General features: G+C 69.1%; 195 protein-coding genes, 2 tRNA genes and 6 pseudogenes (2 of these 203 running past the window's edge). 100 read left to right on the top strand and 103 right to left on the bottom strand.

Annotated elements, in window-relative coordinates; translation table 11 throughout:
- The 7 genes from AC3WSN_RS07325 to AC3WSN_RS07295 all read left to right on the top strand — a co-directional run.
- A protein-coding gene (locus tag AC3WSN_RS07325) for a transporter (protein WP_492536967.1) crosses the window boundary here: on the top strand, positions 1-312 show its final stretch. Its footprint begins 669 nt before the window's first position; the window shows 312 of its 981 coding nt (coding positions 670-981); the start codon falls outside the window, past its left edge; its stop codon occupies positions 310-312.
- Positions 313-559: 247 nt separating this feature from the next.
- Positions 560-1,534 (top strand): S1C family serine protease, encoded by a 975-nt coding sequence (locus AC3WSN_RS07320; RefSeq protein ID WP_238198958.1) that lies wholly within the window; start codon positions 560-562, stop codon positions 1,532-1,534.
- A 166-nt stretch (positions 1,535-1,700) separates the two neighbouring features.
- Positions 1,701-1,961, top strand: coding sequence for a GCG_CRPN prefix-to-repeats domain-containing protein (locus tag AC3WSN_RS07315; RefSeq protein WP_492536964.1), 261 nt, complete (start codon positions 1,701-1,703; stop codon positions 1,959-1,961).
- A 276-nt stretch (positions 1,962-2,237) separates the two neighbouring features.
- On the top strand, positions 2,238-2,384 hold the full coding sequence (locus tag AC3WSN_RS07310) for a DUF1127 domain-containing protein (RefSeq protein WP_192711280.1): 147 nt from the start codon (positions 2,238-2,240) through the stop codon (positions 2,382-2,384).
- 75 nt (positions 2,385-2,459) lie between these two features.
- Positions 2,460-3,887: a methylenetetrahydrofolate--tRNA-(uracil(54)-C(5))-methyltransferase (FADH(2)-oxidizing) TrmFO gene (trmFO, locus tag AC3WSN_RS07305; protein ID WP_492536962.1), complete on the top strand. Its 1,428-nt coding sequence runs from the start codon at positions 2,460-2,462 to the stop codon at positions 3,885-3,887.
- A 50-nt stretch (positions 3,888-3,937) separates the two neighbouring features.
- Positions 3,938-5,155, top strand: coding sequence for a Zn-dependent hydrolase (locus tag AC3WSN_RS07300; RefSeq protein ID WP_492536960.1), 1,218 nt, complete (start codon positions 3,938-3,940; stop codon positions 5,153-5,155).
- Positions 5,156-5,722: 567 nt separating this feature from the next.
- The gene (locus tag AC3WSN_RS07295) at positions 5,723-6,538 is read left to right on the top strand and encodes a glycosyltransferase family A protein (protein WP_492536958.1); all 816 of its coding nucleotides are present in this window, start codon (positions 5,723-5,725) and stop codon (positions 6,536-6,538) included.
- A 108-nt stretch (positions 6,539-6,646) separates the two neighbouring features.
- On the opposite strand, the gene AC3WSN_RS07290 is transcribed toward AC3WSN_RS07295, so the two are convergent.
- Positions 6,647-7,366, bottom strand: a complete 720-nt coding sequence (locus tag AC3WSN_RS07290) for a CatB-related O-acetyltransferase (RefSeq protein ID WP_492536956.1) — start codon at positions 7,364-7,366, stop codon at positions 6,647-6,649.
- Complete coding sequence (locus AC3WSN_RS07285; protein WP_492536954.1) at positions 7,363-11,298, bottom strand: glycosyltransferase; 3,936 nt, start codon at positions 11,296-11,298, stop codon at positions 7,363-7,365. Before AC3WSN_RS07285 ends, AC3WSN_RS07290 begins: the two co-directional genes overlap by 4 nt.
- 345 nt (positions 11,299-11,643) lie before the next feature.
- Between AC3WSN_RS07285 and AC3WSN_RS07280 the strand changes: the two genes are divergently transcribed.
- From AC3WSN_RS07280 to AC3WSN_RS07265, 4 genes are all read left to right on the top strand, one after another.
- Entirely contained in the window at positions 11,644-12,276 is a 633-nt protein-coding gene (locus AC3WSN_RS07280; protein ID WP_492536952.1) for a PadR family transcriptional regulator, read from the top strand.
- 24 nt (positions 12,277-12,300) lie between these two features.
- Positions 12,301-13,257, top strand: a complete 957-nt coding sequence (locus AC3WSN_RS07275; RefSeq protein ID WP_492536950.1) for a glycosyltransferase family protein — start codon at positions 12,301-12,303, stop codon at positions 13,255-13,257.
- A complete protein-coding gene (locus AC3WSN_RS07270; protein WP_492536948.1) occupies positions 13,254-14,234 on the top strand; it encodes a glycosyltransferase family 2 protein in 981 nt (326 codons plus the stop codon). The genes AC3WSN_RS07275 and AC3WSN_RS07270 overlap by 4 nt, the downstream gene beginning before the upstream one ends.
- A gap of 157 nt (positions 14,235-14,391) precedes the next feature.
- A complete protein-coding gene (locus AC3WSN_RS07265) occupies positions 14,392-15,291 on the top strand; it encodes a DUF2142 domain-containing protein (RefSeq protein ID WP_192709536.1) in 900 nt (299 codons plus the stop codon).
- 7 nt (positions 15,292-15,298) lie between these two features.
- On the opposite strand, the gene rutD is transcribed toward AC3WSN_RS07265, so the two are convergent.
- The 4 genes from rutD to rutA are packed head-to-tail and all read right to left on the bottom strand — an operon-like array spanning position 15,299 to position 18,348.
- A complete protein-coding gene (gene rutD, locus AC3WSN_RS07260; RefSeq protein WP_492536946.1) occupies positions 15,299-16,090 on the bottom strand; it encodes a pyrimidine utilization protein D in 792 nt (263 codons plus the stop codon).
- A complete protein-coding gene (gene rutC, locus AC3WSN_RS07255; protein ID WP_192709534.1) occupies positions 16,087-16,473 on the bottom strand; it encodes a pyrimidine utilization protein C in 387 nt (128 codons plus the stop codon). Before rutC ends, rutD begins: the two co-directional genes overlap by 4 nt.
- A 43-nt stretch (positions 16,474-16,516) precedes the next feature.
- The gene (gene rutB / locus AC3WSN_RS07250) at positions 16,517-17,254 is read right to left on the bottom strand and encodes a pyrimidine utilization protein B (RefSeq protein WP_192709533.1); all 738 of its coding nucleotides are present in this window, start codon (positions 17,252-17,254) and stop codon (positions 16,517-16,519) included.
- A complete protein-coding gene (gene rutA, locus AC3WSN_RS07245; RefSeq protein WP_492543035.1) occupies positions 17,254-18,348 on the bottom strand; it encodes a pyrimidine utilization protein A in 1,095 nt (364 codons plus the stop codon). Before rutA ends, rutB begins: the two co-directional genes overlap by 1 nt.
- A 364-nt stretch (positions 18,349-18,712) precedes the next feature.
- Here rutA and AC3WSN_RS07240 point away from each other — a divergent pair, with 364 nt between their 5' ends.
- Positions 18,713-19,123 (top strand): DUF4864 domain-containing protein, encoded by a 411-nt coding sequence (locus AC3WSN_RS07240; RefSeq protein WP_192709532.1) that lies wholly within the window; start codon positions 18,713-18,715, stop codon positions 19,121-19,123.
- 33 nt (positions 19,124-19,156) lie between these two features.
- Here the strand turns inward: AC3WSN_RS07240 and AC3WSN_RS07235 are convergent, their stop codons facing one another.
- A complete protein-coding gene (locus AC3WSN_RS07235; protein WP_492536943.1) occupies positions 19,157-19,531 on the bottom strand; it encodes a hypothetical protein in 375 nt (124 codons plus the stop codon).
- A 214-nt stretch (positions 19,532-19,745) separates the two neighbouring features.
- On the opposite strand from AC3WSN_RS07235, the gene thrC reads away from it, so the two are divergent.
- From thrC to AC3WSN_RS07200, 7 genes are all read left to right on the top strand, one after another.
- Positions 19,746-21,158 carry a threonine synthase gene (gene thrC, locus AC3WSN_RS07230; protein WP_192709531.1) on the top strand — a complete coding sequence of 471 codons (1,413 nt, stop codon included), beginning with the start codon at positions 19,746-19,748 and terminating at the stop codon, positions 21,156-21,158.
- 7 nt (positions 21,159-21,165) lie between these two features.
- Positions 21,166-22,461 (top strand): M16 family metallopeptidase, encoded by a 1,296-nt coding sequence (locus AC3WSN_RS07225; RefSeq protein WP_492536941.1) that lies wholly within the window; start codon positions 21,166-21,168, stop codon positions 22,459-22,461.
- A gap of 224 nt (positions 22,462-22,685) precedes the next feature.
- Positions 22,686-25,562: an EAL domain-containing protein gene (locus AC3WSN_RS07220; RefSeq protein ID WP_373622892.1), complete on the top strand. Its 2,877-nt coding sequence runs from the start codon at positions 22,686-22,688 to the stop codon at positions 25,560-25,562.
- A 67-nt stretch (positions 25,563-25,629) separates the two neighbouring features.
- Positions 25,630-26,043: a globin family protein gene (locus AC3WSN_RS07215; RefSeq protein ID WP_192709528.1), complete on the top strand. Its 414-nt coding sequence runs from the start codon at positions 25,630-25,632 to the stop codon at positions 26,041-26,043.
- 91 nt (positions 26,044-26,134) lie between these two features.
- On the top strand, positions 26,135-26,512 hold the full coding sequence (locus AC3WSN_RS07210; protein ID WP_192709428.1) for a hypothetical protein: 378 nt from the start codon (positions 26,135-26,137) through the stop codon (positions 26,510-26,512).
- Between the two features lie 29 nt (positions 26,513-26,541).
- A complete protein-coding gene (locus AC3WSN_RS07205; protein ID WP_492536939.1) occupies positions 26,542-27,465 on the top strand; it encodes a ferredoxin reductase domain-containing protein in 924 nt (307 codons plus the stop codon).
- Positions 27,466-27,579: 114 nt separating this feature from the next.
- Complete coding sequence (locus AC3WSN_RS07200) at positions 27,580-28,635, top strand: SGNH/GDSL hydrolase family protein (RefSeq protein ID WP_492536937.1); 1,056 nt, start codon at positions 27,580-27,582, stop codon at positions 28,633-28,635.
- 30 nt (positions 28,636-28,665) lie between these two features.
- Here the strand turns inward: AC3WSN_RS07200 and AC3WSN_RS07195 are convergent, their stop codons facing one another.
- Positions 28,666-31,191 (bottom strand): glycogen/starch/alpha-glucan phosphorylase, encoded by a 2,526-nt coding sequence (locus AC3WSN_RS07195; protein ID WP_492536935.1) that lies wholly within the window; start codon positions 31,189-31,191, stop codon positions 28,666-28,668.
- 322 nt (positions 31,192-31,513) lie between these two features.
- On the opposite strand from AC3WSN_RS07195, the gene AC3WSN_RS07190 reads away from it, so the two are divergent.
- Together AC3WSN_RS07190 and glgA are read left to right on the top strand one after the other, a co-directional pair.
- On the top strand, positions 31,514-33,100 hold the full coding sequence (locus AC3WSN_RS07190; protein ID WP_492536933.1) for an alpha-amylase family glycosyl hydrolase: 1,587 nt from the start codon (positions 31,514-31,516) through the stop codon (positions 33,098-33,100).
- Positions 33,101-33,450: 350 nt separating this feature from the next.
- Positions 33,451-34,989: a glycogen synthase GlgA gene (glgA, locus tag AC3WSN_RS07185; protein WP_192709423.1), complete on the top strand. Its 1,539-nt coding sequence runs from the start codon at positions 33,451-33,453 to the stop codon at positions 34,987-34,989.
- Positions 34,990-35,232: 243 nt separating this feature from the next.
- Here glgA and glgB read toward each other — a convergent pair whose 3' ends face one another.
- From glgB to AC3WSN_RS07150, 7 genes are all read right to left on the bottom strand, one after another.
- The gene (glgB, locus tag AC3WSN_RS07180; RefSeq protein ID WP_192709422.1) at positions 35,233-37,518 is read right to left on the bottom strand and encodes a 1,4-alpha-glucan branching protein GlgB; all 2,286 of its coding nucleotides are present in this window, start codon (positions 37,516-37,518) and stop codon (positions 35,233-35,235) included.
- Positions 37,515-40,793, bottom strand: coding sequence for a maltose alpha-D-glucosyltransferase (gene treS / locus AC3WSN_RS07175; protein ID WP_492536930.1), 3,279 nt, complete (start codon positions 40,791-40,793; stop codon positions 37,515-37,517). The genes glgB and treS overlap by 4 nt, the downstream gene beginning before the upstream one ends.
- 146 nt (positions 40,794-40,939) lie before the next feature.
- Positions 40,940-44,320: a maltotransferase domain-containing protein gene (locus tag AC3WSN_RS07170; protein WP_492536928.1), complete on the bottom strand. Its 3,381-nt coding sequence runs from the start codon at positions 44,318-44,320 to the stop codon at positions 40,940-40,942.
- A gap of 234 nt (positions 44,321-44,554) precedes the next feature.
- The gene (locus tag AC3WSN_RS07165) at positions 44,555-49,462 is read right to left on the bottom strand and encodes a malto-oligosyltrehalose synthase (protein WP_492543033.1); all 4,908 of its coding nucleotides are present in this window, start codon (positions 49,460-49,462) and stop codon (positions 44,555-44,557) included.
- Between the two features lie 11 nt (positions 49,463-49,473).
- On the bottom strand, positions 49,474-51,279 hold the full coding sequence (gene treZ / locus AC3WSN_RS07160) for a malto-oligosyltrehalose trehalohydrolase (protein ID WP_192709419.1): 1,806 nt from the start codon (positions 51,277-51,279) through the stop codon (positions 49,474-49,476).
- 508 nt (positions 51,280-51,787) lie between these two features.
- A complete protein-coding gene (gene glgX, locus AC3WSN_RS07155) occupies positions 51,788-53,905 on the bottom strand; it encodes a glycogen debranching protein GlgX (protein ID WP_492536926.1) in 2,118 nt (705 codons plus the stop codon).
- A 54-nt stretch (positions 53,906-53,959) separates the two neighbouring features.
- Positions 53,960-55,381, bottom strand: a complete 1,422-nt coding sequence (locus AC3WSN_RS07150) for an alpha,alpha-trehalose-phosphate synthase (UDP-forming) (RefSeq protein WP_192709417.1) — start codon at positions 55,379-55,381, stop codon at positions 53,960-53,962.
- Positions 55,382-55,857: 476 nt separating this feature from the next.
- Between AC3WSN_RS07150 and AC3WSN_RS07145 the strand changes: the two genes are divergently transcribed.
- The 4 genes from AC3WSN_RS07145 to AC3WSN_RS07130 all read left to right on the top strand — a co-directional run bounded on the left by AC3WSN_RS07145 (position 55,858) and on the right by AC3WSN_RS07130 (position 58,143).
- Positions 55,858-56,403, top strand: coding sequence for a hypothetical protein (locus AC3WSN_RS07145; protein ID WP_192709416.1), 546 nt, complete (start codon positions 55,858-55,860; stop codon positions 56,401-56,403).
- Between the two features lie 4 nt (positions 56,404-56,407).
- The gene (locus tag AC3WSN_RS07140; RefSeq protein WP_492536923.1) at positions 56,408-56,833 is read left to right on the top strand and encodes a phage holin family protein; all 426 of its coding nucleotides are present in this window, start codon (positions 56,408-56,410) and stop codon (positions 56,831-56,833) included.
- A 5-nt stretch (positions 56,834-56,838) separates the two neighbouring features.
- On the top strand, positions 56,839-57,210 hold the full coding sequence (locus tag AC3WSN_RS07135; protein WP_192709414.1) for a DUF3618 domain-containing protein: 372 nt from the start codon (positions 56,839-56,841) through the stop codon (positions 57,208-57,210).
- A 102-nt stretch (positions 57,211-57,312) separates the two neighbouring features.
- Positions 57,313-58,143 (top strand): hypothetical protein, encoded by an 831-nt coding sequence (locus AC3WSN_RS07130; RefSeq protein WP_492536921.1) that lies wholly within the window; start codon positions 57,313-57,315, stop codon positions 58,141-58,143.
- A 149-nt stretch (positions 58,144-58,292) separates the two neighbouring features.
- On the opposite strand, the gene AC3WSN_RS07125 is transcribed toward AC3WSN_RS07130, so the two are convergent.
- Both AC3WSN_RS07125 and AC3WSN_RS07120 read right to left on the bottom strand, forming a co-directional pair.
- Positions 58,293-59,801, bottom strand: coding sequence for a malonate--CoA ligase (locus AC3WSN_RS07125; RefSeq protein WP_492536919.1), 1,509 nt, complete (start codon positions 59,799-59,801; stop codon positions 58,293-58,295).
- A 74-nt stretch (positions 59,802-59,875) separates the two neighbouring features.
- Entirely contained in the window at positions 59,876-60,325 is a 450-nt protein-coding gene (locus tag AC3WSN_RS07120) for a monooxygenase family protein (protein ID WP_192709411.1), read from the bottom strand.
- Between the two features lie 53 nt (positions 60,326-60,378).
- On the opposite strand from AC3WSN_RS07120, the gene AC3WSN_RS07115 reads away from it, so the two are divergent.
- On the top strand, positions 60,379-60,951 hold the full coding sequence (locus AC3WSN_RS07115) for a TetR/AcrR family transcriptional regulator (RefSeq protein WP_373622464.1): 573 nt from the start codon (positions 60,379-60,381) through the stop codon (positions 60,949-60,951).
- Position 60,952: 1 nt separating this feature from the next.
- On the opposite strand, the gene AC3WSN_RS07110 is transcribed toward AC3WSN_RS07115, so the two are convergent.
- Positions 60,953-62,362 (bottom strand): malonyl-CoA decarboxylase, encoded by a 1,410-nt coding sequence (locus AC3WSN_RS07110; protein WP_492536917.1) that lies wholly within the window; start codon positions 62,360-62,362, stop codon positions 60,953-60,955.
- Between the two features lie 248 nt (positions 62,363-62,610).
- Positions 62,611-62,802 (bottom strand): hypothetical protein, encoded by a 192-nt coding sequence (locus AC3WSN_RS07105; protein WP_192709409.1) that lies wholly within the window; start codon positions 62,800-62,802, stop codon positions 62,611-62,613.
- Positions 62,803-63,158: 356 nt separating this feature from the next.
- Between AC3WSN_RS07105 and AC3WSN_RS07100 the strand changes: the two genes are divergently transcribed.
- Positions 63,159-64,334 (top strand): MFS transporter, encoded by a 1,176-nt coding sequence (locus tag AC3WSN_RS07100; protein ID WP_492536915.1) that lies wholly within the window; start codon positions 63,159-63,161, stop codon positions 64,332-64,334.
- On the opposite strand, the gene cobD is transcribed toward AC3WSN_RS07100, so the two are convergent.
- On the bottom strand, positions 64,327-65,361 hold the full coding sequence (gene cobD, locus AC3WSN_RS07095) for a threonine-phosphate decarboxylase CobD (RefSeq protein ID WP_492536913.1): 1,035 nt from the start codon (positions 65,359-65,361) through the stop codon (positions 64,327-64,329). The two genes, AC3WSN_RS07100 and cobD, sit on opposite strands and share 8 nt — an antisense overlap.
- On the opposite strand from cobD, the gene cbiB reads away from it, so the two are divergent.
- Together cbiB and AC3WSN_RS07085 are read left to right on the top strand one after the other, a co-directional pair.
- Positions 65,353-66,363 carry an adenosylcobinamide-phosphate synthase CbiB gene (gene cbiB / locus AC3WSN_RS07090; RefSeq protein WP_492536911.1) on the top strand — a complete coding sequence of 337 codons (1,011 nt, stop codon included), beginning with the start codon at positions 65,353-65,355 and terminating at the stop codon, positions 66,361-66,363. The two genes, cobD and cbiB, sit on opposite strands and share 9 nt — an antisense overlap.
- 179 nt (positions 66,364-66,542) lie before the next feature.
- Positions 66,543-67,457: an NAD(P)-dependent oxidoreductase gene (locus AC3WSN_RS07085; RefSeq protein ID WP_192709405.1), complete on the top strand. Its 915-nt coding sequence runs from the start codon at positions 66,543-66,545 to the stop codon at positions 67,455-67,457.
- A 7-nt stretch (positions 67,458-67,464) separates the two neighbouring features.
- Here the strand turns inward: AC3WSN_RS07085 and AC3WSN_RS07080 are convergent, their stop codons facing one another.
- The 5 genes from AC3WSN_RS07080 to cobU all read right to left on the bottom strand — a co-directional run bounded on the left by AC3WSN_RS07080 (position 67,465) and on the right by cobU (position 71,766).
- Entirely contained in the window at positions 67,465-67,641 is a 177-nt protein-coding gene (locus tag AC3WSN_RS07080; RefSeq protein ID WP_192709404.1) for a hypothetical protein, read from the bottom strand.
- A 101-nt stretch (positions 67,642-67,742) separates the two neighbouring features.
- Positions 67,743-69,089, bottom strand: coding sequence for an MFS transporter (locus AC3WSN_RS07075; RefSeq protein ID WP_492536908.1), 1,347 nt, complete (start codon positions 69,087-69,089; stop codon positions 67,743-67,745).
- A gap of 78 nt (positions 69,090-69,167) precedes the next feature.
- On the bottom strand, positions 69,168-70,610 hold the full coding sequence (locus AC3WSN_RS07070) for a cobyric acid synthase (protein WP_492536906.1): 1,443 nt from the start codon (positions 70,608-70,610) through the stop codon (positions 69,168-69,170).
- Between the two features lie 23 nt (positions 70,611-70,633).
- On the bottom strand, positions 70,634-71,236 hold the full coding sequence (gene cobO / locus AC3WSN_RS07065) for a cob(I)yrinic acid a,c-diamide adenosyltransferase (RefSeq protein WP_492536904.1): 603 nt from the start codon (positions 71,234-71,236) through the stop codon (positions 70,634-70,636).
- Entirely contained in the window at positions 71,233-71,766 is a 534-nt protein-coding gene (gene cobU / locus AC3WSN_RS07060; protein WP_492536902.1) for a bifunctional adenosylcobinamide kinase/adenosylcobinamide-phosphate guanylyltransferase, read from the bottom strand. Before cobU ends, cobO begins: the two co-directional genes overlap by 4 nt.
- 127 nt (positions 71,767-71,893) lie before the next feature.
- On the opposite strand from cobU, the gene AC3WSN_RS07055 reads away from it, so the two are divergent.
- Positions 71,894-71,969, top strand: a tRNA-Glu gene (locus tag AC3WSN_RS07055).
- Between the two features lie 561 nt (positions 71,970-72,530).
- Here AC3WSN_RS07055 and AC3WSN_RS07050 read toward each other — a convergent pair.
- Positions 72,531-73,979 (bottom strand): DUF1254 domain-containing protein, encoded by a 1,449-nt coding sequence (locus AC3WSN_RS07050; RefSeq protein ID WP_492536900.1) that lies wholly within the window; start codon positions 73,977-73,979, stop codon positions 72,531-72,533.
- A gap of 608 nt (positions 73,980-74,587) precedes the next feature.
- Between AC3WSN_RS07050 and AC3WSN_RS07045 the strand changes: the two genes are divergently transcribed.
- Together AC3WSN_RS07045 and AC3WSN_RS07040 are read left to right on the top strand one after the other, a co-directional pair.
- On the top strand, positions 74,588-74,935 hold the full coding sequence (locus AC3WSN_RS07045; protein WP_492536898.1) for a hypothetical protein: 348 nt from the start codon (positions 74,588-74,590) through the stop codon (positions 74,933-74,935).
- Positions 74,936-75,456: 521 nt separating this feature from the next.
- Positions 75,457-76,260 (top strand): glycoside hydrolase family 16 protein, encoded by an 804-nt coding sequence (locus tag AC3WSN_RS07040; RefSeq protein WP_492536896.1) that lies wholly within the window; start codon positions 75,457-75,459, stop codon positions 76,258-76,260.
- On the opposite strand, the gene AC3WSN_RS07035 is transcribed toward AC3WSN_RS07040, so the two are convergent.
- From AC3WSN_RS07035 to AC3WSN_RS07020, 4 genes and pseudogenes are all read right to left on the bottom strand, one after another.
- Entirely contained in the window at positions 76,257-78,257 is a 2,001-nt protein-coding gene (locus AC3WSN_RS07035) for a glycosyltransferase family 2 protein (RefSeq protein WP_492536894.1), read from the bottom strand. The genes AC3WSN_RS07040 and AC3WSN_RS07035 overlap by 4 nt on opposite strands.
- Positions 78,239-79,489, bottom strand: a complete 1,251-nt coding sequence (locus AC3WSN_RS07030) for an HlyD family secretion protein (RefSeq protein ID WP_492543031.1) — start codon at positions 79,487-79,489, stop codon at positions 78,239-78,241. Before AC3WSN_RS07030 ends, AC3WSN_RS07035 begins: the two co-directional genes overlap by 19 nt.
- A gap of 464 nt (positions 79,490-79,953) precedes the next feature.
- Positions 79,954-80,682 (bottom strand): annotated as a pseudogene (locus AC3WSN_RS07025) (IS5 family transposase).
- A 168-nt stretch (positions 80,683-80,850) separates the two neighbouring features.
- Positions 80,851-81,612 (bottom strand): cupin-like domain-containing protein, encoded by a 762-nt coding sequence (locus AC3WSN_RS07020; protein WP_492543029.1) that lies wholly within the window; start codon positions 81,610-81,612, stop codon positions 80,851-80,853.
- Positions 81,613-81,975: 363 nt separating this feature from the next.
- On the opposite strand from AC3WSN_RS07020, the gene AC3WSN_RS07015 reads away from it, so the two are divergent.
- Entirely contained in the window at positions 81,976-82,218 is a 243-nt protein-coding gene (locus AC3WSN_RS07015; RefSeq protein WP_492536893.1) for a hypothetical protein, read from the top strand.
- Between the two features lie 68 nt (positions 82,219-82,286).
- Here AC3WSN_RS07015 and AC3WSN_RS07010 read toward each other — a convergent pair whose 3' ends face one another.
- Positions 82,287-83,042 carry a methyltransferase, TIGR04325 family gene (locus tag AC3WSN_RS07010; protein ID WP_492536891.1) on the bottom strand — a complete coding sequence of 252 codons (756 nt, stop codon included), beginning with the start codon at positions 83,040-83,042 and terminating at the stop codon, positions 82,287-82,289.
- A gap of 144 nt (positions 83,043-83,186) precedes the next feature.
- Positions 83,187-83,345, bottom strand: a pseudogene (locus tag AC3WSN_RS07005) (transposase); the annotation flags it as partial.
- A 427-nt stretch (positions 83,346-83,772) separates the two neighbouring features.
- Between AC3WSN_RS07005 and AC3WSN_RS07000 the strand changes: the two are divergent.
- From AC3WSN_RS07000 to AC3WSN_RS06965, 8 genes and pseudogenes are all read left to right on the top strand, one after another.
- Complete coding sequence (locus AC3WSN_RS07000) at positions 83,773-86,154, top strand: non-ribosomal peptide synthetase (protein ID WP_492536890.1); 2,382 nt, start codon at positions 83,773-83,775, stop codon at positions 86,152-86,154.
- Between the two features lie 2 nt (positions 86,155-86,156).
- Positions 86,157-94,190 carry a hybrid non-ribosomal peptide synthetase/type I polyketide synthase gene (locus AC3WSN_RS06995; protein WP_492536888.1) on the top strand — a complete coding sequence of 2,678 codons (8,034 nt, stop codon included), beginning with the start codon at positions 86,157-86,159 and terminating at the stop codon, positions 94,188-94,190.
- Complete coding sequence (locus AC3WSN_RS06990; protein WP_492536886.1) at positions 94,187-95,239, top strand: alpha/beta fold hydrolase; 1,053 nt, start codon at positions 94,187-94,189, stop codon at positions 95,237-95,239. Before AC3WSN_RS06995 ends, AC3WSN_RS06990 begins: the two co-directional genes overlap by 4 nt.
- A complete protein-coding gene (locus tag AC3WSN_RS06985) occupies positions 95,236-97,659 on the top strand; it encodes a condensation domain-containing protein (protein ID WP_492536884.1) in 2,424 nt (807 codons plus the stop codon). Before AC3WSN_RS06990 ends, AC3WSN_RS06985 begins: the two co-directional genes overlap by 4 nt.
- Positions 97,660-98,613: 954 nt before the next feature.
- The gene (locus AC3WSN_RS06980) at positions 98,614-99,591 is read left to right on the top strand and encodes a phytanoyl-CoA dioxygenase family protein (RefSeq protein WP_492536882.1); all 978 of its coding nucleotides are present in this window, start codon (positions 98,614-98,616) and stop codon (positions 99,589-99,591) included.
- 1,133 nt (positions 99,592-100,724) lie between these two features.
- Positions 100,725-100,967, top strand: coding sequence for a DUF6894 family protein (locus AC3WSN_RS06975; RefSeq protein WP_373323751.1), 243 nt, complete (start codon positions 100,725-100,727; stop codon positions 100,965-100,967).
- Positions 100,957-101,227: pseudogene (locus AC3WSN_RS06970) on the top strand (hypothetical protein); the annotation flags it as partial. The gene AC3WSN_RS06975 and the pseudogene AC3WSN_RS06970, both read left to right, overlap by 11 nt.
- A gap of 424 nt (positions 101,228-101,651) precedes the next feature.
- Positions 101,652-103,289, top strand: coding sequence for an acyl-CoA synthetase (locus AC3WSN_RS06965; protein WP_492536880.1), 1,638 nt, complete (start codon positions 101,652-101,654; stop codon positions 103,287-103,289).
- A 66-nt stretch (positions 103,290-103,355) separates the two neighbouring features.
- Here the strand turns inward: AC3WSN_RS06965 and AC3WSN_RS06960 are convergent, their stop codons facing one another.
- A complete protein-coding gene (locus AC3WSN_RS06960; RefSeq protein ID WP_238196353.1) occupies positions 103,356-103,541 on the bottom strand; it encodes a hypothetical protein in 186 nt (61 codons plus the stop codon).
- 252 nt (positions 103,542-103,793) lie between these two features.
- Between AC3WSN_RS06960 and AC3WSN_RS06955 the strand changes: the two genes are divergently transcribed.
- The 3 genes from AC3WSN_RS06955 to AC3WSN_RS06945 all read left to right on the top strand — a co-directional run bounded on the left by AC3WSN_RS06955 (position 103,794) and on the right by AC3WSN_RS06945 (position 109,763).
- A complete protein-coding gene (locus tag AC3WSN_RS06955) occupies positions 103,794-105,065 on the top strand; it encodes an alpha/beta hydrolase (RefSeq protein WP_492536877.1) in 1,272 nt (423 codons plus the stop codon).
- Positions 105,066-105,334: 269 nt separating this feature from the next.
- Entirely contained in the window at positions 105,335-107,617 is a 2,283-nt protein-coding gene (locus AC3WSN_RS06950; protein ID WP_492536875.1) for a TonB-dependent siderophore receptor, read from the top strand.
- A gap of 442 nt (positions 107,618-108,059) precedes the next feature.
- Entirely contained in the window at positions 108,060-109,763 is a 1,704-nt protein-coding gene (locus tag AC3WSN_RS06945; RefSeq protein ID WP_492536873.1) for a sensor histidine kinase, read from the top strand.
- Positions 109,764-109,854: 91 nt separating this feature from the next.
- Here AC3WSN_RS06945 and AC3WSN_RS06940 read toward each other — a convergent pair whose 3' ends face one another.
- The 3 genes from AC3WSN_RS06940 to AC3WSN_RS06930 form a co-directional block, all read right to left on the bottom strand.
- Positions 109,855-110,247 (bottom strand): phage holin family protein, encoded by a 393-nt coding sequence (locus tag AC3WSN_RS06940; RefSeq protein WP_492536871.1) that lies wholly within the window; start codon positions 110,245-110,247, stop codon positions 109,855-109,857.
- A gap of 78 nt (positions 110,248-110,325) precedes the next feature.
- Positions 110,326-110,754: an RNA polymerase sigma factor region1.1 domain-containing protein gene (locus AC3WSN_RS06935; protein WP_492536869.1), complete on the bottom strand. Its 429-nt coding sequence runs from the start codon at positions 110,752-110,754 to the stop codon at positions 110,326-110,328.
- A gap of 67 nt (positions 110,755-110,821) precedes the next feature.
- The gene (locus AC3WSN_RS06930) at positions 110,822-111,916 is read right to left on the bottom strand and encodes an acyltransferase family protein (RefSeq protein WP_492536867.1); all 1,095 of its coding nucleotides are present in this window, start codon (positions 111,914-111,916) and stop codon (positions 110,822-110,824) included.
- A 174-nt stretch (positions 111,917-112,090) separates the two neighbouring features.
- On the opposite strand from AC3WSN_RS06930, the gene AC3WSN_RS06925 reads away from it, so the two are divergent.
- Positions 112,091-112,167: transfer RNA gene (locus tag AC3WSN_RS06925), tRNA-Arg, on the top strand.
- On the opposite strand, the gene AC3WSN_RS06920 is transcribed toward AC3WSN_RS06925, so the two are convergent.
- The 4 genes from AC3WSN_RS06920 to AC3WSN_RS06905 all read right to left on the bottom strand — a co-directional run bounded on the left by AC3WSN_RS06920 (position 112,138) and on the right by AC3WSN_RS06905 (position 116,863).
- Positions 112,138-113,685, bottom strand: a complete 1,548-nt coding sequence (locus AC3WSN_RS06920) for a recombinase family protein (protein ID WP_492536865.1) — start codon at positions 113,683-113,685, stop codon at positions 112,138-112,140. The two genes, AC3WSN_RS06925 and AC3WSN_RS06920, sit on opposite strands and share 30 nt — an antisense overlap.
- 140 nt (positions 113,686-113,825) lie before the next feature.
- The gene (locus AC3WSN_RS06915) at positions 113,826-115,643 is read right to left on the bottom strand and encodes a CheR family methyltransferase (RefSeq protein WP_492536863.1); all 1,818 of its coding nucleotides are present in this window, start codon (positions 115,641-115,643) and stop codon (positions 113,826-113,828) included.
- Positions 115,579-116,361, bottom strand: coding sequence for a chemotaxis protein CheB (locus AC3WSN_RS06910; protein ID WP_492536861.1), 783 nt, complete (start codon positions 116,359-116,361; stop codon positions 115,579-115,581). The genes AC3WSN_RS06915 and AC3WSN_RS06910 overlap by 65 nt, the downstream gene beginning before the upstream one ends.
- A gap of 133 nt (positions 116,362-116,494) precedes the next feature.
- Positions 116,495-116,863 carry a DUF6894 family protein gene (locus AC3WSN_RS06905; RefSeq protein WP_492536859.1) on the bottom strand — a complete coding sequence of 123 codons (369 nt, stop codon included), beginning with the start codon at positions 116,861-116,863 and terminating at the stop codon, positions 116,495-116,497.
- Positions 116,864-117,001: 138 nt separating this feature from the next.
- Here AC3WSN_RS06905 and AC3WSN_RS06900 point away from each other — a divergent pair, with 138 nt between their 5' ends.
- Positions 117,002-117,736, top strand: a complete 735-nt coding sequence (locus AC3WSN_RS06900) for a Crp/Fnr family transcriptional regulator (protein ID WP_492536857.1) — start codon at positions 117,002-117,004, stop codon at positions 117,734-117,736.
- Positions 117,737-118,007: 271 nt separating this feature from the next.
- Here AC3WSN_RS06900 and AC3WSN_RS06895 read toward each other — a convergent pair whose 3' ends face one another.
- Entirely contained in the window at positions 118,008-119,966 is a 1,959-nt protein-coding gene (locus AC3WSN_RS06895) for an AI-2E family transporter (RefSeq protein ID WP_492536855.1), read from the bottom strand.
- Between the two features lie 435 nt (positions 119,967-120,401).
- On the opposite strand from AC3WSN_RS06895, the gene AC3WSN_RS06890 reads away from it, so the two are divergent.
- On the top strand, positions 120,402-121,556 hold the full coding sequence (locus AC3WSN_RS06890; RefSeq protein ID WP_492536853.1) for a YihY/virulence factor BrkB family protein: 1,155 nt from the start codon (positions 120,402-120,404) through the stop codon (positions 121,554-121,556).
- 326 nt (positions 121,557-121,882) lie between these two features.
- Here the strand turns inward: AC3WSN_RS06890 and AC3WSN_RS06885 are convergent, their stop codons facing one another.
- Positions 121,883-122,365 (bottom strand): DUF1203 domain-containing protein, encoded by a 483-nt coding sequence (locus AC3WSN_RS06885; protein ID WP_373622768.1) that lies wholly within the window; start codon positions 122,363-122,365, stop codon positions 121,883-121,885.
- Between the two features lie 494 nt (positions 122,366-122,859).
- Between AC3WSN_RS06885 and AC3WSN_RS06880 the strand changes: the two genes are divergently transcribed.
- From AC3WSN_RS06880 to AC3WSN_RS06855, 6 genes are all read left to right on the top strand, one after another.
- A complete protein-coding gene (locus AC3WSN_RS06880; protein WP_492543027.1) occupies positions 122,860-123,756 on the top strand; it encodes a LysR substrate-binding domain-containing protein in 897 nt (298 codons plus the stop codon).
- Positions 123,757-124,026: 270 nt separating this feature from the next.
- Positions 124,027-124,776 carry an SDR family NAD(P)-dependent oxidoreductase gene (locus tag AC3WSN_RS06875; protein ID WP_492536851.1) on the top strand — a complete coding sequence of 250 codons (750 nt, stop codon included), beginning with the start codon at positions 124,027-124,029 and terminating at the stop codon, positions 124,774-124,776.
- 17 nt (positions 124,777-124,793) lie between these two features.
- On the top strand, positions 124,794-125,654 hold the full coding sequence (locus tag AC3WSN_RS06870; protein ID WP_492536849.1) for a transketolase: 861 nt from the start codon (positions 124,794-124,796) through the stop codon (positions 125,652-125,654).
- Positions 125,651-126,670, top strand: a complete 1,020-nt coding sequence (locus tag AC3WSN_RS06865; protein WP_492536847.1) for a transketolase family protein — start codon at positions 125,651-125,653, stop codon at positions 126,668-126,670. The genes AC3WSN_RS06870 and AC3WSN_RS06865 overlap by 4 nt, the downstream gene beginning before the upstream one ends.
- 175 nt (positions 126,671-126,845) lie before the next feature.
- Positions 126,846-127,862: a TRAP transporter substrate-binding protein gene (locus AC3WSN_RS06860; RefSeq protein WP_492536846.1), complete on the top strand. Its 1,017-nt coding sequence runs from the start codon at positions 126,846-126,848 to the stop codon at positions 127,860-127,862.
- 11 nt (positions 127,863-127,873) lie between these two features.
- Positions 127,874-129,760, top strand: a complete 1,887-nt coding sequence (locus AC3WSN_RS06855; protein WP_492536845.1) for a TRAP transporter large permease — start codon at positions 127,874-127,876, stop codon at positions 129,758-129,760.
- 79 nt (positions 129,761-129,839) lie between these two features.
- On the opposite strand, the gene AC3WSN_RS06850 is transcribed toward AC3WSN_RS06855, so the two are convergent.
- On the bottom strand, positions 129,840-130,016 hold the full coding sequence (locus AC3WSN_RS06850) for a hypothetical protein (protein ID WP_492536844.1): 177 nt from the start codon (positions 130,014-130,016) through the stop codon (positions 129,840-129,842).
- A 943-nt stretch (positions 130,017-130,959) separates the two neighbouring features.
- Between AC3WSN_RS06850 and AC3WSN_RS06845 the strand changes: the two genes are divergently transcribed.
- A complete protein-coding gene (locus tag AC3WSN_RS06845; protein ID WP_492536843.1) occupies positions 130,960-131,235 on the top strand; it encodes a tyrosine-type recombinase/integrase in 276 nt (91 codons plus the stop codon).
- On the opposite strand, the pseudogene AC3WSN_RS06840 reads toward AC3WSN_RS06845, so the two are convergent.
- Positions 131,207-132,448 (bottom strand): annotated as a pseudogene (locus tag AC3WSN_RS06840) (IS3 family transposase). The gene AC3WSN_RS06845 and the pseudogene AC3WSN_RS06840 overlap by 29 nt on opposite strands.
- Before the next feature lie 58 nt (positions 132,449-132,506).
- Positions 132,507-132,743, bottom strand: a complete 237-nt coding sequence (locus AC3WSN_RS06835; protein WP_192709377.1) for a hypothetical protein — start codon at positions 132,741-132,743, stop codon at positions 132,507-132,509.
- A 238-nt stretch (positions 132,744-132,981) separates the two neighbouring features.
- Between AC3WSN_RS06835 and AC3WSN_RS06830 the strand changes: the two genes are divergently transcribed.
- The 3 genes from AC3WSN_RS06830 to AC3WSN_RS06820 all read left to right on the top strand — a co-directional run bounded on the left by AC3WSN_RS06830 (position 132,982) and on the right by AC3WSN_RS06820 (position 134,105).
- The gene (locus AC3WSN_RS06830; protein WP_492536842.1) at positions 132,982-133,242 is read left to right on the top strand and encodes a hypothetical protein; all 261 of its coding nucleotides are present in this window, start codon (positions 132,982-132,984) and stop codon (positions 133,240-133,242) included.
- Positions 133,243-133,526: 284 nt separating this feature from the next.
- On the top strand, positions 133,527-133,907 hold the full coding sequence (locus AC3WSN_RS06825; RefSeq protein ID WP_492536841.1) for a hypothetical protein: 381 nt from the start codon (positions 133,527-133,529) through the stop codon (positions 133,905-133,907).
- A gap of 9 nt (positions 133,908-133,916) precedes the next feature.
- Positions 133,917-134,105 (top strand): hypothetical protein, encoded by a 189-nt coding sequence (locus AC3WSN_RS06820; protein ID WP_192709374.1) that lies wholly within the window; start codon positions 133,917-133,919, stop codon positions 134,103-134,105.
- 233 nt (positions 134,106-134,338) lie between these two features.
- On the opposite strand, the gene AC3WSN_RS06815 is transcribed toward AC3WSN_RS06820, so the two are convergent.
- From AC3WSN_RS06815 to hmpA, 5 genes are all read right to left on the bottom strand, one after another.
- Positions 134,339-134,752: a thioesterase family protein gene (locus AC3WSN_RS06815; protein ID WP_192709373.1), complete on the bottom strand. Its 414-nt coding sequence runs from the start codon at positions 134,750-134,752 to the stop codon at positions 134,339-134,341.
- A gap of 254 nt (positions 134,753-135,006) precedes the next feature.
- Entirely contained in the window at positions 135,007-135,723 is a 717-nt protein-coding gene (locus AC3WSN_RS06810; protein WP_492536840.1) for a GntR family transcriptional regulator, read from the bottom strand.
- Positions 135,724-135,744: 21 nt separating this feature from the next.
- Entirely contained in the window at positions 135,745-136,506 is a 762-nt protein-coding gene (locus tag AC3WSN_RS06805; RefSeq protein WP_492536839.1) for a 5-formyltetrahydrofolate cyclo-ligase, read from the bottom strand.
- Between the two features lie 14 nt (positions 136,507-136,520).
- A complete protein-coding gene (locus AC3WSN_RS06800) occupies positions 136,521-136,964 on the bottom strand; it encodes a PAS domain-containing protein (RefSeq protein WP_492536838.1) in 444 nt (147 codons plus the stop codon).
- A 55-nt stretch (positions 136,965-137,019) separates the two neighbouring features.
- Complete coding sequence (gene hmpA / locus AC3WSN_RS06795; protein ID WP_492536837.1) at positions 137,020-138,261, bottom strand: NO-inducible flavohemoprotein; 1,242 nt, start codon at positions 138,259-138,261, stop codon at positions 137,020-137,022.
- Positions 138,262-138,356: 95 nt separating this feature from the next.
- Between hmpA and AC3WSN_RS06790 the strand changes: the two genes are divergently transcribed.
- Positions 138,357-138,827, top strand: coding sequence for an Rrf2 family transcriptional regulator (locus AC3WSN_RS06790; RefSeq protein WP_192709370.1), 471 nt, complete (start codon positions 138,357-138,359; stop codon positions 138,825-138,827).
- Between the two features lie 415 nt (positions 138,828-139,242).
- On the opposite strand, the gene AC3WSN_RS06785 is transcribed toward AC3WSN_RS06790, so the two are convergent.
- From AC3WSN_RS06785 to AC3WSN_RS06775, 3 genes are all read right to left on the bottom strand, one after another.
- Positions 139,243-139,407, bottom strand: coding sequence for a hypothetical protein (locus AC3WSN_RS06785; RefSeq protein ID WP_492536836.1), 165 nt, complete (start codon positions 139,405-139,407; stop codon positions 139,243-139,245).
- A 42-nt stretch (positions 139,408-139,449) separates the two neighbouring features.
- A complete protein-coding gene (locus tag AC3WSN_RS06780) occupies positions 139,450-139,617 on the bottom strand; it encodes a hypothetical protein (RefSeq protein WP_492536835.1) in 168 nt (55 codons plus the stop codon).
- A gap of 115 nt (positions 139,618-139,732) precedes the next feature.
- Entirely contained in the window at positions 139,733-139,984 is a 252-nt protein-coding gene (locus AC3WSN_RS06775; RefSeq protein WP_492536834.1) for a DUF6894 family protein, read from the bottom strand.
- Positions 139,985-140,238: 254 nt separating this feature from the next.
- Here AC3WSN_RS06775 and AC3WSN_RS06770 point away from each other — a divergent pair, with 254 nt between their 5' ends.
- The 3 genes from AC3WSN_RS06770 (at position 140,239) to AC3WSN_RS06760 (ending at position 141,494) form a co-directional block, all read left to right on the top strand.
- A complete protein-coding gene (locus AC3WSN_RS06770) occupies positions 140,239-140,409 on the top strand; it encodes a hypothetical protein (RefSeq protein ID WP_192709369.1) in 171 nt (56 codons plus the stop codon).
- Between the two features lie 93 nt (positions 140,410-140,502).
- On the top strand, positions 140,503-140,694 hold the full coding sequence (locus AC3WSN_RS06765) for a hypothetical protein (RefSeq protein ID WP_192709368.1): 192 nt from the start codon (positions 140,503-140,505) through the stop codon (positions 140,692-140,694).
- A 590-nt stretch (positions 140,695-141,284) separates the two neighbouring features.
- Entirely contained in the window at positions 141,285-141,494 is a 210-nt protein-coding gene (locus AC3WSN_RS06760) for a hypothetical protein (RefSeq protein WP_192709367.1), read from the top strand.
- A gap of 292 nt (positions 141,495-141,786) precedes the next feature.
- On the opposite strand, the gene AC3WSN_RS06755 is transcribed toward AC3WSN_RS06760, so the two are convergent.
- Positions 141,787-142,716 carry a LysR family transcriptional regulator gene (locus AC3WSN_RS06755; protein WP_492536833.1) on the bottom strand — a complete coding sequence of 310 codons (930 nt, stop codon included), beginning with the start codon at positions 142,714-142,716 and terminating at the stop codon, positions 141,787-141,789.
- A gap of 48 nt (positions 142,717-142,764) precedes the next feature.
- Here AC3WSN_RS06755 and AC3WSN_RS06750 point away from each other — a divergent pair, with 48 nt between their 5' ends.
- Positions 142,765-143,475, top strand: coding sequence for an SDR family NAD(P)-dependent oxidoreductase (locus tag AC3WSN_RS06750; protein WP_192709364.1), 711 nt, complete (start codon positions 142,765-142,767; stop codon positions 143,473-143,475).
- A gap of 54 nt (positions 143,476-143,529) precedes the next feature.
- Positions 143,530-143,754: a tautomerase family protein gene (locus AC3WSN_RS06745; protein WP_492536832.1), complete on the top strand. Its 225-nt coding sequence runs from the start codon at positions 143,530-143,532 to the stop codon at positions 143,752-143,754.
- Positions 143,755-144,092: 338 nt separating this feature from the next.
- Here AC3WSN_RS06745 and AC3WSN_RS06740 read toward each other — a convergent pair whose 3' ends face one another.
- Positions 144,093-144,578: a response regulator gene (locus tag AC3WSN_RS06740; protein WP_492536831.1), complete on the bottom strand. Its 486-nt coding sequence runs from the start codon at positions 144,576-144,578 to the stop codon at positions 144,093-144,095.
- 1,204 nt (positions 144,579-145,782) lie between these two features.
- Between AC3WSN_RS06740 and AC3WSN_RS06735 the strand changes: the two genes are divergently transcribed.
- The 3 genes from AC3WSN_RS06735 (at position 145,783) to AC3WSN_RS06725 (ending at position 148,299) form a co-directional block, all read left to right on the top strand.
- Positions 145,783-146,160: a phospholipase A2 family protein gene (locus tag AC3WSN_RS06735; RefSeq protein WP_492536830.1), complete on the top strand. Its 378-nt coding sequence runs from the start codon at positions 145,783-145,785 to the stop codon at positions 146,158-146,160.
- Positions 146,161-147,385: 1,225 nt separating this feature from the next.
- Positions 147,386-147,733 (top strand): ATPase inhibitor subunit zeta, encoded by a 348-nt coding sequence (locus AC3WSN_RS06730; protein WP_192709363.1) that lies wholly within the window; start codon positions 147,386-147,388, stop codon positions 147,731-147,733.
- A gap of 350 nt (positions 147,734-148,083) precedes the next feature.
- Positions 148,084-148,299, top strand: coding sequence for a hypothetical protein (locus tag AC3WSN_RS06725; RefSeq protein WP_192709362.1), 216 nt, complete (start codon positions 148,084-148,086; stop codon positions 148,297-148,299).
- 109 nt (positions 148,300-148,408) lie between these two features.
- Here the strand turns inward: AC3WSN_RS06725 and AC3WSN_RS06720 are convergent, their stop codons facing one another.
- The 3 genes from AC3WSN_RS06720 to AC3WSN_RS06710 all read right to left on the bottom strand — a co-directional run bounded on the left by AC3WSN_RS06720 (position 148,409) and on the right by AC3WSN_RS06710 (position 151,336).
- Positions 148,409-148,621: a hypothetical protein gene (locus AC3WSN_RS06720; protein WP_192709361.1), complete on the bottom strand. Its 213-nt coding sequence runs from the start codon at positions 148,619-148,621 to the stop codon at positions 148,409-148,411.
- A gap of 659 nt (positions 148,622-149,280) precedes the next feature.
- A complete protein-coding gene (locus tag AC3WSN_RS06715; protein WP_192709360.1) occupies positions 149,281-149,841 on the bottom strand; it encodes a tellurite resistance TerB family protein in 561 nt (186 codons plus the stop codon).
- Between the two features lie 433 nt (positions 149,842-150,274).
- On the bottom strand, positions 150,275-151,336 hold the full coding sequence (locus tag AC3WSN_RS06710; protein ID WP_492536829.1) for an ion channel: 1,062 nt from the start codon (positions 151,334-151,336) through the stop codon (positions 150,275-150,277).
- A 326-nt stretch (positions 151,337-151,662) separates the two neighbouring features.
- Between AC3WSN_RS06710 and AC3WSN_RS06705 the strand changes: the two genes are divergently transcribed.
- The 3 genes from AC3WSN_RS06705 to AC3WSN_RS06695 all read left to right on the top strand — a co-directional run bounded on the left by AC3WSN_RS06705 (position 151,663) and on the right by AC3WSN_RS06695 (position 153,015).
- Entirely contained in the window at positions 151,663-151,878 is a 216-nt protein-coding gene (locus tag AC3WSN_RS06705) for a hypothetical protein (protein WP_373622450.1), read from the top strand.
- 75 nt (positions 151,879-151,953) lie between these two features.
- Positions 151,954-152,631 carry a hypothetical protein gene (locus tag AC3WSN_RS06700; RefSeq protein ID WP_492536828.1) on the top strand — a complete coding sequence of 226 codons (678 nt, stop codon included), beginning with the start codon at positions 151,954-151,956 and terminating at the stop codon, positions 152,629-152,631.
- A 99-nt stretch (positions 152,632-152,730) separates the two neighbouring features.
- A complete protein-coding gene (locus AC3WSN_RS06695; RefSeq protein ID WP_492536827.1) occupies positions 152,731-153,015 on the top strand; it encodes a hypothetical protein in 285 nt (94 codons plus the stop codon).
- Here AC3WSN_RS06695 and AC3WSN_RS06690 read toward each other — a convergent pair.
- A complete protein-coding gene (locus AC3WSN_RS06690) occupies positions 152,993-153,355 on the bottom strand; it encodes a response regulator (RefSeq protein WP_210331870.1) in 363 nt (120 codons plus the stop codon). The two genes, AC3WSN_RS06695 and AC3WSN_RS06690, sit on opposite strands and share 23 nt — an antisense overlap.
- Positions 153,356-153,713: 358 nt before the next feature.
- Here AC3WSN_RS06690 and AC3WSN_RS06685 point away from each other — a divergent pair, with 358 nt between their 5' ends.
- From AC3WSN_RS06685 to AC3WSN_RS06655, 7 genes are all read left to right on the top strand, one after another.
- Complete coding sequence (locus tag AC3WSN_RS06685) at positions 153,714-153,902, top strand: hypothetical protein (protein WP_238199686.1); 189 nt, start codon at positions 153,714-153,716, stop codon at positions 153,900-153,902.
- Positions 153,903-155,632: 1,730 nt separating this feature from the next.
- A complete protein-coding gene (locus tag AC3WSN_RS06680) occupies positions 155,633-156,115 on the top strand; it encodes a hypothetical protein (protein ID WP_492536826.1) in 483 nt (160 codons plus the stop codon).
- Between the two features lie 697 nt (positions 156,116-156,812).
- Positions 156,813-158,135: a glycosyltransferase gene (locus AC3WSN_RS06675; RefSeq protein ID WP_492536825.1), complete on the top strand. Its 1,323-nt coding sequence runs from the start codon at positions 156,813-156,815 to the stop codon at positions 158,133-158,135.
- 75 nt (positions 158,136-158,210) lie between these two features.
- Positions 158,211-159,029, top strand: a complete 819-nt coding sequence (locus AC3WSN_RS06670; protein WP_492536824.1) for a GNAT family N-acetyltransferase — start codon at positions 158,211-158,213, stop codon at positions 159,027-159,029.
- Positions 159,030-159,263: 234 nt separating this feature from the next.
- The gene (locus AC3WSN_RS06665) at positions 159,264-159,665 is read left to right on the top strand and encodes a hypothetical protein (protein ID WP_492536823.1); all 402 of its coding nucleotides are present in this window, start codon (positions 159,264-159,266) and stop codon (positions 159,663-159,665) included.
- Positions 159,666-159,807: 142 nt separating this feature from the next.
- The gene (locus AC3WSN_RS06660; protein ID WP_492536822.1) at positions 159,808-161,256 is read left to right on the top strand and encodes a cytochrome P450; all 1,449 of its coding nucleotides are present in this window, start codon (positions 159,808-159,810) and stop codon (positions 161,254-161,256) included.
- A 144-nt stretch (positions 161,257-161,400) separates the two neighbouring features.
- Entirely contained in the window at positions 161,401-161,598 is a 198-nt protein-coding gene (locus AC3WSN_RS06655) for a ComEA family DNA-binding protein (RefSeq protein WP_373622448.1), read from the top strand.
- Between the two features lie 298 nt (positions 161,599-161,896).
- Here the strand turns inward: AC3WSN_RS06655 and AC3WSN_RS06650 are convergent, their stop codons facing one another.
- The 4 genes from AC3WSN_RS06650 to AC3WSN_RS06635 form a co-directional block, all read right to left on the bottom strand.
- On the bottom strand, positions 161,897-162,109 hold the full coding sequence (locus AC3WSN_RS06650) for a ComEA family DNA-binding protein (protein WP_492536821.1): 213 nt from the start codon (positions 162,107-162,109) through the stop codon (positions 161,897-161,899).
- 527 nt (positions 162,110-162,636) lie between these two features.
- Positions 162,637-163,803 carry a glutathionylspermidine synthase family protein gene (locus AC3WSN_RS06645; RefSeq protein ID WP_492536820.1) on the bottom strand — a complete coding sequence of 389 codons (1,167 nt, stop codon included), beginning with the start codon at positions 163,801-163,803 and terminating at the stop codon, positions 162,637-162,639.
- The gene (locus AC3WSN_RS06640; RefSeq protein WP_492536819.1) at positions 163,803-164,462 is read right to left on the bottom strand and encodes a DUF1190 domain-containing protein; all 660 of its coding nucleotides are present in this window, start codon (positions 164,460-164,462) and stop codon (positions 163,803-163,805) included. Before AC3WSN_RS06640 ends, AC3WSN_RS06645 begins: the two co-directional genes overlap by 1 nt.
- Before the next feature lie 11 nt (positions 164,463-164,473).
- On the bottom strand, positions 164,474-164,872 hold the full coding sequence (locus tag AC3WSN_RS06635; RefSeq protein ID WP_492536818.1) for a DUF350 domain-containing protein: 399 nt from the start codon (positions 164,870-164,872) through the stop codon (positions 164,474-164,476).
- Between the two features lie 340 nt (positions 164,873-165,212).
- On the opposite strand from AC3WSN_RS06635, the gene AC3WSN_RS06630 reads away from it, so the two are divergent.
- The 7 genes from AC3WSN_RS06630 (at position 165,213) to AC3WSN_RS06600 (ending at position 173,790) form a co-directional block, all read left to right on the top strand.
- Positions 165,213-166,574 (top strand): SWIM zinc finger family protein, encoded by a 1,362-nt coding sequence (locus AC3WSN_RS06630; protein ID WP_492536817.1) that lies wholly within the window; start codon positions 165,213-165,215, stop codon positions 166,572-166,574.
- A complete protein-coding gene (locus AC3WSN_RS06625) occupies positions 166,574-168,136 on the top strand; it encodes a DUF5691 domain-containing protein (RefSeq protein WP_492536816.1) in 1,563 nt (520 codons plus the stop codon). Before AC3WSN_RS06630 ends, AC3WSN_RS06625 begins: the two co-directional genes overlap by 1 nt.
- Positions 168,133-169,242 (top strand): ATP-binding protein, encoded by a 1,110-nt coding sequence (locus AC3WSN_RS06620; protein ID WP_492536815.1) that lies wholly within the window; start codon positions 168,133-168,135, stop codon positions 169,240-169,242. Before AC3WSN_RS06625 ends, AC3WSN_RS06620 begins: the two co-directional genes overlap by 4 nt.
- A 10-nt stretch (positions 169,243-169,252) precedes the next feature.
- Positions 169,253-171,598: a DUF5682 family protein gene (locus tag AC3WSN_RS06615; protein WP_492536814.1), complete on the top strand. Its 2,346-nt coding sequence runs from the start codon at positions 169,253-169,255 to the stop codon at positions 171,596-171,598.
- Positions 171,595-172,761 carry a VWA domain-containing protein gene (locus AC3WSN_RS06610; protein ID WP_492536813.1) on the top strand — a complete coding sequence of 389 codons (1,167 nt, stop codon included), beginning with the start codon at positions 171,595-171,597 and terminating at the stop codon, positions 172,759-172,761. Before AC3WSN_RS06615 ends, AC3WSN_RS06610 begins: the two co-directional genes overlap by 4 nt.
- 118 nt (positions 172,762-172,879) lie before the next feature.
- Positions 172,880-173,230, top strand: a complete 351-nt coding sequence (locus AC3WSN_RS06605) for a hypothetical protein (RefSeq protein ID WP_492536812.1) — start codon at positions 172,880-172,882, stop codon at positions 173,228-173,230.
- Positions 173,230-173,790 (top strand): hypothetical protein, encoded by a 561-nt coding sequence (locus tag AC3WSN_RS06600; protein WP_492536811.1) that lies wholly within the window; start codon positions 173,230-173,232, stop codon positions 173,788-173,790. Before AC3WSN_RS06605 ends, AC3WSN_RS06600 begins: the two co-directional genes overlap by 1 nt.
- Here AC3WSN_RS06600 and AC3WSN_RS06595 read toward each other — a convergent pair.
- The 14 genes from AC3WSN_RS06595 to AC3WSN_RS06530 form a co-directional block, all read right to left on the bottom strand.
- A complete protein-coding gene (locus tag AC3WSN_RS06595; protein WP_492536810.1) occupies positions 173,787-174,080 on the bottom strand; it encodes a hypothetical protein in 294 nt (97 codons plus the stop codon). The genes AC3WSN_RS06600 and AC3WSN_RS06595 overlap by 4 nt on opposite strands.
- An 11-nt stretch (positions 174,081-174,091) precedes the next feature.
- Positions 174,092-175,507 carry a hypothetical protein gene (locus AC3WSN_RS06590; protein WP_492536809.1) on the bottom strand — a complete coding sequence of 472 codons (1,416 nt, stop codon included), beginning with the start codon at positions 175,505-175,507 and terminating at the stop codon, positions 174,092-174,094.
- Positions 175,508-175,540: 33 nt separating this feature from the next.
- On the bottom strand, positions 175,541-176,155 hold the full coding sequence (locus AC3WSN_RS06585; RefSeq protein WP_492536808.1) for a hypothetical protein: 615 nt from the start codon (positions 176,153-176,155) through the stop codon (positions 175,541-175,543).
- Between the two features lie 81 nt (positions 176,156-176,236).
- Positions 176,237-177,202, bottom strand: a complete 966-nt coding sequence (locus AC3WSN_RS06580) for a hypothetical protein (protein WP_492536807.1) — start codon at positions 177,200-177,202, stop codon at positions 176,237-176,239.
- 28 nt (positions 177,203-177,230) lie between these two features.
- Entirely contained in the window at positions 177,231-178,178 is a 948-nt protein-coding gene (locus AC3WSN_RS06575) for a hypothetical protein (RefSeq protein WP_492536806.1), read from the bottom strand.
- Between the two features lie 40 nt (positions 178,179-178,218).
- The gene (locus AC3WSN_RS06570) at positions 178,219-179,004 is read right to left on the bottom strand and encodes an OmpA family protein (protein WP_492536805.1); all 786 of its coding nucleotides are present in this window, start codon (positions 179,002-179,004) and stop codon (positions 178,219-178,221) included.
- Positions 179,005-179,093: 89 nt separating this feature from the next.
- Positions 179,094-180,080 (bottom strand): trypsin-like serine peptidase, encoded by a 987-nt coding sequence (locus AC3WSN_RS06565; RefSeq protein ID WP_492536804.1) that lies wholly within the window; start codon positions 180,078-180,080, stop codon positions 179,094-179,096.
- A 67-nt stretch (positions 180,081-180,147) separates the two neighbouring features.
- On the bottom strand, positions 180,148-181,326 hold the full coding sequence (locus tag AC3WSN_RS06560; protein WP_492536803.1) for a hypothetical protein: 1,179 nt from the start codon (positions 181,324-181,326) through the stop codon (positions 180,148-180,150).
- 13 nt (positions 181,327-181,339) lie between these two features.
- Positions 181,340-181,858, bottom strand: coding sequence for a hypothetical protein (locus tag AC3WSN_RS06555; RefSeq protein ID WP_492536802.1), 519 nt, complete (start codon positions 181,856-181,858; stop codon positions 181,340-181,342).
- Entirely contained in the window at positions 181,855-183,339 is a 1,485-nt protein-coding gene (locus AC3WSN_RS06550) for a hypothetical protein (RefSeq protein ID WP_492536801.1), read from the bottom strand. Before AC3WSN_RS06550 ends, AC3WSN_RS06555 begins: the two co-directional genes overlap by 4 nt.
- A gap of 69 nt (positions 183,340-183,408) precedes the next feature.
- Entirely contained in the window at positions 183,409-184,839 is a 1,431-nt protein-coding gene (locus AC3WSN_RS06545; RefSeq protein ID WP_492536800.1) for a hypothetical protein, read from the bottom strand.
- A complete protein-coding gene (locus AC3WSN_RS06540; protein WP_492536799.1) occupies positions 184,836-186,926 on the bottom strand; it encodes a caspase family protein in 2,091 nt (696 codons plus the stop codon). Before AC3WSN_RS06540 ends, AC3WSN_RS06545 begins: the two co-directional genes overlap by 4 nt.
- 205 nt (positions 186,927-187,131) lie before the next feature.
- The gene (locus AC3WSN_RS06535; protein WP_192709334.1) at positions 187,132-187,401 is read right to left on the bottom strand and encodes a hypothetical protein; all 270 of its coding nucleotides are present in this window, start codon (positions 187,399-187,401) and stop codon (positions 187,132-187,134) included.
- 347 nt (positions 187,402-187,748) lie between these two features.
- A complete protein-coding gene (locus tag AC3WSN_RS06530) occupies positions 187,749-188,687 on the bottom strand; it encodes a pirin family protein (RefSeq protein WP_492536798.1) in 939 nt (312 codons plus the stop codon).
- A gap of 382 nt (positions 188,688-189,069) precedes the next feature.
- Here AC3WSN_RS06530 and AC3WSN_RS06525 point away from each other — a divergent pair, with 382 nt between their 5' ends.
- A complete protein-coding gene (locus AC3WSN_RS06525; RefSeq protein WP_492536797.1) occupies positions 189,070-189,816 on the top strand; it encodes a transporter substrate-binding domain-containing protein in 747 nt (248 codons plus the stop codon).
- 18 nt (positions 189,817-189,834) lie between these two features.
- On the opposite strand, the pseudogene AC3WSN_RS06520 reads toward AC3WSN_RS06525, so the two are convergent.
- A pseudogene (locus AC3WSN_RS06520) lies at positions 189,835-189,987 on the bottom strand (transposase); the annotation flags it as partial.
- 349 nt (positions 189,988-190,336) lie between these two features.
- Between AC3WSN_RS06520 and AC3WSN_RS06515 the strand changes: the two are divergent.
- The 4 genes from AC3WSN_RS06515 to AC3WSN_RS06500 all read left to right on the top strand — a co-directional run bounded on the left by AC3WSN_RS06515 (position 190,337) and on the right by AC3WSN_RS06500 (position 195,357).
- A complete protein-coding gene (locus AC3WSN_RS06515) occupies positions 190,337-191,548 on the top strand; it encodes an ABC transporter substrate-binding protein (protein WP_192709331.1) in 1,212 nt (403 codons plus the stop codon).
- 134 nt (positions 191,549-191,682) lie between these two features.
- Entirely contained in the window at positions 191,683-192,555 is an 873-nt protein-coding gene (locus AC3WSN_RS06510; protein ID WP_192709330.1) for a branched-chain amino acid ABC transporter permease, read from the top strand.
- 38 nt (positions 192,556-192,593) lie between these two features.
- On the top strand, positions 192,594-194,642 hold the full coding sequence (locus tag AC3WSN_RS06505; protein WP_492536796.1) for a branched-chain amino acid ABC transporter ATP-binding protein/permease: 2,049 nt from the start codon (positions 192,594-192,596) through the stop codon (positions 194,640-194,642).
- Positions 194,635-195,357 carry an ABC transporter ATP-binding protein gene (locus AC3WSN_RS06500; protein ID WP_024827743.1) on the top strand — a complete coding sequence of 241 codons (723 nt, stop codon included), beginning with the start codon at positions 194,635-194,637 and terminating at the stop codon, positions 195,355-195,357. Before AC3WSN_RS06505 ends, AC3WSN_RS06500 begins: the two co-directional genes overlap by 8 nt.
- A gap of 167 nt (positions 195,358-195,524) precedes the next feature.
- Here the strand turns inward: AC3WSN_RS06500 and AC3WSN_RS06495 are convergent, their stop codons facing one another.
- The 3 genes from AC3WSN_RS06495 to AC3WSN_RS06485 all read right to left on the bottom strand — a co-directional run bounded on the left by AC3WSN_RS06495 (position 195,525) and on the right by AC3WSN_RS06485 (position 198,041).
- Positions 195,525-196,352 carry an alpha/beta fold hydrolase gene (locus AC3WSN_RS06495; RefSeq protein WP_492536795.1) on the bottom strand — a complete coding sequence of 276 codons (828 nt, stop codon included), beginning with the start codon at positions 196,350-196,352 and terminating at the stop codon, positions 195,525-195,527.
- A 152-nt stretch (positions 196,353-196,504) separates the two neighbouring features.
- Positions 196,505-196,681 carry a hypothetical protein gene (locus tag AC3WSN_RS06490; protein ID WP_492536794.1) on the bottom strand — a complete coding sequence of 59 codons (177 nt, stop codon included), beginning with the start codon at positions 196,679-196,681 and terminating at the stop codon, positions 196,505-196,507.
- Positions 196,682-197,207: 526 nt separating this feature from the next.
- Positions 197,208-198,041: an outer membrane protein gene (locus AC3WSN_RS06485; RefSeq protein WP_373622437.1), complete on the bottom strand. Its 834-nt coding sequence runs from the start codon at positions 198,039-198,041 to the stop codon at positions 197,208-197,210.
- Positions 198,042-198,826: 785 nt separating this feature from the next.
- Between AC3WSN_RS06485 and AC3WSN_RS06480 the strand changes: the two genes are divergently transcribed.
- On the top strand, positions 198,827-199,069 hold the full coding sequence (locus tag AC3WSN_RS06480) for a hypothetical protein (protein WP_192711202.1): 243 nt from the start codon (positions 198,827-198,829) through the stop codon (positions 199,067-199,069).
- A complete protein-coding gene (locus AC3WSN_RS06475) occupies positions 199,069-199,200 on the top strand; it encodes a hypothetical protein (protein WP_283214881.1) in 132 nt (43 codons plus the stop codon). Before AC3WSN_RS06480 ends, AC3WSN_RS06475 begins: the two co-directional genes overlap by 1 nt.
- An 83-nt stretch (positions 199,201-199,283) precedes the next feature.
- Here the strand turns inward: AC3WSN_RS06475 and AC3WSN_RS06470 are convergent, their stop codons facing one another.
- Positions 199,284-199,565, bottom strand: a complete 282-nt coding sequence (locus tag AC3WSN_RS06470; RefSeq protein WP_492536793.1) for a thioredoxin domain-containing protein — start codon at positions 199,563-199,565, stop codon at positions 199,284-199,286.
- Between the two features lie 255 nt (positions 199,566-199,820).
- Between AC3WSN_RS06470 and AC3WSN_RS06465 the strand changes: the two genes are divergently transcribed.
- Positions 199,821-201,110, top strand: coding sequence for a cystathionine gamma-synthase family protein (locus tag AC3WSN_RS06465; RefSeq protein ID WP_492536792.1), 1,290 nt, complete (start codon positions 199,821-199,823; stop codon positions 201,108-201,110).
- Positions 201,111-201,179: 69 nt separating this feature from the next.
- Here the strand turns inward: AC3WSN_RS06465 and AC3WSN_RS06460 are convergent, their stop codons facing one another.
- Complete coding sequence (locus AC3WSN_RS06460) at positions 201,180-202,067, bottom strand: alpha/beta fold hydrolase (RefSeq protein WP_492536791.1); 888 nt, start codon at positions 202,065-202,067, stop codon at positions 201,180-201,182.
- Positions 202,068-202,170: 103 nt separating this feature from the next.
- On the opposite strand from AC3WSN_RS06460, the gene AC3WSN_RS06455 reads away from it, so the two are divergent.
- Together AC3WSN_RS06455 and AC3WSN_RS06450 are read left to right on the top strand one after the other, a co-directional pair.
- A complete protein-coding gene (locus tag AC3WSN_RS06455) occupies positions 202,171-203,190 on the top strand; it encodes a LysR family transcriptional regulator (protein ID WP_492543025.1) in 1,020 nt (339 codons plus the stop codon).
- A 460-nt stretch (positions 203,191-203,650) separates the two neighbouring features.
- The gene (locus tag AC3WSN_RS06450; RefSeq protein ID WP_492536790.1) at positions 203,651-205,465 is read left to right on the top strand and encodes a cation:proton antiporter; all 1,815 of its coding nucleotides are present in this window, start codon (positions 203,651-203,653) and stop codon (positions 205,463-205,465) included.
- Positions 205,466-205,682: 217 nt separating this feature from the next.
- Here the strand turns inward: AC3WSN_RS06450 and AC3WSN_RS06445 are convergent, their stop codons facing one another.
- The 4 genes from AC3WSN_RS06445 to AC3WSN_RS06430 form a co-directional block, all read right to left on the bottom strand.
- Positions 205,683-206,630: a PDR/VanB family oxidoreductase gene (locus AC3WSN_RS06445; RefSeq protein WP_492536789.1), complete on the bottom strand. Its 948-nt coding sequence runs from the start codon at positions 206,628-206,630 to the stop codon at positions 205,683-205,685.
- Between the two features lie 4 nt (positions 206,631-206,634).
- Complete coding sequence (locus tag AC3WSN_RS06440; RefSeq protein ID WP_492536788.1) at positions 206,635-207,204, bottom strand: MOSC domain-containing protein; 570 nt, start codon at positions 207,202-207,204, stop codon at positions 206,635-206,637.
- On the bottom strand, positions 207,201-207,593 hold the full coding sequence (locus AC3WSN_RS06435; RefSeq protein ID WP_192711194.1) for a Rid family detoxifying hydrolase: 393 nt from the start codon (positions 207,591-207,593) through the stop codon (positions 207,201-207,203). Before AC3WSN_RS06435 ends, AC3WSN_RS06440 begins: the two co-directional genes overlap by 4 nt.
- Before the next feature lie 96 nt (positions 207,594-207,689).
- The gene (locus AC3WSN_RS06430; protein ID WP_492536787.1) at positions 207,690-209,018 is read right to left on the bottom strand and encodes an MFS transporter; all 1,329 of its coding nucleotides are present in this window, start codon (positions 209,016-209,018) and stop codon (positions 207,690-207,692) included.
- 172 nt (positions 209,019-209,190) lie between these two features.
- Between AC3WSN_RS06430 and AC3WSN_RS06425 the strand changes: the two genes are divergently transcribed.
- Positions 209,191-209,802, top strand: coding sequence for a helix-turn-helix domain-containing protein (locus AC3WSN_RS06425; RefSeq protein WP_192711192.1), 612 nt, complete (start codon positions 209,191-209,193; stop codon positions 209,800-209,802).
- A 444-nt stretch (positions 209,803-210,246) separates the two neighbouring features.
- A pseudogene (locus AC3WSN_RS06420) lies at positions 210,247-210,421 on the top strand (IS481 family transposase); the annotation flags it as partial.
- A gap of 58 nt (positions 210,422-210,479) precedes the next feature.
- Here the strand turns inward: AC3WSN_RS06420 and AC3WSN_RS06415 are convergent.
- The 16 genes from AC3WSN_RS06415 to AC3WSN_RS06340 all read right to left on the bottom strand — a co-directional run bounded on the left by AC3WSN_RS06415 (position 210,480) and on the right by AC3WSN_RS06340 (position 224,517).
- Positions 210,480-210,929, bottom strand: coding sequence for a hypothetical protein (locus AC3WSN_RS06415; RefSeq protein ID WP_192711190.1), 450 nt, complete (start codon positions 210,927-210,929; stop codon positions 210,480-210,482).
- 6 nt (positions 210,930-210,935) lie between these two features.
- Positions 210,936-211,271, bottom strand: a complete 336-nt coding sequence (locus tag AC3WSN_RS06410) for a flagellar protein FlgN (RefSeq protein WP_492536786.1) — start codon at positions 211,269-211,271, stop codon at positions 210,936-210,938.
- 36 nt (positions 211,272-211,307) lie between these two features.
- Positions 211,308-211,784: a rod-binding protein gene (locus tag AC3WSN_RS06405; RefSeq protein WP_192711188.1), complete on the bottom strand. Its 477-nt coding sequence runs from the start codon at positions 211,782-211,784 to the stop codon at positions 211,308-211,310.
- An 82-nt stretch (positions 211,785-211,866) separates the two neighbouring features.
- Positions 211,867-212,295, bottom strand: coding sequence for a hypothetical protein (locus tag AC3WSN_RS06400; RefSeq protein WP_492536785.1), 429 nt, complete (start codon positions 212,293-212,295; stop codon positions 211,867-211,869).
- 1 nt (position 212,296) lies between these two features.
- A complete protein-coding gene (gene fliR / locus AC3WSN_RS06395) occupies positions 212,297-213,043 on the bottom strand; it encodes a flagellar biosynthesis protein FliR (RefSeq protein ID WP_492536784.1) in 747 nt (248 codons plus the stop codon).
- A 6-nt stretch (positions 213,044-213,049) separates the two neighbouring features.
- Positions 213,050-215,140 carry a flagellar biosynthesis protein FlhA gene (flhA, locus tag AC3WSN_RS06390; RefSeq protein WP_492536783.1) on the bottom strand — a complete coding sequence of 697 codons (2,091 nt, stop codon included), beginning with the start codon at positions 215,138-215,140 and terminating at the stop codon, positions 213,050-213,052.
- 122 nt (positions 215,141-215,262) lie between these two features.
- Positions 215,263-215,529: a flagellar biosynthesis protein FliQ gene (gene fliQ / locus AC3WSN_RS06385; protein ID WP_492536782.1), complete on the bottom strand. Its 267-nt coding sequence runs from the start codon at positions 215,527-215,529 to the stop codon at positions 215,263-215,265.
- A 278-nt stretch (positions 215,530-215,807) separates the two neighbouring features.
- Positions 215,808-216,221: a flagellar hook assembly protein FlgD gene (flgD, locus tag AC3WSN_RS06380; protein WP_192711183.1), complete on the bottom strand. Its 414-nt coding sequence runs from the start codon at positions 216,219-216,221 to the stop codon at positions 215,808-215,810.
- A 44-nt stretch (positions 216,222-216,265) separates the two neighbouring features.
- Positions 216,266-216,688 (bottom strand): flagellar biosynthesis repressor FlbT, encoded by a 423-nt coding sequence (gene flbT, locus AC3WSN_RS06375; protein WP_492536781.1) that lies wholly within the window; start codon positions 216,686-216,688, stop codon positions 216,266-216,268.
- A complete protein-coding gene (flaF, locus tag AC3WSN_RS06370; RefSeq protein ID WP_492536780.1) occupies positions 216,685-217,032 on the bottom strand; it encodes a flagellar biosynthesis regulator FlaF in 348 nt (115 codons plus the stop codon). The genes flbT and flaF overlap by 4 nt, the downstream gene beginning before the upstream one ends.
- A gap of 96 nt (positions 217,033-217,128) precedes the next feature.
- Positions 217,129-218,187 (bottom strand): flagellar hook-associated family protein, encoded by a 1,059-nt coding sequence (locus tag AC3WSN_RS06365; protein WP_492536779.1) that lies wholly within the window; start codon positions 218,185-218,187, stop codon positions 217,129-217,131.
- Between the two features lie 4 nt (positions 218,188-218,191).
- On the bottom strand, positions 218,192-219,649 hold the full coding sequence (flgK, locus tag AC3WSN_RS06360) for a flagellar hook-associated protein FlgK (protein ID WP_492536778.1): 1,458 nt from the start codon (positions 219,647-219,649) through the stop codon (positions 218,192-218,194).
- Positions 219,650-219,672: 23 nt separating this feature from the next.
- The gene (locus AC3WSN_RS06355) at positions 219,673-220,881 is read right to left on the bottom strand and encodes a flagellar hook protein FlgE (protein WP_492536777.1); all 1,209 of its coding nucleotides are present in this window, start codon (positions 220,879-220,881) and stop codon (positions 219,673-219,675) included.
- A 115-nt stretch (positions 220,882-220,996) separates the two neighbouring features.
- Positions 220,997-222,316, bottom strand: coding sequence for a flagellar protein export ATPase FliI (gene fliI / locus AC3WSN_RS06350; RefSeq protein ID WP_492536776.1), 1,320 nt, complete (start codon positions 222,314-222,316; stop codon positions 220,997-220,999).
- Between the two features lie 40 nt (positions 222,317-222,356).
- On the bottom strand, positions 222,357-223,097 hold the full coding sequence (flgF, locus tag AC3WSN_RS06345; RefSeq protein ID WP_192711176.1) for a flagellar basal-body rod protein FlgF: 741 nt from the start codon (positions 223,095-223,097) through the stop codon (positions 222,357-222,359).
- A gap of 1 nt (position 223,098) precedes the next feature.
- Complete coding sequence (locus AC3WSN_RS06340) at positions 223,099-224,517, bottom strand: DUF1217 domain-containing protein (protein ID WP_492536775.1); 1,419 nt, start codon at positions 224,515-224,517, stop codon at positions 223,099-223,101.
- Positions 224,518-224,691: 174 nt separating this feature from the next.
- On the opposite strand from AC3WSN_RS06340, the gene motA reads away from it, so the two are divergent.
- From motA to AC3WSN_RS06315, 5 genes are all read left to right on the top strand, one after another.
- The gene (gene motA / locus AC3WSN_RS06335; protein WP_492536774.1) at positions 224,692-225,579 is read left to right on the top strand and encodes a flagellar motor stator protein MotA; all 888 of its coding nucleotides are present in this window, start codon (positions 224,692-224,694) and stop codon (positions 225,577-225,579) included.
- Positions 225,580-225,581: 2 nt separating this feature from the next.
- Complete coding sequence (locus AC3WSN_RS06330; RefSeq protein WP_192711173.1) at positions 225,582-226,511, top strand: flagellar motor switch protein FliM; 930 nt, start codon at positions 225,582-225,584, stop codon at positions 226,509-226,511.
- Entirely contained in the window at positions 226,492-226,830 is a 339-nt protein-coding gene (locus AC3WSN_RS06325) for a hypothetical protein (protein WP_373622434.1), read from the top strand. The genes AC3WSN_RS06330 and AC3WSN_RS06325 overlap by 20 nt, the downstream gene beginning before the upstream one ends.
- Before the next feature lie 91 nt (positions 226,831-226,921).
- Entirely contained in the window at positions 226,922-227,314 is a 393-nt protein-coding gene (gene fliN, locus AC3WSN_RS06320) for a flagellar motor switch protein FliN (protein ID WP_492536773.1), read from the top strand.
- Between the two features lie 14 nt (positions 227,315-227,328).
- On the top strand, positions 227,329-227,481 hold the 5' portion of the coding sequence (locus AC3WSN_RS06315; RefSeq protein ID WP_192711171.1) for a flagellar motor switch protein FliG. The gene runs 876 nt beyond the window's last position; only the first 153 of its 1,029 coding nucleotides appear in the window; its start codon is at positions 227,329-227,331; its stop codon lies beyond the right edge, outside the window.

Raw genomic sequence — 227,481 nt, 5'->3', positions numbered from 1 at the left:
AAGAAGTTCGGCAACTTCGAGATCGGCGCCATCGGTTACGGCACCTACAACTTCGACATCAGCCAGTTCAGCGCAGCGGCCAACAACCGCGGCCGGTTCGCCCTCGGCGGGCTCATCGGCTACGACTTCAAGGTCTTCACCGTCCAGGCCTACGTCGCCCGCGACGTCGTGACTGGCCTGCAGACCACCAACGCGTTCGGCCGCACCCGCAGCGACTACTCCACCGACGGCTGGATCCGGTTCATCGTGCCGCTCTACTCGCCGGCCCCGGCCGCGTCGCCGGTCCCGGCCGCGCTCGTCCGCAAGTACTGAGGCTCTGGTCTCCCGCCGCAATCCGGCGGGAGATCCGGTCCCTCCGAACACGCCGTCCCTCCGGACGGCGCACCGCCCGGCTCCGGCCGGGCGGTTTTCGTTCGTGCCCGTGCGGCGAATGGCGTGCCGGTGCCGGTCCGTGGGTGTCACGGACCGCGCGAACATCCTATCTTGTGCCCTTTCGCGCGATCGGTGCCAGCCAGGACAGGGCCAGCCAGGACGCGGATGGACGAGCCGAAGGACGATCATGGCGACGCAGGGCGAGTGGAAGATCCCCGCGCAGGCCCAGCCCAGGCCTGCCGATTACGGCTACGACCTCGACCGGGCCCTGTCGGCGGTGCTGGCCCTCTCGGCGCGGATCCCGGAGGGCGCCTTCACGGCCGAGACCCTCGGCACCGAGCGGGCCGGCAACGGCGTGGTGATCCGCGAGGACGGGCTGGTGCTCACCATCGGCTACCTCGTCACCGAGGCCGAGAGCGTCTGGCTCACCACCCGGGACGGCCGCTCGGTGCCCGGCCACGTGCTCGGCTTCGATGCCGCCACCGGGTTCGGTCTCGTCCAGGCGCTGGGCGATCTCGGGGTCCCGGCCCTGTCGCTCGGTCGTTCGGCCGGGCTGAAGACCGGCGACCGGGCCGTGCTGGCCGGCGCGGGCGGACGCCAGCGCTGCGTCGCCGTCGAGGTCGTCGCCCGGCAGGAATTCGCCGGCTACTGGGAATACGTGCTGGATGAGGCCCTGTTCACCGCCCCCGCGCACCCGCATTGGGGCGGTACCGCGCTGATCGGCCCGGAGGGCGACCTGCTCGGGATCGGCTCCCTGCAATTGCAGCAGGGCGGCGCCAGCGGCGCGCGCCCGATCAACATGGTGGTGCCGATCGACCTGCTGCCGCCGATCCTCGACGACCTCGCCACGCGCGGGCGCGCGAACCGTCCGCCCCGGCCCTGGCTCGGACTCTACGCCACCGAGAGCGAGGAGGGCATCGTCGTGATGGGCCTCGCCGATGGCGGACCGGCCGAGACCGGCGGCCTCCAGGCCGGCGACGTGATCGAGGCGGTGGCGGGCGAGCCGGTGGCGGACCTCGCCGCCCTGTTCCGCAGCGTCTGGGCGCTCGGCGAGGCGGGGGTGCGGGTGCCGCTCACCGTCCGGCGCGAGGGGCGGGGCGTGAAGCTCGCCCTGGTCTCCGGGGACCGGGAACGGTTCCTGCGCACCCCGTCCCTGCACTGAGGCCGCCATCGCTGCGCCGCAACCTCCGCGGTGCGGACGGCGTTGCCGGGATGCCGCCGCGAGCCTGTACCGGACACAACTTCTGGCTCAGCGTCGGTTCAGGTGGCGGAGCCGAATCTTCATCGACCGGCTGCCGATCCGCCGGACGTAATGAGGAGATCGAGTCATGACGATTCTGAGCGCACCGCGCGCGAAGGCGCTCGTGATGGCCGCCGCGATCGCCGGCGGCCTGGGGTTCGCGGGCACCGCCGAGGCGGCGGGCGGCTGCGGCCCCGGCTTTCATCCCAATCCCTGGGGCATCTGCCGTCCGAACTGGGGGCCCCGCCCCTACGGCTACTGGCGCCGGCCCGTCTATTATGGCGGCTACGTCCGGCCGCGCCCGTTCTACCGGCCCTACGGCTTCTACGGACCGCGCCCGTTCTACTGAGACCCGGAAGCGGTCGATCGGCGTATCGGGGGGCGTTCCGCCGCGAGGCGGGACGCCCTTCGCGCGTCCGGGACCGCGTTTCTACATGCGCCCAAAGAATGACCATCCGGAATGGTTGGCGGTTTCTTAAGCCAGTTATGCAATTCTCGCAGGGCTGATGCTTGACCTTTTGACTCCTGTTGCGCTGCAGTCGGCCTATATGTGCATTGCACCAACAAGAGGCAGCGATGCGCAATGAGGCGCCATCGTCTGCCCGAGCAGAGGTCACAGCACACCATGTCCGCCGCCCGTAGCGTCCTGAGCCGCGTCCGCGCTTATCTCCGGTACCGCGACACCATCACCCAGCTCTCCCGCCTGTCGGATCGCGACCTCGCCGATCTCGGCATCAACCGCAGCGAGATCCGCGGCATCGCCCGCGTCTGATCCCAGCCATCGCGAGAGCCGTCCGAAGGACCGCCGCCCGTTGATCCGGGCGGCGGTCCTTCGCTATTCTCAGACATGACACAGACCATTCACATCGTCGGCGGCGGTCTCGCCGGATCCGAGGCGACCTGGCAGGTGGCGGAGGCCGGCCACCGCGCTGTCCTCCACGAGATGCGCCCGGTGCGCGGCACCGAGGCCCATCAGACCGACGGGCTGGCCGAACTCGTCTGCTCGAACTCGTTCCGGTCGGACGATCCGGAGGGCAACGCTGTCGGGCTGCTCCATCAGGAGATGCGCAGCTTGGGTTCGCTGATCATGCGGGCGGCCGATGCCAACCAAGTGCCGGCGGGCGGGGCGCTGGCGGTCGACCGCGAGGGCTTCTCCGCCGCGGTGACCCGCGCCCTGGAGCAGCACCCCAACGTCACCCTCGTCCGCGGGGAGGTCGAGGGCCTGCCGCCGGAGGGATGGGGGCCCTGCATCGTCGCCACCGGCCCGCTGACCGCCCCGGCGCTGGCCGAGGGCATCCGTGCGCTCACCGGGGCCGAATCCCTCGCCTTCTTCGACGCCATCGCGCCGATCGTCCACCGTGACTCGATCGACATGGACGTGGCGTGGTTCCAGTCCCGCTACGACAAGCCGGGTCCCGGCGGCACGGGGGCCGACTACCTGAATTGCCCGATGGACCGCGCGCAGTACGAGGCCTTCGTGGACGCCCTGGTGACGGGCGAAAAGATCGGGTTCAAGCAGTGGGAGGGCACGCCCTATTTCGACGGCTGCCTACCCGTCGAGGTCATGGCCGAGCGCGGCCCCGAGACCCTGCGGCACGGCCCGATGAAGCCCGTCGGCCTGACCAATCCGCGCGATCCGCTGGTCAAGCCCTGCGCGATCGTGCAGCTGCGCCAGGACAACGCGCTCGGCACCCTCTACAACATGGTCGGCTTCCAGACGAAGCTGACCTATGCCGAGCAGGTGCGGATCTTCCGCACGATTCCCGGCCTGGAGCGGGCCGAGTTCGCCCGCCTCGGCGGCCTGCACCGCAACACCTATCTCGACAGCCCGCGTCTGCTCGATGCCACGCTCCGGCTGAAGGCGCGCCCCGCCCTGCGCTTTGCCGGCCAGATCACCGGCTGCGAGGGTTATGTCGAGAGCGCCGCGGTGGGGCTGATGGCCGGCCGCTTCGCGGTGGCCGAGGCTGCCGGCCACCCGCTCGCGCCCCTGCCCCAGACGACCGCCCTGGGGGCGCTGATCGCCCACATCACCGGTGGCCACGTGGCGGCGGACGGTGAGGCCAACGCCCCACGCTCGTTCCAGCCGATGAACGTGAATTTCGGCTTGTTCCCGCCCCTGGAGCGGGCGCCCCGCAACGAGACCGGCCGACGCCTCCGCGGGCCGGAGAAGGCCGCCCTGAAGAAGCGGGCGCTGACCGACCGGGCCCGGGCCGACCTCGCCGCCTGGATGGGCGGTGCGCAGGGTGAGGCGGCAAGACCTGCAGCGGCGGAATAGCCCGCCGCACGGGGCTTGCACAGCCGGAACATCCAGCCCCCGGGGACCGCATGACCGAGATCGACACGCAAGCCTTCATCGATACTGAAGCCTTCCTGGCCGACCTGTACGCCCTGCGCGAGATCGGCCGGTTCCGCACCGGCGTCCACCGCCCGACCTTCTCGGCCGAGGACATGGAATCCCGCCGCTGGCTGATGGCCAAGCTGGAGGCCTGCGGCCTGGAGGCCTCCATCGACGGGATCGGCAACGTCCTCGGGCGGCACCGCGGCCCCGGCCCGCATCTCTTGGTCGGCAGCCACATCGAGACCCAGAACGAGGCCGGCTGGCTCGACGGGGCGCTGGGGGTCGTGGCCGGGGTGGCGCTCGCCCGCGCCGGCCTGCCGGTCGACGTGGTCGCCTTCGCCGACGAGGAGGGGCATTTCTCGGGCGGCTTCCTGGGCAGCCGCTCGGCGATCGGCGACCTGACCGAGGCCGAGATCGACGAAGCCCGCAACCGCACCGACGGCACGCCCCTGCGCGACGCCCTGGCGAATGCCGGGCTTGCCGGCCTGCCCCGGATGCAGCTCGACCCGGGCCGCTACCGCGGCTTCCTGGAGATGCATATCGAGCAGGGCACGCAGCTCGAATCCGCCGGCCTGCACCTCGGGGTGGTGAGCGGCATCGTGGCGATCTGGCAGTTCCGGATCGATTTTTCCGGCAACCAGGACCATGCGGGCGGCACCACCATGGCCGAGCGCCGGGACGCCGGGCTCTCGGCGGTGCGACTCCTGGCGGCGATCGACCGCGAGTTCCCGAAGGTCTGCGGCCCGCGCAGCACCTGGACCACGGGGCGGATCACCCTGGATCCCGGCGGCTTCAGCATCATCCCGGGCCGCGCCGAGGTGTTCTTCCAGTTCCGCGACGTGTCGATGCCGGTGCTGGAGCGCATGGAGGCCTGCCTGGAGGCGCTGGTGCGCGAATCGAACCGGCGCGAGCGCTGCCCCGCCACGCTGACGGCCCTCTCCAAGGCGATCCCCGCCCCCTGCGACCCGGCACTGATGCGCGCGCTCTCGGAGGCCGCCGAGGCGGTCAGTCCCGGCGGCTGGCAGGTGATGCCCTCGGGCGCCGGCCACGATGCCCAGAACGTCGCCCGGATCCTGCCGGCCGCGATGCTGTTCGTCCCCTCGATCGGCGGCATCAGTCATCATTGGGCGGAGGATACCAGCGACGCCGACCTCGTGTTGGGGGTCCGGGCGCTCGGCGCGGCGGCGGCGCACGCGCTGAGATGATCGGTTCGGTGTGAGGAGCCGCCTGTCGAAGCACCGGTCCGTGCGCTGAGCGGGCTCGCCGCGCCGTTCCGATAGGCTGCAGGACAAGCACAAGCCGCGGCTCGGCCGCCGCTTCGGCTTGGAGGGCGGCGGAGCGTCATCCGGATCTGAGGATCTGCCGGATCCTTCGGATTCCGTGTCGATGCCATAAACCACGTCTGCATCCGGCTTCCGGACGCGACAGCCGCGTGACGTCCGGTTGCAATTTTTTGATCTCGTTCAATCTGTTTATACCGACAGCATTAACTCATATAGAACTTCCTATCTGTCTTAATTGTAATATATGTGAGTTGCTGGGCATCAAACGCTTTTATATACATCTTAATTTGGTAAACTTGACGAAAAAATCCCTAAAATGTAACAAAGACAGCGCGATCAAGGTCTGATCAGGTTCAAAAAGATCAAATTCGTACATGAGCGAATTTATTTTTACTGCTTTAAATGACTTATCGCTCGTCTATTTATCACGGTGTTTGGAAAATATTACCAGTGATGTCCTTTCGGTGATCGTGCGAGGGAAGATTTGAGATGTCGCAACCTTTGTCGGTCGGGGTGATCATCCCGTCCCGTCTTCAGCACGTCGCCGCCGGCGCTCAGACCGACAGATATTTTGTCGACCGGGCAATCACCAGCGCGCTCGACCAGATAGCCGTTGCGGAAGGTCGCGCCCGGTTGACCTTCATCATCGGCATCGATGCCGATGCGGACATCCCCGTGTCCCTAGCGGAGCGGAGCGATGTCATCTGGGCGCGCAGCGAGACCCGCTCGCAGGCCGGAGCCCTGAATGCGGGAATCGACGCGGCGGCGGATCGTTTTGACTACATTGCCTTCTTGGAGGACGACGATTGGTGGGACCGGAATTACTTGACCTGGGGTCTCAATGCTTTGAAACGCTATGATTTTGTTTCCACGACCCAGCTTGAGGTCGATGAGAATGGCACGATCATGCGCATCAACGACTTTCCAACACCCTCAGGCTGGCTGATGCCGTCCAGCACCCTCCGGCGGGTCGGACGGTTCGATCCTACCATGCGCTGGCATCTCGATAACGAATGGCTCGGTCGATTGGGCGACAGCGGCTTGAAACGTTGCCACCTCATCGACGCCTTGGCCCCGGCGACCTTCGCGATGGCGGAACAGGTCCGACCCTGGATCACCAATGTCGTGCGCTTTGGTGGGGCTAGCCTGGAGCTGCAGCGCCACACGATGCTGGCACCCCTTGTCACCCGGCTTGTCCATGCCCGCTCCGGCATGGCCCGCATCGCTGCCGATCCAGCCTTCGCGGAGCAGAGTGCGGCCGAATACGCGGTCCTGACGCGCCGGTACGGCCGCATCCCCTGGTGAGACGGCCGATTCAGAGACGCGGACGAGTTTCGAGCGAAATTTCGCACCGCGGAGGCGCGTCTTCCTGTCCCCGACCTGCGACGATCGCGGCCGACAACCTGCTGACCCTCACCCCCCCGGCACCAGCGACTGGATCGGGATCAAGTCCGGCCGGTATTCCTGCATGCCGCCGGCGATCCGCTCCTCCACGGCGTCGAGGAATTTTTCCGGGTCGGTGATCGAGCACTGGCGCAGGTCCCAGAAGGCGTAGCGCCACCATTGCACCTTCAGGTAGCGCTCGATCAGCGCGTCGGGGAAGCGCATCTTCACGATCCGGGCCGGGCTGCCGGCCACGATCGCGTAGGGCGGCACGTCCTTGGTCACCACCGCCATGGCGCCGATGATCGCCCCGTCGCCGATCGTGATGTCGGGCATCAGGAAGGCGCCGTGGCCGATATAGACGTCGTTGCCGATGCGCACGCGCTTGGGCCACAGGTAGGGGCCGCAGATCTCGTAATCCTCCGCCCGCGGCTCGAGGCGGTCGAACACGGCTGAGTGGTGCGTGTAGAACAGCGGCGAGGTCGAGCCGCAATGGACCGGGTGGCTGCCGCGCCCGACCTGGACGCTCTCGCCGATCGAGCAGTAGCGGGCGATGTCGGCGCCGAAATAGTAGCCGCTCACCGCGTACGAGAAGGCCCCCATGGTGAGGCAGTAATCGATGCCCATCCACTTGATGCTGCACGGCGGCTCGAAGGTGCAGTCCTCCGGCAGGCCGAACGGGGCCGGGTGCAGCACCGAGATGCCGCACCGCAGCATCTCCTGCTTCATGTCCTCGTTGACGGAGATCATGCGGCGTCCTCGTCGATGGGGCGTTCCGTCCCGGCTGGCGCCGGGTCCAGACCGTAATAGGCTTGCCTCAGATCGCCGTATTCGGCGGCCTGGATCGGCCCGGAGAGCCGCCCGGTTTCCGAGACGTCGATGGCCAGCAGCCGGTCGTTGAAGGCCGCCGGGTCGGTGACCAGCGCGTAGGGCAGGCGGTGGCCGTTCGGGTAGGCAGAGAGCCGCTCGCCCGGGGCACCGAGGTCGAAGGCGACCACCGGCAGGCCGGTGCGCAGAGCCAGCGTCAGCGCGTACGAGTAGGTCTCCGGCCAGATCGCCGGAAGCAGGACCAGGTCGGCCGCGACGCGCCAGACCATGTCGAGCGCCTCGTGGTCGCCGACATAGCGCCCGGTCTCGGTGACGCCTGCGCGTTCCAGGCCGCCCGTGAGCGCCGGGTCGGAGAAGCCCACGATCGAGAACCGCAGGGGCAGCTTCCGGTCCTGCGCGTCGGTTGCCAGCGCCTGCAGGAACAGGCCGCCCTTCGTCGCGCTGATGGCGCCCAGCACCGCGACCCGCCGCACGCGTCCGGGCCGCTGCAGGGCGGTGTCGCGCACGGCGCGCTCCGGCTCCAGATGCGGCCGCACCGTGATCGCCAGGTCCGGGTATACCCCCCGGATCCGCGCCGCCGTGTCGGCGGACGGCGCAAACACCCGCGCCGCCCCGGCCAGGAACGCCCCGAACGCCGCCCGCCGCTCACCCGGATCCGGCTCCTCGAACCCCTCCGCATCCGCCGCCAGGCACGCCCGGCATTCGGCGACCGGCGCCAGGCCGCAATAGCGCCCGTCCGGCTGCACCAGGTGGTTGCGGTGGCAGACCGGCGAGTAGTCGTGCAGCGTCCAGGCATAGGGCCGGCCCGAGCCCGCCACCAAGTCCATCAGCGCCCCCGCCGCCGCCCAGCGCAGCCCCGCCAGCGAGTGCACGTGGATCAGGACCGGCGCCAGCGCCGCGATGAAGCCCGACAGCGTCTCGGCGTCGCGCGGCAGGTACAGGCTGCCGAGGTTGGGCAGGTACAGGAACTCGGCGCCCCGGTAGGCGACCTGGACCTCGAGGTTGCGGGTCCGGTCGATCTGCAGCAGCACCACCGACAGGCCCTCGGCCCGGGCCTTTGCGATCATGTCGTCGATGTGCCGCTGGATGCCCCCGCCCCAGCTGTGGGTCACGTACAGCAGCGCCCGGCCGGCGCAGTGCCGGGCCAGCCGGGCGAGGTCGAGGCGCGCCCGCCCGCCCCGGCCCGGATCGGCCTGGACGAACTGCCCGACGCGGGCCGGGTAGTCGGGGTGCTTGGACAGCAGCGCCGCCTGGCCCTGGTCGTACTCGCCGCCCTCATCCAGCCCGAACGAGATCTGGCCGGCATGGTAGACGTAGACGTCCTCGGCGAGCAGGTTGACGAAGCCGGCCTTGGTGGCGCGCAGGCACCAGTCGTTCTCCTCGCCGTAGCCCTTGCCGAAGGCCTCGGCGTCGAGGGGGCCGACGGCGTCGAGCGCTTCGGCGGTCATGTACATGCAGAAGCCGACGCCGGTGGGCACGGGCACGGCGCGGCCGCGATTGATCTGGGCGGCCAAGCGGTCGAGATCGGGCCGGTCGATCTCCAGCGGCATGGTGTTGTTGGCGTTGAAGCGCGGGTAGGAGCAGATCGTGGCGTTGTTGGACAGCGGCGTGACGCTGCCCACGCGCGGGCGGGCGGCGCCTGCGGGTTCCGCATCGGGCTCGGCCTCGGGTTCGGCATGGGCGACGAGGTGGTCGAGCCAGTCGCCGAAGACCTGGGCGTCGGAGTTGAGCAGGACGACGGCGCGGCCCTGGCGGAGGCCGAGGGCGCGGTTGACCGAGCGGACGAAGCCGAGGTTCTGCTCGTTCTCGACGAGGTGGAACAGGCCCCTGCGGGCGAGGTCGGCCAGCTCGGCGGTGAGCTGCGGGTCGGGGGAGCGGTCGTTGACGGCCAGCAGGGTGAAGGGAGTTGTCTGCGGGGCCGACAGGCAGGCGTGGATGGCGCGCAGGGTCTCGCCGCGTCCCTTGTAGACGGGGACGATGACGACGACGCGGGCCTGATCGATGGGCAGGGCTTGCGGCAGGCCGTCCCAGTCCTGGGCTGCGGGGGCGGTCATGGGCGGGGCGGTGCCCAGATCCTCGGGCGCGGCCAGCAGCCCGGCCGCCCGCCCGGTCCGGACGTAGTGCAGGAACGGCGACTCCCCCGGGCCGAACAGGTGACCGTAGGTCTCCGCGTAGAAGACGGTGGAGAACGCCGCGCTGGGATCGCGCCCCTCGTGCTGGCCGTAGGCGACGAAATGCGCGAGCGGCCCGCCCTCGGCGGTGGCGGCGTCGGGATTGCGCTTGGCGTAGTAGGCGGCGTCGAAGAACGGCGCGATCTCCCGGGTCTCGTCGGCGAGCGCCGCCTCCCGCGAATCCGGCGTCCCGGAGCGCGGGTCGAAGGCCCCGGCCGCGATGTCGGTGCCGTGCATCAGCGCCGTGGCGAGGAAATGGACGAAGGGCGCGAGGCCGGTCTCGCGCACGCCCGGATGCGCCGCGAGATAGGCCTGCCCGTTGAAGTCGGGCCGTGGGTTTCGGCCCCTGCGCCAGCCGGTGTCGCAGTAGTCGCGCACCGCGTCGGCCTCCGCGGGCAGCCCGTAGCGCGCTCGGTAGAAGCCGTGGTCGAAATGCCCCGCCACCAGCCGCGCCTGCAGCTCCAGCAGCGCCCCACGCGCCACCGGCTCGGCCCCGATCGCCCCCAGCCAGCCGGTGTCCTCGACGGGCGCCCGCGCCGGACGCAACCCGCACACCCGCAGCAGCGCCGCCAGCGTCGAGCGCCCCGGCCCCGGATCGCGCAGCTCCCGCCAGCCCAGACCGGCAAAGTGCAGGTACGGCTCCCGCCCGCCCACATCCGGGTAGGTCGCCCGGTACCAGGCCTCATCCACCGCCGGCACGTTCAGCCGCTCCGGCTCGGCAAACGGCGCGCGCCCGGACAGACGCGTCTCGGCCACGTAGCGGAAGAACGGGTCGTCCGCGACCGCCCGGCTGCCGGCGCGCGCCTGCACGAAGCCGGCCGGGTCGAAGTCCGGACGCGGGCTGACGAGCGCCCGCCAGCCGCCCTCGACATAGGCGCGCAGCAGCTCCGCGTCCGTGGCGCCGGCCCAGGCCTCCGCCTGCGCGGCGCTCAGCCGCCGCCGGTAGTGGGCGGCGTCGAAGTAGGGCGCGAGCGTCGCGACCCGCAGCGCCAGCGCCTCGGCCGGCTCCGGCCGGGCGGCTCCGCCGTGCAGGACGTAGTGCACCAGCGGGTTCTGGGTGGCGTAGGTGATCTCGCGGGTCAGGCAGTAGGCCAGGGTGTCGAAGCGCGGCGACGGCTCGCGGCCCTCGCGCCAGCCCGAGGCCATGTAGTGGTCGACCGGATCGACGCCGGCGGCCGCGAGGTCGGGGTTGCCGGCGAGGTAGAACGGCCCGTCGACGAGGCGGCGGGCGAGGCGCTCGGCCTGGGCGGTGTCGGGCTTCGGCAGGGCCGCGCCCGCGCCCGTGTCGGCGCCGCCCGTCCGTCCGGACCGGCGCCTGTGCGTCGAGAGGGCGTGCAGGAACGGGTTGATGCCGGCCCGGGCGAGATGGGGCCGGGCGGCGAGGTAGGCGGCGGAGGAGAAGTCGGGCCGCGGGTCGCGGCCCTCGCGCCAGCCCCGGACGAGGTAGTCGCGCACCGGATCGGCCGCGATCCCGTACCAGCTCGCGTAGAAGCCCGCATCGAAAGACGGCGCCAGCGCCGCGACCAGACGGGTCTCGAGGTCGTCGGTCTCCGTCGCGTCCGCACCGGCCCAGAGGCGGTGCAGGGCCGCCGGACTGGCCATCGGATCGCGCAGCCGGCCGAGGCGGCGCCCGATCCGCCGCAAGGCCGACACCGGGCCATCTCGGTCGGAGTCGCGGCGCATCTCAGGATTCTGCGGAGGAACGGTCGCCACGAGCCGTCACGGGGCGCGGCATCCCTCGGCCGCCCTCGGGGCGGGCGCGGTCGAGGCGCAGGTCTCGGATCGGTTCATGGGCGGCAGCCGGCGGGCAGCGTCGGGAGCGCAGGGCGCGCGAGGGGATGAAGGCGTCGATGACCCGTCGCACTAACGGAACCGGCGGAATCCGTAAACCGTGGTCGACCGAGGGGGACCGCGCTCCGCCGCAGCGGCAAGCCCGAGGAGCAATGCCTGCCGCTAACTCTTTCCCTTGCTGGCCACGAACTTTCGTTATATCTAAAAATACGACATATCGAAATTGGATCGAAATAGATGCATCCTTCGTTCCTGGACGCGTTCCACGCCGACCCCTTCGACGCTTATCGCTTCCGCGCGCATCGCGGCCCGATGGGCGCGGATCCGCGCGGGCGGCACGGTCCCCATGCGCCTCACGGCCGCGGTCCCGGCGACCGGCGGATGTTCGGCCGCAGCGGCCGCGGCGATCTCGCGCGCTTCTTCGCCCATGGCGACCTGCGCCTCGTCATCCTCCACCTCATCGCCGAGAAGCCGCGGCACGGCTACGAGATCATCAAGGCCATCGAGGAGCGGGTCGGCGGCGCCTACAGCCCGAGCCCCGGCACGGTCTACCCGACGCTCACGCTCTTGGAGGAACTCGGCCACGTGACGGTCACGCCCGGGGAGGGGACCAAGCGGCTGCACACGATCACCTCGGAGGGGCAGAGCTTCCTCGACGGCAACCGCGCGACCCTCGAGGCAATCCTCGCCCGGATGGCCGAAGCGGAGGCCGCCCGCGGCGACGGGCCTCCGCCTTCGGTGGTGCGCGCCAAGGAGGGGCTGAAGCTCGCCCTGCAGATGCGGCTCGCCCGCGGGCCGCTCAGCGCCGACCAGGCGGCGGCGATCACGGCGGCCCTAGAGGTGGCCACCGCCGCGGTGGAGCAGGCGTGAGGCGCTGCGATCGGGAGAGCACCGGTGCCTGACCCGCGGCTGAGCCGCCTCGTCCTCGGGATCACCCTGTTCCGGCCGGGGCGGGACCAGGTGGACCGGGCCGTGGCGCAGGCCGCGGCGGGTTTCGCCGCGGTGATCGCCTTCGACAATGGCGGCCTCGCCGTCGCGGATGCGGCACGCCTCGCCCGGGCCGGCGTGACCCTGCTGTCGGAGGGGAGGAACCTCGGCATCGCCGAGGCGCTCAACCGGATCGCCGGGGCCGCCCGCGCGGCGGGGGCCGAGACCCTCCTGCTCCTCGACCAGGACGCCGAGCCGCCCGAACACCTCGCCGCCGCCCTGCTGGCCGCCCGCGACCGGCTGCGCGGCGCCGGGATCCCCGTGGCGGTGGTGGGACCGGCCCCCGCGCCCACCGCCGGCCACAAGGCGCCCGCCTACCCGCCGCGCCCGGCTGCGCCGGAGCGCGACGACCTCGCCCCGGTGCAGTTCCTGGCGACCTCGGGCTCGCTTATCGACCTCGACGCCTTCGCCCGGGTCGGGCCGTTCCGGGCCGATTTCTTCATCGACGGGGTCGAGCTCGAATGGTGCTTTCGCGCCTGGGCCTGCGGCTACGGCTGCTACGTCGCCCGCGCCGTCGTGATCCCGCACCGGGTCGGCGGCGGGGTGATCCGTGCCTTCGGGATCGCCAAGCTCGGGATCGTCATGCCGCGCCAGCCCCTGTTCCGCATGGGGACCTACCTGCGCAACGCCGTCTATGCCTGGCGCCTGCCGCACGTGCCGCTGCGCTGGAAGCTCGCCCAGGCCGCCTATCTGCCGCTCCAGGCCGGGCTGTACTGGGCGGATTCCGGCTGGCGGCCCGCCGTGCTGATGCGGCTGCTCGCCGCCGCCCGCGACGGCGCCCTCGGGCGCCTCGGCCCGCCCGAGGATCTGCCCAAGGATCTTGCTGCGGATCTTGCCGAGCTTCTGCCTCAGGACAGACCGTGACCGACCGCCCTGCCCTTCGCCCGGTCCTCGACGTGGTGATCGTCAACTGGAACGGCGGCGCGCTGCTGCGCGTCTGCCTCGCGGGCCTCGCGGCCGTGCGGGACGCCGAGGCGGTGCAGGTCACCGTCGTGGACAATGCCTCGGAGGACGGCTCCACCGAGGACCTGCCCGCCCTGCCCCGCCCGCTCCGGCTGATCCGGAACGACGCCAATCTCGGCTTCGGCCGGGCCTGCGATCAGGGCGCCGCGGCAGGCGATGCCCCCGCGATCCTGTTCCTCAACCCAGACACGCAGGTCGCGCCGGACGCCCTCCGCATCGCCCGGACCGCCCTCATGGCCGATCCGCGGACCGGGATCGTCGGGGCGCGGCTCGTCGATCCGGACGGGCGGACCGCGCGCTCCTGCGCCCGGGCCCCCTCGGTGCCGGGCCTCCTCGGCCGCGCCCTTGCGCTGGACCGGCTGGGCCTCGCGCGGCCGCACTTCCTCCTCGAATGGGACCACGAAGAGGACCGCGCCGTCGACCAAGTGATGGGCGCCTTCCTGATGATCCGCCGCGACCTGTTCCAGGCGCTCGGCGGGTTCGACCCACGCTTCTTCGTCTACTGGGAGGATGTCGACCTCTGCACCCGTACCCGGTCCGCGGGCTTCGCCGTGCGGCACGTGGCCGGGGCGGTCGTGCGCCATGTCGGCCAGGGCACGACCCGGCAGGTGCGGGCGCGGCGGCTGTTCTACTTCCTGCGCAGCCAGATCCTGTATGCCGACAAGCATCACGGCCCGGCCGCGGCCCTCGCGCTGACGGCGGCGAGCTTCGGCGCGCAGGTGCCCCTGCGGCTCGCCCTGGCGCTCGCCCACCGCTCCCCCGCGGAGGCCGCGGAGGTTCTGCGGGCGGCGGCCCTGCTGGCCGCGGCGCTGCCGGATCTCGTAACGGGCCTCCTGTCGGGCCCTCCGGGCGCTTCGCGCGTGCGGAGGGCCAGCTGATCCGGTCCGCCGCGGCCCGGTGGGCCGTGGCGGACGGCTGCGCCGAGCCTGGATCCGCGATGCCGCACGCGACCCCAAGCGCCACTGAAACAGCCGCCGGCCCTCCGACCGGCGGAACTGCCCGGGATGACGGCGCCGCGCCGATGACGGTGCGGCCGTGAATCGGCTCTCGGCCGATGGCGCCCGGTTCTGGGGCCTCGCCTTCCTGGGCCTCGGCCTGCCGGTCTGCGTCGCCCTGGCGCTGACCGGCCCGCCCGGCCCTGCCCCGGACACCGTCGGCCGGCTCGCCCACGTCGCCCTGTTCCTGGGTCTCGGCCTCTCCGCCCTGATGCTGGCCGCCCGGGGGCGCGCGGCGCTGTTCGCGCTGCTCTGCCTGCCTGGCTCGCTCGCGGCCGCGACCGGCCCGGAGGGTGTCGTGATCGCGCTGGCCGCCCTCGCCGCCGCGCTGCTCACGCCCCGGCCTCTGACGGGCCGTGGAAGGCCTGCGCGCCTTGCCGCCGCGACGCTGGCGATCGCCCTGGCGGTGCTGGCCCGGCCGGCCTGCGCGCCGCTCGCCGGGATGCTGCTGGTGCCGTTCCCGCCGACGGGGCGGTTCGGCCGCTTCGGCCGGGATCACCTGGCACCCGCGGTTCTCGCGCTCCTGCCCGCCCTTCTGCCCACCCTCTTCCGGACGTCGCTCGCCGCCGGGGCCGGGGGCGAGGCCGCCCCATCCCCGTCCTGGCCCTCTGCCCTCTACGGCGTCTGGGCTCTGGCCCTGCTGGTGACGCCCCTCGCCCTGCGGCGCGGCCCCCTGGCCCCACTGGCGGAGCGTCTCTGGCTCGTCGGATGCGCGGTGCTGGGTCTGTGGCTGGTGGTGCTGGCGCAGGCGCTCGCCCCCGCCGGACATGCCGACGGACTGCAGGTCGGCGATCTGCTGCCGCTGGGAGCGCTGCTGGTTCCGGCCTTCGCCCGGGGGCGGATCGGCACCGCGGCCTCCCTGCGCTGGCCCGCCCTGCTCCCGGTGCTCGCGGCGGCGGCGAACATCGCGGCGCTGGCCGTCGTGCTTCGGTTGGCGTGAGGGCGGTTCAGGGCCCGTCGAGGAAATCCAGCAGCACCCGGTTGAAGGCATCCGGCCGGGTGACGCTGTGGGCGTGACCGCCCTCGGGGGCGAGGTCGAGGCGGGCGTTGGGCAAAGCCGCCGCGAGGCGCTCGGAGCGCGTGTAGGGCACCAGCACGTCGTCCCGGGCGGCCATCACCAGGGTCTCGTGCGGGATCTCTCCCAGGCGGTCGGCGATCGCGAAGCGCTCCAGGGCGCCGATGCGCGTGAGAACGGTCTCCGGCCCGGGGAAATGCGCTAGCGCGTGCGCCTCGTCGGCCGCGACCCGCTCGGCCTCGGCCGACAACCAGGGGGCCGGGTACAGGAAGATCGCCTGCGCCCGCACGAAGGCCTCCGGGCCGCCCCCGGCCAGGATCGCCCGGCGGGCCGAGAAGCAGCGGCGGGTGGCCGGGTCCATGGCGTCCCAGCCGTTGATCACCACGATCCGCCCGACCCGTTCGGGCGCGGCGAGCGCCATCTGCAGGGCGATCAGGCCGCCCAGCGCGTGGCCGACCACGTCGGCCCGGTCGAGGCCGGCGGCGTCCAGCACCGCGAGCGCGTCCCGCGCCATGGCCGGGATGTCGTGGTCCGGCCCGAGCCGGTCGGGCGAGCGACCGGTGCCGCGGTGGTCGTAGGTGACGACCCGGAACCGCCCGGTCAGGGCCGCCATCTGCGGCGCGAAGTAGCCCGCCGCGCCGCCGAGCCCCGGCGAGAGCAGGACCGGCCGCCCGTCCGCCGGGCCCGCCACCGCGTGATGGAGCGGGGCCGTCCCGGGACTCATCGGCCGAGATGCGCCACGGAGGCGATCTCCACCAGGGCGTCCGGCTTCACGAGACCGCACTGGATGCAGTAGCGCGCCGGCTTGTCGCCCGGAAAATACGCCGCGTAGACGGCGTTGATCGCCGCGTAATCGGCCCAGTCCTTCAGGAAGACGTGGTTGAAGGTGACGTCGTCCATCGTGCCGCCCGCGGCCTCGACCACGCCCTTGATGGTCTCCAGCACGTGCCGGGCCTGGGCCGCCGCGTCGCCGACATGGACCACGTTGGCGTCCGCATCCAGCGGCAGCGTTCCCGAGACGTACAGGATCCCGTCGGCCAGCGTGCCCGGCACGTAGGGGGCCAGCGGCTTCCCGGTTCCCGGCGGTATCACGACCTGCTTGGGCATGTTTTTTCGGACTCTCGCGGTGGGGATGGAGGTGGCGGGGATTCTACCCGGCCGCGGCGCGGGCCTGCGCGTCCAGGGCCGCCTCGAAGGCGGAGACGTCCGAGACCCAGCCGAAGAAGGTCTCGATATTGGCGAGCGCGGAATCCTGCAGGCTCTCCGGCCCGGCCTGACGGGTGGCGTCGGCCAGCACGATGCCGAAATATTCCCGGTGGAACCCGTCCCGCAGGGTCGACTCGACGCAGACGTTGGTGGCGATGCCGGTGAAGACCAGGGTGTTCACCCCCCGGGCGCGCAGGGTGCTGTCGAGGGCGGTGTTGTAGAAGCCGCTGTAGCGCGGCTTGGCCATCACGATGTCGCCGGGCTCCGGCGTCAGGGCGTCAACCAGGGCGTAGTCCCAGGATCCCCTGGCGAGGAGCTGCGCGTTCCGCTCCGGATTCCGGCGCATGGTCTTGAGCGCGTTGGACTTGTGCCAGTTCGGCGAGCCCGGCCCGCCGGCCTCGACGTAATCCGGGTCCCAGCCGTTCTGGAACCACAGGACGCGGATCCCGGCCGCCCGCGCCGCCGCCACCGCCCGGGCGATCCGGGCGATCACCGGCCCGGTGCCCGACACGTCAAACCCCGCGAGGTCGAGGTAGCCGCCCGCGCTCGCGTAGGCGTTCTGCATGTCCACGACGATCAGGACCGTAGCGGCCGGGTCGAGGGCGATCGGCTCGGGGCGGGCCGGCAGGACGACCGCGCCATGCCGGCCGCGGGCATCGCGGAAGCCGGCGGGCGCGGCCATCAGGCGACCTCCGCCAGCGCCGGCGCGGCGACGTGCCGGCGCGCCTGCATCAGCGGCTGGATCCGCGTCCCGAACGCATCGAGACCCTTGAGGAAATCGTCGAACACCAGCAGCACGCCCTCCACCCCGTCGATGGTCATGATCTCGTCGAGCATCGCGGCCACCTGGGCGTAGCTGCCCACCAGGGTGCCCATGTTGAGGTTCACCGCCGAGGTCGGGTCGGCGAGCTGGCGCACGTTGGTGTCGCCGCCCGACTTAGTGTCGGCCGCGCCCTGCACGCCGAGCCACGCGATCGCCTCGGAATCTGCGCCCGCCTTGTAGTGCGCCCAGGTGGCCAGGGCGGCGTCCTCGGTCTCGTCGGCGATGATCATGAACAGGGCGTAGCAGGTCACGCGACGCCCGCTCTGCGCGCAGGCCTCCGCGAGCTTCTCCACGACCGGCGCGAAGGCGGTCGGCGTGTTCAGCCCCTTGCCCAGGCAGAAATTGTAGTCGGCATAGCGCGCCGTGAAGGCCAGCCCGGCGCCGCTCTGGCCGGCGCAGATGATCTTCACCGGCGCCTGCGGCCGCGGGCTCAGGCGGCAATCGTTCATCTGGAAGAACGTGCCCTTGAGGTCGCTGGCCCCGGTCTCCCACAGCTCGCGCAAAACCTGAGTATACTCGGCCAAGTACTCGTAACGCTTGGCGAAATATGCGTCGCCCGGCCACAGGCCCATCTGGTCGTATTCCGGCTTCTGCCAGCCGGTGATGAGGTTCACGCCGAAGCGCCCGTCGGAGATCGAGTCGATCGTCGCGGCCATGCGGGCGACGATCGCGGGCGGCAGGCACAGGGTCGCCGCGGTGGCGAACAGCTTGATCCGGGTGGTGACGGCGGCGAGCCCCGCCATCAGCGTGAAGGATTCGAGATTGTGGTCCCAGAACTCGGTCTTGCCGCCGAAGCCGCGCAGCTTGATCATCGACAGGGCGAAATCGAGCCCGTAGCCCTCGGCCTTCAGGGTGACCGCCTTGTTGAGCGCGAAGCTCGGGCGGTATTGCGGGGCGTTCTCCGACAGGAGCCAGCCGTTGTTGCCGATCGGGATGAACACCCCGACGCTCATGGGGCGGGCGTCTCGGGCAGCGGCGTCGTCCGCGTGGATCTCCGTCATCGTCCTGCGCTCCGCCTGGCCGGTTCCCCTCGGAATCGAGTCGGCCCGCGGAGGCTTGCAAAACCCAGGCAGGGGGTCAAACCCGCGGCACGGATTCGGCGCGAAAATGCCTATCATTCCAGCGGCTTGCACAAACGGAACGCGGGCTGTGCCCAACCGGTGCGCGCGACCGGGCTGCAGAATTGGCCCAGTCGAGACGCGTTTTCGTGCGGTCCCTTTGCCCGGGAGGTCGCAGGCCGATTGTCCTCGCCAGACCGGGGACCATTTCCAGGGCACGATGATAGAATTCGGATCCGTCCAGCCGGAGTGACCGTCGATGCGCGCGTGGCCCGCCCTCCTCCTCCTCGTCCTCGCGGGACCGGCGGCGGCCGATGACGGCGCCCGCGCGGCGGCCCGGGCGGTCATCGCCCGGCAGGAGCAGGCGCTGAGCCGCGACGACGCGCAGACCGCCTACGACCAGGCCGCCCCGGCGATCCGCGCGCTGTTCCCGAACGCCGACCTGTTCATCGGCATGGTCCGGAACCAGTACCGCCCGGTCTACCGCCACCGCAGCTTCGTGTTCGGCGAGGCGCGCGACACGGAAGCGGCGGGCGTGGTCCAGTCGGTGGCGATCCAGGACGAGTACGGCGTCGACTGGACCGCCGAGTACAGCCTCGTCCGGGACGCGGACGGCCAGTGGCGGATCACCGGCTGCCGCCTGATCAAGGCGCCGGGTACGAGCGCCTGAAGGCCCGCCGCCTGCCCGGCGGCGGGCCCAGCCTCACCGGGGCTCTGACTTCAGCGTCGTTAGCTTGTCGAGCATCTGCAGGGTGATGTCGGCGCAGGCCTTCGTCGGGTCGTCATCGGCGCATTTCACGTCGATGCGGGCATCGCCGCGCTCAAGGATGAAATGCGCGCCCTTCGGCGGAGGGGGAGGCGGCGGGCCATTGGGGCCGCGCTGCGGACCTCCGGGTGGCGGGGGCGGCGCGTCGGCATCCGGGCCGCGGCGGGGACCACCCGGGAGAGGCGGCGGGGGCGGTGCGCCGGCCTCGGGGCCGGGCCGCGGACCGCCGGGGGGCGGAGGCGGCGTCTGCGCGAAGGCCACGGTGCCGGACAGCAGCGCCGCGACGCCGGCGAGGGCGATGATTCGGGTCATGTCGGCTCTCCTGAGGCTCGATCCGCCCCGCCGGCTCGGGTGCCGTGGGGCCGGTCAGGCTCTACGGCGCACCCGCGAAACCGGCCCTGAACCGGCCCGTTCAGCCCCGGTTAAAGGCCCGGGCCGCCGCCCGCGCAGACCGGTCGCGCGGCCCGGGCTTTCGACAGGGCCGCCGGCATCGTGTAGAGGGGGCGCCTTCCCCTCGGAGGACCCTGTGCTCCACGTCTCGACTCGCGGCGAGGCCGCGCCGCTCTCGTTCTCGGATGCGCTCCTGGCGGGCCTCGCCCGCGACGGCGGGCTCTACGTGCCGCAGACCTGGCCGCAGATCGGCCGTCCGGAGATCGCCGCCCTAGCGGGCCGGCCCTACGCGGAGGCCGCCAAGCGGGTGCTGCGCCCGCTGATCGACGGCGACATCGCCGGCCCGGACCTCGACCGGATGATCGACGGGGCCTACGCGACGTTCCGCCACCCGGCGGTCTGCCCGCTGACCCAGCTCGACGACAACCTGTTCCTGCTGGAACTCTTCCACGGGCCGACGCTCGCCTTCAAGGACGTGGCGATGCAGCTGCTCGGGCGGCTGATGGACCATGTCCTGACCCAGCGCGGCGCCCGCGCCACGATCGTGGGCGCGACGTCCGGCGATACCGGATCGGCGGCGGTCGAGGCCTTCGGCGGTCTCGACCGGGTCGACGTGTTCATCCTCTACCCGCACGGGCGGGTCTCGGAGGTGCAGCGGCGGCAGATGACCTCGGTCCCGGCGCAGAACGTCCACGCGCTCGCGATCGACGGCACCTTCGACGATTGCCAGAACCTGGTCAAAGCCCTGTTCCAGCACGCCGATTTCGCCGACGCGGTGCGACTCTCGGGCGTCAACTCGATCAACTGGGCCCGAGTCGCGGCGCAGGCGGTCTACTACTTCACCAGCGCGGTGGCGTTGGGCTCCCCTCACCGCCCGGTCTCCTTCGCGGTGCCGACCGGCAATTTCGGCGACGTGCTCGCCGGCTGGGTCGCCAAGCAGATGGGCCTGCCGGTCCAGAGGCTGATGATCGGCACCAACGCCAACGACATCCTGGTGCGCACCCTGGAGCACGGCGCCTACGAGCTGCGCGGCGTGGTGCCCACCACCTCGCCCTCCATGGACATCCAGATCTCGTCGAACTTCGAGCGGCTGCTGTTCGAGGCGCTGGGGCGCGATGCCTCGTCCCTATCGCGGCTGATGGCCGGGCTGAAGCAGTCCGGCGGGTTCTCGCTGAGCCCCGAGGTGCTGGCCACGGTCCGGTCCGAGTTCGACGCCGTGGCGGTGCCGGAATCCGACGTCATGGCGGAGATCGCCCTGACCCAGGCCGCCACCGGCGTGGTGCTCGATCCCCACAGCGCCATCGGCGTGCGGGCCGGGCGGCGGCTGCTGGAGCAGGATCCGGCGACCCCGGTGGTGGCGCTCGCCACCGCGCATCCGGCGAAGTTCCCGGACGCGGTCGCCAAGGCCACGGGCGGCCTGCGCCCGCCCCTCCCGCCGCACCTGGCCGACCTGATGGACCGGCCCGAGCGCCTGACCCGGGTGGCCAACGATCAGGCCGCCGTGGAGGCGCTGATTCGCGAGCGCGCCCGCATCACGAGGGGTGCGTGAGCCCGCGATGAACCAGCACTTCTCCACGCACGCGGCCTCGCCGTCCCTGCGCACGACACAGCTTCCGAACGGCGTGACGGTGGTGACCGAGCCGATGCCGGGCGTGGCCACCGCCAGCCTCGGCGTCTGGGTCGGGGCCGGCTCGCGCAACGAGCGCGCCGACGAGGCGGGCCTGTCCCACCTCATCGAGCACATGGCGTTCAAGGGGACGCGGACGCGCTCGGCGCAGAGGATCGCCGAGGAGATCGAGAATGTCGGCGGCGAGATCAACGCCGCCACCTCTACGGAAGGCACGAGCTACACCGCCCGCGTGCTCGGCGAGGATGCCGGCCTCGCCCTCGACGTGATCGGCGACATCCTCACCGACTCGGTGTTCGACGCGGGCGAGCTTGCCCGGGAGAAGGGCGTCATCCTGCAGGAATACGCCGCCGTCGAGGACACCCCCGACGACGTGGTCTACGACGCCTTCACGGAGGCCGCCTTCCCGGACCAGCCGGTCGGCCGGCCGATCCTGGGACGGCCCGAGACGATCCGGAGCTTCGACGAGGCCGGCATCCGCGCCTATCTCGACCGGGAATACACGCCGGACCGCATCGTCGTGGCCGGGGCCGGCGCCGTGGCCCATGAGGCGATCGTGGCGGCGGCCGAGCGCCATTTCGGCGCTCTCCCCGCCAAGGCCGCGCCTGCGGCGGTGCCGGGAGTCTACGGTGGCGGCGAGCGGCGGATGCCGCGCAAGCTCGAGCAGGCCAACGTGGTGATCGGCCTGCCGGGCCTGTCGTTCCGGGACGAGGGCTACTACGCGCTCCACATGTTCGCGCAGGTTCTGGGCGGCGGCCTGACCTCGCGGCTCTGGCAGGAGGTGCGCGAGACCCGCGGCCTCGCCTACGAGATCCAGGCCTTCCACTGGCCGTTCTCCGATTGCGGCCTGTTCGGCATCGGCGCCGGCACCGCGGGGGCGGACCTGCCCGAACTCGTGGACGTGACGCTCGCCGCCACCGCTCGGGCGGCCCGCGACCTCGACGCCATCGAGATCGCCCGCGCCAAGGCGCAGCTGAAGGTGTCGCTGCTCTCGGCCCTGGAGACGCCGGGCGGGCGGATCGAGCGCAACGCCCGCCAGATCCTGGCCTGGGGCCGGGTGATTCCCGCCGGGGAGGTGATCGACAAGGTCGATGCCGTCACGGTCGAGGACGTCCGCGCCGCGGCGGCCGCGATGCTGCAGGGGACACCGACGCTGGCGGCGATCGGCCCGATCCGCAAGCTGCCCAGCCTCGACAGAATCGCGGGCGCGCTCCGGGTGGCCTGAGACGGCCGCGCCGTCTTCGCTGCCCTCGCGATGACGGAGAGGGCGGCGGAATGGCTGCCTCGCGCCCCACCCAACTTGATTTGGCCGCAAAGGGGCGCGATCCGCGGGCGGTGGACCGGCCCCGGAGCGCGCTTGCCCCGGGTCAGGCCCACGCCTATCGATCGAGGCCGCACGGGCGGCCGACGCCGCTTCTCGTACGGCCGGAAGTCACGATACCCTTGCGCATCCTCGCCCTCCTCCTGACCCTGGTCGGCGGCCTCGTCGGTACCCTCGCGCTGGGTGGGCCGGCCCGGGCCGTAGAGGCGGTGCGCGTCACCCTCGACGCGCCGGTGATCGATCTGACCACCGCGATCGAGCGCTACCGCTCAGACGGCGACCTGATCCAGATCTCCACGGCGCCCGGCAAGGACGGCATCGTCCGCCGCATCGTCGTCAAGGCGCGCGACGCCGGCGCCCGGCCCGACTGGATCGTGTTCGCGCTTACCAACGACACCGACGAGCAGATCGACCGCATCCTGGTCGCGCCGCATTTCCGGCTGGTCGATTCCGGGGTGATCTGGCCCGATCTCGGCGGCTCGCGCATCGCCGCCATCACGGCGAGCCAGGGCATCCGCCCGGAACGCGACGAGAACCCGGAAGCCGACCAGTTCACCATCACGCTCGATCCCGGCACGACCGTCACCTACGTCGCCGAGCTGCGCGGCTCCAACGTCCCCCAGCTCCATCTCTGGGACCAGGACGCCTACCGGCGGAAGGCCGCCGGCCTGACCCTCTACAAGGGCATCATCATCGGCATCAGCGGCCTGCTGGCGCTGTTCCTGACCATCGTGTTCGTGGTCAAGGGCGCGATCATCTTCCCCGCCGCCGCGGCGCTGGCATGGTCGGTGCTCGCCTATGCCTGCATCGATTTCGGCTTCCTGCAGCGGGTCTTTCCGGTCACGGAACTGGCCGAGCGGGTCTACCGCGCCTCCGCCGAGGCGGTGCTCGGGGCGACGCTGCTGGTCTTCCTGTTCGCCTATCTCAACCTCGCCCGCTGGCACGTGCGCTACAGCCACGTGGCGTTCTTCTGGCTTGCCTTCCTGGCGGGCCTCGTGGGGCTTGCGGTGTTCGACCCGCCGGTGGCGGCGGGCGTGGCGCGGATCTCCATCGCGGCCGTGGCCGGCATCGGGCTGCTGCTGATCCTCTACCTCGCCGCCCATAACGGCTACGACCGCGCAATCCTGCTGGTGCCGACCTGGCTGCTCCTTGTCGTCTGGGTGACGGCGGCGGGCTTCGCGGTCACCGGCCAGATCGGCAGCGACCTCGTGCAGCCGGCGCTGATCGGCGGCCTCGTGCTGATCGTGATGCTGATCGGCTTCACGGTGCTCCAGCACGCCTTCGCGGGGGGCGGCCTCAGCCACGCCCTGGTCTCCGACACGGAGCGGCGGGCGCTGGCGCTCACCGGCGCGGGCGACGTGGTGTTCGATTGGGACGTGCCGGCCGACCGGGTCTTCGTCGGTCCGGAGATCGAGGGCCAGCTCGGCCTCGCCCGCGGGACCCTGGAGGGGCCGGCGACCAACTGGCTCGGGGCGCTGCACCCGTTCGACGTGGAGCGCTACTCGGCGGCCCTCGACACGGTGATCGAGGAGCGGCGCGGCCGCATCGTCCACGATTTCCGCCTGCGCTCGGCCGCCGGCACCTTCTTCTGGTACCGGCTGAAGGCGCGGCCGGTGATCGGCGCCGACGGCGAGGTGATCCGGGTGGTCGGCACCATCGCGGACGTCACCGAGATCAAGACCGCGGAGGAGCGCCTGCTCCACGACGCCGTCCACGACAGCCTCACCGGCCTGCCCAACCGGGAATTGTTCGGCGATCGCCTCGACGCGGCGCTCGCCTTCGCTGGCCAGGACCCGCGCCTCAAGCCCACCGTGATCGCGCTCGATGTCGACCGGTTCAAGGGCATCAACGACGCGATCGGCCTGTCGGCGGGTGATTCGATCCTGCTGACCCTCTCGCGCCGGCTCGGCCGCCTGCTGCGGCCGCAGGATACCCTCGCCCGGGTCGCCGGCGACGAGTTCGCCGTGATCCTGCTCTCCGAGCGCGACCCCGATCGGATCCTGGCCTTCGCCGAGATGATCCGCCGGGCGATCGCGACCCCGATCACCTACGCGGACCGGGAGATCTTCCTCACCGTCTCGATCGGCCTCGCCCTCCACGAGGCGGGAGCCAACCTCAAGCGCGACGAGGTGTTCAAGAGCGCCGAGATCGCCATGATCCAGGCCAAGCGCAACGGCGGCGACCGGATCGAGGTGTTCCGGGCCCATATGCGCACCGATCGCTCGGACCGGATGATGCTGGAGAGCGACCTGCGCAAGGCGATCGAGCGCAACGAGATGCGCGTCCTGTTCCTGCCGGTGGTGCGGCTCGAGGACCGCACCGTGGCGGGCTTCGAGACGGTGCTGCGCTGGGACCACCCGAAGCTCGGGCGCATCCCCGCCTCGACCTTCCTGCCGCTCGCCGAGGAGAGCGGCTTCATCGTCAATCTCGGCATCTTCGCCCTGGAGCGCACCGCCCTCGAACTCGCGGCGTGGCAGCGCTCCCTGGAGGTCGAGCCGCCGATCTTCGCGGCCTGCAACCTGTCCTCGCGCCAGCTCCTGCGCCACGACCTCCTGCACGACGTGAAGACCGTGCTGGCCCGTTCCGGGGCCCTGCCCGGCTCGCTCAAGCTGGAATTCAGCGAGAGCCTCGTGATGGAGAACCCGGAATACGCCGCCCAGATGCTGGCGCGGATCCACGACCTCGGCGCCGGCCTGTGCCTGTCGGATTTCGGCACCGGCTACTCGGCGCTCTCCTATCTCCAGCGCTTCCCGTTCGACACGATCAAGGTCGACGCGACCTTCGTGCGCCAGATCGGCACCGGCCAGACCGCGATCCTGCGCTCGATCGTCCGCATGGCGAGCGAGTTGAACCTCGCCATCGTGGCGGAAGGCTGCGAATCGGAAGCCGACGCCCAGGCGCTGGCCGGGCTCGGCTGCGAATACGCGCTGGGTCCCGCCTTCGGCGAGCCCATGACCCTGCTGCAGGCCCGGCAGATCGTCGGAGCGGCCCCGGAAGCGGCCTGAGGTCCGTTCCGGACCGGGGAATCAGGTATACTGCCGACCAAAGATCAACCCGGCGGCAGGGGATGCGATGACGCCCGAACAGATCAAGCGCGTGCAGGACAGCTTCGCGAAGGTGCGGCCGATCGCCGGAACGGCGGCCGACCTGTTCTACGGGCGCCTGTTCGAGATCGCCCCGCAGGTCCGCGCGCTCTTCCCCGAGGACATGGCCGAGCAGAAGCAGAAGCTGATGGCCATGCTGGGACTGGCGGTGGCCAATCTCGCCCATCCGGAGACCGTGGTTCCTGCGCTCCAGGACCTCGGACGCAAGCACGTGGCCTACGGCACGCAGGCCGCCCATTACGAGCCGGTGGGCGCCGCCCTGCTGTGGACCCTGGAGCAGGGCCTGGGCCCGGATTTCACCCCGGAGGTGCGGGAGGCCTGGACCGAGACCTACACGCTCGTCGCCCGGGTGATGCAGCAGGCGGCGGCGGAAGCGGCGTGACACGCGATCGGTTTAAGCCCCCCTTAACCATGTCCGATCAAGCTCCTGTTGACGGATGGGCCTTTCAGCGCCCGCGCAGGGGATGGGTCGGATGGCCGAGGCGGCACGGCGTTATCAGCAGGCAGGCAGCTCTGACCTCGTGCGCCGCCTGATGGCCCGGCCGGTGCGGCTGGAGCAGCAGGCCCGGACCCGGCTGCCCCTGCCCGGCCGCGGGGCGCGCCCCTCCGACGAGTCCGTCGAGGATTATGCCGACGACCTCTCGGTCGACGCCGACGAGGCTGACGAGATCGCCCGGCTCGAGACCGAGCTGCAGGTGATGAAGGCCGTGCTCCGCGCTCAGCGGCAAGAGGTCGAGGCGCTGCGGGCTCAGCGCCAGCTCCTTACGGATTCCGCCCCGACCGACGACGTCCGCGCGACCCGGGAGCGCTGGGCGGCCCTCGTCGACACGCTCCTGATCCGCGCCCGCTGATCCGTCACCAGGGCATGCGGGGGAGAGCCATGGGGGCGCGCTGCTCGCTCGTCGTCAACGGCCGGTCGGTGCGCGTCTCGACCGGCGATACGCCGCTGGAGGCGGCGCTCGCCGAGGGCATGATCGCGCCGCTCCCGTCGCTGCACGGCACGCTGCTCGCCGGCCAGGGGGCCGTGGCGCCCTCCGGCCGCCGCCCGCCCGCCCGCCGCGCCCGTGCCGAGGCCCTGCGGCCTGCCCTGCCCGGCGCCCCAATCCCGGGCCAGGAGGAGGCCGCGGCGGCGCCCGTCACCCTCCGCAAGGGCACGGTCACCGAGATCCGCCGGCTCAGCCCCGGCATCGTCGAGGTCGTGACGACCCTGACCAAGCGCCTGACCGGCGAGCCCGGCCACCAGACCCTCGTGACCTTCGCGGGCATGCCCGCCATGACCCTGTCCCCGACCCTGCGGGTCGACGGTGCGGCCGAGATCAACGAGGCAGTGTTCCACATCCCCCGCGACCCCGAGGGCGACCCGGTCGACGCGATCCGGCTCGACCAGCCCGTACGGCTGAAGGGTCCCGTGGGCCGGGGCCAGTACCGCCCCGGGGGCGGACGCCTCGTGCTGGTGGCGGCCGGCGCCGGCTTCGGCCCGATCTGGGCGATTGCCCGGGCGGCCCGCTACGTCGAGCCCGCCCGCGAGGTGGCGCTGGCGGTCGGCGCCCGCGACGCCCTCGACCTCTACATGCGCGAGAGCCTGGACTGGCTGCGCCGCACCGGCGTCGCCCGGATCGTGCTCTGCGCCGATCGCGGGCGCCAGCGGCCGCCGGACGTGCGCTCCGGCCCGCTCACCGCCCACCTGCCGAGCCTGCGCGCCACCGACGTCGTCCACGTGGCCGGCGACGTCTCGACGGTGGGCGCCGTGCAGGTGCTCGCCGCCACGGTGGGAGCGCGCTGCTACCCGATCGTGCTTGACTGACGGTCACGACGGCGCACGGCCCGCGGGGGATTCCGCCTCGACGCGGGCGGGATCGGCTGATACCCGCGCCCGGACATCCACCCTGACCGTGAGCCGAGCGGATTTCGCGTCCCGATGTTCCGCGTCCTCTGCCTCGGCTACAGCGTCACCGAACTGCCTGGCTATGTCGAGCGGGCCAATGCCCACGCGGAGGCCGAGGGCCGGCCGGTCACGTTCCTGCGGTGCGGATGGGGCGGCCACTCGCTGCCCACCCTCGCCTGCCTGATCGACGAGATCCTGGACGCGACGCCCTGCGATCACGTCCTCCTGGAACTGTTCACCGGCAACGTCCGCTACTTCGACGGCGCGACGATGCGGGCCTATCTCGACGACATCCTCGCGGCGACCGCCCGGCGCGGCCTGCCGGTCGCCTTCCTCAACCTCCACCAGGGCGGCGTCGATTACCGGGCCGAGCCCGTCGCCGGCCTGCTCGCGGAGTACCGCACCCTCTACGGGATCCCGTCTCTCGACATCGCCGCCCCGGTGGCGGCGGCGGGGGCGGGGGACATCACCTATCTCCTGAAGGACGGCACCCACGTCACGCCGGCCGGGGCCGAGCTCTACGGCACCCTGGTCTACAGCTTCCTGCGCGCACCGCCCCCGGGCCGCGCCTATATCGACCGGTTCCGCCTGCTGCCCGGCCGGTTCGAAGCCCTGCCCCTGCGCACCCTCCCCGGCCTGACCTGCGGGTTCGAATCGCTGCGCAACGGCATCTTGCTGAAGTTCCTGGAGGTTCCGGAGGATGGCCGCGCCGAGATCCCGCTCGGGCGCCCCCGGGACGTGATCGGCCTGCTCGTGACCTACGGGCCGCAGATGGGCACGCTGACGGTCGAGGATCCGGCGACCGGACGGGCGCGCGCGATCCTCGCCTACGACGCGTTCTCCTACTACACGCGCTCGGTCTTCCGCAGCGTCAGGTTCCCGGCGGCCCGGTCCCTCCGGATTGCGCAGTCGGCGGACCTGCCGGACATCCCCCTGCGCAAGGGCGAGCCCGACCGGGGGCCGCGGCTCGGGCGCGTGTCGCACGTGTTCTGCCGGCGCAGGCTCGGGCTCGCCGCGCGCGCCGTGCTCCTGCGCCACCGGCTCCGGCGCGCTCTGCGCCGCGCGGGGCTGCGGCTCAAGGGACGCTGACGGGGGCGTGCTCCGCGCGCGCCGGGACGCTCAGCCCAGCCGGACCCGCCAGATCTCCTCGGCGTATTCGCGCATCGCCCGGTCGGAGGAGAACCACGCCATCCGGGCGGTGTTGCGGATCGCCATCGCCCACCAGCCGCGCGGATCGCGCCACGCGGCGTCGATCGACCGCTGGACCCGCCAGTAATCGTCGAAATCGGCGGTGAGCAGGTACTGGTCGTGCTGGCGCAGGTCGTCGGTGAGCGGCCGGAAGCGGCCCGGCTCCTCCGGCGAGAACCGCCCCGAGGCGATCATGTCGAGGGCCGCGGCGAGACGCGGGGAGGCGTGGATCGCGCGGGCGGCGTAGTCCGGCTCGGCCTGCCGGGCGCGGACCCCGTCGGCCTCCAGGCCGAAGATGAAGATGTTGTCCGCCCCGACATGGTCGCGGATCTCGATGTTGGCGCCGTCGAGGGTGCCCACCGTGAGCGCGCCGTTGAGGGCGAACTTCATGTTGCCGGTGCCCGAAGCCTCCATGCCGGCGGTGGAGATCTGCTCGGACAGGTCCGCGGCCGGGATGATCGACTCGGCGAGGCTCACCGAATAGTTCGGCAGGAACACCACCTTCAGCCGGCCCGCGACCTCGGGATCGTCGTTGACCGCCTTGGCGACGTCGCAGGCGAGCTTGATGATCAGCTTGGCCCGGACGTAGCTCGGCGCCGCCTTGCCGGCGAAGATCTTCACCCGGGGCGTCCAGTCCCGGTGCGGCTCGGCCTTGATCGCTTGGTAGAGCGCCACGGTCTCGATCACGTTCAGGAGCTGGCGCTTGTACTCGTGGATGCGCTTGACCTGGACGTCGAACAGCGCGTCCGGATCGACGTCGATGCCGGTGCGGTCGGCGATGAGGGCAGCGAGCGCCTCCTTGCGCTCCCGGCGCACCGCCGCGTAGCGCGCCACGAAGGCCGGATCCTGCGCGTGGGCCTCGAGGCCCCGGAGCAACTCGGGATCGTCGAGCACGCCCGCCCCCACCGTCTCCACGGCGAGCCGGGTCAGGCCCGGATTGGCGTTGTGGAACCAGCGGCGGAAGGTGATGCCGTTGGTCTTGTTGACGATCTTGTCGGGATCCAGCGCGTGCAGGTCGGAGAAGACCGTGGAGCGCATCAGGTCGGTGTGCAGGGCCGAGACGCCGTTGACCCGGCGCGCGCCGTGGAAGGCGAGGTGCCCCATCCGCACTCGCCGCCCGTGCGACTCGTCGATCAGCGAGATCGACGCGAGGTAGGCGGCATCCTGACGGCCGTGCTTGGCCTGCTCCTCCAGGTGCATCCAGTTGATCAGGTAGATGATCTGCATGTGGCGCGGCAGCAGCCGCTCCATCAGCTCCACCGGCCAAGTCTCCAGCGCCTCGGGCAGGAGGGTGTGGTTCGTGTAGTGCAGCGTGTGGGTGGTGACGTGCCACGCATCCTCCCAGGAGAGGCCCTGGACGTCGAGCAGGATGCGCATCAGCTCCGGTACCGCGATCGCCGGGTGCGTGTCGTTGAGCTGGATCGCCGCGTGGTCCGGCAGGGACCGAACGTCGCCGCGCTCGGCCACGTGGCGGGCCACCAGATCTTGGATCGAGGCCGCGGTGAAGAAGTATTCCTGGCGCAGGCGCAGCTCCTGGCCCTCGGCCGAGGAATCGCTCGGATAGAGCACCCGCGAGATCGCCTCGGCGCGCATCCGCGCCGCGACCGCCCCGACATGGTCGCCGCCGTTGAAGCGGGCGAGGTCGATCGGCTCGCCGGCCTCGGCCTTCCACAGGCGCAGGCCGTTGACGTGGCGCCCGCGCCAGCCGACCACCGGCACGTCGTGGGCCACCGCCCGCACGGTCTCGGCCGGCTGCCAGTGGCGCCGGATCACCCCCTCCTCCGGCGAGGACAGCGTGACGGTGCCGCCGAAGCCGATCGTGTAGGTCGCCTCGGGCCGGGCGAATTCCCAGGGGTTGCCCTCGGCGAGCCACGTCTCCGGCGCCTCGCGCTGCCAGCCATCCTCGAAGGACTGGCGGAACAGGCCGTGGTCGTAGCGGATGCCGTAGCCCATCGCCGGGATGCCGATGCTGGCCATGCTCTCCATGAAGCACGCGGCGAGCCGCCCGAGGCCGCCATTGCCCAGCGCCGCGTCGGGCTCGGCCTCCTGCACGGCGTCGAGATCGACCCCGAGTTCCCGCAGCGCCGCCCGGGTGGTCTCGGTGAGGCCGAGATTGTTCAGCGCGTCCGACATCAGCCGGCCGATCAGGAATTCCAGCGACAGGTAGTAGACGCGCTTGTTCGGCACGCCGCGCTCCGAGGCGAGCGCCGCCGCCACGACACGCTCGCGCAGGGCCAGCGCGGTCGCGGCGAACCAGTCGCGCGGGCGGGCGGTCTCCGGTGTGCGGCCGAGGGTGAAGGTGAGCTTGGCGCGGATCGCTTCCCGCAGATCGACCACGGCATCGCCGCTTGCGGAGAGCGCCGGGACGGTCCAAGGAGCAGGCGCCGGCGCCTCCTGAGCGCGCTCGTCGCGCGAGGCGTCCTGTGGCGCGGGTCGGATCAGAACATCGTTCAACACGTGCGGGTCCCCCAAAAGTCAGTCCCCGGATTCTGGCGCCGGGAGGATCGTGGGCGGATTATCTCTCTTGATGGATTGCCGCCGCATGAACGGCGGGCGATCCGTGCCCCGAAGCGTCCGACCGTGCGGTCGGCTTCCGGCGAAGTCGTGGCAGCGCCGCTGCGGCGGAGCGCACGGGCACGCAGCAGCACATATGGCGCGCCGCCGTGACATTCCAGTCACACGCGCCGGATAGGCCCGGGCCGCACCGGGCGCATCCGCCGCCGGTCGCGGGCGCGCGGCTCTGTCCTCAACCCTGGGCCGACAACGCGAGAGGCGCAGCATGACCGACACCGTCTGGTGGAAGCGCGGGACCGTCTACCAAGTCTACCCCCGTTCCTTTCAGGACACGAATGGCGACGGTGTCGGCGATCTGCCGGGGATCACGGCGCGCCTGGATTACCTGGCCTGGCTTGGGGTCGACGCCGTGTGGATCTCGCCGGTCTACCCCTCGCCCATGGCGGATTTCGGCTACGACGTGGCCGATTACTGCGGGATCGACCCGCTGTTCGGCACGCTGGCCGATTTCGATGCGCTGATCGCCGAGGCCCACCGGCGCAAGCTGAAGGTGATCCTCGACTTCGTGCCGAACCATTCCTCGATCGTGCATCCGTGGTTCGCGGAGAGCCGGTCGTCGCGCACGAGCCCGAAGCGGGACTGGTACATCTGGCGCGATCCCGGCCCCGATGGCGGTCCGCCCAACAACTGGCTGTCGAATTTCGGTGGCCCGGCCTGGACCTTCGACGCGGCCACCGGCCAGTATTACTACCACGCCTTCCTGGCCGAGCAGCCGGACCTGAACTGGCGCAACCCCGCGGTGCGGGCGGCCATGCACGACGTGCTCCGCTTCTGGCTGGAGCGCGGGGTCGACGGGTTCCGGGTCGACGTGATCTGGCACCTGATGAAGGATGCGGGTTTCCGCGACAACCCGGCCAATCCCGACTACGCGCCGGGCGCGCCCGAGATCAACCGCTTCACCCAGGTCTACTCCGCCGACCGCCCGGAGGTGTTCGACGTGATCGCCGGAATGCGGGATGTGCTGCGCGGTTACGGCGAGCGGGTGCTGATCGGCGAGATCTACCTGCCGGTGGAGCGGCTGGTCGCCTATTACGGTCCGGACCTGACGGGCGCCGACCTGCCGTTCAATTTCCAACTGATCCAGACCCCGTGGCGGGCCGAGGCCTTGGCCGACCTCGTGGCGCAGTACGAGGCGGCCTTGCCCGAAGGCGGCTGGCCGAACTGGGTGCTGGGCAACCACGACCAGCCGCGCATCGCCGCCCGCGTCGGGGCCGATCAGGCCCGCATCGCCGCGATGCTTCTCCTGACCCTGCGGGGCACGCCGACCCTCTATTACGGCGACGAGATCGGGCTCGGCCACGTGCCGATCCCGCCGGAACGCGCCCGCGACCCGTGGGAGCACAACGAGCCCGGGCACGGCCGCGATCCGGAGCGCACGCCGATGCATTGGGACGACAGCCCGCAGGCGGGCTTCTCCACGGCCGAGCCCTGGCTGCCGCTGGCGGAGGACTGGGCGACCCGCAACGTCGAGAGCCAGCGCTCGGACCCGGGCTCGATGCTCACCCTGCACCGGCGGCTGCTCGGCCTGCGCCGCGACCACCCGGCGCTCGCCGTGGGCGGCTACCGGGCGGTGCCGGTGGGGATCGCCGAGGTGTTCGCCTACGAGCGCTTCGCCGATGGGGCCGTCCTGCGCGTGCTCCTGAATTTCGGCGCGGCGTCGCAGGATCTGCCGCTGCCCGAGAGCGGCTGGACCGTGCTGCTCTCGACCCGCGCCGGGCGTGCGGGCGAGACGGCCGGCCTGACCCTGACGCTGGAACCTGCCGAGGGGGTGATCCTGCGCCGCGCCGGGTGAGCGGAGCCCGCTCCCGGCTTCGGCACCCGTCAGACCGGACACCGAATCAGTGTCCGGTGCGCGCCGCCCATCTGCCGGGAATCGGCGGGCAGGCCCCGTCCGGCGTGTCCGGTCGGCGACTTCTCCGGCTGAAGAGGCTCATTCAAGAGCCGAATACCGCCGTTCCGTCGCGATTTTCTGCTGCAATGCGACATAGGTAAGTGACGCTTAATGCGCACGGTGGCGTATTTTGTGCGTCGCAGCGGAACCGTCGCGGCAGAGGAGCATTAGCCGTGGTTGAGATCGCGACAGCCGTGCCTGGCCGATCGTCTGCCAGACCGGGGCATTCCGCCCGGCCAGGATCAATGCTGATGCTCGATGCGCGCCGTGGTGGTTCCTTCGCCGAGTGGTCGTCTGGCGAAGAAGACGGCGGCGTTCCCGTATCGGTTCCGGCCCGTCCCGCCTCCCTGCGCCGCCGCATCCTCTACGCGACGCCCGAGATGGCCGATTTCGTGAAGACCGGCGGTCTCGGCGAGGTCTCGGCCGCCTTACCCCGGGCCCTGGTGCCGCATTACGACATCCGCGTGCTGATCCCCGGCTACCGGCAGGTCCGCGCGGCGTTCCCCGAGATCCCGGTCATCGCCCGCCTCGAGGGCTTCGCGGGCGTCCCGGCCTGCGACCTCGGACTCGTCGAGGCGGTCGACGGCCTTCGCATCTACGTCCTGCTCAGCCCCGACCTCTACGAGCGCGACGGCACGCCCTACGGCGACCAGCAGGGTGATTTCGGCGACAACGACCTGCGCTTCGCCCGCCTCAGCCTCGCGGCGGCCGAACTCACCGCCGGCATCGATCCCGACTGGGCGGCCGACCTCCTGCACCTCAACGACTGGCAGGCGGCCTTGGCCCCGGCCTATCTCGCCTGGCGCGGCCGGCGGGTTCCCAGCGTCCTGACGATCCACAACCTCGCCTACCAGGGCCTGTTTCCCCGGGACGCCCTGCCCCGGCTCGGCGTGCCGGAATCGGCCTTCCAGGTCGACGGCGCCGAGTTCTACGGGCAGCTCTCCTTCCTGAAGGCCGGCATCTTCTACGCCTCGCAGGTCACCACGGTGAGCGAGACCTACGCACGGGAGATCCAGACCGCCGAGATGGGCTGCGGCCTCGACGGGCTGCTGCGGACTCGCGCCGGCCAGGGCCGGCTCGCCGGCATCCTCAACGGCATCGACGAGACCTGGGACCCGAGCACCGACCCGCACCTCGCCACGCGCTTCGAGATCGACGACTGGAAGGGCAAGCGCGCCAATGCCGAAGCGGTGCGCCAGCAATTCGGCCTGGCCGTCTCCCGCGGGCCGCTCTTCGCCATCGTGTCGCGCCTCGTCCACCAGAAGGGCATCGACCTGAGCCTGCAGGCGGCCGAGGCCATCGTGGCCGAGGGCGGCCAGCTCGTGGTGATTGGCCAGGGCGAGGGCCGGTTCGAGCAGGCGCTCCGCGGCCTCGCCAAGCGCCATCCGGAGGCGGTCGGGGTCCATGTCGGCTTCGAGGAGGCGCAGGCCCGGCGGATGTTCGCCGGCAGCGACTTCCTGCTGATGCCCTCGCGCTTCGAGCCCTGCGGGCTGGCCCAGATGTACGCGCAGCGCTTCGGCTCCCTGCCGATCGTGCGCCGGACCGGGGGCCTGGCCGACACCGTCGAGGACGGGGTGACGGGTTTCACCTTCGGGGAGGCCTCGGCGGCGTCCTTCGGCGGGGCGGTCCGCCGGGCGCTGGAAGCCTTCGGCCAGAAGAAGCGCCTCAACGCCATGCGGCGGCGCGCCATGTCGGCCCGGTTCGGCTGGGACCAGGCCGCCGACAACTACGCCGGCCTCTACGGACGGGCGATCGGCAACAGCATCGCGCTGCGCTGGCGGGCCGCGTAGGGATTTTTCGCGGCCTTCCCCTCTGCGGGGCGGGTAAGCCGGTTCGGGTTCAGATCGTCTCTGCCAACGGCGCGGGAGCTTCCTCTCGCGCCGCTTCACTGCGCGCCGTCGTTCCGGGGCGCCGCAGGCGAGCCCAGACCCGCCGTCGGTGCAGATCTTGACGCGTCGGCGGGTCTGGATCCCGGGCTCCGCTGCGCGGCCCCGGGATGACGAGGTGACGCCTGGGCGGAGGCGAAAGTCTCCTCACCCCTCCAGCAGGAAGATCATCGTGGCGAGCGGCGGCAGGGTCAGCGACAGGCTCTGCTTCTGACCGTGGCTCGCCTGATCGTCGGTATGGCGGCCCCCCTGGTTGCCCAGGTTGGACCCACCGTAGACCCCGGCATCCGAGTTGAACGCCTCGCGATAAAAACCCGCCTGCGGCACGCCGATCCGGTAGCCCTCGCGCGGCACCGGCGTGAAGTTCGACACCACGATGGCGACCTCGCCGGGCTTCGCGCCCTTGCGGGCCCAGGCGATCACGCTGTTGTCCTGATCATCCGCCACGAGCCACTGGAAGCCGGTATGCTCGACGTCGCGGCTGTAGAGAGCCGGCGTTGAGACGTAGAGCCGGTTGAGATCGCGCACCACGCTCTGCACGCCCTTGTGCAGCGGGTCGTCGAGATGGTGCCAGTCCAGGCTGTGGTCGTGGTTCCACTCCCGCTCCTGGCCGAACTCGCCGCCCATGAACAGCAGCTTCTTGCCGGGATGCCCCCACATGAAGCCGTAATAGGCCCGGAGATTCGCGAATTTCTGCCAGCGGTCGCCCGGCATCTTGCCGAGCAGCGAGCCCTTCCCGTGCACGACCTCGTCGTGGGAGAGCGGCAGGATGAAATTCTCCGAGAAGGCGTAGAGCAGCCCGAAGGTCAGGTTGTGGTGGTGGTAGCGGCGGTGGATCGGATCCTCCTGCATGAAATGCAGGGTGTCGTGCATCCAGCCCATGTTCCACTTGAAGCCGAAGCCCAGGCCGCCCGTGTAGGTCGGGTGCGAGACGCCCGGCCAGGAGGTCGATTCCTCCGCGACCGTGATGGTCCCCGGCGCGTGGCTGTAGGTCGCCTCGTTGGTCTTGCGCAGGAAGTCGATGGCGTCGAGATTCTCGTTGCCGCCGTAGCGGTTCGGGATCCATTCGCCCTGGCGGCGGGAATAGTCGAGGTAGAGCATCGACGCCACGGCATCCACCCGCAGGCCGTCGAGGTGGTAGTGCTCCAGCCAGAACCGGGCGTTGGCGGCGAGGAAGGTCGCGACCTCGGTCCGCCCGAAATTGTAGATGTAGGTGCCCCAATCCTGGTGGAAGCCCTGGCGCGGGTCGGCGTGCTCGTAGAGGTGGGTGCCGTCGAACAGGCCGAGCCCGTGGGCGTCGAGCGGGAAGTGGCCCGGCACCCAATCGAGCAGCACGCCGATGCCGGCCTCGTGGGCCGCGTCCACGAAGGCGGCGAAGTCCTCGGGCGTGCCGAAGCGGCTGGTCGGCGCGAACAGTGAGACCGGCTGGTAGCCCCAGGACCCGTCGAACGGGAACTCGGTGATCGGCAGCATCTCGATATGGGTGAAGCCCATATCCTTGACGTAGGGGATCAGCCGCTCGGACAGTTCCCGGTAGGTGAGATAGCGGTTGCCCTCCTCGGGCACCCGCGCCCAGGAGCCGAGATGGACCTCGTAGACCGAGATCGCCGCGTGGCGCGGATCCTTGGCGCCGCGGGTGCTCATCCAGCCGGAATCGCGCCAGTCGAACTCGCCCGACCCGTGGGTGACCGAGGCGGTCTCCGGCGGGTGCTGGGCCGCGAAGGCGACCGGGTCGGCCTTGAGCGGGACTAGGGACCCGTCGGGCCCGCGGATCTCGAACTTGTAGCGCACGCCGGCCTTCAGGCCCGGCACGAACAGCTCCCAGATGCCGCCGTCCTGCCAGAGGCGCATCGGGTGGCGGCGCCCGTCCCAGTCGTTGAAGTCGCCGACCACGCTGACCTTGCGGGCATTCGGGGCCCAGACCGCGAAGCGGAAGCCGTCGATGCCGTCGAGCTGCCCCGATTGGGCGCCGAGCATCCGGTAGACCAGGTTGGTGCCGACCTCGCGCAGGGAGGCGACGTCATACTGCTCGATCGACGAGCCGAAGCCGTAGGGGTCGTAGCGGCGGCGCTTGGTGCCGTCCCAGGATTCGACCTCGATCTCGTAGAGCGGCCGGTGCTCGCCCGCGATCCGAGCGACGTAGAAGCCGTCCGGGTGACGCTTCTCGAACGGCACGGTGCGCCCGTCCATCACCAGGGCGGCGGCCCGGGCCTCGGGCAGCACGGCGCGCACCTCCCAGGCATTCGGCCCGACCCGATGGGGCCCGAGAACCGCGAACGGATCGCCGTGGCTGGCGGCCATCAGAGCGGCGATCGCGTCCGGGTGGACGCTCGGCGGCTGCCCGGCGGTGCCGGAGCCCGGGACATCCGCATGCCGCGCCGTCCCCGCCTCCGGTTCGGCCCGCGGTGCGAAGGTCTCGTCGATCGCCGTCATGCAGTTGCTCCGGGCTCGTGTCCGTCCGTGTCCAGAATGGTGAGAACCCCATGGGCAGGGATTTCGATCCAGTCCGGTCGGTTATTGGCCTCGTAATCGACTTCGTAGAGGGCCTTGGTCAGCAGGCAGAGGCGCAGCAGCCGCGCCCGCGTGTCCGGGTCGGTCACGGCCGCCCGGGACCCGTCCACGGCCGACTGGTAGCCGGTCAGGAACGCCGCCTCGATCATGCGCCGCCACGCGGCGGCGGCGCCCCGCGCCCGCTCCTCGCTGTCGCCGAACCGGGCGGCAATCTCGCGGGTCACCGTCTCGGCCCCGTACGCGAAGGAGCGCATCAGCCCGGCCACGTCGCGCAGCGGCATCGACTTGGCCCGGCGCTCGTCGGCCGGACGCGAGGGCTCGCCCTCGAAGTCGACGATGATCAGGTCGCTCTCGGCGACCAGCACCTGCCCGAGGTGGTAGTCGCCGTGGATGCGGGTCTTGTGGGCGCCGACCGGCGGCTCGGCGGTCAGCGCCGCGATCAAGGCCTCGACCTCGCTCGCCCGCCCCGCCAACGCCGCGCAGGCCGGCTTGCCGGCATCGAGGCCGCGCTCGGCCAGGCCCTTGAGCGCCCGGAAGGCGCGCTCGGCCTGATGGCGGGCGTCGCGCGCCAGCACCGCGAGATCGTCCGCGGTAAACGGCTCGGCCGCGAAGGCCGGATCGTCGGTCTCGATGGCGAGGGCCGCGTGCAGCTCGGCGGTGCGCCGCCCGAGCAGGTCGGCCCAGGGCCCGTGGGCCTGGAACGCCTCCGCGGGGGTCGCGGCCTCGCTCTCGGGGGTGAGCACCACGGTCTCGAAGTCCCGGCGCAGGCCCTCCAGCATCAGCGTCCAGGCGTCGCCCTGGTTCATGACGAACTTCTGCAGCACCGCCAGCGCCGTGCGGGTGCCGTCCTCGGCCACGTGCTCCAGGGTGCCGAGCAGGGCCGGGGTGTTGGCGAAGCCCGCCTGCTCGGTGAGGAAGCGCCCAACCTCGATCTCGGGATGAATGCCCGGCTGCAGGCGGCGCAGCAGCTTGAGCATCATCTTCGAGCCGATGGCGATCGAGGTGTTGCTCTGCTCGGCCGAGAGCCGGCGGATGTCGGCCACGTCGACCGTGACCTCCGGGTCGAAGGCCGAGGTGGTGGCGAAGACCAGCCGCCCGCTCTCCGTGGGCAGCTCGGTGCCCCGCCGCATGTCCTCGATCAGGCTGGCCGCGAAGCTGTTGGAGCCGGCCGCGCCGTAGAGCAGGCCGGTGCGCGGGCCGCGCCGGACCCGGGCGACCGCGAAGGGCAGGAGCGCCTCGTCCTCGCGGCCCTCCTCGACGCCGACCGGCACGAAGTAGTCCTGGGTCTCGCCGTTGGCGAGCTGCACCTGCAGCCGCGGCAGCAGGAAGCGCGCGCTCCCGTCCCCGTCCTTCAGGGCGGCGCAGTCGATGACCTTCACGGCCCGGATCCGCGAGCCCTTGGCGCCGAACCAGCGCCGGCTCATCAGGAACGACGGCACCACGGTGCGCTCGAAGGCGACGCGCTCGCGGCCCGACATCAGGCTCTCGATGCCGCCGGTGAGCACCAGGGTGAACAGCTCCGGCGGCTCCTGCTGCGGGCCGACCACGCCGGAGCGCGCGGCGTTCAAGCTGAACCAGTAGAAGCCGTAGGACGGCAGGGTCAGCAGGTAGGGCAGGTCGCCGATCGGCGGGAATTCAGTGCCGCCGGTCAATTCGATCGGCACCGCGGTGCGCAGTTCCGACAGGTCGAGCTGCACCGCCTGGGGTGCGCGCGACAGGTTCGCCACGCACAGGATCCGCTCGTCCTCGTGCTCGCGGATCCAGGCCAGGACCTTGCGGTTCGAGGGATACAGGAACTGGATCGTGCCGCGGCCGAGGGCGACGCTGTTGTTGCGGATCGCGATCATGCGCCGCGTCCAGTTGAGCAGGCTGGTCTGCGCCTGGGTCTGCGCCTCGACGTTGATCGCGTCGAAGCCGTAGATCGGGTCCTGGATCGCCGGCAGGAACAGCTTCTGGGGATTGGCCCGGGAGAAGCCGCCGTTGCGGTCGGGCGTCCACTGCATCGGCGTGCGCACGCCGTCGCGGTCACCGAGATAGATGTTGTCGCCCATCCCGATCTCGTCGCCGTAATAGAGCACCGGCGTGCCGGGCATCGACAGGACGAGGGACTTCATCAGCTCGATCTTGCGCCGGTCGTTCTCGAGCAGCGGCGCGAGGCGGCGGCGGATGCCGAGATTGATCCGGGCCCGCCGCTCGGCGGCGTAGAATGACCAGAGGTAGTCACGTTCTTCGGCCGTAACCATCTCGAGCGTCAGCTCATCGTGGTTGCGCAGGAAGATCGCCCACTGGCAGCCTTCCGGGATCTCCGGGGTCTGGCGCATGATATCGGTGATCGGGTGCCGGTCCTCCCGGGCGATCGCCATGTACATCCGCGGCATCAGCGGGAAGTGGAACGCCATGTGGCATTCGTCGCCGTCGCCGAAATACTGCGCGGTCTCCTCCGGCCACTGGTTGGCCTCGGCCAGCAGCATCCGGTCGGGATAGCTGGCATCCAGCGCGGCGCGGATCTTCTTGATGACGTCGTGCGTCTCCTGAAGATTCTCGCAATTCGTGCCGTCGCGCTCGATCAGGTAGGGGATCGCGTCGAGCCGCAGCCCGTCGACGCCCATGTCGAGCCAGTAGCGCATGGTCGCGATGACCGCGTCCAGCACCTTCGGGTTGTCGAAGTTCAGGTCCGGCTGGTGGCTGTAGAACCGGTGCCAGAAATACTGCTTGGCGACCGGGTCCCAGGTCCAGTTCGAGGCCTCGGTGTCGAGGAAGATGATCCGCGTGTCCCGGTACGGCTCGTCGGTATCCGACCAGACGTAGAAGTCGCGCTCGGGCGAGCCGGGGGGCGCCTCCCGGGCGGCCTGGAACCAGGGGTGCTGGTCCGAGGTGTGATTGATCACGAGCTCGGTGATCACCCGCAGGCCGCGCTCGTGCGCCGCCGCCACGAAGGCCCTGAAATCCTCCATGGTCCCGTAGGACGGATTGATGCCCTCGTAATCGGCGATGTCGTAGCCGTCGTCGCGGAGCGGCGAGGGGTAGAACGGCATCAGCCAGATCGCCGTGACGCCGAGGTCGCGCACGTAGTCGAGGCGCTGGGTCAGGCCCTCGAAATCGCCGATCCCGTCGTTGTTCGAATCGAAGAACGACTTGACGTGGATCTGGTAGATGATGGCGTCACGGTACCATTGCGGGTCGCTGCGATCGATCATCGCGTCGCTGCCTCATCGGTCGAAGGGACTGGGACCGGCGGTCGGGACCGGCCGGGGCGCGGGCGGTCGGCCGCGCGGGGCAATGGTCGGCGACGGGCGGGCCCGTCGCCGGGGTCAGGAGTCATGGTCGAGTGCCACGGGCGGCCTCAGCCCGCAACCCGCCGCGGCGCCCGCAGGCGCCAGATGACGCAGGATCGCTCGGCCGGATCGAGGGCGATGCGGTGGGACTTGCCCCGCAGCTCGAACCGGTAGCCCTGGAGCAGATCCTCAACCTCCACGGCGCCGTCGTCGGGCAGGCCCAGCAGCCAGAGCGGCACCTCGTAGGTGCATTCCTGGCGGTTCTTCGGATCGAGGTTGACCATGATGAAGACGCAGTTGTCGCGCTCCGGCGTCGTCTTCGCGTAGGCGATGATGTTGTCGTTCCAGGCGCCCGTGAAGGTGACGTTGCGGAAGTCCCAGAGGGCGGGATTCTCGCGCCGGATCGTGTTGAGCTTGACGATGTGCTCGCGGATGTTGCCGGGCCGGTCGTAATCCCAGGCCTTCAGCTCGTACTTCTCGGAGTTGAGATACTCCTCCTTGCCGGGATACGGCGCGGCCTCGCACAGCTCGAAGCCATTGTAGATGCCGTAGACCGACGACAGGGTCGCGGCGAGCGTGCCGCGGATCACGAAGCCGGCGCGGCCGCTGGTCTGGAGGAAGTACGGGTTGATGTCGGGCGTATTGGCGAAGAAGTTCGGGCGGTAATACTCGCCCATCTCGCCGGCCAGCTCGAGGGCGTAGTCGGTGAGTTCCTGCTTCGTGTTGCGCCACGTGAAGTAGGTGTAGCTCTGCTGGTAGCCGGCCTTGGCGAGCTTCTTCATCATCTTCGGCCGGGTGAAGGCCTCTGCGAGGAAGATCGCGTCCGGATACTGGCCGTTGACCTCGCCGATCACCCATTCCCAGAACGGGATCGGCTTGGTGTGCGGGTTGTCGACCCGGAAGATGCGCACGCCCCGGGCGCACCAGCCGAGCAGGATGTCGCGCAGCTCGATCCACAGCGAGGGCAGGGCGCCGCCGTAGAAGTGGACGTTCGAGATGTCCTCGTACTTCTTCGGCGGGTTCTCGGCGAATTTCAGCGTGCCGTCGGGGCGCCACTCGAACCATTCCGGGTGGTTCTTGATCCACGGATGGTCCGGCGAGCACTGGATCGCGAAGTCGAGGGCGATCTCCATCCCGTAGGCGTGGCTCGCCGCGACCAGCCGCTCAAAATCCGCGAGCGTGCCGAGGTCGGGATGCACGGCCTCGTGGCCGCCCTCCTCCGCGCCGACCGCGTAGACCGAGCCGACATCGCCGGGCTCGGCCTTGAGGGTGTTGTTCTTCCCCTTGCGGTTGGTCCGGCCCACCGGATGGATCGGCGTGAAGTAGAGGACGTCGAAGCCGAGTTCGCGGATCTCGGGCAGGCGCCGGATCACGTCGTCGAAGGTGCCGTGGCGGTTCACGTCCATCGACTGGGAGCGCGGGAAGATCTCGTACCAGGCGGAGAACCGGGCCGCGAGGCGGTCGGCGATCACCGGCAAGGTCACGGGATAGCGGGTCAGGTTCACCCGCTCGGCGTTCCGGCGCACGAGGCGCGCCGCGTCGGGGGCCAGGATCCGGTCGAGCTGGGCGGCCGAGCCCGTCTCCTCGGCGGCGAGCGCGGCCACGAGCGCGGCGAGCCGGTCGGCGTCGCGGCCGCCGCGGGTCCGGGCGAGGGAGGCGGCGGTCCCGACCAGAGCCACGCCCTCGATCGTCTCCAGGCGCACGTCGACGCCGGCGGCGCGCTTCTTCAGGGTGTCGCGCACCCAGGACGAGAAGGCGTCGCGCCACGCGATCAGGGTGAACTCGTAGCGGGCGTTCCGCTCCAGGGGGAAGTGCCCGGCCCAGCGGTCGTTGTCGACGAAGACCATCGGGTCCTCGCGCCACGCCTCGGTGCCGGCGACCCGCGACAGGATCGCGGCGTCGATGATCTCGTGGCCGTCGGAGAAGATGTCGGCCTCGACCCGCAGGGACTCGCCGACGATCCGCTTCACCGGCGAGCGGCCGCCGTCGATCTCAGGGCTGACCGCCTCGATCACCACCCGCCCCTCCCCGTCCGGGGTGCCGCGCGCGGGAAGCCGGGCGACCTGCTGGGCGCTGGCCGCGAGGATGCGGAGCTCGCCCGGCATCAGGTCGATGGCGCTGCCGGGATGGAACGCGATCGGCTCGGCCTCCGGGGTCCGGTCGACGAAGGCGCCGAGCATCCCGCCGGTGCGGGTGATGAGCGCCCCGGCCTCCACCGGCACCGGTCTTTCGGTCGGGTTGTAGAGCACGATCAGCCCGTGCTGGGCCGAGGCCGGGTGCCCGGTGTCGAAGCGGGCGAGCGCCACCAGATCGCTGTCGGGCGACGAGATCCGGATCTGCGCACCCTCGACATTGGCGGCCGGCAGCTCCGCCCGCAGGGCGTTGATCGCCCGCACGAAGCCGGAGATGTCGATGCCGGTCTCGTTCTCGCGGTCGCGCGGCGTGGTCTCGACCACGTGCAGCGCCCGGCGGTAGCCCCACTCGTAGCCGATCGGCATCAGGACGCCGGCCGAGAAGAATGCGGCGAGCGCGTAGCGCGTGCGCAGATGCTGCGCCACCGCCTCAGGGCCGCCGCCGATCTCGGCGGCGAGCCGCTTCATGTCGTGGTTTTCCGGGAAGGCGATCGAGGGGGCCAGCACCCGCAGGCGCTCGTACTGCTCGAGTGCCCAGGGCTTCTTCAGGTCCCACCACGCGAAGGAGTTGAACAGGTAGTCGAAGCCGGCGCCGGCCGTGGCTTTGGCCTCCTCGAAGGTGCAGCCGAGGGTCTCGGCGGCGAACAGGCAGGCGGGGTCGCGCTCCTTGGCTTCCCCGATCAGGACGCGCCAGGTCTCCGGCGGCACCTTGTAGGCGGCGTCACAGCGGAAGCCCGCGACGCCGAGCCCCTGCAGATGCGCCACGTAGGCGCCCCAGATCCGGGTCAGCTCGTCCCGGGCGGCGGGGGTGTGGTAGTCGAGCTCGGCCAGATCGCCCCAGACGGTGCGGATCGACGGGTCGTCCGGATCGACGGCGGCCGGGTGCATGATCGAGCCGTCGGGCTCCTTCATGAACAGATCGGGCCGCTCGGTGGCGAGCCGCGCGTTGTCGGCGGTGTGGTTGATCACGAGGTCGGTCATCACCGACAGGCCCAGCGCCTCGGCGGCGGCGCAGAAGCGGCGGATCTGCTCGTCGTCGGGCGTGCCGTCAGGATCGCGGAACCGCTCGTCGAGGCGCTCGGGATCGGCGACCGCGTAGAGGCTCCGCGAGCCGCCGGTCTGGTGAAACGGGTTCAGGTAGATCCAGTCGAAGCCGAGCGCGGCGATCCGCGGCAGCTCGGCGGTCCAGTCCCCGACGCGCCCGACCAGGAGCGGGAACAGGTTGTAGATCCGCGGCCCCGCGGCACGGGGCGCCAGCGTGGCCGGCAGGACGGCCTCGGCCCCGGACGTCGCAGCGGCTTTGGTCGGTGCGTTCATGCTGGCTTCTGGCTCCCGTTCCTGTGTCGTAACGCCCGAACCGCGCGGGTGTGCCGCGTGATCCGGCCTGTCTTGTCTCAGCAGACTTGCGTGACAGGGCTGCGGAGGCGGCACGCGAAGAAGCGTCCGGACTGCCGTCGTCCTTGCGAGCGGAGCGAAGCCATCCAGCAGCGCCACGCTGATTCAGGTCGTGCGGCCCTGGGTCGCTTCGCTGCGCGCGCGATGACGGCGCGGTCACGGCTCCCGTCGCAGCACCGCGTAGGGCAGGTCGCGCAGGAGATCGCCGAGATCGGCCCCCTCCCCGCCACTCTCGACGATCCGCCCCGAGACAAGGTGCCGCCAGCGGGTTCCCGGCCCGAGATCGACCCGGGTGCCCGCGAAGGCTTCGCCGGACCAGCCCGCCTCGCCGACCAGACCCGCGAAGAGACGCGGCACCGCGACGAACAGGTCGCCGCCCTCCTGGCCGGGATCGGTCCGCCGGTAGGCGATGACGTGGTCGGCTCGGGAACCCGTCGCGTCCACGGGCTCGTAGGCGGCGCTGGCGTAGAAGTCCGGCCGCTCGGCCCGCTCGGCGAGCAGCCGCGTCAGCGTCGCCTGCTTGACCCGCCCGTCCGGCCAGTGGCCCAGCAGCTCCGCGGGCGCCCCGCCCTCTTCCAGCATCTGCTCCAGGGCCGGGTAGTCCACCGGGCGGCGGTTGTCGGGATCGACGAAGGAGAAATCCCAGATCTCCGTGCCCTGGTAGGTGTCGGGCAGGCCCGGTAGGGTGCATTTCAGGACCGTCCGGCCGAGGCTCGCCAGCATGCCGAGATGGGCGAGCCGTCGGGCGAAGGGCCGGAGTTCGCTCAGGAAATCCGACCCCGGGGCGATCAGCGCCGTGAACAGCCGCCTGACCGCGCCCTCGTAGACCTCGTCGACGTTGACCCAGCTCGACCGGCGCTTGCCCTCCCGCATGGCCTTCTCGCCGTAGGCGATCAGCCGGTCCCGGAAATCCGCGATCGCCCCGGCCTCGTCCCGCTCCAGAAGCTCCAGCGGCCAGGCGCCCAGGATCGCCTGGAAGAACATCCACTGGTCGTTGGCGTCCGGGGCCGGCTCGCCGTCGATCCGGGCGAGGTGCGGGCCGGCGACCCGCTGCCACAAGTCCCAGGCCTTGGCCCATTCCTCGGGGATCTCCGAAAGGGCGAGCAGCCGCGTGCGGGCATCCTCGCCCCGCTTGGTGTCGTGGGTCGCGGTGGTGATCATGGCGCTCGGCCAGTCCCGGGCGCGGGCGATCTGCAGATCGTGGAAGTGCTCCGCGTCGATCCCGTACTCGCCCGGATCGCCGCCGACCTCGTTGAGGCCCAGGAGACAGGCGTAGCGGTAGAACAGCGTGTCCTCCAGGCTCTTGGCCATGACCGGGCCGGTGAGCTGCTGGAACCGGCGGCGGAAGCGCAGCACCACCCGCGGGTCCGGCCGGCCGGGGCCCGCCGTCTCGACCCGACCGAGCAGGACGTCGGCGGCGAAGTCGTGGACCGAGCGGTCCGGCAGGCTCGACCAGCGCTTGGCCTTGGCGACGGCGCCCTCGATCAGGCGGACATCCTCGGGCTCGACCTCGCCCTCCTCCAGATCCGACGGCAGGTAGCTCCGGTAGGTCGGGAAGCGCGCGATGATCTCGATCAGCGCCCGGCGCAGGGCGTTGACGGTGAAGTCGCGGGTGCGCCGGTCGGCGTCGGCGACCTCCTTGAGGTCGGTGGTCAGCACCTCCAGCTCGCTCGCGAAGCTGATCTCGAGGATCTCGGCCTTGGCGGCGCGGAGCTGGAAGCCGTAGGGCTCGTCGAACCCCGTGGCCCAGGTGTAGAGCCGCTCGATTTTCCCGCGCCGGCCCTTGTCGACGAGAATGCCGTCGAGCTGGTTGAGCACGTCGTAGCCCGTGGTCCCGGCCACCGGCCAGGGCCGCAGCCGCTCGCCCGGCTCCAGGATCTTCTCGACGACGACGTAGAAGCCCGGTCCGACAGCCGCCTGGAGCGCCCTTGCGTAGCCCAGCGGGTCGGCAAGGCCGTCGATATGGTCGATGCGCAGGCCGTCGATCCGGCCCTCGCGGACGTGCCGGAACACGGTCTCGTGGGAGCGGTGGAAGATGTCCGACAGCTCGACCCGCAGGCCGGCGAGCGAGTTCACGTCGAAGAAGCGGCGGTAGTTGATGTCGCTCGACGCCACCCGCCAGTGGGCCAGCCGGTAGGCCTGGGCCTCCAGCAGCCGGTGCAACGGCCCGAAGCTATCCGGGCGGCCCTTGAAGCCGTTGAGCAGCGCCAGCGTGCTGGCGGTGGCCTCTTGGATCAGCGGCGACACGCCGTAGATCTCGGCGAGCCGGCGCTTCAGCCCCTCGGCCTCCTCGGGGAAGCCTTTGCGGCGGGTCTCGTCGGTATCGATCGACATCGCCCGCAGCCGCTCGGAGATGGCGAGCAGTTCCGCGGTGGTGTCGTCGTCCACCGCCCCGATCGCGGCGATCACCCGGTTGAGGATGGTCGGGTAGCTCAAGGGGCGGATCGGCAGCTGGTGCTCGTAGTGCCAGACGCTGAAGGCGCCCTTCTCGGGGTCGAACTTCAATTCCAGCGTGCCCTTCTCCAGGGCCTCGCCGTAGCGGTCGCCGAGGAATGGGATCACGAGGTTGCGCCCGGCCCCGAGCCGCTGCCAGTCGATGTCGAAGGCGTCGGCGAAGGGCGACAGGGAGCCCCATTCGAGCACCGAGAGCCACCACGGATTGTCGGAGCCGCCGACGCCCATGTGGTTCGGGACGATGTCGAGCAGCAGCTTGATCCCGTGGGCGTGGAGCGTCTCGGAGAGCGCGATGAAGCCCTCCTCGCCGCCGAGCTCCGGGTTGATCGCGCCGTGATCGACGATGTCGTAGCCGTGGGTCGAGCCGGGCCGCGCCTTCTGGAGCGGCGAGGCGTAGACGTGGCTGATCCCGAGCCGGTGCAGGTAGGGGACGATCCGGCCCGCATCCGCGAAGGTGAAGTCCTTGTGGAACTGCAGCCGGTAGGTCGCGCGCGGCGGCGGCGCGGCGAGCCGCGCGGCGCCCGAGCGCGGGCCCCGCGCCTCGGCCGAGAGGGACGCCGCGAGCTTCGCCAGCGGCCCGCCGGGGGCGGCGATGTCCGCCAAGTCCCGGTCGAGCTTGCGCCGCCAGTTCGGGTAGCCCTCGGTCGAGCCCGGCACGTTGGCCTGGGCGAGTTCCGAGACCACGTCCTCGTACTGGACGGCGGTGAGCATCGAGGGCGCGCGGGCGAGGTAGCGGGCGGCGGCTTCGAAGGGCGCGGAATCCGGCGGCTCGGCGGAGGGCAGCAGCTGTTCGGCCGCCAACGCCTCGGCGAGGCGGCGGCGCTCGACGACGCGCTCGCTCCGCTCGGTCTCGGCCCGCTCCTGGTCATAGAGGCCGAGCGACTGGCGGGTGTCGGTGTCGACCCCGCGCCACCAGCCGACGAAGGTCGGCAGGTCGTGGGTGGTGATGGCGGTGAGCGCGTCTCGCGGGTAGGCCGAGGGCGGCTTGAACCGGCCGTCGGCCTCGCGCTCGAAGGCGAGGATCCGGTAGCTCAGCACCCCGGCCCGCATCAGCGCGTCGGAGAAGCCCTCGGGCGCGGTGCCGAGGTCTTCCGCGATCACCAGGCACTTGTTGCGGTGGCTCTCCAGCCGCAGCACCGCCAGCATCGGCTCGAACGGCATGGCCACGTAGGCGCCGGCCTGAGCCCCCGCGCCCAGCGGGATCAGAAACAGGCGGGCGAGCTGGAAGGCGTGGTCGATCCGGATCGCGCCGGCGTGGCGCATGTTGGCCTGGACCAGGGCCCGGAAGGCCGCGAGCCCGTCGCGCTCCATCGCCAGCGGGTCGAAGGCCGGCAGGCCCCAGTTCTGGCCCTTCGGTGCCAGCAGGTCCGGCGGCGCGCCGATCGAGACCTTGTCGGCGAAGCGCTCCGGATGCGACCAGATCTCGGAGCCGCCCCGGTCGGCGCCGACCGCGAGGTCGCGGTAGAGCCCGACCCGCATGCCGGCGCCGAGCGCCGCCGCGGAGGCTTCGGCGAGCTGCCGGTCGGCGAGGTATTGCAGCCACGCGTGGTAGCCGACCAGCTCGGCATTCTCCGCCGCGAAGGCCCGCACCGCATCCGTGCCGGCGCGGCGATAATCCTCCGGCCAGTCGCCCAGCCAGTGGGCGCCCTGCTGCCGGAAATGCTCGGACAGCGCCTCGAACACGGCGTGCGACTCGAGATCCTCGCCGCCCTCCTGACGGAAGCGCTCGAAACCCGCATCGGTCCCGGCCCGGGCCGGCGACTCCGCCCAGAGCGCCCGGAGCACCGGGTCGAGCACGTCATGCACGCCCTGGTGATCGACGAGGGCGGCCTCGCGCAGGGCCCGGATCGCGTCTTCCCGCTCGGCGAGCAGCGCCTCGGCCCGGGATCCGGCAAGCCCCGGCAGGCTGCGTGGCGCGATGAACAGGGTCTCCAGGAACAGGCGCGAGGAGGGCGAGTAGGGCGAGATCTTGGTCCGGTCTGATCCGAACAGGGCGTGGACCGGGCTGAGCCCCAAGAACGCCGCGCCGCGCAGGGCGGCCTCGCGGGCGGCCTCGCCGGCATCCGCGTAGGTGCCGATGCCGATATTGCTGCCCGAGCGCAGGCCGTAGAGCTGGGCGGCCATGCCCCAGTCCGAAGCCCCCTCCTCCGTGTAGGGGCGCGGGCGCCAGCAGCGCTGGGGCGCGGCGATCACCCAGGCTTCTGTGCGGGTCTGCCCGGCCTGGACGGTCAGGCGATGGTAGCCCGGCGTCAGCGGCGGCAGCTCGAAGCCCGGCTCGGACCCTTGCGGGTTGGCCCTGCCCTCCCGGGCCGTGCCGCGCTCGTCCACGAGGCGCCAGACCAGGGTATGGGGTGCACCGTCCTGCAGGCGCACCGGCACCCGGGCGGCCCGGCGGGCCTCCACGGGCAGGAGCGGCGGGATCAGGCCGCGGCGCAGGCGCTCGACCTCGGCGAGGCTCCCGGCGATCGCCGCCTCATCCTCCACCGCGAAGCCCAGGGCCGCGAGCAGGCCACGGCGCACCTCCAGGGACGTCTCGACGGGCTTGCCGAAGGCATCGGTATAGCCGCCGGCCACGCCGACGAGGTCGGCCAGCTGTTCCAAGGCACTCACGTTCAAGGCGCTCACGAGCGGGCCTCCGTCAGGAACACGCCCGCCCAGGAGGGCAACTCGCGTCCGGCCCTGTCCGGGGCGTTGGTCCAGACCACCCGGGCACCGCCCGGATCCAGCGCGAAGGGTGCGTCGCCGACATTGGCGACGAACCGCAGGGTGCCGGCGCCGAAGCGCCACGTGCAATCGACCACGTCGGCCCGCGGCAGGGTGGCGGCGGCGCCCTCGTAGCCGGACTTCGCCAGCGGCACGACGACGTCGCGGCGCAGGCCGAGGAGCCGGGTCGTCTCGGTCAGCACCTCGCGGTGGGGCGAGCGCTCTCGCTCGGACCAGTCGAGCTTGGAGGCCTCGAAGGTCTCGCGCTCGGTCGGATCCGGGATCTTCGAGGTGTCGTCCGCGAACGCCGCGAAGCTCTTGAACTCCCGGCGGCGGCCATCGCGCACCGCCTTGTTCAGGTCCTCGTCCGGCGCGAAGTCGACGAAGAACAGGAACGGCGCCGAGGCCGACCATTCCTCGCCCATCCAGAGCATCGGGATCTGCGGCGCCAGCAGGAAGCCGGCCCGGGCGAGGTCGAGCTTTTTCGGGTCTGCCAGATGGTTGAGCCGTTCGCCGAGCGCCCGGTTGCCGACCTGATCGTGGTTCTGCAGGAAGGTCACGAAGGCCGAGGGCGGCAGGTGCCCGGAAGGCTCGCCGCGCGGGTGGTTGTCGAGCGTGGCAAAGGGCTCGCCCTGATAGGCAAACCCCTCCGCGAGGCAGCGAGCGAGGTGTTCGACCGGTTTGTCGGCAAAGCTCTTATAGTAGCCGGCATCCTCGCCCGTGAGCAGGACATGCCAGCAATGGTGCAGGTCGTCGGCCCACTGGGCGTCGTGCATCTTCGGGCGCCCGGCGGCGTCCCGCTCCAGCCAGCGGGCCTGGTTGGCCTCGTTCTCCAGCATCAGGTGGATCTGGCGGTCCGGGAAGGTCTTGCGGACCGTCTCGCCGAGCTCGGCCAGGAAGTGGCGCGGCGAATCGTCGAGGATGGCGTGGACGGCGTCGAAGCGCAGGCCGTCGAAGCGGTACTCCTCCAGCCAGTACAGGGCGTTCTGGATGAAGAACTGGCGCACGGTGGCGCCGCTCTCCTTGCCGTCGAAGTTGATGCCCGCGCCCCACGGCGTCTGGTGGCGCTCGGTGAAGAACGTCTTGGCGTAGGCGTGGAGGTAATTCCCGGCCGGGCCGAAGTGATTGTAGACCGCGTCGAGATAGACCATCAGGCCGAGCCCGTGGGCGGTGTCGATCAGGCGCTTGAGGTCGTCCGGGCGGCCATAGGCGCCGTCCGGCGCGTAGGGCTGGACGCCGTCGTAGCCCCAGTTGCGCGAGCCCTTGAAGTCGGCGAGCGGGAGCAGCTCGATGGCGGTGACACCCAGCGCCTTGAGGTCGGGCAGCCGGGCCTGCAGGCCGGCATAGGTGCCCTCCGGCGTCGCGGTGCCGACATGGCACTCGTAGATCACCGCCTCCTCGAAGGGCCGCCCGGTCCAGCCCGCGTCGGACCATTCGAAGCTGCGCGGGTCGATCACCTCGCTCAGGCCCGACACGTCGTCGGGCTGGAAGCGCGAGGCGGGGTCGGGGGCCACGAGGTCGCCGTCGATGCGGAAGCCGTAGCGGGCGCCGGGCTTCACGCCGGGCAGGGCGGTGCGCCGCCAGCCGCCGCCGGATTCGGGCAGCGGGTGGTCGATACCGTCGACGACGAGGTCGACGCTCTGGGCGGTGGGCGCCCAGAGGGCGAAGCGCACCCCGCCCCCGACCATCTCGGCCCCGAATTCCATGCTGTGGGCGCGCCGCATCGGGCCACATTCCTCGTCGTTGGTCGCGCGCACCGGGGCACAAGCGCAGCAGGGTCATCTGTCGTGGGAGAAGGCCCCGGGCTCGATCCGGTTCCCGCACCGCAGCTATGGCGGGCGCGAGGTGTGGCAATGGGGGGACGGATGCCCGTGCGTCTCCCGCCCCCACAGAGGGGGATGGAGAGATGCGGGGGGCCGCTCGCGCTCAATCGTCACTGGAGACGTGTGAGGCCGGTAATCTGCGAGGAAGGGCAGACCGGGATCCGGCCGTCACCCTTATCGGTGAACGATCGTCGACGTCGTCAGCCGTCCTCGTGCCGGACATTCAAGCGCGCGCTTTGGATCCACAGATCGCCGCAAACCGCGAGAAACATTACGCATTCGGCCTCGGATGCCGAGGGTGCGGTCGGAGCCGATCCCGGTCTGGTCGATTCTTTGCCAGGACGGCGCCAGCATCGAGACCATCAGGCCATGGCGCGACAGATGCACGATCTGAAGACGAGAGCCCGTCCTACCGCTCCGGCACCCACCCGGTCCGGCTCCCGTTCTCCGTCCCCGCGGCGGTGAGCACCAGGACCGTGCGGCCCGGCAGCGGCACGGCGGCCCCCGCTTCGTAGGCCGGGGCGTCCGGCGGCAGCGCGCCGTCCGGCTCGCCCGCGTCGAAGACCGGCCTCCAGGGACCGCCGATCACCGGGGCGAGGTGGAACGTGAGAGGCCCCGCCCCGGCGTTGAACAGCATCAGGAGGCGGTCCCCCGGGCCGCCATCGTTGCCGATCTGCATGCCGAACACCTGGAGCCCGTCGTCGGACCAGTGGCGCCCCTCCATCTCGGTGCCCTCGGGGGCGAGCCAGTGCACGTCGCGCAGGGGCTCGTCCGGGTCGATCAGCGCGCCGGTGAAGAAGCGCTTTCGCCGCAGGGCCGGCTGGGCGTGGCGCAGGGCCAGGAGGTTGGCGACGAAATCCGTGAGCCTGGGATCGGGATCGGTGCTCCAGTCCATCCAACTCGTCGGGTTGTCCTGGGCGTAGGCGTTGTTGTTGCCGCCCTGGCTGCGGGAGCGCTCGTCGCCCATCAGCAGCATCGGCACACCCTGGGCCAGCATCACGGTGGCCAGCATGTTGCGCTTCTGGCGGGCGCGCAGGGCCAGGATCGCGGGATCGTCGGTGTCGCCCTCGATGCCGTAGTTGCGGCTGACGTTGTGGTTATGGCCGTCGCGGTTGTCCTCGCCGTTGGCCTCGTTGTGCTTCTCCTCGTACGCCACCGTGTCGGCCAGCGTGTAGCCGTCGTGGCTGGCGATGAAGTTGACGCTGGCGAGCGGCGAGCGCCCCGACGGCGCGAACACCTCGCGCGAGCCGGTCAGGCCCTGCGTGACCTTGGCGAGCGTGCCGGGATCGCCCTTCCAGAAGCCCCGCGTGGCGTCGCGGAACTTGTCGTTCCACTCGCTCCAGCCGCGCGGGTAGCCGCCGAGCTGGTAGCCGCCCTCCCCGATGTCCCAGGGCTCCGCCACCATCTTGACCCGGGCCAGGACCGGGTCCTGCGCCACCGCCTGGAAGAAGGCCGCCTGCGGGGTGAAGGCGAACGGGGCGCGCCCGAGGCTCGAGGCGAGGTCGAAGCGGAAGCCCGCGATGCCATAGGCGGTGACCCAGTGGCGCAGGGAATCGAGCACCAGCTGCATCACTCGCGGGTGGCTCGCGTCGAAGGTGTTGCCGCAGCCGGTGCAATCGAGATTGCGGCGCGGATCGGCGGGGTCCAGCTTGTAGTAGCTGGCATTGTCGATGCCGCGGAACGACAGGGTCGGGCCGGTGTGGTCGCCCTCGGCGGTGTGGTTGTAGACCACGTCGAGCCAGGTCTCGATCCCGGCGGCGTTCAGCTCCCGGATCGCCGCCTTCAGGCCGCCGAGGCCGCCCTCGCCCAGGTAGCGCGGGTCCGGCGCGAAGTAGCCGACGGGCTGATACCCCCAGAAATTGACCAGCCCCTTCTCGACCAGGAAGCGGTCGTCCGCGAAGGCCTGGATCGGCAGCAGCTCCAGGGCGGTGACGCCGAGCTTGACGAGGTGCGCGATGATCGCCGGGTGGGCGAGCGCCCCGTAGGTGCCGCGCTCCGCCTCGGGGATGTCGGGATGGGTGCGGGTCAGCGCCTTGACGTGCGCCTCGTACACCACCGTTTCGGCGAGCGGCCGGCGCACCGGAGCCAGCGCGAGGTCGGGCACCTCCGGGGCGGTGACCACGCATTTGGGCATGTAGACCGCGCTGTCGCGCCGGTCGATGCGGTCTTCCCGGCCCCGGCGGTGCCCGTAGAGCGCGTCGTGCCAGCGGATCTTTCCGCGGATCTCCCGCGCATAGGGGTCGAGCACCAGCTTCGAGGCGTTGAACCGGTGCCCGTTCGCCGGATCCCAGGGCCCGTGCACCCGGTAACCGTAGAGCTGGCCCGGCAGCACCCCGCGCAGGTAGCCGTGCCAGACGTCGTCGGTCCGGCAGGGCAGCCGGACCGTGCGGGTCTCGTGCCGCTCTCCCGGCTCGAACAGGCAGATGTCGACCGCGGTGGCGTGCTCGGAGAACAGGGCGAAGTTGACGCCGCGCCCGTCGAAATGCGCGCCGAGCGGCGCCGGCACCCCGTCGTCGACGGCGATCATGCGCAGCGTCCGGTCACACGGAGGGCGGCGGGCGGAAGCAGCGGGCGGCGCCGGCTATTCGGCGGCCGCGGCGGCGGCGGGGGGCTCGCGCTCCACCGTGCGGAAATTCTCGAGTTCCGCCAGGAAATTGCGCGCCCACCAGTCGACATCCTCGCGGGTCATGCGCTCGACCATCGGCTTCCAGCGCGCCAGCCGCTCCGCCTTCGGCATGTAGAGTGCGGCCCGGATCGCCTCGGCGACCTCGAACCGGTCGTAGGGGTTGATCAGCAGCGCCTCGGGCAATTGCCGGGCGGCACCGGCGAATTTCGACAGGACCAGCACGCCCGGATCGTCCTCGGACTGGGCGACCACGTATTCCTTGGCGACGAGGTTCATGCCGTCGCGCATCGGCGTGACGAGGCCGACCCGGGCCGCCCGGTAGAGGCCGGCGAGCACCGGGCGGGGATAGGCCTTGGTGATGTACTGGATCGGCGTCCAGGCCGGGTCGCCCAGCGAGCCGTTGATCTCGCCGACCTTCTCGTTCACGTCGCGGGCGAGCTGCTCGTATTCCGGCACCTCGCTGCGGGATTTCGGCGTGATCTGGATGTAGGTGACGTTGCCGCGCTGGTCGGGATTGGAGGCGAAGAAGCTCTCCACCGCCTCCATCCGCTCCGGCACGCCTTTGGAGTAGTCGAGCCGGTCGACGCCGATCAGCAGCTTGCGGGTGCGCAGGCCCGCGATGGTCTCGCGCACGACCTTGTTGGCATTGGCCCTCTCGGCCGCCTCCTTGAAGCCGGCGACGTCGATGCCGATCGGGAAGGCGCGGATCCGGGTGCGGCGGCCGTCGACCATCAGTGAGCCACCGCCGAGCGGGATCGCCCGCTGGGTGTCGACGAGGTTGCGCTGCAGGTTCTGGACGTCCGCCTCGGTCTGCAGGCCGATCAGGTCGTAATCGACGATGGCGCGCAGCAACTCGCCGCTCGCCGGCAGAGAGTTGAACACGTCGGCGGCCGGCCAGGGGATGTGGTGGAAATAGCCGATCGGGTTGTCGAGCCCGAGGCCGCGCAGCTCGGCCGCGAGCGGCAGCAGGTGGTAATCGTGCACCCAGATGATGTCGTCGGGCTCGACCAGCTTGGCGAGCGCGCGCGCGAAGGTCCGGTTGACGCGGCTGTAGCCGGCGTAGTCCGAGCGCGAGAAGGCGCCGAGCCCGAGCCGGTAATGCATGATCGGCCACAGGGCCCGGTTCGCGAAGCCGGCGTAATATTCCAGGTGGTCCTGCGGCGAGAGATCGACCACCGCGTACTGGACGCGGCCCCGGTCGATCAGGGTCGGCTCCTCGGAGGGCTCGTCCGTGATGGTGCCGCTCCAGCCGAACCACAGCCCCTCATAGGCCGTGAAGGCTTCCTTGACCGCGACGGCGAGGCCGCCCGCCGCCACCGCCTTGCCGCCCTCTTCCGGGACGGCGACGCGGTTCGATACGATCACAAGGCGTGCCACGCGGGTCGGCTCCGGATCAGGGGCGCGGGTCGGGTCGAGGATCTCGCCGCGCCTGCATCGGGACTTCAACTATATGTCAGAACGCGCGGAGGCTCTGCGCGATCCTTTGTTGTGTCTTGGGCGACCCAAGCCGGGGCGACCCAAGCTGAGGCAACCCAAGCGTGAAGCCGGGCGCGGGTCAAGTCGAGGTCGTGCCGTTCCCCGACAGGGCGACCGCTCCGTCCCGAACCGAACCGGCTCGCGCCCCGCCCGACGAGTCGGGCGGGGCGGCGTCGCGCAAGCGTGACGGTTCTGCCGGACGCTGCCTGAACGCGGACTGAGCGGTGCTGCGGACCGCCGGTGCGCGATGCGGTCCGGAGCGTCGAGTCCACCGGAACCGGTGTCACCCCAATCGGTTACTCAGCCATCGCGGGGGCCGCGGTCGCCGCGGCCGCCGCGAGCGGCGCCGACCCTGCGTCGCGAGGAGTGTTTTCGAGATGGCCGGCAACGAGTTACCGCAGGATACGCCCAAGGACACGCTCGCGGATCCGCTCCGCGAGACGTCGCACGCGACGGCGCATGAGGCGCCGCACGGGTCGGCGGATGAGCGCGCGCAGTGGCGCGCCCTGCAGGGCGATGTCGAGGGGCTGGCCGACGTGGCGGCGGAGCGCGGGCGCGGGCTCCTCGACGCGGCGCGGCTGCAGGCGCAGTCCTATGTCGAGCAGCGCAAGAGCGACGCGGCACAGTCGGTCCACGATCTCGCCCAGACGATCCGCAATTCCGGCCGCGACCTCGGCGACAAGCCGAACGTGCGCGCCTTCTTCGACAGCGCCGCCGACGGTCTGGAGCAGCTCGGCTCCTCGATCGAGCGCCGCAGCCTGGGCGACTTCTACAACGAGGCTGAATCCTTCGCCCGGCGTGCGCCGGTGGCGGTCGCGGTGGGCACCTTCGTGGCCGGCCTGATCGCCGCCCGCTTCATCAAGTCGTCGAGCCTGCCGCCGGAGGCGCCGGAAGGCGACGCCCGCGACAGCTTCCGGGCCTGACGTCATGGCCCAGGGTTCCGATCCGCGCCAAGCCGGTCCCTCTGCTGGCCCCTCCAGCATCCAGAGCCTGATCGGCGACGCCCTGCGGGAGACCAACGAACTCGCCCGCAAGGAGATCGCGCTGTTCCGCGCCGAGATGGCGGGCAACATCCGCCAGCTCATCGTGGGCCTGGCCTGCATGGTCGGCTCGGCGGTGTTCGCCGTGGTCGCCTTGCTGGTCCTGATCGGCGCCCTCGTGAAGTGGCTTGCCACGGTCGTGGGCTCCGAGTGGCTCTCTGCCCTGATCGTCGGTGGCGTGCTGCTGGTCATCGCCGTCGGGATGGCCCTGTGGGCGCGCAGCGTTCTCTCCCTCTCGACCCTGGCCCCGACGCGCACCACGCGCCAAGTTCGCCAGGATGCCCAGGCTTTGTCGGAGCGTGTGTCCGGATGAGTACGATGAACGACCTCGAGAAGGAGATCGAAGAGAGCCGTGCCCGGCTCGATGACACGATCGACCGCATCCAGGGGCGGCTCTCGGTGCCGAACCTCGTGGACGAGATGCTGGGCAATGCCCGGCGCGTGCCGGCCCTGAACAGCACCTACGATTCGGCCCTGGAGGCGGTGCGCCGCAACCCCGTGCCAGTGCTGCTGATCGCGGCCGGTGTCGGCCTGCTGTTCAACCGAATGGCGCGCGACGCACAGCGCCGCCGCACGGAGGTTTCGGCCGAGCGCGTGCCGACCCTGAACACCGGTGCGGCCCGCGGTTACGACCCCGATCTCCCGACGGTTCGCCCGGCCCGCGATCCGCTGGACAGGACCGAGATCTGACGACCGGGCGGGACCCGGGACGAGACCCACGCGCCCGGCTGGAAGGCCGGGCAAACCGGCGCCGAGCACGGACCGCCGAGACCGATATCTGAGGACAGCGCCATGACCGACAAGCCGGGCATCCCGACCACGCCCTCCAGCATTCCCGAGCAGCTCGCCGCCGAGGCCGCGATGCCGCATGGCTCCGGTGACAAGGGCCTGCGGCCAGATCCGGCCGGGCTCGGCGATCCGGGCGCGCCCGGCACCGCGGCGGGCGACTTCACCCTGCGACCGGACCCGCACGGCCGGCACGACCCGCTCCCCCAGGGCGCCACCCCCCTCTCGGCGGGCGGCACGTCCGGCACGACATCCGGTGGCTCGTCCTCGGCAGAGGATGCGGCGTCCGCCGCGAAGGACAGCGTCCGGGCGGCGAGCGACCGCGCCGCCGACCTCGCCGGGCAGGCGCGTCGGACCGTGTCGGACTTCGCCAACGACATCAACGACCGCCTCGGCGGTGCGGCCGATCAGGCCCGCGACCGCGCATCCGCGGCCTACGACGACGCCCGGGAACGGGCCGGCCTCCTCCACCGCCGCAACATGCGGGCATTGGACGACCTGACGAGCCAGGGGATCGACGGGATCCAGCGCGGCCGCACCACCGTCGAGCGGTTCGTGGACGACAACCCGCTGCTCGTCGGCGTGGTCGGCGTCGCCGCCGGCCTGCTGCTCGGCGCGCTGCTGCCGCGCACCCGCCAGGAGGACCGGAGCATCGGTCCCTGGGCCGACGAGGTGCGCGACCAGGGCCTACGCTACGCCCGCGAGGTGACCAATATCGGTCGCGAGTTCGTCCAGACTGCCCTCGATCCGGACAACCTCAACGCCGCCGCCCGCAAGGTGGCGGATCCGGACGGCCACAGGCCGCCGGAGGACGAGCGGACGCAGCACAACCTCTGATCCGCGGGCTGGAGCTTCGCTCCGTCGGGGCTCCCGGCACGGTCATCACGCGCGAAGCCAAGTGACCCAGCGTTGCGCGACGTCGAGAGGCGTCGCGTGGCCTGGGTTGCTTCGCTCCGCCCGCAAAGACGGCGTGGCGGATCGGAGCATCAGCCCCGGTACAGCTCCGCATGCGCCTCGCGGAGCAGGTTCTTCTGGACCTTGCCCATGGTGTTGCGCGGCAGCTCGTCCACGAACAGGACGCGCTTGGGGCATTTGAACCGGGCGAGCCGACCCTCCAGGGCGGCCTGCACGCCGGCCTCGTCGGGGCATCCGGCACCGCCCACCACCACGGCGGTGACGGCCTCGCCGAAATCTGGATGCGCCAAGCCGATCACCGCGGATTCGACCACGCCCGGCAGCGCGTCGATCTCGGTCTCGACCTCCTTCGGGTAGACGTTGAAGCCGCCCGAGATGATCAGGTCCTTGCCGCGCCCGACGATGTGGACGTAGCCCCGCGTGTCGACCTTGCCGAGATCGCCGGTGATGAAGAACCCGTCAGCCCGGAACTCGGCCGCGGTCTTCTCGGGCATGCGCCAGTAGCCCTGGAACACGTTCGGGCCCTTCACCTCGATCATGCCGACCGAATCCGGGCCGAGCACGCGCCCGCCCTCGGGATCGACCACTCGCAGAGCGACGCCCGGCAGCGGGAAGCCGACCGTGCCGGCGACCCGGTCCCCGTCATAGGGATTCGAGGTGCTCATGTTGGTCTCGGTCATGCCGTAGCGCTCGAGGATGGCGTGGCCGGTCCGGGCCTGCCACTCACGATGCGTCTCCGCCAGAAGCGGCGCCGAGCCCGACACGAACAGCCGCATGCCCCGGGCCGCCGCGGGCGTGAGGCCCGGCTCCTTGAGGAGGCGGGTGTAGAAGGTCGGCACGCCCATGAGCACGCTGGCCCGCGGCATCAGGCTCAGGATCAGCTTCGGGTCGAGCCGGGGCAGGAACAGCATGGATCCGCCGCTCGCCAGCACCGTGTTGGTCGCCACGAACAGGCCGTGGGTGTGGAACACCGGCAGGGCGTGGATCAGCACGTCGTCGGCCGAGAACCGCCAGAATTCGACCAGGGTCCGGGCATTCGACGCCAGATTGTCGTGGGTCAGCATGGCGCCCTTGGAGCGCCCGGTCGTGCCCGAGGTGTAGAGGATCGCCGCGAGATCCTCAGGGCCCCGGGGGACGTCGGCGAACTCACCGTCCTGCCGGTCCGCGGCCTCGGCGGCGCTGCCGCCGCCCACGGCGTCGAGGGTCCAGATCTGGCGGACCTTCGCGGCGGCCTCCGCCAGCGCGTCGCGCTTGCCAGGATCGCAGACGAACACGCTGGGCTCGGCGTCACCCAGAAAGTAGCCGATCTCCGCCGGCGTGTAGGCGGTGTTGAGCGGCAGGAACACCGCCCCGGCCCGGACCGCGCCGAGATACAGGAAGATCACCTCGGGGCTCTTCTCGACCTGCACGGCCACCCGGTCGCCGGGCTGGACGCCCGCCGCCCGCAGGGAAGCCGCGTAGGCGCCGGAGCGGGCGATCAGGTCCGCGTAGCTGTATCGGCGGCCCTCCGGCGTCTCGATCACAGTCTTGGCGAGATCGGGAACGCCGTCCCGCACCAGGGAGAAGAGATGGTTCGTCATCGTGAGGCTGAGCTATCACGGGCTGCGTGTCTCGCGCACCCATAGCCGCCTGGAGGGCCTTTGGGCGAGCCCTTTCAGGCGGCCAGCCGCTGCCGCGACGACAGGAAGGCGCCGTCCGGGGTACGCTCGGGGGCGAACAGCCCGAGACCGGTGGGCGCGGGCATGCCGACATAGATCGCCTCCATGCCGCGCCGCCCGTAGGCCTCGTGCCAGAACCCGGAGCCCTTGGAATCCCGGGAGAAGTCCCGCCACCATGTGCGGTGCGGCTCCGACCGGGTGAAGGTCTCCAGGCTCTCCAGATCGCGCCAGTACTGGCGCATGCCGACATGCGTCAGCCCGAAGAACAGGTTCTCGTGCGCCAGCAGCCCGTCCGGTTGGCTCCGCACCGAGGCGGCGATGCCGCGGCCGAGGCCCATCAGCGCGAGCAGGCCGCGCCAGCGGGCGACCCGGAAGCCGAGATACACGACCACAAGGTCGGGATAGCCGGAGAGATCCACGGACCGGCGAACGGGAGCGCCTTGCATGAGTCAGCCTCCTGGGCTTGTATGCAGTGTAAACATGCGGTGGTCTGCGTACAGTGTCAACATCGATTTCGGACAGGACCTATCACCATGGCGACCTGCGTGCGGCGCTGGTCGCGGCGGCCCTGGATCTCCTGGAGACGGCGGGCGAGGCCGCGTTGTCGCTGCGCGCGGCGGCCCGGGCCTGCGGCGTCTCGGCCATGGCGCCCTACCGTCACTTCGCCGACAAGGAGGAACTTCTCGAGGCCGTCGCGGCCCGCGGGTTCGCGGATCTCGCCGCCTGTCTGGAGGCCGCCGACAGCTCGGCGACGGGGGCCCAGGCGCTGGCCGCGCAGGGGGCGGCCTACGTGGCCTTCGCCTGCCGGCGCCCGGCCCTGTTCCGGCTGATGTTCATGAGGCCCTGCCGGACGCCGGGCAAATCGCGGGCCTACGGGATCCTGGAGGAGCGGGCGGCGACCCTGGCGGGCCCGGGGATGTCCGCCGAGGACCTGACGCTCGCCGCCTGGTCGCTGGTCCACGGGCTCGCCGCGCTGATCCTCGATCGCCGGGTGCCCCTGGAGGGCGCGGCTGCCGAGGCCGCAGCCCGGCGGATCACCCTGTCCTTCTCCCGGCTGACGGCGCGCGGCTGAATCAGGCCTCGGCGAGCACCACGGCCCGCGGCGGCGGCAGCTTGGCGCGCAGCTCCCGGGTCACCGCGGGGGCCGCGACCACGGTGCCGAGATTGGCGTAGGTCTCGTGGTTCCGCTCGATGGCGGCGAGGTCGTAGAGGTAGTTGACCATCAGGCCGTGCGACTGCGCGAGGCCCTTCTTGGAGGTGTCGCCCAGGAAGTTGATCCGGTCGAGGCGCGCGCCGTTGCCGAGATGGAACCGGGCTACCGGGTCGAGGGGGCGCCCGCGCTCGTTCTTGGCGCGCAGGAAATAGGCCGCCGCCGCGGGGATCAGCGCCCGGCGCACCGTCTCGGCTCGGGTCTTGTCGGCGGCCCAGTCCGGATCGTCCAGCGCCCGCAGGGTCTCGACATCCTCCGGCAGCAGGCCTTGCGGGCTGTCGGCGCGGCGCTCCCGCGCCAGCCACGCGGCGAAGCCCGGCACCGGCGACAGCGTCACGAAGGTCTTGAGCGTGGGGATCTCGCGGGTGAGATCCTCGACCACCTGCTTGATCAGGAAGTTGCCGAAGGTGACGCCGGCGAGCCCCTTCTGGCAGTTCGAGATCGAGTAGAACACCGCCGTGTTGGCCGCCTGCGGCTGCAGGGGCTTGCGCGCCTGCGACAGGATCGGGGCGATCGCCGAGGCGATCTCTCCGGTGAGCGCCACCTCCACGAAGATCAGCGGCTCGTCGGCCAGAGCCGGGTGGAAGAACGCGAAGCAGCGCCGGTCCGGCGGCTCGATCCGGGCGCGCAGGTCGTCCCAGTCCGCGATGGCGTGGACCGCCTCGTACCGGATGATCTTCTCCAGGATATGCGCCGGCGTAGTCCAGTCGATGTGGCGCAGCACCAGAAAGCCGCGGTTGAACCACGAGGCGAACAGGTGCTCGAAATCGCAATCGAGACTGTCGACCGCATCCATCAGGGCCGGGTCGGCCTCGTCGCCGGCGCGCAGCGCCCGGCGCAGGTCGAACAGGTCCTCGCGCATCCGCACGAGGCTGAGCGTCCCGCCACGGGCGAGGTTGAGGCGGCGGATCAGCTCCTGGCTGCGCGGCTCGGCGGCCTCGTGCAGGCTGCCGAGGCGGGCCCGCGACGGGGCGGCCCGGTAGGCGGCGATCGCCGCGTCGACGGCGGCGTGGTCAGCGTCGAAATCGAGGGCGATGGCCCGCAGGAAGGCGTGGCGCTCGGCCTGGCCGAAGCTGGCGTAGCGGTCGAGGATCAGGCGGGCCAGGGCCACGCCGGAGGCCTCGCCGCGCCGGGAAATCAGGTCCTCGCACAGCTTGACGAGGTCGCCGGCGCTCGCGCGGGACGCGATGTCGCCGCGCCCGATGCCGATCAGGTCGCGGCCGCGCTCGCTGATGGTCTGAAGCAGGTCGCCGAAGAAGGAGATCGCCGCCATGACCCTTGCACTGACCCCCGCCGGTTCGGACCTGAAGCGCCTCCGGCCCCGCGACACCGGCTCGTCGATCGGAGGCGTGCGGAACCGGGTCCGTGAACCGCCGGCCTCCGCGCGGAGGCCGGATCAGCCCCCCGATCCTGGGGGACATTCTACGGCGGCGCGCCGTCCGCGACCAGAGCTTGAGCGTCGCGGATGGCGGAAGCCCCATCCTGTCGGGCCGGGATGAAGGTCCTGTGACGGGCTGTGGCTCAGAGCCGCTCGGCCACGGTGGCGAGGTCGGCCCGTTCCCGCCAGTCGCCGACGCCGTGCTGACGGGCGAAGCGGAGCTCGGCGGCGCGGCGGGCGCGCTCGGGATCGCGCGCCCGTGTGATCTCGACCGAGCCGATCGTGAACGGCACCCCGAGGATCTCCTTGGCGAAGTCGACGCGGTAGTTCGGCATCCCGTACTCCCTGCTGCAGCGGTCCCGGATCCGTCCGCACGGAACGAAACCGCCCTCTCGCTCGTCATCCGGTGCGGAACCTGGATCGGCTCGACGCCCTGGACGTGACCTGCGGCGGCCGCTCGCATGCGGACGGCGTCAGCCGCGTCGATGGCATATGGTGCGGTGCCGGCCCGGGTGAAGGGCCTGCGGCGCGATGGAGCGTGCCGGCAGGGATGCGCCGCCGCGGCTTGCCGGGCGGCGCGCTCTGCCCGTATCGCTCGCGCCCTGCCCCATTCTCCCTGCCAGCTTCTTCCGGACACGGACCCAACCATGGCCTACCCGCGGCGGCGCGCCTGCCTGTTCCCGATCCAGCCGTGACGACGTTCCTCGACGCGAAGGCCCGGCTCGGCCTGACGCTGATCGCCGGCGGCGCCGTCGCCAACATCTACTACAACCAGCCGCTGCTCGGCCTGATCGTGGCCGAGTTCGGCGACCGCGCCGCCCTGTGGGTGCCCACCACGGCGCTGGTCGGCTACGGCCTCGGCATTGTCGGGCTCGTGCCGCTCGGCGACGCGCTGCCGCGCCGCGCCCTGATCGTGTGGCAGTGCCTCGGCCTCGCGGTGGCGCTGCTGGCCGTGGGCCTCGCCCCGAACCTCGCGAGCCTCGCGCTGGCGCACCTCGTGGTCGGCGTGCTGGCCAGCGCGGCCCAGCAGGCGGTGCCGTTCGCGGCCGAGCTCGCCCCGGACGCGAGCCGCGGCCGGGTCGTCGGCCAGGTGATGACCGGGCTGCTCACCGGCATCCTGCTCGCCCGGACGGCGAGCGGCTTCCTGGGCGCGCATCTCGGCTGGCGGCCGGTCTTCCTCGTCGCCTCTCTGCTGGCGCTCGCCATGGCGGGCATCGCGCGGGCGACCCTGCCGCACACGGTCCAGACGCACCCGCTGCGCTACCGCGCCCTGATGCTGTCGATCCTCCATCTCGCCCGTACCCAGCCGGTCCTGCGCACCGCGAGCCTGTCGCAGGCGCTGCTGTTCGCCGCCTTCAACGCCTTCTGGGCAACGCTGGCGCTGCTGGTGGAGGGGCCGCCCTTCGGGCTCTCCGCCGCCGGGGCGGGGCTGTTCGGGGTGATCGGCGTCTGCGGCGCCTTCGTGGCGCCGATCTCGGGCCGCTTCACCGACCGGCGGGGGGCGAAGCCCGTGGTGCTCGGCGGCAGCCTGCTGGTCGCCCTCTCCTTCCTGGTGCTCTGGGCCGGGGGCACGTGGTCGCTGATCGCGGTGGCGCTCGGCGTGCTGCTCATCGATATCGGCATGAACGGCGCGCTCATCGCCAACCAGACCCGGGCCTACGCGCTGGTCCCCGGCGCGCGGGGGCGCATCAACACCGTCCTGTTCACCACCCTGTTCGTGTTCGGGGCGCTCGGCGCCTATGCCGGCTCGCAGGCTTTCCTGCTGTTCGGCTGGGCGGGGGTCTGCACGGTCGGCCTCGCCTTCTCGGCGCTGGCCGTGATCGTGGCGGCGCGCGACCCGCACCCGCCGGGCGTGCGGTCTACCTGAGCACCCGCGACAGCCGGCACCAGGCCCCCTTCCCGACCGGCAGGCCGAACCGGAGGCGCTCCGGGCGCTCGGCGAAGCGCCGCACCGCGATCCCGGACGCCGCGAGTCGCCGGAAAAGGTCCGGCCCGTCGGGGAAGTCGGCGGTCCGGAACAGGCTCGTGCCGCCGACGATCCGGCCGCCGGCCCGGGCGATCATCCGGTCGAGGCGCGCCGCGTCCGCCGCGCGGTCCCGGGCGGCCTGCGCGCGCCACGCCGCGTCCGAGAGGGCCGCGCGTCCGATCGCCAGGGCGGGACCCGACACCGCCCAGGGGCCCAGCGCCGCGGCGATCCGGACCGCCGTGGCGGGATCGGCGATCGCGAAGCCGAGGCGCAGGCCGGCGAGCCCGTAGGTCTTGCCGAAGGAGCGCAGCACCACGAGACCCGGCGCCACGTCCGGTGCGGAGACGTGCGGGCACAGGCTCTCCACCGGCTCCAGGTCCGCGAAGGCCTCGTCGGCGACCAGCAGGCCGCCGCGGGCACGCAGCGTACCGGCCAGGGCGCGGCGCTCGGCGCCCGAAAAGGTTCGCCCGTCCGGGTTGTTGGGATCGACGATCACCGCCACCTGGGCGTCCCGGAGCCCCGCGACGGCCGCGACCTCGTCCACGGCGTGGCCGGCCCGCGCCCAGGCGGCGGCGTGCTCGGCATAGGTCGGGCCGAGCACCGCGACCCGGCTCGGCGCCAGGAGCCGGGGCAGGGTCTCGATCAGGATCTGCGTGCCGGGGGCGGGCACGACATGGGCCGCGTCCGGCGCGCCGTAGGCCGCGGCGGCCACCTCTCGGAGCGCCCAAACCTCCGCGGCCTCGGGCAGCCGCGTCCAGGCGCTGGCCTCCACCGGCGGCACACGATACGGGACCGGGTTGATCCCCGTCGACAGGTCCAGCCAGGGCTCCGGCGCGTCGGGATAGGCCATTCGCAGCCCGCCGAGATCGCCGCCATGCGCGATCGGGGCGACCTCACGCGCGGGAACGCTCCACACCGAATGGTCCATCTGCCCGGTACGTTCGCCGATACGCTCGCCGTCCTCGCCATCGCCCTCGGGATCGAGGCGGCGGCCGGCTATCCCGACGCGCTCTACAGGGCGGCCGGTCACCCTGTCACCTGGATCGGCCGGCTGATCGCCGCCCTGGAGCGCGGTCTCAACCGCGGCTCCGAACGCCGCCGCCGGATCGCCGGCTGCGTCGCGCTGGCCCTCCTGCTCGCCGTGGTGGGCGCGCTGGCCGGGGCGTTCACCGCACTTGCCGGCCTCTTGGTCGGCACCCTGATCGGCCCCCTCCCCGCCGTGCTCCTCCTCGGCTTGATCTGCGCGAGCCTGCCGGCGCAGCGCAGCCTGCACCAGCACGTCGCCGCCGTGGAGCAGGCCCTGCGGAACGGCGGCCTCGAGGCCGGGCGCCGAGCCGTGGCGATGATCGTCGGGCGCGACCCCGAGCGCCTCGACGCGCCGGCCGTGTGCCGCGCCGCCATCGAGAGCCTGGCGGAGAATTTCTCCGACGGGATCGTGGCGCCGGCCTTCTGGATCGGCTGTCTCGGGCTGCCCGGGGGCGCCCTCTACAAGGCGATCAACACCGCCGACAGCATGATCGGCCACCGCACCCCGCGCTACGCCGCCTTCGGCTGGGCGGCGGCCCGGCTCGACGACGGCGTGAACCTGCCGGCCGCGCGGCTCGCCGGCCTGCTGATCGCCGGGGCGGCGGCCCTGCGCGGCGCCGACGCCCGGGGCGCGCTCCGGGCGATGGTGCGCGATGCGCGCCATCACCGCTCGCCCAATGCCGGTTGGCCGGAAGCCGCCATGGCCGGGGCGCTGGGCCTGCGGCTCGCGGGGCCGCGGGTCTACGACGGCACCCTCGTCCCCGACGCCCATATGGGCGACGGCCGCGCCGAGGCCGCGGCCGACGACATCGCCCGGGCGCTGGCGCTCTACCGGACGGCCTGCTGGCTCCAGGGCGGCCTCGTGCTGGCGCTCCTCGCGCTGTGCCTGACCCTGGCGGGCTGAGCCACACCGCCATTGCGAGCGAAGCGAAGCAATCCAGCTGCGCCACGCTGACGGAAAGCCCGCTGCCCTGGCTTGCTTCGCGCCGCTCGCAAAGACGGTGACATTCCCCGATCGGGCCTTGGCACGGCCCGCGCACCGGACGCATCGTGGCCGGACGGGGCTGGATGAGGGAGACGCCGATGCGCGCTGTGTTCGTGGATGCCAGCGAGACCCTGGCGGCGGTGGCCCGGCGGCTGCTGCGGCCGGACGATCCGCCCTTCGCGATCCACGCGGATCCCGGCATCACGCCGCAGGACCTGCCCGCGATCCTGGACGGGGCGGAGATCGCGGTGATCGACCACACCGCCCTCCCCGGCGACGTGGCCCGGGCCTGCGCGGGCCTGAAGCACGTGGTGTTCCTCGGCACCGGCGCGCGCAGCTACATGGACCCGGAGGCGCTCGCGGCCGAGCGCGGCATCGCGGTCCACACCATCAAGGGCTACGGCGACACGGCGGTCGCCGAATGCGCCTTCGCGCTGATGTGGGCCGCCGCCCGGGGCCTGCCCGAGATGGACCGGGCGATGCGCGCCGGATCCTGGCTGCGCACGGAGGGCATCCAGCTCACCGGCAAGACCGTCGGCCTCGTCGGGTTCGGCGGGATCGCCGCCGAGATGGCGCGGCTGTGCCGCGGCATCGGCATGCGGGTGCTCGCCTGGAACCGCACCCCGCGAACGCATCCGGGTGTCGACTTCGTCGCGCTCGAGCACCTGCTCGCCGAGAGCGACGTGGTGTCGCTCCACCTGCTCCTGACCGACGAGACCCGCGGCTTCCTGTCGGCCGCGCGGATCGCCGCGATGAAACCCGGCGCGATGCTGGTCAACACCGCCCGCGGGGCGGTGCTCGACGAGGCCGCCCTGGTCGAGGCCCTGCGCGGCGGCCGCGTGGCGCGGGCCGGGCTCGACGTGTTCACGGTCGAGCCGCTGCCGGCCGATCACCCGCTGGCGGCCCTGCCCAACGTCACCCTGTCGGCGCACTCGGCGTTCCGCACGCCCGAGGCCAGCGACAACCTGATCGGCGCCGCCCTCGACCATTGCCGACGGATCGCCGCCGGTTGACGCGTCCTCAGTGCTCGGTACCCGGCATATTCGGGCGCGGGGTGTCGCCGTGATGGTGGATCACGCTGGAGCGTTCGGGGCTGCCCTTCGCGTCGGCGACCTGCTTGCGCGCCGCGGCGGCCAGGAACCAGACGGCGCCGAGCGTGCCGAAGGCGAGAATCAGAAGCGGGAATCCCTGGCTCATCGCGGTGCCTTCCTCAGCAGAGCCCCGCAGCCTCGCGGGTCCGCATTATTGTGCCGGAAACTCCGGCGTGAGGAAGGATAACGCGCGAAGCCGTCCCGTGTTCAGGCAGGCCGCGCGCCCGTCGGAACCGCCCGCCGTGCCGCGTCCCGGCGCAGGGCCGAGAGCACCACGAACATCAGGCCGGCGCCTACGGCCAGGCAGGCCGACAGGAACAGCATGGGCACGAGATTGCTCTGCGTCTGGTCGCGGATGAACGGTACGGCGTTCTGCGCGACGAAGCCGCCGAGATTGCCCACCGAGTTGATCGCCGCGATCCCGGCGGCCGCCGAGGCGCCGCGCAGGAAGGTCCCGGGCATCGACCAGAAGACCGGCTGGGCCGCGAAGGTCCCGGCCGCAGCCACGCACAGGCAGGCGAACTTCACCGCGTTGCCCGGCAGGACGACGCTGAGCGCGAGCCCGGCCGCCCCGACCAGAGCCGGCCCGACCACGTGCCAGGTCAGCGCGTTGCCCTCCGCGCCCGTGCGGGCGGCGTGACGCGGAACCCACCACAGGGCGAAGGCCGTGGCCATCCAGGGAATGATGTTGAGGAAGCCGTTCGTCAGGTTCGAGACGCCGAAGCCCTTGACCACGGTCGGCAGCCAGTAGCCGAGGCCGTAGGCGGCCAGAGGCAGCGAGACGTAGACCCCGGCGAGCATCAGCACCCGCCGGTCGAGGAGCGCCGCGAACGGGTTGCCGTGGTCGACATGGCCGCCATCCTCGCGCTCGGTGCGCAGCGTGCGGGCGAGCCAGTCGCGCTGGGCCTGCGACAGCCAGGGCGCGGTCTCGGGCCCGTCGGGCAGGACGACCAGCACCACCGCGGCCATGAGGATCGCCGGCGCACCGGTGGCCAGGAACACCCATTGCCAGCCCTGGAGGCCGAGGAGCCCGTCGAGGCCGAGCAGCGCGCCGCCGACCGCCGCGCCGACCGCGTTGGCGACCGCGCTGGCGATCATGAACCAGCCGATCATCCGCGCCCGGTGTGCTTGCGGGAACCACAGGGTCAGGGCGAACAGCACGCCGGGGAAGAAGCCGGCCTCCGCGGCGCCGAGCAGGAAGCGCAGCACGTAGAACATCGCCGTGCCCTGGGTGAAGCCGAGGAGCACCGTGACGATCCCCCAGGTGATCATGATCCGCGCGAACCAGATCCGCGCGCCGACCCGCTCCAGGAAGACGTTGGCCGGCACCTCGAACAGGAAGTAGCCGAGGAAGAACAGCGAGGCTCCGAGCCCGTAGGCGGTCTCGCTGAGGCCGAGGCTGCCAACCATCTCCAGCTTGGCGTAGGAGACGTTCTGCCGGTCGATATAGGCGATCAGGTAGAGCAGGCCGAGCAGCGGCATCAGCCGCAGCGTCACGGTCCGGACGGTGCTCGCGGCGAGATCTTCCCCGACGGGGGATGGCGTGGGCGGCATGGGGCGTTCCTCTGGGCGCGTGCGGCCCTTCGCGGCGGGACCGGCATTACACAGAGTAATCCCTGGCTCAGGCCGCGCCTACCGGGCAAGCGCCAGGAGGCGGTCGCAGTCGACATGGGCCGCGATGTGTCGCGCGAGGCCGTCCAGCGCCGCCTCGACCCCAGCCTCGTAGCCGGCGCCGTCCGAGGCCGACCCGAGGCGCGCGAGCCACGCCGCCCGCTGGGAATCGTCGGCGAACAGGCCGTGCACGTAGGTCCCGGCCACGCGCCCGTCCGCCGAGACCGCCCCGTCCAGGCGCCCGTCGGCGAAGCGCAGCAGCGGCCGGGCCGCGTCGGGCCCTTCGGTCGCGCCGATATGCATCTCGTAGCCCGAGAACGGCACGGCATCGGGCAGGCTCGTGCCGGTGACCGCGGCGAGGCGCTTCAAGGGGGTCATCACAGTCTCGACGTCGAGGAGCCCGAGGCCCGGCACCGTGCGCGGCGCGCCCTCGATCCCGTGCGGATCCGCGAGCGTGCGCCCGAGCATCTGGTAGCCGCCGCACAGGCCGAGCACCCGGCCGCCCCGCCGGACATGGGCGCGCAGGTCCATGTCCCAGCCCTCTTGGCGAAAAGCCTCCAGGTCGTCGATCGTGGTCTTCGAGCCCGGCAGCAGCACGAGGGCGGCCTCGGCAGGGATCGGCGTGCCGGGCCGGACCAGGACCACGGAGATGCCGGGCTCGGCCCGAAGCGGGTCGAGGTCGTCGAAATTGGCGATGCGTGGCAGCACCGGCACCGCAACCGTGACGGAGCCGGGCCCGCGCGCGTCCGAGCCCGCCAGGCCCAGCACGTCCTCGGCTGGCAGGCGCGCCGCGTCAGGAAAATGCGGCACGAGGCCGAGGGCCGCCCAGCCGGTCTTCTCGGCGATCAGCCGCATGCCGTCGGCGAACAGGCTCGGATCGCCGCGGAACCGGTTGACGAGGAAGCCGGCGATCATCGCGGCATCGCCGGGATCGATCACCGCCTTCGTGCCGACGAGGCTCGCGATCACCCCGCCCCGGTCGATGTCGCCGACCAGCACCACCGGCGTGTCGGTGGCCCGGGCGAAGCCCATATTGGCGATGTCGCCCGCGCGCAGGTTGACCTCGGAGGCCGAGCCCGCGCCCTCGACGAGGACCAGATCGGCCTCGTCCGCGAGCCGCGCGAAGCTGTCCAGGACGGCGCTCATCAGGCGGGGCTTCCAGGCTTGGTAGTCGCGCGCCTTCACGGTGGCGACCATCCGGCCCTGCACCACCACCTGGGAGCCGACCTCGCTCTGCGGCTTCAGCAGGACCGGGTTCATGTGCACGGAGGGCGACACCCGGGCGGCCCGGGCCTGGAGCGCCTGCGCCCGGCCGATCTCGCCGCCGTCGGCGGTGACGGCGGCGTTGTTCGACATGTTCTGCGGCTTGAACGGCCGGACCCTCAGGCCCCGCTCGGTGAAGGCGCGCGCCAGCCCCGCCACGATCAGCGACTTGCCGACATCGGAGCCGGTACCCTGGATCATCAGGGCCTTCGCGCGCGGCGGGCTCAGAACTCGATTCCTTCCTGCGCCTTCACCCCGGCGGCGAAATGGTGCTTGACGCTGCCCATCTCGGTGACGAGGTCGGCGGCCTCGATCAGGGCCGGCTTGGCGTTGCGGCCGGTGACGACCACGTGGAGGTCCGTCCGGCGGCGCGTCAGCGCGGCCAGCACCGCGTCGAGGTCGAGATAGTCGTAGCGCAGCGCGATGTTCAGCTCGTCGAGGACGAGCAGGCGGATCGCGGGATCGGCCATCAGGCCTTCGGCGACGTCCCAGGCATGGCGGCAGGCGGCGATGTCCCGGGCCTTGTCCTGGGTCTCCCAGGTGAAGCCCTCCCCGAGGGTATGCCACACGACCCGGTCGCCGAAGGTCGCCACGGCGTGGCGCTCGCCGGTATCCCAGCCGCCCTTGATGAATTGAACCATGCCGACCCGCCAGCCGCGGCCGAGCGCCCGCAGCATCAGCCCCAGAGCCGCCGTGCTCTTGCCCTTGCCGGGGCCGGTATGGACCATGAGCAGGCCCTTCTCGAGGGTCTTGCCCGCCACCTCGGCGTCCTGAACGGCCTTGCGCTTCTCCATCTTCTCGCGGTGGCGGGCGGCATCGTCGCTCATGGGGAGACTCCTGCGTCAGGGGCTCGATCGGAGGCCTGCGGCTTCACGACCAGCGGCAGACCGGCCACGGTGAGCACGACCCGGTCGGCCTGCGCGGCGAGGTGCTGGTGGAGGCGGCCGGCGGCGTCGCGGAAGCGCCGGGCGAGGGCGTTGTCGGGGACGATTCCGAGCCCGACCTCGTTGCCGACCAGCACCAGTGGACCCCGCACGGCGGCGCAGGCGGCGCGCAGCCGCGCCGTCGCGTCCGCCACGTCGGCCTCCGCCAGGATCAGATTGGTGAGCCAGAGCGTGAGGCAATCGACCAGAACCGGCCCTTCGGACGCGGCGACCGCCTCCGGGAGCGCGAGCGGCACGTCGCGGGTGCGCCAGGCCCCGGCGCGCCGGGCGCGGTGCTGAGCGATGCGGTCGATCATCTCGTCATCGAAGGCCTGCGCGGTGGCGAGATACAGCCACGGGCCGGGGCAGGCTTCGATCAGCCCCTCCGCGTAGGCGCTCTTGCCGGACCGCGCCCCGCCGAGGACGAGGGTCATGCGAGGGGTGGGCTGTGGCATATTTCTCCATCGCCGCAACCCGGCGCGCGGTCAAACCTGGTTTCTGCCGCGCATGAGCGGTTGCCGGCCGCGCCCGCTCCGACTATAGAACGCCGGCCCAACCAGTGCGCCCTTCGTCTAGCGGTCCAGGACGTCGCCCTTTCACGGCGAAAACACGGGTTCGATTCCCGTAGGGCGCGCCAGTAAAATCAGGAACTGAGCTCGATTTTGCTGGCGCGGCGGCCTCAGTTCTGTCGCTGCCTGACCCTTCTGGCGGAGCACGCGTTGCGCCTCCAATCTCGGAAGGGACGTTGCTGAGCGACACGCAATGAGCCGTTCTGGAGCCTCTGGTTGAAGCAGGCCGGCCGAAGCGCCGGGGCAGGCCCATGACCCAACGCGCTGACCTAGCTCGATCGCCTGCCGGGCGTGCTCCAAGGGGGCGCGGTGGATCGGGGCTATTCCAGCCATCGCTTCCGGCAGCAGGTTCGAGAGGCCGGGGCACAGCCCGAGGCGTGGCGGGCCATTGCCGCGCGCGACGAGAAAGCCGCCGCCCGCTGCAGCGGTATCCCCTGCCTCGCCGCTGCCCTCGATCACCTCACGTGACGACAGGCCCTGGTCCCGCGGGCCTGCCTTCCTAGCGGAAGCGGACCTTCGCCCGACTGGGCGCTGGGGCGCCGCGCCGCCCAGGCCCGCGCCTGGGGCCGTGGCCGTCGCGGCGAGGGGTGAGACCTGTCGACGGCCCCGGACGATCCGAGCCGGCCAGCTCAGAGCGTGGCGCTGGAGCTGCGGGTGACCGGCGGCGGTGCCCAGGAGCCGTTCAGCAGGGCGTCCTTCGGCCAGTAGGTGCGCAGCATCAGGATGAAGGGCCCCTTCGGCGCTGGCAGCCAGTTGGATTCGCGTTGGGCGCCCGGGCTCTCGGCCTGGATGAGAAGGTCGACCGAGCCGTCCGGATTCGCCTTGAGATCGTCGCGCGGGCTGACCGAGTAGCGGTTGATCGGGTTCTCGACGAAGAAATAGTCCGCGTCGTACATCGTCAGCGACCAGAACCCGTTGACGGGCGGCAATTCGCCAGCGGGGAAGCGCATCACGTACGTGGAGGCGCCGGTCAGCCGCCGGCCCGCGGCATCGACCGTGGCCAGCGGGTAGACCGCGTCCTGCGGCAGGTTGCAGCCGAGTCCCACCGCAGTGACAAGGGCGCGCTGCAGGTAATCCTTGCCGTAATCGCCGCCCTCGGTCGTGAAGGTCCAGCCGTTCACGTGGCTGCCCGTCGCCCTCAGGTGGCCCATGATCCGAGGAATGGCCTCCTTCGGTGCCCGCTCGAGCGCCTCGCGGATCGCGGGCGGTTGGCCTGACGGATCGAAGGGCTGGCCCGGCACGATGCCGAGCGAGGCCATCTTGGCGACCGGAACCCCGTCGGCGAGCGCCGGCGGGTTGTCCTTCATCAGAGTAGCCAGCAGGTTGAAGTAGGTCGCCGCGTCCATGCGGTTGACCTGCTCGCGCACGGCCGTCTTCGTATCGACGCTCGGATCGACCCGGCCTGCCGGCGGGGTGTACGGCTTGCCGGCCGCGCTCGCCGGGATGAGCCGGTACTGGTCCTGAAGCGCGTGCACGCCCCTGTAATCCTCGGGCGTGCCCGTGCAGTAGGTCCGGCCGAGGATCCAGATCAGGTTGGTCGGCGCCTGGATCAGCTTGGCGCCGGAGGGCACGCTGCCGCTCCAGCCTGGTCCGGCGATGAAGTAGGTCTGCGGCCCGGTTCCGGTCGTACGCCTGCCCGGCACGGCGAAGACGTTCGTCCAGGCGCTCAGCATCGGCATGAGGTAGTAGCGACCGTCCTCCTCCGGGATGCTGAGAAGGTGCGGTTCCGTCCCGAGATCGACGAAGGCGCTGGAGTAGAGCGTGTCGGCATTGGGTGCGGTCACAGCCCGGAACTTCGCGTCCGGATACGCGCGCATATTGGCGAACTGGCCCATCGGGGCGCCCTTGCCCTCCGGCGCGGCCACGTTGGTGAGCACGCGCCTCGTCATCTCCATCGTGACGAGCGGATAGCCGTAGATGTAGGCGTCCACCGCCATCGCGAGGGGATCCGCGACCGCGTGGGGGCCGATGAGCGGTGCGTCCTGTGCCGTGCTCTGCGCCCGGGCTACGGGCAGTCCCGAGCCGGCAAAGGGGAGCGTTGCAGCGCCTGCGGCGAAGATCCGTCTGGTGACATCCATGACCGTCTCCCGGGACTTGCCCGCTCAGGCAGGCGGCTTCAGGGGAAAATCCCCATCCCCTCTGACCCGTGTCGAATGTTGCGCGCCCGCGCCGGACCAACGTCGCCCACCGTCGGCACGACGCGGATACATTTCGGGCGCCACACCGGATCGCAGCGCGCGGCAGCATACCGAGGCTGAGCAAGGCAGCTTGATCGAATGGGACCGCGGCCCGGTTTCGGCCCGGACGTGCAGAGGAGGTCTGACGTTCCGAGAGGGCGGGCCTGTGTGGAAGGCTCCTGACGACCGCTTGCAACGCCCGCCTCACTGGTTTGCCAACCGTCCACGGTGGACGCGGCCGGCCCGCTTCTGGCCTAGGCAGTCCCGGGGCTGTCGATGAGCTCTCGAGGGACGCCACCTGCGCGCCTTTTCGACTAACGTCTTGGCGCGCCGATCGCATTCTGGATCAACTTACGAGAGGGCGCCATTTATCAACCGCTAACGCCGCGCACTTTAAATTCTGTCGCCGGTCAACAGGGTGCCGAACTTTCACGCTCTGGATATTTGTCGCGCAGTATAGGCTGTCCGTCCCAAGGTTTCGCCTTGGCATCATCGACGGGAGAGTCTCTGTGGCGTTCGCATATGTATCGGGCGGTCTCTTGATGCTCGGCGCGCTGACGGGCGTAGCCGATGGAGCCTTCGCGGCTTGCAATGTCCAGCTCCATATTGCGAATACATGTCTCGGGAATTTCAAGTCAGCCACGGGGCGCGGCGGCGATCTTCTGAAAACGACGGAAGAACGTATCAGCGCTGATGTGACCATCGGGACGTGTTCATCCCGTGAACGGGCCGAAATTGCCCGCGCCTCGTGGGATGCCGGGGAGAAAGCGCTTCAGCTCTCCAAGAGCGGTCAAGTTAAATCGACTGGTGAAGCCCAGAATGTTTGCCTGACGTCTGCTCGCAGCTACCCCAACTAGAACGTTTTCATCCATCGCCGGGGGCTGGCACGACGTTTCCGGGTCCAGGTTCGGGATGCGAGCCGAGATCGTGCCGCCAATCCCACGGGCCGCTCATGGTCCTCGGGTCCGTCTCCACCGAGCCGGAGCGCCGGCCCGAAGGTGACGTCAAGGGCTGCCAGTGCGCGGTGCGCCGATCGTCCAGGCGGTCCCCCGATATCCGCTTGAGCTGCTCAGCGATCGTGACATCGCCGAGCCATTCCGGGTGCGGGTCTGGACGTGGGCTGCTCCGCGCCCCATCGCGGGATCCTCCCCCACGCCCTCACCATCCAGCACTGGCCGTGCGGCTTCCGCATCTTGCGGTGCGCATCGCGATGAGGACCTTACGTGCGCGGACATTGATCGATGTCCGGGCCAGCGCGGGAGGGAAAAGGATGTCATCGGGCCTTTGCAAGTCCGCCCTCCCCCACCGCGCGGCTTTGACGGCCCGGGCCGCGTGGACCGTCGTCGCGCTTGCGTGTCTGGATGTGCAAACACCTGCGATGGGAGACGACACGATCAGCATCGATCCCTCCGATCTGGCCCATACAGCAAAACTAACCTTCTCGGATGAGTTCGATACGCTCAGTCTCTGGGACGGCAGCGGCGGCACATGGGACACGACCTACTGGTGGTCTCAGGGCAAGAATGGCGTCACCCTCGCGTCGAACCACGAGCAGCAATGGTACATCGACGCCCGCTACGCGCCGACGGCTTCCGTGAGGCCCTGGTCCGTCTCGAACGGGATCCTGACCCTGATCGCCGCCCCCGCCGATCCGAAGCTCCGCCCCCTGATCAACGGCTACGCCTACACCTCGGGCATGCTCACGACCTATCGCGCCTTCACGCAGCAGGGCGGCTACTTCGAGATGCGTGCGAAGCTGCCGGCGGGTCAGGGCATCTGGCCGGCCTTCTGGATGCTGCCGGCCGATGGCTCCTGGCCGCCTGAACTCGACGCGATGGAGATGCTGGGTCACGACCCTGCGACCATCTTCATGACCGTGCACTCGCAGGCCACAGGCACGCATACCCAGGCGCAAGGATCGGCCAAGGTTCCCGAAACCTCGGCAGCCTTCCACACCTACGGCGTGCTGTGGGAAGCCTCCAAGATAACGTGGTCCTTCGACGGCCAGCCCGTCTACACGACGACACCGCCGAGCGACCTCAACAAGCCGCTCTACATCCTGGTCAATCTGGCGGTCGGCGGGGACTGGCCGGGGAGGCCGGACGTTACCACGCCGTTCCCGGCGGTCTACCAGATCGACTACGTCCGCGCCTACGCGCCGCTCGGCACGAGGACGCGCTAGGCGGCCTGCGCGCTCCGACCGAACATCCGCGACCAGACCCCGCCCGCGATGGCGGACTTGTCGAGGTCGTGGATGTCCTGGCTGTAGCGGCCCGTGTAGAGCTTGACGATCATGCGGTCGCGGCACGCGCCGTCGAGCGTGTAGCTGAATTTCACGCAGACAGGCTTGCCCGCCTCCGACTGTACGACCTTCTCGACTTTGCAGCGCAGGTGCGGGAACGCGTCCATCTCGATCCACATATGCTCGCCGCTGCGCAGGTCCGGGGGCGTGGCGAACTCCGCGATTCCTCCCTCCAGCGAGAGGCTGACGATGCGCGCCTCACGGTACGTCTCGCTCACCCCGAGCACGAGCGCGCGCTCGTTGGTGGAGAACGACTCCACGAGGGGGCGCGGCTTCTCGAAGCAGATCAGCGATGCGATCATCAAGACCACGATGTTGACCACGGCCCAGTAGGCCGAGACCACCGAGAACTCGCCCTCACCGATGCGCGACCATTCGGGTACGATGTTGACGATGAGACCCAGCGACGTGACCGCGATCCAGAAGGCGATCGAGAAGAACGTGTAGGCGTCGAACGCGGATTCCTCGTTGCCCGAGCCCTTGGGCGTGACCTTGAACGGCACACCGAACGGTTTGATCAGGCTGGAGAGCACGACGGGCAACATGCGGAAGGTCGCGAAGGTGCCGACGGCCGAGGAGATCAGGGGCAGGTAGCGCGTCGGCGTGAGCCAGCCCATCAGCAGGAAATAGCCGACCAGCACGGGAAGCTGGTAGCGCACGATGTCCGCCGTGCCGGTGAAGTAGAGCGGAGCCGCCCCGGTCCATAGGTAGATGGCGGGCACGATCAGGATGACGAAGCGGACGGTGTACTGCACCAACCAGGACAGGGGGATGAACATCACCCGCTGGAAGAGGTTGAGGCCGGGACCGCGCAGCGGGCCGTTATGGAGGTAGATCGTCTGGATGCCGCCCCGGCACCAGCGCCCGCGCTGCACGAAGTAGCCCTTCAGGTTCTCGGCCGCGAGACCCATCGACAGCCGTTCATTGAGGTATCGGGTCTTGTAGCCCCTGTTGAGCATCGCGAGGGTGGTGAGCAGATCCTCGGTGATCGAATCGTGCGGGAAGCCGCCGATCGCGTCGATGGCGCTTCGCCGAGCGATCGAGCAGGAGCCGCAGCAGAAGCTCACGTCCCAGGCGTCGCGCGATGTGGCCATCTCATCGAAGAACAGCCGCTGCTCATCGGGCCAGACCTTCTCGAGACTGAGGTTCGACTGCACCGGGTCCTTGTTGAAGAAGTGCTGCGGCGTCTGCACAATGCCGATGGTCGGATCCTGGAAGAAGGGCAGCGTGCGGCGCAGGAAGTTGCGGTAGGGAACGAAATCGGCATCGAAGATCGCGACGAACTCACCCGACGAGACCGTCAGGCCGTTGTTCATGTTGCCCGCTTTGGCGTGGCTGTTGTCCGGGCGCGTGACGTGGATCGCGCCCTTCGACTCGCAATACTCCCGCAGCCAGTCGCGGCGCTTGTCGTCGAGGACATAGACTTTCAGCTTGTCGCGCGGGAAGTCGAGCGCGAGAGCCCCGACGATGGTCCGTTCCAGGACGTCCAGAGGCTCGTTGTAGGTCGGGATGAACACGTCGACGGTGGGCAGGCCGTCGGAGGGGCGGGCGAAGAAATCGCGCTCCAGGCGGTCAGCCTCGGCGTGCCGATCCACGTAGCGGCTCATCGCCACGAGGAAGAGCAGGATGTCGGCGAAGGCGCCGATCTCGACGCAGAACACGAACCACGTCCAGAAGAAGCCGAAGCTTCGGTCCGCCTGGTAGGGCAGCACGGTGTGGAAGAAGCGCCACCCGAGATAGCGCACGGCGACAAGCAGCACGAAGGTGCAGGTGATCGCGCGCGTCCACGTGCGGTCCCGGGGCCAGTTCAGGGTGAAGAGGAAGAAGAAGGCCGCGACGAACAGCGTCGGCCCGAGGTTTACGAGATGCTGAACCACAGGCCCTTCACCCAGTTCACGATGGGATCGAGCGCGGTTTGCAGGGACGATCCGGCACGCGCGAACCGGACCTGAACCGTGCGGCCGACCTGACAGAAGTTGGCGTAGTCGGTCTGCATATCGCTCGGGTCGAGCGCGACCCGGATGCGCGCGTTCTTGCCCCGGCTCTGCGGCGGGATGGCTGCCAGCACCGTCTCCTCGACGGCGGCGGCCGACCCGCGCACCGACACGACCCGGCCTCCGATCACCTGGGACGTTCCGAGCAGCCGCACGTCGGCCCTGTCGCCCGGCTTGATCTCATCGTAGTTCACCTCGTCCACGAGGATGTCCACGAACAGGTCGCGGCAGTCGAGCAGGCGCATCAACTCGTTGCCGACCAGCACGTTCGAGCCCGCCACGACGTTGTTGCGCCAGATCACCCCCTTGAAGGGAATCTGCACCGCGACGAAGGAGAGCCGGTCGTTGCGGGAGCGCTCCAAGGAGAGCTGGAGGCTCAACTGCTGGGTGCGCGCCTTCTCGATCCGAATCTGCGCCTCGACGTTGGCAAGCTGGATCGTGACCTCGTCGGTGCGCTGCTGCGAGTAGGGCACGTCATTGCGGCCCTCGCCCACGAAGGTGCCGCGCTTGAGCGCGTCCAGCTGGCGCTGGAGCCGCTCCAGTTCGGCCTTGGCGATGTTCTGCTCGCTGCTGGCGCCGACCGAGGCGGCGCGGGCCTGCTCGACCGAACTGCCGGCCACCACGCCGGTCGCGCCCAGCGTCTGCTTGCGCGCGAGGTCCGCCTCGGCGGACGTCTTGTTCGCCTGCGCCGTTGCGATGCGCTGCTGACGGATGACGATCTCTTGCTGGATGCTCGTGATGCTCGCCTGCTGATATTCCTTGAGGCGGCCCACGAGATCGGTTTTCAGCGCGGACAGGTCCTTCGCCTGCATTTCCAGAGCGCGCAGCTTTTCTTTCGATGCGCCCAGATCTGCATCCAGCTGCGCCTCGGCGGTCCGCGCGATGCGGTCGTTGTTGATGAAGAACACCGAGGTATCCTCGGGCAGCGCCGTGCCGACCTTCGGTGGCGTATCGGAGACGACGCCCTCGATGGGCGCCGAGACGAGGGCGAAGCGGGCGTTCACTGTGCCGTCGAGGCTGGTGTAGCCCGTGAAGCTTGGTAGGACAGCAAGGATGGCAGCACTGAGGAGGAGCACGCCGACCAGCACGCGCATCCAGCGACTGTTCCAGGGCATTCGTAGCCTCAGCTCTGTATGATTGTTTGCAAAGCTGGTACCGATTCTATCCGTCTCGGGCACAACTATCCGACCGCAGTGAGGGTTCCACCTCACGCTGAAATTGGTAATCTTGAAAAATCGATCAATATATCTCGCGATTACTTTGGTAAATAGGCGGTTAATCTCGGGTCCTGTCTGAAATCTTATGCCTTCGAGCGGCGGGGCCCACCACCAGGTCTGCTCAGCCGCGTCTGCTCAGCCGCGTCTGCTCAGCCGCGTCTGCTCAGCCGCGTCTGCCTGGCCGCGTCACTCCCGTGACGGCCGTCGGGCCGGCCGCGGGTCAATGCGCCGGTGAGCGGACGTTATGCGCGGTCCGGGTGAGCGGCAGAAGGCAGCCGATTGCGGAACCTTGCAGGGCCGCGTTCACCGTGTCGGCAAGCCGGAGACCTGCAACCGGAACGGACAGGAAGCGGACCTGCTGCTCAGCTCGTCAGGGGCCTCATCCAGGCCCATGCGATGACACAGGAAACGCGCGCGACGGCGGCGCGGTCGTTGCACGACAAGCGGTCACAACGGCTCGCGACGCGCCGCCAGTTCTTGAGGCGGCCAAACACAGGCGCACGATCCGATTGCGCCGCCGGCCTGCGGCTCGGCTGTGTGCTTGCAGAGAACCGTTCGGGTGGCCGTGGACGGCAGGGTGGTCAACCTGGTGGTTCTTCCGGCAATTCCTCAGGCGCTCGGGCGACACCAAGGCCCGCAACAGGGGCAGTGCCATGTGATGTCGGCCCCATTGTGGGTGTCAGGGCGAACGCAACCGGTCGGCCACGACCATCGGCCAAGCAATGGATGTTGCTCGTGACGCCGCGCGAGCGCCCGATGGCTCGGCTCCAAGCCCTCTTTTCCGCCTGCGGCCGAACGGTGGGCTTTCACGGGGAGCGCGTCGAGCATCGACGCGTCCGGGACGGGGCCTGCAACTGCGATCCTGGCAAACAGAGGCTGCCACGCCGCGCTGAGACCACCTGTTGGAGTGGCTGTCGATCGTCGTGTGTGGGCCGTCGGCGGAGGGCGTGACCTGGCAGCGGCAGCCGACCTTCGGCACATGCAGGATGCCGGTGATCACCGGCCTATCATCGACCGGCGGTTTGCCCGGCTGCCCGTGCGGCTCGCGCCGCGCCCGAGGCTCCATCCGAGAGCCAGAACAGCCGTGCCATCGCGAACCTGCTGCGCGGGAAACGACAAACACGGGAAGAAGACGCGAGCCGCGGCAAGGAGGTGTCCGCGTCCCTGCCGGGGCTCAGACCCTGATCGGATCGCACGTGCGCCGTCGCTGAACATCGCCCGCGACGACGATCCGTGCAGATCGTCCTGCCGCGCGCCGCTCAGGCCCGCGCACCCGAGACCAGGCGCCTCCGCGCATCCCGGGTCAGGCGGATCGCCGCCCCCGTGGCCGCTTTGGCGCGATCGCTCAGGACGGAGCAGCCGGGCCCGCGTGGCGTGACGCCGAGGCGCCGGAGATAGTGATTGGCCCGGTAGATGTCGGCGCGGTACCAGGCCGGGAATTCAAAATTGAGGCTCAGCGAGATCGAGATATTGTCGTGGTTCTTGACCCAGTGGGCACCGTGGGTCGGGATATGAACCGCATCGCCGGGATCGAGCTGAAAATGTTGTGCCTCGATATCGACCCTCGGCTTGTAGTGGCCTGCCGCGATGTCGCCCGCATAATAAACCTCAAGCTCCTCCTCGGTCGTGACGGTGCGATCATTCGGATCGCAGACCCACAGATCCTTGGATCCGGCGATCTGCACCAGGAAATTGACCTCGGCGTCAAAATGGAACGGCGTGACCCGATTGGGCGAGGTGATAAAGACCAGCATCTCGGGCTTGCGGAGCAGGTGAGCCCCTGAAGGTCCTGCCACGTCCCGTACGAAGGCGGCCCAGTCCGCGAGGACCGCAGCGTAGGCCGGGTTCAACTCGACATGCTTCATGACGATCCAGGCGCCAGCGCTCTCGATCCGCTCGATGACGTCGGTCACCGGTCGGTCCGGCACGGGGATCTTTCCCCATTTGTCGTCGATGCTGACGTCGCCCGCGTCGAAGTAGAGATCACCCTTGCGCTTACTCACCTCACGCGCGAGGCGCATCAAGGCGTCGATCGTGAAGAGCGGATGTGCGGCCAACGGGTGGGTTGCCCGGAACGGCTCACGGTGAAGGGCCCGCCGACAGACCTCGACAGGCTCGCGCGTCGCCCAGTGAACGGTGGCGGCCTCTCCCTTTTGCACCGTCGTCATCGGTATTCTCCTTCTCACGAGCTGATATTGTTGTACAAGTGTGTGCCGAAGCAATGATATTTATCAAACTTGGGAATAGGACAGAAAATGCGGATTTAGTTGTCAGATTACGCACAGACATCCCGCGCGATGATTGATTCGACGCAGGACGTTGATACGGTATCGTCTTAATGTTTGTTCCAGTTTAAATGAATGGTATCACCTGGATCGCGAGAAATGGTGCGCCTCGGTATTTACCCGCGGCCTGTAATGGTCCGCCGGGATGTCGAAGGCATGATAAACCTCAAGCTCTGCCTCGGTCGTGACCGTGCGGTCGTTCGCATCGCAGACCCACAGGTTCTTGGAGCTGGCGATCTGGACAAGGAAATTGACCTCGGCGTCAAAATGGAGCGGCGTGATCCGATCTGGCGACGTGATGAAGATCAGGATCTCGGGATTGCGGAGCCGCTGAGCCCCTGAATGTCCCATCTCTCTCGTACGAAGGCGGCCCGGTTATTGCCGAATCGCAAATCGGCAGATGCGTTCGTCTAAATAGTTCTTTTCTCACCAGTGTTGATTGCGACGTTGTCACTCTTCGACCAAATCTCACCAAACATTTTGATCCTGTGTCCTGGAACTGCATAAGGGATATTGAAATCTCTGTATGGCAAGCGCCATCTGGCAACAAGATCGTACCCGGCGTTTCTCAATTGCTCATCATGCTTGTCGCGGTCGAATATGTAGTAAGGAACCTTAACTCTCTCAAAATTTTCTAACGTTACAAAGGCGCCGCTTCTACAGTACGGCATCTTATTTAGGATTATATTGGCGGGCTTGCATGAGAATTTACTTAGAACATCGATGATTGTAAAAGGGCAATACTGCAAGGACCCCGAACAGAGTAGGATGTCGGCTCGTGTTTCCGGTGTTATCTCTTCCGAAAATGACAGATGCGGTGCGCTATTTTTCGTAAAGATTCGCCTTCCTTTGGAGACCATGGGCGCCAAGTCCACCACATGCCAGCTAAATTCTTTGGGAAGGTCGAGAAGTTCGCGATAAGCGACATATTTGGCGCCAACATGGCCGCCAAAATCTACAAGTGAGTGCAATTTTTGCTCTACAATGAGATTTTTTAGATAAAAAATTACCGGCCAATCGAATAGATGGATTGTCTTGAATCGATCTGAATTTAAATCAACAAGGTTTTCGTCGCTGTAATCCGATATCAAAGCAGATTCAATGCCCTCTTTTGCCTCGTCAATGGTATCATATACTCCCCAGAATGATCCCGCTTCTTCATGCATGAAGCGCCGCCTATACCGCGCGCGCCGAGCATGGAACAAGATTGGAAAATCCTTTATGCGATCTAATGACAACATGAGCGCCCCTTTTTCGAAGATCGACCGTCATTTATCAGCGTACGTTTGCCTAATCTTCGGCTCATCGATCTCGCGTGGAGCATCGCTCCAGCGACCCCCGCTTTTCAGCACGTGGACGATGCCGCTGGGGATCCGCCGGTCATCGATGCGTGCTTTGCCGCGCGTTTCAGACGGCAGATGCGGTGCGATCTTCGCAAGTTGCTTGTCCATCAGCCAGAAATGCTTCATCGGCCGATTCGGTAGGTGCCGTGAATGACATCCGAGCAGATCGCGCTACACATTTGCAAGCAACGGCATCGCAAGTGTCGGCTTGAAGTGGCGTTCGCTTCGGTTTTTGCATTGCACAAATAAACCAGCGATCTGACCATCTAAATCGGCCTGCCACAGGGTAGAACCTCGCCGGTGATTTGGAATTCAAGCCGCATTTATTCGGGTCTCGCAGTTATCATTCGAAGCGACGGCCTGAGATTGATTAAAGTCAACGGAGAATCGAATTATAACGTTAGGAAGGTCGCCCGTCGGGCTTTGGCCTCACATTATAGTCCATCATCTCAAGGCCAAGAGCATGCAGTCTTCGATGGCCGCTGAAGGTGCGCTGCGCATCGCCGAGGCTTCTCAGGACGGATTTACGGCAGGACCCGGATCGGCGGCATGTGTGCTGCCTGAGCGGCTTCTCACGGCGCCGGATCTGCGGGGTTCCTCCTCCGCTGCGGTGCTGGCGTCGCTCTGCGCCGCGGCGAGCGCCGTCTTCCATCGCTACACCGGGGCATCGCAGGTGCGTCTCCGCATCTGCGGGAGCGACACGGAGCAAGGCGTCGAGCTGGAGACGGACATCTCGGACGATCCGACCTGGATCGCTGTCCGCGACGCGGTTCAGGCGCGCATCGAGGCTGCAGGACCTGTCTCGCGTGCTCGGCAAGGCATCCTGATCGAGCTGGCGGGCGATGGGTGGACGGCGGACAGCCTGAATCTCCGCGTGGAACGGGGAACGGCGGAGTACCGGGTCACGGCGTCCGGGGCGGCCGGAATTCTCGATGCGGAAGGTCTTGCGGGCTGGCTCGCTGCGCTGCGGTGGCTTCTGGAGGCCGCTTGCGCCGCGCCCGACACGCCAGTCGCTCGCTTGCCTCTCTTGAGCCCCGAAGATCGCGACGCGCGGGTCGCCAGCGGCATGGGCGCACGACGGCCGTATCCGCGCGACGCGACGGTTCCGGACCTGTTCGCGGCCCAGGTCCGGCTTCGTCCGGACGCGGTGGCGATCCGGGAGGGCACGCGCACGTGGACGTACCGTGAGCTCGATGCCGAGGCCGACGCCCTGGCACGGTGCCTGATCGGCCTGGGCGCGAAACCGGGCGCGCGCATTGGCCTGCTCCTGGACCGGTCCGGGTCCGCCATCGTGGCCCATCTCGCCGCGCTCAAGGCCGGTGCCGCTTACGTCCCCCTTGACCCGGCTCACCCTGACGAACTCCTCGCGCTGCAGATCGCCGACAGCGACCCAGCCGTCGTCGTCTCGAGGCGCGGTCTCGCCGCGGGGCGGGCGCACGGGGGTTTATGGACCTGCCCGACGCTCTGGCTCGACGATCCCGCCCCCCTCCCCGCGTCGCGCGAGGCGCTGCCGGGACCGGGTGCTGCGGAGGATCTTGCCTACGTCATGTATACCTCGGGCACGACCGGACGGCCGAAGGGCGTGATGGTCCCGCATCGCGGTATCGCGCGGCTCGTGATCAACACCGATTTCGCGGCGCTTGGTCCGGACGAGATCGTCCTTCAGCTCGCCCCGCTGGCCTTCGATGCGGCCACCCTCGAGATCTGGGGGCCCTTGCTCAACGGTGGCCAGCTCGTCGTCATGCCGGCGGGCCCGACCACCGTCGACGCCATCGCCCGCGCCGTCGGGGACCACGGCGTCACCACGCTCTGGCTCACGGCCGGACTCTTCCACCTGATGGCCGATGGCCCGCTCGGAGACCTCGCCTCCCTGCGTCAGCTGCTCGCCGGCGGGGACGTCCTGTCGCCGCGCCACGTCAGACAGACCCTCGACGCACTTCCGCATTGTCGACTGATCAACGGCTACGGACCGACGGAGAACACGACCTTCACCTGTTGCTACACGGTACCGCGCGGGTTCCCGCCGGCCGAGACGGTCCCGATCGGCAGGCCGATCGCGAATACCTGCGCCCACATCCTCGACCGCCGGCTCGAGCCGCTGCCGCGCGGCGCCGTCGGCCAACTCTGCGCCGGCGGAGACGGCTTGGCACGCGGCTATCTCGGCCGGCCGGATCTCACGGCCGAGCGCTTCGTGAGCGATCCGTTCTCCCGCGAACCCGGGGCGCGGCTCTACCTGACGGGCGATCTGGTCCGCGAGCGTCCCGACGGAACGCTCGCGTTCCTGGGGCGCGTCGACGGCCAGGTGAAGATCAACGGCCACAGAATCGAGCTTGAGGGCCTGGACGCCGCCCTGCGCCGCCTGCCGGGCGTCCGGGACGCCGCCGCAGTCGTCCAGGCCGACACGGGCGGCGGCAAGAGCCTCGTCGCCTATGTGGTGCTCGAGTCGCCGGAAACCGCGCCCGAACGCCTGCGCACAGCGCTCGCGCAGCGTGTGCCGGCCGCGATGATCCCGAGTGCTGTCATCGCGTTGCCGACGCTGCCGCTCGGACCGAATGGCAAGGTCGACCGCCGCGCGCTCCAGCAGCCGGCGCGGACCCGCCCCAACCTCGGACGCCCCTATGTTCCGCCGCGGGGGCCGGACGAGGAACGCGTCGCCCGAGAGTGGCGCCGCGTGCTCGGGATCGACGCCGTTGGTGTCGAGGACAACTTCTTTGATCTCGGCGGCACGTCCCTTCAGCTGATGGCGATCCATCAAGCGCTTCGCGGGGTTCTGGCGCCGGATCTCACCATCATCGACCTGTTCGCGAGACCGACCATCCGGTCGCTCGTCGCCTCCCCCCGCGCGCCCGATTCCGAGGACGGCCCGAATGCGCGGGCGCGCGCGTCCCGGCAGAGCGACGCTCTCCGTCGTTTCCGGCAACATGCGAGGTCATGACGATGGACGATTCAGGCATGCTGCTCGAGGGCATTGCCGTCATCGGCATGTCCGGCCGGTTTCCGGGTGCGCGGACTGTCGACCAGCTCTGGTCGAACCTGACAACCGGCGTCGACTCGATCACCCGGTTCGGCGAGGCGGACCTTGAGGATAGCTTCCCGCCCGAAACCCGCGCCCAGCCGAATTTCGTCCGGGCCCGTGCCATCATCGACGATGTCGATCAGTTCGATGCGGGCTTCTTCGGGATGTACCCGCGGGAGGCCCAGCTCACCGACCCGCAGCACCGCGTCTTCCTCGAATGCGCTTGGGAAGCCCTGGAGGACGGCGGCTACGACCCGGCCGCCTGTTCCGGATCCATCGGCGTCTTCGCCGGGTGCAGCGTCCCGACCTACTTCCTCAACAACGTCTGCACCGAGCGAAGCGTCATCGACGACTTCACCAATCAATACCAAGTCGGCGGTTACCCGACGCTCGTCGGCGCCGCGCAGGATTTCCTCGCGACCAAGACGTCCTACAAGCTTGATCTGCGCGGTCCGAGCATCACGTCGCTGTCGGCGTGCTCGACCTCGCTCCTGTGCGTCACGCAGGCGTGCCAGAGCCTGCTGCTCTACCAGGCCGACATGGCGCTGGCCGGCGGCGTCTCGATCAGCCTGCCGCAGAAGCGCGGCTACCTGCATCAGGACGGCGGGATGGTGTCGGCCGACGGCACCTGCCGGCCCTTCGATGCCGAAGCGACCGGCACGGTGTTCGGCAGCGGCGCGGCCGTGGTCCTGCTCAAGCGGCTGGACGACGCCGTTCGGGACGGGGACTCGATCTACGCGGTGATCCGCGGCTTCGGCGTCAACAATGACGGCGCCACCAAGGTCGGGTACACGGCGCCGAGCGTCGACGGCCAGGCGGCCTGCATCATGGCCGCCCACGCCATGGCCGGCGTCGACGCGAACACCATCGGCTACGTCGAGTGCCACGGCACCGCCACACCGCTCGGCGATCCGATCGAGCTGGCGGGTCTGGAGAAGGCCTTCCGCGCCTCGACCGGCGACCGGCAGTTCTGCGCCCTCGGCTCCGTCAAGGCCAATATCGGGCACCTCGACGTCGCGGCGGGAACCGCCGGGCTGATCAAGACCTGCCTGGCCCTCAAACACCGGCGCCTGCCGCCGATGGCGCATTTCCGGACGCCGAATCCGCGGTTCGACTTCGCGGCGAGTCCCTTCTTCGTGAACACCGCCCTCGGCGAATGGCCGGCGCGGGACGGCGTCCGTCGGGCCGGGGTCAGCGCGTTCGGCGTCGGGGGCACCAACGTCCATCTGGTGCTCGAGGAGGCGCCCGCTCAAGAGGTGGTCGAGGACGCGGCCGGTCCGCAGGTGTTGCTGGTCTCGGCACGCAGCGCCGAAGCGCTCGCCGAGGCGCGGGGCCGTCTGGCCGATCGGCTCACGGCACCCGATGCGCCGACGCTCGCCGACACCGCTTTCACGCTTCAGGTGGGGCGCCGCGCCTTCCCCTACCGCACCGCCATCGTCGCCGACGATCGCGCGACGGCGATCCGCGCGCTGCGGGAGGCGCCGTCGCCCGGCGCGGCGTCGCCCGCCGACACGCCCGACATGGCCTTCATGTTCCCTGGCCAGGGCTCGCAGCATCCCGGCATGGCGCGGGGTCTCTACGAGGGCGTGGCGAGCGTCCGCGCCGACATCGATCGCTGCGCCGCGTTCCTCGAACGCCACGAGGGCATCGATCTCCGCCGCGTCCTCTACGACATGCCGCCGGACGCGGCCGCGGAGGCCCTGCGCTCGACCGCGATGGCGCAGCCCGCGCTCTTCAGCGTCTCCTACGCCCTCGCCCGGCTCTGGCAGACCCTCGGGCTCGCGCCGCGCGCCACGATCGGCCACAGCGTCGGCGAGTTCGTCAGCGCCCACCTCGCCGGCGTGCTGACCCTGGAGGACGCCCTGCGCGTCGTCGCGGCCCGCGGACGGCTGATGAACGACCTGCCTGGCGGTGCGATGCTCGCCGTCCGGCTGCCCGAGGCGGACCTGGCGCCGCGCCTGCCCGACGGGGTCGCCGTCGCGGCGGTCAACGGGCCGGCCCTGTCGGTGGCGTCCGGCCCATACGAGGGGATCGCCGCGCTCGAGGCGGCCCTGGCCGCCGACGGCGTGATGGCGCGCCGCCTGCACACCTCGCACGCCTTCCATTCGCCGATGATGGAGCCGATGGTCGATCGGCTGCACGATCTCCTCCGGACGGTCGAGCTGCGGCCGCCCTGCGCGCCGTACATCTCCTGCGTCACCGGCACCTGGATCACGGCAGAGCTGGCGACGTCGGCCGAATACTGGGCGCGGCACGCGCGCGAGACCGTGCGCTTCCACGAAGGCGTCCTGACCCTGGTCGGCGAGACGCCCGCGATCCTGATCGAGGCCGGTGCCGGACAGGCGCTCACGACGCTCGCCATGCAGGCCTGCGTGCGGCGCCCGGACGTGACCGTCGTGCCGTCCCTGATGGCGGCCGGGGGCGACGGTGACGACCGCGCGGCGTTCCTGGGCGCGCTCGGGCGGGCCTGGGTCGCCGGCGCCAAGCCGGACTGGCGGAGGCTCCACGGGGACGGGCCGCGGCGGGTCTCGCTGCCGACCTATCCGTTCGAACGCCAGAGCCACTGGATCGAGGCCAGACCCTGGTCCGGCGCCGCGATGGCCGGGACCCCGCTGACCGGGCCGGCTGCGCCGCCAGCCGCGGAAACGAAGCTGATGCCGGTGTCGACCGAGAGGGAGGAGGAGCGGATGCAGGACGGGCGTGAAGCGAAGGTCCGAGAGGCGGTCGCCGCGATCTTCACCGACTTGTCGGGTGAGGATATCGCGCAGGCCCCGAGAAAGAGCTTCCTCGAACTCGGGTTCGACTCGCTGTTTCTCACCCAGGCGGCCAGCAAGATCCAGGCGCGCTTCGGCCTGAAGGTGGCGTTTCGCCAGCTGCTCGGCGACCTCTCGACCCTCGACGCGCTGACGCAGCACGTTCTCGCCGCGCTGCCGCCGACCGCCTTCCGGGACGCGGCGCCTGCAGTCCCGCAGCCGGCCCCCGCGGAAGTCCCGACGCCCGCGGCGCCCGCCGCGACGGCGGAGGCCGCCGCGTCGCCGGTCGGCACGCCGGGTCTCGAAGGGCTGATGCGCGAACAGCTGCGTGTCATGAGCGAACTCGTCGCGCAGCAGCTCAAGGTGCTCATCGGCGCACAGGCCTCCCCGCCCGTGCACGCCCGCGTCCCGGCCGTCCCGGCAATCCCGGACCCGCCCGCGAAGGCCGGCAGCCCGCCCCGGGCCGACAAGCCCGCCGAGGCGCCGAACCGGTTCGAGATCTTCAAAGGCGGCGGTCAGGCGCGCGGCGATCTCGAGCTGACGCCCGCGCAGCAGCGCCACATCGCCGATCTGGTGGCGCGCTACACCCGCAAGACCGCCGGCTCGAAAGCCTTCACCGAACGGCATCGCAAGGTGCTGGCCGATCCCCGCGCCGTGTCGGGGTTCCGCGCCGAGTGGAAGGAGATGATCTACCCGATCGTCACCGACCGCTCGGGCGGCTCGCGCCTGTGGGATATCGACGGCAACACGTATATCGACTTCCTCAATGGCTTCGGCCCGACCTTCCTCGGGCACAGGTCCGATCTCGTCGTCGAGGCGGTGCGCGCGCAGCTCGACAAGGGCTTCGAGATCGGGCCCCAGACCGCGCTCGCCGGCGAAGTCGCCGACCTCGTCTGCGAGCTGACCGGCAACGAGCGGGCGACCTTCTGCAACACGGGTTCGGAAGCCGTGATGGCGGCGATGCGGATCGCGCGCTGCGTCACCGGGCGCGACCGGATCGTGATGTTCTCCGGCTCCTACCACGGGCAGTTCGACGAGGTACTGGTCAAGCGCGGCGGCCGTTCCGGCGCGGAGCGCGCGCTGCCGGCGGCGCCCGGGATCCCGAGCCCGAATGTCGGGAGCATGATGGTCCTCGAATACGCGGATCCCGCCGCGCTCGACTGGATCCGTGCCCACGGCGATGAGATCGCCGCGGTGATCGTGGAGCCGGTGCAGAGCCGGCATCCCGGCCTCTGCCCGACCGACTTCCTGCAAGCGCTTCGCGCGCTGACCGAAGCCGCCGAGATCGCCCTCATCTTCGATGAGGTCGTCACCGGCTTCCGCATGCACCCGGGCGGGATGCAGACGGTGCTGGGCATCCGCGCCGACATGGCGACCTACGGCAAGGTGGTCGGCGGCGGCATGCCGATCGGCATCCTCGCCGGCAAGTCCCGCTTCATGGATGCGCTCGACGGCGGCGACTGGCGCTTCGGCGACGAGTCCGCCCCCGAGGTCGGCGTCACGTTCTTTGCCGGGACCTTCGTGCGCCACCCGCTGGCCCTGGCCTCCGCCCGCGCGGTGCTCCGTCACCTCAAGGCGGTCGGGCCTGCCCTCCAAGAGGAGCTCGGGCGGCGCGCGCGCGGCTTCGTCGGCCGTCTCAACACCCTGCTCGAGGAGCGCGGGATCGCGAGCCGCATCGAAACGTTCGGCAGCCTCTTTTACTTCTCCTTCGCGGCCGAGGACCGGCTCGCGAGCCTGCTCTACTACCACCTGCGGCTGCGCGACATCTACATCCAGGAAGGCTTCCCGTGCTTCCTGACGACGGCCCATTCCGACGCGGATCTCGACGCGTTCGTCACGGCCTTCCGCGAGTCGCTGGACGCCCTGCGGGCGGTCGGGATCCTGGCCGGCCGGGCGGCGGCCGACACACCGGACTTCACGACGCCGGCAGAGCTCCCGGTGCCGGCCGCGGCGCGGGCCGAGATCCCCGCCTCGCTGGAGCAAGCCCCGCTCACTGAGCCTCAGCTGGAGGTCTGGCTCGCGGCCCAACTCGGCGACGCGACCTCGTGCGCCTTCAACGAATCGGTCAGCGTCCGCCTGCGCGGTCCGCTCGACGCGGCCGCCTTCACGGAGGCCTTCGCCGAGGTGATGGCCCGGCACGACGCGCTGCGGTGCCGGTTCAGCCCGGTCGGCGACGCGCTGCTCGTCTCCGAGGTCGCCCCGTCTCTGGTGGTGTTGGACTTCTCGGGCCAGCCGCTCCAGGCCGCCAGCGAGGCCCTGCGCGGCCTCATCGAGGCCGAGGCGGCGTTGCCCTTCGACCTCGTGGCGGGATCGCCCTGTCGCGCAAGCCTCGTGCGCCTCGCGCCGGATGAGCACGTGCTCGTGCTGACGGCGCACCACATCGTCTGCGACGGCTGGTCGATCAACGTCATCGTGGAGGAGCTCGCCGCGCTCTACGCCGAGGCAATCGGCCGAGCCCCGGCGGAACTCGGCCCGGTTCTGCCGTTCAGCCGCTACGCCGCCGCGCAGGACGAGGCGCGCGCCACGCCGGAACTCTCCGAGGCCACGCGCTACTGGTGCGAGGTCCTGCGCGACCTGCCGTCCGCCATGGAACTGCCCGGCGACCGGCCGCGCCCGGCGATCAGGACGTTCTCCGGTTCCATGACCTGCGGCCAGCTCGACGGGGCGCTGGTGAGCGCCCTCCGGTCGGTCGGAGCCGAACGGGGCTGCACGCTGTTCGCAACCCTCCTCGCGGGCTTCCAGACCCTGCTGGGCCGCCTCCTCGACGAGCGGGACGTCGTCGTGGCGGTGCCGTTCGCCGGTCAGTCCCTCGTCGAGGATCAGGTCCTCGTCGGCCACTGCGTCAATCTTCTGCCCCTTCGGGCCCGGTGGGACGCCGAGACCGCCTTCGCCACGCTGGTGGTGGAGGCGCGGCGCGCGCTGCTCGAGGCCCAAGATCAGCAGAACTGCACCCTCGGCACGATCGTGCGCGCCCTCGGCCTGCCCCGGGACGTGAACCGTCTGCCCCTGACGACGGTGCAGTTCAATCTCGAGCGCGTCGCCTCCGACCTCGCCTTCGTGGATCTGGGGGTCCAGGTCCAAGCCAACCCGAAGCGCTTCGTCAATTTCGACCTGTTCTTCAATCTCGTGGAGACCAGGAACGGCATCCGCATCGAGGTGGATTACAGCCGGGACCTCTTCGACGAGGAGACGGTTCAGCGCTGGATCGGTCACTACCGGACGCTCCTCGAAGCGGCCGTGGCGAACCCGGTCGAGCGGGTCGACACCTTGCCGATCCTGTCCACGCGCGAGCGGGCGGAGTTGCTGCGGGTCGCCGCGGGTCCGGTCCGCGCCGTTCCCGGTCTGTCCGTGCCGGCCCTGGTCGCGGCCGGGGCGCGGGATCCGGATCGCCCTGCCCTCGTCTACGACGGCACCATGCGCACCCACGGTGAGATCGATCGCCGGTCGAGCCAAGTCGCCCATCACCTCAGGCGCAGGCTGGACGGGCGACCGGGCGGCCGCATTGCGGTCCTGGTCGAGCGCTCGCCCGACATGCTCATCGCGCTCCTCGCGGTGATGAAGGCGGGCTACGCCTACGTGCCGCTCGATCCGAGCCATCCCGCGTCGCGCATCGGGCACATCCTCACCGATGCCGACGTGGCCGGTCTCCTCGTGGCGGGCGGCGCCTCCGAGCTCCCGCACGACCTCGCCTGGCCCGACGGTGCTGTCTTGATCGATCTGGCGGCCGATGCGCCGACGATCGACCAGGAGGACACGGCCGCTCCGCAGGTTGACCTCGACCCGGCCCAGCCGGCCTACGTGATCTACACGTCCGGCTCGACCGGTCAGCCCAAGGGCGTCGAGATCTCCCACGGATCGGTGGTCAATTTCCTGATCTCGATGCTGCGCGAGCCCGGCCTCGGTGCGGATGACGCTCTGCTTGCGGTGACTACGGTGTCCTTCGACATTGCGGTGCTCGAGCTGTTCGCGCCGCTCTGCGCGGGCGGTCGGGTGATCCTCGCCACGAGCCGGACCTTGTCCGACACCTTCGCGCTGCTGGACCTCGTGCGCGCGAGCGGCGCCACCGTGATGCAGGCGACGCCGAGCCGCTGGCAGATGCTTGTGGAGGCGGGCTTCCAGTCCAGGCCCGGCTTCCGGATGCTCTGCGGCGGCGAGCCGCTGACCCGGAACCTGGCCGACGCCCTGCTGGCGGGTGGCGGCGAACTCTGGAACCTGTACGGGCCGACCGAGACCACCGTCTGGTCCTCGGTGGGCCGGGTGGAGGCCGGCGAGGCGCCGATCACGATCGGTGGCCCGCTCGACAACACGCAGCTCCACGTTCTGGACGGCGCCGGCGCGTTGCTGCCGGTGGGGGTCCGGGGCCAGCTCCATATCGGGGGGGCCGGGCTCGCGCGCGGCTACCTCCATCGCGACGATCTGACCGCCGAGAAGTTCATCGCCGATCCGTTCTCCACGGCGGCCGGCGCGCGGCTCTACCGGACGGGTGACCTCGCCTGCCGGAAAGCCGACGGCAGCATCCGGCTCCTCGGTCGCGCGGACCATCAGGTGAAGCTGCGCGGCTTCCGGATCGAGCCCGAGGAGATCGAGGCGGTCCTGGCGCGGCATGCGGGACTGGGCGCCTGTGCCGTGGCGCTGCGCGAAGACGTCACGGGCGAGCAGCGGCTTGTCTGCTACTTCGCCGAGGCGAACGGGCCCGTCACGACCGCGGCGTTGCGCGAGGCCCTCGGCCGGCACCTGCCCGATTACATGATCCCGAGCCTGTTCGTGCCGCTGGCGGCGCTCCCGCTCTCGCCGGCCGGCAAGGTCGACCGCAAACGTCTCCCCGGGCTCGACGCGGTGCCCGCGGTGGACGCGGCGCCCCTCTCCACGGGCGGGCGGGCGCCCGGCACGCCCACCGAGCGGACGCTGACCGCGATCGTGACGGAGGTCCTCGGCATCGAGGCCATCGGGATCGACGACGACATGTTCGCCTTCGGCCTCGATTCGCTTCAGGTCTTCCGGATCGTGGCGCGCGCACATCAGGCGGGCATTCGGACCACCGCGAAGGACCTGTTCCTCCATCGCTGCGTGTCGGCCATCGCCGCCGAGAGCGACGTGGCGCCGGTTCAGGTGCGCAGCAGGCCGACGCTCGTCGGGGTCGCCCGCGCGGCGCGGCGCGCGGGGGCGAACGGCGGTCACCTGCGGTCCGAGGAACTCCTGTGAGCATCGGCTGGCCCAGGCGCTATCGCTGGCGCCGGTCGATGCTGCTGGCGACCTTGGCGCTGCTCTTGGAGGGCACGCTGATCGGACGCGTCACCGGTGCGAAGGCTGAACCGGATCTTGCCGCGCACGTCGTGCGTGCGCGGCTCCCGAACGAGCAGCCCGGTCCGGCCCGCAGGATCGGGATCCATGTCTGGCTGCCGTCCGGCCCGGTGACGGGCCCCTTGCCGCCGCTCGTCTATGCCCACGGTTGGGGCGGCCGCGCGCGCGAGAACGCGGATCTTCTCCGCAGCCTCGCCGATCAGGGCTTCGTCGTGATCGGCATCGACTTCCCCGCCCCGGGTTTCGCCGGCCTGGATTTCCGCTCGGAACTGGCCGGCCAGCGCACCCGCCTGCTCGCGGAGGTCGAGGTCCGCCTGCAAGCCGGCGACATTCAGGCTGCCCTGGACTGGCTAGCCGATACCGGACGCGCGCTGCTGCCCGGCGACCGCGTGGATCGCCTGGACCCGCATCTCGCGGGCGTGATCGGCTATTCCTTCGGCGGCGCCGCGGCGGCGGAGGCGGCCAGCGCGGACCGGCGGATCCGCGCGGTTCTGAACCTCGATGGCTGGCTGTTCGGGAATCCGGCCGCCCCGGTCTTCTCCGCCCCCTACATGGTCATCACCGATTCCCTGGATCCGCCGTCGGCCAAGGCGCTCGCCGGGGGCGATCCGGGCCGTCGTACCCACGCGATCCAGGACGCGCAGGACAGCGACCGGCAGCTTCGGCAGCTGCGATCGGGCGGGTTCGCGATCGAGATCGCGCACGCCACCCACGAGAGCTTCTCGGGCGCGGGGGGCGATCCCGAGATCCGGAGCGTGATCTCGGCCTACGCGGCAGCCTTCTTCGCCCGGTCCCTGCGCGGCAGCGCCGCCGAAATCTCGGAGGCGACGCACCCCTCGCCCCGAATCCGTTTCCGCGCATGGCCGCATTCCGCGGAGGGCGCGACGCTGTTCGCGCGTCCGCTCGCGACCTCCGCCATCATGGCTTCATCCCGCAGGATCTCGCGATGACACAGCTGCAATCGGCGCAGCGCACCTGCTGCGAATTTCCCTGCACACCGGTGCAGGAACGCTTCTTCGTGGCCGAGCTCCTCGCGCCCGGCAACGCCGGCCTCAACATCGCGCTCCGCTGGTCGCTGGTCGGGCCCGTGAGCGGAACCATCGTGGGTCTCGCGCTCCGGCAACTCGTGGCCCGGCACGAGATCCTGCGCACAGCCTTCGTGGAAGGCGAGAACGGCCCCGTCCAGCGCGTCTATCCCACGGCGGACCTGCACGTGCCCGAACTCGACCTGCGGCTTCTGGGGACGGTGGAGCGGGAATTCGACCGGATCTCCGCGGAGGAAGCCCGGCGGCCCTTCGACCTGTCGCGTGCGCCCCTGATGCGCGCGCAGCTGCTCCGGTTCTCCGAGCAGGAAAGCTTCCTCCTGATCACGGCCCACCACATCGTCGCCGACGGCTGGTCGATGGGGATTCTCGCCCGGGAATTCGCCACCCTGTGCGACGGCCTCATCGGCGGGACGCCGGCAGCGCTGCCCGAGCTTCCGGTTCAGTACTCGGATTATGCCCTGTGGCAGCAGGCCCTCTCCGATTTCGGCGAGGGGGCGGCCGCGGACGCTTACTGGCGCGCGCGCCTGGCGGGCTTCCGCCGCTTCGAGATCGCCACCGACTTCCCGCGCCCGCCGGCCCTGACGCGCGACAGCGCCATCACGTCGATCCTGATGCGCCCCGCCCTGACCGCCGCGGCAGACCGCGTGGCGCGGGCCAGCGGCGCGACGTGGTTCACCACGATGCTGACGGGGCTGCTGCTCGTGCTGCGCGCCCGTGCGGGCAGCGACGACGTGATCGTCGGCACCCAGGTCGCAGGCCGTTACGAGGTCGAGCTCGAGAACGTCGTCGGACCCTTCATCAACACGCTGGCGCTGCGGACCGACTTCGCCGGCGTGCAGAACTTCGCGGAGGCGCTGGCGCGCGTCGCCGACACCCTGCAGGGCGCCCTCGAGAACGGCACCACGGCGCTCGAGACGATCATCGAGATCGTCAAGCCGGAACGGGACCCGAGCCGGCATCCGCTGTTCTCGATCAACGTCATACAGCAGCGGGCCTTCGACGAGGTCCGGTGCGAGAACCTCCTGCTGCGCGGCGTGCCCTCGCAGTCGGCCGGGGCCCTGTTCGACCTGAACTTCTTCTTCGTCGAGCGGACGGAGGGTTGGCGCTTCTCCTGCGAGTACAACACCGTCCTCTACCGGCCGGAGACCGTGGTCGCGATGCTGGAGGACACGCTGTCGCTCCTGACCGGGGCGCTCGACGACCCCCGGCGGCCGATCCCACAGCTCGCCGCGCGGGCCGCCGCCGAGGAGGCCGTGGCGGCACCGTCTTCCGTCGCACGCCCGGTCGACCAGACGGACGACGTCGTTCGGCGCCTGCTCCCCTTGTGGCGGGCGACCCTCGGCGCGGGCAGCGACGAGGCGGGCTTCCTCGACGCCGGAGGCCATTCCCTGAGCGCGTTCCGGCTCATCGCCCGCATCCAGCAGACCTTCGAGGTGCGGCTCGAGATCGATCGGTTTCTCGGCAACCCGACCGTGCGTGCGCTCGCCGACGTGATCCGGAAAGCCACGGCCCCGCGCGACGCGCTCGCCTCCGTGGTCGCCCTGCAGCCGCACGGCGCCGCGACCCCGATCATCGCCTTCGACAATCCCTTCCTGTTCCAGGACCTGGCGAAGCGGATCGGCGCCGACCGGCCCTTCCTCTGCGTCATGCCGGCCGCCCATATCAACGGCGATCCCGCGCTCTCGTTTGCCGCGGTGGCGGCCCATTACGTCGAGGGCATCCGCCGGGCCCAGCCCCAGGGTCCCTACATCCTTCTCGGCCACTGCTTCGGCAGTCATCTCGCCTACGAGGCGGCGCAGCAACTGGTCCGGGACGGCGCGGACGTCGCCTGCGTCATCGCGGTCGACGGCTGGGCGCCGGGCCACCTCGCCCGCCGCACCCGGCGCGAGGCCTTCCTGATCAACATGTCCTACCGCCTGATCCGCTGGCAAATGGCGCTCGCCAAGCTCCTGCGCGGGCAGCTGCCCCTGACACGGCTCCTCGAGAAGCTCCGGCTTCGGCTCGGCCGGCCCACCCCGTCGGCGGTCCCGGACGCGGAACTCGAGCGTGTCCTCTGGCTGAAGGACCGGCTGTCCGAGCACCGGATCGCACCCTACAGCGGGACCATCCTCGTGGTGCGCGCCCTCGGAGAGCCCACGGGACTGTTCTTGGACCCGACCCTCGGATGGCGCGAGCTCGCAACGGGGCGCCTCGAGATCCGGGATGCACCTGGAAACCACTTCACCATCTTCGAGGGCGAGTCGGTCCAACACGTCGCCGCGGCGGTGCGCCAGACACTCGGCCGCCTCGAGGACGCCGGCGCCCCAGAACCTGCGACCGCGTGAGGCGCAGTCGATCACGGCCGGCCGCCGCGCGGGGCCTCTGCGCCGTGTGTGGGGCATCGTCGGACAGATCTTCACCTCTGGGGATCGAACCGCTTGGTCGTTCTCGGCTGGCACTGTTCGTCCCTGACGTCGCTTCCCCCGGGGAGCCGTGCCAAGGTCAGGCGCTCATGACACGGGCCTCGTGATGCGGCGGCGCGCAGGGTCATCGGGGCGCTCCGAGGCACCTCCGGACGGGTCGTCCGCACGTCGCACTTCGTTGCCCCCGGATCGACCCTTGACGGTCCGATGGACGAGGCGCGCTCACCGCACGGCCGTTCCCGCATGTGCCTCGCGGAGGTCCGAACGATCGCGTTTTGGCCGCTCTGCGCGACGACGTCGATTCGCCCCTTGTCCGACGAATCAAGCCCGCGGCCGCTGCGGCGACCCAGCGATCATGCTCTCTGATTCGGGCGGGGAAGACGGTGTGACCTGCCGTGCTGGCGCTGGGCAGGGCCGCTGCACGACGGAGTCCGTCAACAGCCTGGCTTGGAATACGCTCTCACGTGCCAAGGCGTGGCGTTCAGGAACGCGCTGGATCAATCCGATCCCGCAGCCGAACCCGACTTGATGGGCAGAGGACATTCCGTAGAAAGAAGAACCGCTTCTTTCGCAAGTTTATGTTTCGATGAAATACATATGAGATCGAAGCGTGCTTCTCGGAAAGCAGAAGGTTTCTGGAGTATATGGTGTTTATACCGTTATTTTAGCTTATTTATGGAAAAAATAAGCACATCGTGTCGATTTAGACTTAATCTAAGGTACGAAATCGGTTCAGTGCAGCTTGGCTGTTGTCTGACAATTGACTTATGTCAATCGGCTTCGTCGACGAATCGACATAATCACGTTTAGGACGAAGCGATAATCCCGAAGCGGATCCGAACTCGATCTCGCGATGACGTGCTTCATGGGGCGATCGTGAATGGCGCTGCCATCACTGGCCCCCCGGCTCAGCTCAAACAATCCCGAAGCTTGATCATTCGATCTGCAGGAGAGCACATGTCGACGACATTGGCTGCGGTTCTGCCCCCATCCTCGGGCCGTCAGCGCTTCGCACCGCTCTCGGCCTTCAACACGTTGGGTTATGCCGGACCGTTCACGCTGCGTGACACGGCCCAGGTCGAGACCTTGCGCCGCTTCATCGAAGGTCATCGAGACCCCGGTATTCTCGGCCGTATCCTGTCCAAGGCACGGTTGATCGGCGATCGCCGTCTTCAACAGGTCGACGGTCACCTGGCATTTCGCCCGCTCTACGACTTCGCGGTGCAGCCCCAGCTGCTCGACGACGTCGAGTCCATCCTGGGTCCCGACATCCTCCTCTGGAAAGGCCGGATCATCGTTCGGCAGCCCGGCAGTTCGGGGCAGGATTGGCACGTGGACTTCGACAACAAGATGGTCGGTGGCGTCCACATCACCTTCGCGATCGCGCCAATGACGAGCGACAACGGGGCGCTGCAGCTGATCCCGGGGACGCATCGCTACGAGGTCTCGCTGCACGAGAGTCAGCGCAACGGCGCCTGCGACCTGCGCGACGCCGCGAGCATGCTCGCGCTCGCCGACGCGACGCATCCCGAGAACGCGCCGCACGAACTCGTCACGATGGAGCTTGAGCCGGGCGAATACTTCCTGACGAAGGGCGGCCTCTGGCACGGCGTGCCGCCGAACCACACCGTCTCGCCGCGTCCCGCCGTGCTGTCGCGCTACATGGCGCCGGACGTCGAGAGCCACATCTGGAGCCACGACGACTCGGCGCCCGTCGTCGTGAGCAAGCGGAGTCTGCCCTGCATCCTTGTGCGGGGCGAGGACAGCTTCCGGCTCAATCGCCTGCATGCGCCGCCGCGGCCGGTGGCGGGGATGGACCCGAACAATCGAAACGCGGCGCGGCGGGCTGTCTAGACCCGTCGGGATACAGCGCGGCCATCGGTGCACCAGAGCGGGCACGTCCGCAGCAGCCGGCCGTCGGTCCTTGATGGGTGCCCAAGCCAAGCATCATAAATCGCGGCTGAAAAACCAGAGGCCGTGACAACTGGCGGGATGATTGGCATCCATCTCATCCGGCCGTGCATCTGCTCGGTGATTGACCGAGACTCCGGACAATGTGCGGGGTTCGGGCGATCGGATGATGGCCGCAGCACTTGTCGGTGTGCGTCCTGCACGCATCCAGGGTTGAAGAGCCGCATGCTCCAGCCCAGGTGGAGCGATCTCTTCGTTCAGCCGCATCGGTTCTACGGCGCGCAGGTCCGGCCGCCCACGCGGTTGGGCCCGCCGTCTCGGCCAGCGGTTTGTTCGAGAGCGATGCCGTGTCGCCGGCAGCGTGCACAGGCTCTTGGCGCGCCGCGAACTAAGCTGCCGCCACACGGCGAGGGACGCGCCCCGTCAGCAGAGCAGCGCGGATCAGGGCCGGGAGGCATCAGCGGCATTGGGGGACACACCCCTGAGCGCGCGGACGAACGTTCTGCCGCCGCCTCGCAGTCATGGCGATCTGCGGGTTCCGGGCGCGTCATGGCGGGCATTCAGAGCGTTTCCCGTTGGGTCTGGTGCGGGATCGCGGCGGTCACCGCGCGGTGACGCCGATTCGCCGGATGGCTTCGAGACAGGGGCGATGCAGGGCCCGGCCGTCCGTGAGCGGCCCGGCCCGCTTGGCGGCGATGCCGTTCCGAGATGGATCCCGATCGAACAACGGGGTGCCGCTTCGACAGAAGCTGCGTGATGGCGCCCCGGGGCGATCGCTCAAGGGCACAGCTCGAGAACGATGGTCTCGATCCGCTTCTGATTTGATTGGCCTATCGCATCCAATAGAATCTTACGTATATGTGCGCGAACCTTGCTGATGCTTGCGGAATCGCAGGTTTCATCATTTCTTGTCTTATAAAGGATTGTCATGTCAGCACCTAAAAGCTATTGACAAACCTTGATCCTGCATCATCTTGCCGAAAGGCTTCTGCAGAGTAGGTGACTTTGTATCTTGGTGCAGGTTCGCGGGCCTTGATAAAAGTCGCCTTCTGCACGTGCGATGGTCGGGGGCAGGGATGTTCAGGCGTTTCTACTTCGACGTCGATAATGGACGGGAAACGGTTCGCGACGACGAGGGCGTCGAGGCTGAGGACCTGGAGCAAGCGTTGTCCGATGCGCGAGCCGTCATCGGCGAAATAGCCGATGAACTGCAGGCTCTCGATGTGGATAGTCTGTGGACGCTCGTCGTGCGCGACGAAACTGGATTGACGGTCGCGCATCTGCCACTCGGACTGTTCTCTCGTTCGCAGCGGAAGTAATTCTCTCGCCGAGACGACGACCGGACCGTTCGGGGCGGAGGTCATCCACCGACGCGGACCATGGCGCTCGTTCGAAGCGCTCGCGTTCGCCACCCGCGAAGCGGTGGACGGGTTCAACGCGTCGACGGCTCGGACCGGTCGGCCGCGTGCCTCCCGCCGAAGCGGACGCGCGCTCTGATGCCCGAGCCAAAGCCTCAGCCTTGGCCGGCTGCGCGAGAGTCGGCAGCGGCTCGACGGGTGTTCGCCAGACGTCTCGGTAAGGCCTTGTTAACCATACGGGCCCAGACGGATCTCACCAGCCAAGCGCTGGCCTTCCACGCCCACGCGATCCTCCGCTCAACACGCGTGGGCGTGGAAGCAAACCTGCTTGACGGCCTTGGCCGGCTCCGGCCCGAGCCGGACAGGGGGCTGACAAAGCGGCGGATCGCGGTGCAGGGCGTGCAAAGCACGCGCCGGGTGTCCGCCAGCCAGCGCGCGATCTCCGGCAGCGGTCGACGCCACCCGATGTTTCGACGCGCTGCGATCAGCAGCAGGCCTCGGCGCGTGCAGCCCATCTCTCGGCCGCCCGAAACAACGCCGGCTTCTCACGGCAAAAGCGCGGACCGGGTTCCCGGCAGGCGCCCGATTGATCGCATCCGCGCCGGCAAGCTACTGTCCCGGCAACAATTTGCCGGGAGGACGGGGATGGCCCGCGACACGATCTACGACCGCGACCTCGACCGCGTGCCGGCCAACCACCAGCCGCTGACCCCCCTGCTCTATCTCGACCGGGCCGCGCGGGTCTTCCCCGATCAGGTCGCCGTCATCCATGGCGCCCTGCGGCGGCCCTACCGGGACCTCTATGCCCGCGCGCGCCGTCTCGCCTCGGCGCTGGCGGCGCGCGGGATCGGCCGCGGCGACACGGTGGCGGCGCTGCTCGCCAACACCCCCGAGATGATCGAGTGCCATTACGGCGTGCCGATGACCGGGGCCGTGCTCAACACCCTCAACACACGCCTCGACGCCGACGCGATCCGCTTCTGCCTGGAGCATGGCGAGGCCAAGGTGCTGATCACCGACCGCGAATTCGCCAAGACGGCCGCCGCGGCCCTCGACGGCCTCGCGATGAAGCCCTTCGTCATCGACGTCGACGACCCCGAATACGACGGTCCCGGCGCGCGCCTCGGCGAGACCGACTTCGAGGCCTTCCTGGCCGGCGGAGACCCGGAGCACGACTGGCATCTGCCGGACGACGAGTGGGACGCGATCACGCTGAACTACACGTCGGGCACCACGGGCGACCCGAAGGGCGTGGTCTATCACCACCGCGGCGCGGCCCTGCTGGCGCTCGGCAACGTCATCACGGGCGGGCTCGGCCAGCACCCGGTCTATCTCTGGACCCTGCCGATGTTCCACTGCAACGGCTGGTGCTTCCCCTGGACCCTGTCGATCGTGGCCGGCACCCATGTCTGCCTGCGCCAGGTCCGGGCCGAGGCGATGTACCGGCTGATGGATGAGCACGCGGTCACGCATCTCTGCGGGGCGCCGATCGTCATGCAGATGCTGATCAACGCTCCCGATGCCGAGCGGCGCGACCTGCCCCGACGCGTCGCCTTCTTCACCGCCGCCGCGCCGCCGCCGGAGGCGGTGCTGGCCGGCATGTCGGAGGCCGGGTTCGACGTCACCCACCTCTACGGCCTGACCGAGAGCTACGGCCCGGCGGTGGTCAATGCCTGGCACGCCGACTGGGACGCGCTCGCGGCCGACCAGCGGGCGGCCCGGAAGGCCCGCCAGGGCGTGCGCTATCCGGTCCTGGAAGCGCTCGACGTTCGCGATCCGGAGACGCTGGAGCCGGTGCCCGCCGACGGGGCCACGATCGGCGAGGTGATGATGCGCGGCAACGTGGTGATGCGCGGCTATCTCAAGAATCCCGCCGCCACCCAGGCTGCTTTCAAGGGCGGCTGGTTCCGCACCGGCGACCTCGGGGTGAAGCACCCGGACGGCTACGTCCAGCTCAAGGACCGCTCGAAGGACATCATCATCTCAGGGGGGGAGAACATCTCGTCGATCGAGGTCGAGGACGCCCTGTTCAAGCATCCGGCGGTCGCCGCCGCCGCGGTGGTGGCCAAGCCCGATCCGAAATGGGGCGAGACGCCCTGCGCGTTCGTCGAGCTGAAGCCGGGCGCCACGCCCAGCGCCGACGAGCTGATCCAGTGGTGTCGGGGGCGGCTGGCCTCCTACAAGCTGCCGCGCCACGTCGTGTTGGGGGAATTGCCCAAGACCTCGACCGGCAAGGTTCAGAAGTTCATCCTGCGCGCGCGGGCCCGGCAGGACGGGGCCTGATCCGGACGCCGTCCGCCCGCGCTGCGCGCCAGGACGGCCGCCGGCCTGAGCAGGCCGGCGGGCCGCTCAGGCTTGCGGCGGGGTCCGGCGGTCGGCGCGGACCGGCACGGGCACGGGCTTCGGCGCGGACCGGGCGTCGCGGAGGTCGGCCAGGATCTGGGCGAAGAACGCCTGGAACGACATCAGGCTGAACAGGGCAATGGAGGCGACCAGGGCGGCGGAGACCAGGGTCTTGGCGGTTGCGGGGTCCACGGCGGGAGTCCTTGCTGGGTCTCGTCCCGGGCGATCCGGGCGAGAGGCGCCGCGCACGGCGCCGGTGCTGTCCCAAGGTGGGCGCGCCGCGACGGCGGCGCCAGCGTCGCCGCGGTCGCGCCTGGCATGCGCGTGGGTTCGGGCTCGTGCGGCGCGTCACGTCGCGTGACGGTGCAGCTTTCGAGGCTGGCTGCGCGTTCCGTTTCCCGCAATAAGCGCCCGCGCGGCGCAGGGCGCATCGGGAGAGACGGCATGGCCGGCAACGGCATCGCGAACGGCGCCCTCGCAGCGCTGCTCGCCGTTCAGGGGGCGGTCCTGGCCGTGGGGCCATCCCGGGCGCAGGGAATGGTCCCGGTCCAGGTCCCGGCCCCGATCCGGGCCGCGTCGCAGGCCGCGCCTCCGGGAACCGTCCCGGTCCCGGCGCGGGAACCGGCCCCGCCGTCCGGCCCGGCGCCGGACGAGCCGGTGACCCGGGCCGGCTACTTCTACATCGGCGGCCGCTATCAGAAGCTCGGCGACAAGACCGTGATGGTCGGCCAGATGTTCGTGCAGTCGCGTACGCCGGCGCGGGTGACGCAGCCCTACCCGCTGGTGATGGTCCACGGTCTTGCCCAGACCGGCGTGAACTTCCTCGCCACGGCGGACGGTCGCCCGGGCTGGGTGCAGCATTTCGTCGAGAAGGGCTTTCAGGTCTACGTGGTCGATCAGGTCGGGCGTGGGCGCTCGGGCACCAACCCGGAGGTCTACGGCCCCTACGACCGGCTCGGCAGTCGCAGCCTCGAGCGGACCCACACGGCGCCGGAGATCTACGACCTCTACCCGCAGGCCAAGCTCCACACCCGGTGGCCGGGCGGGCCCGGCGTGCAGGGGAATGCCGGCTTCGACCAGTTCTTCGCCAGCCAGGTCCCGTTCCTCGCCAACAGCCAGCAGACCGAAGAGCTGGTCGATCCCGCCCTGCTGGCGCTGCTGGACAAGGTCGGGCCGGCGATCCTGCTGACCCATGGCCAGGCGGCGCTGTTCGGCTGGGCGGTCTCGGATGCCCGCCCCGACCTCGTGAAGGCGCATGTCTCGGTCGAGCCGAGCGGGCCGCCCTTCTTCGACGTGCAGTTCCGCGGCGGCAAGGATTTCTGGGAGAAGGCCGGCGACGGCCGCGCCCGCGCCTACGGGCTGACCCGCATGCCGCTGACCTTCGACCCGCCCGTGAAGGCGCCGGAGGACCTGATCGTGGCCCAGCAGGCCAAGGCGGCCGACGGGCATGTGCGCTGCTGGCTGCAGGGCGAGCCGGTCCGGACCCTGCCGAACCTCGCGAAGGTTCCGACCGTGCTGGTGACCGCGGAGGCCTCCTTCCACGCCCCCTACGACACGTGCACGGAGGCCTTTCTGACCCAGGCCGGCGCCAAGCCCGACGTGATCCGCCTCGCCGACCGGGATCTGCACGGCAACGGCCACATGATGATGCTGGAGACCAACAGCGACGCCGTGGCCGACATGCTGGCCGGCTGGCTTGCCGGCCGGGTGAAGTAGCGCCGGGCGCCCGGCCCGCGATCAGCCCCCTGCCCCGAGGGCGGCGCCCGCCTGTCCGGCCCCCTCACCGAGGCGTGTCGCAGCAGCAACAGCCGTCGCCTTCCGCGCGAAGGCCGCTTGCGGCCGCGCTTGGCTGGCCGTAGTCCGGGTGGCGGAAACGCCAATAAAAACAGTAGTTTATCACAGTTCTAAACAGCACGGCAACCGCGTCGGCCCCGGATCCGGCGAACGCGACCGGCTGCCCGCGGCGTCGCACACGGCTAGGTACAATGAGAGTCGCTCACCCCCGTCCCGGCGCCAGGCGCCCCACCCGGCGCCCCACCCTGCGCGCCCTTCTGGCCGGCGCCTCGCTCGCGGTCCTGGCGCAGGCTGCCGCGAGCCCGGCGCTGGCGCAGGACGCCACGCCGCCGCGCCGCGGCGTCTCGAGCCCGCCGGCCGGGAGCAGCGTGCAGCTCGAGGAACTCAGCGTCGAGAGTCAGGGCGGCGGCGCACCGGTCTCGGCGGCCCGGGCCGGAGCGGCCGCGCGCGCGGTGGAGAGCCCGACCGGACCGATCGACGGCTTCGTGGCGAAGCGCTCGGCCACCGCGACCAAGACCAACACGCCGCTGATCGAGACGCCGCAATCGATCACCGTGGTGGGCCGCCAGCAGCTCGATACCCAGAACGCCCAGACCCTGACCCAGGCTACCCAGTACGTCGCCGGCACCTATGCGGGCACCTTCGGCGCCGACACGCGCCTCGACTTCTTCCAGCTGCGCGGCTTCGTGGTCAGCGATTACGGCCTCTACCTCAACGGCCTGCAGCTCCTGAATTTCGGCTTCGCCTACAGCCGGGTGAACACGTTCGGCCTGGAGCGCATCGAGGTGCTGCGCGGCCCCTCCGCGGTACTGTTCGGCGCCGGCAATCCCGGCGGCCTGATCAACCAGATCAGCAAGCGCCCGACCCTGGATCCGTTCGGCTATATCGAGGTCGGCGGCGGCTCCTTCGACCAGCGCTACGCCGCCTTCGACGTCGGCGGCCCGGCCGACAAGGAGGGGCACTGGTTCACCCGCCTGACCGGCTACGCCCGCAACGGCGGCACGCAGGTCCAGGGCGCGCCGGACGACAGCTACTACATCGCCCCGGCCTTCACCTATAAGCCGGACGGGTCGACCAAGTTCACGGTGCTGTCGAGCTTCCAGCACGACAACACGGCGGTGACCTCGAACTTCCTGCCCTATTACGGCACGGCGCGGCCCACGGTGCTGGGCCTGCGCATCCCGCGCTCGCTCAACGTGGGGGATGCCGGCTTCAACACCTACCAGCGCGACCAGGCCTTCATCGGCTATGAGTTCGAGCACGTCTTCGACGATACCTGGGCGGTGCGCCAGAACGCCCGCTACGCGTTCACGCAGAGCTACCAGAACTCGTATATCGGCCAGCTCGGCTATGCCGACCCGCTGCAGACCCAGCTCGCCCGCTACCTATTCCGGGATCACGCCAAGATCGCGCAGCTCGACGTCGACACCCAGGCCGAGGCCAAGTTCTCCGACGGCTTCTTCCAGCACGACTTCCTGGTGGGCGTGGAGTACCGGAACTTCCAGATCCACGACAACCAGGCCTCGGGCTTCCCCGGCCCGAACCTGAACATCTTCGCGCCGGTCTACGGCCCGCAGACGGTCTCGGCCTCGCCCTACCTGATCAACGCCGACTCGTTCCAGCAGGTCGGCCTCTACTTCCAGGACCAGATCAAGCTCACGCCGGAGCTGACTCTGATCCTCGGCGGCCGCCAGGACTTCGTCCAGAACACCGTCTACGACCGCCTGAATCCGGCCAACACCAACGGCCGCAACGACAGCGCCTTCACCTACCGGGCGGCGGCGATCTACAATTTCGACTTCGGCCTCGCGCCCTACATCATGTACGCGACCTCGTTCCAGCCCGAGATCGGCACCGACATCAACAACCGGGCCTTCAGGCCCGATACCGGCGATCAGGTCGAGGGCGGCGTCAAGTTCGAGCCGCCCGGCCAGGGCTATTTCCTGACGCTGGCGGGCTTCGACATCCACCGCAACAACGTGCTCACCCCCAACCCGGTGAACACGCTGTTCCAGACGCAGGTCGGCGCGGTGCGCTCCACCGGCTTCGAGGCGCAGCTGGTGGCCAACGTCGCCGACGGCCTCAACCTCGTGGCGTCCTTCACCAAGTTCGACTTCACCACGCTGAAGGATCCCGATCCGGTGCGGGTCGGCAAGACGCCGGTCAACATCCCCCAGACCCTGGCCTCGCTGTTTGCCGACTACACCATCCCGACCGGGCCGTGGCGCGGCTTCGGCTTCGGCGGCGGCGTGCGCTACGTCGGCAGTTCGTTCGCGGATGTCGGCAACACCCTGCGGGTGCCCGACTACGTGCTGTTCGACGCCCAGGTGCACTACGATTACGAGAACTGGCGCTTCCAGGTGAACGCCTCGAACCTCGCCGACCGGCGCTACGTCGCCTCCTGCCAGTCGGACGTGTCGTGCTTCTACGGCGATGCCCGCCGGGTGCTGGCGAAGGTCAGCTACAAGTGGTGAGCCGGGGCGTCGCGGCGTCGCGAGGGGGCGGTGCTCCGGGCTTCGCCCGCTGACGGCTGCCTAACCCGGGCCTCCCGGGCGATCGCCTGCGCGGCCCGCCCCGCGGGCACCCGGGATGATGGGGCTTGGCGTGGCAGAACCGGCGTCCGGCGGTCCCTGAGACGATCGGTCCCGCCGGGCCGCGAGGCGGGCCTGCCTGTGCACTGGCAAGGGCGGGCCGGTTCTGCAACAAGGCCGGGATGAGACGGCGTCCCGCCTTCGCTCCCGCGATCTCCGATCGGCCGGCCGCGTCCGGCGCCCCGCGATCGGGCGCCGGACGCAACCGATGAGTGCGGACGAGTCGGCGGAGAGCGGGCGCGTGGCCGGGCCGCCGAACGAGACCGCCTTCGGCCGGGCAGCCGCGCGGGTGCGCGCGATGATCGCCGGCCTCGACTGATCGCCGATGTCGCTCACCACGCGGATCCTGCTGCTGGTCCTGCTGGCGCTCGCCCCGGCCCTGGCGATCCAGGGCTACAACGAGGTCGCCCTGCGGGCGAGCCGCAACGCCGCCCTGCGCGCCGACGCCCTCGCCAGCGCCCGGGCCGTCGCGGAGGATTTCGCGCAGATCGCCGAGCGGATGCGGCAGGCCCTCGACCTGATCGCGGGTGATCCGTCGGTGCAGGCGCGCGATCCGTCCGCCTGCGGCGCCTCCCTGAAACGGTCCGCCGCGCGGCTCCCGCACATCCTCCTTCTCGCGTTGACCGACCCCGACGGCAGCCCCGTCTGCGACAGCGCCGGCTCGGGCCCGGGCGCCGCCGCGGGCGGCGTGCGCGCCGATCACCGCCGCGCCCTGGGGGCGGACGGCTTCGCGGTCGGCGGCTACACGATGCGCCACGTCTCGGATCGTCCTTCGATCCACTTCGCCCGGGCCGTGGGACACGACGCGCAGGCGGATGGCGGCCCCCGGGGCGTCCTGCTGGCCGCCGTCGACCTCGACTGGCTCTCCGACCACCTGGCGCAGGCCTTGCACCAGGACGAGACGGCGATCACCGTCACGGATCGCGACGGCCTGATCATCGCCCGGCGCCCGGACGCGGCGGCCTGGATCGGCAAGCCGATCCCGCCCGAGCGCGTCGCCATGCTGGAAGCCCAGGGTGCGGATGTGCGCGTTGCCGCGGGCCTCGACGGCCGGGAGCGGATCATCGCCACCGTCACGCCGGGCGGACCGCTCGCGGGCGTGCGCGTGGCGGTGGGCCGCGACTGCGCGACGGCCTTCGCGGATATCGACGCCGCCACCCGGCGGGGATTGGTGCTGATCGCGCTGGGCGCTGTGCTGGCCCTGGCGGCCGCGCTGATGGCCGGGCGGATGTTCATCCGTCGCCCGATCGAGCGCCTGCTGCGCACGGCGGCGGCGTGGCAGGCCGGCGACCTCGCGGCCCGCACCGGCCTGCGCGGCAGCACGGAATTCGGCCGGCTCGGCAGCAAGCTCGACGCCATGGCCGGCACGCTCCAGCGCAGCACCGACGACCTCCATGCGGAGATCCACCGCGGGCACGCCATGCAGGACTTGCAGGTGACGATGCTCCACGAGTTGAACCACCGGGTGAAGAACACGCTCGCCACCGTGCAAGCCCTCGCCCGCCAGTCACGCGGCTCCGAGAAGGCCCTCGAGGCGCGGATCCTGGCCCTGTCGAAGACCCACGATCTCCTGACCCGCGAGGCCTGGACCGGCGCGCCCCTGCGCGAGGTGCTCGAGAACGAGCTCAGCCCCTACCGGACCGGCGACGACCAGATCGGCCTTGACGGGCCGGCCGTGTCGCTGTCGCCCCGGGAGGTCCTGGCGCTCGGCATGACCATCCACGAGCTGACGACCAACGCCGCCAAGTACGGCGCGCTCTCGGTGCCGGAGGGGCGCGTCCGGGTCGGATGGTCGCTCGTCGCCTCCGAGGCCGGGGCGCAGCGCCTGCGGCTCACTTGGCAGGAGAGCGGCGGGCCCCCGGTTCAGGCCCCGACCCGGAGCGGCTTCGGGACGCGCCTGATCGCCGGCGGCGTCCGGCGCGAGCTCGACGGCATCGTCGAACTCGCTTTTGAGACCAAGGGCTTGCGCTGCGATCTTGAGGTGCCGCTGGAACCGGCTCTCAGCGCGATGTTGGTCCCGACGCGCTAGGCGCCGCATCGCCCGCGCGGGGTGGCCGGGACCGCCTGCCGCCCGGTGCCGGGCAACGGGACGATGCGGGGCGGGTGCGGCTGCCCGTGCGTCACGCCCTCGTGGTCCGCGCGATCTCCCGGGCGTCCCGCTTCACCTGCCGCCATGTCCGCCAGGGTTCGAGGTTCGAGAGCGCCATCCGGCGCGCCCCGAGCCAGCCGAGCAGGAGGGCCACGATCAGGAACGGCGCGGCGACGATCAGCGCCGCCGGCGCCTCGGAGCCGAGCGGGACCGCCAGCAGCTTCACCACGGCGTCGAGGCCGAGGAAGAAGATGACGATCAGCAGGATCGGGATGGTCCCGACGATGCCGATGAGCGACACGATCGCCCGGATGTTGCCGTCGGTCTCGGTCCGCGCCAGCTCCAGCAGCGCCTCGATATGGGCCGCTCCCGCGCGCAGGGCCGCGACCAGCAGGGCCAGGGTTCCGTCGGGGTGTTGGCGCATCGTGCGGACTCTTCCTCTCAGGCGCTGGGCAGCCCCGGGCCAACGGAGCCGCCGGCCGAAGCGTTCCGCCCCGGTGTCTCACAGCATCAGCAGCACGGCGCCCAGGATCAGCAGCGTCGCGAGGCCTGCCAGCACGACGGCCTGGGTGGCGCCGTCGGCCTCGTCCGGAGCCCGGGCCGGTCCGGCGGCCTGAACAGGTGCCGGATCCCGCGCCCCGGATGAAGCGGTGCCGGCCCCCTCCGTCCGCCGGACCGGGGATGGCGCCCCGGGATCCCGCGCCGGGAGGGTCAGCGCGGTCGAGACCGGCCTGTCCGTCGGCGGCCCGAAGGCCTCGGGCTCGACGCTGATTCCGGCCGCCTCGAGTTCCAGCATCACCAGGACGAGGTCGTCGACCTCCATGCGCTCCACCGGCAGCACGGCCCGCAGGTCGTCCGCCGCGAGCGCCCCGGTGGCCTGCCCCCGGGCGATCAGCCGGTCGAGCGTCCCGCGATCGATGGTCTCTGACATCCCCGGCCCCCGTCCTGCCGCCCCGCCCCCCCGGAAACCCGCGAACGGCCCGGGGGTTACCGGAGCCTCAGCGGCCGAGTGCAGGCGCCGCCGGCACGGCCTCGCCGGCGCCCAGCCGGATCGCGCCGCCCGAGCCCGGCCGATCCCGCAGCATCGGGCGCTCGACCAGGTACCAGCTCAGGATCCCGAGGGGGATGGCGGCCGCCAGCGCCAGGCCCGCCACCGTCCAGGGGGAGATCCCGGGAATGCGGGCAATCAGCAGGTTCTGCAGCGGCCAGGCGTAGAGATAGAGCCCGTAGGAGGGATCGATCTGCGCGGTGGCGCGGCTGAGGGCGTTGGGGCGCACTGCGAAGGCGAACCAGAAGATCAGGTAGCCGCCGAGGATCGCGAAGGCCGGCTCGGCCAGCGGCCGGCTGAACATCAGCGGCAGGAGCAGCAGGGTGGCCACGGCCGCGCCGCGCCCGGTATAGGCGATCCGGTCGGCGAACAGCCGGAAGGCGCCGCCGCAGGCGAACACGAAGGTGAGGCGGATCATCTCCGACAGGGAGCCGAGCGCGTCGCCCGGATGCCCGATGGGCAGGTAGAGCCAGCGCAGGGCCAGCAGCGTGCCGAGGCCCGCCATCAGGGCGAGGTAGCGCCCGCGCCGCTGCAGGGCACGGGCCGTGCCGACGAGCCCGAGCAGCAGGTAGCAGCCGAACTCGCAGGGAATCGTCCACATCGCGCCGTTGAGCAGCGGATAGGGCAGCTCCGCGAAGGCGCCCGGCACGACCGGCATCAGCAGCAGCGACAGCCGGAGCAGGGTCTGCAGGGGCGAGGCCGCCGCGAGATCGCCGCCGCTCAACGGGGCGACGATGGCGATGCAGAGGAGCGAGGCCACCACGAAGGCCGGATAGATCCGCCGCACCCGCCGCAGCACGAAGTCGCCGAAAGAGCGCTTGGCGCGATAGCTCGCGGTGATCAGGTAGCCGCTCACCAGGAAGAAGCCGTCGACCGCCACTTCGCCGAGCGACAGGGTGCCGAAGATCTGCGTGAGCAGCTCGCGCGAGCGGTCGCCGTCCACGAGTTCGGGGGCGTGGGCGAGGATCACCAGGACCGCGAACAGGAGGCGCAGCGACCCGAAATTGTTCGCCCTCCGCACCTGGCCACCTGCCGCCTCCACCACCTGGACCCGCTCCGCGATCTGTCTGACGGCGTCCAGGGGCCTGGAAACAGGGCGCGAAGGCAAGGGCCCGGGGGCAACACCGAGGCGGGATCTGCGCCGACCCATCGGCGAAGCACGATCGCATTGCCGCCGTTGCGCTGGCGGCGCCGTTGGGCTAGGGAATGGCCACGGCCTGCACCCGTAGCTCAGCTGGATAGAGCGTTGCCCTCCGAAGGCAAAGGTCACACGTTCGAATCGTGTCGGGTGCGCCATTTACGTACAAAACTGCGAACACTGGGCGTGGGTGATAATCCTGCCCCGGCGATGGCCGTCTCCAGGCTGGCCTTGTCGCCCACGATGCGGATCACGTCCGCCCCAACCTCCACCCTGTCGACGATCGCCTGAAGCCACGCCTTGCGGAACGGGATTTCTCCCGCCGTCACGTTTTCGCGCATCAGCCGACCGAATCGCTCGACCAGCTCAGGCGCGATCTCCCTCGGTGGACGCTCGGCAACCCGGATCCGGTCGAGCGCTGCGGCTGCCTGGTCCCGCTCGTCCTTCAGCGTCTTGAGCCGGTCCTTCAGGATCTCGTCGAGGTCGGTCATCCCCTCCTCGACCATCCGGTACAGCCGCTTCAGCTTGTCTTCCGCACTCGCGACCTCGCCGCGAAGCGCCGCCACGCGTCCCTCGACCTGCGCCGCCTTCTCGTCCCGTTGCGACCACAGCGAAGCCAGCGTCGCCCGCAGGCGATCTGGCTGCAGCAGCTCGGCGACCAGACGGTCGGTCACCAGAGTGTCGAGCGTGTCCATCCGAATGCTGCGACCGGTGCAGCCGGTCCTGCCCATCCGGCCATGGGTCGAGCAGCTGTAGTACTTGTGCACCTGTCCCGATCTCGACGTCCCGGTGCGCAGGGTCATCGGGCCGTTGCAGGTCGTGCAGGTGGCCAGGCCCGTCAGCAGGATCGGGCCGGTGACGACACGCGCCGGTGTGACCCTCGGGTTGTGGGCCTTGAGGATCGCCTGCACCGCCTCGAACTCGGACAGCTCGATGATCGCCGGCACGCTGATCGAGATCTGCTCGGCCTTCGGCTTCTCGGCCAGCGTCTTCGAGCAGCGCCGGTTGAATACCCATTCGCCCACGTAGACCCGGTTCGTCAGGATGCCGTGGGTGGTCGCGACGCCGAAGCGGGCACTTTTTCGGGTGCGGTAACCGCGCTCGTTCAGCCAGCAGGTAACCGCCTTGACGCCCAAGGGTCCCGAGGTGCCGTCGCCCTCGCGGTAGAGGCGAAAGATCCGCTTGATCGTCTCGGCCTCGATCGCGTCTACGGCCAGGCGCTTCTTGATCCGCGCGCCACGCTTCTCGATCTCGACCACCGTGTAGCCAAGCGGCACCGGCGCACCGTTGTAGAAGCCCTGCCGTGCGTTCTCCTTCATGGCGCGCAGCACGTGCTTGGCGTTTTCGTGGGATTGGTACTCGTCGAACAGGCTGGAAATTCGCCGCACCATCACTTGGCCGGGGTCGTCGCCGAATTCCTGGGTGATCGAGATCAACCGCACCCCGACCTTACGGAGGCGGCGCTCGTACATCTCCATCGCGAAGCTGTCTCGGAAGAAGCGCGAGTAGGAGTGGACGACGATGGCGTCGAAGGGACGATCGTCGTCGGTCGCCCGCTCGATCATCTTCTGGAACTCCGGCCGGTTGTCGTCGGTGGCCGAAGCGCCCGGATCGACGAACTCCGCTACGCTACCGACCCAACTTGGTCGTTCGGAGCGCCGTCGGCGTTTCTCCAAAGCGGCCGTTCGTCAGCCCTCCGGCATCTTCCACTCGGGGTGGAATGCAGACGTTCGCGCAAATGCTCTCGATCGTCGGCAAGCTCCTTGAAGCGGCCCAACCTGAGGCCCCATCGAACAGTGGCGACTTACGGACTCCTTCACCCGACCGACGATACCGCCACAAAGGTGACGACCACGCCTTCAATCGCATCCTTCTGTATTCGGTAGGGCACGATCCGCACGAGGTGGTGTTGGCCAGCCTCCTGCTCGGGCGGCTCGATCCGGCGCTCGATCTCCCATCCGCCGGCTAACACGCTCTGCAGGTCCTCCGCGAGGCTTGGATACGCCGGACGCACGGCGAAGTCGGTCAGCGGCCGGCCGCGGTCACCCTCCTGAATCGGGACGAACCGCGCCACCGCCGGCGTAAACGTCCGGATCACCAGGTTGCGGTCGAGGAACACCGTGGCCAAACCGCTGGCGGTGAACAGGTTTCGCAGGTCGCCATTCGCCCGGTCGAGGTCGTCGATCTTGCCGCTCAGCTCGTGATTGACCGTCTGCAGCTCCTCGTTCAGCGATTGCAGCTCCTCCTTGGATGCCTCCAGCTCCTCATTGGTCGATTGCAGCTCCTCGTTGACCGAGATCAGCTCCTCATTGGACGATTTCAGCTCCTCCAGCGCGGTCTCGTACTCCTCGATCATCGATTGCAGCCGCTCGCGCGTGTCGCGCAGCTCGCGCTCCAATTGCATCGCGTCCGCGTCCGGGTGCAGCCGCGCGTCGCGCTGCTCGGCTTCCGCCCGGCTCAGCGACGGGCCCTGATCGTGGAACAGCACTAGGAGCAGAGGCTCGGCGCCGTCCCCCTGCGGCAGCGGCTCGACCGTGACCGACACCACCTGAACCCGCCCCTCCTCACCTTCGACGGCGAGGTTCCCGCGTTGGGCCTGCCTGCGCGTCTCGATCGCCTCGCGCAGCGCCGAGCGCAGGTCGAGGCGCAGGCCGCGGCGCGCCAGCGTCAGCAGCTGTCGGCTCGGCAGCCCAACAGACGCCTCCAGGTACTTGCCCGTGCGGGATGAGTAGTGGACCACGTCGCCGTCGCGGTCGACCACGACGTGTGGCGGCGCGAAGCGCTCGACGACGTGGCTCTCCACGACCTGGCGCAGCGGCGGCCCGGCCTCGTTGCTCGGGGAGACCGGCCGTAGTCCGCGGCTGAAGGACGAGGTGCGGCCGAACGGGGCGGGCTGCGTGCCGGTGACCACCAGCGGCAGCGGTACGGCGAGCCGGTCGGTCTCCCGGGCCTGGAAGATGCGGTGCTTCTTGTCGAGCGTCGTGAACAGGTCGGTGAACTGGCTGATGTTCTCGGCCGTGCCGAGGAACAGGTGCCCGCGCGGGCGCAGGGCGTAGTGGAAGATCGGGATAACCTGCGCCTGCACCTCCGGACCGAAGTAGATCAGCAGGTTGCGGCACGAGACGAGGTCGATGCGCGAGAACGGCGGGTCGCGGATTACGCTGTGGGGCGAGAACACGCACAGCTCGCGCACCTCCTTGGTGATCACGTAGGAGCCGCCGTCGGCCGTGAAGAAGCGTGCCCGCCGCTCGGGCGAGACCGTGTCGAGCAGCGCCTCCGGGTAGCGGCCGGCGCGGGCCACGCTGAGTGCCGGATCGTCGATGTCGGTGGCGAAGATCTGCACCCGCGGCACGGTGCGCAGGCCGTCCATGTACTCGCGCATCAGCATGGCCAGCGAGTACACCTCCTCGCCCGTGGCGCAGCCGGGCACCCACACCCGGATCGTGCTGCCGGCCCCGCGGCCCTCGAACACGCGCGGCAGCACCTCCGTCCTGAGCGCCTCGAAGGCACCGGCGTCGCGGAAGAAGTTGGTCACGCTGATCAAGAGGTCGCGGAGCAGCGCCACGACCTCATCGCCGTCCCGGCGCAGGCGCTCGACGTACTCCTCGACCCGGGTGATGCGGGCGACCTGCATGCGCCGCTGCACTCGACGCGAAGGTCTTGGCCTTGTAGCCGGAGAAGTCGTGGCCGAGCTGATCGCGCAGCAGCGCGTAGATCTCGGCGGTGGCCGCCTCAGCGGAGGAGCCTTCGAGATCCTCGATCACCCCGAAGCTGCGGGCGTAGTCGGCGAGCTTGGCGCCGATCTCGTCGGCGGGGAGCGCGAAGTCCACGAGCCCGGTGGCGATGGCGCTGCGTGGCATGTCGGGGTGGCGCGGCTTGGTGCCGTCGGCAACCTGCGCGAAGGTCAGGCCGCCGCGCTCCTTGATCGCCTTGATCCCGAGCGTGCCGTCCGAGCCGCCGCCCGACAGGACGATGCCGATCGCGTACTCGCCGCACTCCTTAGCCAGGTCGCTGAAGAACAGATCGATCGGGTTGCGCTCGCGCCGGATCGGGTCGGGCTCGCGGATCGTGAGGCGTCCGTCCTTGAGGCCCAGGATGGCACCGGCGGGCAGCACGTAGACGTGCCCGGGCTCGATCTGCATCCCGTCGGCTGCGACCGCGATCGTCAACTGGGTGAAGCGGCCGAGCACCTCGTGCAAAAGGCTCTCGCGGTCCGGACTGAGATGGGTGACGATGACGTAGGCGAGGCCGCCGTCGGGACCGAGGCCGGAGAACAGGGTGTCGAGCGCCTCGACGCCGCCGGCCGAGGCACCAATGCCGACGATGGGGAAGCGGGGTGTGTCGTCGGCCATCAGCAGGGTCTACGATCTCGTTGAGAGGAGCCCGGCGGCGCGGCGGAGGCGGTCAGCACGATCCAGGTCGGTGAGGACAAGGCCTCACTGGTCAGCGGGGTGCCGCGTGTCCATCGTCCGGTCAAGGCTGCGTTCAAGGCTCACGGCGGGCGCGGGCGAGGATCTCGCGGGAGTGCTGCAACGTTTCACGCGCCGCGCCGATCGCCTCCGCGATCTCGCCCGACAGCCGTCGCGCACGGGCATGCTGGTTCGGCCGTGTCGGCCGCCCCGGGTCGCGCATGCGTTCGGCGAAGGGCACCTCCATCAGCGTCTCACCGGCGGCGTCGGCGATGACGAAGCTGTAGGGCATCGGGCTGAGGCCCGTGTGCACGAGTTCGGCGGCCATGTCGGGGATGGAGGCGCAGGCTTGGAGATAGGCGGTCTCCAGGTCTGCCATGACGAGACCATCCTCGTCGGGATCGAGGCCGTCGGGCGTGCGCAGGTGGAAGTAAAACAGGGGCACCAGAGCCTCGCGGCGGCCGCGCAAAGCAAGCGACGATCCTCGGCCGTAACACACGTTGGGACGATCCGACTTCACATGCGTTAGACGCGGCAAATACTGCGGCACTCAGCGCATTCGGCTCACGATGTGGAGGATCCTATGCAGAACCCCCTCGTCACCAAGCTTGAGCAGTTCGCGCGCCTCTCGGATGAAGACCAGCGGGCGCTGCACACGCTGACGAGCCAGCCCGTACGCCGCTACCAGCCGGACACGGACATCGTGTGTGAGGGCGACGCCCCGCAGACCGTCCGCCTCGTCCTCTCGGGTTGGGCTTACCGCTACAAGCAACTGCCGGACGGGCGCCGCCAGGTGGTGGCCCTGCTGCTGCCCGGCGACCTATGCGACCACAACGTGTTCGTGCTGTCCGAGATGGATCACTCGATCGGTGCGCTCAACGACGTGACGCTGGTTGAGATCCCACCAGCGGCGTTCGAAGCGATGATGACCGCTCATCCGCACGTGACGCGGGCGCTGGGGTGGGCGTCGCTGGTGAACGCGGCGATGCAGCGGGAATGGGTGCTGAACCTCGGCCGGCGCGTTGCGGTCGAGCGACTGACCCATCTGTTCTGCGAGGTGTTCTACCGCCTGCGCGCGATCGGGCTGACGCAGGGGGACAGCTGCGAGATGCCTCTGACGCAAACCGATCTGGCCGACGTGATCGGCATGACGCCGGTGCACGTCAACCGCGTGCTGCAGACGCTGCGCAGGCAGAAGCTGGTTGAGCTGAGGGGGCGCAGGTTGACCATTCCAGATTTGGAGGCTCTGGAGCGAGCGGCGCTGTTCACCCCGAACTACCTACATCTGAGGCACGTCGGAGCGCAGTTCGACGCTTGAAGGTCCGCTCTGATGCCTCTGCTGCTCGGAAGCAGACAGGCAGAAATCCACCCGGCTCAGACGTAGGTGCGTATCCGGCAGCCGGGGTGCGCTGTGGCGTCGATGCATCGTCGCACAACTTCCAGCATGTCCTTTGAGGCAGCTCCTGCATCCGGCGTCGCACCCGCGCAATCCAGTACACGCGGACGTGGATGCAGCCGTGTCGCGGTGATGATGCAGCCCGGGGCGGTACGCTCGACGTCAGATGCCACAGCAATCGCCAGAAGGCCCTTTAGGCAGCGACCCTCGACGAGGTTGCCTCTGCCGAAGCCAGTCTGAGGCATGCTTCCACGGCCTCCCTCAGTGACGACACGTAGGCGTCGGCGCCGACCTCGCGTCCCACGACGGCGTCAGTGAGCACCCTCTCGCCCACCGGCCAAAGCCCGACGAGAACCGGTATGCCCGGAGCACGCCGCTTCAAGCGCTCCAGCAGGTAGCGCAGGTGCGCCGGGTTACCGGTGATGTCGAGGTAAGAGATGCACACCATCGCCACGCCCGTCAGGTCGAGGTCGCGGATGCGCTCACGCGATACCTCACCATGAGACACAACCCGTGCGCCGAGGCCGTGCTTGCGCAGCAACTGGGCCAGCATCGCGGATGAGGCCTCATCGAGAGGTCCGCGTCCCGCCACGCACAGTACGGGCGTCTCGCTGCGCCACGCCTCCGGGAGGGCCTCGCGCGGCGGCGCTTGGCCGGGCACGGCCTCGTTCTTCGGGTGGGCGCGCTCGGCGAGCGTCGGGGTTTCACCCGGATTGACCGCCTTGCTGTCACCCGCAGGCTCAACGTCAGGATGGTCTTCGAAGTCTTCGACCAGTGACCTTGCAGACGCGCGGATGTTTTCCAGCTGCACGGGTGTCACCACGCCGCGTGCAAAGTCGTTGGCGGCAAGCTGCAGGCCCTTCAGCGCGACCTCGTCGTAGTACGAGGACAGCGAGCGCTCCTTGAGCATCGCTTCCCCGAGATCTCGGGCCTCGTCGGGGTCGCCGGCGAGCATGCGCTGGTAGAAGTTCTCCACCGGCGTCAGCGGAGGTCGGTCGCCGAGCAGGATGTCGAGGAACTCCAGGCTGTCGACGTGGCGGCCGAGGACCACCAGACAGACCGTGAAAGGGGTTGCCAGGATCAGACCGATTGGCCCCCAAAGAAAGCCCCAGAACAGCGTTGAGACGATGACGGCAAACGGGGACAGCCCGGTCGAGTGCCCATAGAGGAGCGGCTCGATGACCTGCCCGAACAGCGGCTCGGCAATCAGGAACAGGGCCGCGGTGGCGATGACCATCGACCAGCCTGGATCGACGGCTGCGGCCAGGGCAAGAGGCAGGATGCCGGAGATGAAGGCGCCGATGTAGGGCACGAAGCGCATCAGCGCGGAGAACACACCCCATAACAGGGGATTGGGTACGCCGATGAACCAGAGACCTACGCCGATGATGACGCCGAACACGGCGTTCATGCCGAGCTGGGCCAAGAAGTAGGTGCCGAGGCGTCCCGCCGCGTCATCCATGGCGACGGTGGTTCGGTGCAGGTCGCTCGATCCGAACAGGCGGATCATGCGGTTGCGCAGGTCCTCGCGCTGAAGAAGCAGAAACACGACGACGACGAGGACGATGCCGACCGTGGTCAGAGGCTCGAAGATGGGCCCGAGCACCCTCTCGGCCAGCGCAAGGGGCGAAATCTCGGGTTCCTGAACCCGAACGAGCTGAGCCTTCGGCGTGTCGCCGCCCTGACCAGTCGCAGCCGTGGTGCCGGCGGCATCGGCCTTCTGGGTGGCGTCGTGGACTTGGTGGCTGAACTTCTGCAGGACGCGATTGGCGTCTCCGAGCCAGCCCTGCTGCAGGCTGGTGAACTTCTTCTGCACGGTGGCCTGGTACTGGGGCAGGTTGCCGGCAAGCCCGGCGACCTGCGTGCCGATAAGGGCACCGATGCCGCCGATGACGGCCAGGGCGAGCAGGACGGCGACGATGACAGACGGGACCCGTCCGAGCTTGATCCGCCGCAACAGGTTGACCACCGGCGCCAGCACGAAGCTGAGGAGCACCGCCAGCACGAGTGGGATGAACACCTCGCGCCCGAAGTAGAGCGCGGTGATGAGCACCACCGCGACGGCGAGTGTCAGCAGGCCACGAAGCCCAGGCACGAGTGGCGGGGGAACTTGGGCGGGTGGTCGAACGGCAACGGCATCGTCGGTCGGCATGCGAGGAACCCCCAGGACTTGGCGTCCGGCTTCCCGACGCAGGCCCTCAACGCGCCTGGACCCGTTTCGGACCCGTCTTCGACGCCGCCGACGACATCGCGGGCATAACCTCGGCAGTCTGTTGGCCGGCACCGTCATGGCTTGGCGCGAGCAGTCCTGCAGCACCGCCCGGGCGCACTTCTCCTGCTCACGATCATCATCCCGGGCTTCGGGCTGACGTGGCGGTCGCTCCCTTGACCGGCAGAGCTCGCTGCCCGCCGCATCCGGCTAGTCCGATGCGGCCTCATCACCCCGGCAATATGCCTCTCCACGAGTTCGGCCAGCCAGCGGTCCGATATCGTGAATACCGGTATGACATTGCAGCAACGAACCGTTGAAGCGGACGTTGTTTCGTCGGCCGAGCCTTCCGCTTAGGCACCACCAGAAGGCCGGCCCATGACGAGTGTTACCAAGGCACCTCCGGGTGGCTCGTCCTCCGCGGCGACATCCATGGCGTGGACGATCTTCCTCGGGACCGCGCTCCTCGGAGTGGTGGCACTCCCGCGCCGCGGCGCCGCGCCACCGAGGGCGAAGGGTGCCGGGCGTCTGGGTGCCGAGGACGGGCCGGCGGCGCATGAAGGTCAGGCGGCTGAGCGTGTCGCCGACAACGAGGTGGACCGGGGCCGCAAGGCCGAGAGCCCGACCGAGATCCCAGCCAAGGGGTGGTGGGACATCGGCCGGCGCGTGCTGCAGGAGTTCGGTAACGACCGGGTCCTGCTGGTCGCGGCCGGCGTCACCTTCTACGCCATCCTCGCCCTGTTCCCTGCCATCGGCGCCCTGGTCTCGATCTACGGCCTCATCGCCGACCCCGGGACCATCAACGACCAGCTTGCCAGCCTTCAAGGTATCATGCCCAGCGGCGCGCTCGACATCGTCGGCGAGCAGGTCAAGCGCATCGCGGCCAAGGGCGGCGGCACCCTCGGCTTCACGGCCGCCTTCGGCATCCTTCTCTCGATCTGGAGCGCGAACGGCGGCATGAAGGCGATCTTTGACGCGCTCAACATCGTCTACGACGAGAAGGAGAAGCGGAACTTCGTTTGGCTGAACCTACGCTCGCTGAGCTTCACAGGCGGCGCGCTTCTCTTCGTCGTTCTGGCCCTCGTCGGCATCGTAGTGGTTCCGGCGGCCCTGGCCTTCCTGAACCTGGGTTCGATAGAGTGGGTCATCGCGCTTGCCCGCTGGCCAATCCTGTTGCTGGTGGTTCTGGGAAGCCTAGCGCTGCTCTACCGCTACGGTCCGAGCCGGAACACCGCACAGTGGCGCTGGGTGACGTCCGGGAGCGCCGTGGCGGCCTTCCTCTGGATCGCCGTCTCGGCGCTGTTCTCTTGGTACGTGTCGAGCTTCGGCAAGTACAACGAGACCTACGGTTCGCTCGGAGCCGTCATTGGCTTCATGACCTGGATCTGGATCTCGACGACTATCGTGCTTCTTGGCGCCGAACTGAATGCCGAGATGGAGCACCAGACGGCCGAAGACACCACCACCGGTGCGCCCGAGCCACTCGGCACCCGCAGGGCCGAGGTGGCCGATACCGTGGCGGCATCAGCCTGACAGGGTTCAGGGGCTGAGTTCGTTAGTCCCCTGGTGATTTCCAACCTGACGAGCTCCTGCCGTTTCTGGGAGAAAAGACACCGGGATAACCGTCGAGAGAGCTATCTCACATGTCGAGTGCAGCCCAGGTCTAAGACATCCGTCCAAGTGGTCGAATTCTGACAGTTGGTTTCCACTCATGAGGTCTGCAACGGGTGGGAGCCGGTCTTTGGCTTTCGATCAGGACGTGGATGTTCCGCATACGAGCCATGTCAGCCGTACCCACAGTTGCCGGCTCTTCCCGGAAGCGGTCATCGCCTCGCATTGGCAATCTCAAAACACACCCCTCAATCGCACACGCGTTCCACAAGCGACAATAAGCACCCGGGTCGCGCTGTATGGATGTTTACGAAACTAGTGCGCAGGTCAGTAAGAGCACGTTGGAGAGGATCGCCGACATCGTCACCTGGACAAACGTGTCCCAGATCGTAGAGGCATTGATGGTCTGCATCATACGCTCTTACTGAAACAAGTGGGTTCGCTTGCACGATGGGGGCAACTTCGTTGATCGCCTCGTGACGGGAGCAATCTGTCTCATGAAGAAAAATCGGGCTGGGTGCCCAATAAATGCCAAGCGGTTGAGGTAAATTGTAGGATCCAAGCAGCATAGTCTCTCCGGGACGAGCGATTTGTAGGCAATGCCTGCATGGAAACCCGTCACTGGCTGATGCGACGACCCTACGAACTCGATTGCCTCGGTCATCTGTTCCACTGCTTCGAAAGCGATCGGCCGTCTCTGTCGCAATCGCAACACATCGAAACGTAGTCATGTGCGCACCTCCGGACCGTGCCTATAAAGCTCGGCGTGGTGTGTCGCATCCCGCTTCTTGCTATCCAATCGCAGCAACCATTCGCGCTCTTAGTGGCCGCTACGTATCGGAAGCGAGCGAAGCGCCAACGTCCGCTTGCATGCGATTCCACTCAGAAATGGACCGGCAGAAATCCATCCATCTGGGACATTCGGACGAGCGGGGCGTCGCGGCAGATGCTGGCCGTTTTCGGCCTTTCCGCTTCGGTACTTTGGGCGGGATAAGCGGACGCCCGACGCCGTTCAGCTAAACGTCTCAGGTGATCCGTTGCGGGCTTTACAGCTTCGGCACCAAACAGCCCGCTCGTCATCGCTGAGCCGGCGTGGCAAAGGATTGATGGCTTTGCCGCGACAGCACTCGATTGCCGAGCACAGCGGGCATCAGGGTTCTTCCTCTGGTCAGTTTGGGACGCCAGCGATTGCCAAATGGCCCATACCGGCATCATCGTGCGTCAAATGCGTCCTCCGGTTCCGCTCTCCGCCGTCCGTACGTTCGAGGCCGCTGCACGGCGCCGTTCGTTCAAGGACGCGGCAGGCGAGCTGAACCTGACCGCGAGTGCCGTTAGCCACGCGGTGCGCAAGTTGGAACAGGCGCTCGGCGTGTTGCTCTTTGAGCGCGACAGCCACGGCATCGCCCTCACTGCGGCGGGCGAGGCACTCCTCGACCACGTCAGCCGCGCCTTCGAGGAGATGAACCGCGGGTTCGACCTCGTCGCGACGCGCGCTCCGCAACTGCTGCGTCTGCACTGTGCACCGAGCTTCGCCGCGCAGTGGCTGACGCCGCGTCTTGCCCGCTTCATGGCCGGAAATCCCGATTTCGAGGTCCGGCTCGCCGCCGGCATGGACTACGCCCGCTTCATCACGGATGAGTTCGACGCCGACATCGTGTACGGGCCACCGCGCGGCGAAGGACTCGTCGTCATGCCGCTTGGCCAAGAGACGGTGACGCCCCTGTGCGATCCGGAGCGTGCTGCCAGTATCCGCGAGGCCGCCGACCTCCTCGGCCAACCTCTGATCCAGAGCGACAACAAACTCGTGCGCTGGCCGGTCTGGTTCGACCGCAATGACCTGCGCGCACCACCGCCCTCAGGGCTACGCTTCGACCGTAGCTTCTTGGCTATCACGGCAGCGGCCGATGGCCTCGGCGTCGCGCTCGAGTCGACGCTCCTCGCTGAACGGGAACTTGCGAGCGGGCGTCTCGTCGCACCACTCGCCGAGTGCGCCACCAATGTTCGCTACAACGGGCATCACCTCGTCTTCCCGGCTGTGACGCGACGGCGGACGCCCTTGCGCGCCTTCGCCCGCTGGCTCGCCGCCGAACTCCGCGTCGAGCTGCCGCCCGAACTCCACTGACGCCAGTCAGCGGCGCAAGCAGATGAATCCAGTTCACCCAGCGCTGAAATCTACGCGTTTGCCGCTTTGAAACGTCTGCGGCACCGTGCTGTCAACGAGATGAGAGGAAACGACCCAGAGCCGGCCGAAGATCCCGCGAGGATTACGGCGAGGTGAACGGGCATCATGCCGGGCCGATCAAGCGGCCCGAGCACATCGGTTCGATCTCCCATCTCGGAACAAGCCGAGCACCGGAACGGCAACAGCCTCAGGTGCACGAGGGAGACAGCCATGCTTCTGAAGGACAAAGTCTGTGTGATCACCGGCGCGGCCTCCGCGCGAGGAATCGGCAAAGCCACCGCTCGCGTGTTCGCGGCTCAAGGTGGCCGCGTGGTCATCCTCGACCTCGATGCCGGTCAGGCCGAGACGGCGGCCCGCGAGATCGCGCCCGGGCATATTGGCCTCGCCTGCAATGTCACAGACCGGACCGCCTGCCAGCTCGCCGCCGACGAGGTTGTCGCGCAGGTCGGCCGCATCGACGTCCTCGTCAACAATGCCGGCATCACCCAGCCTCTGAAGCTGATGGAGATTGAGGCGGCCAACTACGACGCCGTTACGGACGTGAACCTGCGTGGCACCCTCTACATGAGCCAAGCGGTGATCCCGGCCATGAGGGCCCAGCGTGCCGGCTCGATCGTATGCATGTCCTCGGTCTCGGCCCAGCGCGGCGGCGGCATCTTCGGCGGTCCGCACTACAGCGCGGCCAAGGCCGGCGTGCTCGGCCTCGCCAAGGCGATGGCGCGCGAGCTCGGGGCGGACGGGATCCGGGTGAACTCGATCACGCCAGGTCTGATCCAGACCGACATCACCGGCGGCAAGCTCACCGACGCGCTGCGCGCCGAGATCATCAATGGCATCCCGTTGGGCCGCCTCGGGGTCGCGGACGATGTCGCCAACGCCTGCCTGTTCCTCGCCAGCGACCTGTCCGCCTACCTCACCGGAACGGTCATCGACGTCAACGGCGGCATGCTGATCCACTGAGCGGAAGGACCGGACCCATGGACACCCTCCTCGACGCGCAGCCCCGCGAGCGCTCGAATGTCTCGCTCGCCGACCGCGCCTACCGCATCCGCCGCCACGCCCTGCTGATGGGCGAGGTCCAGGGCCAAGGCTACATCGCCCAGGCGCTCGGCATCAGCGACGTGCTGGCGGTCAGCTACTTTCACGCGATGACCTACCGTCCGGAGGATCCGGAATGGGAGGGGCGCGATCGCTTCCTGCTCTCGATCGGCCACTACGCCATCGCCCTCTACGCGGCGCTGATAGAGGCCGGCATCATCCCGGAAGACGAACTCGGAACCTACGGCTCCGACGACAGCCGCCTGCCGATGTCCGGCATGGCCGCCTACACGCCCGGCATGGAGATCACCGGCGGTTCGCTTGGCCACGGGCTCGGCATCGCGGTCGGTATGGCGCTCGGCCTCAAGCGGAAGTCCTCGAAGAGCTTCGTCTACAACCTGTTCTCCGACGGCGAGCTCGACGAGGGCTCGACCTGGGAGGCGGCGATGTCGGCGGCGAGCTTCGGCCTCGACAACCTAATCGGCATCGTCGACGTCAACGGCATGCAGGCCGACGGGCCGTCCCGTGGCGTCCTGAACTTCGAGCCCCTGGTGCCGAAGTTCGAGGCCTTCGGCTGGTTCGTCCAGCGCGTCGATGGCAACGACATCGACGCGCTCGTGCGGGCCTTCGACGCTGCCCGCGCTCACGCGGGCAGCTGCCCACGCCTCGTGATCTGCGACACGAAGATGGCGAAGGGCGTGCCGTTCCTGGAGGAGCGCGAGCGCAATCACTTCCTGCGGGTCGAGCCGAGCGAATGGCGTCAGGCCCTTGCGGTTCTGGACGAAGGGAGGCTCCAGTGAGACGCTCGAAGTACGAGAAGCCCGCGCCGCGCACGAGCGGCGGAGCCAAGACCTCGGCGATGATCGCGTCACTGGCCGCGCCCGGCCAGAGGACCAAGCCGGCGCCCTTCGGGAACGCGCTCGTCGAACTCGCCAAGACGCGGCCCGACATCGTCGGCCTGTCGGCGGATCTGGCGAAGTACACCGACCTGCACATCTTCGCGCAGGCCTACCCCGACCGGTTCTACCAGATGGGCATGGCCGAGCAGCTCCTGATGAGCGCGGCAGCAGGTCTCGCCCGCGAGGGTTTCACCCCCATCGCCACCACCTACGCGGTGTTCGCGGCGCGGCGGGCCTACGACTTCATCTGTCTCGCGATCGCCGAGGAGAACCTCAACGTCAAGATCGCCTGCGCCCTGCCTGGCCTGACCACGGGCTACGGCCCGAGCCATCAGGCCACCGAGGATCTCGCGATCTTCCGCGGCATGCCGAACCTCACGATTCTCGACCCCTGCGACGCGCACGAGCTGGAGCAGGTGGTGCCGACCATGGTCGAGCATCAGGGCCCCGTCTACCTGCGGCTCCTGCGCGGCAACGTACCCCTCGTGCTAGACGAGTACGGCTACCGGTTCGAGTGGGGCAAGGCCAAGACCCTTCGTGACGGGCGCGACGTCCTGATCATCTCCTCCGGGCTGATGACCATGCGGGCCCTCGAAGTCGCGCAGGACCTGGAGAACGACCGAGTGGACGTGGCGGTGCTGCACGTACCGACCATCAAGCCGCTCGATGAGGAGACTGTCCTGCGCGAGGTCGGCCGCGGCGGCCGGCTCGTGGTGGTGGCGGAGAACCACTCGGTGGTCGGCGGTCTCGGCGAGGCGGTGGCGAGCCTCCTCCTGCGCACCGGCACCGTGCCGCCGGGCTACCGCCAGATCGGACTGCCGGACGAGTTCCTCGACGCGGGAGCCCTGCCGACGCTGCACGACCGCTACGGCATCTCCACGCAGGCCATGGCCCGCAGCATCCGCGGCTGGCTCTGAGCCAGCGCTGAAGCGGGGGGACGTGCCGAACACCGGCACGTCCTTCCAACCGACGATCCATCAGATCAGGCGCCACGGGCGGCGAGCCACGCATCCCGCGAGACCGGGTGACGATCCCGAAAGACCGCGAACGGCGGGGATCGAACGGCATGCCCGGACCACCAGGGAGTGAAACATGCCAGAGGCTTCTCTCAGCCGCCGCCACCTCATCGCGAGCGCGGCCGCGCTTCCCCTGTTCGGCATCCTAACGCGGCGCGCCGAGGCGGCGGAGTTCGTCTACAAACTCGCAACCGGCCAGGACCCGACCCACCCGGTCAACCTCCGCGCGCAGCAGGCCAGCGATCGCATCCGAGATGCGACGGACGGGCGCCTCGAGATCCGGCTGTTCCCAGCCAACCAGCTCGGGGGAGACACGGATCTGCTGGCCCAGGTCCGCAGCGGCGCCGTCGAGTTCCTGAACCTCGCCTCCTCGGTTCTGGCGACCTTTCTGCCGGTCGCGACCCTGCCGAATCTTGGCTTCGTCTTCAAGGACTACCCAAGCGTCTGGGCCGCCATGGATGGGCCGCTCGGCGCCTACGTCCGCGAGCAGATCGGGCGCACACCGATTCTGGCCGTGTCGAAGGTCTGGGACAACGGCTTCCGCCACATCACCTCCTCGACGCGCGAGATCCGCACCCCTGACGATCTGCGCGGCTTCAAGATCCGCGTGCCGCAGGCGCCGATGCAGACCTCGCTGTTCCGGGCATTGAACGCGGGCGCCACGCCGATCAACTTCAACGAGCTCTACTCGGCGCTGCAGACCAAGGTGGTCGAGGGTCAGGAAAACCCGCTCCCGATCACCGCGACGACTCGGCTCTACGAGGTCCAGAAGAGCTGCAGCCTGACTGGGCACATCTGGGACGGCTACTGGATCCTCGGTAACAAGCGCGCCTGGCTGCGCCTGCCCGAGGATCTACGCGCCATCGTCTCCCGTGAACTCGACCGCTCGGCCGGAGAGGAGCGGACCGACATCGTGGCGCTCAACGAGAACCTGCGCACGACGCTCTCCGCGAAGGGCCTGAGCTTCATCGATCCCGACCGGGAGGCGTTCCGCGACGCCCTGGGTCGGACCAGCTTCTACAGGGACTGGAAGACCAAGCTCGGCGACGAGGCTTGGGCCCATCTCGAAAGCGTCTCCGGAAAACTCGTGTGAGGGGGCCTGCCATGCAGCTCGATGCTCAACTCGACATAACCCTCCCGTCCGCCTCCTCGGAAACGGCGGTTGGTCGATCCCGGCTCCAGGCCTTCGATCGCATCCTTGGCCGGGCGATCGAGATCCCGGCGGCGATCTTGGTCGGCCTGGAAATCGTGATCCTGCTGGCCGGCGTCATCAGCCGCTACGTCCTGCACCGGCCCCTGGTCTGGTCGGACGAACTCGCCGCGATCCTCTTTCTCTGGCTCGCCATGCTCGGCACGGTCATCGCCTACCGACGCGGCGAGCACATGCGCATGACCGCGTTCGTCGGCATGGCCTCATCCCACACCAGGGCCTTCCTCGATACCCTGGCGACCGTCTCGGGCCTCGTCCTCGTCGGGCTGCTGCTGGAGCCCGCCGTCGAGTTCGCGGTCGAGGAATCCTGGGTCCACACGCCGGCCCTCGATCTCACCAACACGTGGCGCGCCACCGCCCTGCCGGTCGGCTTCGCTCTGATGCTCGTGACCGCTATCGTGCGGCTCGTGCAGGAGAGCGACTGGCGCCTGACCGGGGCGGCACTCCTCCTCGGCGCCTGCATCGCCGCCGGGCTCGCCGTCCTGTCGCCCACGCTCATCGGGATGGGCAACTTGAACCTGCTGGTCTTCTTTCTCCTCGGCGTCGGCGCCCTCGTGTTCTCCGGCGTGCCGATCGCCTTCTCGTTCGGGCTTTCCACCTACGCTTACCTGATGACCACGACGCACGCGCCCGCCATGGTCGTTGTCGGCCGTATGGACGAGGGCATGAGCCACCTCATCCTGCTCTCGGTGCCGCTGTTCATCTTCCTCGGGCTGCTGATCGAGATGACCGGCATGGCGCGCGCCATGGTCGGCTTCCTCGCGAGCTTGCTTGGCCACGTTCGCGGCGGCCTGCACTTCGTGCTGGTCGGCGCGATGTACCTCGTCTCGGGCATCTCCGGTTCGAAGGCCGCCGACATGGCCGCGGTCGCGCCGGTGCTGTTCCCCGAGATGAAGGCGCGCGGTGCCAAGGAAGGGGATCTCGTCGCACTGCTGTCCGCGACCGGCGCACAAACCGAGACAATCCCGCCCTCGATCGTGTTGATCACCATCGGCTCGGTCACGGGCGTGTCGATCACGGCGCTGTTCACCGGCGGCCTGCTACCGGGCCTCGTCCTCGGCATCACGCTGTGCGCGCTGGTCTGGTGGCGCTACCGGCACGAGGATCTGAGCCACGTGGCCCGACCGAGCCGGACGGCGATCCTGAAGACTCTCGCCGTGGCGCTACCCGCGTTGGCGCTTCCCTTCGTCATCCGTGCGGCTGTTGTCGAAGGCGTAGCGACAGCGACCGAGGTCTCGACGATTGGCATCGTCTACGCTGTTCTCGCGGGACTCCTCGTCTACCGGCAATTCGACTGGCGCCGGCTCGTGCCGATGCTGGTGACCACCGCGACGCTGTCGGGGGCAATCCTGCTGATCATCGGCGCGGCCACCGGCATGGCCTGGGCTTTGACGCAGTCGGGGTTCTCGCAGGCGCTCGCCGTGGCGATGAAGAGCCTGCCCGGCGGCCCGCTCGGCTTCCTGGCCATCTCGGCCCTTGCCTTCATCGTGCTGGGCTCGGTGCTGGAGGGGATCCCGGCCATCGTGCTATTCGGGCCGCTGCTCTTCCCGATCGCCCGTGCGGTCGGCGTGCACGAGGTCCACTATGCCATGGTGGTGATCCTCGCGATGGGCATCGGCTTGTTCGCACCGCCTTTTGGCGTCGGCTACTACGCGGCCTGCGCCATCAGCCGGATCCATCCAGATGTGGGGATGCGGCCGATCGTCGGCTACATCGTAGCCCTGCTCGTCGGCCTGGCCGCGATCATCCTGGTGCCCTGGTTCTCGATCGGCTTCCTATGAGGTCGGGGGTGAGAGCCGGCGCATGTCGGCGATCCCAGGGGCCGCTCAGCCGAGCTCAGTGTTTCCGACTAGCCAACCTTCAGAACGCCCCGGCGCGCCCGATGCGTTCGATCTGGGCGAGTTGCTCGGTGAAGCGCCAATCCGCTCCGCGCCGAAGCGCAGCGGCAACTCGAGTCATCAGGGAGGCAGATCGCATCGGGAGGACGTTTGCAGGAGAGATGTTCGTACGCTTCGCGACGCTGAGAATGACCGCCATACCCACTCCGCTCCGAGCCCCAATGGCCCAGTCTTGCCGCAGTGCAATATGGCGCAACTACGAATACCCGTTCAGTGAAAAATGCCGCGAGCTGACATGCAGTAAGCTCATGCAGTGAGATGCGCGCGGCCTAGTGAACCTGAGGAAACGACGCCCGAGCCTGGTCCCCCTCCGAACGAAGCGGACCGCGCGCTAAAACAGCCTCCTGATGGATGATGTCTGCTTTCAGGACGCGGTTCAGAAAGGGTATACGGCGGCAATGGGCGCAAAGCCGAATGTCCGGTTCTGAGTAGCGAGCTGCGGCTCGATGGAGGCACAGCGGCTGCGAGGTACCGGGTGATAGCATGGCCTCTGAAATTATCTTGCAATCGCAATGACATAGGTGTTCGTAGTTTCATTCTGTCTGGCGCGCCAATTTTAAGGCTCTGATTTTCCTATAGATTCGGCCTCGCTGGTTCGTCATCAAAGCCCGTTTCCGGTCCATCTGTCACACTGGCGTCACAAGCACAGTGGGACACGAGGTATGGCGACCATTCGAAAGCGCGGACAAGCGTGGCAAGTTCAGGTCCGGCGCGACGGCTTTCCTCTCATCACAAAATCGTTTTGTTCAAAGACTGATGCGGACGGTTGGGCGCGAGAAACTGAGCGTCAGATCGAACGAAGCGAATTCTCGGGTCACGGGGCGACCGCGAACAGGCTAACCGTCGGCGCCTTGCTGACACGGTATGAGGCCGAAGTGACAAGCCGGAAGTATAGGCGAAGTTTTGAGGCATCTCTCGTTCTGACCTTCCTCCGGACCCCACTCGCAAAAGTCGCGGTCTATCGGCTGGCGGCTCAGATGGTCGCAGCATATCGGGATGATCGCCTTCAAGAGCGTGAGCGGGGAGACAGCCCGCCAGGAACTCACCGTCCTTAGGCAAAGTATCGAAGTCGGCCGCAAGGAATGAGGTGCGCCATTCGCCGGAAATCCTGTCCGTCAGATCGCCCCCCCCTCCCCATCCAAGGTCAGAGGCCAACGGCTGCCGGAGGGAGCCGAAGCGTCGCTGACGGCCGCACTGATGAAACGCGGGTGTGGTATCTTCGGCCTCTCATCATGTTGGCCCTTGAAACAGGAATGCGGCGCGGGGAATTGTTGGCCCTGAAATGGTCCAACATCGATTTAAAGGCGCGTTTAGCCAGATTGGTAACCCTCAAAAATGGTCATGGCCGATTGGCCTGACCGGTATTTCGGGCCGAGTCGAACGGGAGGCCACTGCATGGTAGCGGCCACGGGTAGCCGGAGGGCCAGATCTGGGAAGCTGACAGCGCGGGGGCCGGTAGCCCAAGGCGAGTGCGGCCGGACGCGGTTGTCGGTGTTCTTCCACAGCCCGATCACGATCTGAGCTTCCTTCAGTGCGTAGAAGATCTCTCGGCGGAGGCACTCGTCGCGCAGCTTGCCATTGAAGCTCTCGCAAGACTCGCTCTCCCACGGCGAGCCGGGTGCAATGTACTGGATCTGCGGCCCCGTCTTGGCGACCCATTGGCGATCCACTTGCGCAGCGCCTTCGAGATCATCTCGCTGCACGGTCCTTCGGTTCAGGGCCGTTGTCGCAGCGGATGTGGTTCGGGATGCCGTGCAGGCACAGGGCGTCGGCCAGCGCCTCGATCACGCCGATGCGTCGCGCCACCTTCAGCGCGAGGCAGGCCCGGCTGTGTTCGTCGATCAGTGTCAGGATGCGCAGGCTCCGGCCGTCGTGCGTCTGCCTCTGCACAAAGTCGAAGCTCCAGACGTGGTTGCGGCGGAGCGGGCGCAGCCGCACGCACGAGCCGTCGTTCAACCACAGCCGGCTGCGTGGTCTGTGTTTTTGCGAGACCTTGAGCCCCTCGCGACGCCAGATGCCCTCATCCTGAGGTTCTCGAAGGATGAACCCGATCCTTGCCCACCTGCCAGCCCGCGGCCTGCAGCAGCGCGGTGACGCGGCGGTAGCCATAGCGCCCGTACTCGGACGCCAGGGCGATAACGGCGCGAGGCAGCGCATCCTCATCGGCCGGCACGGTGGGCACGGTGCGTTGCGTGCCCCGATGCTGGCCGACGATCCGGCAGGCGTGACGTTCCGAGAGGTCTTACTTCTCCCGGATGCCAGCAACCGCCTGCCGGTGTCGTTCGGGGGCTACAAGGTTCCCGAGGCGACGTCCGCCAGCGCCTGACCCACCAGAGACAGATCGGCCTCAAGCCGCCGCAATCGAGCGTCCTCGCGCTCCAGGTCTTCCATCCTACGCGCCTGATTGACCTGCCGGCCGCCGTACTCCTTGCGCCAGCGTGAGTCGCTCTGCTCGGGGATCTCCGCCTCCTTGCACGCCAGTGCTAAGCGGTTGCCCTGGGCCGTCTGCACCTCGATCCGGCGCAGCTTCAGCACGACCTGCTCCGCGCTCGTCTTCTGACCTCGCCGCATGTCCGACGCCTCTGGTCCTGGCTGATCCGCTCAATCAGCCCGGTCCAAAGCCAGCCGGTCAGGTCAATCGCAGGATAGCAGCTCGCACGACAGCACGTCGAAGCCCCGCGTCCGCCCATGGTTGGCCAATCAGCGTGCGGGTAAATGGGTGCGAGGCCATTGCTGCCGCAGGATTGATCCGATAGCCCTCGCCGAACGTCACAGACCGGGGCGAGGGATCGGCCAGATAGGCGTCCACGACAGCCGACACATCATCATCAACGATGTGGAGGGTGGTGAACAGGTCGAGGGTCATCGGGCGTTTTGCCACGACGGCGATGTAGGCGTGCCTCCGCGAGGGAACGACGACCACAAGGCTGCGTAACGAGAATATGTTCAGCCCGTCTGATGCCTGACTCCTGGCTCGGAGACCAATTGCTTTAAGCGCCCCGGCCATACAGCCAAAAGCGGGGTTGCCCAGGATACAGGGAGGCGAACAGCAGTGTGGCGCCGAGGCGCTGGCGACCCGCGCTCCGGCATGGCAGGTCAGGGCTATGCCGAACCCTGATCCGCAGACCTGTGAAGTGAAGATCGGGTGCGCCTGGATTGCCGTCAGTCTGGACGAAGCCGCGTCCCAGCACATCATGGCCGTCAAACGCTGTCCGGCCTGTCACGGGCGTGTGGCGCTCAACGGGACGTACAGCGGACCGAGCGTTCGCCGCAGCCTCTATCACCGCAAGGCGCACAATGGCTGCGCGCTCAAGCCCGACACGTACACCGGCCAGCCATCCTTACATCCGCAGGCTGTGACATAGCCCTGCATCTGCCCCGCCGCCCGATCCAATGAGAAAAGCCCGCCCTGGTGTTCCAGGTGCGGGCTTGTTGCGACTGCGCCGGCGAGGCCGCACCGCGAGACCGTACATCCGGGTCTCGGTGCTGCTCTTCCGACGCTCAGCCCCCAGCCGATCGCTGACAGCTACCTCGACCTTTATGGTTAACCGATCGTTACCCCTGGTCGATTGCCCGCCAAGTTGATGACCCCACCGCCCGATCTGATGATGGTGAAGACCACCGTGATCTTGGGTTGTCCGGTCCAGGGATGAGCGACGAAACCGCGAAACACGAGCTCGTCGCCAACCGCGTGATGGAGCGCCTGAGCGGCTTCATCCAGGGCATCGGCATGACCGGCCAGGACGCTCGGCAGATCGTGAATCGCGTCGTCGCCGGGGACCCGTCGGCGCCGGAGTATGACATCGCGGCGAAAGCGCGCCTGGATGCTGATTGCGTTGGCTTAGCCATGAGCGACGACGCCGACCTGGTCCTTGAGGCTGTAGCCATGTTGGGGGCCGCTGGCGTCGCGGTGGCGCCGATCGGCAACGAACTCGACCGCTGGCAGGTCAGAGACCTGACGTTCTTGGATGCCGGCCTGTGGCGCCTCGCCCTCAGACGCGGGCTGGTCGGGAACGGCGAGTCACGGTAGCCCGGTGCCATGCCGAAGGCCCCATCGCCCCGCGGCGCCCGCCCGCGCCTAGACGTCCGCCCGCGCGTCCTGGCGGCGCTCACGCCCGAGCCGTCCACCGCCACCGAGATTGCCGAGCGTGCCGGCCTGCCCGGCCGAGAGCAGGCAATGCACGCCGCCCGGGCGCTCGTGCGCCTGGAGGGGACGGCTTTGCGGTGAGGAGCGGGACGCCGCAGGCTCCGCGATCGCGCTCCGCCGTCGCCGCTCCGGCTTCAGCCGGCCAAGGCCAGGAAAATGACGCCTGACGGCGCGGAGCAAGCGTCCGCTTTCGACCCTTCTCAGACCTACGGAAAATCCGCTTGCCGGTGATCTAACCGACCCCGAATGAGCGAAGGTGGCCGAACGCCGCCAGCCCGCTTCGGAGAAGCGCACCTGCAAAAGCAGACGGGCGCCTACACACTTGATGCTGATGCGGGCCGCTTGTCGACGAGACGTTTTCCGAGCCGCTCCAAGTCGACCACCATCCGCTCGTGCGTCCCAGCTCCGATCTGCTCTGCCTCATCCCAGGCTGCAACGCGGAAGCGGATCTGACGCCCCATCACACCTACCACCTCGGCCTCCGCTCTCACCCGGTGCCCGACTGGGGTCGCCGCCATATGGCTTACGTCGACCTTCGTACCGACGGCGCTCTCGCCGGGATCGAGGAATTGCCGGATGGCGTTCAGAGCTGCGTTTTCCATCATCAAAATCATCATCGGTGTCGCAAAGACGGGCGGCAGGATGGTGTCCTTGAACTGGTTCGCCAGATGCGGGGGACGGACCAGCATGGCGAAGCTGCCCTTTGCGCCCAATGGGATATCCTGCATCTGCTCTCTCCTGATCCGCACCACTCTACCGGTCCGAACCGCTAAGCACCTTGAGGGTTGCGCAGACCTGCCGGCCGGATCTGGCCGGAAGCAGCTCGTCCGCTCCAGAGCAGACCCGACGCAAGGTCAGACAGAAATGAAGCGGCTCGTTCCGATCTGAATCTTGTGACGGGCGAACGATCCTGATCCACCTCCACGAGACCGGCGCAACGTCAGTGAGCATGGGTTCCGTGACGGAGCTTGCGGCAAAAGCGTCAGGCCACGGCTTTCGGAGATCCGAAACAATCGCCGCAGCTCTCGATGTCACGAGCAAACCTGAGGCCTCTTTCGAGAACGAGCCGGCTCGCAAGCTCGGCGTCACGCAGCTCCAGCGCTTCGATAATGGCCCTGTACGCGGCCCTCAGATATGCGAGGTCGATGCTCTGGCGGAATATCGTCTCGTGAACGCTCCGCAAATGCAGCAGGAGGTGGTTGAGCATAGACAGGATCTCCGCGCATTGCGCGAGGGTGGCGGCATGGCGGCAGAACTGCCAACGAGCCTCGAAGTAGCGGTGATATTCGCCTGTCGGATCTGCCTCATAGAGGGCGCGGAAGCTCGCACGAAGCGCGCCGAGCTGCGCCTCCGTCGCTTTGGCACATGCCAACCGGACCGCCATGCTCTCCAGTGCAGCACAGGCATAGACCATCTCGATGATCTCACGCCTGGTTTTCTTGACAACGAACACACCGTGTCGCGGCCGCCGACGTACGAATCCCTGGTGTTCCAGGATCGTCAGTGCCTCTCGGATGGGCGTGCGGCTGACCCTAAGATCCCCGGGAAGTTTGCACTCATCGAGCTGCAGCTCGCCGGGATGATCATAGATGCGCAATTCGGCGATCACACCCAGTATAGCTTTATAGGCGAGAGCGCGCAGACCCGATTCGGAACAGGCCGGGACCGCATCGGCTAAGAAGCTATCCAATGTGGACACCAGCCCAACTCCAAAGCGAGATCAAGGTTGATCCGTGTCTGGCCAGACACCGTCTTCTGTCACGATGATGTCCATAGGAACGTCGTGCGCCTGCGGGTGGATTGTCGCGAGCCGCGCAAGGGCAAAGCCGACGCCGATGACCAGCGGCTTCGTCGGTCTGGACGCGATGGTTCGGTCATAGAAGCCCCCACCATAGCCGAGGCGGTATCTGGCCGGATCGAAGCCGACGAGCGGTGCGATCAGAACGTCAGGATCGACGGCCTCGCCCTCGGCGGGAATGGGAATGTTCCAGACGCCGCGAGTCATGCGGTCACCTGGCGACCAAGTTCGAAACTGGAGGGGGCGCCCCTTCTCCACGACGATCGGAAGCGCCAGTCGTGCTCCCTCTTCACGCATCCCTGTCAGGAGGGGTCTGGCATCGAACTCGCCCCTGAAGGGCCAGTAGAGGCCGATCAAGAGGCCTGATGCCGAGGGTAGAGCGGCTCGGAGAGCTTGCCCGATGCGCGCGCTCCAAGCAGCGCGATCCTGGGCAGAGATGCTGACCCGCCGCTCGATGAGGGCGGTGCGGGTCTCCTTTCGCCACCGCCGCACGCTCGGCCAGTCGGATACTGAGACTTCAGGGGCGCATGGTTCAGAAGGTCGCGTCTCGATCTTCGGGCTGACGAAGTCGGGATCGAGCTCATGCATGAAACAGGGTGGAGAGCTGTACTCGCCGAACTCGGGGCGTTCGGGAGCCGCAGAATCCGACGGCATCTCAGGCGGTTTGGTTGAACGCCCAGCCATGATGCGCTCCCTCGCTATGGTGTGCCCGCGTGCCGCTCGGTGAGCTTGGCCAAACGCTGTCTCAAAACCTTCAGTTCGGTGAAGCGGATCGTGACATCCCGCATCACCGCGACCATGCCGGTCATCGCCCCCTGCTCATCTCTAAGCGGCACGATGGTGAACTCGAGCGAGATCTGCCGCCCATCCTTGCGGATGCCCGGGACAGATAGGAGAGCACCCTCACCATAGCGGCTCTCCCCCGTCGCCATGGACTTGCGGTACCCCTCCCAGTGGCGCTTGCGCAGCCGCTCGGGCGTGATGATGTCGAGCGATCGGCCGACTGCCTCGTCGGCCGTGTAGCCGAAGACGCGCTCTGCTCCCGGGTTCCAGACGCGGATGATCCCCTCGCTGTCCGAGGCAATCACCGCATCTGCCGCGGTAGACAGGATCGCGTCGGCCACTTTACGCGCGTAGTCCACGCAGGCGCTCCTCCGGTTGTGGCGCCGCTCACCTGAAGAAGCGGCGCCATCGTGCTCAGGCGGCTTGCCGCGGCTCTTCGATCAGCTCATCCGCCGGACCGAAGAACTCGAACCGGATGCGCTCGGCCGGAATGCCCTGACGCTGAAGCCCATTCACAAGCGCGCTGAGGAACGGCTTGGGACCGCAGAGATAGTAGGTCGCCTCCTCGCGGGGCGTCTGCGCCACGAGCCAGTCTGCGCTGATCAAGCCGGCCGCATCGTAGTGCTCGCCCTGCCGATCCTGCGCTTCCGGCTCCGCGTAGAAGGTGTGCAAACGGACGTTCTCGGTGCCGGCGGTCAGCGCCTTCGCGTGATCACGCATCGCGTGCACACGACCGTTGAGTGCCCCGTGAACGTACCAGGTCGGCCGCTCAGGTGTCGCCGCTGTGATCGTCTCCAGCATGCTCATCATCGGCGTCAGCCCGACGCCTCCGCTGACGAGCACGACGGGGGCGTTCGACACCTGGTCGAGGAAGAAGTCACCGGCAGGCGGTGCCGCGCGAAGAACCGTCCCGTATCTGGCATGATCGTGCAGCCAGTTCGAGACGATCCCGGCGGGTTCGTCTGCCCGGCCCTCACGCTTGACGGTGATGCGGTAGGTCCGGTCGTTCGGCGCGCAGGAGATCGAGTAGTTCCGCTTCAACACCCCGTGGCCCGGCAGGTTGAACAGGAAGCCCAGGTACTGCCCGGGCCGGTGCCGCAGCACCGGGCCCCCGTCAACCGGGGCTAGGACGAAGGAGCTGATCATCTCGCTATCCTGCGCGACGCTCTCGACCACGAAGTCGCGCCAGCCGTTCCAGCCCCCCGGCTTGGCCGACAGATCGCGGTAGATCGTGGCCTCGCGGCCGATCAGCAGCTCCGCCAGGAACCAGTACGCCTCACCCCAGGCCGCGCAGATCTCCGGCGTGGCGGCCTCGCCGAGCACGTCGCCGATGGCGCCGAGCAGCGCGTCGGCCACGTAGGGATAGTGCTCCGGCAGGATGTTCAGCGCGACATGCTTCTGCGCGATGCGCTCGACCGCTCCGGCGAGGACGCCGAGATTGCCGATGTTGCGGGCATAGGCCAGCACCGCCTGGGCCAGGGCCTTCGGTTGCGAGCCGGTCTCGCCGTGGTGGGACTGGTTGAAGAGGTCGCGGATCGCTGCGTCCTGGAAGAGGCGCTCGTACATGCGCTTCGTGATCGTCAGGCCGTGCGCCTCGAGGGCCGGCACGGTGGCCTTGATGATGGCTATGGTGGCAGGGCTGAGCGGGTTGGGCATCAACAACTCTCAAAGGTGCACTGACGATGAACCTTATGGGCTATCGGTTGAAAAGATTCAACTGAAATGTACCTTATGGGCAGTACGGAGCCGCCATGCGCCTGACCCGCTATACGGACTACGCCCTGCGCACGCTGATCTACGTCGGCCTGCACGAGCCGCGGCAGAGTTCGATCGCCGAGATCGCGCGCGCGTACGGCATCTCGGAGAGCCACCTGACGAAGGTGGTGCATCAGCTTGGACGTCTGGGGTTGATCCGCACCATCCGGGGCCGGGGCGGCGGGCTGCGGCTCGCCAGGGCGCCGGGCGAGATCGTGGTCGGCGCGGTCGTGCGCCAGACGGAGGACGATCTCGCCTTGGTCGAGTGCTTCTCGGGTGGCGCTTGCGCGATCACGGCACCATGCCGGTTGCGACGCATTCTGGGAGAGGCTCTGTCGGCGTTCCTCGCAGTGCTCGACCGCTACACGCTCGCGGACCTGATCGAAGACCCTGAAGGCCGCGACATCGCCAAACTGTTAGGACTCCATCAGGACGGCGACGAATTCGCACCCGTTGCGTCGGCCTAGCCAGCCTCGGCCGATCTGCGATGCCGAAACCACATCGCAACCTTCGGAGGTGAGGCCGCGCCCGTTCCGGTCGCGATCGCGCCTATGGCTCGGTCGCACTTCGATTGCAGCTCCCACGGATAGCGATACTGCTTTGTGAGCTGGGCGGCACCGGCGGGATGGCGTCGGTGTCGGCTTTCGGCGTCGAAGAAGAACGCCTTGAATGACCGGAAACGACAGGATCATCCAGAACGCCCAGCAGGCGATCCAGCGCTCACGCAAATTGCTGGAGCAAACCAAGCATCAGGTCCATCCCGGAACCGGTGGTGCGTACCTGGGCATCAATCCCGCTGGCGCACACGCCGCTGGGATCGGCACCAGCAGCGTGAGGTCGAGGAACGATTTGTGCCGCCGATGCGCGCTCGAAGCCAGTAGCTCACCGGCCCACGCCCCGCGCCGCGAACTCCCAGACCGGAATGCCCCAGGTCTGACCCGGCTTCGTCCGGCAGCCGGAGAAGCGGTCGAAGACGATCCGGTCGGGCTCGACAGCGATCACCGGCCGTTCGTTCACCATCAGGGCGCCGGCATATTCGACGCGCAAGAAGCCGTGCTCCGGATGCACGCCGAACAGCTGCGGGGCGGTTCAGCCGAGCCGGTGCGCCTCAGCGCCATGCTCGTCGAGGAAGGCCAGCGCGTTCTGCCGCATCGCGGCCCACTTCGCCGGCGGGAGATACCGGCACGGCGAGGCGTGCTCGGACAGACGCTCGATCTGGTCGCGCTCGGAGGCGACGGCGGGCGGGAGGTCGGACATGCCGGCGGGGTAGGGCCGAATGGTTGCCGACCCGCCAATCGTCCGCGCAGCTCCCGCTCCGATCTGCTCACGGGGTGGGAGAGCGTCCGATCTCACCAGCGTGTGAGCCGAGCAGCTACGACGAGGCCGGCTCGCCCAACTTAGATCCGGTGAAGGTCAGCGTCCCGGTGTAAACCCTGCGACCAGCCTCATCCCGGACTGTCACCGACACCCTTTGATCGTCGCCATCAGCCGGGGTGATCCATTCCCCGACATCTTGAAAGCTGACTATGACCTTCTCGCGAGCGGCTTCGAGATCGGCACACTGGGTGCCTTCATCATCTACGAGTAGCTCGCCATCATGGATGTCAAAATAGTATCGAGGCAATTGAGCCGCCTTTTAACAGACGGTTAGCCAATAGCGGTAACGGCTCAGCTTCGCCACCAGCACGACGATGCAGAAGTGCAAAACATCGTGAGCGGTGCGGTGCCCTGCGTAGTCTTGTCAGCCGACCCGATACGCACCTTGGCTCGGGGACAGGATGGTCGACAAGGACCGCCCGCGAAGCCACACATCGCGAAACGATGATTTAAGATTACTGGTCTACCTTGCGAAGATAATACTGCTTCCTGGTGCCAGTCATGTCTCTCGCGATTGTGGTCGCTTCGATTGCTGGGGCGGTGGGTCTTGGGATGCTATCCGCCCTTGTGTCGCCCGGGCGGCGACGCGACGATGTCGAGCTAGGCGTGGTGGACGAAGTTGGCATCTTCGATGTCGGCGGACCCCTGATCGACCTCGAGGTGATCCGCTAGAGCCACAACAAGCTTGCAGGCCGTGGCTGGTTGCGCCTCGGGGAATGAAAAGCCCCTGACATCTGATCAGGCAGGCCAAAGCGGAGGCGCGCCATGGACCCTCAACCGTTCAACATTGATACAGAGGCCGGAGCCGAGACGTATCTGGTCGATCTCCTCAAAAAACCAAAGAACCGGTCCATGACCGAGATCGCGAGGCATTGCGCCCTGCGGGTCAGGAATCCAAAGATCAAGGCCTTCTTTCTGACTGAGGGCGCCAAGATGCTCGCCGAGATGAAGGCGTAGGGCCGAAACAAGTAAGCCCGCCCAGATGGGACCCGGGCGGGCTCTATGCGACTGCGGCGGCGAGACCGCACCGGTGTACCGCGACGGTGCTGCTCTGCCGGCGCTCAGCCCGTTCAACCGAACGCGGCCAGACCTGTGATGCGACGGGGGTAACGCTCCCTTGCCTGAGCCGAGCCGCCACGGCGCAGAGACGAAAAAGCCCCGCGCGGCAGCACCGATTGGATGTGCCGCTCAGGTTCGAGAGTCGGGCGGTCGCCGTACGACCGGCGTGCCTTGATCGGTCAGCCCTAAGGTCTCCGCTAGTCGCCTCAGATCCGCCGCCGGCAGGTCAACGCTTGACCCCTCCTCGATCGCGGCAAGTGCTCCTGGCGGCAAGTCGGCTAGGCGCTCGGCGTCGCTCGGATGCAAAGCCAGGCGTAGGCGGGCAGCGTGAGCGTAATTCCGCAGGTTCATGAGAAGGGCTTCGCGTCCGTGAGATTCATCGCTCATGCCGCGCGCTACGGTCGCGCAGTCGGACAAGTTTCAAGCGAGCATGACAACGGCACGAGATAGGTCCGCGCGGCGGTGCCGGCGGGACCGGAGGACGGCAGATGATCAAGGTCCACCCGCGCGATGGCGGCTTTGTAGTGGCTGACTGTGATGGCTGGCTGCCAGGGTTCTACGCGACCGAACACGCGGCTCGGAAAGCGGCCAGTATGCCGTCGGAAACGCTTCAGGCCATTCAGAACCGCAAGAACGAAGAGGTGGGTGGGACCGGTGGCGTGATCACCGACGCCGATCTCGCTGAGGCTGAGGAGTAATCACGCACGAAAAAGCCCCGCGCGGCGGTGCCGGCCGGGCTGAGTAACCCTTGAGAGGAAGCAGGGCCGTCGCGAGCAGCGGGCACTTTGTGGTCGCAATCCGATCCGTGGAACCCGTAGCCAGGGGCTGCTTTCGACCCATTGCAGAAGGTAGGAAGGTCCGCTTCCAGGCAATCCGATAGGTTCGGCAACTTCTGGCCAGAAGCGGAGTGGCTGCTCCGGAACAGATCGACCGCGAATGTCGACCTTCAGACGCCGGTCTATGCCAGCCTGGTGATATGCTGGAATCGACTTATAGGAATAGAACACGAGCCTGCTCGAACATGTCGGCCACTTCAACGGCAACGGCGCGGATCGACGGGTCCTTCTTGTCGCGACTGCGAGTAAGCAGGAAAACTTCCTTGCTCGGCGGCACGGGGCGGAGATCGGTGATCCGCAACGACGGGTCGCTACGCCCGATATAGTGGGGAAGAAGCACAAGCCCGGCGCCGGACCGCGCGGCGATTGACTGCGCGAACTGGTCATGCGCCCGGAAGGCTAGGCGCGCGCGTGGGAAATGCCGTGTCATCCACGCCGCTTCGGGCAAGTAGGCATCCGCCTCGTCGAACCCGATGAACACCGGATCGGAGCCCGCCTCGACCGAACGGCAGGCCTCGTCCGTACCATAGAACCCGTACCCGACTGTCGTGAGCGGACGTGCGACCACGTCGCCATCGGTAGGTCGCCCGAAGCGGACCGCGATGTCCGCCTGATGGCGCTCCAGGCTTATGGAGCGATGATTGGCTGCCAGGTCGATGTTGAGCCTCGGATACCGCGACGCCACCGTCGCGAGGCGCAAGGCGAGGAAGCCGTTCGACATCGCTGGTGAAGCGTTGATCCGCACCAGACCGCTTGGGCCCTCATTCACGGCGCCTCGACCGAGGATCTCGGCCGCCTGTTCCATGTCGCTCGCCGCTTCGAGCGCGTGCGTTCCCGCCGGCGTCAGGACATAGCCTTCAGGCCGCCGCTCAACGAGCTTGTCTCCGAGGCTCTCCTCCAGGGAGCGAAGCCTTCGAGAGACAGTCCCGTGGTTCACGGAGAGCGTCCGAGCGGCCGCGGACAAGCTGCCGTGCCGCGTGAGCGCCAGGAAGATCCGCACGTCCTGCCAGTCAAGCACTGTGCGTTTTCTATCAGCCATTGATCGAAGATAGCGAATTTTTTCGCCGGAGGAACCGCCGTACATGCGAGCCGGCGGAGCGGCCCCGCACGTGGCCATCAAGGAAATCCAGCGATGTCGGACACCAAGAAGGTTGCCATCGTCACCGGTGCCTCGCAGGGGCTCGGTGAGGGCATCGTTCAAGGGTTTCGTGCCCGGGGTTATGGCGTCATCGCCACCTCTCGCTCGATCCGGCCCTCGACCGACCCGGATCTGATAACGGTCGCCGGCGACATCGGCGATCCGGACACGGGCAAGCGGCTGGTCACAGCGGCAGTGGAGAAGTTCGGCCGCGTGGACACCCTGGTGAACAATGCCGGCATTTTCATCGGCAAGCCGTTCACCGAGTACACCGAGGAGGACTACCGGCTGAAGCTGAGGACCAACCTCGACGGCTTCTTCTTCACGACCCAGCAGGTCATTCCCGTGATGCTCAAGCAGGGCAGCGGCCATGTCGTGCAGATCACGGCGTCCACGGCGGAGTTCGCCAGTTCACTGTCTCCCGCCTTCATAGCCATGCTGACGAAGGGCGGGATGAACTCAGCCACCAAGAGTCTGGCCATCGAGTACGTCAAGCGCGGCATCCGCGTGAACGCCGTGGCCCCTGGCGTCATCAAGACGCCGATGCATTCGCCGGAGAACTACGACGCTCTGGCCGCCTTCCATCCCATGAACAAGGTCGGCGACATCGAGGACATTGTCCGGGCCGTGCTCTACCTTGAGGACGCTGCCTTCACCACGGGCGAAATTCTCCACGTCGATGGCGGTTTGATCGCCGGTCGCTGACCCGTACGGGGGGTGAGCGCATCGGGCGCCCTCCTGTTCTTCTCGGAGCGCCACATGCCGATCGTGAACATTCTCGTGACCCGTGAAGGCACCACTCCGGGCGCGGACCGCACCACCGACGAGCAGAAGGCCGCGGTCTACAAGTGCATTGCCGATCTACTCTTCGATGTGATGGACAAGCCTCGCGAGGAGACGATCGTCGTCTTCCACGAGCACGGGATCGCGGACCTGGGACAAGGCGGCCTGCCCCTGCGCGACTACCGCGCGTCGAGGGCATGACCGCCAAACCCGGCGGGAACGGTCATGCGACTTCCCGAGCGGCTCGAAATGCCCGCATCGGGCACGATGCCGAAGGGCGGCCTGAAAGGCCAAAACGGGTGCAGCATTGCCTGAGTCGCGGCGTAACATGCATCCGCTTTCGGGATGCGCACGGCTGAGCGTGAACGTCTGGGTTGGGTCGGAAGCGGGAGGGCCGCTCCGGGTAACCTTCAGACAGTCCGCTTAGGAGCTGAGAGGCATCGAAGCGGATATCGCCGTCCCGCCCACTCGCGGCCCGTTGCGGACATCGCCACAGCCAAGCTGATCAGGTTCAGATCCGGTCGTCATGACAGCAGGGGCTACGTTTTATCCGGCTCTGTCGTGGGTGCCGCAACAGCTCCCATCCCGTTGCCCATCTCGGTTCCCGTGTGGGGCGGTACACCGCTCGGGAGCACAGGAGCGCCTGAAGGCTCGTCCTGAACTTGTGCGAGGCCAGCTTCCACCTCATGGATGAGGTCTGCGAAGTCGTACGGCTTGCTGAGCAGGCGTGTGCCCGGTGGCAACGCCTCCTGAAGATCTGATCCGGCTCCCGAGGTGACAATGATGCCGACAGCGGGCCAACGGTGATGAACGAGGTGGGCAAGGGCAACACCATCCCCTACGATGCCGCGCCCCGTAATCAGAAGGCTCACCGGGATCGATCCTTCGAGCACCGCCAGCGCCTCGGCGGCTGCGCGGACCTCTATGGTCTGAAAGCCAACATCCTCCAGCATGTCAGCCGTGACCATACGGACAAGCTCGTCAGCCTCCGCGATAAGGATGGCTAGAGGCCTGCTGTCAGACACAGACGTGCTCCGCGTGATCACGGCGGGAGCGCTCGCTGCTCTCAGGCACTGACGGCCGGGTCCGAAGCCAGTGATCAGCCCTTATGCACCAATTATCCGCCGGGCGCGATTACCCTGGGTTGTGGCGGCTGGTCACCCACGGACGCACCCTGGTACGGCAGCTTTCCACCCCGAACTGAGGCCGCCGGGCTGCCGACGACTGGCGGCTTTCGGGAAGCGTCATGGCAGATCTGTACGGCCAGAGTGGGTCGGAGGCAGAACGTCTGCTTCAGGGCGAAGGGTCAGGGGCCGCTCTCCACCCTAAGCCGGCCTCGCGAGCGGGCACCAAGCGTCAGGTTCGTACTACTGGGGCGGCGCGCACGAAAAAAGCCGCCGCGGCCGGAGCCGGGCGGGCAAAGAATAACGGGAAGAAGCGCGCCGTGTTCTCTCGAGCCAACGGCTGAGGTTGCGGGAGGTTTAGCCGCCGCCGCCGCTGCTACTGCCGCCGCCGCTACCGGTCGACCGCGAACCGCGCGACGGCTGACCTGCATTGCCGCCCGCAGCAGAGCTCGCCGAACCACGCCCACCGGTGTTGTTCGTGATAGGGGATCCGGTCCGCTTGGCCGATTTCATATGACGTGAACGCGCGTCGGCGGGCGTGGTCGTCTGTGTCACCACGAAGGATGATAGGGCCAAGGCGCATGCGCCAAGTAGGAGCTTCTTCACGGCAGGTCTCCAATTCACTTGAACCCGGACAACCCATGATGAAAGCATAATATCCGCGCTCGCGGAGGCGGCCCGATCGGACGACGAGATCCGCGACCTGCTCGGCTGACTGCGGCAGCACCTGCGCGGCGAGTTCGCGGTGCGGGCGAGCGCCCTGACCGTCGAGCCTCTCGGGCCAGACGGCTGCCTGCTCCTGCTCGGTAAGGCCGGTCCCGGCGGCAGCGTCGAACGTCCGCGGTGGGGTGCGGCAGGCCGCCAATATTCACGCTCATCAGAGCCTGCCGGGTAAGAGTAGAACAAGCGCTCGCACCGAACAGGGTGGCCGTTAGGGCTCAGGTGCCTCTCTGGGAGGCCACAACGATGAAGCTGCTGCGAGGGCCTGGGTGGCCCTGGATCTGTGATCTTTGTCACAGCGCATAGTGAGGCGCCGTGCTCTTCTGTTCCGAGCACATCGTCACCGTGTGACTTCGCGTGGCGTCGGTGCTGGAGGATCATCACCATGATGTCTCGCGCTGTCTTCGTGGCGGCGGCTACCCTCGCCGCCGTATGCGCCGGTCCGGCACTCGCTCAGCCTGCCGCTAACGGCGGACCGAAGTTCCTCCTTCACGGCAATTACTGCGGCCCAGGCAACAACGCTCCGCTACCACCGATCGACGCTCTGGATGCTGCGTGTGCCCGTCACGACGACTGCACGCCGGATGTCGGCCTACCCTCGAAGGCCTGCAACCTCCGGCTGGAGCGGGAAGCAGCGGCAGTCGCTCGCGATCCACGCAAGCCAGAGGATGTGCGTTCCTTGGCAGGCCTCGTAGCCTCTTTCGCGGCTTCTGCTGCGTCGAACACGGCCCCGTCAGTGCTCCCGGCAAGGCTGGCCCGCTGAAGGATTGGGCGTCGGAGTCCCCGTCTGCCCTCGGCTCAGGACCTCCCCATCAAACGGGCTGCCGCCGGCGAAGGCTGAGCCACGCTCGCGCCGTGCGCACAGCCCTCGCCGCCCTGGCTCTCGTCGTCGCTGCCGGTGGGGCGAAGTCGAGCGATGTCTGAAGGTCGGCCGGCCGCCAAGTGAGGCCGCCCGCCGAAGCCAAGGCGATGCAACGGGGGGGAGCTGGCGGCCGGCCTTGCTGACGTGGCACGCTCGGAGCAGAGCAGCGCCGGTGCGAAAGTCCAGGTGAGCGCATCAGAGGATGCGCTGACGCAATCTCTTGGACTTCTGATCGGGACCAGGCCGGGCAGGCCTGCCGGCTGTTGATCGCCATGCCGAAGGCGCGGCAACATCGAAAGCTCACGTAACGACCACGGGTCCGACTATCGTGGTAGCCCGTGCACGAACGCTGCAACAATCTCAGCTTCCCATACGTGAACCTGAGGCATCAGCAGAGTTTGTCCGGCGACAGCCACAGCGGCAGTGCCTGCTACGAAGATGGCAATATCGGCGATGTGGCTTATTCGGGGCATGGCGCAGGCCTCGCAGTGTCGCGCTTGGCTTCACGGCACTGCGGAGACCTATTCTGTTTTCGTTGGATCCGATGTGCCCGGCGTCACATCAGCATTCTTGCTTGCGCGCCGATTTCAGTCGCCGCGAAGGAGTGAGGACTGTCTCGACACCGACACCGCGATGGCTATCTTGCGGATATGCGCGGCACCATCGCTGCTGGGAGGCGCGCTCTGCACGAGGCGGAGTGATCATGAAAAGCGCCGTGGTCAGATGCCTCGTTGTGGCGCTTGCAGGCCTCGGCAGCACTGAGGCTGTTGCCCAACGCAGTCGAGCCCACAGATCGCTTCCTCGCGAAAGACCCGAGGGGCCACCGCCGTTCGGCTTCCCGCGTGTGCCGGCCACGACGTTGCGGCCCGCGGACGACGGCATCATCCACTGGAATACACCGAACAAGGACGGCAATCTCGGCGGACCCGGGACGGGTGGAAGTGGCGGTGGCGGAGGCTGACCGACCCCGCTTTCCATCGACCGCCCGTGGTTCTGCCCGATGGCGCCGAAGAGACTCCCCCACTCGCGCCTGCCCGCTGTCTACAGATCTTGCTAAGCTTTCCAGTATTGCGGCGCTTCAAAATAGGCGTATGAGTACTGGCTGTAACTCAATGAGGGCCTGGCCATGCTGAGGTCATTTGAGGATCGCGAGCGCGCGGCTGAGTTCATCTACATTCATGGCGAGGAGATGCGGTTCGTAAACCACATCTCGGGCATCCGAGCCGTCGCAGGCTTGGCGATACGGATGCTGGGTCTCGATGGGATGACATCGGAGGCCTATGCCCAGACGCTGATTGCCGCGAGGATCGACGGTTTGAAACCTGATGCCCTGCTGGAGCGCGTCCAAGCGGATCTCGCTGCCAACGGTGTAGAGGTCACCCTTGCGGAACTGCGGGCCGAGTTGGACCGGACCTCCGCGCAGCACAGCTTCGTGGACGGCCGGATGGCGGATCGCGCGCCTGCACAAGGCTAGCGACGGCCGAAACGAAGCAGCGAAGCTTCCTCGCCGCCGACTCCTGCCCGTGGTTCTGCACGATGTCGCGACAGAAGCGACGCGCCCCGCCAGGAGCGCGCCGCAAAGCCGCTCGCTGTTCAACTGACGCGTCTGAGGCCTTTTGGCGAGGCGCGGGCAAAGCCACCGGGCGGCAACCGCGTCAGCGGCGCCGAATCCGGGGATGAAGCGTCGCGTAGACCCGATGATCTGCCCTGCGTTGTCCCGGAGCATCGCGGACCCCGTACGGTCGCATCGTCCCTGCGCTGCATTGTGGCGGCCTGCGTTCCGCGGATCTAAGGTCGATGGCATCTCGAACCGGGGTGCACGCCATGCGCACGTTCCTCGTCACCTTCCACAAGACCGTTTCGGATGGTCGCGGCCACGACCACCGGGTGCTGCAGCAACAGACCGTCGTGCCCGCCAGCTATGGGGAAGCCGCAGCCGACGCCGCCAAGGCGCTGTTCTGTCAGGCCGCCAGCATCGTCGACTGGCGACTGCGAGCCGACACCTGCGAGGTTGTCGAACTGGCCGATCTGGCCGTCTGAGCGCATGTAAAAACCCGCCCGGATCGCCCGGCGGGCATCTCACGCATCACATCTCGTCAGGTTCGTTCTCGTGATGTGGAAAGCGGCCGAACGGTTCCCGGGACAAGGCTCATCGATCGGCGACGTAAGCTGCCAGCTCAGCTAACCCCTGCAAGCAGGATCGGTCATGCTTGCCGCTGCTTGAGCCCAATCCTGCGGCCAGCATTTCGAGCTGGGTTTGGAGTATGCCGATGCTCTTCCGGGACAGGTCGGCCGGAAGCAGTATGGTCACGTCGCCCTCGTCGAGCCTGATCGTTTGTCGGGTCGCTGGAGCGTAGGACATCTGACCCTCCGCCGGAGGTGTTGGTCGCTCTATCCGGAGGATAACATCTCATAAAACATAGACGCCCGCGGTGCTCCCGCGCACGCAATTGAGAACCGATTAACCCGGTCCGACACTAGAAAACCCGCCACGGCGAACCGGGCGGGCTCTGGAGGATCGGAGATCAGCTCGGGAAGCGACTAGAAGCCCCCGCGACGCCCGTACCCATAACCATGACCATATCCGCGACCGTAGCCGCGGCCATACCCACGGCCATAGCCATAGCCGCGCCCGCGGAAGTGTGGGCCGCCATAACCCCGACGACCGTAACCGAAGCGCGGGCCGCCATAGCCATACTGCACGTCCTGCACCGAAGAGGCGGCCTCAGGAACCGCTCCGATGCCGATCTGAGCTGCAGATGCCTGGACAGGCGCGAGAAACATGCTGGCTGCGAACAGCCCAGCCGTCAGTGCCGGTGCTTTGAACAAACGCTTTCTCCTGGCCACGTTCGCGGGTGTGCGACAGTGGCTTAGGCAAACCCGACAGCGTCTCGCACCGTTCCCGGCTACGCACCCGCCGGAGCCATCGTCCTCTCCGGAGCAAGACATCCTTGGAGCAATTGCCGGGAGCGGGACAACGAGGGTGCGTGCGCCGCTCGAAGGACCTCATGAGGTCAGATCCTAGGCGCCAAGTTCTTGTTCCAGCCGCGCTGTGGCTTCACCCGGCAGGTCGAGCGCCTCGGCGAGCATCTTGAGGAATTGCCTTTCCTGCAACGTATCCGGATCGATCGCGAGCCGGGCTGCAGCATAGATGCGAGCGGCTTGCTCCGGGCCGCTCACCCCGGCGGCAAGTTCATCGACGTCGGCTGGCTCGGTCAGTTCCTTGTCCAGCCAGGCGCGGCCAGCATCGCCGATCTGGGCAGCAGCAAGGGCGCCGTAGAGCCGCTCCCGTTCCGCGGCATCCATGAGTCCGTCCGCCAGCGTGGCAGCGACCATGGCCCGCAACATGGTTCGGGCCTCGTCCTCGCTGACCTCTGTGTGATCGAACGGCGTGCGAGAAACCGCAGGCGGGCTTGTGTCGTGAGATGGACCTGCCGAGTCCTGCACGGGCCCACGCCGCGGGAGCGCCCTCAATGCCAAGCCGACGATCAGCGCAACGCCGCCCAGTGCGGCTGTCGCGGCGATGGTGCTGCCCTCCCGGTCGCGAACCAGCGCATCGACCATTCGCTTTGCCTCAGCCACGGTGACCTCCTGGTGCCGCACGATCTTTCGTGCTGCAACGGCTCAACCGGGAGGGTGGTTCAGGAACCGTGTCAGGCCCATGGTTGACGCCCTCATCGCTTCGGTCCGGGCTGAGGGCGCGTTTTCTGGGTCCGGGTCAGGTAAGGTCAGCGTTCAGCGGCACCAAGCAGCAGCTCCACACCACCGGATCGGCGCTTGGTTGATCGCGCCGGTCACCGTGGGATCAGCAGATGGCAGACGCGCGACCGCTGGTTCAGCGGGCCGATTGGCCTCCACCAGCATCGCGGCCGAGAAACAGCAGAGCGCGAAGGCAGCGATCCAGAGAGCGCCTCTCAGGGTTCGGATCGTTCGCTTTGACATACCGACGACGGTGACGGCCGTCGGTTACCGAACCCTTGCACCGTCCGCGACGCCTCGGGCCGGATCCTTGCCCTCATGCCGTTCTGCGATGAGCCAACTCGTCGAGCAGCTTCTGGAGCGCCGTACTCGTGGGCCGTTGCGTCTCGTCGACAAGCACGAACAGCGCCCCGGCGACGACAGCGGTGTGCGGGGGCGGGTTGCTGTGTGGCGTTCCCTGCGCATCCGCATAGCCGACTGGCGTGCCGAAGTTCTGGATCAAGACGGCCGTCACAATGTCAGCCCAGGCGACGCCATCGACCTTCACGTCGAAACGAAGGCACTCGTCACCCTCGCTGGAGAACAGTCGCTCGATGATCCACTCCGTACCGGGCGCGACAATGGCGCGGACGATCATCTCAGGGTAGCCGCGCAGGGGCCTGACGATGGCCGACGCGCCTGCCTTCCTGAGGCGCTCGCGGTTCAGGTCATCGACGCACTCAGCGATGATGCGGGCTTTGATCCCACGTTCGCGCAAGCGATGGATGATGTCGAACGTGCGGCTGTCGGACAGGCGCTCACCTTCCTGCTCCGCGAGGATGACGAGCACGCGGGCGTCGTCAACGCCGGCGGCTTCGAGGGCGGCAGGATCGTCGAAGCGGCCCTTCAACTGGACGATGAGCGGATCATCCTCAAGATCGGGCGGTAGGCCGTCCGGAAAGGCTTCGGTCAGGATCAAGGAAGGCACGGTGGCAAAGTTGGCGTGGGACCGGTGCAACTGGTCGAGGAGGCGCCGCAGATAGTCGCCGGGCTCATCAGCGGGCGCGTTCACGAAAACGATGTGGTCGCGCATGCCCCACCTCCATTCGCCTCGACGCTTGCGCTCGCGCCGGAGGATCCGAAACTCGAAGAACGCGCCCCCGGCCTGGGTGAGTAGGAAGATGCCGGACAGGTAGATCAGTACGATGGTTGCTGCTCGACCTGCGGGCGTCTTGGCGGAAAGGTCGCCGTAGCCCGTGGTGGTGATGGTGGTGAAGGTCAGCCACACCGCTTCACCCAAGCTGAGGCCCTCGAAGGCCATCATGGCGGCGACGTGCAGGCCGATCAGGCTCAGCAGTCCGACCAGAGCGAAGCGGATGCGGTTCCGCAGGTCGCGCACGACGCTGCGGCGAAAGCGGAGTGGCCTGCTTCGAGCCCGTGCTGGGCGCATCACCGTCGAGACCTTCATCCCTGGAGAAGCTGGACCGCCTGCCGAGCCGTTCGGCATACCGTCCGGGCTCGGACCGTCACCGCAGGGCCGCCCGCTGCCCCTCGGCAGCTGTTCGACGGCTTCGCTGAAGGCCGGCGGATGATAAGCTGGTCTCCGAGCGCGACCGCGCCGGAAAGGCTCATGTCGGCCGGGCGGGACGGACAAGTCAACGTGGATGGGAAGCGTCCGACATGCGGAGCGAAGAGCAGCGCCCTCAATCAAGGACAGCGTTGGCTGTGTCCGTCGCCCTTGCCGTCGCGCTGGCTGGCATCGGTACGATCGGCTGGCGCTGGTATAGCTATGTGACAGCCGGTCCGTCGCCCTACGACGAGGTCGGTATCGAGGTGAACCGGCGCTTGCCCGAGCCAATGCGCGCCTGGGGCTGCATGCGCATCAAGGAACGGTTTCCGCGCGCTGTGCCACCCTATGGGTGCCAGCCCGGACAGGTCTGAGCCGGCTCTCTAGGACCCCGCTCCTCCATACCCGCCAACCCGGTGCGGCCGAGCTTGCTGACGGATCGGTGGCACATGGCCAAGCACGTGAAGCAGCCGTCTGAGGATCGCGGCACTGTCCTGTTCGCCGTCATCGTCGAGGCAAGCAGTCGCGCCTCCAACCGGCGTGAGCCTGTGGAGCGCCGAGCAGGCCGAGGTGCGGACCACGGACGCACGCGCATGGCTGCGGCGCATGCAGGAATGCGTGGTGCGCGCGTTTGGTGCAGTGAACGTCGAGGCGACTGCGTCGAGGACACCGTGGGGGATTGCTTCGTGGCTGCGGCCGTGACGACAATGCTGACGCAGCCTGGCGACCTTCATGACCGCCGGGCGGCAGCCCAGCCCCAGGCGGCGGGGTGTCAGCAGGTCGCGACGGAGGGATCAGACATGACCGTCCAACCTCCCTCCCCTGAACAGCTGTCCGAGGTCCTACGCCTCTGCACCGTGCTGTCCGACCGTGCGCTCGACGCGAAGATCATGGGGCGCGAAATGCCCGCGGATCAGATGACCGCATTGGCGAAGGCCGCACGCCTGCTGCAGGATCATGGCGTGGAGTGGCCGCCTCTCCTGACGCAAGTGTTGCATGAGGCGGCAGACAGGGCCGACCACCAAGCGTCAGAGACCCGGGCTCAGGTCGAGCTGCCAGCAGATGTCGACGCGCAAGGGCTGACCCGTTTCTTCGCCGCTCTCTGGAAAGAGAAGAGCCATAAATGATCCCCGAGACCGGCGGTGGGGTCGGCATCCGGCAGCCGCAAAACCGGTCGAAGGACACCGAACAGACCGCGTCTGAGCCATCATCCGGCCGATGTCTTCGTGCTGCACGCGCTGAACACATCATCCGGTGGCCTCGCTTCTCGTGACGGCGCCGGTCGGTTCCTCTGCAGCAATCCGCCAGGCCCGCAGCATCACGAACTGCTTCACCTGATCGGGGTGTTGATCGAAGTGCATCGGCCTGCAGCGACGATGGGCGGCCCGGCACCAGAGGCGGGCGCAGCCACTGCTGAACCGATTGCAAGCGAAACCCGCCGAGCGAAACCCGCCAAGCGAAAACCGCTTCGAGCGTGCGACGACAGCTTCAATGCAGCTGAAGCGACGTGAGCGCTTCGCGGACTACCCATTCGGCGCACGGCTTGCCGATGAAGAAGGCGCCGCGCGGCAGTAGCGCGGCATCCTCAGCCGATCGTGCAGAGCAGACGATGATCGCTGTCGATGGCCAGCGTGCGACGACCTCGTGCGCCAGCTGACGGCCGTTGATGCGGCCTGGCATGTCGATGTCCGTGTAGAGAAGGGCGGCGCCGTTGAGCGCTTCGAGGAGCAGAAGCGCGTCACTGGCGGTGCTGGCCTGCAGCACGTCGAAGCCGAAATCACCGAGCATGTCGGCGGCTTCCAAACGGATCAAGGGCTCGTCCTCAGCGAGCACTGCAACGGGGCGGGACATGGCGATAAGCCTCTAAGCGGCGGGCTTGCCGCAGGTCATAGGCTGAACCCGGACCGCCAGGAGGATCTGTGTCGGGCCGCACGACCGACCGGGTGCCGCGGCTCGCGACATTGCGTTGGCGCACTGTTGACGTGGGTTCCGGGCAACCTCGCGGCACTCTGCCGGCGATGCCGCATGACCCACGACCGGCCCGAGCATCCGTGGCGGCGCTGGCGCACGCTGTTTCGCCGGAAGGCATCAGGAGACCGTTTCGACGGACGTTACGCGTACGAGATCCTCTCAGCAGGGTCATATGCGTGACGGAACGAAGCGACGCGCACCGCCGTTTCGACGGCCTGGATCGGTTTGGGAGACTGCTATGCGGATGCTGACGCTCTCGGCAGCTTTGGCTGCTCTGGTTCTCGCAGGTGCTGGCGCGGCGGAGGCAAAGGGCTGCCTCAAAGGCGCTGTCGTGGGTGGCTTAGGCGGTAAGATGGTCGGCCACGGCAAAGCCGGCGCCGCCGCTGGCTGTGCCGTTGGCCACCACCGCGCCAATAAGAAAAGCTGATCGTCAGCCAGCACGGCGGCCGGCCACGTCCTGCAAGCCGAGGAGCCGGTCGCACATCAGCGTTGGGCGGCAGAAGCCGCCTGCTGATGAACCGCCCTCGTGCTTGGGTTAGCTGCCCGGCCCATCGCGGAAACGATGAGCACGCCTGATGGAACGCTTCCCCGGTTGATTTCATTAGCCATGCAGCTTGGGATGAAACAACGCTCGCGAGCGGGCTGTTGTGGCGCATAGGGATGCCAATCCCGATCGTTGTTCTTCTTGTTCTGTTCTTGCGCAGCAGGCGCTGGAGTTCGGTGCTGTAGCCAGGACAGTCAACACGGGTCGTTTATGTTGGCGGCAAGGTCGGTCATGTCGTGGGAGTCTCGCCGCGGCGGACCGCGGGCGCCGATAAGGCTCCACGCTGCGCTGTCCTGTTTGGTTTTCGACAGCGAGGGCTTCAGGGCCGCATCGCGTGCCGAGCAACTGGCCGAGGCCGGATGAAAAAGCCGTGAGCCGGCGCTTGCGGTATCCAGTTCCCCACCGCGCCGACCTGGGAACTGACGGTCTTAGTCTTCGCTGTGTGGTTGTCGCGTACGGACCGTGACACCACCTGCCGTCCCTGGGAGGTAGTCCATGGCCGCGTCAACGAGGTTCCTGTCCGCTGTCGCCGTCGCCTTCGTAGCCGGTGTGGCGAGCACGAGCGCGTACATGTCCCGCGGCGAGGCTCACAGGGACACTCCGGGAGCACCTCACGAAGCCGCGCCCTCTCTCTCCGAACGCCTGCGGGCTGAAGCCCACGGGCAGTCGCTGCCCTGGTCGGAACCGGTGAGGGCCAAGCCGGCGCCGTCGAAGCTGACATTCACCCCAGAGCCGGCTGACGCGCGAGCCAAGGAGGGCGTGCGCGTGGCCGAACAAGGCCGGGCTCCCGGACCGCAGGCCAACCCGGTTTCCCCGCCTGTCGTCCGATTGCCGGATGACGTGGGTCGGGTCCGCGACCGGCTCGCGCAATCCGACGGGCGGACCCCTTCCCCGGACGGGGATGAGGCTGATCTGGCGCTGGCCATCAAGCGTGCCCATTCATCCGAGGAGCGTGTCGCCGAAGTGCCCCGGCGTGCTCGCGCCTCGGACGCGGGTGGCAGGCGCCCGGTTGCCAGTGCCGCTGAGGGGACGAGGATGGTCCGGCCGCCCGAACAGGGTGACGAGCGCCCACGCGTAAGTATCGCGGACGCATCCAGGCGCATTCGGCCCTCGGAAGAGGAAGACCGTCTCCGCACCAAGACGACGCAGGCGCCCCTGCGCGTTCGCCCGCTGGGGGCGGATGACGGGCGCGCGCGCCTCCGGGTCGCGGAAGCCCCGCGGCGCCTCCGGGCCTCAGAGCCTGAGGATGATGGGTATTCGCGCGTCCGTAATGCCGAGGCGCAACGCCCTGCGCCCCGATCTCGGCCGGTGCCGTCGCGGAACCTGCCATCCCTCGCCGCGGCCGACGATATCCGGAGCGCGGTCAGGCGGGCGGAGTCGCGCCGCGATCGCGGGACCGTCGCGCCCCCGTATCACACGGCCAGCCTTGAGGGCCGCGACGACACCCCGCGCGTTCGCGAGGTCCCCGTTGTCAGGCAAGACAACGAGCCGGACGACGAACCGCGCGTGAGGGTCCACCGGGGCGTCCCCGCCTCGGATGGCCTGATGCGCTGGCTCTCCGGGCCGGGCGGCCGATTTTGAGCCCTCCCCGCACCCGAACTGGAGCTCCGCGCATGCCGGTGCCAGCCCTGCCGCTGCTCTGCGCCGGCCTCGTCCTGTGCTCGTTTCCGGCCCTGGCGCAATCAGGGCCGGAGATGCAACGACGCACGGCCTTCATCGCCGAGCGCTACCTCGCGATCTGGTCCTCGAATGACGGTGGCGCGGTCGCGGGCGTTCCGTACATGTACGGACCCACGGTGCAGTTCTACGGGCGTCCTTATACGCAGGGGCAGCTCATCGATGAAAAGCGAGCCGCCATCAGGCAATGGCCCCAGCGCCGCTACGCCATCCGGCCCGGGACCCTGCGCGTGACCTGCAACGTGCCGCAGGCCAAATGTGCCGCGCGGGCAGTCATCGACTTTGAAGTGGCCAACCCGGCCCGGGGTGCGCGCAAGGCGGGCTCCGCACGGTTCGACCTCGGCGTCAGCTACGCGGGCCGGCAGCCGCGCATCCTGTACGAAGGCGGGAGCCTGGGTCGCCGCCGCGCGGCGACGTGAACAGGCCCGGTGCAACGAACGGCACCGACCTTGGACACATGATCCGTCAGCAATAGCCGAAAATGTCAATTCTACTGTCCTCCGGCTATCTCCGGGAGGATCAAGACACCAATGGCTTCACGTTGCTGCAGAAGCCATATCGCACGCGCGGTGGGATCGAAATATTGCGGAGTTTGCTCAGCGACCCTCGCGAAGAGACGACACTTGAATGACCGCTTGGCAGCGATCGGGTGGGGATGGAGCGCCGCTCAGATCGCGATGTCCGCTTCGGAGAAGAGCTGCCGGAAAAGCGGGCAGCCCACGATCGATCCAGTACGGCCATGCGGATCGCCGTCGGTGTTTCCCGAAAGCCGTCATTCGTCGATCGTATGGCCTCGTCGGCCCGGGGGGCGACCGGACCCTGGTCTTGTGCCCCTCCGCGGTCGTCCCGCTTCCGGTCGAGCTCGGTCGTTACGATCCCTCCCAGCGGCCCTACGAGCAGCCGGAGACCCAGACGAGCGTTGCGTCCGCCGCGAGTGAGCCGCGGATGGCCGGCGGTCCGGCGTTACGGCTGTAACCCTCTTCTTTGCGGCTGACATGCTGCCGTAGCCGACTGGGCGCAGACACCCAAGCAGGAGCGAAAACAGTCGTCGACCGCCGAGCATAGGCTGGCGCGGCGCGTGCGGCTGACCATCGCTTGCTCCGCTACGGGGACCGCATGAAGATCCTGTTTGCCGCCACACCGGCCGCCGGCCACCTGAACCCGCTTCTTGCGATCGTGCGCATGGTCCTGGCTCGCGGCGACGAGGCCCTGGTCGCGACGGGCGCGTACCTTCGGCCGTCCGTCGAAGCATCGGGTGCGCGCTTCGTGCCGCTCGCCGCCGGCGCGGACATCGATTTCACGCGGGTCGAGGAGGTGTTGCCCGAGCGCGCCAGCCTGCCCCCGGGGCCGGAGCAGCTCCGCTACAATTTCGAGCGGATCTTCCTCGATCCAATGCCGCCACAGGCCGAGACGCTGCGCCGGATCATCGCGGCGGATCGCCCCGATATCGTCGTCGTCGATGATCTGTTCTTCGGCGCCACGGCCTTGTTCCTGGATCGCGAGACACCCCGACCGCCGATCGTCGCCTGCAGCATCACGATCATGGTGGCGGACAGGCCGGACGGCGCCCCGTCGATGATTGGGTTGCCGCCGGCACGCGACGAGGCCACGCGGAAGACCTACGCGGCCATGGCGGTCGGAGCCGACGACGTTTTCGGTACGCCGATCCGCGCCTATGCGGACGCGAAGCTCGCCGCCATGGGCCTGCCGCCGTTGCCGTGCTCGGTGCTGCACTCGCGCCATCTCATGGCCGACGCTTTCCTGCAGACGACCGTACCGGCCTTCGAATACGACTTCGGACCGCTGCCTGACCACGTTCGTTTCGTGGGCGCGTTACCGCCCCCGCCGCAGCGGGAGTCCACGTTGCCAGAGTGGTGGGACGAGCTCGACGGGTCCAGGAAGGTGGTGCTCGTGACCCAGGGCACGGTCGCAAACGCCGATTTCGGCGAACTTGTCGAGCCGACCCTCGCCGCGCTTGGCGAGCGCGACGACCTGCTGGTACTCGTGACCACCGGTCGCCGGCCGATCAGGAACGTGCATGGCCCGATCCCGACGAACGCTCGGCTTGCCGAATTCCTCGATTTTGCGGCGCTCCTGCCGAAGGTCGACGTATTGGTCACCAACGGCGGCTACGGGACCGTACAGCTTGCCCTTCGCGCCGGCGTACCCATTGTGGCGGCGGGGCGCACCGAGGACAAGGCTGAGGTCGGCGCACGGGTGGCGTGGTCAGGGGTCGGCATCGAGATCCCCTCGCAACGGCCTGCGGCCGAAGATCTGCGCGCGGCGGTCGACCGAGTCCTGTCCGAGCCGTCCTACCGCAAGCGGGCGGCGGCGATCGCCGCGGACATGGCGGCGATCGACACGCCAGCCACGATCCTCGGCGTTCTGGACGGTCTCGTCACCCAGGCTCGCGGGACGGACCTCTCCGCAGATCAATGATCTCGCATGGCCTGCTCCCGCGGTTCTGCGGGAAGCGAACATGCCGACTTCTGCTGCGACAAGAGGTTGTCCCTCGTGAAGAATACAGATCGTTTCGCGGAGCTGATCGAGCGCGATGCATGGCTCGACCTGTTTGCCTCCGCCCCCGATCATGTGCGCGACAGCCTCGGTCTGGCCAGCACGACCATCGCCGACATGGGGTTGCTGGGCTGTCGGGCTATCCCGATTACGGAGCTGAATCGGGCGATGGCCGTCGGTGCGCAGATCGCACCATCAGCCGACGACCTCGATGCTGTAGCCTCTTGGCTGGACGAGCATGCGGTCTCCTGGGCGCTGCAAATCGCACCCGGTGCTCAGACGCCTGTCCTCGATGAGTATCTTGCGCGTGCCGCTATGTCGAAAGCGGGATCAGGCTGGGCGAAATTCGTCGCGACGGATGATCTTAGCCCGCGCGCTCCGAGCGATGGGCCGGCAAACATCGAGGTTTTGAGTGGCGTAGGGGCTGAGGCGTTCGGGCGGGCCGTTGTGGAAGGATTTGGCCTGCCAGCGGTGTGCGAGGCCTGGTTTGCTGCCCTTGTTGACCGTCCGTCATGGCGATGCTTCGGCGCCCTGGTGGACGGTGAGGTCGCCGGCGTCGGCAGTATGTTCGTCCGAGACGGGGCCGCTTGGTTCGGGATCGAGGCGACCCGGCCAGCCTTTCGGGGTCGCGGTATACAGCGTAGCATCGTCGCCGCACAGATGAGCGCGGCTTCGTCAGCAGGCGCTACCATCCTCACCTGCGAGACGGCGCAGCCCGCTGATCCCGCGGACGAAGGGTATTCCTCATATCGCAACCAGGAACGGGCTGGCTTACTCCATCGGTACGTACGCCCAAACTTCAAACGGCCAGCCTGACCGTGGATCCGCGTCGAACCATGATCCTCACACGATTGCTGCCAATCATCTGACAGGATGAGAATATCATAATTTCAAGCGTAACCGAGCCGCTGATCTCTTGAAACAGAGCCGAAATCTGACTGAGTTAATAATTATATCGGTAGGTCGGGAGACTTGGCGCGCAATATTGATGCTTCGTACCAGCCAAGTCGAAACCGGCCGGCAAGATCCACCGTCGCATGGTGTTTGCGCATGAAATCCGTTGCTTCCCAGATCTACGCCGCTGGCGTGTTTTCGGCGTCCGTTGTCTGCGCCGGGTCTGTCCTCGCGGAGCCGCTGCCGCTGTCCCACGGCAATTACGTCCAAGCGGATCTGGCATGCGGGGGGGCGCCGTTGGCTGCTTTGCGGACATACGACGGGCAGGGGCTGGGCGGCCCGCACGACGGCAAATGCGTCAGCAAGATCATAGACGCCCATGGCAAGACGTACAAAATAGCGACCTCCTGCGCCGCCGCCGGGGACGGAAGCCCGGTCGTGCCCACGACCACGTCCGAGACGGTGGTCGTGCAATCGCGCGCGAGCTTCAAGATCGTGGATGCGTCAGCTGCCGATCGAGGGGGTGTATCGTTTAAGCTTTGCGCTGGAAGCAAATAAGTCCAGCAGGAGTATCGGCTGCCTTCTAGCCTCCGAGATTTGGCGCACTCGGCGCACCGAATAGCTGGTGTTTCTCCATCGCGTGCGCGCGCGGGCGGTGCCGGGAGGTTCGGGATTCTGATGCGCTCAAACGCATGGTACCATGTATAGCACTGGCCACCACTTCGAGCCTCCGGCGCCGCCGCTCGCACCCGATCGTGTCACCGGGCTCGGCGTCCTCATGCGGCTCCGCCGCAACGCCTTCTCGGCGTTCCCGGCGCGGTGCTTCTCCGCGCCGGCGATCAGGTACCGCCTGGGCATCACCGACCTGATCCTCGCCAACACCCCCGACGCCATGCGTCATGTCCTGGCCGATCATCCGGATCGTTTCCGCCGCGTGCGAGCGACAGGGCGCGTGCTCGGTCCCCTCCTCGGCAGGGGCCTCGCTGCGGCGGAGGGTGAGGCTTGGCGGCGGCAGCGGCGCACGCTTGCGCCCGCGTTCACGCCGCGGACACTGCCCGTCTTGTCGCGGCATATCGCGGCGTGCGCGGAAGCGACGTGCGCGCGGATCGAAGCCTCGAGTGACGGCTCGATCGATCTCTTGTCGGCGATGCAGGACCTGAGCCTGGACATCGCGGCGCGCTCGATGTTCTCGCTTGAGACGGTCCGTTTCGGGCCCGAGCTTAGGCGCCTGCTCGTGTTCTATTCCGCCACGATAGGGCGTCCCCGCGCGAGCGATTTCCTGCTGCCATCGAAGCTGCTGACGCCGACAGATGTGCGGCGTGCCCTGTTTCGGCGGCGCTGGTCGCGGCTCATCGCCTCCGTCATCACTGAACGCCGCGCGACGGCGTCGCCGGATTCACCGCGCGACATGTTCGATATGCTGGCCGACGCCTATAAGGACGAGGACAAGGGCTTGTTGGCCGATGAGGTGTCGACGATGCTCTTCGCCGGCCACGAGACCACGGGACTAACACTGTTTTGGGCGTGCTTTCTCCTCGCCAACGCGCCTGAATGGCAGGACGCCGTGCGCGAGGAGGCTCGCGCATGCGACGTGTCGCCGAGTTCGGCCGGAGAGGCGCTCGCGCGCTTGCCGCTGACTCGGGCGGTGGTCGAGGAAACCTTGCGACTCTATCCTCCGGCCTACATGTCCGCCCGCGCAGTCATGGATCCGCACGACCTATGCGGGTTGCCGGTCCAAAGTGGCAGCCTTGTCCTCCTTCCATTCTGCATGCTGCATAGAAATCCCGCGTTCTGGGCCTCTCCATCGCGTTTCGATCCATCGCGCTTCCTCGACGCCGCGAGGCCTGACCGGTTTACGTTCCTGCCATTTGGCGCCGGACCACGTGTCTGCATCGGCGCTCAACTTGCCATCGCCGAGAGCATGCTTGTCCTCGCCCGGCTTCTGCGCGGCAACGCGATCGCGATGGAACACGCCGATCCTGTCCAGCCGATCGGGTCGTTCTCGACGCGGCCGAGCCATGTGCCGGTGTTCAAGCTGCGCCGCTGCATGCCTCAGGCGCCGGTGAAAAGCCGGCGCGCTTGTTCTATGACCGAGCTGGGCGCAACGGCGAAGGCCCGCTCCCGGTCAGACGGCAACGCCCATGTCTGACGACGAGCGGTGCCATACGGGCTGTCACAACAGCGGCTACCAAGGCGCCCGTCGGGTCCGCCGCATGTTGCTGGAACTGTGCTGTGACGCTCACGTTTGGTTCGCCAACCGGCCACGTCAGGCTTGGTGAGGCATGCCGAATCGATGAGACTGATCGACCTCAATAGCGCGACGGCAGAGGAGCTGGACGCAATCCCAGCCTTGAAGGGCCACGGTTTTGAGATCGTGCGCTACCGGCAGGAGCGCGGTCGTTTCACCAGCCTGCGTCAACTCAACGAGGTGCCAGGCTTGGCTGGCAAAACGGACGGCCTCGACGAAGCCCTGACCGTCGCGAACGACTAAAGACTCCGAAGCGCGGACCGTGCCGCGCAACAAGCGGGTTTCAGCGTTGCGATCCCAAAGGCCGACGTACTCTGGCGAGAACCTGAGCTTCCGCTTTCGGGTATGCCGGGTATCGAAGCAGACGCAGGATCGTGCGATCGAGCGCGGTGGGTGGGATGCGTGGCACACCACAGGATCGCGTCCGCTGCCGCCTCGGACGGGTAGCGCATACCACGACGGACCGGCTGGATCCGCGAGACGGCCGGCGGCCGGCGGTCGTGCCCGATCAGGGATGCGCCTTCCAAGGCGATCCGCAACGCTACCGGGCGGTGACGGCGGCCCGGATGGTCTCGTAATCAGCCCGCTTCAGAACACGTCTCGTGACCAGATCCTCGACCGACGCATAGGGCCGAAACTCGATAACGCGTTTCCCGATCATGCCCGCTCCGAGCGCATTCAGTTGCTCGATCGAGGCTGAGTTCAGGTCGACACGCCCACCCGTCGCCGATGGCTCACCGGCGCTGTTCGCCACAGCGTCCGTCCCTGAGCCTGAGCTGGGTGCGACGTCGGCGAGCCTGGTCGGCGACCCGGCATCCGTCGGCGAACGGAGATTCCCTGGCTGCGTGGAGGCAGGGGTCGGGATCGCAGCCGAGGGGGCCGGATCCACTCCTCCTCTGTCTTGCTGAGACGGGGTGCTGCTGAGGGCCGATCCGGTCGACGGCCCAGTTGCTATGGTCCGGACCGGCTGGCCACTGGAACCCGTCGGCCGCTGCTGCGACAGCGGCACGGGGACCGACGCCTGTTTACCCTGGCTCATCTGGGGGCGAGGGCCATGCGAGATCCAAAGCGTCGCCGCCACGACCGAAACTGCTGCGAGACCGGCGCTTATGAAGAGCGTGGATCGGATCATCTCGCCTCCTTCCTAGACTGACGGTATCGATGCCGCCTTGGCATGGCCTCTTCGAGGCAGTCTCGTCCAGTCGACCCGCGTCGACGCCTCGCCTCTCGCAAACGTCCACGTTTATGTCCGTCTCTTGGAAAGGCGGGGCCTGAATGGACTCACCCCAGGATGAGATGAGGCACGAAGCGGGCCCGGTCGGTGGTGATGCGGCGCGTCTCCTCGCGCATGCAGAGCCCTGCGGGTTCCGCGCCGACGATCCAGCTTCCGACAAGGGCATGGCGCCCCGCGAAGGCGGGCAATTCCGCGAGCGCCTGGCGCACATGACCCTCTTTCCCGTAAGGCCCGTCGTCGCGCTCGAGAACCGCGCCATCGCGGACGAGGAGCACATTCGCGCCCTCGCGCGCGTACAGCGGCTTTTTCGCGAAGGAGGTCCCGAGGACGGCCTTGGCGGGATCGTTCTCGAAGTAGGTCGGCAGCAGGTTCGGATGACCCGGCGCCATGGCCCAGAGATGCGCCAGCATCCCCTTGTTGGACAGGACCGCCTTCCACGACGGCTCGATGAAGCGGGTCGGTGACGGACCGATGGCGGCGCCGAAGGCATCGGCGAACATCCATTCCCACGGGTAAAGCTTGAACACGGCGTCGAGGGGGCGGCCGTCGGCGTCGAGGAAGCGGCCGTCGTCGCCCAGGCCGATCGCCTCCATCGGCACGAAGGGCGCGCGCAGACCGGCCTGGGCAGCGCAATCCTGGAGGTAGGCGACCGTGCCGCGATCCTCCGGCGCGTCGGGGAAGCACGCGAAGGCGACCGTGTCGGGCAGGCCCATCTCCCCGAGGCGCGCGATCAGCCGCTCATGCAGCGCGTTGAACTGGTCGGCGCCCGCCGGCAGGAAGCCGCGCGCGAGGCCGTCCTCAAGCCAGAGCCACTGGAACACCGCGCTCTCGTAGAGGGCGGTCGGCGTATCGGCGTTGTATTCGAGGAGCTTGGCCGGCCCGGTGCCGGTCCCGCCGTAGCAGAGGTCCAGCCGGCCGTAGAGCGTGGGATCGCGCCGTCCGAAGCTGTCGGCGATCGCGTCCCAGGCATGCTCGGGGATGGCCAGGGATGTCAGGATGGAAGCGTCCCGGACGGCACGCTCGGCGAAGGCGAGGCAGAGCGCGTGGAGTTCCCGGGTCGGCGCCTCGATGTCGTCCTCGATCTCGGCGAGGCTGAAGGCGTAGTAGGCGCTCTCGTCCCAGTACGGCGCGTCCGCGAAGGTGTGGAAGGTGAAGCCCGCCGCGGCCGCGCGCGCGCGCCAGTCGGGCCGCTCGGGGACGGTCACGCGGCGCATCAGCCGCCCCTGGATCCGCCCGCGTGACCGCCGAAGGCCGAGACGGCGCGTCCCGTCCCGCCGAAGCCGCCGCGGGCGACCGTGCGCGGCGTGCTCGTCGTGGTGCGCGCCACCGCGGCGGAAACGCGGGCGACGGAGCCGCCGCCCGACGTGAGCACGCGCCCGCCGGCACCGGTGCAGTAGCCGCTCGCGAAACCGCCGGCCCCGCTGGACGCCGGGCGCTCCTCTTCCGGTGCGTGCCGATAGAGCGGCTGGGCGGGGAGGCCCTGCGCCGCAGTGCGGCCGATCATGTAGCCGGCCATCAGCGGGACGAAGCTTAACGTGTCGCCGGCCGTATCGCCCGCTCTCAGGGTGCAGCCGCCCGGGCCGTGGTGGCGCTCGCAATCCGCATCCGTCAGGTAGCGCGGCGCGCCAGCGGCGTAGCTGTCGAGCGCCGCGCGATACTCGGTGACGCACTCGTCGGCCGGCCGCACGCCGCCCGCGATGCAGGCGCCGTCGTTGCCGTAGACCAGGGCGTCCTCCTCGCGCTGCGAGGGATCGCGCCGTGCGAGGAGGAGCGCCGCGGCGCCGGCGCCGGCGAGCAGCACGAGGGAGATGGTGGCCGAGCGCTTGGAGCGGCGCTCCGTGCCGGTCTCACCCACGGGGTCGATCGGCGGCATCGCGGCGCCTCTCAGTAGGTCATCGCGGCGGCGTTCACGATCCCGACCGCGAACGACACCGCACCGAGCAGCACGGCCGGGGCCATGCGCCCGTCGGCGATGCGCCGCGAGAGGTCCGGGATCGCGAGGCGCACCAGCCAGTAGACGAGGATCTGGACGATGAGGGCGATCAGTCCCCAGATCACGCAGTCGAGGAGCGACTGCGCGTTGAAGATCGCGGCCGCGAGCGGCATCGCGAAGCCGGCGAGGCTGAACCCCAGCGCCACCGCGGCCGCCGTCACGTCCTGCCGGATGAGCACGAGCTCGTTATGCGCCGTCGCGAAGGTGTAGGTGGCGAGATAGAGGCCGATCAGGCCGAGCGCCGTCACGAGATAGAGCAGAAAGTCGGGCAGTCCCGAGATTGAATTCACCGCGTCGGGTCCCGCACGGGCCCGCCCGCGCAGCCTGGCATCGCGATCAGTTCAGCCATGAGATCCGATTGATCCGCATTTCCAGGGCTCTAGATCGCCGCGAAGACCGAAGCAGGGTTGTATCGGTAGCATGTGCCCGTGTCGCTTCACAAGCTTGCCGACAAAAGGAGCGCGGATCGTCATTGCTATAGAACGCACGCGAGCGCCGATCATTCTTGTTAGAACCGATCCAGGGTTTGACTGAACTTGCGCAGTGTTGATGGTTTCGCTTGCCGCCGACGACGGATCGTGCAGATTGTCGCGCCCGACGATGCCTGACGTGAGTTGATCCGCCGATCGCATGAGCCTCACCGTCGACCAGATCCTCGCGCTCGCCCCCGACGCGTCGAGCCGCAAGGCCGGCCAGGACCAGGCGAAGCCCGCGACGTGGCGCGGACTCGGCCGGGCGGGTGCGGCGATCTTCGGCGAGGTCAAGGGCAGCGGCGCGAGCCCCTACCGCACGGTCGCCGACCCCGCCAAGGCGGCCTCCAAATGCACCTGCCCGAGCCGCAAGTTCCCCTGCAAGCACGCCCTGGGGCTGATGCTGATCGACGCCGCGGCCCCGCTCCCGGAGATCGCGCCGCCGGACTGGGTGAGCGCCTGGGTCGCGGGGCGCGAGAACCGCGCCGTGGCCGCGGAAAGCCGGGCTCGCGAGCCGGACCGGCCCGTGGATGCCAAGGCCCAGGCGAAGCGTCTGCAGGCGCGCGCCGACCGCGTCGCGGCCGCGCTGGACGAGCTTGATCTCTGGCTTTCCGATCTGATGCGCCGGGGTCTCGCGGCGGCGCGCGCCGAACCCTACGCGGTGTTCGACCGGATGGCCGGCCGGCTCGTGGACGGGCAGGTGCCCGGTCTCGCGCGGCGGGTGCGTGCCCTGCCGGGGCTCGCGGCCGCCGGCCCCGTCCCCGGCGCCCCCCGGCCTGAGGCGGCCCTGGCGCTGGCCGTCGGCCAGATCGCCCTCCTCGTGCGCGCCGCGCGCCGGCTCAGCCTCCTGGACCCTGAGCAGGCCGCCGGCGTCCGCGCCGCCCTGGGCCTGCCCGTGAGCGCGGAGATCCTGGCGACCCGGCCGAGCCACGACGATGACTGGGCGGTCCTCGCACATTCGGTCGAGGAGGAGGATCGGCTCGTCGCCCGCTCGGTCTGGCTCGCCGGTCGCCGCACGGGCGCCCTCGCGCAGGTGATCGCGTACGCGCCGCCGGGCACGCCGCTGCCCGCGGCCCCTGTCGCCGGCCAGAATTTCTCGGGTGCGCTCGCCTTCCATCCCGGCGATCCGGTCCTGCGGGCCGTCCTGCGCGACGGGAGACCCGTCCCCGCCGCATCAGGCTCGATGCCGGGAGCCGGCACGGTCGGCGCCGCCCGCGACGCCTTCGCGGCGGTGCTGGCGCGGGCGCCCTGGACCGAACGGTGGCCCCTCCGCCTCGGCGGCGTGCGCCTCGGGCGCCTCGCCGACGACTCGGCCTTCGCGGCGGGGGATGCCACCGGCTGCCTGCCCCTGCGCGAATCCCCGCACCTGCCGGCTCTCCTCGCCGTCGCGGCGGGGCATTCGGTGGACCTGTTCGGGCTGTACGACGGGACCGGGCTCGCGCCCCTGGCCCTGGTGGCGGAGGGCCGGCTCTACACCGTGCCACCCCAGGAGCCGCGCCCGATCCTGGTTCAGGCGGCCTGATGGAGGCCGTCACCGCGTCGGATCTGGACTGGGATGCGGCCCTGGCTGCCGCACTCCTCGGCGCTGACCGTGCCCCGTCCGCCGCGTCGGACGCCCCGATGCCCGGCTTCGATCCGGTCGGCGAGCCGGGGGGGGCCCTCCTCGCGCAGATCGCGGTGCAGGGCCTCCTCCTTCGCGCCGGCATCGGCATCGGCCCCGAGGCCCTGCGGGCCGCGCCGGAGCGGCCGGTGGGCGGCCCGGAATGCCCGCCGGCCGCGGCGCGGCGCCTTCACGCCCTCCTGGCCGCCGGATCGTCCGCGGAGCCGCGCAGGCGGGAATGGTTCGCGCTCGCCGAACAGGCCGGCCTGCGCGCCCCGTCCTGGCTGCACGCGGAACTGGCGGCCCTGCGCGGCGGCGAGGCCGCGCTGGTCCGGTCGATCGCAGGCCCGGAACTCGACTGGCTCGCGCAAGCCTGCGGCATCGAGGCTGCCGCGCCCGACCCGGCCGAGGACGCTCCCGCCGATCGCTACGAGGGCCTGACCGCCTTCCGCCGCCGCGATCCGGACGGCGCGCGCGCGGTCCTCGCATCCGGCTTCAAGGCCGAGAAGGCGAAGCTGCGCGCCCAGCTCCTGCACGCTCTCGAGGAGGGCCTGAGCCTGGCGGACGAGCCGTTCCTCGAAGGCTGCCTCGACGACCGCGCCGGCGAGGTGCGCGCCTGCGCGCAGCGGTTGCTCCGGCGTCTGCCAGGCTCGCAGCTGGGTGGTCGCATGGCCGAGCGGACCCGGGCAGCCCTCGCCATCGAGAGCCGGCGCCACCTCCTCATCCGCACGCGGCACGCGCTCACCGTCACCTTGCCGGAGGAGGCGCCGGACCTCGCCCGCGACGGGATCGAGCCGAACGCCTACGCGCGCGACTCTGGCGGCCGACGGGCCGGGCTGCTCCGCGACATCCTGGCGGCGGCACCGCTCGGCGCCTTCGCCGATCATCCGCCCCGGCTCTGGATCGACCTCGCCCTGCAGAGTGAGTGGTCGGTCCCGCTGCTCGAAGGCTTTTACCGCTGCGTGCGCCGTGAGCGCGACCCGGCGTGGATCTACGCCCTGGCCGAAGGCCTGTTCGTGGCCTGGGAGGGGCGCCTGCCGGGCGTGAAGCGGACCGAGGCGCTCTCCGACCTGTGGGCCCGGAGCGTGGCTTTGCTGCCGGCCGCCGCGTGGGAGGAGGCCGTCGCGTCCCTGCTGCGCAGTCACGGGATCGGCGCGCTGCCGCTCCTCGCCAAGGGTCCGCCGCGTTTCTCCCCTGCCTTCACCGACGCCCTGCTGGACTGGGTCGCCGCCGTCAGTCGCGGCACCGACGCGGCGCGCGAGTCCCTGTCGCGCGCCTGGATTATCGCACGCTTCGGCAACAGCGCGGCCCCGACGGACCGGGCCGCCGCGGCGGCCGCTTTGATCCTGGCCCGGCTTCCGGAGGGCGACGCCAGCCGCCTGCGCGGCCAGCTCGCCAGCCTGGCCGAGACCCTGGAGCTGCGCGCCGCCATGCGGCGCGAGTTCGGAGACCTGATCGCGGACGGGAGCGCGCCTCGGACATGACGACGGACGTGACGCAGACACAGCAGGGTGGAGCGCGGCTGCGCCAGGCCGCCGAGGATGCCTTCGCCGAGGAGATCGCGGCGCTCAAGGCCGTGGACGACCGGCCGCGGCCGCCGAACTGGCTGCTCTCGCCCCAGGCCGTCGTCACCTACCTGCTCGGCGGGCACCTCCGCTCCGGGTTCGCGGTGACGCCGAAATACATCGGCGAGCGGCGCCTGATGGAGGTGGCGGTGGCGACGCTCGCCACCGACCGGGCGCTCCTGCTCCTCGGCGTGCCCGGCACGGCCAAGAGCTGGGTCAGCGAGCACCTCGCCGCCGCGATCTGCGGCACCTCGCGTCTCATCGTGCAGGGCACGGCGGGCACGAGCGAGGAGGCGATCCGCTACGGCTGGAATTACGCGCTGCTGCTCGCCAAAGGGCCGAGCCGCGAGGCGGTCGTCGCGTCGCCGATCATGCGCGCCATGGAGACGGGGATGATCGCCCGCGTCGAGGAGCTGACCCGGATCCCGTCCGAGACGCAGGACAGCTTCATCACGGTGCTCTCGGAAAAAACCCTGCCGATCCCCGAACTCAACGCGGAGGTGCCGGCCCGGAAGGGCTTCAACATCATCGCCACGGCCAACAACCGCGACCGCGGCGTCAATGAGCTGTCGAGCGCCCTGAAGCGCCGCTTCAATACCGTGGTGCTGCCGCCGCCCGCCACGATCGAGGCGGAGATCGCGATCGTGGAGACCCGCGTGGCCTCGCTCGGCCGCGCCTTCGAGATCCCGGCCGAGCCGCCGGGCGCCGACGAGATCCGCCGCGTCGTCACGATCTTCCGCGAGCTGCGCGAGGGGGTCACCGAGGACGGCAAGTCCAAGGTGAAGCAGCCCTCCGGCACGCTCTCGACGGCCGAGGCGATCAGCGTCGTCGGCAACGGCCTGGCGCTGGCCGCCCATTTCGGCGACGGCCGGCTCACGGCGGGCGACCTCGTGTCGGGCATCGCGGGCGCCGTGGTGAAGGACCCGGTGCAGGACGCGATCGTCTGGCGCGAGTATCTGGAGACCGTGGTCAAGGAGCGCGAGGGCTGGCGCGACTTCTACCGCGCCGCCCGCGCGAGCGCGTGAGCGGGGCCCGATGCCCGACATCCGCCTCTTCGGGATCCGCCACCACGGGCCGGGCTCTGCGCGCTCGCTGGCGGCGGCCCTCGACGCCTTCGCGCCGGACTGCCTCCTGATCGAAGGGCCGCCGGACGCGGACGGCCTGATCCCGCTCGCCGCGCACGCAGCCATGGCGCCGCCGGTGGCGCTCCTCGTCTACCGCCCGGACCGCCCCCGTGACTGCGCGTTCTTTCCCTTCGCGGGGTTCTCCCCCGAATGGGTGGCGCTGCGCCACGGGATCGCGGCGGGCGCGGCGGTCCGGTTCATCGACCTGCCGCACGCGATCCAGCTCGCGGACGGGTTCGGCAAGCCGGCGGAAGAAGTCTCCGCGGAGGCGGCGTCGGGTGAGGTGCCGGACGGGCCCGAGCCGCCCGGCGCGGCCGTCGCGTCGGTGGAGGCGGCGCCGGCTGCGCTGCGGCGCGACCCGCTGGGCGAACTCGCGCAAGCTGCCGGCTACCCGGACGGCGAACGCTGGTGGGATGCCTTCGTGGAGAGCCGTGCAGGCACCGACGAGGACGTGTTCGCCGCCATCGGGGAGGCCATGGCGGCCCTGCGGGCGACAACCGGGCCGGAGCCGCGGGAGACCGGATCGGGGCAGGATGCCCGCGAGGAGGCGCGCGAGGCGCATATGCGGGGCGCGATCCGCCGGGCCGGGCGAGACGGCTTCGCGCGCATCGCGGTCGTGTGCGGCGCGTGGCACGTGCCGGCCCTGGCGCGCCACGACGCGCGGGGGCAATCCGCCGCCGATGCCGCGACCCTCAAGGGACTGCCGAAGACCAAGGTCGCGAGCGCCTGGGCGCCCTGGTCCTACGAGCGGCTCGCCACCGCGAGCGGCTACCGCGCGGGCGTGCTCTCGCCCGAGTGGTACGACACGCTCTGGAACCACGGGGACCAAGTCGCGGCCCGCTGGCTCGCGCGCGCCGCCGCGCTCCTGCGGGCGGAAGATCTCGACGCCTCCCCGGCCTCGGTGATCGAGGCTGCACGCCTGGCCGAGGCCCTCTCCGGTCTTCGCGGCCGGAGCCGCCCGTCGCTCGAGGATCTCGACGAGGCCGCGCAGGCGACGCTGTGCTTCGCCGACCCCGCTCCCATGGCGCTGATCCGGCGAAAGCTGGTGATCGGCGAGCGCCTCGGCGCCACGCCGCCGGACAGCCCCGGCACCCCCGTCGAGGTCGATTTCGCGAAGGTCTGCAGGAGCCTGCGCCTCAAGCCCGGGACGGATGCGGGTGAGATCGTCCTCGACCTGCGCAAGGAGACAGACCTCGCCCGCAGCCACTTCCTCAACCGGCTCGCGCTGATCGGCATTCCCTGGGGCACCCAGCGGACGGCGCGGGGGCGCGGCACCTTCAAGGAGGCGTGGTTCCTCAGCTGGCAGCCCGAATGGGTGGTGGACCTTGTGGCGGCCTCCGCGGATGGCGGGACGGTGGCCGAGGCCGCCGCCGCGCAGGTGAGCCGCCGGGCCGCGGAGGCGACCCGGGTCGCCGAACTCGCGACGCTCATCGGAACCCTCCTCGACGCCGACCTCGCGGAGGCCACCGCCGCGGTGATCCGGGCAATCGAGGACCGCGCCGCCCTGTCGGCCGACGTGTTCGACCTGATGGAGGCCCTGCCGCCGCTCGCCGAACTCGCCCGCTACGGGTCCGTGCGCAGCGCCGACACCGCCCCCGTGCGCGCGGCCGTCCGGGGTCTGGTGCCGCGCGCCGCCGCGGGGCTGGTCGCCGCCTGCCAGAGCCTCGACGACGACGCGGCCGCCGCCGCCAAGGCGCGTATCGCCGCCGTCACCGGCGCCCTGGACCTCCTCGACGATCCGGAGCTCACGGCGCCCTGGCGCGAGGCGCTCGGGGCGCTCGCCGGCCAGGAGCACGTGCACGGTCGCGTCGTCGGCCGCGCCGTGCGTTTGCTCTTCGATGCGCGCGTTCTCGACACTGCGCAGGCCGGCGCGCGCCTCGGCCGCGCCCTGTCGCGTGCGGCCGGCGCGGGCGCGGCCGCCGCCTGGATCGAGGGCTTCCTTGAGGACAGCGGCACGGTGCTGCTCCACGGCCAGGGGCTCCTCGCCGTCCTCGACGACTGGCTCTGCGGCCTGGAGGACGGGCATTTCACCGAACTCCTCCCCCTCGTGCGCCGCACCTTCTCGACGATCCCGCCCGCGGAGCGCCGCGCGATCGGGACCGCCCTGGGCAACCCGGGACGCGCGGGCGCGGCAGACGCGCTGCCCGGCCGCTTCCACGATGCCGAGCGGGCCGCGACGGTTCTGCCGATCCTGCGCCTGCTCTTCGCGCCCGTGCCGGCGGAGTCAGGGCTGGAGACGCCGGAGGCGGCACCGTGAGCGAGACCGAACGCCTGCGCCGCTGGCGCCTCGTCCTCGGCGGCGGCCCGGCGGAGGGGACGGGCCACGGCCTCGACGAGCGCGACCTGCGCCTCGACCGGGCGCTCGGCGCTCTGTACGATTCCGATCGCAAGGGCGGACTGGGCTCGTCGGCCCCCTCGGTACCGCGCTGGCTCGGCGATATCCGCGACTACTTCCCCGCCGCCGTCGTGCAGGTGATGCAGCGCGACGCCCTCGACCGTCTCGACCTGAAGCGCATGCTCACCGAGCCTGAGATGCTGGAAGCGGTGGTTCCCGACGTCGCTCTCGTCTCGACGTTGATCGCGATGCGAGGGGTGCTGTCCGGCCGCACGAAGGAAACCGCCCGCCTCGTGGTCCGCAAGGTCGTGGACGCGCTCCTCGCCAAGCTGGAAGAGCCTCTGCGGCAGGCGGTCAACGGCGCCATCGACCGCGCCAGCGTCAACCGCCGTCCCCGCCACGCCGAGATCGACTGGAACCGGACGATCCGGGCGAACCTGCGACACTACCAGGCCGAGTACCGCACGATCATCCCCGAGACCCGCCTCGGCCACGGCCGCAAGAGCCGCGGCTCGCTCAAGGACGTGATCCTCTGCATCGACCAGTCCGGCTCGATGGCCAATTCGGTGGTCTATTCCAGCATCTTCGGCGCCGTGATGGCCTCGCTGCCCGCCGTCTCGACCCGGCTGGTGGTCTTCGACACGGAGGTGGTCGATCTGACCGACGACCTCGACGATCCCGTGGAGGTGCTGTTCTCGGTCCAGCTCGGCGGCGGCACCGACATCAACCAGGCGGTCGGCTACTGCGCATCGCGGATCACGCGGCCCGAGGACACGGTGCTGGTGCTGATCTCCGATCTCTACAAGGGCGGGGTGGAGGCCGGCCTGCTGGCGCAGGCGCAGCGGCTGGTGACGTCGGGCGTTCAGGTGGTGGCGCTGCTCGCCCTCTCCGACGAGGGCGCGCCGGCCTACGACCGGTCGCTGGCCGCGCGCCTCGCCGCCCTGGGCGTGCCCGCCTTCGCGTGCACGCCGGATCTGTTCCCGGACCTGATGGCGGCCGCGATCCGCAAGGCGGACCTCGAGGCCTGGGCGGCCACCGCCGGCATAGCGGCGGTGCCGGCCGATTCCGGTCCCCGCACCGGATGATCGGGATCCAGCAGCAAAAGTGGGACTGGGCCGACCATCCTAGAACCGAGCCGGCTTCTGCCGGCCGGGTCTCGTCCCGCGGGGCGAGTCCGTTCGCACACGAAGAAGAGGGACGGCGATGATCATCTGGTCCGGCTGGGGCATGCTTTCGGCGCTGATCGCGGGCGCGGGCCTGATCGGCAGCGTGCTGCTCGACCCGGCGCTCGCGCGCCTGGGCATTCCCACGCCCACGGGGGTGATCCTCGTCTGGGTCGTGGCGGCGGCCTTCAACTGGTGGCTCGGGACCCGGCTGAACAACCGTCCGGGCCGGGAACTCCTCGATCCGCGCACGGGGCAGACCGTGATCCTGCGCTCCCGCCACACCCTGTTCTGGATCCCGATGCAGTACTGCTCCGTGCTCATGGTGCTGCTCGGGGTGCTCGCCATCATCGGCGCGATGCACGCGGGTCCGTCGGGGCGGCCCGTCTGATGCAGGCCCGCCCGGTCGCGGGCGAACGGCCCAGGCCGTCACGCGGACCGGCGCGGGAGCCGGCGCCGGACGAGGGCCGCATCGACCTGCCCGTGGCGCGCTGGCGCCTGACGGGGCTCCTCGCGGCCGCCGCTGTCTTCATCGCCGGCACGGCCTTCGCGCTCGTCTCCGGAACCGGTCCCGTCGGTACGGCCGTGCTCGTCATCGGCGGCGCGTTCTTCGGTCTGGGCGCCGTCGCGATCCTGCGCGACCTCCTGCGCCGCGGTCCGGTCGTCTCGGTCTCGGCGCACGGCATCTTCGACCGGCGGCTCTCGACGGACTGGATCCCGTGGTCGGCGCTCGACCACGTCAGCGAGTCCGGGATCGGCGCCCAGGCCTTCCTCTGCCTCCACCCGCGGGCGGATCGCTTGGCCTCGCTGCCCTGGACGCGGCGGGCGCGCCTCACCGCGCGCCTCAACCGCATCCTCGGCGGCGGCTTCTGGCTGCCCGGGCAGGGCGTGCAGGGCGGGATCCCGGCCATACTCGACGCCATGGCGCAGGCGCGGGGCCGGCGGCGCTAGGGGCAGTCGGGCGTGTCCGGGATCGCGTCGAACAGCTGCGGCCCGGGCTCGGCCCGGTGACGGATGACGAGGCGCACCGTGACCCGGCAGTCTCCCGCCCGCACGAGGAAGCGATCGTCATCCACGCGCTCGACCGCGTCGACGGGCCGGTTCCCGAGGATCCGCGCGGCCGCCTCGACCACGGCCTGGAACGCGCGCACCCGCTGCCAGGACGGCGGCAGGGCGGCCAAGGCGGCCATCGGCAGGATCAGGAGAATTGCCGCCAGCGGCCCGCGCAACGCGGCGATCACGGCCCGGTTCCTCAACGCGGAGGCGTGAAGGCGTCGTCGCCCACGAAGATCATGTCGCGGTCGATCGCCGGCGGATCCCCGTGGGAGGCGAAGGCGAAGAACAGGCGCCGCACGCGGCCGTCCGGCGCCGTCAGGGTCAGGGTGTGGCGATCGAGGGCATAGCGCCCGCCCTCCGGCGCGCGGCGGCCCGAGACGGCGGAGCCGACGCCGCTCGTCGCCCCCGAATTGGTGGCCCCCACCGAGCCACCCCGGCCATAGGTCCCGTCCGCGCGAAAATCGTAGCGGTTCGAGACGGCGATCATGACGTCGCCGCCCAGGGCGGAGTTGCCGCCGCCCGCCAGGGTCCGGTAGCTCTGCGCCACCGTCTCTCCCGCACCGGCCGGGAAGGCGCGGAAGAAGCGGCCGTCCTGGAGCTTGTAGGTGTCCGCGCGGCCCCGGTCGTCGGTCAGCGTGAACGTGTCGCCGGCCCGCGTCCAGCGTCCGAACCGACGGGGCTTGGCGACGCGCTCGGCCGTCAGATCGACATCCTCCAGCGCCGCCGCGGCGACCTCGTAGGTTGTGCCGTCGCGAAGCAGGATCAGGGGTTCGAAGCGCATGATCATCATGCCGCCGACCCCGACGCCGTACGCGGCGCGGAAATACACGCCCTCGACGGTCGCCCAGTTCCCCGGGAAGCGCGGCTCGGCCGGCAGCTCCGGCGCGGGCGGTGTCGCGCGGGCGGCCCCCCGGGGCACCGAGGGGGCGGGCTGCGCCGCGCGCGTCCGGGCGCCCCGCGGCACCAGTCCGTCATCGGTCATTGCGAGGGTGCGCAGCGTCGCCGGCGCGAGGAGGTCGCTCGGCAGCGTCGCGAGGAAACGCGTCAGGGTCCCGGCGCGCTTGGCCGCCTGCCAGCCGGCATGGTGCAGGACCGCGCGGAGCTTCACCTCCTCGGCGAACGACGCGCGCGCGCCGGGCAGCGACAGGGGCGGTTTGGTCGCGAGCGGCACCACGAACTGGCGGCGGATCGCCCGCAGGGCCGCTGGGCTCGGCTCCGTCGTCGCATCGTTGGCGACCATCCATTGCAGGACGATAAAGGCGGCGAGCACGTCGCCCGCGTCGGTCTCGCGCAAAACGGTCCCGGCGAGGAAACCGCGGAAGATGGCGTCGTAATCGTGCTGCGCGAGTTCCCGGGCCGCCACCGCGGCGCCGAGAGGATCGGCGATCTGCATCCGCCGCACCCGCTCCGCCACCGTGCGGGCGCGCAGGTCGGGCGTGGAGGCGAAGGGCAGGTCCGGATCCCCCGGATCCGGAGCGGCTGCATCGGACCCCGCCCCGGGCGGCCGGGCGGGATCGGGCGCAAACGCGCGGAGGCTGTCCAGGGCCGGCGCCTGCGTCGCGGCAATGGCCGGGATCAGCAGGAGCGCGAGTAACCCAAGGCGTCCGCGCATGCGCGTCTCCCCGCTCGGACGGTATGATCGGCCTCAGCGGACCGCGAAGACGGAGGCCGGAGCGCCGTAGCGGCGGTCCCAGTTTTCCCAGGCGACGTCGGTCGGTCCCACGGCGAAATCCACGACCCGCCAGCCGCCGCCGTCCTGGCGCAGGAGCGCGGCGTAGTCGTTCGATCCCAGGTCGTCGGCGCCGCGCCCGAGCGGGCGACCGTCGGGCCGTTGCATCCGCGCGAACAGGAAGGCCCAGGGGCCGTCCCGGTTGAGGGCGTGCACGACGAACTGCACCGGCTGGCCGCGCCCGGCCTCGGCGGGGCCGCGGGCGGCATCGAGGAGCGCGCGGCGCGCCGCGCCCTGCGGCGTTCCGGTCCCGGCCTGCGCGGGCTGTCCGGCCGCGCCACCGCAGGGCTGCCAGGTCCGCTGGGCGCCGATGTCGCCCGGCCGCCCGTAGCACCAGCCCGCGGCGGCGAGCCGGCGGTCGAGCGCGTCGCGCCGGTCGCAGGCTGCTTGCGTGCGCGGGTCGTCGCCGGAGCCGCCGCGACAGAGGCTGTTGAGCGCCGTCCAGTCTCGCAGAAGCGTCGGGACCGCCTCGGCGCGCGCCGGCGCTGCGATGATCAGGGCGCCGACCGCGCCGGCGAGGATCGTTCGCATGGTCAGGTCTCTCCGGTTCGCATCGGGGTGCCGAAAGCAGGGCGTTCGGCGGCGCGGGCGCGGGACGGGGTCACGGCGGCGTCACCGCAGCGCCAGCGAGGCGGCGACGCGTTCGATGCCGTCGAGCGCGCGCGTCTGGTCGGGGCCGGCGACGCCGAGGAGACGCAGGTAGCCGGATCTGGCGAACAGCATCGTCTGCGTCACGCGCAAGCTGCGCCCGGATCGCGCATCCTTGGCGGTGCCCTGGAGGCGCACGACCGTGGCACCGGCGCGGACCGACCTATCCTCCCCGGTCACCGCGACGTCCGTGATCTGCGGCAGGCCGCCCAGGAAGGCCTTTCGAGCGAGGGCGCCCTCGCCGCCGGCGGGCACCGCCACCTGCCCCATGGACGGCGTGACGATGGCGAGCGCCTGCGTGCCCTCGGGGTCCATGTCCTTCGGGCCGTCGGTCAGCAGGAGGCCGCTGCCCATGAAGACGCGCACGGGACGCAGCCCCCCGAGATCTCCGACCGTGTAGGGCAGAGCGGCGATCTGGTCGGACAGGCTCGCGGGGGCTCGGAAGTCGATCGTGCGCAGCGCCGCCTCCACCGCGGGCCCCGGCACCTGCGCGTCGGCGGTCTGCGGGACCTGCACGGTCACGAAGCCGGTGCCCGGGGCACCGCGGACGATCGCGACCCATTTCGTGTAGGTCAGGCCGTTCGCGGCCTGGCTGCCGCGCAGGATGCGCCCCTCGCCGCCCGCGACGGCGAGGGGCTCGCCGGCCCCCTGGGCCTCGAAGCCGGTCGCCCGCAGGGTCTCGGGTGTGAAGCGCTCGACGAGCTGCGGGTAGGCCTCCGGCGGCATCTCGGCGATCACGATGGAGGCGCCGGACCGGTGCTCGAAGCCCGCGAAGGTCTTCGCGAGCGTCATGCCGGGCGGCGGCACGAGGCCGACCGACGCGTTGGCTGGGAAGACCGGCTCGGCGGCGCGGGCGGCGAGCGGCGCCGTCAGCAGCGCGAGCAGCGCGGCGAGCCGGACCAGCGGGCGGGGCGGAATGCGGTAAGCCATCGGCATGTCCCTGACGGAGTCTCGGGATTCAGCGCGTCGCGATGCGGCGCACGACGATGGTGTTGCCGGAGAACTGGACCTGCCCCGGCGCGCTCATGTGGTCGAGCATCAGCCGCAGGTTGCGGGTGAGGCGGGCGGAATCGGAGCGCGTCTCGTACCAGTACTCGGCCGAGGCGCCCCCGGCGCGCACCGGGCGGTGGTGCTCGTAGCAGCGGAAGGCCGCCATGTACTCCTCGGCCGCCTGCACCTCCTGGGGCGAGAACCCGTCGAGGCGCACCGTGTAGGCGGTGGGCAGGCCGCCGCAGCCTTCGCCCCCCGTGCCCGGTCCGGCTCCGACGACCGGGGCGGCCGGCGCGGCGTCGCCCGCGGGCCCTCCCGCGTCCGGTCCGCGGCGGGGCGCCACGAAGCCATCCAGCTTGGCGGTGAGCGCGGAGGCGACGTCGCCGGCGATCGTCTTCGCCTCGGCGCCGACCCGCTCCAGCAGGCACTCACGGTCGCAGCCCTGCGGCAGGGGCGGCAATTGCAAGCCCGCGACCTCGAAGGCGCCGAGGGACTGTCCCGTCCGGACGTTGAGGAGCCGGCCGGGGATGCGCACCTGCGGGCGCACGATGTCCGAGTAGGCCGACTTCGAGGCCGAGGCGTAGATCTGGAAGATCGCAACCACGTCGAGGGGCGGGTTCGACACCGCGCGGGCGACCTCGATCAGCTCGGCGTCCCGGCGCCGGACGCGGTTCGGCTGGGTGAAGCCCATGGCGACCGCGGTCTCGTCGTAGACGTTGTAGCCGCGCAGGTTCATCGTCTCGGAGAGTTCGGCGATGACCCTCTGGAAGATGCGGTTACCCCGCGGCACGGCATCCTCGTCGGCATCCTCGCCCATCACCACGATGTTGGGCTTGGCCTGCGCCTGCGCCGGGGCGGCGGACAGGGCGAAGACGAGGGCGAGGCCGGCCGACACGGCGGCGGAAAGCGTGCGCATGGGTTGGGCTCCTGTCTCGGGTCGCGGGGATCGGTGAGGGTCAGTCGGCGCAGGGGAGCGGCGTTGGGGCCGCGTCGAAATCGTCGAGGTCGAGGGCGACGCGGCGCCGGGGATCGGCGCGGCCCGGCCCGGGGCAGCCGGCCTCGGCGAGGACGGGCAGGCTCCAGGCGCCTCGGGAAGCGTTGCGGGGGGCGATCAGGCTCACCTCGACCCGGCGATTGACCCGGGCGAGCGGCGCGTCCGGATCCTTGAGCCGTCCAGGACCCCAGCCGTGCACGCGCAGGCGCTCGGGATCGATCCCGTAGGTCGCGACGAGGTGCGCCCGCACCGCCCGGGCCCGGGCCAGCGACAGGCGCCGGTTGTACGACCAGCCCCCGGCCGCATCGGTGTGCCCGGCGATCAGGAAGCTGTGGCGGGCGAGTTCGCCCGAGCGCAGTGCCTGACCCAGGGGCTCGAGCTGGATGCGCGCCTCGGGCGTCAGCCGGGCGCTGTCGTAGGCGAAGAACACGGTGAGATCGACGGCCCGCGCCGCGTCGACCCGAATCGGCGCGCCCCCGTCGGCGGGCGTCACCGCCAGCGGCTGGGCGGGCGCGCCCGGGTTGCCGTCGGCGAAGGGGGCCAGGGAGCGGATGATGGCGGTGGCCGAGGGGTTGGCGGCGCGCGCCTCCTCGGCCTCCGCGGTCGCGTCGCGCGGCGGCCCCGATACTTCGGGCGCGGCATTCCGCGCGCCGGGCACCTCGGTCAGCGGTCCTGCCCAGGCCGGCTGCGTCCCGAGCAGGGCGGCGGCCAGGATCAGGCTCGGCGGTCGCGCGAAAGCCGTGCGCATGGCTGTGCTCCTCGTACCTGCGGGCCGGGCATCGGCCCCGTCTGACCCGTCCATGGGCAAGGCAGAGCGGTTTTCGCCGCCGGGTCCCGTCACCGTCCGCGCAGGATGGCGTTCATCCCGTCGGTATCGAGGGGACCGCCCGGGGGCGGGTTGGCCGCGGCGGTGCCGGCGGCGGGCGTTAGGTTTCCGGGCCGGGGCGGGGCCGAGGCCTTGGCGGCCGGCCGCGCCTGCGCGGCGACGGCCTCGGCGAGGACGCGGCTCCGGCCGAGGATCGCGGCGAGCCGCGTGGCGGCGTTGAAGCTCGTCGCGTCCTTCGGGTCGAGCCCGCCCTCCTTGTGGAGGGCGACGCCCGCATCCGCGTCGAACATCAGCGAGCCCGACGAGCCGCCGAGAGTGTCGCAGCGGTGGCGCAGGTCCGGCCCCTCGGCCTGGTCCTTGAGGGCGAAGCAGCGGAAGCGGCTCATCACCTTCGGCCGGCCCATCGGGTGGTGGATCACCAGCATCGAGCGGTTGCCCGGGACGGCCTCGGCGGACAGCCGCACCGATCCGTAGGTCCCCGTCGGGTGGCCGGCGACGCGGGCGACGGCGTAGTCGAGGCGCGGATCGAACTCGACAGGGCGGGGGTCGATCTCGAACCGCTGCGCGCCCTTCCCGTCGAGGGTCAGGTAATCCATCAGGATCGAGGCCTTGACCGGCCGGAACTCGCCCGATTGCGGCAGGCAATGGTGGTTCGTGAGCACGTAATCGCCCGCGACCAGCTCGCCCGTGCAGGAGGCGCCGATCATCTGGCCGCTCGACACGTTCCGCATCACGATGTCGACGCGGCCGATGGGACGGGCCAGCGCCGCGAGGGCGCTGCTGGGGTCGAGCTCGGCGATGGGCTCGAACGCGCCCTTGTTCTGGTCGACGTAGGACGCCGCATCCCCGGTCGTCTGACGCAGGGGCAGCTGCGCCTTGCCGTAATCGGCCGGGTCGAATCCGACGCTCTGCGCCCGCGCGCCCGTCGCGGCGCAGGCACTCAGCGCGACGAGGGCGACGCGCGTCGCGCGGCGTGTCCGGTGGCGGGCCTCGGCCATTCCTGTCCTCCCCTGGTCGTGCCGGCGAAGCCGCGCCCGCGCGACGCCGCTTCGTTGACGCAACTTGTCATGGGCGCTCGAGCGCGTGCGTGATGCGGCGCGCGGCTCCCGCCTCCGGAACCGCTTGGAGCGCGTAGACGAGGTTCTGGCGCGCGCCCTCGCGCAGGAAGTACGCCTGGGCGCCGTCGTCGAGCGCGCTCGGCGGCAGCGACGCCGCGCGCAACTCGGGACCGACCTCGATCCGGCCGCCGGGCGCGGCGGGGCGGAAGGCGAGGCCGCACAGATCCGGCGCGAGGCGGGTCGGGCGCAGCCGCCCCTCCGCCTCCTCGGGCACTGGCCGGCGCTCGGGCGGATCGGCTCCGAAGGCGACCCGGCGGCAGGAGGAGCGGGCGGGTGCGACGAGTTCGTCCACGCGGACGAGGGGTGCGGCCGCGACGGATGAGGATCCGGCCCTGACAGCGGCCGTGGATGGGCCGGTCCGTGGTGCGGTCCCGCCCGTGCGCGGCTCCGGGACGGCCGCGGCGGTCACCGGCGCCTCGGCGGTGGGCGGGCGTGCATAGACGGTTCCGAGGGCGACACCGGCGACGCCCAGGGCGAGGGCTCCGGCTGCGAGGGCTGGTCCACGCCGCAACCGCGATGCGGGAATGGCAGACCGTGCCTCGGCGGCCCCGCCCGCCGTGAGGGCACTCAGCGCCGCCGCCACGTTGGTCGCCGGCAGGAGATTGAGGGCGCCCGGAGCGCCGAGGGCCTGAAGGGCACTCACAGCCGCCGCCCGCTCGGGGCCTTCCGGCAGCAGCACCGCGCGCGGGGTTTGCGGTGCTGCGTCGAGCAGCGCGCGCGACCGCTCGATCTTGTCGAGGAGGGCGTAGTCGCCGGGCAGCACCGCGAGGTCGAGATCGACCGCGCCCGTCGCCCACAGGATGAGATCGGCCTCGCCCGGCTCCGCGACGAGGCGATGACCCCGCGCCAGGAGACCGTGCGCCAGGCAGACCGGCACCTCCCAGGAGCGGCCGGCGTCGAAGGAGCCGGACAGCCGCAGCTCATGCGCGGCCGTCGCGCCCGCGAGGGATGCGAGCGGGCCGCCCGGCGCGGCGAGCCGGGCGTAGTCGCCCGACCAGGGCAGCGGCCGGTAATCGCCCTGCGCGAAGGCGGCCGAGGCCGGCAATCCGGGGCGGGCTTTGAGCGAGCGCACCACGAGCGGGCCGCCCGTGGTCGGCACCACGATCAGGACCGCGACCGGCGTCATGGCGTTCCGGCGCTCACAGCAGGAACACCGCGGCGGCCGGATCGCGCAGGAGCTGCCCGAGCCGGTCCGCCTCCGGCACCGCCGGGTCCAGGGCGATCACGATCGCGCCCTCGACCGGCGGCGGGAGCGCGAGGCGCACCGCGTCGTCGCCGAGGCTCACCTCCAGCGCCCGGAGCGGCCTGTCGTCGCCACCGCGGATGACCAGGAGCGGCGGCGCATCGCCGTCGGCGGGCACCACCTCGAGCAGGAAGGGACCGACCCGACGCGCCGCGAGGTCGCCGTCCGAGGCCGCGATGGCCAGCGGGGCGTGGGCCACGGCCTGTCCGGCGAGCAGCGTGCGGTAGCGTCGCGCGACGTCGGGATCGTCCCGGAGCGCGCGCACGACCGCGAGGTCGAGAGGCGCGCCGGCCTCGCGCAGAGCATGCGCCCAGAGCGCCGCCGTCGAGGGTCGCGCGGCGGCTGCAGCGGGCGCGCGCATCAGGGCGCGGGCCGCGTGGATCTCGGCGAGCAGGCGCGCCGCCGCCTCGCTCACGCTGCCGCCTCCCCGGCATAGGCCGCCGAGAGGGTCTCGGCGAAGACGGCCCGGTCGGCCGCGAAAGCCGCGTCCAGCGGGCGCTGCCGCGCGAGCGCATCGAGCGCCCGCTCCAGCCCGTCGACCTCGTCGGCGAGGCGCAGGAGCGCCGCATCCGCCGCCGCGAAGCCGGCCTGGACCTGCGCGCGGTCGTCGAAGCCCGCCCGTCGCACCCGCTTCAGGTCGGCCTCCGCGGCGGCGAGGGCCGCGTGCACTTCCGGCGCGAGGCCGTCGGCTTCGGCGAGGCGCAGGGCCGCCGCGATGCGCAGCATCCGCGCGAGATGGGCCGACAGTGCCCGCGCGCGGGCTGCCACCGCCGCGTAGCTCTCCGCCTCGGCGCAGGCCGCGCGCTCGGCGAGGCCGGCCCCGCCGCCGCCGCGGCGCAGGCGGTTCGCGAGCCCGGACTGGACGCGCCCGAAACTCACCGCGCGCAGGCTGGTGAGCGGGCGCGTCCGGTGGAACGGGTCGAGACGGAGGAGGTCGGCGAGGTCGTCCCGCTCGGCGCCCGTGAGGATCTTGAGCCCGTCCGGCAGGTCGGCGAGCAGGTCCGCGAGCCCCTCCGCCGGCTCGGCGGTGGCGAGATCGGCCAGCGAGGCGTCGAGACGCTCCTCCCAGCCCGCGACCGCGTCGAGAGAGGCGGCCGCATCGAGACTCCTGAGGCTGCCCAGGAGATGACCGGCGACCTCGAAGGTGACGAAGTGCTCGGCGACGGTGCGGAAGCCCGGCCGCTCGTCACCCGCCGCCATCTCGGCGCGCCAGTAGCCGACGATGTCGTCGTCGGTGAAGACCGTGCGGCCGTCGAGGTGGTCGAGGATCGCCCGGAAGCGCCGCTCGAGGGGAGCGAGCGGCAGGTGGGCGTTCCGATAGGCGGCCAGCTGCCGCGCGAGGCGCTTGCCCAGGAACTCGGCCGCGTCGGGGCCGGGCGCGCGCACCAGTTCGTCGAGCCAGCCGGATACCGTGGCGAAGGACGCGAGATCGTCGGCGGTCAGCACGAACTCGGCGACGGCGAGCAGGCGGCCGAGACCGGCCCAGGTGCAGCGCCAGTCCCGCGCGCCGGACAGCACGAGGCCGCGCGCGTCCGTGGCGGCGCCCTCCGTCCGCGCGTCGGCGAAGCGGGACGCGGCCGCCGCAGGCCGGGCGAGCCGGGGATCGAGGATGAGGGTGACGAGGTCGCGCCCATCCTGCGCCCGCGTGAGGGCAGCGAGGGCAGCGAGGGCGTGGGCGAGATCCCAGAGCGGCTTGTCGCGGTTCGGCCGCACGGCGCCCGTCACGACGCGGACGAGCCACGCCCGATCCTCACGTGTCAGGTCGCGCCCCTCGCCGATACTGGCGAAGTCAGCCGCGCAGCGTTCGTCATAGCCCCCGATGAGTCGCCCCCCGCGGTCTGTCTTGCGCGCCCGAAGGCGCGGCTCGCCGATAAACTTTCCGTGACCTCCTGTCATCCCCCCGCAACCCTCGCGTGAGCTGGTCCCGCATCAGTCTTGGGCCGCCAGACCAGGTTTCGCGGGCTTTCAGCGCACGGAGATACGCGCGGTCGCTTCGGTCACACCGGGCACCCGGCGAATCCGGTCTAGAAGATCGAGCACCTCGGAGGGCTGGAGCAGGCGCGCCTCCGCGTCGGCGGCGGGCGCGGCGTCCAGCCAGCGCGCCGCCAGCTCGGGGGGCAGGCCGCCCTCGACCCCGAAGCACGCGAAGAGGTTCTCGAAGGGCTCGGACGCCACGATCTCGTCGAGCCCGTAGCCGCGGGGGTAGCGCCGGGCCGTCCCCGCAGCGAGGGGCGCCTGCGAGGCCGCATTGCCGCGCACGGGCAGCGCGACGAACGCGGTCTCGTCCGGGGCCAGGACCCAGCAGTACAGGGTCTGGCGCACCTTCGCGTCGATCCGCAGCTCCAGGCGCTCGCCTCGGGCGAAGGGCGCCGAGACGGCCGAGACCGAGAGCCGCGCCCCGTCCGTGGGCGCCGTGGCCGCCACGTGGTCGAGGAAGGGCCGTGGCGTGGGATCGCAACCGAGACCCTCGATGCCGATGCGGCGGCGTCCCGTCGGTGCGATGACGATTCCGTCCCGCTGGAATTCCAACTCCATCCAGGATTGCCGGGCCGGATCGGTGAGGAAGCGCCCGCGCGCCGTGAGGCCGGTGCCGGGACAGGCGCCGCCGGCAGGTTGACGCCGCACCTCCAGGCGCCCGCCCTTCAGGATCCGGTTCGGCGTTCGCGCCTCTGCGTCGAGGGCGATCGCGAGGCGATCGGTGAGGGCCGCCGCGCAGGAGGAGTGACCACCATCCGTAGCGAAGGGGCAGATGTCGATGCGGCCCGCGTTCGGCACGGCCGCGTCGAGCGTCCGGACTGCGCCCTCCATCACCGCGTCGACGTCCGAGACGCCCGGCCCGGTGCGGATCGGCACGACCATCGGCTCGCTGGTCGCCTTGCAGTCGGCGGCCTTGGTGATGGCCTGGAGGCGGAAGGTGGCGGTATCGCCCGCGCGCCGCGTGTCGACGAGGAAGATGCTGGCGTCACCCGCGAAAGCCGCGCGGATCTGCGCCTCGGCCTCGCCGGCCGCGAGTCCCGTCGTGCCCTCGCGCAGGGCCTTGATCCGCACCACGTCGGCCGCGGCCGCCAAGCGGACGCGGCCGGTGGCCTGAAGCCGGGTCTCGGCCGCGAGCCGCACCTCCTCGGCCTGCTCGCGCGAGAGCGCGGTCTGGCCCGCCTCGACGCCGATGACGGCGACGGTGAGGTCGGATCGGCCGGTGCAGGCCGCCACGGCGTCGAGGAGGGGTGTCAGCGCCGCGGTTCCGGGATCGGCGCGCGCTGGGACCGGCGCGGCAAGACGTGCGGCGAGGCATACGGCCAGGAGCAGGGCCGGGCGCCGGCCCGCCCTTCCCGCGCGGCGCGTGGACCCCGTGCGGCGAATCTGGGCGCACGGCCGCCCCAGCCCCTGTCCGCTCATTCCGCCTCGTTGGCGCGCGCGTACTGGTCGAGCGCGCGGACGAAGACGGGGTTGAAGCGGCCATCGATGGCGCCCGGGTAGTAATCCGCCTGCTTCACCGCCTTCTGGATCGCCCGGATCGTGTCGGGCTTCAGCTTCTGGGCCGCGGTGTCGGTCGCCGAGACCGAGGCGGCGCCGAGCTCGCCCCGCTTCAGGGCCTGCATCACGAGGTCGGCGGAGCGCACGCCGGGGAAGAAGCGCGCGAAACCGTTGTCGATGAGCGTCGCCATGGTGGCCATGGCGACGGGGTCGCCACGGTCGGCGGCTTGCCGGAACAGGTCGAAGCCCTGACGCAGGTCCTTCGGGAAGCCGTAGGCGCCGGTCGCGTAGTGCGGGACGAGCTTCGAGATCGACGCGACGTCGCCGCCGTCCACCGCCCGCTTGTAGAGGGCGACCGCCTGCGCCTCGTTCTTGGGGATGCCGTTGCCGTACTCGAGCATGCGCGCCGCATTGGCGAGGGCCACCACGTTGCCGCCCTCGCCGGCCTGCCTGTAGAGCCGGAACGCCTCGGCCTGAGAGCGCTTCACGCCCTGGCCGTTCTCGTAGAGGGCCGCGAGGTTGTTCATCGCCGCGATGCTGCCGGCGTTGGCCGCCTGGTCGTAGGCCGCCAAGGCCTCCTTGTAGCGGTCGGCGCGGTCGTAGGCGCGGCCGAGCTGATAGGCCAGGCGGCGCAGCTTCGGGTAGGCCTCCGCGGCCGGGCGGCAGGCCTCGATGGCGGCGGCGGGTTCGATGCGCCCGAGCTTGATCCCGGTGACGGACGCCGGCCGGTCCGGATCGTCCGTCCCGGCAGCCAGCGCGTCGCACCGCTTGACGCGTGGGTCGGCCGCGGGATCCGAGCCGCCGAGGTAACCGAGGGCGAGGCTGCGGTAGGCGCAGACCGCGCCGCACGTGTCGAGATAGGCCTGGTACTGCCGCGCCGCGCCGAACTTCGCCCAGTTCTCCTGGTCGAGGGCTGCCGCGTCGCGCTGCCGGCCGGCGAAGAGCCGGTCCATCGCCTGGGCGCGGTAGGCGCAGCTCGGCCCGCAGGTGCCGATGTAGGTCTCGACGGCCGCCTGGGTGCCGAGCGCCTCCGCCCGGCGCCACGCCGCCTCATCGCGCACCTGCGCGACGCCGTCCGCCACCGCGGCGACCGGGGCCGAGGCCTTGAGGACGATCGGGGCGTCGTCCACCTCCGGCACCTGCTCGCGCCCGCTCGCGCGGCGCGCCGCCTCCGCAACCTCGCGGCGCAGGTAGGCTTTGAGCGCGGCCCATGGGACGTCGCCGCCCTCCGCCGCGGCCAGGCCTGAGACGCCCATCAGGAACCGGCTGGTGAGGAGGCCGAGCCTGTTCGCCGCGTCCCAGGTCGCGGGTGTCGCCCCCGAGGTCGCGACCACCCGAACGATTCCCGCTTCGGCCTTCGGCTTGGCCGGCGCGAAGCCGGGGGCCGAGACGGCGAGCAGACTCTCGCCCTTCCGGCCGGTCTCCCCGGTGAAGCAGGCATCCACCATCACCACGAGCTGGCGCTCGGCGCCGATCTTGCGCTTCACGAGGTCGAGGTTGCGGTAGAGCGTCTCGAGGGAGAAGCCGCTCTCGCCCTGGTTGGGGTTGCCGTCCTGGGGCAGCAGAAAAGGCTGGCGCGTGGCGAGATCCGGCACGCCGTGGCCGGAATAGTACACGAACACGTTCGAGCGGCCCTCGCGCACGCTGCGCCACAGGCGGCCGGATTGCGGGTTCCGCTCGGTGCCGAAGACCTGGTTGAACTCGTTCAGCGTCGCGTCCTTGAGGACGAAGACGTTGGCCTCGCGGTAACCGAGGCGCTGGACGAGGTAGTCCCGCATCGCGTCGGCGTCGTTGTGCGCGTAGTCGACGGGCACGGTCTGCTTGTAGTCGCGGTTGCCGATCACCACCGCCACCGAGTCGGCGTTGTCGGCGAGGGATGCGGATTCGGCGGCCCGGGCCGCGCGGTCGCCCCAGAGGCAGGCGCACGCGACCAGCACGAGGATCGGCAGCCAGCCGCCCCATAGGCGCGGAGATCCACGACGCGCGGACATTGTGACGGGGGTCACCATGCGCCTATCCTTCTCGAGTGCCGGCGCGATCAGTATTCGTCGCCGGCTGCTCCGAACCGGGGCCGCAATAGTCGGCCCGGACCGGCGAGACAATGCCGGCGGCGCTGCCCGAGGCGCGCTCACAGGCGATCGATGAGCGCGAAGACGAGGCCGAGCGCCGCGAGGTGCAGGGGGGAGAGCCGGGCGAGCATCATGCCGCTTCGCCTCAGCGCAGGTAGAGGCCGCGGCCGCAGCGGCGCACGCGGCGGGCCTCGACGTAGCCGGTGTAGCGGTTGAACACCTCCACCGTGCGGTAGACGCAGAAGCGGCCCGAGTCGTGGCCGTTGTAGTAGACGCCGCCATTGTCGAGGTCGACGCCGATGAATTCCTGGTTGCCGCGGGGCTCGGCCGTCGCGACCGGCTCCTGCGCCAGGACGGGGTGCGCCGCGCCGATCAGGCTGCCGGCCACGAGCACGAAGATCATCGTCTTGGTCATGTCACGTCTCCCGCGGGCGGTCCGTTCCACCCTTGCGAGAGCCATGGGTTGGGCAGAGCCAGTTTTGCGGGGGGCCGATCCGGCGCCTCATGTTTTGGGGGGCGTTTGTCGTCAGTCGGATCGCGAAGGGGGCGATGTCGACGGGTGTGAGGGTCGGCCCTTGTTCACGCCGCGCGGGAAGTCCGTGCGGCCGTGGGCGCACGCCAGCTCGATGCGCCGGCACCCGCCGCCGGCCGGGCGACGACGGGCACGCGATCGCGTCGCGCGTCCCATGCCGCGACAGCCATGAGGTGCTCCGGTCTCCGAACGGGACATGGGGCCACCGGGCAGGTGGCGGTGCCGCGCCGTCAGGGATAGCGGACCGGCGGCGGATCCTCGGGCAGCGGGATGAACTCGGCATCGTTCGGCACGGTGTCGAACCGGCCCTGGCGCCAATCCTCCTTGGCCTCCGCGATCCGCTCGGGCCGGGACGAGACGAAGTTCCACCAGAGATGGCGCGGCCCGTCCATCGGCTCGCCGCCGAGCACCATGAACCGGGCCGTCTCCGACGCGCGGATGCTGATCCGGTCGCCGGGGCGGAAGACCAGCAGCTGCCCGGGCCCGAAACCGTCGCCGGCGATCTCGATCGCGCCCGCGACCGTGTAGATCGCGCGTTCGTCGTAGGTGGGATCGAGCGGCAGCACGGCGCCCGCCTCCAGCGCCACGTCGGCGTAGACCATCGGGCTGGAGGTTCGCACGGGTGAGCGTGCCCCGAAGGCCTCGCCGGCGATCAGCCGGACGGTCTTGCCCTCGCCGGTCAGGACCGGCAGCGCCGCCGCATCGTAGTGCTCGAAGGCCGGCGCCGTCTCCTCGTCCCGGGCGCTCAGGGCGACCCAGCTCTGGATACCGAAAAGCTGGGAGCCGGTCTGCCGCAGCGTGGGGGCGGTGCGCTCCGAGTGAGTGATGCCGCGGCCGGCCGTCATCCAGTTCAGCTCGCCCGGCCGGATCGGCAGCTCGGTGCCGAGGCTGTCGCGGTGCATGATCTCGCCGTCGAACAGGTAGGTGACGGTGGACAGGCCGATATGCGGGTGCGGCCGCACGTCCATGCCCTGCCCGAGCAGGAACTCGGACGGGCCCATCTGGTCGAAGAAGATGAAGGGGCCGACCATCCGGCACTCGGTCGAGGGGAGCGCGCGGCGCACCGCGAACGAGCCGAGGTCGCGCGATCGCGGGACGATCAGAGTCTGGATCGCGTCGCAGCTGAAAGCGTCGCCCGGGACCGGGTCATCCGCACTGTGCCAGCTCATCGCTCTTGCTCCTCTTTCGGCCAAGCCCGACCGGGTGAGACGGGATGCGCCCCGACGACGCGTCGCCGGACGCACATTGCGCGATCCTGTCAGCGTCGAATACGGAAACCGGCGAAACGCAACGTTTCCATTTCCGGGCGCAAACCCTTGGCCTCGGGTGGCCGTCAAACCCTTGTCGGCCTGATCATTCGCCGGCCGCCCGTGCGGCGGCACGGATCAGGCACGGGCGGTGTGCTTTCGCGTGTGTGGATCCGAGGCCGGCAGCAGCCCTCACCTGCCTGCAAGACCGAGACTTCAGGTCCGTGCTTCCACGAGGTCTGCTTGCGCAATACCTTGGAGCAGTGCTTTACGGCTCCTCTCCGCGGTCCCTCTCCTCGCCAGCATGACTCTGCCCAGCGAAGCCCTGGACGCGGCCGTGAAGGCCGCGTTCGCCCCGTCCGGCACATTGCGGGTCGGTCTGATCGAGGCCCCCGCCCCCGGCCTCATCTTCGTCAGTCGCTCGGCCGACGGGACGCCCGCGGGCGTCACGGCCGATCTGGCCCACGACTTGGCGCGAAGGACTGAGTTGCCGCTCGCCGTCACTCTGTTTCCGAACTCGGGTGCGGCGGCTGCGGCGCTCCAGGCTGAGGCCATCGATGTGAGCTTCATGCCGGTCGACGCGACCCGGCGGCAGGTGCTCGATTTCGGTCCGGGCTACTACGACCTGGAGAGCACCTACCTCGCCAGCGCGGCATCGGGGATCACCGACGTGGCGCAGGTGGACCGGCCGGGTGTCCGCGTGCTGGCGATCGACGGGACCACGACGTTCCGCGCCTCCGCGCGCACCCTGATGCACACGCAGCCTGTCGCGGTGCCGTCCGTGGCCGAGGCCGTGGCGTGGATGCGCGCCGGACTGGCAGATGCTTTCGCCCTCTCGCGCGATACCCTGCGGCCGGTGATGCAGCAGGTTCCAGGCTCGTGGATCGTCACGGGCGGCTTCCAGCAGACGCAGGTCGCCGTCGCTGTCCCAAAGGGCCGTTCCGGCGCCCTCGGCACAGTCACGACTTGGCTGGATGACGCGAAGCGGACTGGCGTCGTCCGGAGGATCTTCAACGCCCATGGGTTCAGCGGCGATCCGGTCGCGTCCTAAGACTGTACAGCCGGCCGACCGCCAGCGCTGGGCCTGCCGAGACACGACGCACCACGGCGAAAAGTCTTGGGACATCAGCCGCCACGGGCAGCGGCCTCTGGCCACATCGCACAGGCCGTTGAACACCGCGCGCATCGCGTGCGCGGGTCGACCGGCCTCCTCACGCAGCACGCCAGGTTAGGGCGCGGCCAGCGCCCGCTCCGCGTCGGAGATGTCGCGCCGATATGGCTTGCAGGCAGAACTCAACCCCGCCCATCCGAGCATCAGCCCGACCCAGCTCCATAACAGCCTTCGGCAGCACGGGACGTTCGTGCCCGGTTCTTAATCCGCGCGATCCGGGCGTCGACGAAAATTCTGCGGCCTGTGGCTTTGTTGGTAGAAGAACGTGAACAATCGGTATTGATCGTCTTGGACATATTGGACTTGCAGCTTGACGGTCCACCCTGAGTCGGCGAGATCCTCCTTCCAGAGTGCCACGACGAAGGGCACGCGGCGCACTTGGTCGCCTGGAGAGGAAACGATGGTCTTCGCTGGTCGCACGGCTGCCGCCGTGCTCTTGTTCACGCTCGCAACGGCGCCGGCGCGCGCCGCAGACCCAATCAAGATCGGGCTGAGCGGCCCCTATACCGGGGGGTCGTCTTCGATGGGCGTCTCGATGCGCGACGGCGCCAAGCTCGCCGCCGCCGAGATCAACAAGGCCGGCGGCGTGCTCGGGCGCCCGATCCAGCTGATCGAGCGCGACGACGAGGCCAAGAACGAGGTCGGCGCGCAGGTCGCGCAGGAACTCATCAACAAGGAGAAGGTGGTCGCCACCGTCGGGTTCATCAACACCGGCGTCGCGCTCGCCGCCCAGCGCTTCTATCAGGAAGCCGAGATCCCGGTGTTCAACAACGTCGCCACCGGGACGATCATCACCAACCAGTTCAAGGAGCCGGATTACGACGCGAACTACGTCTTCCGGAACTCCGCCTACGACGTGCTCCAGGCCGGCCTGATGGTCGACGAGGCGCTCGCCCAGGGTCACAAGAAGATCGCGGTCCTCGCCGACTCGACCAATTACGGCCAGCTCGGCCGCGAGGACATCGAGAAGTACCTCGCGACCAAGAACGTGAAGCCGGTCGCGGTCGAGAAGTTCAACATCAAGGACGTCGACATGACGGCCCAGCTGTTGAAGGCGCAGCAGGCCGGCGCCGAGGTGATCCTCGCCTACGGGATCGGGCCGGAACTCGCCCAGATCGCCAGCGGCATGGCCAAGCTCGGCTGGAAGGTCCCGATGATCACCAGCTGGCCCTCCTCGATGCAGAGCTTCATCGACATCGCCGGCCAAAACGGCAACGGCGTGATCATGCCCCAGACCTTCATCGAGGATCAGACCCTGCCGAAGCGCAAGGCGTTCCTGGAGAATTACTACAAGACCTACGGCGTGACGAAGATCCCGACCCCGGTGGCCGGCGCCCAGGCCTACGACTCGATCTACCTCCTTGCGGCGGCGATCAAGCAGGCCGGCAGCACGGACGGGCCGAAGATCCGCACCGCGCTGGAGAACCTGAACGAGAAGGTCGAGGGCGTGGTCACCACCTATGACAAGCCCTTCACCGCCAAGGACCACAACGCGATCTCGCGCAACATGGTCGTGTTCGGGAAGGTGCAGGACGGCAAGATCGTCTACGCCAAGGACGAGGACGCCAAGAACGCGGGCGTGGTCCGCGTCAAGGAGAAGTCCTCGAACTGAGGTCGTCACGGCCGCGTCCGTCCGGGCGCGGCCACCCTCCCCGACCCGGCGGTGCCTCGGCCTGTCGGCGCTTCGCAGAGCGGTCCCGCGGCGCCCGCCGCGCGACCGGACGTCCCTCCGGTGACAGCGATCCCATGGAAATCCTGCTCCAGCTCATCGCCTCCGGCGTCGCGGTCGGCATGATCTACGCCGCCATCGCGTTCGGCTATCAGCTCACCTTCGCGACCTCGAAGACGCTCAATTTCGGCCAGGGCGAGGCGCTGGCGCTCGGGGCCCTGTTCGGCCTGACCCTGGTGCCGTTCGTCGGCTACTGGCTGATGATCCCGCTGGTCCTGGTCTTCGGCTTCGCCCTCGGTGCGGTGGTCGAGCGCCTCGGCGTGCGCCCGGCCGTGAAGATCAAGTCCGAGTACGGGTGGATCATGGCGACCATCGCGCTCGGTATCATCTTCAAGAACGTCGCCGAGAACGTCTGGGGCCGCGACGACCTGAAATTCCCCTCCCCGCTGCCCGAGACCGCGATTCAGGTCGGCGGCGTGCGCATCCTGCCGATGGAACTGCTGATCGTCGCGGGCGCGCTGCTGATGATGCTCGCCGTCGAGATCTTCAATCGCAAGTCGATCTGGGGGAAGGCGGTCGTCGCCACCTCCAACGACATCGACGCCGCCGGGCTGATGGGCATCAACACCCAGAAGGTGATCACCCTCTCCTACTCGATCAGTGCCATGACGGCGGCCTTCGCGGGCGTGCTGGTGGCGCCCGTGACGCTCACCGGCGCCACGATGGGCTCCGTCCTGGCCCTCAAGGCCTTCGCGGTGGCGATCATCGGCGGCCTCGAATCCGGCCTCGGCGTCATCGTCGGCGGCCTGATCCTCGGCGTCGCGGAGACGCTGACCGGCTTCTACATCTCGACCGGCTACAAGGATGTGCCGGGCCTGATCCTGCTCCTCGTCGTCCTCTCCATCCGCCCGGTCGGCCTGTTCGGCAAGGCCGTCATCAAGAAGGTCTGACCGTGACCGCCCGCACAACCCTCACGGCAGCCTGAGCCATGGCGCAGACCCTCGCCCCCGCCGACGCAGCCGCCCCGGCCACCGCCCCCAGCCTGTCGCGCCATATCGGCATCCTCGGCGCCGTGCTGCTGGTCGTCGGCCTCGCCGTGTTCCCGCACGTGGTCACGAGCTCGTACTACATCCACCTGATGGTGGTGATCGCCATCTACGCGATCCTGATCCTTGGGCTCGACATCGTGGTCGGCTATACCGGTCAGGTGAGCCTCGGCCATGCCGGCCTGTTCGGCGTCGGCGCCTACGCGGCGGCGGTGCTGTTCCTGCACTTCAAGCTCGGGATCTGGTGGGGCATCCTGGCCGGGATCGGCGTGACCTCGGCCTTCGGCGTGCTGCTGGCCGTGCCGGCCCTGCGGGTCACCGGCCCGTACCTCGCCATGGTGACGCTGGCCTTCGGCACGATCATCCAGATCTTCATCAACGAGCTCACGCCGCTGACCAACGGCCCGCTGGGCATCACCCTGCCGCCGGCCCGGGTCCTCGACTTCTCGCTCCTCGGCCTGCAGGCCCCCTGGGGCGCCGCCGGGCGCAAGCTCGAATTCTACTACCTCGTCTGCCTCGCGCTGCTGGCCACGATCCTCGTGGTCAACCGGGTGGTGCGCTCGCCCTATGGCCGCGCCTTCGAGGCGCTGCGCGACTCGCCGATCGCCTGCGACTGCATGGGCGTCAGCGTCTACCGCTACAAGGTCTACGCCTTCGTGATCTCGGCCGCGCTGGCGGGCCTCGCGGGCGCGCTGTTCGCGTGGTCGGAGCGCTACGTGGCGCCGAACTCCTACGGGTTCGAGCTCACCGTGCTGTTCCTGCTCGCCGTCACGATGGGCGGGCGCAAGTCGCGGGCGGGGCCGATCATCGGCTCGGCGATCATCGTGATGATGCCGAACGTGCTCGCCGATATCGGGCTGGTGCGGATCATGGCGGGGATCATCGCCGGCGCGGCGCTGGTGGTGGGCGCGCTCGCCTTCCTGCGCCGCCGGGAGAACCGGTACGCCCTGCTGGTGCCGGTCGGGCTCTGCCTCGCCTTCTTCCCGGCGACGCTGGCGCTCGAATCCGTCACCGACTTCCGGCTGACCGTGTTCGGCCTGATGATCCTGTTCGTGGTCTACTACCTGCCGGACGGGATCGTGGGCTTCCTCCGCGAGACGATCCCCGCCCTGCGCCCGGCCCACACCGCCGAGGGCAAGAGCCTCCACGCCGAGGGCGCGGCGCTGAGCGCCCAGAGCGGCGACCGGGGTGCCGACCCGCTCCTCTCCGTCGATCAGGCCCTGATGCAGTTCGGCGGCCTCAAGGCGCTGGCCGGCATCGACCTCACGGTGCGGCCGGGCACGATCCACGGCCTGATCGGGCCGAACGGCTCCGGCAAGAGCACGATGATGAACGTGCTCACCGGCATCTACCGGCCGACCGGCGGCAGCGTGACCCTGGCGCGCGGCCAGGGCACGAAGCGCCTCGACGGGCGCACGCCCTCCGAGATCGCCGCGGCCGGCGTCGCCCGCACCTTCCAGAACGTGCAGCTCTTCCGCGAGATGACGGCGCTGGAGAACGTGCTGGTCGGGCTGCACCACAGCTTCCGCGGCACCCTGTTCGACGCGATCCTCGGCACGCCGCGCCGGCGCCGGGAGGAGCGCGAGCAGCGCGCCCGCGCCATGGCGATCCTCGACTTCGTCGGCCTCGGCGCCCTGGCGCAGGTGGAGGCCCGCAACCTGCCCTACGGCAAGCAGCGCCTCCTCGAGATCGGGCGGGCTCTGGCCCTCGACCCGGTCCTGCTCCTCCTCGACGAGCCGGCCGCGGGCCTGACCGCCCCCGACATCGCCGAGCTGACGACGATCATCCGCAAGATCCGCGACGCTGGCATCACTGTCATCCTGATCGAGCACCACATGGACGTGGTCATGGGCCTGTGCGACCGCGTCAGCGTCCTCGATTTCGGCCACAAGATCGCCGAGGGCAGCGCCCGCGAGGTCCAGGCCGATCCGAAGGTGGTCGAGGCCTATCTCGGCAGTCCCGTCGCCGACGAGGAGTTGACCCATGCTTGAGGTCACGGGTCTGTCGGCCGGCTACGGTCAGGTCGAGGTCCTGCACGGCCTCGACTTCCAGGTCCCGAAGGGTCAGGTCGTGGCGCTGATCGGCTCCAACGGGGCCGGCAAGACTACCACGATGCGCGCCCTGTCGGGCATGATCCGGCCGCGGGCCGGCTCGATCCGCCTGAACGGGCGCGAGATCGGCGGGCTCGACAGCCACGACGTCGCCCGGTTCGGCCTGGCGCACTCGCCGGAGGGCCGGCGCGTGTTCCCGACCCTCTCGGTCGAGGACAACCTGACGCTCGGCGCCTTCCCGCGGCTGACCGGTTCGCGCCCGAAGGGCGACGTCGCGGCCGACCGCGAGCGGGCCTTCGAGATGTTCCCGCGGCTGAAGGAGCGGCGCACCCAGCTCGCCGGCACGCTCTCGGGCGGCGAGCAGCAGATGCTCGCCATGGGCCGGGCCCTGATGCTGCGGCCCGAGATCCTCCTGCTCGACGAGCCCTCGATGGGGCTCGCCCCCAAGCTCGTGGAGGAGGTCTTCCGGATCATCCGGCTGCTCAAGGCCGAGCAGGTGACGATGCTGCTCGTCGAGCAGTTCGCCATGGCGGCGCTCGGCGTCGCCGACCACGCCTACGTGCTGGAGAACGGCCGGATCCGCTTCCAGGGCCCGGCCCAGCAGATGCGCAACGATCCGGCCGTGCGGGCGGCGTATCTCGGCGGCAGCCATTAGACGGCCGGTCCCGGCCTTGCGTGAGGCGGGCCGACGCCGAGCCGGTCTCAGGTGCCGCCCCAGGCCCAACAGGGCGTGACCCTGGACGCGTTCGACCGGTACGGCCGGTCCCAGGGGCACCCCATCCGCGCGCTATCGGCCGAGGATCATCGGTGGCGCTTCCGGCATCAGGCGGCCAGGAACGCGATCAGATCCGCGTTCACCTGTTGCTTGTGCGTCGAGCACATCCCGTGGGGCGCGCCCGGGTAGACCTTGAACGTCGCGCCCTTGATCAGCTTCGCTTGCAGCTCGCCCGCGCCCGCGATCGGCACGATCTGGTCGTCATCGCCGTGAAGGATCAGGGTCGGGATCGTCACGCCTTTCAGGTCGTCGGTCTGGTCGGTCTCCGAGAAGGCCTTGACGCAGGCGTACTCGGCCTTCAGCCCGCCCATCATGCCCTGGAGCCAGAAGGAGTCGCGCAAGCCCTGGCTGACCGTCGACCCCTCCCGGTTCGCGCCGTAGAACGGACCGGAGAGGTCCTTGAAGAACTGGGAGCGATCGCCGGCGACGCCTGCGCGGATGTCGTCGAACACCGTCATGGGCAGTCCGCCGGGATTGGCAGGCGACTGCACCATGATCGGCGGCACGGCGCTGATCAGCACGAGCTTGGCGGCGCGGCCATGCGCGTGCTGAGCGACGTAGCGCAACGCTTCGCCACCGCCGGTCGAATGGCCAACATGGACCGCGTTGGTCACGCCGAGGGCCCCGACGACGGCCGCGAGGTCGGCCGCGTAGGTATCCATATCGTGGCCGGACCACGTCTGGCTCGAGCGGCCATGACCGCGCCGATCATGGGCGATGCAGCGAAAGCCCTCGTCCGCAAGGGCCATCATCTGGTCTTCGAAGGCGTCCGAGGAGAGCGGCCAGCCGTGGCTGAACACCACCGGCCGACCCATCCGCGGCCCCCAATCCTTGTAGAAGATCTGCGTTCCGTCGCCCGTGGTCACAAAGCTCATCGTTGTTCCTTCTCGCGTCCGTGCCGTCGTACTCTCAGCCAGAGGCCGCTGTCATGGGGGCTATCGGCCCGGGGATCCCGGACCGCGCGTTCCGTCTGCGCTTCTGAACGCGCGTGATGCTGAAGGGGCCTGCCGCTGGCACCAGGCAGCGTTCATGCCGCCTGTCCGGCGCCGCAGCCGCGCGGTGCCGCGAAGGTGCGCGGGTCTGGAAGACGCTGTCGAGTTTCCTTGGACAGCCCCGGGCCCACCCCGGCCTGGTGCACGACGATCGTGTCGTCCCGGTCGTCGATCCGGAACAGGAGGTCGCCCTTGACCTCCTGCCGAGACACGCCGTCCTCAGCCAACCGAACGCGTCTTATTGCTGCCTGAAGCTGGGCAACGGATGGTCAGCGGAGGCCTATACGCATGCCGCCGAGGAGGCCTGGGTGGGCGTCACGCCCCTCAGCCTGTTCGCGGCGTCGTCGTTGCCCCCAAGCGGTGCCGTCCGGATCTGCGTGAACGCAGCACCCGACCAAGAGATGCTTCGAGGGGCCCTGGAGACGCTGGCCGGCTTGCTTGAGGCCGGTACGCCGCCCTCGGTCCGGTTCAGGGCCGCAGTGAGAAGCCAAGGTCCACCGCACCGGTCTTGGCGAGACGGAGCTGGCTGGCACCCGGACCGGATCCCAAACAAGAAACACCCCAGGAGCAGGTGCTCCCAGGGTGTCGCCGACCTCGCGGCCAGTTTGATCGGGCTGGGGATGCGCAGGTCAACCGGATGGCTGCTCTTCGACGGCGGAGAGCGAAGAGGAGGACCAGCTACCCCTCGCCCGCCGCCGCAACTCCCGGGATAGATACCGGGAGCAGCGCGACAGGCTCTTAGTACGAGCCGAACTTGTAGTTCAGGCCGGCGCGGACGACGGCGAACTCGTCGTCGCGGCGACCGATCGGGCTGTAATAGGCCGGGACCAGGTTGGCGGCGTTGACGACCAGGGCGCCCTGGTTGCGGTTGCCGCGCTCCAGGTTCACGTACAGACCTTCGATCTTGAACGTCACGGCGGACGAGCGGAAGAAGTTCAGGAACGACTCGGTGGGCAGGGCGAACTCGACGCCGCCGCCGACCGCGTAGCCGGTGCGGAAGCTGTCGTTGCCGGCGTAGCCGCCGAACGAGCGGTCAGCGCTGCCCGAGCCGTAGGCGAAGCCGCCGGTGCCGTACACGAGGGTGCGGTCGAAGGCGTAGCCGAGGCGGCCGCGCACGGTGCCGAAGTAGTCGAGGCTCGACAGGCCGCGCGGGTCGGTCACGTAGTAGCCCGGGGCGACGGCGCCGGAGATGAAGGCGTTGTTCCGGTTGCGGCCGAAGTCGAGGTACTGGGCGTCGGCCTCGATGCCGACGACCACGCCCGAGCCCGGGGTGAACTGGTAATTGTAGCCGACCTGCGCGCCGCCCGAGAAGCCGTCCTGGCTGCGGTCACGGAAGGTGGCGGTGGTGCCGAGGGCGGCGTAGGGGGCGGGGACGCCGAACACCGAGCTGTTGGAGCGGCTGCTGGCGTCGAAGGCGTAGCCGGCATTGATACCGAAGTAGGCGCCGGTCCAGGTGAAGACCGGGACGGGGGTGAACACCGGCGGCGGAGCAGCGCGGCGCGGCAGGTCGGCGGCCGAGGCGGCCGCGGTCAGCGCGGTGAAGGCGGCCAGGGAGGCGATGAGCTTGGTCATTGGGTCAGGTCCAGATTTCAGTCTGGATGTATGACTACCGATCCGTGGCCGAATTGGCTGTAGTTTTACGGACACACTCGTCGACGATGGGGCGGGCCGGCATAGTAAATCGAATATGAACATGCCTGAAGTCGGCAGAATACTTCACGATCGACACGGCCGAGCGCCATAACATCTCAGCTGCGCTTTGGTTGCGTCTGGCCAATGCGTTGCCGTGAGCATGTGGCAGATGCGCGACAGGCTGGATCAGCGGGCGTGCTGCAAAGGGGAGCATCCGACGGTGGGTGCGCCCTGCCCTGCCGATCCGGCCGGAGCACCGCTTCGACGATCCGGACCCACGTCGTTCCGGCCGCGGCTCATTGAGATCGCGACACCTCTGACAAGGCGGACGTCAACCAAGACGCCTTCCGCCAGCGATGCCCCCTGATCGATGGCAGGAGCATGCGTGGTGACGCCCGCGGAGGCTGTTGCGTCGGCTCTGCCGCTCTGCCGGGAACGACGCAGCCGCGCCGTGCGCAGGTCGCTCTGCCCGTCCAGGACGCGTGCTGCGGTCCGCACGAAGCCGAGAGGATCGGGCGCGCCTACGGTCCGGCAGGCGCTGATCGCGAGGTCGTACGCGCGCTGTCCGTCGATGCGGCCCTGCAGACATCGCCCAGCGCTCCCGTCTGGAAGCGCAGGACCTACGCAGAAAACCACATTGTTGCCGCACTGTTGCTCAAGCTTGGCCATATGCGTGACCGTGCGTGAACGCATGGCCGCCGCGATCGCCTAACCCAGGAGAGCAAATGCTGGTCAACCACGAGCGCCGTCTTCTGAATAAAGCCGCCGAGGCCCGCGACTACCGGATCTCGATTTATCGGAAACCCGACGACTCCTGGCCCAGCGATCACAGCCGCCTCACCGCACTGGAAAGTCGCGGGCATCTGGAACAGGTCGGCGGCCACGACGCCGGCGGTGAGCTTGCCACCTGGCAGATCACGGCCACCGGGCTGAGCCAGCTCCAGGCTCTCACGGTTGGAGGCGCGTAATGGCCTCGATCAAGATCCGCGCGACCGACGACGGCACTTTCGTGGTCTACCGCAACGGTACGGCCGTCGCGTCTGGCCTGACCCGCGACCAAGCTGAGCGCTGCGCAACCGTGCTCGGCTGGATCGCCTAGACGACCCGATAGCGTCCGCGCCGTAGCCAGAGCATCGAGGCCGTCATCGAGCGGCGGCAGAATGTGCCAGCGGACGGCGACGATCACCCTGCGTCAGGGGTCAAGCCATATCGATGCGTGAGATACGAGATGATGCGGTCACGGTCGCCGACTGCGTCATCGCCGTCGATGAAGTCGGGACGCTGCGCACGGGGCGCGGACGAAGCGTCCGAGATGTGCGTGTGCCTGAAGGGCAGCCCGGCAGATTTCAAACAGGCGAAAACCTTCAGGCCATAACCATTGTTGCCGGTCACGCCGAACAGAGCGGGATCGGAGTATGGGGTGAGCCTCGCGTCCTCCTGCACGATCGCCGTGATGCGCTGCACGCCGCCCCGAGCCAGCGAGCCCACTCGCGACGCCGGACGCTGGCGCTAACGGCCCGGATCGAGGCCACGTCCATGGTCGATCGTCCATGAGCCAGGATTGATAATACGCCGCCAGAGTACCTCAGGCCCTCCGAGTCCGGCGCCATGTTTCGAAGCCGGCCTTGCTATGCCATGCTCCCTTGCCCGGACGTGCGGATTCGAAGCTCGACCGGGCTGCCCGGCCCCGAGCTGGAGGCGGGTCGGAGCGAGGCCAGCATGTCGGACGATCGCTACCACAAGAAGACGCTTGGCAACCGCCCGCTCCATCCCGAAACGCTCATGCTCGGCTATGGCTACGATCCAGCCCTGTCCGAAGGCGCGGTGAAGCCGCCGGTCTTCCTCACCTCGACCTTCGTCTTCACCTCGGCCGAGCACGGCAAAGCCTTCTTCGACTACGTCTCCGGGCGGCGCGAGCCGCCGGCTGGCGAGGCGGCGGGGCTTGTGTACTCGCGCTTCAATCATCCCAACAGCGAGATCGTCGAGGATCGCTTGGCGGTGTTCGAGGGAGCTGAGAGCGGGCTGGTCTTCTCCTCCGGCATGTCGGCGATCGCGACCACGATCCTGGCCTTCGCACGGCCCGGCGACACGATCCTGCACTCGCAGCCGCTCTACGGCGGCACCGAAACGCTGATTGCCAAGACCCTGGCAGCCTTCGGCATTGCGCCGTTCGGATTCGCCAACGGGGTGGATCCGGCGAGCGTGCGCTCCGCGGCCGACCAAGCGGCCACGGCTGGACGGATCAGCGTCATCATGGTCGAGACACCCTCGAACCCGCTCAATACCCTGGTCGATCTCAGTCTGATCCGCGCAATCGCCGACGAAATAGGTGCCCGACAGGGCGGTGATGCTCCGGTCGTAATCTGCGACAACACCCTGCTCGGTCCCCTCTTCCAGCAACCGCTGCGCCACGGCGCCGACATCTCGGTCTACTCGCTGACGAAGTACGTCGGCGGCCACTCCGACCTGATCGCCGGCGCCGCCCTCGGCTCGACCGCGCGGATGAAGCCGGTGCGGCAGCTGCGCTCGGCGATCGGGACCGGTCTCGATCCGCATTCCTGCTGGATGCTCGGGCGCTCGCTCGAAACCCTGTCGCTGCGGATGGGTGCGGCCAACCGCAACGGCGAGATTGTCGGCCGCATGCTCGCCGCGCATCCGACGGTGTCGCGCCTCCACCATCTCGCGCATCTGGACCCCGGATCGCAGCAGGCTCATGTCTATGCGCAGCAATGCGCGGCGCCCGGCTCGACGTTCTCGTTCGACATCGTCGGCGGCGAGGCGGAGGCGTTCCAGGTCCTCAACGCTCTTCAATTGTTCAAGCTCGCCGTCAGCTTGGGCGGCACGGAATCGCTCGCCAGCCACCCGGCCTCCACGACACATTCGGGTGTGCCAAAGGCCGTGCGTGACCGCCTCGGCATCACGGACGCGACGATCAGGGTATCGATCGGCATCGAGCATCCGGACGACTTGGTCGCCGACCTGCGCGCGGCTCTCGCGACGCTCGGCTAAGCGGCCACCGCGTCCAACCCGTCCTCGATGGCCACGGGCCTCCGGCGGTTGCGGTCGGTCGTCCGTACCTCAGGGGCTGCCGAGGAAGCGGCCAAGAAAGTCCCGAATCATCGGCGCCATGACGTCGAGCTTGTCTTCGAGGGCGAAGTGCCCGGTATCAAGCAGATGCAGCTCGGCATCGGGCAGGTCTCGCAGATACGGGTGCGCGCCGTCAGCCGGAAAAATGGTGTCGTTCCGGCCCCAGACGATCAGCGTCGGCGGCCTGTGCGCGCGGAAGAAGGCTTGGAATTGCGGGTAGAGCGGAACGTTGGTGCCGTAGTCGCGGAAGAGATCGAGCTGAATATCCTTGTTGCCCGGCCGATCGAGCAGCACTTGGTCGTGCAGCCAGGTGTCGGGATCGATCCGGGTCACGTCGGCCACGCCGTCGACGTACTGAAACTTCGTCGTTTCCGGCGCGACGAGGAAGGCGAGAGCCTCGCGCCGCTCCGGGGTATCCTCCCGCCAGTAGGCCTTGATGGGATCCCAGAACGCCTTCAGCCCCTCCTCGTACGCGTTGCCGTTCTGGACGACCAGCGCGCTGACGCGTTCGGGATGCTTGAGGGCCAGCCGATAGCCAACCGGAGCACCGTAATCCATCACGTACATCGCGTAACGGTCCACCCCCAATCGGGAGAGCAGGCCGTCGACGAGATCGGCGTAGTGCGCGAACGTGTAGGCGAACGTCCGGTGGTCGGGCGCGTCGCTGCCGCCGAAACCCGGATAGTCGGGTGCGATGACGCGGTAGCGGTCCGCAAGGAGCGGGATCAGGTTGCGGAACATGTGCGATGAGGTCGGGAAGCCGTGCAACAGCAACACGACCGGTGCACCCGCGGGGCCGGCTTCCCGGTAGAAGACGTTCACGTCCTCGACCTTGGCGGTGCGGTAATAGGTGACCGGAATGCTCGCGGGATAAGTCACGTCGCCCTCTTCACATCGAACAAGTCGATGGAAGCTAACGTATTGTGATCGAAGCCAGAATGCCTAAGCTGCGAAATCCTTGATTTCGCAGGGCGCAACAATGATCGACCGTCTCGATGCGATGCGGGTGTTCGTCACCGCCCTCGACGAAGGCAGCCTCGCCTCCGCCGGCCGACGCCTCAATCGCTCACCCGCCGCCGTGACGCGGGCCATCGCCGCCCTTGAAAGCCATGTCGGAGTTCAGCTCCTGCACCGGACGACGCGACGGCTGCAATTGACCGAGGCTGGCGAGCCGTACGCCGCCGTCTGCCGTCGGGTGCTGACGGATCTGGAAGAAGCCGACCTCGCCGTTGCCGGGACCCGGGCTGCACCGCGTGGCGTCCTGACCGTCACCGCTCCCGTGATGTTTGGGACTCGTGTCCTGCGCCCGATCGTGGGTGAATTCCTGACGGCCTATCCCGCGATGCAGGTCCGTTACCTGCTGCTCAATCGCATGACGAACCTCCTCGATGAGGGCATCGACGTCGCGCTCCGGATCGCCCCGCTGCAAGAGTCCAACCTGGTGGCCATGCGCATCGGCGAAGTGCGCCGCGTGCTGTGTGCTTCGCCCAAATATCTGGCCGGCCGGCCGCCCATCGCGTCCCTGTCCGATCTGGCGCAGCACGATGCCATCGGGATCGAGCCCACGAGCCCGGACGATATCTGGAGCTTCCCGCCCGTCGCCGGAGGCAGAATCCCCCGCACGGTCCGGGTCAAGCCCCGCCTGATGGTCAACACCGACGAGGCCGCCGTCAGCGCGGCGGTCGACGGCGAAGGCATCGTCCGGATCTTCTCCTATAAGATCCAGCACGAAGTCTCGGCCGGCAGCTTGGTCGTTCTGCTTCCCGAGGACGAGCCGCCTCCGGTGCCCGTCCATCTGGTCACGTCACTGGATCGGATGTCCCTTTCTAAGGTGCGAACCTTCATGGACTTCGCTGCCGTCCGCCTCAGGGCCGACTTCGACCGCGTGTCGCCACACCCCGCGGACCAACGGTCCTGCCGGGAACCGGTCGACGCCAAGATCTCGCGCCGACGCGTGTTGCCGAACCAGGATGCCGCCGCTCCCTCGTCGGGATCGCCCTGACCGATCGCCGTGTGGAGCGCGCGGCGTTTCCGCCCGTCACCGCCCCAACCGGGGATCGCCCTGCGTGACGCCGCGTCCAGGCTGGACCGGGCGAGGCGGCGGCCGCTCTGCCGGTCGGACAGCCCGGGTTCGAGCCGGTTCAGGGCGTCATGCCCGTCGACCCGCCGTCCAGACAGCCTCGGGGCAACAACTTGGCGCTGCCGTGCAAGCTGGGCCGCTCAGGTCTGCAGCGAACCGGCGCCTCACTGATCGGCGCCGGGTCTTGCGACGCCATCACACGCGCCGCCGAGGTGGGAACCGCGGTGCAGCCGCGCGATTGGCGTAGGCGCACGTGCCGAGCTCCGCGCCCGTCCGGGCACGGGCTGCGCGACCCTCCACGGCCCCACCCACAATCCCCTTGGTTCGGCCGCCCTGGCGCGAGGCCGGATACCGGTCCAACGCGTCGCGCATGGAACAGAGTGTGACGACAGCGGTCCTTTGTATCGTCGGCGGCGGCATCGCCGCCCAGGTCCTCGCAGCCCGCCTGCGCATCCCCGCGATCGTCCTCCTGCTCGCGCTCGGCTTTCTGGTCGGGCCCTTGCTCGGTTGGCTGCACCCGTCCCGCGACTTCGGGCCGAACCTGCGTCCGCTGATCGGCCTGGCGGTGGCCATCGTGGTGTTCGAGGGCGGCCTCGCCCTCGACTTTCGTGAATTGCGGGCGGCGGGCGAGGGCGTGCTCCGGCTCACCGCCTTCGCCCTGCCGATCAACTTTCTCCTCGGCACGCTGGCCGCCCACCTGATCGGCGGGATGATGTGGGGACCGGCCTGCGTGTTCGGCGCCATCCTCGTCGTCACGGGGCCGACCGTGATCCTGCCGCTCTTGCGCAACGCCCGCCTGGAACGGCGTTCGGCCGCCTTCCTGAAGTGGGAGGCCATCATCAATGATCCCGTCGGGGCCATCCTCACGGCCGTCGTCATCGAGATCCTGGTGGGTGTGCCCCACCCAGTCGGCGAGGATCCGGCGGCCGCCCTGATGCTGCACCTCGCCGAGGGTGTGGTGGTGGCGGGCGTCCTCGGCGTCGGCTCAGCCCTGCTGGTGGCCTGGGCCTTCCGACGCGATCTCATTCCGGAGACGTTGAAGACCCCGGTGCTGCTCGCGCTTGCGCTCGTTGCCTACGTGGTGCCGAACCTCCTCATGCACGAGGCCGGGCTGATCGGCGCGACAGTGTTCGGCATCGCGCTCGCGAACCGGCACGTGCCGGGATTGACCGAACTGCGCCGCTTCAAAGAGGCGCTGGTCGTCCTGCTCGTGTCATGCCTGTTCGTCGTGCTGACCGCCGACCTCGACCTCGCGGTCCTCGGCAAGCTGTCCGTGCCGATTCTCGGGCTGACGGCGGCCATTCTGTTCGTGGTTCGCCCGGCGGCGATCTGGATGGCCACCCTGCGCAGCGACCTGTCGCTGCGGGAGCGCCTGTTCGTCGGATGGATCGGGCCGCGCGGCATCGTCGCGGCGGCGGTCGCGGGCTTGGCAGGTCCCCGCCTCAGTGAGGCGGGCTATGCCGGCGGCGACCTGATCCAGCCCACGGTGTTCGCCGTCATCGTCGCGACCGTGATCGCCCACGGCTTCTCCCTGGGACCGCTCGCCCGCCGGCTTCGCCTGTCGACCGCGGCCGATACGCAGCGTCTCGCCGTGATCGGAGCATCCCCGTGGGCGAGCGATCTGGTCATTGCCCTGGACCGGGCGGGCGTGCCGGTCGTGCTGGTCGATACCTATCCCGGTGCGCTGCTCACCGCGCGGAACGCGGGTGTGCCGACGCTGCAGGCCGAACTCCTGTCCCGACACGCCGAGGAAGGCTTGTCGGACCATCCGCCGGATTACCTGCTCGCCGCGACCCGGGACGATCTCTACAACGCCCTCGTGTGCACGCGGCTGGCCCCGGAGATCGGTCGCGAGCGCGTCTACCAGCTTGCCCCGTCCGAGACCCACCTGCTGCACGAGGACACCGGCGTCAGCCGGGATGCCCGCGGAAAGGTATTCGGGGCCGCCGATGCCACCTTCGATGCCTTGGCCGGGCGGCACGAGGCCGGTTGGCGCTTCGCGGTCGCTGCGTCGGAAGCCGCCGGGCAGACGGACGCGATCCGTCTGCTGACCATCAGGGCCGACGGCAGTCTCGACTTTGTCTCCGTTGATCACCCGGCGAACGACGTGGCCGCGGACGACCGTCTGCTCATCCTGACGTCCGCGCGTGCGGCGACAGCCGAGCCGGCAGCCCACAGGGCCACCGTCCCTGCCTGAGGCCGACGGTCGGGATTGCGCCGGTCCCGGCCTTGCGGCGGCCGTCGCCGCCTTCTCCGAAACGGAGAGCGGCCCGCGGCGGCCGACCCGCGCATCCCCCTGACATCGTGAGCTGGGCGACGGCCTCAAGCGCGGATGGCGCTCAATCACTGAGGCGGGCGCACAGCGGCGCCTGTACCTGTCTCGGACGCGAACGTAGCTCATCGCGAGCGGCCGCTCAGAGATCCAGCGTAACCGTTCCGCGGGCCCGGGAGACGCAGGGCATCATCCGGTCCTGCCGCTTGACGACCGGTAGCACGACGTCGCGATGGATCACGGTGCCGCCGCGGTATCCGCACTCGCAGGAGCCGCACACGCCGATCTCGCAGGACGAGGGCATCGCGACGCCGTGTCGTCGCAGCATGTCGAGAAGCGAGACATCCGCAGGGACGTGAACGACCGCCCCCGTCGAGGCAATCAGCGCGTCGAAGGGTTCGGGTTTGTAGTTCTCGTCCGCCATCGGCACGAAGTGCTCGACATGCACGCGCTCCTCCGGCCACCCCGCAGCCGCCAGGCCGGCCTGCACGGCGTCCGTGAGCCCGTGCGGCCCGCAGGCATAGGCATGGATCCCGTCGCCCGGCGCCCCCAGGGCCGCGGGATCGAAGCGCGCACCTTCCGAAGAGAACCAGCAACGCAGCCGATCACCGCAGACCGCCCGCAACTCGGGCAGCAGAGGCGCCTGTTCGGCCGAACGCGCGCACACGTGGAGCGCGAAGTCGGCGCCGGTCGCGGCGAGGCGCCGGGCCATGGCGGCGAGCGGCGTCACGCCGATCCCGCCGCCGATCAGCAGATGGCGCCGCGCGTCGGGGGCGAGACCGAAATTGTTGCGCGGATGCGAGACGTGCGCGATGGCGCCCACGGTCAGGTTGGCATGCGTCCACAGGGAGCCGCCGCGACCCGCATCCTCACGCTTGATCGCCAGAACGTACCGGCCCCGGTCGGCCGGATCGCCGCAGAGCGAATATTGGCGCGTGCGGCCGTCCGGGAGGCGCAAGTCGACATGCGCGCCGGGCTCCCAGGACGGAAGCTCGGGGCGCTGCGGGTGTACGAGCGTCAGGCGCAGCACCTCCGGGGTGGTGGCGACGGCCTCCACCACCTTCAACTTCATGACGATGCGGGCGGACACCGGCTCAATCCACCAGCGCGATCGCGTCACCCGGGCGGATGATCCCGCCGCGCTCGATCTCGCAATTCAGGCCCGAGCGGTTGTAGAGCGGCAGGTAGACGGGCGATCCGAGCAGTTCCTCCAGATACTTGCACGGGAAGTTGAGGCGCCCGCCGCGCAGGATCACCGCACCCACGCGGAAGCGGCGCCCGACAAGGTGGTTGAGCGGCACGCCGCGCACCGTGAGATTCCTGCGGTGATCGATGGGCGCGAGATGGATGGGGCCGCCCTGGAGCGGCGGATCGTTGCGCGCGAGCGCGTCGAGCGCCTCCTGCTCGATGAGCGTCACCTCGCGGGTATCCGGCTTGGGCGAGTAGGTCCCCGTCCCGAGGAAGTAGCGGTCACCTTGGATGCCGCGGCCGGCGACGCACTGGGCCTCGGCCAGCTCCTCCATCTCGTAGCCGGCCGCCGGCGCGATATGGATGTTGAGCAGCGTGCCCTGCCAACCGGTCGCGCCGCCCGGCACGCCCGTCGCGACCGATCCGGCAGCGTGGGCGAAAGCCCCGACATGGCGGGGCACGGACGTGTCGCTCATCGTGCCGGCCCCGTCGCGAGCGCGATCGCCTCGACCTCGACCAGCGCATCGCGGGGCAGGCGTGCGACCTCGACGGTCGAGCGCGCCGGTGCGGCGCCGGGAAAGTGCTCGGCGTAGACGGCGTTCATGGCGGCGAAGTCGTTCATGTCCTTCAGGAACACGGTGGTCTTGGCCACGCTCGCGAGGCTGGCGCCTCCAGCTTCCAGGACCGCGGCGAGATTGGACAGCGAGCGGCGTGTCTGCGCTTCGATGCCCTCCGGGAACGCCCCCGTCGCCGGATCGATCGGCAATTGGCCCGAGGCGAACACGAGATCGCCGACGCGGGTCGCCTGGGCGTAGGGGCCGACGGCCGGGGCTGCGGCCTCCGTGGCGATGATGGTCCTGTCCAACTGCGTCTCCCGGTCTCGCGATGGCTTCCAGCTGTATTCCATTCCAGTGGACATACGTCCACTGTCTGAGGCGCGCTTCAAGCGCCGCGAAGCCCTTCAGTCGATCGGCCGTCGCGCCGTCTCGGGCGCCGCGAACGTCGCCACCAGCGTGATGCAGGCGAGCGCGATGAGGTAGGCCGAGATCGGCCACGTTGCGCCGCCGCTCCAGGCGAGCAGGGCCGCGGCGATCAGCGGCGTGAAGCCGCCGCTCAGCGCCGCGCCGACTTGGAAGCCGAGCGAGGCGCCGCTGTAGCGCAGGCGGGCGTCGAACAGTTCGGACATCCACGCCGCCCCGGTCCCGAACATGATGCCCTGCCCGAAGCTCAAGGCCACCGCGACGGTCAGCGTGATGATCGTCGGGTCGCGGGTGTCGAGGAGCGTGAACATCGGGAAGGCGAAGGCGATCGAGAACAGGCAGGCGGCGACGAACAGCGTCTTGCGCCCGTAGCAGTCGGACAGCCAGCCGAAGACGGGAATCGTGAAAAGCTCGATGATGGCGGCGATCAGGATGCCGTTCAGGATCACGCCGCGCGACAGGCCCAGCTGGCCGGTGACGTAGGAGATCGAGAACACGGTCACGACGCTGACGTAGGCGATCTCGGAGACCTTCAGGCCGACGGCCTTCAAGAACATGCCGGGATGCTCGGTGAGGATCTCCATGACCGGCAGCCGCGCCGTCACCGCCCGCTCCTTGATCCGCCGGAACGCCGGGGTCTCGTGAAGCCGCAGGCGGATGAACAGGCCGACGCCGACGAGGAGCGCGCTCGCCAGGAACGGGACGCGCCAGCCCCATGACAGGAACGCCGCCTCCGGCATCAGGCCGGTCAGCGCGAAGGCGCCGATCGAGAGGATCACGCCGATCGGGTATCCGAGCTGGACGATGCTCCCGAAGAAGCCGCGCCGTTCCGCCGGCACGCTCTCCACCACCATCAGCACGGCCCCGCCCCACTCGCCGCCGATGCCGATGCCCTGGACGAGGCGCAGGGCCACGAGGAGGATCGGCGCGAGGATGCCGATCTGCCCGTAGGTCGGCAAGCACCCGATCAGGAAGGTGCCGAGGCCCATGATCATCAGGGTCAGCGACAGCATCGCCTTGCGCCCGATCCTGTCGCCGAAATGGCCGAAGACCGCTCCGCCCAGCGGTCGGGCCAGGAACCCGACGGCGTAAGAGCCGAACGCCGCGATCGTGCCGACCACGGGGTCGATGCTGGGGAAGAACAGCTTGTTGAAGACGAGGGCGCTGGCCGTTCCGTAGATCAGGAAATCGTACCATTCGACGGTGGTGCCGATGACGCTCGACCAGACGATCTGGCGCCGTTCCGCGGTCGTGACCGCGCCGGACCCGGCGATCCGGATCGCCTCCGATGGCAGGACAGCGTCGGGCATGAGCGGGCATCCACTTTGAGAGATGAATTTCCACTCCGCCGGATACAAGCGGCGTGCCAACCGTCCTGGTCGGCCGTCCGGGCGCACCCCCATCGCCTGTGCTAAGCACCGACCGATCAGCCTCCAGCGCTCACCAACGAGGACATGGCCGGGGGATCGGGACGAGACGCGAATGACGATCACGGCAGAGGGGCGGCGGGTCCAGATCGAGGCTGAGACGCGCTCTCAGATCCAGGTGCTTGCCGAGGAGATCCGGCGCAGACGGAAGGAGCAGGATCTCTCCCTCGAAGCCTTGGCCTCCCTGTCCGGGGTGAGCCGCTCGATGATCTCGAAGATCGAGCGCGGCGAGGCCGTGCCGTCGACGGCGATCCTCTCACGCCTCGCCGAGGCGCTGGGCGTGACCTTCTCCAGGCTGATGGCGCCCACCACCGAAGTGGAGGTGCTTCTGATCCCGGCCTCCCGCCAGCCGGTGCTGCGCGATGAGGCTTCGGGCTTCCTGCGCCGGTGCCTCTCTCCGGTGCTGCCTGGCCGTGGGATCGATTGGGTGCTCAATACGCTCCCGCCGGGCGCAACCACGGGAGAGTTCGTCGCCCACCGCCGCGGCGTGTCGGAGTACATCTTCGTCCTGAAGGGACGCCTGCGCGCCACGATCGGCGATCGTGCGGTCGTGGTCGAAGAGGGCGACAGCTTGTATTTCGAGGCTGATGCCGGGCACGCCTTCACCAATCTCGGAGCGGAGGCGTGCCAGTATTTCCTGGTGATCGACGCCACGCGGCTGCGCTGAGGCTTCGCCGTCGAAAGTGCGGCGCGCTCGGCTGAAGCGTGCCGATGTGGCCGTCGACCGACGGACGGCGATCGTCGGGACCCGCACATCTTGAGGATGGCAGACCACCGGGTAGGCCAACGCGCTGTCGCGAGCGAGGCGGAGGGGCGTGCGGGCCGCCCGTCCTCCAGATAGTTCTCGATCGGCGCCGTACGGCCCAGAGCCAAACCGTGACCCGCCAGAGCCACGCGATAGGCCACCGCGGAACCGTCCCTGGCCGCCCCAGAACCACGTGGGTCGCCGAGCCGCCGCCATGCACGGAAGCGATCAGAACCGCGAGACCGTGCTGTCGGAGGTGGCGGGGGGCCGCAACGGGTGGCCGCCGTCTTGTCCTTGCCAGCCCGCGCCAACAGCATTGCGGGGGCCGGCGTGCTGCGCGTCGACGTGGTCGGGCGGCGTGAGCCTCTGCAGCCGACGATCCCGCACTTCACACGCTCAAGTCTGCACCGCTGCCTTGAGCACCCAGGCATCGCGCGGCGCCCCGAGGTCGGTGGCGACAAGCCGCGATGGGCCAAGTTCAAGCGCTAATCCGATCCGCTACGTCCACAGCGATCTTGCGGAGGTGCACACCGAGCCGGGATGGACGCGCCCTCCCGGTTCACGCAGAACCCGAACCACCAAATCCCGGGACCGAAGATCTAACTGCGGATATCCTTCTTCGTCACGAAGTTGAAGTTCTCAACCATAACGTCCTTGACGATCTCGGAGCCCAGCCGCTCATTGACCCGGTGCTTGATCTCGTCCAGGCGCTTGTTGATGTCGTATTTCTTGAGGTTGCGAAAGTCGAGGTCGCCATCGGCATAGATCTGACGGAACGCTTCATCCAGGACGAAAGGCGCGGGGGTCACCCCCGCCCCTTTGATCAGATGCGCCTCGGCCGTGAAGATGATCGTGGCGAGGATGTAGCCCTGAACGCTTCCTTCGGCGATGATCGGAATGTTGAGCGGCCGCAGCTTCTGATAGCTCAGTCCCTCCAGGTACTCCTCGGCTTTCGGCTTCGGCAGGTCCGGCATCCAGGTGATCACCGCGTAGCTGGACAGCGCCGTGATCGTGCAGATCCAGAGACCGGTGAGGACGATTCGGGTCACGCGCGGTCACTCCTGATAGCGTAGGGCGGCCGAGTAGGTGCCGTCGGATTCCGCGCTCTGGATCATGGTCGAGACGATATCCGAGACCTCCTGCATGGCGCGCAGGTGGATGCCCAGGAGCTCGTGATTGCGCCGGAGCTTGGCGCGGACCCGTTCCAGGCCGTCGATCTCCGCGGGATTGAGAGCTGTCGCGTCCATGGCCCGGCCGAGACGCGCGAGCTCCACCAGGCTCTGGCTCTTGCGGCGGTTGAACTCATCCTGATCCCGCAGGTCGTGCACCGTCAGCGCGGCGGTCTCCGCTTCGATTGTGGCCTCGAGGCGATTGAGGGTCGACAGCAGCATGATCCTTGTCCGTTGAACGCGGCAGGCGAGACCGGCCTAGACCGTCGGCGTCCGGGTGGCGTGAGGCGCATCTGCGGCCTCGGGATGCGCGGCATCGATCATCTTGGCGATGCCGATGCCGCCGGCCTTGGCGAGCTGAGCGCCGAGCTGCTCGGCCAGCATCGACTTCCAGATCGAGCCGGCATTGCCCTTGCCGAAGACGGCCGAGGCCCCTTGAGGAAGCATGGATTCGACAAAGGTCTGCAGGACGAAGGCCTCGAACTGCTGGGCCGGGCTCCCCTTCGCCCGCGGAGCCGGAAGCGTTGCGGCCGTCCGGAAACGGGTCAGCACGGCGTCGGCGCTCGGCTGCGGCGCGACCGGGACGCCGGTCCGAAGGCTCGAGGCTGTGCCCAGCGCAGCCGCGAAATCTCCGGAGGAGGCCTGCGTGAGCTTGGTCACGGCCGCCTGATAGCGGGTCGGATCGGCGGCACGCGCCACGTCGAGGACGATATCGGAAGGCGGTTGGACGCTCACAGCGCGCTCGTATCCAGGGGGGCGTGACCGCGACAGGTCTGGTCCACGGTATCGGCCGAATCCGTCGCGGTTGCGGACAAGCTCAGTCCACCCGCGAAGCTAACCGGCCTGGCTGACCGGAGGCTTGCCGCGCGGGATCGGTGAGGCGGTCGAGCCGCTCGGCCCAATCGCGCTTTTCCAGGTGGTGCCGGTGCTCGTCTTCGAGGCGGCCGGCCCATAACTCGGTGCGCTTGTGCCGGCTGGCCCGGTCGCGGAGCTGCTGCGCGGAGACGTCCCGCTCCGCGCGCAGATCCTGCGCCGCGACCGCGAGGGCCTTGAGGCGGCCGACCGACGTGGCGCGGATCGGCTCGTGGAAGGCCGAGGTCTCGTTGAGCACGCGAATCAGATCTTCCTGGGCTCTGTCGGCCGCCCGGACCTGCTGCTCCAAGGCGGCCAGTTCCCGTTCCGCGAGCCGGTGCAGGCGTTCCTGCAGGCGAAGGAGCCGCCGCGTGCGGTGCAGCCGTGTCTGCATGTCAGCCCCTTCTGAGCCAGTGCTCGTATTCGAGGATGAACTGACCGAGCATGTCGCTGGACAGGACCATCAGCAGGAGAAGGCCGCCGCAGAGGATGAACGGCGTCGCGATGAAGAACACCGGGATCTGAGGCGTGAGCTTGTTGGCGAGACCCAGGGCGAGGTTCACGATCACCGAATAGACGATGAACGGGCTCGTCAGGCGCAGGGCCACGATGAAGGCCGCGGTGGTCCGATCGACGAGACCACTCAGCATCGGCCGGGCGCCGAACGGATTGCCGGCCGGGATGCGGTCGTAGGAGGCGACGAGGCCGCGGAACAGCTCCCAATGCAGGTCCAGGGTGAAGATCAGGACCGTCGCCGTCATCATGATCAGCGAGCCGGTCAGCGAGGCCGCCTCGTTGTCGGCGACCGGGTTCCCGGGGATACCCCCGAGGCCGATCATCGTCGCCAGGCCGTTCACTATCGTCTCGAGTGCAAAATAGAAGGACCGGCCGAAGAAGCCGATGGCGAGGCCGGTGAGCGTCTCGCATCCGATCCACCAGAAGGTGTCGGCCGGCGCGGCGTTCCGCAGGCCCGCGCTGAATTTCGGAAGGAGCAGGGGCGCGACCGCCAGGGTCACCGTCAGGGCGATGAGCAGGCGGATGTGCGACGCCACCCGTGTGCTGGACAAGCCCGGGGTGACCAGAAGGCAGCCGCCGATGCGGCAGAAGATCACGAAGACCCCCAGGATCGTCTCAGGAATCATCGGCAGTCAGGAGATCGTGCCGAGCGACTTGATCTCGACCCCGCGGGCGATCTCGACATGCGACAGCACCGCGACCGTCGGGAACAGCCGCTCGATGATCATCCGCACGTAGCTGCGGACCTCCGGTGCGGTGACCAGGGCGAATTTGTGGGCGGTCTTCATGTGAGCCCGGATCGCTTCCGAGGCCTCGACGCCGAACTGCTCGATCAGCCGCGGGTCGATGTCGACCTCGACCACGTCGCCCTTGCTGTCGCGCTTGAGACCCTGGTGGAAGGTCAGGTCCCAGCGGCTGCCGAGCCGCAGCACACTGAGGACCCCGTTCTCCGCGAGATCGCCGCAGATCTGCTGCGCGATCCGCAGCCGGACATGCTCCGCGATCTGCTCCGCCCGGCGCGCGTGCGGGACGATCTCGGCAATGGCCTCGATGACCAAGTGCAGGTTCCGGATCGAGACCCGCTCGGCCAGCAGCAGCTTGAGGACGGCCTGAAGACCTGAATACGAGATCTGCGACGGGCAGATCTCGTCGACCAGGCGCTTGTACTCACCATCCAGGCGATCGATGAGCATCCGCAGGTCCTTGTAGGAGAGGAGCTGCGGCAGGTTGTTGCGGATGACCTCGCTGACATGCGTCAGCATGACCGAGTGCCAGTCGATCGGGCTGAAGCCCTCGCGCCGCGCCTCCTGGGCGTAGGTGTCCGGCACCCACACGGCGCGCATGCCGAAGGCCGGCTCGCGCACCTCCTCGCCCGTGAGGGCGGGCATCGGGCCGTCGCCCACGACGATCATCATCTCGCCGGGGCGGACCTGCTGCGCCGCGATGACGGTCCCGTGGATTGCGATCTCGTAGCTCTTGCTCGGCACGGAGGCCGATTCGATCAGCTTGATGTCCGGGACCACGAACCCGTATTGCTGCGCGAATTTCCGGCGCATCCGACCGACCCGATGGGCCAGCTCCTGCTGTGCGGGCTGCATCTGCACGGCGAGGTGCTTGCCAAGCCGCAGCTCGATCTCTGCCGTCTTCAGCGATTCTCTCACGGCCTCGCTGTCCTGGCGTTCGAGAAGCAGCTGCCGCTCCCTGGCCTGCGTTGCGGCCTCGACCTTCGATTGCGCCTCTGCGAGCCGCCGCGGGATCAGGTAGGCCACGGTGCCCATCAGGACACTCAGGATTGCGAAGGGCACGAACGGCATCCCGGGCATGATCGCGAAGACCGCCATCAATCCGGCTGCGACGAACAATGCCCGCGGATAGGCGCCGAGCTGGCCGAGGATCGCCTGCTCCGCAGTCCCGCGGGTCCCGCCTTTGGAGACCAGGAGGCCTGCGGCCAGCGACACGATCAGCGCCGGGATCTGCGAGACCAGGCCGTCGCCCACCGAGAGCTTGGTGAAGACGTCGGCGGCCTTCGCCAGCGGCAGGCTGTGGCGGGTGACGCCGATGATGATCCCGCCAAAGATGTTGACCACGATGACGATCAGGCTGGCGACCGCCTCGCCGCGCACGAATTTCGAGGCGCCGTCCATGGACCCGAAGAACGCGCTCTCCTCCTCGAGTTCGCGCCGCCGCCGCTGCGCCTCCTTATCGTCGATGAGGCCCGCCGAGAGATCGGCGTCGATCGCCATCTGCTTGCCCGGGATCGCGTCGAGGGTGAAGCGGGCCCCGACCTCGGCAATGCGGGTCGCGCCCTTGGTGATCACCAGGAAGTTCACCGTGATCAGGATGGCGAACACGACCAGGCCGATCACGAAGTCGCCGCTCATGACGAACTGCGAGAAGCCCTGGATGACGTGGCCCGCCGCATCGACGCCCGCGTCTCCGTTGGAGAGGATTAACCGCGTCGTCGCGATCCCGAGGGCGAGGCGCAGGAGCGTGGCGATCAGCAGAATCGTCGGGAAGGACGAGAATTCGAGCGGCTTCTGGATCCAGAGCGCCACCATCAGGATCAGTACGGACAGCGCGATGGACAGCGCCAGCCCGATGTCGATCAGCACCGCCGGAACGGGCAGAAACAGCACCGCAAGGATCGCGATGATCCCGACGGCGAACCAGACATCCCGCCGAACGCGACCGTCCGGCGCGAGGGCTTCTAGGGCCGCTGCCACGCTCTCAACCCTCTCAATCTCGCTCGTGCATCTGCATCATCAAGCTTGCGCCTGGATTGCTCCGGCCGCCCTCACGCTCCGACAAGACGACCCGGAGGCCGCGCTCGCAGTCCCGGGACGGCTCAGAAGCCGGAGATGATCCGGCCGTAGACCATCTCGGTGAAGGCGTAGATCTGGCCACCCATGAAGGAGCCTGTGACGATCATCACGATCAGGACCACCACGATCTTCGGGACGAAGGTCAGGGTGACTTCCTGAATCTGGGTGAGCGCCTGGAATAGAGCGATCAGGACGCCCACAACCATCGCTGCACCGACCGCGGGCCCGGACGCGACGATGATGGTCCAGATGGCGGACCGGACGAGCTCGAGAGCGTCAACCTCGTTCATGAGATCAGCCGAGGACAGTCGGAGGAGCCGACGTTACAATCTTGGCTCGGCGGAACTGAATGTTCCGGAACCAGCGTACGCGCGAACAGGGTCACGTCAGGCTCTCATGTCCACGAAAAATAGCCTGTCGCGCACCGCCACTGCACCGCACGTCGTTCTTCCTCACGACGTGGTCTCGGAAGCACGGGGTTGCAGGACGGCTCGAGGCTCGGGCGCCGCCATTCCGAAACGGACCAGCCTTTGCCGTCGGCGTTCCTCAGCTCGCGGAGGATCCCGTTCTACGAGACGGTCATGCCGGGTTCGTACGGAACGTCCTTGCCGTTATCGAGATGAGCGAGCAACCCGTTATTGGCCACCTGGACAGAGACGACCGTGCCGGTGACCGACTTGTCGGCAGAGGTCACCGTGTGACCAACCAGATTTCCAGCTTGCGACAACGTCGAGGATGTCAGGAGCGCGTCGAGCTTGCTGTTGATGTTCACGCTCTGCTCGACCTGCGAGAATGTCGCGAGCTGCCCCATATACTCTGTCGATTTCATCGGATCGGTCGGGTTCTGGTTCTTCATCTGAGCCAGAAGGAGCTTGAGGAAATTGTCGTAGTTCAGCGTCGTCTGCTTCGCGGCAGCAGCGGTGCGGTCCGGCGTCTTAGTCGACAGGGACTGAGGGGCGATATTCGTAGCGGATACAGGCATGGTTCGATCTCCATCCGATTTGGATGCTTGTGCCTCGCGACGCCTCAGGCAACCTGATGGGTCAGCGCGTTCATGGGCTGAGGCGATGGCGGGCTTTCCGGCTCGAAGAGTCCCCGCAGGATTCGCAGCGCTTCGAACGGCCGGCCGGAATCAAGGAAGGATCGGGCCGTACCGAGGGAAGACACGGCATTGGAGCCAGGATTCTGGGCGATGATCGCGCTGTCGACCTCGTCGTAGGCCTGCCGGACCTGACCCGCATTGCTCGGGTCGATCAGCATGGCCTGCGCGATGAAATAAAGCTGACGTATCGGCGTGGTCGCTTGTTCGGCCTGTAGAACGTGTGCCTCCAAGAGGAAGGTCGCGTCGTTGAGCAGCTCGATCGTCACCTTGCGGTCGACACGGAGAACAGCCCCGTTGATGAAGATCCGCTCGTGGCCGCGCAGGCTGAGATTGATGGAGCGGCTCATTGGAGACCGTCGCGAATCAGCGTGTTGACGTAGATCAGCGGTTCGAACCCGCTCGCGTCGCCGCGGAGGATCTGGTCGGTCCGGCTCATGTTCCACAAGCCGATCGAGATCAGGTCAGCCCGCAACTCCTTGGGCAGGCCGTTCTCGGGATTCGCGAGATCGTCGATCAGGAGGCTCCAGAGACGCTGCAGGAAGCTGGTCGCTTCCCGGCGCAGCTCCTCGGGCGCATCGGCCGCCTCTGCCCGCTTCATCAGGCTGATGGCGCGGTCGAAAGCCGCGCGTTCGCGCTCCCGGGCAAGGGCGGGCGAGTCGTCCATCATCTCCGCGTAGGACGCGCCATACATTGCAAGTATGCCTCTTTGACGGTGATCAGATTGGTTTTTGAGTAATATTATTTGGCAAATGTCGGATAGATTTGCCTGTTTTTAGATTTTTTCCGATCAGATGTAATCCAGCAGGCTCAGCTTGCTGACTTGACCGGCCAGAGAATAGGCAACTTTGAGCTGCGCCTCCAGATTCTGGGTTCGGGTGGCCACCTCTTCCAAGTCGACGGCTTCGAGTTTCCCGAACCCCTCTGTCATGATGTTCTTCTGCACGTCGATCTGTTTGCCGACGGTGCCGATCCGCGCTTGGACGACGCCGATATCCGCCTGGATGTCTTTGACCCCCAAGGTCCCAGCGTTCGCCAGGCTGCGCAATTTGTCATAGACGACATTCTGCGTAGCGGGACCCAGGCTGGCCAACCCGATATCGGACGCCAAGGTGTACATCATCGCGAGTTGCCGCAGCGGCTGAGCATTGGCGTTGACGGAACTCTCAACCGTCTCATTGCGGGTGATATCGCTCTTGATATTGACGTCTGATGCCGAAGACCAGTTTTGTTTCCATTGATTGTCTTCAAAAAGCTGCGCAAAGCGGCCGCCATCCTGAAGGAAATGCTCCATCTGGGCGGGTGTGATGTTGCTTGTGTCCGGCTGTGTGCCGGGCGGGAAGTGGAACTCATTCGTGAAGGCTTGCTGAAAGGCTGTTTTGGCGGCCGATTGCGGCGACGCTTCGTAATCGGCAATCGGACGCTGTCCCGTGTTGATGCCACCGAACAGGTACTGGCCGCCGGTCGACGTGTTCAGGTCGCCGATCAAGGCCGTGAGCTTGGTGGCCGCCATCTGCGCGACGACGGTCCCGCTGGTATCGGTCAGCTTTCCGGGCGTCGTCAGCGCGAGAAACGCTTCACCGTCCGTGCGGACGCGGTCGAGCGCGTGGTAAGAACTGTCAAGCCGCACACCGGTCAGCCCGTTGCGCCTGCTCTGAGCATCGAGATTGTCGACCTCCTGCCGCAGGTTGAGGCTGAGCCCCGTCCTGTAGCCCAGCTCGAGGCCGACATCGGCGTAGCGGCCCTTCGAACTCTCGGCGACAGCCTTGTCGAGGTCGGCCTGAATCCGGGACACATTGGATCGCGGCGTCTTGAGGAACGTCGCTGTGGAGATGAAGCTCGCTTTCATGAGGCTACCTCACCGCGTCGAGGAGTGTTTGCAGCATCGCGTTGACCGTCGCGATGAGCTTCGCCGAGGCGGCGTAGGACTTCTCGAGCTGGAGCATCGTGGCGACCTCGTCGTCGCGGTTCACGTCCGTGGCGTTCGAGAGCGCGGTCGACGCGCTGTCCAGGAAGGCGGATTCGTTGTCGACCTGGACCGAGGCGGCTTTGCGGGCTGCCTCCAGCCAGCTTGCCGAGGCCCCGGCCGCCGTCTGCAGGGACGTCGACAGCGGCAGCTCCGAGTCGGACGGGAAGGCGCGATCCGCGCCCAGCGCCGACCGAAGGGCGACCAAGTGAGCCGTGAACGAGGCCGCGTTCGTGCTGTTGTACAGGTACTGCGCGCCCGCGTTCATCCCGCCGTCGCGCAGCGTGAACGGATTGCCGCTCTGTTCGGGATCGGCGGCCGGGTTCACGCGGATCGTGCTCGCCAGGCCGACGGCTCCCGCCGCCGGCAAGGCCGGATGCCCGCCATCGGTGAGCAGACCCGCCAGGGCGGTCCCGCTCGCGACGTTGTTGTCCGTCTCGGCAAAGGCGTTGATCAACCCGCCGGCGATCGCGTCGAGCTGCTTCTGATACGTGATCGCGATCTCGTCGCGCACGGCGACCTCCCCGACGATCCGCCCGGCCTGGAGCGGCATGACGGCGCCGTTACCGCTGACCTGGACTCCGTCGATGAGCACGGCCTTGCCGATCGTTCCTGCCGCGAAGACTGCGGTCGGGTCGAACGTCACGCGTCGCGGCCCCTGTTCGTAGAGCGGCGATCCATTGTCGGCGTAGATCGCCATGTCGTTGTCGGCGCGGACGGCCGTGCTGATGCCGATCTCCTTGGACAGCTGCGCGAGGATCTTGTCCCGCCTGTCGAGGGCATCGCTGATATCGACCTTGCGCGCCGTGCCGAGCACCACCTCCTTGTTGGCCTTGTCGAACTGCGCGAGCAGGTCGTTGATCGTCTTGACCGAGTTGTCGATCTCCTCATCGGCACGCGCCCGCGTGGACTGGACCGTGCTGCTGGCCTGGTTCAGGGATCGGGCGAGATCCTTCGCGGCGGCAACGGCCGCCTTCGCCAGGTTGATGTCGTCGGGCTTGTTGGCGGCGTCGCCGAGAGCCACGTTCAACGCGCTGATCTTGGCGGAGATCGAGCGGCCGGCCTCGGTATCGCCCACCGTGTCTTCCAGGCTCGTGAGCCCGTCCAGGACCGCTTGGCGGCTGGCCAGTTCCGACGTGCTGCCGACCATCCGATCGAACAGGAACGTGTTGCTGGCGCGCGTGATCACGACCCGGACCGGGCCGTCGGTCGTGACCAGCGACGTGATCTTCCGCGAGTACGACGGATCGTTCACGCCCGCGATATTGCGGGACACGACGTCCGTCTGGACCGCATTGGCCTGGAGAGACCCACGGGCGGCATTCAGTGCGACGGAGAGGCCCATCTCGAAAGTCCCCTAGCCCGCCGTCAGCGCTTGAGATTCACGAGGAGCTCGAGCATTTCCGAGCCAGTTTGGAAGACCTTCGAATTCGCCCCGTAGCTGGTCTGCGCCTCGATCATCGTCGCGAGCTCGTTGCCGAGATCGACGTTCGAGTTCTCGAGCATGTTCGACTCGATCGCCCCGCGACCGCCGATGCTGGCGAAGCCGAGCTGCGGCTCGCCGGAGGTCGGACTGGTCTCGAACACGTTCCCCGACCGCGGAGTCAGCTGATCCGGGCTGGCCACCGTCGCCAGGGGAATGCGGTAGGCCGCGGCCTTCGTCTTGTCGGCGTAGATGGCGTAGACCGTCCCGTCGGACCCGATCTCCGAGTCGACCACGTCCTTCGCCGCGCTGCCATTGGCGCTGCCCTGGAACTGGAAGTCGGAGGCGAGCTGCGTCAGGTTCTTGAAGTCGAAGGTGAAATTCTTGCCGTTGGGGATGGTGAAATTCAGATTGGGAGACCCCTGCAATTGGCCATTCACAAATGTAAGGGGGCTGGTGGCCAGCGGTGTCCCCGGGAAGTTGCCGGGCACGCTGTGGTCGTAAGCTGAAACCTGCCACGTATTGGCCGCCGTCTTCCAGAAATACAGGTCGACCTGGACGGGATTTCCGAGATTGTCGAAGGTGGTGAAGTTCGTCGCCTTCGAGTAATTGGGCCCGACCGTGGTGATCGGCGCGTTGCTGTCCAGATTGGCCTTGCTGATGCCGCCCAGGGTCGACGGACGCGCCTGCATCGACATGGTGGCCAGATTGACGGGCACTAAGCCGTTGTAGCTGTTCATGGATGGGCTCGGATCGCCCGCGGCCAAGCTGTAGCCCATCAGGTGCATGCCGGCCGCGTTGACCAGGTCACCGCTCGGTTGCACGACTTGGAAATTCCCGGCGCGCGTCAGGGCGTATCGGCCGCCCTCGTCCTTCACGACGAAGAACCCGTTCCCCTTGATCGCGAGATCGGTCGCCGACGTGGTCGCCGTGCTCGTGCCCTCGCTGGTGATCATGTGGCGGACCACGGTGTCGACGGAGCCGGAATTGTACGATCCGGGGCTCGAGTCGATCAGGAGCGACGAGAACTCTGTCGCGGATCTCTTGTAGCCGGTCGTATTCTGATTCTGGATGTTGTCCGCGACCGTTCCCAGACGGTTTGTCTGGGCGTTCATCCCGGACACACCGCTGTTTAGCACCCCATACAGACCCATGACGAGATTCCCCGTTGTCTGATACCGTTGCGTTACTCAGATCAGCACTCGCTTGCGCGAAGCTTTCGGCGCTGCGTTCCTGGGCCGGGCGGCTGGGCCGGCGCGTCGGCCCAGCTCAGCCGCGGAGCGCGTTCGCGAGTTCGAGGAAGGCGTCCAGGCTCTGCGGCTCCGTCGGATCCTGACGCAGGGCGCCGTAGATCTTCGGCACCAGGGCGACCGCCTGATCGAGTTCGGGGTCGGCGCCCATCGTGTAGCTGCCCATGAGGCGCAGGTCCCGCGAATCCTCAAAGCGCGCGATCAGGCTCTTGAGGGTGCGCACGAGCTCGCGCTGCTGCGGCGTCCAGACCAGGTCGGCCAAGCGGGAGATCGAGCCCAGCAGGTCGATCGCCGGATAGCGGCCCTGGTCGGCGATGGCCCGGTCGAGCACGATGTGTCCGTCGAGGGTGCCGCGGATGCTATCGGCCACGGGATCGTTGTGGTCGTCCCCGTCGATCAGGACCGAGAAGATGCCGGTGATCGTGCCCTCGCCTTCGCGTCCCGGCCCGGCCCGCTCCAGCAGGCGCGGCAGATCGCCGAAGACGCTCGGCGGGTAACCGCGCGCCACGGGCGGCTCGCCGGCCGCGAGCGCCACCTCCCGAGCCGCGTGGGCGAAGCGCGTCACCGAATCGAGCACGAGCAGGACGGATTGGCCCTGGTCCCGGAAATATTCAGCGACCGCGAAGGCGAGCTTCGGCGCCTGTCGGCGCATCATCGGACTCTCGTCGCCTGTGGCGACCACGACGACCGCGCGCGATCGGCTGTCCTGGATCGGACCCTCCAGGAACTCCCGGACCTCGCGCCCACGCTCACCCACCAGCGCGACCACGACGGCGTCGAAACCGGAGCAGCGGGCGAGCATCGACAGCAGCGTCGTCTTGCCGACCCCCGAGCCCGCGAAGATGCCGATGCGTTGGGCCGTGCAGAGCGGCGTGAACAGATCCAGGGCCCGGACGCCGGTCCGGAGCGGGCTCTCCACCCGGGAGCGGAGCATCGCGGGCGGCGGATCGGCGTCCAGCGGCATGGCTCGGCTGCCTCTGGGAAGCTCACCCTTCCCGTCGATCGGTTGCCCGAAGGCATTGACGACGCGGTCCTTCCAGCCCTCGCAGGGCCGGGGGCTGGCAGCCGGCACCCGGTACGCCGGCGCGCCCAGACCGACCTCGATCCGGCCCTCGAACGGCTTGAGGATCACGCCCGCTTCGTCGATCCGCACCACCTCGCCCTCGATCGGTCGGTCCACGCCCTCGATGCGCATGCGGTCGCCGAGCCGCAGCAGCGGCAGGTCGATGCGGACGCGGCAATGGCCGAAGCCGATTTCCCGCACGGATCCGCCGATCCGCACGAGAGGATGGGTGTCGCGGTCTTCCAGCGCGTCCGCGAGGCGGTCGAGCGCGTTCATCCTGAAATCCGCATTGCCGGGTCCCGAGGCATCCGGCGGCCTACGCGGATGGGCCGAGGCCGCGGATCGCGTCCTGCAGCGACGATTCCGACTCCGCCACGGCCGCCGCTGCACTTTGGAAGGTGCGCGTGATCTCGATCAGCCGTGACATCTCCATGATCGGGTTGACGTTGGCCCCTTCCTGGAAGCCCTGCTGAACCCGAACGGTGGTCTCGTCGCGCTGGTTGAAGTCGAGGATCGGCCGACCCGGGATGTCCGACGTCACCGCGCCGCCGGCGACGCGCGTGAGCTTGGCGGCCGGATCGAGGCGGAACACGCCGAGCGCGCCGACCTGGTTGGTGCCCTGGGATATGATCCCGTCCTGACCGATCGTGAGCGGCGCCCCTTCCGGATCGACCGTCAGGGGCGACCCGCCGGGATCCAGGATCGCGCGCCCGTTGAGATCCTGGAGGTCGCCCGCCGCCGTGACCTGCATGCGGCCGTCCCGGGTATAGACGGGACCCCGCGGTCCCCGCACGGCCAGCCAGCCGTCGCCCTGAAGGCCGACATCGAGGGGCGAGTCCGTCTTGGTCAGCGGACCGGCCTTGCGCGACAGAAACGTCTCGCCCGGCGTCGAGAAGGCCACCTCGCGGTGCCCGGCCTGGGACAGGATCGTCTCGAACTTCACTTCCTCCGCGCGGTAGCCGGCCGTCCCCAGATTGGCGACGTTGGTCGCCACCGTGTTCAGGCGCTGTTCCAGTGCGACCTGGGCGGACAGGGTGACGTAGAGTGACGATTGCATGTCAGCGGCCTCCCTGCCGGATGCCCTGCAGCTTGAGAATGACGTCCGGGTCGAGGCCAGAACCGGAGCCGTTCAGCAGCGACAGCGCCGGTGTCGACGCCGTGTCGTTCTTCGCGTCCCACAGGATGGTGAAGCGCTTGATGAACTGATCGAGCTTGGCCGGATCCTTGAGGCTCGCGATATTGAACTTGCGGTTGATCAGGCTCGCCTGCCCGTCGATGCTGCTCTTTGCCGCTTCAGGCGGAAGGCCGAGCGTGGTCCGAACGACTTCGGCCAAGGCCGGGTCGGCCAGGAAGCCGTACGCGGATGTCACGGTCGGTGCCTTGCGCCGGAAATACAGGGCGAGCCTCACGCCCTCGTTCTCGTTGCCGGCCTCCGTCTCGAGCGTCTTCTGGACATAGGCATCGACCGTAGCCGTGCGGCTTGCATGCCGCGCATCCTTGAACCGATCGAGCAGCTGGCTGAGCTTCTTGGGATCCTGCAGGCTCGCGACATCGAGTTTCTTGTCGATCAGCTTGGCCTGCTCATCGGGCCGCCTCGCGCTGGTGTCAGCGGGGAGGCCGAGCGCGGCCACGACCACGTCCGTCAGCGCCGGATCTGCGACGATGTCCTTAGCTGCGTGGACAGCGCTGGCCTTGTCTCGGAAATACTGCGACTGCTTCTCGAGCTCGGCATCCGAGTCGGCGTAGGTTCCGGTCGGCCGGAAGTACGGATCGACAACGGAGTTTCTGCCCTCATAGCGAATTTCTATGAATTTGCTGATGAATGTGCTCAGCTTGTACGGGTCCTTGAATGTGTCAGGGTCCAATTTGCTCTGGATCTGCTCCTTTTTTGTCCACGTGTCGTCGTATTCGGACGCCGGCGGTAGGCCGACCGTCGTTCGGACAATCTCTGAGAGCTTGGAATCCTTCACAACGTCGTTCAGATCGACGCCGGCTTCCGACATGTCCTGAATGTATTTAACAGAACTTTGAGTCTGTGTGTCGTAGGCGGCTCTTTTTTCCGCCAAGCTCTGCTTCGGAGCCATCTTGTCGAGAATGTCTTGAATTTCGGGGTCGTCGGAATGCTCTATTCTGCTCGGATCGTCACCGAGAGTCCTGAAGTTGAAGGCGGCGGCGAAATCCCTGTAGCGCTCGTCCTGCAACCGGGTGACCAGGACACGGCCGTTCGCATCCGCCTCACCCAGGAGGACCTTCCTCATGAAGCCCTTGGCGTAGATCATGTCGTCGAGGCCGAACGCCTTCATGGCGAAGGTGTAGAGCCGGTTGTTTCCGAGAAAATCGTCAACCGTCTTGATCTGACCGATATGATCCTGAAAATACTTGATCTGGTTCTTCGATGCCGGCTCCGAGGCGGTCCGGCTCAGAGATTTCTGCAGATTTGCTGTGATCGATCGATAATCAGTGAAGGTCGAAAGCATGAGGCGGGTCCTTCATCTGCGGTTTCTCAGGATTCTAGGTTCGTGAGCTTGCCTGGACCTTGCTCGCCTCGGTTCTGTACACGCGGTGCTTGGGTGCGAGGTCGCCGCTCCAGCCCTGCGCAAGCATAGCGCTCTAGCCCGGGACCGATCGGAACGGGTTTGGGGGCGCGGCGCGTGGGTGTTGTCATCGGCTTGCTGATTGCGGTCGCCTGCGTCGGGGGCGGCTTCTCGGCGATGGGCGGCCACCTGATGGTGATCTGGCAGCCCTTCGAGTTCATCATTATCGGGGGGGCGGCCGCCGGTGCATACGCGGTGGCCAATTCCTCCAAGGTCGTCGTGGATACCGGCCGGGCCCTTCTGGAGGCGGCCCTCGGGCGGGTGCCGAAACGGGACGATTACCTGGCGCTGCTGGGCCTGCTGTTCGCGCTGACGCGGGAGCTGCGCTCCAAACCGCGCAACGAGGTGGAAAACCACCTGGAGAAACCCGATCAGTCCGAGATTTTCCGGGCCTATCCCCGGGTGACGCGGGACGAGGAGCTGACCCAGTTCATCTGCGATTACATCCGCCTCGTCCTGATCGGCAACGCGCGACCTTACGAGATCGAGGCGCTGATGGAGGAGGAGATCGCCACCCATCGCGGCGACAAGCTGAAGGTCTACAACGCGCTGATGAGCATGGCCGACGGGCTGCCGGCCCTGGGCATCGTGGCGGCGATCCTCGGCATCGTGAAGGCCATGGGCGCCCTCGACCAGTCGCCCGCTCTCCTGGGAAGCCTGATCGGCTCCGCGCTGGTGGGCACCTTCACGGGCATCTTCGCCTCCTACACGGTGGTGGCGCCGCTGGCCAACAAGGTGAAGGCCACCCGCGATGCGCAGGCGCGGGTCTACGTGATCGTGAAGCAGACCCTGCTGGCCTACATGAACGGCGCCCTCCCGCAAATTGCCGTCGAGCACGGCCGCAAGGCGATCACGGCGGCCTACCGGCCGACCATCGACGAGGTCGAGAACGCGACGATCACGGGCTTGCCGCGCGGCGAAACCGTCCTGCGTGAGGCGGCCTGATCATGGACCGTCAGCAAGTCGTCAACGACATCCGGGATCGGCTGCTGGACGCGGCCGGCCTCTCCCTCGAACGCCTGCCGATGCTGCACGTGATCCTCGACAGGGTCGCGACCTTCTGTGCGGATCAGCTTCGGCATTTCGCGGCCTCTCCGGTCTATTTCTCGCTGAGCAACGTGGAGAGCCAGCGCTTCGGGGACATCCTCGAGCCCTACGAGTCGAACGCGATCGCCGGCATCTTCCAGGCGCCGGAATGGGACAGCCATATCCTGGTCGGCTTCGACCGCGACTTCATCTTCACGATGGTCGAGGTCCTGTTCGGCTCCGACGGCTCCGAGCCGCCCCTCGACGAGGAGCGGTCGTTCTCGAACATCGAGATGCGGATCGCCCAGCGCCTGTTCGAGCAGATCGGCAAGGCGATGCAATCTGCCTTCGCGCTCGTGGCGGACACGCCGTTCAAGCTCGAGCGGACCGAGCTGCGGATGGATTTCGCGGTGATCGGCCGCCGGAACAACCAGGCGGTCGCGGCGAAATTCCTCCTGCAGGCGCTCAACCGCGGCGGCGAGATGTTCATCGTCATCCCGCAATCGGTCCTCAACCCGATGCGCCAGAGCCTGGCGCGCATCCTGGTCGGCGAGAGTTCGGCCCGGGATTCCCGGTGGACCCGGCAGATCGCCGGCGAGGTGCAGAAGACCCCGGTGACGCTGAAGGCGATCCTGGAGGAGAAGCACCTGACACTGGGCGCCATCGCCGCTCTGGAGGTCGGTCAGGTTCTGGAACTCCGGGCGACCCCCCGCAGCCGGGTCAAGCTCGTCGGCAACGACCGGGAGCTGTTCTGGTGCGATGTCGGGCAGGAGGATGGTGCGATCGTCCTGCGCGTGGACCGCTTCATCGATCAGGACCAGGAGTTTATCGATGATGTTCTCGCTCGCTGAGGCCCTGCTCTTCGCCGCGTTGGTCGCGACGACCGCCTGCCTCGTGCCGATGTACATGCGGCTGAAGCGGCTGGACCGCTATCATGCGCAGTATCGGGATATGGTGGATTGGAGCGCCTCCGCTCTGGTCGGCGCGAGCAATGCCGTCCAGTCCTTCGCTCAGGACGGGCGAGTCGTCCTCGAGGATCTCAGCCGGGAGATCGAATCCGCCAAGGCGGCGCTGGCCGAATTGCGGGCCGAGCGGGCCCGGTTGATGAGCTCCGCGCAATCCGCCGCCAGCCACGAGACCACGGTCGGAGGCAGCCTGACCAGCGCCTGACGCCGGTTGCCGGCACCAGAACCTCGCCGCCCGATGGGTGCCGGTTTCGGCGACCCGCAGTGCGGACCTTCCCTTCGTTGAGGAGCACGTGATGTCCCCCCCCTCGGACCAGCCGAACGCCGAATCTGGGCATGAGAGCAGTCACAGCGAGAGCTTGTTCGCGAAGATCGAGGCGCAGGCCGAAGATCAGCGCGCGCAGGATGAGCGCCTGGGCAGCGGCCGAAACCTCGATTCCATCCTGCGGATCCCGGTCCTGATGCAGGTGGTCCTCGGCTCGGCCACGATGCCGGTCTCCAACCTGATGAAGCTGGGGCGGGGCGCGATCGTGCCCCTGGACCATCGCGTCGGCGAGCCTGTCGACGTGGTCGTGAACGGCCGGGTCATTGCCCGGGGCGAGGTGGTCGTGGTCGAGGACGACAACTCGCGTTTCGGCGTCTCGCTCACTGAGATCGTCGGCCCCGCCTCGGCCGATTCCAACGGCTGACAGGAAGCATCGCCATGGCCGCAGGCACCGTGACCACGGTTGGTCGAAGAGTCCTGACGCCCGCCGAGGAGGTTGCGGCCGTCCTCATCGCGATGAGCAAGGACACGGCCAGCCGCCTCGTCAAGTATTTCGACAGTGCCGAGCTGAAGCAGATCACCCGCGCAGTC

The organism is Methylobacterium sp. FW102-HT35C08, assembly GCF_058790235.1.
This window is presented reverse-complemented; position numbering and strand designations above follow the sequence as displayed.

What these genes read in the sequence shown, in the direction of transcription:
- AC3WSN_RS07320 (WP_238198958.1), top strand. Translation starts at nt 560, where the DNA reads ATGGCGACGCAGGGCGAGTGGAAGATCCCCGCGCAGGCCCAGCCCAGG.
- AC3WSN_RS07315 (WP_492536964.1), top strand. Translation starts at nt 1,701, where the DNA reads ATGACGATTCTGAGCGCACCGCGCGCGAAGGCGCTCGTGATGGCCGCC.
- AC3WSN_RS07310 (WP_192711280.1), top strand. Translation starts at nt 2,238, where the DNA reads ATGTCCGCCGCCCGTAGCGTCCTGAGCCGCGTCCGCGCTTATCTCCGG.
- trmFO (WP_492536962.1), top strand. Translation starts at nt 2,460, where the DNA reads ATGACACAGACCATTCACATCGTCGGCGGCGGTCTCGCCGGATCCGAG.
- AC3WSN_RS07300 (WP_492536960.1), top strand. Translation starts at nt 3,938, where the DNA reads ATGACCGAGATCGACACGCAAGCCTTCATCGATACTGAAGCCTTCCTG.
- AC3WSN_RS07295 (WP_492536958.1), top strand. Translation starts at nt 5,723, where the DNA reads ATGTCGCAACCTTTGTCGGTCGGGGTGATCATCCCGTCCCGTCTTCAG.
- AC3WSN_RS07290 (WP_492536956.1), bottom strand. Translation starts at nt 7,366, where the DNA reads ATGATCTCCGTCAACGAGGACATGAAGCAGGAGATGCTGCGGTGCGGC.
- AC3WSN_RS07285 (WP_492536954.1), bottom strand. Translation starts at nt 11,298, where the DNA reads ATGCGCCGCGACTCCGACCGAGATGGCCCGGTGTCGGCCTTGCGGCGG.
- AC3WSN_RS07280 (WP_492536952.1), top strand. Translation starts at nt 11,644, where the DNA reads ATGCATCCTTCGTTCCTGGACGCGTTCCACGCCGACCCCTTCGACGCT.
- rutD (WP_492536946.1), bottom strand. Translation starts at nt 16,090, where the DNA reads ATGAGTCCCGGGACGGCCCCGCTCCATCACGCGGTGGCGGGCCCGGCG.
- rutC (WP_192709534.1), bottom strand. Translation starts at nt 16,473, where the DNA reads ATGCCCAAGCAGGTCGTGATACCGCCGGGAACCGGGAAGCCGCTGGCC.
- rutB (WP_192709533.1), bottom strand. Translation starts at nt 17,254, where the DNA reads ATGGCCGCGCCCGCCGGCTTCCGCGATGCCCGCGGCCGGCATGGCGCG.
- rutA (WP_492543035.1), bottom strand. Translation starts at nt 18,348, where the DNA reads ATGAGCGTCGGGGTGTTCATCCCGATCGGCAACAACGGCTGGCTCCTG.
- AC3WSN_RS07240 (WP_192709532.1), top strand. Translation starts at nt 18,713, where the DNA reads ATGCGCGCGTGGCCCGCCCTCCTCCTCCTCGTCCTCGCGGGACCGGCG.
- AC3WSN_RS07235 (WP_492536943.1), bottom strand. Translation starts at nt 19,531, where the DNA reads ATGACCCGAATCATCGCCCTCGCCGGCGTCGCGGCGCTGCTGTCCGGC.
- AC3WSN_RS07225 (WP_492536941.1), top strand. Translation starts at nt 21,166, where the DNA reads ATGAACCAGCACTTCTCCACGCACGCGGCCTCGCCGTCCCTGCGCACG.
- AC3WSN_RS07215 (WP_192709528.1), top strand. Translation starts at nt 25,630, where the DNA reads ATGACGCCCGAACAGATCAAGCGCGTGCAGGACAGCTTCGCGAAGGTG.
- AC3WSN_RS07210 (WP_192709428.1), top strand. Translation starts at nt 26,135, where the DNA reads ATGGCCGAGGCGGCACGGCGTTATCAGCAGGCAGGCAGCTCTGACCTC.
- AC3WSN_RS07205 (WP_492536939.1), top strand. Translation starts at nt 26,542, where the DNA reads ATGGGGGCGCGCTGCTCGCTCGTCGTCAACGGCCGGTCGGTGCGCGTC.
- AC3WSN_RS07200 (WP_492536937.1), top strand. Translation starts at nt 27,580, where the DNA reads ATGTTCCGCGTCCTCTGCCTCGGCTACAGCGTCACCGAACTGCCTGGC.
- AC3WSN_RS07190 (WP_492536933.1), top strand. Translation starts at nt 31,514, where the DNA reads ATGACCGACACCGTCTGGTGGAAGCGCGGGACCGTCTACCAAGTCTAC.
- glgA (WP_192709423.1), top strand. Translation starts at nt 33,451, where the DNA reads ATGCTCGATGCGCGCCGTGGTGGTTCCTTCGCCGAGTGGTCGTCTGGC.
- glgB (WP_192709422.1), bottom strand. Translation starts at nt 37,518, where the DNA reads ATGACGGCGATCGACGAGACCTTCGCACCGCGGGCCGAACCGGAGGCG.
- treS (WP_492536930.1), bottom strand. Translation starts at nt 40,793, where the DNA reads ATGATCGATCGCAGCGACCCGCAATGGTACCGTGACGCCATCATCTAC.
- AC3WSN_RS07170 (WP_492536928.1), bottom strand. Translation starts at nt 44,320, where the DNA reads ATGAACGCACCGACCAAAGCCGCTGCGACGTCCGGGGCCGAGGCCGTC.
- treZ (WP_192709419.1), bottom strand. Translation starts at nt 51,279, where the DNA reads ATGCGGCGCGCCCACAGCATGGAATTCGGGGCCGAGATGGTCGGGGGC.
- glgX (WP_492536926.1), bottom strand. Translation starts at nt 53,905, where the DNA reads ATGATCGCCGTCGACGACGGGGTGCCGGCGCCGCTCGGCGCGCATTTC.
- AC3WSN_RS07145 (WP_192709416.1), top strand. Translation starts at nt 55,858, where the DNA reads ATGGCCGGCAACGAGTTACCGCAGGATACGCCCAAGGACACGCTCGCG.
- AC3WSN_RS07140 (WP_492536923.1), top strand. Translation starts at nt 56,408, where the DNA reads ATGGCCCAGGGTTCCGATCCGCGCCAAGCCGGTCCCTCTGCTGGCCCC.
- AC3WSN_RS07135 (WP_192709414.1), top strand. Translation starts at nt 56,839, where the DNA reads ATGAACGACCTCGAGAAGGAGATCGAAGAGAGCCGTGCCCGGCTCGAT.
- AC3WSN_RS07130 (WP_492536921.1), top strand. Translation starts at nt 57,313, where the DNA reads ATGACCGACAAGCCGGGCATCCCGACCACGCCCTCCAGCATTCCCGAG.
- AC3WSN_RS07125 (WP_492536919.1), bottom strand. Translation starts at nt 59,801, where the DNA reads ATGACGAACCATCTCTTCTCCCTGGTGCGGGACGGCGTTCCCGATCTC.
- AC3WSN_RS07120 (WP_192709411.1), bottom strand. Translation starts at nt 60,325, where the DNA reads ATGCAAGGCGCTCCCGTTCGCCGGTCCGTGGATCTCTCCGGCTATCCC.
- AC3WSN_RS07110 (WP_492536917.1), bottom strand. Translation starts at nt 62,362, where the DNA reads ATGGCGGCGATCTCCTTCTTCGGCGACCTGCTTCAGACCATCAGCGAG.
- AC3WSN_RS07105 (WP_192709409.1), bottom strand. Translation starts at nt 62,802, where the DNA reads ATGCCGAACTACCGCGTCGACTTCGCCAAGGAGATCCTCGGGGTGCCG.
- cbiB (WP_492536911.1), top strand. Translation starts at nt 65,353, where the DNA reads ATGGTCCATCTGCCCGGTACGTTCGCCGATACGCTCGCCGTCCTCGCC.
- cobD (WP_492536913.1), bottom strand. Translation starts at nt 65,361, where the DNA reads ATGGACCATTCGGTGTGGAGCGTTCCCGCGCGTGAGGTCGCCCCGATC.
- AC3WSN_RS07085 (WP_192709405.1), top strand. Translation starts at nt 66,543, where the DNA reads ATGCGCGCTGTGTTCGTGGATGCCAGCGAGACCCTGGCGGCGGTGGCC.
- AC3WSN_RS07080 (WP_192709404.1), bottom strand. Translation starts at nt 67,641, where the DNA reads ATGAGCCAGGGATTCCCGCTTCTGATTCTCGCCTTCGGCACGCTCGGC.
- AC3WSN_RS07075 (WP_492536908.1), bottom strand. Translation starts at nt 69,089, where the DNA reads ATGCCGCCCACGCCATCCCCCGTCGGGGAAGATCTCGCCGCGAGCACC.
- AC3WSN_RS07070 (WP_492536906.1), bottom strand. Translation starts at nt 70,610, where the DNA reads ATGATCCAGGGTACCGGCTCCGATGTCGGCAAGTCGCTGATCGTGGCG.
- cobO (WP_492536904.1), bottom strand. Translation starts at nt 71,236, where the DNA reads ATGAGCGACGATGCCGCCCGCCACCGCGAGAAGATGGAGAAGCGCAAG.
- cobU (WP_492536902.1), bottom strand. Translation starts at nt 71,766, where the DNA reads ATGACCCTCGTCCTCGGCGGGGCGCGGTCCGGCAAGAGCGCCTACGCG.
- AC3WSN_RS07050 (WP_492536900.1), bottom strand. Translation starts at nt 73,979, where the DNA reads ATGGATGTCACCAGACGGATCTTCGCCGCAGGCGCTGCAACGCTCCCC.
- AC3WSN_RS07040 (WP_492536896.1), top strand. Translation starts at nt 75,457, where the DNA reads ATGGGAGACGACACGATCAGCATCGATCCCTCCGATCTGGCCCATACA.
- AC3WSN_RS07030 (WP_492543031.1), bottom strand. Translation starts at nt 79,489, where the DNA reads ATGCCCTGGAACAGTCGCTGGATGCGCGTGCTGGTCGGCGTGCTCCTC.
- AC3WSN_RS07020 (WP_492543029.1), bottom strand. Translation starts at nt 81,612, where the DNA reads ATGCGCCTCGCGCGTGAGGTGAGTAAGCGCAAGGGTGATCTCTACTTC.
- AC3WSN_RS07015 (WP_492536893.1), top strand. Translation starts at nt 81,976, where the DNA reads ATGGTGCGCCTCGGTATTTACCCGCGGCCTGTAATGGTCCGCCGGGAT.
- AC3WSN_RS07010 (WP_492536891.1), bottom strand. Translation starts at nt 83,042, where the DNA reads ATGCATGAAGAAGCGGGATCATTCTGGGGAGTATATGATACCATTGAC.
- AC3WSN_RS06995 (WP_492536888.1), top strand. Translation starts at nt 86,157, where the DNA reads ATGGACGATTCAGGCATGCTGCTCGAGGGCATTGCCGTCATCGGCATG.
- AC3WSN_RS06985 (WP_492536884.1), top strand. Translation starts at nt 95,236, where the DNA reads ATGACACAGCTGCAATCGGCGCAGCGCACCTGCTGCGAATTTCCCTGC.
- AC3WSN_RS06975 (WP_373323751.1), top strand. Translation starts at nt 100,725, where the DNA reads ATGTTCAGGCGTTTCTACTTCGACGTCGATAATGGACGGGAAACGGTT.
- AC3WSN_RS06965 (WP_492536880.1), top strand. Translation starts at nt 101,652, where the DNA reads ATGGCCCGCGACACGATCTACGACCGCGACCTCGACCGCGTGCCGGCC.
- AC3WSN_RS06955 (WP_492536877.1), top strand. Translation starts at nt 103,794, where the DNA reads ATGGCCGGCAACGGCATCGCGAACGGCGCCCTCGCAGCGCTGCTCGCC.
- AC3WSN_RS06950 (WP_492536875.1), top strand. Translation starts at nt 105,335, where the DNA reads ATGAGAGTCGCTCACCCCCGTCCCGGCGCCAGGCGCCCCACCCGGCGC.
- AC3WSN_RS06945 (WP_492536873.1), top strand. Translation starts at nt 108,060, where the DNA reads ATGTCGCTCACCACGCGGATCCTGCTGCTGGTCCTGCTGGCGCTCGCC.
- AC3WSN_RS06940 (WP_492536871.1), bottom strand. Translation starts at nt 110,247, where the DNA reads ATGCGCCAACACCCCGACGGAACCCTGGCCCTGCTGGTCGCGGCCCTG.
- AC3WSN_RS06935 (WP_492536869.1), bottom strand. Translation starts at nt 110,754, where the DNA reads ATGTCAGAGACCATCGATCGCGGGACGCTCGACCGGCTGATCGCCCGG.
- AC3WSN_RS06915 (WP_492536863.1), bottom strand. Translation starts at nt 115,643, where the DNA reads ATGCAGGTCGCCCGCATCACCCGGGTCGAGGAGTACGTCGAGCGCCTG.
- AC3WSN_RS06910 (WP_492536861.1), bottom strand. Translation starts at nt 116,361, where the DNA reads ATGGCCGACGACACACCCCGCTTCCCCATCGTCGGCATTGGTGCCTCG.
- AC3WSN_RS06900 (WP_492536857.1), top strand. Translation starts at nt 117,002, where the DNA reads ATGCAGAACCCCCTCGTCACCAAGCTTGAGCAGTTCGCGCGCCTCTCG.
- AC3WSN_RS06895 (WP_492536855.1), bottom strand. Translation starts at nt 119,966, where the DNA reads ATGCCGACCGACGATGCCGTTGCCGTTCGACCACCCGCCCAAGTTCCC.
- AC3WSN_RS06890 (WP_492536853.1), top strand. Translation starts at nt 120,402, where the DNA reads ATGACGAGTGTTACCAAGGCACCTCCGGGTGGCTCGTCCTCCGCGGCG.
- AC3WSN_RS06885 (WP_373622768.1), bottom strand. Translation starts at nt 122,365, where the DNA reads ATGACTACGTTTCGATGTGTTGCGATTGCGACAGAGACGGCCGATCGC.
- AC3WSN_RS06880 (WP_492543027.1), top strand. Translation starts at nt 122,860, where the DNA reads ATGCGTCCTCCGGTTCCGCTCTCCGCCGTCCGTACGTTCGAGGCCGCT.
- AC3WSN_RS06875 (WP_492536851.1), top strand. Translation starts at nt 124,027, where the DNA reads ATGCTTCTGAAGGACAAAGTCTGTGTGATCACCGGCGCGGCCTCCGCG.
- AC3WSN_RS06870 (WP_492536849.1), top strand. Translation starts at nt 124,794, where the DNA reads ATGGACACCCTCCTCGACGCGCAGCCCCGCGAGCGCTCGAATGTCTCG.
- AC3WSN_RS06860 (WP_492536846.1), top strand. Translation starts at nt 126,846, where the DNA reads ATGCCAGAGGCTTCTCTCAGCCGCCGCCACCTCATCGCGAGCGCGGCC.
- AC3WSN_RS06855 (WP_492536845.1), top strand. Translation starts at nt 127,874, where the DNA reads ATGCAGCTCGATGCTCAACTCGACATAACCCTCCCGTCCGCCTCCTCG.
- AC3WSN_RS06850 (WP_492536844.1), bottom strand. Translation starts at nt 130,016, where the DNA reads ATGGCGGTCATTCTCAGCGTCGCGAAGCGTACGAACATCTCTCCTGCA.
- AC3WSN_RS06845 (WP_492536843.1), top strand. Translation starts at nt 130,960, where the DNA reads ATGAGGTGCGCCATTCGCCGGAAATCCTGTCCGTCAGATCGCCCCCCC.
- AC3WSN_RS06835 (WP_192709377.1), bottom strand. Translation starts at nt 132,743, where the DNA reads ATGACCCTCGACCTGTTCACCACCCTCCACATCGTTGATGATGATGTG.
- AC3WSN_RS06830 (WP_492536842.1), top strand. Translation starts at nt 132,982, where the DNA reads ATGCCGAACCCTGATCCGCAGACCTGTGAAGTGAAGATCGGGTGCGCC.
- AC3WSN_RS06825 (WP_492536841.1), top strand. Translation starts at nt 133,527, where the DNA reads ATGAGCGACGAAACCGCGAAACACGAGCTCGTCGCCAACCGCGTGATG.
- AC3WSN_RS06820 (WP_192709374.1), top strand. Translation starts at nt 133,917, where the DNA reads ATGCCGAAGGCCCCATCGCCCCGCGGCGCCCGCCCGCGCCTAGACGTC.
- AC3WSN_RS06815 (WP_192709373.1), bottom strand. Translation starts at nt 134,752, where the DNA reads ATGCAGGATATCCCATTGGGCGCAAAGGGCAGCTTCGCCATGCTGGTC.
- AC3WSN_RS06805 (WP_492536839.1), bottom strand. Translation starts at nt 136,506, where the DNA reads ATGGCTGGGCGTTCAACCAAACCGCCTGAGATGCCGTCGGATTCTGCG.
- hmpA (WP_492536837.1), bottom strand. Translation starts at nt 138,261, where the DNA reads ATGCCCAACCCGCTCAGCCCTGCCACCATAGCCATCATCAAGGCCACC.
- AC3WSN_RS06790 (WP_192709370.1), top strand. Translation starts at nt 138,357, where the DNA reads ATGCGCCTGACCCGCTATACGGACTACGCCCTGCGCACGCTGATCTAC.
- AC3WSN_RS06780 (WP_492536835.1), bottom strand. Translation starts at nt 139,617, where the DNA reads ATGTCCGACCTCCCGCCCGCCGTCGCCTCCGAGCGCGACCAGATCGAG.
- AC3WSN_RS06770 (WP_192709369.1), top strand. Translation starts at nt 140,239, where the DNA reads ATGTCTCTCGCGATTGTGGTCGCTTCGATTGCTGGGGCGGTGGGTCTT.
- AC3WSN_RS06765 (WP_192709368.1), top strand. Translation starts at nt 140,503, where the DNA reads ATGGACCCTCAACCGTTCAACATTGATACAGAGGCCGGAGCCGAGACG.
- AC3WSN_RS06760 (WP_192709367.1), top strand. Translation starts at nt 141,285, where the DNA reads ATGATCAAGGTCCACCCGCGCGATGGCGGCTTTGTAGTGGCTGACTGT.
- AC3WSN_RS06755 (WP_492536833.1), bottom strand. Translation starts at nt 142,716, where the DNA reads ATGTACGGCGGTTCCTCCGGCGAAAAAATTCGCTATCTTCGATCAATG.
- AC3WSN_RS06750 (WP_192709364.1), top strand. Translation starts at nt 142,765, where the DNA reads ATGTCGGACACCAAGAAGGTTGCCATCGTCACCGGTGCCTCGCAGGGG.
- AC3WSN_RS06745 (WP_492536832.1), top strand. Translation starts at nt 143,530, where the DNA reads ATGCCGATCGTGAACATTCTCGTGACCCGTGAAGGCACCACTCCGGGC.
- AC3WSN_RS06735 (WP_492536830.1), top strand. Translation starts at nt 145,783, where the DNA reads ATGATGTCTCGCGCTGTCTTCGTGGCGGCGGCTACCCTCGCCGCCGTA.
- AC3WSN_RS06730 (WP_192709363.1), top strand. Translation starts at nt 147,386, where the DNA reads ATGCTGAGGTCATTTGAGGATCGCGAGCGCGCGGCTGAGTTCATCTAC.
- AC3WSN_RS06725 (WP_192709362.1), top strand. Translation starts at nt 148,084, where the DNA reads ATGCGCACGTTCCTCGTCACCTTCCACAAGACCGTTTCGGATGGTCGC.
- AC3WSN_RS06720 (WP_192709361.1), bottom strand. Translation starts at nt 148,621, where the DNA reads ATGTCCTACGCTCCAGCGACCCGACAAACGATCAGGCTCGACGAGGGC.
- AC3WSN_RS06700 (WP_492536828.1), top strand. Translation starts at nt 151,954, where the DNA reads ATGGCCAAGCACGTGAAGCAGCCGTCTGAGGATCGCGGCACTGTCCTG.
- AC3WSN_RS06690 (WP_210331870.1), bottom strand. Translation starts at nt 153,355, where the DNA reads ATGTCCCGCCCCGTTGCAGTGCTCGCTGAGGACGAGCCCTTGATCCGT.
- AC3WSN_RS06685 (WP_238199686.1), top strand. Translation starts at nt 153,714, where the DNA reads ATGCGGATGCTGACGCTCTCGGCAGCTTTGGCTGCTCTGGTTCTCGCA.
- AC3WSN_RS06680 (WP_492536826.1), top strand. Translation starts at nt 155,633, where the DNA reads ATGCCGGTGCCAGCCCTGCCGCTGCTCTGCGCCGGCCTCGTCCTGTGC.
- AC3WSN_RS06675 (WP_492536825.1), top strand. Translation starts at nt 156,813, where the DNA reads ATGAAGATCCTGTTTGCCGCCACACCGGCCGCCGGCCACCTGAACCCG.
- AC3WSN_RS06665 (WP_492536823.1), top strand. Translation starts at nt 159,264, where the DNA reads ATGAAATCCGTTGCTTCCCAGATCTACGCCGCTGGCGTGTTTTCGGCG.
- AC3WSN_RS06660 (WP_492536822.1), top strand. Translation starts at nt 159,808, where the DNA reads ATGTATAGCACTGGCCACCACTTCGAGCCTCCGGCGCCGCCGCTCGCA.
- AC3WSN_RS06655 (WP_373622448.1), top strand. Translation starts at nt 161,401, where the DNA reads ATGAGACTGATCGACCTCAATAGCGCGACGGCAGAGGAGCTGGACGCA.
- AC3WSN_RS06645 (WP_492536820.1), bottom strand. Translation starts at nt 163,803, where the DNA reads ATGCGCCGCGTGACCGTCCCCGAGCGGCCCGACTGGCGCGCGCGCGCG.
- AC3WSN_RS06640 (WP_492536819.1), bottom strand. Translation starts at nt 164,462, where the DNA reads ATGCCGCCGATCGACCCCGTGGGTGAGACCGGCACGGAGCGCCGCTCC.
- AC3WSN_RS06630 (WP_492536817.1), top strand. Translation starts at nt 165,213, where the DNA reads ATGAGCCTCACCGTCGACCAGATCCTCGCGCTCGCCCCCGACGCGTCG.
- AC3WSN_RS06625 (WP_492536816.1), top strand. Translation starts at nt 166,574, where the DNA reads ATGGAGGCCGTCACCGCGTCGGATCTGGACTGGGATGCGGCCCTGGCT.
- AC3WSN_RS06620 (WP_492536815.1), top strand. Translation starts at nt 168,133, where the DNA reads ATGACGACGGACGTGACGCAGACACAGCAGGGTGGAGCGCGGCTGCGC.
- AC3WSN_RS06615 (WP_492536814.1), top strand. Translation starts at nt 169,253, where the DNA reads ATGCCCGACATCCGCCTCTTCGGGATCCGCCACCACGGGCCGGGCTCT.
- AC3WSN_RS06605 (WP_492536812.1), top strand. Translation starts at nt 172,880, where the DNA reads ATGATCATCTGGTCCGGCTGGGGCATGCTTTCGGCGCTGATCGCGGGC.
- AC3WSN_RS06600 (WP_492536811.1), top strand. Translation starts at nt 173,230, where the DNA reads ATGCAGGCCCGCCCGGTCGCGGGCGAACGGCCCAGGCCGTCACGCGGA.
- AC3WSN_RS06590 (WP_492536809.1), bottom strand. Translation starts at nt 175,507, where the DNA reads ATGCGCGGACGCCTTGGGTTACTCGCGCTCCTGCTGATCCCGGCCATT.
- AC3WSN_RS06585 (WP_492536808.1), bottom strand. Translation starts at nt 176,155, where the DNA reads ATGCGAACGATCCTCGCCGGCGCGGTCGGCGCCCTGATCATCGCAGCG.
- AC3WSN_RS06580 (WP_492536807.1), bottom strand. Translation starts at nt 177,202, where the DNA reads ATGGCTTACCGCATTCCGCCCCGCCCGCTGGTCCGGCTCGCCGCGCTG.
- AC3WSN_RS06575 (WP_492536806.1), bottom strand. Translation starts at nt 178,178, where the DNA reads ATGCGCACGCTTTCCGCCGCCGTGTCGGCCGGCCTCGCCCTCGTCTTC.
- AC3WSN_RS06570 (WP_492536805.1), bottom strand. Translation starts at nt 179,004, where the DNA reads ATGCGCACGGCTTTCGCGCGACCGCCGAGCCTGATCCTGGCCGCCGCC.
- AC3WSN_RS06565 (WP_492536804.1), bottom strand. Translation starts at nt 180,080, where the DNA reads ATGGCCGAGGCCCGCCACCGGACACGCCGCGCGACGCGCGTCGCCCTC.
- AC3WSN_RS06560 (WP_492536803.1), bottom strand. Translation starts at nt 181,326, where the DNA reads ATGACGCCGGTCGCGGTCCTGATCGTGGTGCCGACCACGGGCGGCCCG.
- AC3WSN_RS06550 (WP_492536801.1), bottom strand. Translation starts at nt 183,339, where the DNA reads ATGACAGGAGGTCACGGAAAGTTTATCGGCGAGCCGCGCCTTCGGGCG.
- AC3WSN_RS06545 (WP_492536800.1), bottom strand. Translation starts at nt 184,839, where the DNA reads ATGAGCGGACAGGGGCTGGGGCGGCCGTGCGCCCAGATTCGCCGCACG.
- AC3WSN_RS06540 (WP_492536799.1), bottom strand. Translation starts at nt 186,926, where the DNA reads ATGGTGACCCCCGTCACAATGTCCGCGCGTCGTGGATCTCCGCGCCTA.
- AC3WSN_RS06535 (WP_192709334.1), bottom strand. Translation starts at nt 187,401, where the DNA reads ATGACCAAGACGATGATCTTCGTGCTCGTGGCCGGCAGCCTGATCGGC.
- AC3WSN_RS06530 (WP_492536798.1), bottom strand. Translation starts at nt 188,687, where the DNA reads ATGAGCTGGCACAGTGCGGATGACCCGGTCCCGGGCGACGCTTTCAGC.
- AC3WSN_RS06525 (WP_492536797.1), top strand. Translation starts at nt 189,070, where the DNA reads ATGACTCTGCCCAGCGAAGCCCTGGACGCGGCCGTGAAGGCCGCGTTC.
- AC3WSN_RS06515 (WP_192709331.1), top strand. Translation starts at nt 190,337, where the DNA reads ATGGTCTTCGCTGGTCGCACGGCTGCCGCCGTGCTCTTGTTCACGCTC.
- AC3WSN_RS06510 (WP_192709330.1), top strand. Translation starts at nt 191,683, where the DNA reads ATGGAAATCCTGCTCCAGCTCATCGCCTCCGGCGTCGCGGTCGGCATG.
- AC3WSN_RS06505 (WP_492536796.1), top strand. Translation starts at nt 192,594, where the DNA reads ATGGCGCAGACCCTCGCCCCCGCCGACGCAGCCGCCCCGGCCACCGCC.
- AC3WSN_RS06500 (WP_024827743.1), top strand. Translation starts at nt 194,635, where the DNA reads ATGCTTGAGGTCACGGGTCTGTCGGCCGGCTACGGTCAGGTCGAGGTC.
- AC3WSN_RS06495 (WP_492536795.1), bottom strand. Translation starts at nt 196,352, where the DNA reads ATGAGCTTTGTGACCACGGGCGACGGAACGCAGATCTTCTACAAGGAT.
- AC3WSN_RS06485 (WP_373622437.1), bottom strand. Translation starts at nt 198,041, where the DNA reads ATGACCAAGCTCATCGCCTCCCTGGCCGCCTTCACCGCGCTGACCGCG.
- AC3WSN_RS06480 (WP_192711202.1), top strand. Translation starts at nt 198,827, where the DNA reads ATGCTGGTCAACCACGAGCGCCGTCTTCTGAATAAAGCCGCCGAGGCC.
- AC3WSN_RS06475 (WP_283214881.1), top strand. Translation starts at nt 199,069, where the DNA reads ATGGCCTCGATCAAGATCCGCGCGACCGACGACGGCACTTTCGTGGTC.
- AC3WSN_RS06465 (WP_492536792.1), top strand. Translation starts at nt 199,821, where the DNA reads ATGTCGGACGATCGCTACCACAAGAAGACGCTTGGCAACCGCCCGCTC.
- AC3WSN_RS06440 (WP_492536788.1), bottom strand. Translation starts at nt 207,204, where the DNA reads ATGAGCGACACGTCCGTGCCCCGCCATGTCGGGGCTTTCGCCCACGCT.
- AC3WSN_RS06430 (WP_492536787.1), bottom strand. Translation starts at nt 209,018, where the DNA reads ATGCCCGACGCTGTCCTGCCATCGGAGGCGATCCGGATCGCCGGGTCC.
- AC3WSN_RS06425 (WP_192711192.1), top strand. Translation starts at nt 209,191, where the DNA reads ATGACGATCACGGCAGAGGGGCGGCGGGTCCAGATCGAGGCTGAGACG.
- AC3WSN_RS06410 (WP_492536786.1), bottom strand. Translation starts at nt 211,271, where the DNA reads ATGCTGCTGTCGACCCTCAATCGCCTCGAGGCCACAATCGAAGCGGAG.
- AC3WSN_RS06400 (WP_492536785.1), bottom strand. Translation starts at nt 212,295, where the DNA reads ATGCAGACACGGCTGCACCGCACGCGGCGGCTCCTTCGCCTGCAGGAA.
- fliR (WP_492536784.1), bottom strand. Translation starts at nt 213,043, where the DNA reads ATGATTCCTGAGACGATCCTGGGGGTCTTCGTGATCTTCTGCCGCATC.
- fliQ (WP_492536782.1), bottom strand. Translation starts at nt 215,529, where the DNA reads ATGAACGAGGTTGACGCTCTCGAGCTCGTCCGGTCCGCCATCTGGACC.
- flgD (WP_192711183.1), bottom strand. Translation starts at nt 216,221, where the DNA reads ATGCCTGTATCCGCTACGAATATCGCCCCTCAGTCCCTGTCGACTAAG.
- flbT (WP_492536781.1), bottom strand. Translation starts at nt 216,688, where the DNA reads ATGAGCCGCTCCATCAATCTCAGCCTGCGCGGCCACGAGCGGATCTTC.
- flaF (WP_492536780.1), bottom strand. Translation starts at nt 217,032, where the DNA reads ATGTATGGCGCGTCCTACGCGGAGATGATGGACGACTCGCCCGCCCTT.
- AC3WSN_RS06365 (WP_492536779.1), bottom strand. Translation starts at nt 218,187, where the DNA reads ATGAAAGCGAGCTTCATCTCCACAGCGACGTTCCTCAAGACGCCGCGA.
- flgK (WP_492536778.1), bottom strand. Translation starts at nt 219,649, where the DNA reads ATGGGCCTCTCCGTCGCACTGAATGCCGCCCGTGGGTCTCTCCAGGCC.
- AC3WSN_RS06355 (WP_492536777.1), bottom strand. Translation starts at nt 220,881, where the DNA reads ATGGGTCTGTATGGGGTGCTAAACAGCGGTGTGTCCGGGATGAACGCC.
- fliI (WP_492536776.1), bottom strand. Translation starts at nt 222,316, where the DNA reads ATGAACGCGCTCGACCGCCTCGCGGACGCGCTGGAAGACCGCGACACC.
- flgF (WP_192711176.1), bottom strand. Translation starts at nt 223,097, where the DNA reads ATGCAATCGTCACTCTACGTCACCCTGTCCGCCCAGGTCGCACTGGAA.
- AC3WSN_RS06340 (WP_492536775.1), bottom strand. Translation starts at nt 224,517, where the DNA reads ATGCTTTCGACCTTCACTGATTATCGATCGATCACAGCAAATCTGCAG.
- AC3WSN_RS06330 (WP_192711173.1), top strand. Translation starts at nt 225,582, where the DNA reads ATGGACCGTCAGCAAGTCGTCAACGACATCCGGGATCGGCTGCTGGAC.
- AC3WSN_RS06325 (WP_373622434.1), top strand. Translation starts at nt 226,492, where the DNA reads ATGATGTTCTCGCTCGCTGAGGCCCTGCTCTTCGCCGCGTTGGTCGCG.
- fliN (WP_492536773.1), top strand. Translation starts at nt 226,922, where the DNA reads ATGTCCCCCCCCTCGGACCAGCCGAACGCCGAATCTGGGCATGAGAGC.